At 42.2% G+C, this 230,686-nt stretch carries 214 protein-coding genes, 1 tRNA gene and 4 pseudogenes (1 of these 219 cut by a window edge); 109 read left to right on the top strand and 110 right to left on the bottom strand.

Going from position 1 to position 230,686, the window contains the following annotated elements; translation table 11 throughout:
• A protein-coding gene (locus PQR79_RS13770; protein WP_238106308.1) for an MATE family efflux transporter crosses the window boundary here: on the bottom strand, positions 1-95 show its start. It extends 1,354 nt beyond the left edge of the window; 95 of the gene's 1,449 nt are visible here — the first part of the coding sequence; the start codon lies at positions 93-95; the stop codon falls past the left edge of the window.
• A 216-nt stretch (positions 96-311) separates the two neighbouring features.
• Here PQR79_RS13770 and PQR79_RS13765 point away from each other — a divergent pair, with 216 nt between their 5' ends.
• From PQR79_RS13765 to PQR79_RS13755, 3 genes are all read left to right on the top strand, one after another.
• Positions 312-602: a co-chaperone GroES gene (locus tag PQR79_RS13765; protein ID WP_238106309.1), complete on the top strand. Its 291-nt coding sequence runs from the start codon at positions 312-314 to the stop codon at positions 600-602.
• 56 nt (positions 603-658) lie between these two features.
• A complete protein-coding gene (gene groL / locus PQR79_RS13760) occupies positions 659-2,299 on the top strand; it encodes a chaperonin GroEL (protein WP_238106310.1) in 1,641 nt (546 codons plus the stop codon).
• A gap of 249 nt (positions 2,300-2,548) precedes the next feature.
• Positions 2,549-3,238, top strand: a complete 690-nt coding sequence (locus PQR79_RS13755) for a zinc metallopeptidase (RefSeq protein WP_238106311.1) — start codon at positions 2,549-2,551, stop codon at positions 3,236-3,238.
• Between the two features lie 40 nt (positions 3,239-3,278).
• On the opposite strand, the pseudogene PQR79_RS13750 reads toward PQR79_RS13755, so the two are convergent.
• Positions 3,279-3,398: pseudogene (locus PQR79_RS13750) on the bottom strand (methionine synthase); the annotation flags it as partial.
• 541 nt (positions 3,399-3,939) lie between these two features.
• Between PQR79_RS13750 and PQR79_RS13745 the strand changes: the two are divergent.
• Together PQR79_RS13745 and PQR79_RS13740 are read left to right on the top strand one after the other, a co-directional pair.
• Positions 3,940-4,935: a cytochrome-c peroxidase gene (locus tag PQR79_RS13745; RefSeq protein WP_238106312.1), complete on the top strand. Its 996-nt coding sequence runs from the start codon at positions 3,940-3,942 to the stop codon at positions 4,933-4,935.
• A gap of 253 nt (positions 4,936-5,188) precedes the next feature.
• Positions 5,189-5,437 carry a helix-turn-helix domain-containing protein gene (locus PQR79_RS13740; protein ID WP_238106313.1) on the top strand — a complete coding sequence of 83 codons (249 nt, stop codon included), beginning with the start codon at positions 5,189-5,191 and terminating at the stop codon, positions 5,435-5,437.
• Between the two features lie 264 nt (positions 5,438-5,701).
• Here the strand turns inward: PQR79_RS13740 and PQR79_RS13735 are convergent, their stop codons facing one another.
• Positions 5,702-6,190: a TIGR00645 family protein gene (locus PQR79_RS13735; protein WP_238106314.1), complete on the bottom strand. Its 489-nt coding sequence runs from the start codon at positions 6,188-6,190 to the stop codon at positions 5,702-5,704.
• A 401-nt stretch (positions 6,191-6,591) separates the two neighbouring features.
• Here PQR79_RS13735 and PQR79_RS13730 point away from each other — a divergent pair, with 401 nt between their 5' ends.
• Positions 6,592-6,996: a hypothetical protein gene (locus PQR79_RS13730; RefSeq protein ID WP_238106315.1), complete on the top strand. Its 405-nt coding sequence runs from the start codon at positions 6,592-6,594 to the stop codon at positions 6,994-6,996.
• Between the two features lie 124 nt (positions 6,997-7,120).
• Here the strand turns inward: PQR79_RS13730 and PQR79_RS13725 are convergent, their stop codons facing one another.
• Positions 7,121-8,353 (bottom strand): hypothetical protein, encoded by a 1,233-nt coding sequence (locus tag PQR79_RS13725; protein ID WP_238106316.1) that lies wholly within the window; start codon positions 8,351-8,353, stop codon positions 7,121-7,123.
• A 370-nt stretch (positions 8,354-8,723) separates the two neighbouring features.
• Positions 8,724-9,758 (bottom strand): polysaccharide lyase family 7 protein, encoded by a 1,035-nt coding sequence (locus tag PQR79_RS13720; protein ID WP_238106317.1) that lies wholly within the window; start codon positions 9,756-9,758, stop codon positions 8,724-8,726.
• Between the two features lie 215 nt (positions 9,759-9,973).
• Here PQR79_RS13720 and PQR79_RS13715 point away from each other — a divergent pair, with 215 nt between their 5' ends.
• Positions 9,974-10,723: a class I SAM-dependent DNA methyltransferase gene (locus PQR79_RS13715; RefSeq protein ID WP_238106318.1), complete on the top strand. Its 750-nt coding sequence runs from the start codon at positions 9,974-9,976 to the stop codon at positions 10,721-10,723.
• A 157-nt stretch (positions 10,724-10,880) separates the two neighbouring features.
• On the opposite strand, the gene PQR79_RS13710 is transcribed toward PQR79_RS13715, so the two are convergent.
• The 4 genes from PQR79_RS13710 to PQR79_RS13695 form a co-directional block, all read right to left on the bottom strand.
• Entirely contained in the window at positions 10,881-11,159 is a 279-nt protein-coding gene (locus PQR79_RS13710; protein ID WP_238106319.1) for a DNA polymerase III subunit epsilon, read from the bottom strand.
• A 155-nt stretch (positions 11,160-11,314) separates the two neighbouring features.
• Positions 11,315-12,319 (bottom strand): alpha/beta hydrolase, encoded by a 1,005-nt coding sequence (locus PQR79_RS13705; RefSeq protein ID WP_238106320.1) that lies wholly within the window; start codon positions 12,317-12,319, stop codon positions 11,315-11,317.
• A 43-nt stretch (positions 12,320-12,362) separates the two neighbouring features.
• On the bottom strand, positions 12,363-13,133 hold the full coding sequence (locus PQR79_RS13700; RefSeq protein WP_238106321.1) for an SDR family oxidoreductase: 771 nt from the start codon (positions 13,131-13,133) through the stop codon (positions 12,363-12,365).
• Positions 13,134-13,159: 26 nt separating this feature from the next.
• Entirely contained in the window at positions 13,160-14,626 is a 1,467-nt protein-coding gene (locus PQR79_RS13695) for a flavin-containing monooxygenase (protein WP_238106322.1), read from the bottom strand.
• 184 nt (positions 14,627-14,810) lie between these two features.
• Here PQR79_RS13695 and PQR79_RS13690 point away from each other — a divergent pair, with 184 nt between their 5' ends.
• A complete protein-coding gene (locus tag PQR79_RS13690) occupies positions 14,811-15,818 on the top strand; it encodes an AraC family transcriptional regulator (protein WP_238106323.1) in 1,008 nt (335 codons plus the stop codon).
• A 134-nt stretch (positions 15,819-15,952) separates the two neighbouring features.
• Here PQR79_RS13690 and PQR79_RS13685 read toward each other — a convergent pair whose 3' ends face one another.
• On the bottom strand, positions 15,953-16,570 hold the full coding sequence (locus PQR79_RS13685) for an excalibur calcium-binding domain-containing protein (protein ID WP_238106324.1): 618 nt from the start codon (positions 16,568-16,570) through the stop codon (positions 15,953-15,955).
• 198 nt (positions 16,571-16,768) lie between these two features.
• On the opposite strand from PQR79_RS13685, the gene PQR79_RS13680 reads away from it, so the two are divergent.
• Positions 16,769-17,290 carry a DUF1993 domain-containing protein gene (locus tag PQR79_RS13680; protein WP_238106325.1) on the top strand — a complete coding sequence of 174 codons (522 nt, stop codon included), beginning with the start codon at positions 16,769-16,771 and terminating at the stop codon, positions 17,288-17,290.
• 61 nt (positions 17,291-17,351) lie between these two features.
• Here the strand turns inward: PQR79_RS13680 and PQR79_RS13675 are convergent, their stop codons facing one another.
• Positions 17,352-18,245 (bottom strand): DMT family transporter, encoded by an 894-nt coding sequence (locus tag PQR79_RS13675; protein WP_238106326.1) that lies wholly within the window; start codon positions 18,243-18,245, stop codon positions 17,352-17,354.
• Positions 18,246-18,382: 137 nt separating this feature from the next.
• Between PQR79_RS13675 and PQR79_RS13670 the strand changes: the two genes are divergently transcribed.
• Positions 18,383-18,871 (top strand): MarR family winged helix-turn-helix transcriptional regulator, encoded by a 489-nt coding sequence (locus PQR79_RS13670; protein WP_238106327.1) that lies wholly within the window; start codon positions 18,383-18,385, stop codon positions 18,869-18,871.
• A 58-nt stretch (positions 18,872-18,929) separates the two neighbouring features.
• On the opposite strand, the gene PQR79_RS13665 is transcribed toward PQR79_RS13670, so the two are convergent.
• The 4 genes from PQR79_RS13665 to PQR79_RS13650 form a co-directional block, all read right to left on the bottom strand.
• Entirely contained in the window at positions 18,930-22,499 is a 3,570-nt protein-coding gene (locus PQR79_RS13665) for a S8 family serine peptidase (protein ID WP_238106328.1), read from the bottom strand.
• A gap of 177 nt (positions 22,500-22,676) precedes the next feature.
• On the bottom strand, positions 22,677-22,928 hold the full coding sequence (locus PQR79_RS13660; RefSeq protein ID WP_188922271.1) for a DUF2999 family protein: 252 nt from the start codon (positions 22,926-22,928) through the stop codon (positions 22,677-22,679).
• 305 nt (positions 22,929-23,233) lie between these two features.
• Positions 23,234-23,623 carry a hypothetical protein gene (locus tag PQR79_RS13655; protein ID WP_238106329.1) on the bottom strand — a complete coding sequence of 130 codons (390 nt, stop codon included), beginning with the start codon at positions 23,621-23,623 and terminating at the stop codon, positions 23,234-23,236.
• Positions 23,623-25,191, bottom strand: a complete 1,569-nt coding sequence (locus PQR79_RS13650; RefSeq protein WP_238106330.1) for a S41 family peptidase — start codon at positions 25,189-25,191, stop codon at positions 23,623-23,625. Before PQR79_RS13650 ends, PQR79_RS13655 begins: the two co-directional genes overlap by 1 nt.
• A 212-nt stretch (positions 25,192-25,403) precedes the next feature.
• On the opposite strand from PQR79_RS13650, the gene PQR79_RS13645 reads away from it, so the two are divergent.
• Positions 25,404-26,153, top strand: a complete 750-nt coding sequence (locus PQR79_RS13645; protein ID WP_238106331.1) for an arginine N-succinyltransferase — start codon at positions 25,404-25,406, stop codon at positions 26,151-26,153.
• 78 nt (positions 26,154-26,231) lie between these two features.
• On the opposite strand, the gene PQR79_RS13640 is transcribed toward PQR79_RS13645, so the two are convergent.
• Positions 26,232-26,528, bottom strand: coding sequence for a peptidylprolyl isomerase (locus PQR79_RS13640; protein ID WP_274408591.1), 297 nt, complete (start codon positions 26,526-26,528; stop codon positions 26,232-26,234).
• Between the two features lie 200 nt (positions 26,529-26,728).
• Between PQR79_RS13640 and PQR79_RS13635 the strand changes: the two genes are divergently transcribed.
• Positions 26,729-28,822, top strand: a complete 2,094-nt coding sequence (locus PQR79_RS13635; protein ID WP_238106333.1) for a prolyl oligopeptidase family serine peptidase — start codon at positions 26,729-26,731, stop codon at positions 28,820-28,822.
• Between the two features lie 168 nt (positions 28,823-28,990).
• Here PQR79_RS13635 and PQR79_RS13630 read toward each other — a convergent pair whose 3' ends face one another.
• Together PQR79_RS13630 and PQR79_RS13625 are read right to left on the bottom strand one after the other, a co-directional pair.
• Positions 28,991-29,548 carry a hypothetical protein gene (locus PQR79_RS13630; protein ID WP_238106334.1) on the bottom strand — a complete coding sequence of 186 codons (558 nt, stop codon included), beginning with the start codon at positions 29,546-29,548 and terminating at the stop codon, positions 28,991-28,993.
• 10 nt (positions 29,549-29,558) lie between these two features.
• Complete coding sequence (locus tag PQR79_RS13625) at positions 29,559-30,380, bottom strand: cytochrome c3 family protein (RefSeq protein ID WP_238106366.1); 822 nt, start codon at positions 30,378-30,380, stop codon at positions 29,559-29,561.
• A gap of 472 nt (positions 30,381-30,852) precedes the next feature.
• Between PQR79_RS13625 and PQR79_RS13620 the strand changes: the two genes are divergently transcribed.
• Together PQR79_RS13620 and PQR79_RS13615 are read left to right on the top strand one after the other, a co-directional pair.
• The gene (locus tag PQR79_RS13620; protein ID WP_238106335.1) at positions 30,853-31,647 is read left to right on the top strand and encodes a winged helix-turn-helix domain-containing protein; all 795 of its coding nucleotides are present in this window, start codon (positions 30,853-30,855) and stop codon (positions 31,645-31,647) included.
• A gap of 2 nt (positions 31,648-31,649) precedes the next feature.
• Positions 31,650-32,168, top strand: coding sequence for a hypothetical protein (locus PQR79_RS13615; protein WP_238106336.1), 519 nt, complete (start codon positions 31,650-31,652; stop codon positions 32,166-32,168).
• Positions 32,169-32,259: 91 nt separating this feature from the next.
• Here the strand turns inward: PQR79_RS13615 and PQR79_RS13610 are convergent, their stop codons facing one another.
• Positions 32,260-32,889 carry an acetate uptake transporter gene (locus PQR79_RS13610; RefSeq protein WP_238106337.1) on the bottom strand — a complete coding sequence of 210 codons (630 nt, stop codon included), beginning with the start codon at positions 32,887-32,889 and terminating at the stop codon, positions 32,260-32,262.
• A 429-nt stretch (positions 32,890-33,318) separates the two neighbouring features.
• Positions 33,319-33,441, bottom strand: coding sequence for a hypothetical protein (locus PQR79_RS13605; protein ID WP_274408546.1), 123 nt, complete (start codon positions 33,439-33,441; stop codon positions 33,319-33,321).
• A gap of 111 nt (positions 33,442-33,552) precedes the next feature.
• On the opposite strand from PQR79_RS13605, the gene PQR79_RS13600 reads away from it, so the two are divergent.
• Positions 33,553-34,059, top strand: coding sequence for an ACT domain-containing protein (locus PQR79_RS13600; protein WP_238106338.1), 507 nt, complete (start codon positions 33,553-33,555; stop codon positions 34,057-34,059).
• Between the two features lie 44 nt (positions 34,060-34,103).
• Here PQR79_RS13600 and PQR79_RS13595 read toward each other — a convergent pair whose 3' ends face one another.
• Both PQR79_RS13595 and PQR79_RS13590 read right to left on the bottom strand, forming a co-directional pair.
• Complete coding sequence (locus PQR79_RS13595) at positions 34,104-35,255, bottom strand: GGDEF domain-containing protein (RefSeq protein ID WP_238106339.1); 1,152 nt, start codon at positions 35,253-35,255, stop codon at positions 34,104-34,106.
• 209 nt (positions 35,256-35,464) lie between these two features.
• Entirely contained in the window at positions 35,465-36,454 is a 990-nt protein-coding gene (locus PQR79_RS13590; RefSeq protein WP_238106340.1) for a phosphotransferase, read from the bottom strand.
• A 640-nt stretch (positions 36,455-37,094) separates the two neighbouring features.
• On the opposite strand from PQR79_RS13590, the gene PQR79_RS13585 reads away from it, so the two are divergent.
• Positions 37,095-38,630 carry a peptidoglycan-binding domain-containing protein gene (locus tag PQR79_RS13585; protein ID WP_238106341.1) on the top strand — a complete coding sequence of 512 codons (1,536 nt, stop codon included), beginning with the start codon at positions 37,095-37,097 and terminating at the stop codon, positions 38,628-38,630.
• A 222-nt stretch (positions 38,631-38,852) separates the two neighbouring features.
• Positions 38,853-39,431 (top strand): porin family protein, encoded by a 579-nt coding sequence (locus PQR79_RS13580; RefSeq protein WP_438270820.1) that lies wholly within the window; start codon positions 38,853-38,855, stop codon positions 39,429-39,431.
• A 66-nt stretch (positions 39,432-39,497) separates the two neighbouring features.
• Here PQR79_RS13580 and PQR79_RS13575 read toward each other — a convergent pair whose 3' ends face one another.
• From PQR79_RS13575 to PQR79_RS13565, 3 genes are all read right to left on the bottom strand, one after another.
• Entirely contained in the window at positions 39,498-40,127 is a 630-nt protein-coding gene (locus PQR79_RS13575) for a flavin reductase family protein (protein WP_238106343.1), read from the bottom strand.
• Between the two features lie 12 nt (positions 40,128-40,139).
• Positions 40,140-40,886 (bottom strand): sulfite exporter TauE/SafE family protein, encoded by a 747-nt coding sequence (locus PQR79_RS13570; RefSeq protein ID WP_238106344.1) that lies wholly within the window; start codon positions 40,884-40,886, stop codon positions 40,140-40,142.
• A gap of 264 nt (positions 40,887-41,150) precedes the next feature.
• The gene (locus PQR79_RS13565; RefSeq protein WP_238106345.1) at positions 41,151-42,047 is read right to left on the bottom strand and encodes a permease; all 897 of its coding nucleotides are present in this window, start codon (positions 42,045-42,047) and stop codon (positions 41,151-41,153) included.
• A 118-nt stretch (positions 42,048-42,165) separates the two neighbouring features.
• On the opposite strand from PQR79_RS13565, the gene PQR79_RS13560 reads away from it, so the two are divergent.
• The 4 genes from PQR79_RS13560 (at position 42,166) to PQR79_RS13545 (ending at position 45,485) form a co-directional block, all read left to right on the top strand.
• Positions 42,166-42,468, top strand: coding sequence for an ArsR/SmtB family transcription factor (locus PQR79_RS13560; protein WP_238106346.1), 303 nt, complete (start codon positions 42,166-42,168; stop codon positions 42,466-42,468).
• 28 nt (positions 42,469-42,496) lie between these two features.
• The gene (locus tag PQR79_RS13555; RefSeq protein ID WP_238106347.1) at positions 42,497-43,369 is read left to right on the top strand and encodes an alpha/beta fold hydrolase; all 873 of its coding nucleotides are present in this window, start codon (positions 42,497-42,499) and stop codon (positions 43,367-43,369) included.
• Positions 43,370-43,448: 79 nt separating this feature from the next.
• The gene (locus PQR79_RS13550; RefSeq protein WP_238106348.1) at positions 43,449-44,708 is read left to right on the top strand and encodes an alkaline phosphatase family protein; all 1,260 of its coding nucleotides are present in this window, start codon (positions 43,449-43,451) and stop codon (positions 44,706-44,708) included.
• Between the two features lie 183 nt (positions 44,709-44,891).
• Positions 44,892-45,485, top strand: a complete 594-nt coding sequence (locus PQR79_RS13545; RefSeq protein ID WP_238106349.1) for a 2-hydroxychromene-2-carboxylate isomerase — start codon at positions 44,892-44,894, stop codon at positions 45,483-45,485.
• A gap of 147 nt (positions 45,486-45,632) precedes the next feature.
• On the opposite strand, the gene PQR79_RS13540 is transcribed toward PQR79_RS13545, so the two are convergent.
• The 8 genes from PQR79_RS13540 to PQR79_RS13505 form a co-directional block, all read right to left on the bottom strand.
• Positions 45,633-46,091 (bottom strand): DUF1499 domain-containing protein, encoded by a 459-nt coding sequence (locus PQR79_RS13540; RefSeq protein WP_238106350.1) that lies wholly within the window; start codon positions 46,089-46,091, stop codon positions 45,633-45,635.
• Positions 46,092-46,496: 405 nt separating this feature from the next.
• Positions 46,497-48,611 carry a TonB-dependent siderophore receptor gene (locus PQR79_RS13535; protein WP_238106351.1) on the bottom strand — a complete coding sequence of 705 codons (2,115 nt, stop codon included), beginning with the start codon at positions 48,609-48,611 and terminating at the stop codon, positions 46,497-46,499.
• 238 nt (positions 48,612-48,849) lie between these two features.
• Positions 48,850-49,017, bottom strand: a complete 168-nt coding sequence (locus PQR79_RS13530; protein ID WP_238106352.1) for a hypothetical protein — start codon at positions 49,015-49,017, stop codon at positions 48,850-48,852.
• 669 nt (positions 49,018-49,686) lie between these two features.
• Positions 49,687-50,049 carry a hypothetical protein gene (locus PQR79_RS13525; protein WP_188739821.1) on the bottom strand — a complete coding sequence of 121 codons (363 nt, stop codon included), beginning with the start codon at positions 50,047-50,049 and terminating at the stop codon, positions 49,687-49,689.
• A 150-nt stretch (positions 50,050-50,199) separates the two neighbouring features.
• On the bottom strand, positions 50,200-51,138 hold the full coding sequence (locus tag PQR79_RS13520) for a transposase (RefSeq protein ID WP_274408545.1): 939 nt from the start codon (positions 51,136-51,138) through the stop codon (positions 50,200-50,202).
• Between the two features lie 207 nt (positions 51,139-51,345).
• Positions 51,346-52,323, bottom strand: coding sequence for a transposase (locus PQR79_RS13515; protein ID WP_238106405.1), 978 nt, complete (start codon positions 52,321-52,323; stop codon positions 51,346-51,348).
• A 109-nt stretch (positions 52,324-52,432) separates the two neighbouring features.
• The gene (locus PQR79_RS13510; RefSeq protein ID WP_238106406.1) at positions 52,433-52,891 is read right to left on the bottom strand and encodes a DUF1499 domain-containing protein; all 459 of its coding nucleotides are present in this window, start codon (positions 52,889-52,891) and stop codon (positions 52,433-52,435) included.
• A gap of 12 nt (positions 52,892-52,903) precedes the next feature.
• Positions 52,904-53,362 (bottom strand): nuclear transport factor 2 family protein, encoded by a 459-nt coding sequence (locus PQR79_RS13505; protein WP_238106407.1) that lies wholly within the window; start codon positions 53,360-53,362, stop codon positions 52,904-52,906.
• A gap of 364 nt (positions 53,363-53,726) precedes the next feature.
• Here PQR79_RS13505 and PQR79_RS13500 point away from each other — a divergent pair, with 364 nt between their 5' ends.
• A complete protein-coding gene (locus PQR79_RS13500) occupies positions 53,727-55,055 on the top strand; it encodes a glycoside hydrolase family 5 protein (protein ID WP_238106408.1) in 1,329 nt (442 codons plus the stop codon).
• Positions 55,056-55,402: 347 nt separating this feature from the next.
• On the opposite strand, the gene PQR79_RS13495 is transcribed toward PQR79_RS13500, so the two are convergent.
• From PQR79_RS13495 to PQR79_RS13470, 6 genes and pseudogenes are all read right to left on the bottom strand, one after another.
• Positions 55,403-56,044, bottom strand: a complete 642-nt coding sequence (locus PQR79_RS13495; RefSeq protein WP_238106409.1) for a hypothetical protein — start codon at positions 56,042-56,044, stop codon at positions 55,403-55,405.
• A gap of 623 nt (positions 56,045-56,667) precedes the next feature.
• Complete coding sequence (locus PQR79_RS13490) at positions 56,668-57,645, bottom strand: transposase (protein WP_238106410.1); 978 nt, start codon at positions 57,643-57,645, stop codon at positions 56,668-56,670.
• 73 nt (positions 57,646-57,718) lie between these two features.
• A pseudogene (locus tag PQR79_RS13485) lies at positions 57,719-57,862 on the bottom strand (transposase); the annotation flags it as partial.
• Positions 57,863-58,027: 165 nt separating this feature from the next.
• The gene (locus tag PQR79_RS13480; protein WP_238106411.1) at positions 58,028-58,330 is read right to left on the bottom strand and encodes a hypothetical protein; all 303 of its coding nucleotides are present in this window, start codon (positions 58,328-58,330) and stop codon (positions 58,028-58,030) included.
• 75 nt (positions 58,331-58,405) lie between these two features.
• On the bottom strand, positions 58,406-59,107 hold the full coding sequence (locus PQR79_RS13475) for a fibrobacter succinogenes major paralogous domain-containing protein (RefSeq protein WP_238106412.1): 702 nt from the start codon (positions 59,105-59,107) through the stop codon (positions 58,406-58,408).
• A gap of 94 nt (positions 59,108-59,201) precedes the next feature.
• Positions 59,202-60,101 (bottom strand): AraC family transcriptional regulator, encoded by a 900-nt coding sequence (locus PQR79_RS13470; RefSeq protein ID WP_283108005.1) that lies wholly within the window; start codon positions 60,099-60,101, stop codon positions 59,202-59,204.
• Between the two features lie 175 nt (positions 60,102-60,276).
• On the opposite strand from PQR79_RS13470, the gene PQR79_RS13465 reads away from it, so the two are divergent.
• Positions 60,277-61,230, top strand: a complete 954-nt coding sequence (locus tag PQR79_RS13465; protein WP_229777080.1) for an SDR family oxidoreductase — start codon at positions 60,277-60,279, stop codon at positions 61,228-61,230.
• Between the two features lie 260 nt (positions 61,231-61,490).
• Here PQR79_RS13465 and PQR79_RS13460 read toward each other — a convergent pair.
• The 3 genes and pseudogenes from PQR79_RS13460 to PQR79_RS13450 form a co-directional block, all read right to left on the bottom strand.
• Positions 61,491-61,714 (bottom strand): annotated as a pseudogene (locus PQR79_RS13460) (transposase); the annotation flags it as partial.
• 151 nt (positions 61,715-61,865) lie between these two features.
• Positions 61,866-61,955, bottom strand: a tRNA-Ser gene (locus PQR79_RS13455).
• Positions 61,956-62,168: 213 nt separating this feature from the next.
• Positions 62,169-64,325 (bottom strand): M3 family metallopeptidase, encoded by a 2,157-nt coding sequence (locus tag PQR79_RS13450; protein ID WP_238106413.1) that lies wholly within the window; start codon positions 64,323-64,325, stop codon positions 62,169-62,171.
• A gap of 286 nt (positions 64,326-64,611) precedes the next feature.
• On the opposite strand from PQR79_RS13450, the gene PQR79_RS13445 reads away from it, so the two are divergent.
• Positions 64,612-64,872, top strand: coding sequence for a DUF5062 family protein (locus tag PQR79_RS13445; RefSeq protein ID WP_188956241.1), 261 nt, complete (start codon positions 64,612-64,614; stop codon positions 64,870-64,872).
• A 132-nt stretch (positions 64,873-65,004) separates the two neighbouring features.
• On the opposite strand, the gene PQR79_RS13440 is transcribed toward PQR79_RS13445, so the two are convergent.
• Positions 65,005-65,691, bottom strand: a complete 687-nt coding sequence (locus PQR79_RS13440; RefSeq protein WP_238106414.1) for a DUF3157 family protein — start codon at positions 65,689-65,691, stop codon at positions 65,005-65,007.
• 303 nt (positions 65,692-65,994) lie between these two features.
• Between PQR79_RS13440 and hcp the strand changes: the two genes are divergently transcribed.
• Positions 65,995-67,653: a hydroxylamine reductase gene (gene hcp / locus PQR79_RS13435; RefSeq protein WP_238106415.1), complete on the top strand. Its 1,659-nt coding sequence runs from the start codon at positions 65,995-65,997 to the stop codon at positions 67,651-67,653.
• 113 nt (positions 67,654-67,766) lie between these two features.
• Positions 67,767-68,978 (top strand): FAD-binding oxidoreductase, encoded by a 1,212-nt coding sequence (locus tag PQR79_RS13430; protein WP_238106416.1) that lies wholly within the window; start codon positions 67,767-67,769, stop codon positions 68,976-68,978.
• A gap of 109 nt (positions 68,979-69,087) precedes the next feature.
• Here the strand turns inward: PQR79_RS13430 and PQR79_RS13425 are convergent, their stop codons facing one another.
• The gene (locus PQR79_RS13425; protein ID WP_238106417.1) at positions 69,088-69,624 is read right to left on the bottom strand and encodes a GNAT family N-acetyltransferase; all 537 of its coding nucleotides are present in this window, start codon (positions 69,622-69,624) and stop codon (positions 69,088-69,090) included.
• A 433-nt stretch (positions 69,625-70,057) separates the two neighbouring features.
• Between PQR79_RS13425 and PQR79_RS13420 the strand changes: the two genes are divergently transcribed.
• The gene (locus PQR79_RS13420; RefSeq protein WP_238106418.1) at positions 70,058-70,567 is read left to right on the top strand and encodes a peptidylprolyl isomerase; all 510 of its coding nucleotides are present in this window, start codon (positions 70,058-70,060) and stop codon (positions 70,565-70,567) included.
• 94 nt (positions 70,568-70,661) lie between these two features.
• Here the strand turns inward: PQR79_RS13420 and PQR79_RS13415 are convergent, their stop codons facing one another.
• Positions 70,662-71,870, bottom strand: coding sequence for a porin (locus tag PQR79_RS13415; RefSeq protein WP_188956228.1), 1,209 nt, complete (start codon positions 71,868-71,870; stop codon positions 70,662-70,664).
• Positions 71,871-72,235: 365 nt separating this feature from the next.
• Here PQR79_RS13415 and PQR79_RS13410 point away from each other — a divergent pair, with 365 nt between their 5' ends.
• The gene (locus PQR79_RS13410; RefSeq protein WP_238106419.1) at positions 72,236-73,699 is read left to right on the top strand and encodes an MBL fold metallo-hydrolase RNA specificity domain-containing protein; all 1,464 of its coding nucleotides are present in this window, start codon (positions 72,236-72,238) and stop codon (positions 73,697-73,699) included.
• A 45-nt stretch (positions 73,700-73,744) separates the two neighbouring features.
• Here the strand turns inward: PQR79_RS13410 and PQR79_RS13405 are convergent, their stop codons facing one another.
• On the bottom strand, positions 73,745-74,080 hold the full coding sequence (locus PQR79_RS13405; RefSeq protein WP_188956224.1) for a winged helix-turn-helix transcriptional regulator: 336 nt from the start codon (positions 74,078-74,080) through the stop codon (positions 73,745-73,747).
• A 105-nt stretch (positions 74,081-74,185) separates the two neighbouring features.
• Here PQR79_RS13405 and PQR79_RS13400 point away from each other — a divergent pair, with 105 nt between their 5' ends.
• The 4 genes from PQR79_RS13400 to PQR79_RS13385 all read left to right on the top strand — a co-directional run bounded on the left by PQR79_RS13400 (position 74,186) and on the right by PQR79_RS13385 (position 77,985).
• The gene (locus PQR79_RS13400) at positions 74,186-74,953 is read left to right on the top strand and encodes an SDR family NAD(P)-dependent oxidoreductase (RefSeq protein WP_238106420.1); all 768 of its coding nucleotides are present in this window, start codon (positions 74,186-74,188) and stop codon (positions 74,951-74,953) included.
• Positions 74,954-75,143: 190 nt separating this feature from the next.
• The gene (locus tag PQR79_RS13395; protein ID WP_188956220.1) at positions 75,144-75,668 is read left to right on the top strand and encodes a DUF3087 domain-containing protein; all 525 of its coding nucleotides are present in this window, start codon (positions 75,144-75,146) and stop codon (positions 75,666-75,668) included.
• Between the two features lie 33 nt (positions 75,669-75,701).
• Complete coding sequence (locus PQR79_RS13390; protein ID WP_238106421.1) at positions 75,702-76,712, top strand: LLM class flavin-dependent oxidoreductase; 1,011 nt, start codon at positions 75,702-75,704, stop codon at positions 76,710-76,712.
• A gap of 94 nt (positions 76,713-76,806) precedes the next feature.
• Entirely contained in the window at positions 76,807-77,985 is a 1,179-nt protein-coding gene (locus PQR79_RS13385; protein WP_238106422.1) for a tetratricopeptide repeat protein, read from the top strand.
• Between the two features lie 285 nt (positions 77,986-78,270).
• On the opposite strand, the gene ohr is transcribed toward PQR79_RS13385, so the two are convergent.
• A complete protein-coding gene (ohr, locus tag PQR79_RS13380; protein WP_238106423.1) occupies positions 78,271-78,693 on the bottom strand; it encodes an organic hydroperoxide reductase Ohr in 423 nt (140 codons plus the stop codon).
• Between the two features lie 318 nt (positions 78,694-79,011).
• Between ohr and PQR79_RS13375 the strand changes: the two genes are divergently transcribed.
• Complete coding sequence (locus tag PQR79_RS13375) at positions 79,012-80,778, top strand: alkaline phosphatase D family protein (protein WP_238106424.1); 1,767 nt, start codon at positions 79,012-79,014, stop codon at positions 80,776-80,778.
• An 80-nt stretch (positions 80,779-80,858) separates the two neighbouring features.
• Here the strand turns inward: PQR79_RS13375 and PQR79_RS13370 are convergent, their stop codons facing one another.
• From PQR79_RS13370 to arfB, 4 genes are all read right to left on the bottom strand, one after another.
• Positions 80,859-81,866: a class I SAM-dependent rRNA methyltransferase gene (locus PQR79_RS13370; protein ID WP_238106425.1), complete on the bottom strand. Its 1,008-nt coding sequence runs from the start codon at positions 81,864-81,866 to the stop codon at positions 80,859-80,861.
• A gap of 366 nt (positions 81,867-82,232) precedes the next feature.
• Positions 82,233-82,628 (bottom strand): DUF3859 domain-containing protein, encoded by a 396-nt coding sequence (locus tag PQR79_RS13365; protein ID WP_238106426.1) that lies wholly within the window; start codon positions 82,626-82,628, stop codon positions 82,233-82,235.
• Between the two features lie 3 nt (positions 82,629-82,631).
• Positions 82,632-83,084, bottom strand: a complete 453-nt coding sequence (gene aroQ / locus PQR79_RS13360) for a type II 3-dehydroquinate dehydratase (RefSeq protein WP_238106427.1) — start codon at positions 83,082-83,084, stop codon at positions 82,632-82,634.
• Between the two features lie 100 nt (positions 83,085-83,184).
• Positions 83,185-83,601: an alternative ribosome rescue aminoacyl-tRNA hydrolase ArfB gene (gene arfB, locus PQR79_RS13355; RefSeq protein ID WP_188918370.1), complete on the bottom strand. Its 417-nt coding sequence runs from the start codon at positions 83,599-83,601 to the stop codon at positions 83,185-83,187.
• Between the two features lie 250 nt (positions 83,602-83,851).
• Here arfB and PQR79_RS13350 point away from each other — a divergent pair, with 250 nt between their 5' ends.
• Together PQR79_RS13350 and PQR79_RS13345 are read left to right on the top strand one after the other, a co-directional pair.
• The gene (locus tag PQR79_RS13350; protein WP_238106428.1) at positions 83,852-84,217 is read left to right on the top strand and encodes a SpoIIAA family protein; all 366 of its coding nucleotides are present in this window, start codon (positions 83,852-83,854) and stop codon (positions 84,215-84,217) included.
• Between the two features lie 69 nt (positions 84,218-84,286).
• Positions 84,287-84,463, top strand: coding sequence for a DUF3012 domain-containing protein (locus PQR79_RS13345; protein WP_160056019.1), 177 nt, complete (start codon positions 84,287-84,289; stop codon positions 84,461-84,463).
• 86 nt (positions 84,464-84,549) lie between these two features.
• Here PQR79_RS13345 and PQR79_RS13340 read toward each other — a convergent pair whose 3' ends face one another.
• Positions 84,550-85,758, bottom strand: a complete 1,209-nt coding sequence (locus PQR79_RS13340) for a potassium/proton antiporter (protein WP_238106429.1) — start codon at positions 85,756-85,758, stop codon at positions 84,550-84,552.
• Between the two features lie 297 nt (positions 85,759-86,055).
• Between PQR79_RS13340 and PQR79_RS13335 the strand changes: the two genes are divergently transcribed.
• From PQR79_RS13335 to PQR79_RS13320, 4 genes are all read left to right on the top strand, one after another.
• Positions 86,056-86,430, top strand: a complete 375-nt coding sequence (locus PQR79_RS13335; protein ID WP_238106430.1) for a hypothetical protein — start codon at positions 86,056-86,058, stop codon at positions 86,428-86,430.
• Positions 86,431-86,705: 275 nt separating this feature from the next.
• A complete protein-coding gene (locus PQR79_RS13330) occupies positions 86,706-89,513 on the top strand; it encodes a beta-helix domain-containing protein (RefSeq protein ID WP_238106431.1) in 2,808 nt (935 codons plus the stop codon).
• Between the two features lie 84 nt (positions 89,514-89,597).
• Positions 89,598-92,282: a TonB-dependent receptor domain-containing protein gene (locus PQR79_RS13325; RefSeq protein ID WP_238106432.1), complete on the top strand. Its 2,685-nt coding sequence runs from the start codon at positions 89,598-89,600 to the stop codon at positions 92,280-92,282.
• A gap of 228 nt (positions 92,283-92,510) precedes the next feature.
• Complete coding sequence (locus PQR79_RS13320; RefSeq protein WP_238106433.1) at positions 92,511-93,470, top strand: hypothetical protein; 960 nt, start codon at positions 92,511-92,513, stop codon at positions 93,468-93,470.
• 275 nt (positions 93,471-93,745) lie between these two features.
• On the opposite strand, the gene PQR79_RS13315 is transcribed toward PQR79_RS13320, so the two are convergent.
• Positions 93,746-94,336: a protein tyrosine phosphatase family protein gene (locus PQR79_RS13315; protein ID WP_238106434.1), complete on the bottom strand. Its 591-nt coding sequence runs from the start codon at positions 94,334-94,336 to the stop codon at positions 93,746-93,748.
• A 341-nt stretch (positions 94,337-94,677) separates the two neighbouring features.
• Between PQR79_RS13315 and PQR79_RS13310 the strand changes: the two genes are divergently transcribed.
• Together PQR79_RS13310 and PQR79_RS13305 are read left to right on the top strand one after the other, a co-directional pair.
• Entirely contained in the window at positions 94,678-94,950 is a 273-nt protein-coding gene (locus PQR79_RS13310) for a hypothetical protein (RefSeq protein WP_238106435.1), read from the top strand.
• A gap of 214 nt (positions 94,951-95,164) precedes the next feature.
• Positions 95,165-95,464: a hypothetical protein gene (locus PQR79_RS13305; protein WP_238106436.1), complete on the top strand. Its 300-nt coding sequence runs from the start codon at positions 95,165-95,167 to the stop codon at positions 95,462-95,464.
• Positions 95,465-95,596: 132 nt separating this feature from the next.
• On the opposite strand, the gene PQR79_RS13300 is transcribed toward PQR79_RS13305, so the two are convergent.
• Both PQR79_RS13300 and PQR79_RS13295 read right to left on the bottom strand, forming a co-directional pair.
• The gene (locus PQR79_RS13300; protein WP_238106437.1) at positions 95,597-96,031 is read right to left on the bottom strand and encodes a dCMP deaminase family protein; all 435 of its coding nucleotides are present in this window, start codon (positions 96,029-96,031) and stop codon (positions 95,597-95,599) included.
• Between the two features lie 121 nt (positions 96,032-96,152).
• Positions 96,153-97,106, bottom strand: coding sequence for a LysR family transcriptional regulator (locus PQR79_RS13295; RefSeq protein ID WP_238106438.1), 954 nt, complete (start codon positions 97,104-97,106; stop codon positions 96,153-96,155).
• A 260-nt stretch (positions 97,107-97,366) separates the two neighbouring features.
• Between PQR79_RS13295 and PQR79_RS13290 the strand changes: the two genes are divergently transcribed.
• Complete coding sequence (locus PQR79_RS13290) at positions 97,367-98,170, top strand: DUF4437 domain-containing protein (RefSeq protein ID WP_372943770.1); 804 nt, start codon at positions 97,367-97,369, stop codon at positions 98,168-98,170.
• 595 nt (positions 98,171-98,765) lie between these two features.
• Here PQR79_RS13290 and PQR79_RS13285 read toward each other — a convergent pair.
• The 3 genes from PQR79_RS13285 to PQR79_RS13275 form a co-directional block, all read right to left on the bottom strand.
• Complete coding sequence (locus PQR79_RS13285; protein ID WP_238106439.1) at positions 98,766-100,700, bottom strand: B12-binding domain-containing radical SAM protein; 1,935 nt, start codon at positions 100,698-100,700, stop codon at positions 98,766-98,768.
• Between the two features lie 225 nt (positions 100,701-100,925).
• Positions 100,926-101,603, bottom strand: a complete 678-nt coding sequence (gene mtgA / locus PQR79_RS13280) for a monofunctional biosynthetic peptidoglycan transglycosylase (protein ID WP_238106440.1) — start codon at positions 101,601-101,603, stop codon at positions 100,926-100,928.
• Between the two features lie 357 nt (positions 101,604-101,960).
• On the bottom strand, positions 101,961-102,593 hold the full coding sequence (locus PQR79_RS13275) for a DsbA family protein (protein ID WP_238107180.1): 633 nt from the start codon (positions 102,591-102,593) through the stop codon (positions 101,961-101,963).
• A 169-nt stretch (positions 102,594-102,762) separates the two neighbouring features.
• On the opposite strand from PQR79_RS13275, the pseudogene PQR79_RS13270 reads away from it, so the two are divergent.
• The 4 genes and pseudogenes from PQR79_RS13270 (at position 102,763) to PQR79_RS13255 (ending at position 107,898) form a co-directional block, all read left to right on the top strand.
• Positions 102,763-104,040, top strand: a pseudogene (locus PQR79_RS13270) (glycerophosphodiester phosphodiesterase family protein).
• 335 nt (positions 104,041-104,375) lie between these two features.
• A complete protein-coding gene (locus PQR79_RS13265) occupies positions 104,376-105,329 on the top strand; it encodes a TAXI family TRAP transporter solute-binding subunit (protein WP_238106441.1) in 954 nt (317 codons plus the stop codon).
• A gap of 104 nt (positions 105,330-105,433) precedes the next feature.
• Positions 105,434-107,491, top strand: a complete 2,058-nt coding sequence (locus tag PQR79_RS13260) for a TRAP transporter permease (RefSeq protein WP_238106442.1) — start codon at positions 105,434-105,436, stop codon at positions 107,489-107,491.
• 5 nt (positions 107,492-107,496) lie between these two features.
• Positions 107,497-107,898 (top strand): DUF1850 domain-containing protein, encoded by a 402-nt coding sequence (locus PQR79_RS13255; protein WP_238106443.1) that lies wholly within the window; start codon positions 107,497-107,499, stop codon positions 107,896-107,898.
• A gap of 242 nt (positions 107,899-108,140) precedes the next feature.
• On the opposite strand, the gene PQR79_RS13250 is transcribed toward PQR79_RS13255, so the two are convergent.
• Together PQR79_RS13250 and PQR79_RS13245 are read right to left on the bottom strand one after the other, a co-directional pair.
• The gene (locus PQR79_RS13250; protein ID WP_238106444.1) at positions 108,141-109,064 is read right to left on the bottom strand and encodes a manganese-dependent inorganic pyrophosphatase; all 924 of its coding nucleotides are present in this window, start codon (positions 109,062-109,064) and stop codon (positions 108,141-108,143) included.
• A gap of 330 nt (positions 109,065-109,394) precedes the next feature.
• Positions 109,395-109,856, bottom strand: a complete 462-nt coding sequence (locus tag PQR79_RS13245) for a NanQ anomerase/TabA/YiaL family protein (protein ID WP_238106445.1) — start codon at positions 109,854-109,856, stop codon at positions 109,395-109,397.
• A gap of 104 nt (positions 109,857-109,960) precedes the next feature.
• Between PQR79_RS13245 and PQR79_RS13240 the strand changes: the two genes are divergently transcribed.
• The 3 genes from PQR79_RS13240 (at position 109,961) to PQR79_RS13230 (ending at position 112,848) form a co-directional block, all read left to right on the top strand.
• Positions 109,961-111,016, top strand: a complete 1,056-nt coding sequence (locus PQR79_RS13240; RefSeq protein WP_238106446.1) for an alpha/beta hydrolase — start codon at positions 109,961-109,963, stop codon at positions 111,014-111,016.
• A gap of 203 nt (positions 111,017-111,219) precedes the next feature.
• Positions 111,220-111,798 (top strand): LON peptidase substrate-binding domain-containing protein, encoded by a 579-nt coding sequence (locus tag PQR79_RS13235; RefSeq protein ID WP_238106447.1) that lies wholly within the window; start codon positions 111,220-111,222, stop codon positions 111,796-111,798.
• Between the two features lie 75 nt (positions 111,799-111,873).
• Positions 111,874-112,848, top strand: coding sequence for a pseudouridine synthase (locus tag PQR79_RS13230; RefSeq protein WP_238106448.1), 975 nt, complete (start codon positions 111,874-111,876; stop codon positions 112,846-112,848).
• A gap of 94 nt (positions 112,849-112,942) precedes the next feature.
• Here PQR79_RS13230 and PQR79_RS13225 read toward each other — a convergent pair whose 3' ends face one another.
• From PQR79_RS13225 to metJ, 5 genes are all read right to left on the bottom strand, one after another.
• Entirely contained in the window at positions 112,943-114,340 is a 1,398-nt protein-coding gene (locus PQR79_RS13225; protein ID WP_238106449.1) for a tetrathionate reductase family octaheme c-type cytochrome, read from the bottom strand.
• 41 nt (positions 114,341-114,381) lie between these two features.
• Positions 114,382-116,094 (bottom strand): DUF3373 domain-containing protein, encoded by a 1,713-nt coding sequence (locus PQR79_RS13220; protein WP_238106450.1) that lies wholly within the window; start codon positions 116,092-116,094, stop codon positions 114,382-114,384.
• Between the two features lie 147 nt (positions 116,095-116,241).
• Entirely contained in the window at positions 116,242-116,571 is a 330-nt protein-coding gene (locus PQR79_RS13215; protein ID WP_238106451.1) for a c-type cytochrome, read from the bottom strand.
• A 257-nt stretch (positions 116,572-116,828) separates the two neighbouring features.
• Entirely contained in the window at positions 116,829-117,569 is a 741-nt protein-coding gene (locus PQR79_RS13210; protein WP_238106452.1) for a sulfite exporter TauE/SafE family protein, read from the bottom strand.
• 66 nt (positions 117,570-117,635) lie between these two features.
• Positions 117,636-117,950, bottom strand: a complete 315-nt coding sequence (gene metJ, locus PQR79_RS13205; protein ID WP_188736186.1) for a met regulon transcriptional regulator MetJ — start codon at positions 117,948-117,950, stop codon at positions 117,636-117,638.
• Between the two features lie 213 nt (positions 117,951-118,163).
• Between metJ and metB the strand changes: the two genes are divergently transcribed.
• The 9 genes from metB (at position 118,164) to PQR79_RS13160 (ending at position 127,541) form a co-directional block, all read left to right on the top strand.
• Entirely contained in the window at positions 118,164-119,327 is a 1,164-nt protein-coding gene (gene metB / locus PQR79_RS13200) for a cystathionine gamma-synthase (protein ID WP_238106453.1), read from the top strand.
• A gap of 110 nt (positions 119,328-119,437) precedes the next feature.
• Positions 119,438-121,831: a bifunctional aspartate kinase/homoserine dehydrogenase II gene (locus PQR79_RS13195; RefSeq protein ID WP_238106454.1), complete on the top strand. Its 2,394-nt coding sequence runs from the start codon at positions 119,438-119,440 to the stop codon at positions 121,829-121,831.
• 92 nt (positions 121,832-121,923) lie between these two features.
• The gene (locus PQR79_RS13190) at positions 121,924-122,514 is read left to right on the top strand and encodes a 3'-5' exonuclease (protein ID WP_238106455.1); all 591 of its coding nucleotides are present in this window, start codon (positions 121,924-121,926) and stop codon (positions 122,512-122,514) included.
• 251 nt (positions 122,515-122,765) lie between these two features.
• Positions 122,766-123,251, top strand: a complete 486-nt coding sequence (locus tag PQR79_RS13185; protein WP_238106456.1) for a VOC family protein — start codon at positions 122,766-122,768, stop codon at positions 123,249-123,251.
• 312 nt (positions 123,252-123,563) lie between these two features.
• Positions 123,564-124,448 (top strand): methylenetetrahydrofolate reductase, encoded by an 885-nt coding sequence (metF, locus tag PQR79_RS13180; protein WP_238106457.1) that lies wholly within the window; start codon positions 123,564-123,566, stop codon positions 124,446-124,448.
• Between the two features lie 107 nt (positions 124,449-124,555).
• Complete coding sequence (locus PQR79_RS13175) at positions 124,556-124,807, top strand: cysteine-rich CWC family protein (RefSeq protein ID WP_274408540.1); 252 nt, start codon at positions 124,556-124,558, stop codon at positions 124,805-124,807.
• A gap of 108 nt (positions 124,808-124,915) precedes the next feature.
• Complete coding sequence (locus PQR79_RS13170; protein ID WP_238106458.1) at positions 124,916-125,452, top strand: SRPBCC family protein; 537 nt, start codon at positions 124,916-124,918, stop codon at positions 125,450-125,452.
• A gap of 196 nt (positions 125,453-125,648) precedes the next feature.
• Positions 125,649-127,013 carry an alanine/glycine:cation symporter family protein gene (locus tag PQR79_RS13165; protein ID WP_238106459.1) on the top strand — a complete coding sequence of 455 codons (1,365 nt, stop codon included), beginning with the start codon at positions 125,649-125,651 and terminating at the stop codon, positions 127,011-127,013.
• 129 nt (positions 127,014-127,142) lie between these two features.
• The gene (locus PQR79_RS13160; RefSeq protein ID WP_238106460.1) at positions 127,143-127,541 is read left to right on the top strand and encodes a hypothetical protein; all 399 of its coding nucleotides are present in this window, start codon (positions 127,143-127,145) and stop codon (positions 127,539-127,541) included.
• A gap of 60 nt (positions 127,542-127,601) precedes the next feature.
• Here PQR79_RS13160 and PQR79_RS13155 read toward each other — a convergent pair whose 3' ends face one another.
• The 4 genes from PQR79_RS13155 to PQR79_RS13140 all read right to left on the bottom strand — a co-directional run bounded on the left by PQR79_RS13155 (position 127,602) and on the right by PQR79_RS13140 (position 132,084).
• Entirely contained in the window at positions 127,602-128,711 is a 1,110-nt protein-coding gene (locus tag PQR79_RS13155; protein WP_238106461.1) for an ABC transporter permease, read from the bottom strand.
• Positions 128,712-128,715: 4 nt separating this feature from the next.
• Positions 128,716-129,690: an ABC transporter ATP-binding protein gene (locus PQR79_RS13150; RefSeq protein ID WP_238106462.1), complete on the bottom strand. Its 975-nt coding sequence runs from the start codon at positions 129,688-129,690 to the stop codon at positions 128,716-128,718.
• Positions 129,687-130,646 (bottom strand): HlyD family secretion protein, encoded by a 960-nt coding sequence (locus PQR79_RS13145; protein WP_238106463.1) that lies wholly within the window; start codon positions 130,644-130,646, stop codon positions 129,687-129,689. Before PQR79_RS13145 ends, PQR79_RS13150 begins: the two co-directional genes overlap by 4 nt.
• An 85-nt stretch (positions 130,647-130,731) precedes the next feature.
• Positions 130,732-132,084 (bottom strand): flavohemoglobin expression-modulating QEGLA motif protein, encoded by a 1,353-nt coding sequence (locus PQR79_RS13140; protein WP_238106464.1) that lies wholly within the window; start codon positions 132,082-132,084, stop codon positions 130,732-130,734.
• Positions 132,085-132,319: 235 nt separating this feature from the next.
• Here PQR79_RS13140 and PQR79_RS13135 point away from each other — a divergent pair, with 235 nt between their 5' ends.
• Entirely contained in the window at positions 132,320-133,297 is a 978-nt protein-coding gene (locus PQR79_RS13135) for a PDC sensor domain-containing protein (protein ID WP_238106465.1), read from the top strand.
• 36 nt (positions 133,298-133,333) lie between these two features.
• Here the strand turns inward: PQR79_RS13135 and PQR79_RS13130 are convergent, their stop codons facing one another.
• The 5 genes from PQR79_RS13130 to PQR79_RS13110 all read right to left on the bottom strand — a co-directional run bounded on the left by PQR79_RS13130 (position 133,334) and on the right by PQR79_RS13110 (position 136,460).
• A complete protein-coding gene (locus PQR79_RS13130) occupies positions 133,334-133,510 on the bottom strand; it encodes a PA3496 family putative envelope integrity protein (RefSeq protein ID WP_188918281.1) in 177 nt (58 codons plus the stop codon).
• Between the two features lie 259 nt (positions 133,511-133,769).
• The gene (locus PQR79_RS13125) at positions 133,770-134,456 is read right to left on the bottom strand and encodes a TorF family putative porin (RefSeq protein ID WP_238106466.1); all 687 of its coding nucleotides are present in this window, start codon (positions 134,454-134,456) and stop codon (positions 133,770-133,772) included.
• A 327-nt stretch (positions 134,457-134,783) separates the two neighbouring features.
• Positions 134,784-135,056 (bottom strand): HU family DNA-binding protein, encoded by a 273-nt coding sequence (locus PQR79_RS13120; protein WP_011638950.1) that lies wholly within the window; start codon positions 135,054-135,056, stop codon positions 134,784-134,786.
• A 155-nt stretch (positions 135,057-135,211) separates the two neighbouring features.
• Positions 135,212-136,009 carry a response regulator gene (locus PQR79_RS13115; protein WP_238106467.1) on the bottom strand — a complete coding sequence of 266 codons (798 nt, stop codon included), beginning with the start codon at positions 136,007-136,009 and terminating at the stop codon, positions 135,212-135,214.
• Between the two features lie 46 nt (positions 136,010-136,055).
• A complete protein-coding gene (locus PQR79_RS13110) occupies positions 136,056-136,460 on the bottom strand; it encodes a hypothetical protein (protein WP_274408538.1) in 405 nt (134 codons plus the stop codon).
• A gap of 66 nt (positions 136,461-136,526) precedes the next feature.
• Between PQR79_RS13110 and PQR79_RS13105 the strand changes: the two genes are divergently transcribed.
• Together PQR79_RS13105 and PQR79_RS13100 are read left to right on the top strand one after the other, a co-directional pair.
• Positions 136,527-137,036, top strand: coding sequence for a DUF4240 domain-containing protein (locus PQR79_RS13105; RefSeq protein WP_238106469.1), 510 nt, complete (start codon positions 136,527-136,529; stop codon positions 137,034-137,036).
• Positions 137,037-137,236: 200 nt separating this feature from the next.
• Positions 137,237-137,761 carry a DUF3016 domain-containing protein gene (locus PQR79_RS13100; protein ID WP_238107181.1) on the top strand — a complete coding sequence of 175 codons (525 nt, stop codon included), beginning with the start codon at positions 137,237-137,239 and terminating at the stop codon, positions 137,759-137,761.
• Positions 137,762-137,849: 88 nt separating this feature from the next.
• On the opposite strand, the gene PQR79_RS13095 is transcribed toward PQR79_RS13100, so the two are convergent.
• Positions 137,850-138,158, bottom strand: coding sequence for a prephenate dehydrogenase (locus tag PQR79_RS13095; RefSeq protein ID WP_238106470.1), 309 nt, complete (start codon positions 138,156-138,158; stop codon positions 137,850-137,852).
• A 52-nt stretch (positions 138,159-138,210) separates the two neighbouring features.
• Between PQR79_RS13095 and PQR79_RS13090 the strand changes: the two genes are divergently transcribed.
• Entirely contained in the window at positions 138,211-139,119 is a 909-nt protein-coding gene (locus tag PQR79_RS13090) for a TraB/GumN family protein (protein ID WP_238106471.1), read from the top strand.
• Between the two features lie 13 nt (positions 139,120-139,132).
• On the opposite strand, the gene PQR79_RS13085 is transcribed toward PQR79_RS13090, so the two are convergent.
• The gene (locus PQR79_RS13085; RefSeq protein WP_238106472.1) at positions 139,133-139,912 is read right to left on the bottom strand and encodes a methyltransferase domain-containing protein; all 780 of its coding nucleotides are present in this window, start codon (positions 139,910-139,912) and stop codon (positions 139,133-139,135) included.
• 287 nt (positions 139,913-140,199) lie between these two features.
• Here PQR79_RS13085 and PQR79_RS13080 point away from each other — a divergent pair, with 287 nt between their 5' ends.
• Positions 140,200-141,033 (top strand): MaoC family dehydratase, encoded by an 834-nt coding sequence (locus tag PQR79_RS13080; protein ID WP_238107182.1) that lies wholly within the window; start codon positions 140,200-140,202, stop codon positions 141,031-141,033.
• Positions 141,034-141,096: 63 nt separating this feature from the next.
• Here the strand turns inward: PQR79_RS13080 and PQR79_RS13075 are convergent, their stop codons facing one another.
• The gene (locus PQR79_RS13075; protein WP_238106473.1) at positions 141,097-142,746 is read right to left on the bottom strand and encodes a mechanosensitive ion channel family protein; all 1,650 of its coding nucleotides are present in this window, start codon (positions 142,744-142,746) and stop codon (positions 141,097-141,099) included.
• Positions 142,747-142,874: 128 nt separating this feature from the next.
• Between PQR79_RS13075 and PQR79_RS13070 the strand changes: the two genes are divergently transcribed.
• Positions 142,875-143,198 carry a hypothetical protein gene (locus PQR79_RS13070; protein ID WP_238106474.1) on the top strand — a complete coding sequence of 108 codons (324 nt, stop codon included), beginning with the start codon at positions 142,875-142,877 and terminating at the stop codon, positions 143,196-143,198.
• Positions 143,199-143,212: 14 nt separating this feature from the next.
• On the opposite strand, the gene PQR79_RS13065 is transcribed toward PQR79_RS13070, so the two are convergent.
• Complete coding sequence (locus PQR79_RS13065) at positions 143,213-143,338, bottom strand: hypothetical protein (RefSeq protein WP_274408537.1); 126 nt, start codon at positions 143,336-143,338, stop codon at positions 143,213-143,215.
• Between the two features lie 241 nt (positions 143,339-143,579).
• Here PQR79_RS13065 and PQR79_RS13060 point away from each other — a divergent pair, with 241 nt between their 5' ends.
• From PQR79_RS13060 to rraB, 6 genes are all read left to right on the top strand, one after another.
• Positions 143,580-143,870, top strand: coding sequence for an ABC-type zinc uptake system zinc chaperone (locus PQR79_RS13060; RefSeq protein ID WP_238106475.1), 291 nt, complete (start codon positions 143,580-143,582; stop codon positions 143,868-143,870).
• Between the two features lie 87 nt (positions 143,871-143,957).
• Entirely contained in the window at positions 143,958-145,148 is a 1,191-nt protein-coding gene (locus PQR79_RS13055; protein ID WP_238106476.1) for a hypothetical protein, read from the top strand.
• Positions 145,132-146,037, top strand: a complete 906-nt coding sequence (locus PQR79_RS13050; RefSeq protein ID WP_238106477.1) for a metal ABC transporter solute-binding protein, Zn/Mn family — start codon at positions 145,132-145,134, stop codon at positions 146,035-146,037. Before PQR79_RS13055 ends, PQR79_RS13050 begins: the two co-directional genes overlap by 17 nt.
• A 4-nt stretch (positions 146,038-146,041) precedes the next feature.
• On the top strand, positions 146,042-146,809 hold the full coding sequence (locus PQR79_RS13045; RefSeq protein WP_238106478.1) for a metal ABC transporter permease: 768 nt from the start codon (positions 146,042-146,044) through the stop codon (positions 146,807-146,809).
• A gap of 198 nt (positions 146,810-147,007) precedes the next feature.
• Positions 147,008-147,742: a 1-acylglycerol-3-phosphate O-acyltransferase gene (locus tag PQR79_RS13040; protein ID WP_238106479.1), complete on the top strand. Its 735-nt coding sequence runs from the start codon at positions 147,008-147,010 to the stop codon at positions 147,740-147,742.
• Positions 147,743-147,823: 81 nt separating this feature from the next.
• Positions 147,824-148,231, top strand: coding sequence for a ribonuclease E inhibitor RraB (rraB, locus tag PQR79_RS13035; protein WP_238106480.1), 408 nt, complete (start codon positions 147,824-147,826; stop codon positions 148,229-148,231).
• A 70-nt stretch (positions 148,232-148,301) separates the two neighbouring features.
• Here the strand turns inward: rraB and PQR79_RS13030 are convergent, their stop codons facing one another.
• The gene (locus tag PQR79_RS13030) at positions 148,302-149,258 is read right to left on the bottom strand and encodes a sensor domain-containing diguanylate cyclase (protein WP_238106481.1); all 957 of its coding nucleotides are present in this window, start codon (positions 149,256-149,258) and stop codon (positions 148,302-148,304) included.
• 15 nt (positions 149,259-149,273) lie between these two features.
• A complete protein-coding gene (locus tag PQR79_RS13025; RefSeq protein ID WP_238106482.1) occupies positions 149,274-150,269 on the bottom strand; it encodes a response regulator in 996 nt (331 codons plus the stop codon).
• 402 nt (positions 150,270-150,671) lie between these two features.
• On the opposite strand from PQR79_RS13025, the gene PQR79_RS13020 reads away from it, so the two are divergent.
• Positions 150,672-151,478 (top strand): crotonase/enoyl-CoA hydratase family protein, encoded by an 807-nt coding sequence (locus PQR79_RS13020; RefSeq protein WP_238106483.1) that lies wholly within the window; start codon positions 150,672-150,674, stop codon positions 151,476-151,478.
• Between the two features lie 34 nt (positions 151,479-151,512).
• On the opposite strand, the gene PQR79_RS13015 is transcribed toward PQR79_RS13020, so the two are convergent.
• Positions 151,513-152,385, bottom strand: coding sequence for a DUF3530 family protein (locus PQR79_RS13015; RefSeq protein ID WP_274408535.1), 873 nt, complete (start codon positions 152,383-152,385; stop codon positions 151,513-151,515).
• 86 nt (positions 152,386-152,471) lie between these two features.
• A complete protein-coding gene (rapA, locus tag PQR79_RS13010; protein WP_238106485.1) occupies positions 152,472-155,378 on the bottom strand; it encodes an RNA polymerase-associated protein RapA in 2,907 nt (968 codons plus the stop codon).
• A 337-nt stretch (positions 155,379-155,715) separates the two neighbouring features.
• On the opposite strand from rapA, the gene PQR79_RS13005 reads away from it, so the two are divergent.
• The 3 genes from PQR79_RS13005 (at position 155,716) to PQR79_RS12995 (ending at position 163,515) form a co-directional block, all read left to right on the top strand.
• On the top strand, positions 155,716-157,110 hold the full coding sequence (locus PQR79_RS13005) for a PhoH family protein (protein ID WP_238106486.1): 1,395 nt from the start codon (positions 155,716-155,718) through the stop codon (positions 157,108-157,110).
• A gap of 247 nt (positions 157,111-157,357) precedes the next feature.
• A complete protein-coding gene (locus PQR79_RS13000) occupies positions 157,358-161,068 on the top strand; it encodes a response regulator (protein ID WP_238106487.1) in 3,711 nt (1,236 codons plus the stop codon).
• Between the two features lie 50 nt (positions 161,069-161,118).
• Positions 161,119-163,515, top strand: coding sequence for a zinc-dependent metalloprotease (locus PQR79_RS12995; RefSeq protein ID WP_238106488.1), 2,397 nt, complete (start codon positions 161,119-161,121; stop codon positions 163,513-163,515).
• Here PQR79_RS12995 and PQR79_RS12990 read toward each other — a convergent pair.
• Complete coding sequence (locus tag PQR79_RS12990; RefSeq protein WP_238106489.1) at positions 163,512-165,362, bottom strand: protein kinase domain-containing protein; 1,851 nt, start codon at positions 165,360-165,362, stop codon at positions 163,512-163,514. The two genes, PQR79_RS12995 and PQR79_RS12990, sit on opposite strands and share 4 nt — an antisense overlap.
• 174 nt (positions 165,363-165,536) lie before the next feature.
• On the opposite strand from PQR79_RS12990, the gene PQR79_RS12985 reads away from it, so the two are divergent.
• Positions 165,537-165,884 carry a hypothetical protein gene (locus tag PQR79_RS12985; protein ID WP_238106490.1) on the top strand — a complete coding sequence of 116 codons (348 nt, stop codon included), beginning with the start codon at positions 165,537-165,539 and terminating at the stop codon, positions 165,882-165,884.
• A gap of 67 nt (positions 165,885-165,951) precedes the next feature.
• A complete protein-coding gene (locus PQR79_RS12980) occupies positions 165,952-166,608 on the top strand; it encodes a thiopurine S-methyltransferase (protein ID WP_238106491.1) in 657 nt (218 codons plus the stop codon).
• Between the two features lie 70 nt (positions 166,609-166,678).
• Here the strand turns inward: PQR79_RS12980 and PQR79_RS12975 are convergent, their stop codons facing one another.
• On the bottom strand, positions 166,679-166,936 hold the full coding sequence (locus PQR79_RS12975) for a hypothetical protein (RefSeq protein ID WP_238106492.1): 258 nt from the start codon (positions 166,934-166,936) through the stop codon (positions 166,679-166,681).
• A 915-nt stretch (positions 166,937-167,851) separates the two neighbouring features.
• On the opposite strand from PQR79_RS12975, the gene PQR79_RS12970 reads away from it, so the two are divergent.
• Positions 167,852-169,027 carry a type III PLP-dependent enzyme gene (locus tag PQR79_RS12970; RefSeq protein ID WP_238106493.1) on the top strand — a complete coding sequence of 392 codons (1,176 nt, stop codon included), beginning with the start codon at positions 167,852-167,854 and terminating at the stop codon, positions 169,025-169,027.
• A 314-nt stretch (positions 169,028-169,341) separates the two neighbouring features.
• Entirely contained in the window at positions 169,342-170,097 is a 756-nt protein-coding gene (udp, locus tag PQR79_RS12965) for a uridine phosphorylase (RefSeq protein WP_238106494.1), read from the top strand.
• Between the two features lie 75 nt (positions 170,098-170,172).
• Here udp and PQR79_RS12960 read toward each other — a convergent pair whose 3' ends face one another.
• Positions 170,173-170,925, bottom strand: coding sequence for an outer membrane protein OmpK (locus PQR79_RS12960; RefSeq protein WP_238106495.1), 753 nt, complete (start codon positions 170,923-170,925; stop codon positions 170,173-170,175).
• 374 nt (positions 170,926-171,299) lie between these two features.
• Here PQR79_RS12960 and PQR79_RS12955 point away from each other — a divergent pair, with 374 nt between their 5' ends.
• From PQR79_RS12955 to PQR79_RS12945, 3 genes are read left to right on the top strand one after another with little or no spacing between them, the layout of a single operon-like run.
• Positions 171,300-171,761 (top strand): NfeD family protein, encoded by a 462-nt coding sequence (locus PQR79_RS12955; protein ID WP_238106496.1) that lies wholly within the window; start codon positions 171,300-171,302, stop codon positions 171,759-171,761.
• 47 nt (positions 171,762-171,808) lie between these two features.
• Positions 171,809-172,738 (top strand): SPFH domain-containing protein, encoded by a 930-nt coding sequence (locus PQR79_RS12950; protein ID WP_238106497.1) that lies wholly within the window; start codon positions 171,809-171,811, stop codon positions 172,736-172,738.
• Positions 172,738-173,676 (top strand): SPFH domain-containing protein, encoded by a 939-nt coding sequence (locus PQR79_RS12945; RefSeq protein WP_238106498.1) that lies wholly within the window; start codon positions 172,738-172,740, stop codon positions 173,674-173,676. The genes PQR79_RS12950 and PQR79_RS12945 overlap by 1 nt, the downstream gene beginning before the upstream one ends.
• A gap of 86 nt (positions 173,677-173,762) precedes the next feature.
• Here PQR79_RS12945 and PQR79_RS12940 read toward each other — a convergent pair whose 3' ends face one another.
• Positions 173,763-174,641, bottom strand: a complete 879-nt coding sequence (locus PQR79_RS12940; protein WP_238106499.1) for a LysR family transcriptional regulator — start codon at positions 174,639-174,641, stop codon at positions 173,763-173,765.
• A gap of 199 nt (positions 174,642-174,840) precedes the next feature.
• On the opposite strand from PQR79_RS12940, the gene uvrD reads away from it, so the two are divergent.
• From uvrD to PQR79_RS12920, 4 genes are all read left to right on the top strand, one after another.
• Positions 174,841-177,024, top strand: coding sequence for a DNA helicase II (gene uvrD, locus PQR79_RS12935; protein WP_238106500.1), 2,184 nt, complete (start codon positions 174,841-174,843; stop codon positions 177,022-177,024).
• 36 nt (positions 177,025-177,060) lie between these two features.
• Positions 177,061-177,921, top strand: a complete 861-nt coding sequence (ubiA, locus tag PQR79_RS12930; protein WP_238107183.1) for a 4-hydroxybenzoate octaprenyltransferase — start codon at positions 177,061-177,063, stop codon at positions 177,919-177,921.
• Between the two features lie 33 nt (positions 177,922-177,954).
• Positions 177,955-178,884: an alpha/beta hydrolase gene (locus PQR79_RS12925; protein WP_238106501.1), complete on the top strand. Its 930-nt coding sequence runs from the start codon at positions 177,955-177,957 to the stop codon at positions 178,882-178,884.
• Between the two features lie 204 nt (positions 178,885-179,088).
• Positions 179,089-180,108, top strand: coding sequence for a hypothetical protein (locus PQR79_RS12920; RefSeq protein WP_238106502.1), 1,020 nt, complete (start codon positions 179,089-179,091; stop codon positions 180,106-180,108).
• Between the two features lie 56 nt (positions 180,109-180,164).
• Here PQR79_RS12920 and PQR79_RS12915 read toward each other — a convergent pair whose 3' ends face one another.
• From PQR79_RS12915 to ubiD, 3 genes are all read right to left on the bottom strand, one after another.
• Complete coding sequence (locus tag PQR79_RS12915; RefSeq protein WP_238106503.1) at positions 180,165-180,743, bottom strand: nucleoside triphosphate pyrophosphohydrolase family protein; 579 nt, start codon at positions 180,741-180,743, stop codon at positions 180,165-180,167.
• A gap of 112 nt (positions 180,744-180,855) precedes the next feature.
• Entirely contained in the window at positions 180,856-181,554 is a 699-nt protein-coding gene (gene fre / locus PQR79_RS12910) for an NAD(P)H-flavin reductase (protein ID WP_238106504.1), read from the bottom strand.
• Positions 181,555-181,632: 78 nt separating this feature from the next.
• Positions 181,633-183,114, bottom strand: a complete 1,482-nt coding sequence (ubiD, locus tag PQR79_RS12905; RefSeq protein WP_238106505.1) for a 4-hydroxy-3-polyprenylbenzoate decarboxylase — start codon at positions 183,112-183,114, stop codon at positions 181,633-181,635.
• A gap of 141 nt (positions 183,115-183,255) precedes the next feature.
• Between ubiD and PQR79_RS12900 the strand changes: the two genes are divergently transcribed.
• On the top strand, positions 183,256-183,810 hold the full coding sequence (locus tag PQR79_RS12900; protein ID WP_274408534.1) for a hypothetical protein: 555 nt from the start codon (positions 183,256-183,258) through the stop codon (positions 183,808-183,810).
• Here the strand turns inward: PQR79_RS12900 and PQR79_RS12895 are convergent.
• From PQR79_RS12895 to PQR79_RS12885, 3 genes are all read right to left on the bottom strand, one after another.
• Entirely contained in the window at positions 183,780-185,108 is a 1,329-nt protein-coding gene (locus PQR79_RS12895; protein ID WP_238106507.1) for a diguanylate cyclase domain-containing protein, read from the bottom strand. The genes PQR79_RS12900 and PQR79_RS12895 overlap by 31 nt on opposite strands.
• A gap of 3 nt (positions 185,109-185,111) precedes the next feature.
• Entirely contained in the window at positions 185,112-186,077 is a 966-nt protein-coding gene (locus tag PQR79_RS12890) for an ABC transporter substrate-binding protein (protein ID WP_274408533.1), read from the bottom strand.
• Positions 186,078-186,304: 227 nt separating this feature from the next.
• Entirely contained in the window at positions 186,305-189,421 is a 3,117-nt protein-coding gene (locus tag PQR79_RS12885; RefSeq protein WP_238106509.1) for a CHASE domain-containing protein, read from the bottom strand.
• Between the two features lie 172 nt (positions 189,422-189,593).
• Between PQR79_RS12885 and PQR79_RS12880 the strand changes: the two genes are divergently transcribed.
• Together PQR79_RS12880 and PQR79_RS12875 are read left to right on the top strand one after the other, a co-directional pair.
• On the top strand, positions 189,594-192,056 hold the full coding sequence (locus PQR79_RS12880) for an EAL domain-containing protein (protein ID WP_238106510.1): 2,463 nt from the start codon (positions 189,594-189,596) through the stop codon (positions 192,054-192,056).
• A gap of 14 nt (positions 192,057-192,070) precedes the next feature.
• The gene (locus PQR79_RS12875) at positions 192,071-195,184 is read left to right on the top strand and encodes an ATP-binding protein (RefSeq protein ID WP_238106511.1); all 3,114 of its coding nucleotides are present in this window, start codon (positions 192,071-192,073) and stop codon (positions 195,182-195,184) included.
• 1,670 nt (positions 195,185-196,854) lie between these two features.
• Here the strand turns inward: PQR79_RS12875 and PQR79_RS12870 are convergent.
• From PQR79_RS12870 to PQR79_RS12810, 13 genes are all read right to left on the bottom strand, one after another.
• Positions 196,855-197,106, bottom strand: a complete 252-nt coding sequence (locus PQR79_RS12870; protein WP_238106512.1) for a transposase — start codon at positions 197,104-197,106, stop codon at positions 196,855-196,857.
• A gap of 19 nt (positions 197,107-197,125) precedes the next feature.
• On the bottom strand, positions 197,126-197,278 hold the full coding sequence (locus tag PQR79_RS12865; protein WP_238106513.1) for a hypothetical protein: 153 nt from the start codon (positions 197,276-197,278) through the stop codon (positions 197,126-197,128).
• A gap of 470 nt (positions 197,279-197,748) precedes the next feature.
• The gene (locus PQR79_RS12860; RefSeq protein ID WP_238106514.1) at positions 197,749-198,018 is read right to left on the bottom strand and encodes an HPr family phosphocarrier protein; all 270 of its coding nucleotides are present in this window, start codon (positions 198,016-198,018) and stop codon (positions 197,749-197,751) included.
• A gap of 21 nt (positions 198,019-198,039) precedes the next feature.
• Positions 198,040-198,903 (bottom strand): RNase adapter RapZ, encoded by an 864-nt coding sequence (rapZ, locus tag PQR79_RS12855; protein ID WP_238106515.1) that lies wholly within the window; start codon positions 198,901-198,903, stop codon positions 198,040-198,042.
• Positions 198,900-199,343 (bottom strand): PTS IIA-like nitrogen regulatory protein PtsN, encoded by a 444-nt coding sequence (gene ptsN, locus PQR79_RS12850; protein WP_188922373.1) that lies wholly within the window; start codon positions 199,341-199,343, stop codon positions 198,900-198,902. Before ptsN ends, rapZ begins: the two co-directional genes overlap by 4 nt.
• A 2-nt stretch (positions 199,344-199,345) precedes the next feature.
• Positions 199,346-199,633: a ribosome hibernation promoting factor gene (hpf, locus tag PQR79_RS12845; protein WP_238106516.1), complete on the bottom strand. Its 288-nt coding sequence runs from the start codon at positions 199,631-199,633 to the stop codon at positions 199,346-199,348.
• Between the two features lie 25 nt (positions 199,634-199,658).
• Entirely contained in the window at positions 199,659-201,143 is a 1,485-nt protein-coding gene (locus PQR79_RS12840; protein WP_238106517.1) for an RNA polymerase factor sigma-54, read from the bottom strand.
• A 143-nt stretch (positions 201,144-201,286) separates the two neighbouring features.
• Positions 201,287-202,018, bottom strand: a complete 732-nt coding sequence (gene lptB / locus PQR79_RS12835; RefSeq protein WP_238106518.1) for an LPS export ABC transporter ATP-binding protein — start codon at positions 202,016-202,018, stop codon at positions 201,287-201,289.
• Positions 202,015-202,596 (bottom strand): lipopolysaccharide transport periplasmic protein LptA, encoded by a 582-nt coding sequence (gene lptA / locus PQR79_RS12830; RefSeq protein ID WP_238106519.1) that lies wholly within the window; start codon positions 202,594-202,596, stop codon positions 202,015-202,017. The genes lptB and lptA overlap by 4 nt, the downstream gene beginning before the upstream one ends.
• Positions 202,583-203,143 (bottom strand): LPS export ABC transporter periplasmic protein LptC, encoded by a 561-nt coding sequence (lptC, locus tag PQR79_RS12825; RefSeq protein WP_238106520.1) that lies wholly within the window; start codon positions 203,141-203,143, stop codon positions 202,583-202,585. Before lptC ends, lptA begins: the two co-directional genes overlap by 14 nt.
• Entirely contained in the window at positions 203,140-203,697 is a 558-nt protein-coding gene (gene kdsC, locus PQR79_RS12820; RefSeq protein WP_238106521.1) for a 3-deoxy-manno-octulosonate-8-phosphatase KdsC, read from the bottom strand. Before kdsC ends, lptC begins: the two co-directional genes overlap by 4 nt.
• A gap of 2 nt (positions 203,698-203,699) precedes the next feature.
• Complete coding sequence (locus PQR79_RS12815) at positions 203,700-204,677, bottom strand: KpsF/GutQ family sugar-phosphate isomerase (protein ID WP_238106522.1); 978 nt, start codon at positions 204,675-204,677, stop codon at positions 203,700-203,702.
• A 44-nt stretch (positions 204,678-204,721) separates the two neighbouring features.
• A complete protein-coding gene (locus tag PQR79_RS12810; RefSeq protein WP_238106523.1) occupies positions 204,722-205,684 on the bottom strand; it encodes a calcium/sodium antiporter in 963 nt (320 codons plus the stop codon).
• Positions 205,685-205,872: 188 nt separating this feature from the next.
• On the opposite strand from PQR79_RS12810, the gene PQR79_RS12805 reads away from it, so the two are divergent.
• From PQR79_RS12805 to murA, 7 genes are all read left to right on the top strand, one after another.
• Positions 205,873-206,697: an ATP-binding cassette domain-containing protein gene (locus PQR79_RS12805; protein ID WP_372940526.1), complete on the top strand. Its 825-nt coding sequence runs from the start codon at positions 205,873-205,875 to the stop codon at positions 206,695-206,697.
• Positions 206,698-206,710: 13 nt separating this feature from the next.
• On the top strand, positions 206,711-207,469 hold the full coding sequence (gene mlaE, locus PQR79_RS12800) for a lipid asymmetry maintenance ABC transporter permease subunit MlaE (protein ID WP_303648582.1): 759 nt from the start codon (positions 206,711-206,713) through the stop codon (positions 207,467-207,469).
• A 41-nt stretch (positions 207,470-207,510) separates the two neighbouring features.
• On the top strand, positions 207,511-207,984 hold the full coding sequence (mlaD, locus tag PQR79_RS12795) for an outer membrane lipid asymmetry maintenance protein MlaD (RefSeq protein WP_238106525.1): 474 nt from the start codon (positions 207,511-207,513) through the stop codon (positions 207,982-207,984).
• Positions 207,985-208,063: 79 nt separating this feature from the next.
• Complete coding sequence (locus PQR79_RS12790; RefSeq protein WP_238107185.1) at positions 208,064-208,663, top strand: MlaC/ttg2D family ABC transporter substrate-binding protein; 600 nt, start codon at positions 208,064-208,066, stop codon at positions 208,661-208,663.
• Positions 208,660-208,959, top strand: coding sequence for an STAS domain-containing protein (locus tag PQR79_RS12785; RefSeq protein WP_188922397.1), 300 nt, complete (start codon positions 208,660-208,662; stop codon positions 208,957-208,959). The genes PQR79_RS12790 and PQR79_RS12785 overlap by 4 nt, the downstream gene beginning before the upstream one ends.
• A gap of 85 nt (positions 208,960-209,044) precedes the next feature.
• The gene (locus PQR79_RS12780; RefSeq protein ID WP_188922399.1) at positions 209,045-209,296 is read left to right on the top strand and encodes a BolA family protein; all 252 of its coding nucleotides are present in this window, start codon (positions 209,045-209,047) and stop codon (positions 209,294-209,296) included.
• A gap of 15 nt (positions 209,297-209,311) precedes the next feature.
• Positions 209,312-210,571: a UDP-N-acetylglucosamine 1-carboxyvinyltransferase gene (gene murA, locus PQR79_RS12775; RefSeq protein ID WP_238106526.1), complete on the top strand. Its 1,260-nt coding sequence runs from the start codon at positions 209,312-209,314 to the stop codon at positions 210,569-210,571.
• Between the two features lie 86 nt (positions 210,572-210,657).
• Here the strand turns inward: murA and degS are convergent, their stop codons facing one another.
• Positions 210,658-211,737, bottom strand: coding sequence for an outer membrane-stress sensor serine endopeptidase DegS (degS, locus tag PQR79_RS12770; protein WP_238107186.1), 1,080 nt, complete (start codon positions 211,735-211,737; stop codon positions 210,658-210,660).
• Between the two features lie 167 nt (positions 211,738-211,904).
• On the bottom strand, positions 211,905-213,254 hold the full coding sequence (gene degQ, locus PQR79_RS12765) for a Do family serine endopeptidase DegQ (RefSeq protein WP_238106527.1): 1,350 nt from the start codon (positions 213,252-213,254) through the stop codon (positions 211,905-211,907).
• A 291-nt stretch (positions 213,255-213,545) separates the two neighbouring features.
• On the opposite strand from degQ, the gene zapE reads away from it, so the two are divergent.
• From zapE to rlmB, 8 genes are all read left to right on the top strand, one after another.
• On the top strand, positions 213,546-214,658 hold the full coding sequence (gene zapE / locus PQR79_RS12760) for a cell division protein ZapE (protein ID WP_238106528.1): 1,113 nt from the start codon (positions 213,546-213,548) through the stop codon (positions 214,656-214,658).
• A gap of 300 nt (positions 214,659-214,958) precedes the next feature.
• Positions 214,959-215,390: a 50S ribosomal protein L13 gene (rplM, locus tag PQR79_RS12755; RefSeq protein ID WP_188922409.1), complete on the top strand. Its 432-nt coding sequence runs from the start codon at positions 214,959-214,961 to the stop codon at positions 215,388-215,390.
• Between the two features lie 14 nt (positions 215,391-215,404).
• On the top strand, positions 215,405-215,797 hold the full coding sequence (gene rpsI / locus PQR79_RS12750; RefSeq protein WP_238106529.1) for a 30S ribosomal protein S9: 393 nt from the start codon (positions 215,405-215,407) through the stop codon (positions 215,795-215,797).
• 386 nt (positions 215,798-216,183) lie between these two features.
• The gene (locus tag PQR79_RS12745) at positions 216,184-216,372 is read left to right on the top strand and encodes a DUF2065 family protein (protein WP_238106530.1); all 189 of its coding nucleotides are present in this window, start codon (positions 216,184-216,186) and stop codon (positions 216,370-216,372) included.
• 69 nt (positions 216,373-216,441) lie between these two features.
• On the top strand, positions 216,442-217,737 hold the full coding sequence (locus PQR79_RS12740; protein WP_238106531.1) for an adenylosuccinate synthase: 1,296 nt from the start codon (positions 216,442-216,444) through the stop codon (positions 217,735-217,737).
• Between the two features lie 142 nt (positions 217,738-217,879).
• A complete protein-coding gene (locus PQR79_RS12735; RefSeq protein ID WP_238106532.1) occupies positions 217,880-218,497 on the top strand; it encodes a tetratricopeptide repeat protein in 618 nt (205 codons plus the stop codon).
• Positions 218,498-218,534: 37 nt separating this feature from the next.
• Positions 218,535-220,982, top strand: a complete 2,448-nt coding sequence (rnr, locus tag PQR79_RS12730) for a ribonuclease R (protein ID WP_238106533.1) — start codon at positions 218,535-218,537, stop codon at positions 220,980-220,982.
• A 4-nt stretch (positions 220,983-220,986) separates the two neighbouring features.
• Positions 220,987-221,730 (top strand): 23S rRNA (guanosine(2251)-2'-O)-methyltransferase RlmB, encoded by a 744-nt coding sequence (rlmB, locus tag PQR79_RS12725; RefSeq protein WP_238106534.1) that lies wholly within the window; start codon positions 220,987-220,989, stop codon positions 221,728-221,730.
• A gap of 121 nt (positions 221,731-221,851) precedes the next feature.
• On the opposite strand, the gene PQR79_RS12720 is transcribed toward rlmB, so the two are convergent.
• Together PQR79_RS12720 and PQR79_RS12715 are read right to left on the bottom strand one after the other, a co-directional pair.
• Positions 221,852-223,282, bottom strand: a complete 1,431-nt coding sequence (locus PQR79_RS12720; RefSeq protein WP_238106535.1) for an MFS transporter — start codon at positions 223,280-223,282, stop codon at positions 221,852-221,854.
• Between the two features lie 73 nt (positions 223,283-223,355).
• Entirely contained in the window at positions 223,356-224,108 is a 753-nt protein-coding gene (locus PQR79_RS12715) for a DUF481 domain-containing protein (RefSeq protein WP_238106536.1), read from the bottom strand.
• Between the two features lie 215 nt (positions 224,109-224,323).
• Between PQR79_RS12715 and rpsF the strand changes: the two genes are divergently transcribed.
• The 4 genes from rpsF to rplI are packed head-to-tail and all read left to right on the top strand — an operon-like array spanning position 224,324 to position 225,765.
• Positions 224,324-224,719: a 30S ribosomal protein S6 gene (rpsF, locus tag PQR79_RS12710; RefSeq protein ID WP_238106537.1), complete on the top strand. Its 396-nt coding sequence runs from the start codon at positions 224,324-224,326 to the stop codon at positions 224,717-224,719.
• 8 nt (positions 224,720-224,727) lie between these two features.
• The gene (gene priB, locus PQR79_RS12705) at positions 224,728-225,030 is read left to right on the top strand and encodes a primosomal replication protein N (RefSeq protein WP_160052670.1); all 303 of its coding nucleotides are present in this window, start codon (positions 224,728-224,730) and stop codon (positions 225,028-225,030) included.
• 12 nt (positions 225,031-225,042) lie between these two features.
• The gene (rpsR, locus tag PQR79_RS12700) at positions 225,043-225,270 is read left to right on the top strand and encodes a 30S ribosomal protein S18 (protein WP_006083042.1); all 228 of its coding nucleotides are present in this window, start codon (positions 225,043-225,045) and stop codon (positions 225,268-225,270) included.
• Positions 225,271-225,312: 42 nt separating this feature from the next.
• Positions 225,313-225,765: a 50S ribosomal protein L9 gene (gene rplI / locus PQR79_RS12695; RefSeq protein WP_238106538.1), complete on the top strand. Its 453-nt coding sequence runs from the start codon at positions 225,313-225,315 to the stop codon at positions 225,763-225,765.
• Between the two features lie 251 nt (positions 225,766-226,016).
• Here the strand turns inward: rplI and PQR79_RS12690 are convergent, their stop codons facing one another.
• Positions 226,017-228,482: a S46 family peptidase gene (locus PQR79_RS12690; RefSeq protein ID WP_238106539.1), complete on the bottom strand. Its 2,466-nt coding sequence runs from the start codon at positions 228,480-228,482 to the stop codon at positions 226,017-226,019.
• A gap of 132 nt (positions 228,483-228,614) precedes the next feature.
• On the opposite strand from PQR79_RS12690, the gene dnaB reads away from it, so the two are divergent.
• Positions 228,615-230,021, top strand: coding sequence for a replicative DNA helicase (dnaB, locus tag PQR79_RS12685; protein WP_238106540.1), 1,407 nt, complete (start codon positions 228,615-228,617; stop codon positions 230,019-230,021).
• A 123-nt stretch (positions 230,022-230,144) separates the two neighbouring features.
• The coding region (locus PQR79_RS12680) for an alanine racemase (RefSeq protein ID WP_274408530.1) at positions 230,145-230,686 on the top strand (542 nt) is incomplete at its 3' end.

Raw genomic sequence — 230,686 nt, 5'->3', positions numbered from 1 at the left:
CCCAGAATGGTCATGATTCCAATCAGGTTTGGCAAAGTCATATTAAGCAGCACACGACCAATTGGCCCGCTGAGCAACCCGTGTCTGTCTTTCATCTATTCTCAGGTGGTTGAATGCGTTAAAGGAGGCGAATTCTATCAGTATTAGTAAAGTTTTAATAAAACAGACATAAAAAAAGTGTAGTTTTTTTTTTAATTCCCCTTGGATCTGTGATCAACTACCCCCATATCACATGCATCGAAGGGAAAATCCCTTTTTTGTTAGTCAATAGCCTCGTTTTTTGGGCATCAAATCATTAGGAGAGTTCATAGATGAATATTCGTCCATTACATGACCGCGTTATCGTTAAACGTTTAGAAGTAGAGTCAACTTCAGCGGGCGGCATCGTGCTGACTGGCAGTGCTGCCGAAAAATCAACACGCGGCGAAATTCTTGCTATCGGCAATGGTCGTATTTTAGAAAACGGCACAGTTAAACCACTTGACGTTAAAGTGGGTGACGTTGTGATCTTCAACGAAGGTTATGGCGTTAAAAAAGAAAAAATTGACGGTGAAGAAGTATTGATCCTGTCAGAAGCTGACCTGATGGCAGTAGTAGGCTAAGCCTCACACATCAATTCGATTTCCAATTAATCATTAAATTTAAAGGAACCTCAAAAATGGCAGCTAAAGAAGTCCAATTTGGTAATGACGCACGCGTAAAAATGCTTGCAGGCGTTAACATTTTAGCCAACGCAGTTAAAGTGACATTAGGCCCTAAAGGTCGTAACGTAGTATTAGACAAGAGCTTCGGTGCTCCGCTTATCACTAAAGATGGTGTATCTGTAGCCAAAGAAATCGAACTAGAAGATAAGTTCGAAAACATGGGTGCACAAATGGTGAAAGAAGTTGCTTCTAAAGCCAACGATGCAGCCGGTGACGGTACCACTACTGCAACAGTATTAGCACAAGCAATTGTTGTTGAAGGCCTAAAAGCAGTTGCTGCTGGCATGAACCCAATGGATCTTAAGCGCGGTATCGACAAAGCCGTTATCGCAGCAGTCGCTGAGCTTAAAGCACTATCTCAAGACTGTGCTGACACTAAAGCTATCGCTCAAGTCGGTACTATTTCTGCTAACTCTGACGAGTCAATCGGCGAAATCATTGCAACTGCAATGGAAAGAGTAGGTAAAGAAGGCGTTATCACCGTTGAAGAAGGCCAAGCGCTTGAAAACGAATTAGACGTTGTTGAAGGTATGCAGTTTGACCGTGGTTATTTATCACCATACTTCATCAACAAGCCAGAAACTGGCAGCGTTGAACTAGACAGCCCATTCATTTTGTTAGTCGACAAAAAAGTCTCTAACATCCGTGAATTATTGCCAATCCTTGAAGGTCTAGCGAAAACAGGTAAGCCATTACTTATCGTTGCTGAAGACGTTGAAGGTGAAGCATTAGCAACGCTGGTAGTCAACAACATGCGTGGCATCGTTAAAGTCGCTGCGGTTAAAGCACCTGGTTTTGGCGATCGTCGTAAAGCCATGTTACAAGACGTAGCCATCTTAACTGGCGGTACAGTTATCGCTGAAGAAATCGGTCTAGAGCTTGAAAAAGCAACCCTAGAAGACTTAGGTACCGCTAAGCGCGTTATCATCACTAAAGATAACACGACTATTATCGACGGTAACGGCGACCAAACTCAGATTTCAGCTCGCGTTTCTCAAATCAAGCAACAAGTTGAAGAGTCAACATCTGACTACGACAAAGAAAAGCTACAAGAGCGTATGGCTAAACTAGCTGGCGGTGTTGCAGTCATCAAAGTTGGCGCAGCAACTGAAGTTGAAATGAAAGAGAAAAAAGCCCGCGTAGAAGATGCATTACACGCAACTCGCGCAGCGGTTGAAGAAGGTGTGGTAGCCGGTGGTGGTGTAGCCCTTGTTCGCGTAGCAAGCAAAATTAAAGACGTTGAAGTGATTAACGAAGACCAAAAACACGGTGTGGTGATTGCCCTACGTGCGATGGAAGCGCCTTTACGTCAAATCGCAACTAACGCTGGTCAAGAAGCATCAGTGGTTGCCAACACCGTTAAAAATGGTGAAGGTAACTACGGATACAACGCGGGTAACGACACCTACGGTGACATGTTAGAAATGGGTATCTTAGACCCAACTAAAGTAACTCGTAGCGCACTACAGTTTGCAGCGTCAATTGCAGGCCTAATGATCACCACAGAAGCAATGGTTGCTGAAATTCCACAAGAGTCTGCGCCAGATATGGGCGGAATGGGTGGAATGGGCGGTATGGGCGGCATGGGCATGTAATCTAGCTGGTCTAAATGGGTTATAGCTGCGTTACTTTGCAGCTCGTGTAGAAAAACACTACACGTCGCTACAAAAAGCCTTGCTCTACGCCCATTTATCCTGCGTAAATGCTCAGTTGGTCTCTAGCCTAAAAGCTAAACCAAACTTCTTGTAAAAGAATAAAAAGCCCCGATACCTAACGGTATCGGGGCTTTTTGTTGGCTTTAAATGTTGTGAGAGTTATACCAACGTTTATGGCATACTGGTTTCATGCTATGGATCATTCTAATTATTGTCATTGCGGGCTGCGTATTCTTGCCTGGTTTGTGGGTCAAGCACATCATGAACAAATTTCGGCAGCCTGCTGATCGCTACTGTCAACAAGGTAGCGGTGGTGAACTTGCTCGTCATCTTTTGGATCGTTTTGGCCTGAATGACGTCAAGATTGAAGAGACTCTCGACGGAGATCATTATGATCCCGCCGCTAAGGCAGTTCGTCTAACGTCGGATAACTATTCCGGTCACTCCCTGACTGCTGTAACTGTAGCAGCCCACGAAGTAGGGCATGCTCTACAGGATTCTCGCGGCGAGACTATGTTTATGACGCGACAGAAGCTCGCTAGAGCCGCAATGGTCGGTGAGCGTATTGCTGGCGTGATGATGTTAGCGGCGCCTGTGGTCTTGATGCTCACCCGTATACCGCAGGCTGGCGCGTTGACCATTTTGATCGGCCTACTGTCGATGGGGTTAAGCACTATTGTGCATCTGGTGACCTTGCCGGTGGAGTTTGACGCCAGTTATGGTAAGGCGCTGCCCATACTAAAAGAGGGCAAGTATCTGCATGATGGTGACCTAAAACATGCGGAGAAGATTCTTAAGGCTGCGGCGTTGACCTACGTGGCTGGCTCGCTGGCCAGCTTGCTCAACCTTGGCCGCTGGATAGCGGTGCTGCGTCGCTAATAGGTTTTATCTGAGTGCAGTGAGAGTGCTCTGTGTTTGTCTAGTTAGTTGAAGATAGCTGTTTTCTAACGATATCAGCCCCTACGCTTAATGCATTTAGCTTCCCTCTTGCCACATCACGAGATAAAGGTGACATGCGGTAATTATTACAGGGATAAACAAGTAGTAACAAGTAGGGTCAGATCAAACTTTCTTCCTCATTATTCATCTATACCGACAGAGAAATTAACATCTTCTATTGCTGCTGAATAACCTCATCTAGTTATCCCTCATCACCAAGTCCGATAATACAAAGCTGATATACATGAGTAGATACCAGATAACGTTGTCACTTTAGGAATTTTCGACCTCCAAAACACTTGACCATTACACTTTGAGAGATGAGTTGGTAGCATCGAAACATTGGTACGAACGTTTTTATGGGAGTTGGTCCCATGTTGCCTAAAAAGCAGTTTTTTTGATGTTTGTAGCAAGATTTTACTGTGATCTATATCAACTTAAAAGTGCAAAATTCAACCTAAAAGTGAATCTGGCTCACATTAATCTATGATTGCCCATTTATTAAAATAATCAGTGACTTAAGTCTCAATTATTGCATCTAGTTATAAGATAGACCCAATCGGTTTTAATTATTATTACTCGGCAAAAAGCACATATATGATGGCGGAAATTAAACCACTCACTTTATAAGGCTATTAGCTATGACGAAGTTAACTTCAATTGCGTTAATGATTGCATCCATGTTCTCAATTTCAACCTCATATGCCAGTGAACCGATAGAGGTGATCAAACCTGCTGTCATAACTAATCCCGAAAAAGTTGAATTAGGTAAAATGTTATTTTTTGAGCCTAGGTTATCAATGTCGGGTCATATTTCGTGTAACTCTTGTCATAATTTATCGTTAGGAGGTGTCGATGCACTACCAACCTCTGTTGGGCATAACTGGCAAGAAGGGCCAATTAACTCGCCTACGGTATTAAACGCAGATTACATGCTAGCGCAATTTTGGGATGGCAGAGCTGCAGACTTAAAAGAGCAAGCTGGTGGTCCGATTAATAATCCAAAAGAGATGGGTTATACCCACGAACTTGCTGTCGATACTATCCGATCAATGCCTGCCTATATTGCTCGTTTTAAGGGGGTTTATGGTTCTAACGACATTAATATCGATAGAATTACTGATGCGATAGCCGTGTTTGAAAAAACCTTAGTCACGCCAAATAGTCCATTTGATAAGTATTTGGAAGGCGATCAAAAAGCGATCAGCGCTGAGGCTCTGGCTGGTTACCAATTATTTAAAAGTAAAGGTTGTGTCAGTTGTCATAATGGTCCTGCCGTGGGGGGAACTATGTATATGAAAATGGGATTAGTGAAGCCATTTCATACTAATAATCCCGCAGAAGGTCGTAAAGGCGTTACTGGTAAAGAAGCGGATAAATTTGTATTTAAAGTACCAACATTACGTAATATCGAATTAACTTACCCCTACTTTCATGATGGTAGCGTATGGGGTTTAGAGGAAGCCGTAAATACTATGGCAGATATACAATTAGGTCAAAAAATGAGTTCAGAAGAGATAAGCCAAATGGTTGAGTTTTTGAAAACATTAACGGGTGAGCAACCACAAATTGTATTGCCAGTGCTGCCACCATCAAATAACAACACACCGCGACCAGTACCTTTTACCAAAGGATAATATGTAAACCATCAACGGCTTTGTTATGTTGAATAACAGCTAAAAATAATGGGGCAGAATTAACATTCTGCCCATTTTTATTTTGATATTCACAGCAATAAAATCTGCTTTAATCAATTTGATAATGTAACCATTTACACTTTTGGTTCATTTAACGGCGTAGATATTGAAAATGTGTACCATGTTAGGCTTTATCTAAAGCAAAAGAGCAAACCACTATAAGGTGTAGCAAAGTACACTTTGAGCTAATGTTATGGCACTTTCACTCAATCAAGCACTTAATCAACAATCTTTAGGCTTACTCATTAAAGAAACCAGAAACAACGCGGCACTGACTCAAGATGTGGCGGCGATGCTGTGTGGCGTGACTAAAAAGGTCTTAATCCGTGTTGAGAAAGGCAATGATGTTTATATCTCGACAGTGTTCAAAATTCTTAATGGATTGGGTATTAGTATTGATGCAGCCCAGAATCATAATGCTGAACCTAAAGTTTGGTACTAATCGATAGTCAATAAAAAGCCCCGATACTGAATGCTATCAGGGCTTTTTATTTGGGTATGACTGGTTACTTAACCTGAGTTCGGGATAAGGGATGAACTTATGCTATTTAAAATCAACATGTTACCCTTTCTCACTTTCAAGCTTGTCATTTGTTCTGCTAACAAGGCGAATTGACGCGTCAATAGCTAGCCTATTGCAAGTCGATTCAACGCAGTTAACAGGGCAAAGGACTGTTTGAAAGGCGTTTATTATCCCGATCTCAGGTTACTTACGCGTAATCTTATCCAAATATCCCATGGCGAAGGCCGATAACACAAAGGTGATGTGGATGAGCAAATACCACATGATTTTGTCGTTTTCGATGTTTTCGGCATTCATAAAGACTTTGAGCAAATGAATTGATGAAATGGCGACAATCGATGCGGCCACTTTGTTTTTGAGTGAACCGGCATCCATCTTGCCTAGCCAGCTGAGTTTGTCACTGTTTTCACCGACATCAAGCTGTGACACGAAGTTTTCATAACCTGAAAACATCACCATAATCAGCAGGCCACCCACTAAGGTGATGTCGATGAGTGACAGGGTAATGAGCACTAAATCGACTTCTGCAATGGTAAAAATAATCGGAATGATGTGAAAGATCTCTTGGAAGAACTTTATGCCTAAGGCTAGTAAGACTAAGCTTAATCCCAAATAAATAGGCGCCATGATCCAGCGGGATGCATACATCAATTTTTCAAAAATTTGTTCCATAAAAATAGTAACCCTTCAAATAAATACGCTAAAAATCAATCGAGCCATTTACTGTAAAACAATGTGATAGTGAACTTTAACTGTGCTGACATATTATGGCAAGCTTGGTGATGTTTTATCTAAGATTTAGTGGTAATGAGTCAGTGTGTTTTCAACGTTCTGAACCTGAGTGTTGTGTTGACTATGGAACCCTTCATACTAATACCTAATGAGTAAAAATTTAGCTAAGTACACGTTTATGTTGCGTATCTTATTTGTGGTATAACAGATCTGTAATGTGTGATTAATCATTCATGATTTGCTGTTTATGTATCTTAGCTATTTTAATCTAGTTCTCAGGTTGACCCATTACACTAAAATGATTAGTTATATTTCATCAGCAAAAAGAGGGATTTATCATTATGGATAAAGCGAATTCAAACACGAAGCGAAAAATACCCTGGATTGCCCTCGGTATCATTGCTGCCATAGCGTTGCTGTTTGGCCTACTCGTAACGCAGATGCCCAAGGGCTTTACGTCAGAGCTTGGGCAGATAGGTACAGGTAAACCTGCTGTTGTGTTTGTCTACGATCCTAACCTTGTGTCGAGTATCACCCAAACTGAACAAATGAATGAAGCGCGCGATCATCTTGGTGATAATGTGTTCTTTTTACTTGCCAGAACGGCAACGCCAGAGGGCGAGGCATTTATTGCTAAGCATAATGCCGGATCGACTGAAGTTTTTCTGTTTGATTCTAAAGGTGTACTCATTACAAGAAAGCCCGCGGTGTTAGATGCTAATGAACTGATGCGTTTGGTGCGGTAGGAGCTTGGGGGTGATTACTACCAATGTGGAGTTGACGTAAAGGCCTACATTAGCGATAACTCTGTAGCTTTACCACTCGTTTAAGAGAGTAAACATCGTGGTAAAGCATCTTATTTAGGTCATTTTATTTGAATCCCATTCCATGTATTGGGTATTTTTTGCCTAGCTTAAAAATAATAGATTGGTTATCAGACGACGAACACTCAGCTGGGTATGCATCTGTTATCATACATATCGTTAATTTTTGATTTTTGGCTTCCGTTGCAAAGCGCCATTTGTGGAATGTCTTCAATATTTCATTTTCTTGTTCTAAAGTTATATTTGATTTTACGACTTGCTGCTCATGAGGTCTCATAAAGACTACTTTGCCAATTCTAGATATGTGTGTCGGCTCAGATGAGTTGTACTCTATTTCGATAAAGATACTTTTCTTAGTTTGTGCTGCAATTCTGTCTAAAGTACTTCGGTCATATTCAACAACCGATGATTCATCATTATTTTCCAGATCCCATAATCTAATTGGGTTCCTATAAGCGATCCAACGAACCCCAAGTCCATTTATGTTTTCAAAAATTGCAAGTAACTGTTCGTTTTTTTTAATCATTTTAAAAGAGCCATACTTATTTTTTAACTTAGCGTTACCAACGCCATCTACCCAAGACCAATTCCCTCCTAGGTTTAAATTACCTTGATTATACAAGTCATTAGCTTTGTAATAACTTCCATTTTCATCAAATAAATAAGTGTTTATGGTTTCTTCTGCGGTGTACCAATACCCTTCAATTGAATCTAAAGTTGAAGAATATGGACTTATTTTTAATTTTTCAGCAAAGAAATCAGCATAATATGGCGTAGCATTTTCATACAAATTTATATGTTTTGTGTTTCTATCAAATACTTTTAATTTGACTTCATCCGTATCATAATTTATTCCAGCAAGCCAATAACCTGCATTTTTAATCTCACCAGGATTGACTGGAATCGTGGCATTCATATCACAAAGATTAATTGATAAGTTCACATAAGTTGTTACTTTATCTAAACAATAAACTCCTGGTTCTACAGATTTTAATCCAAAGTTTTTACCATTGAAATTAATTACATAACTTCTGCCACTTTCTATATTTTTCAAATTAATCGATATAATACGGTCCAGATATTTAGTGAGTTTATCTTTGTTATTCATTTTTCGTAAAATGAAACCGATCAATATAGCGCCATCTTGATTAGCAGTTGATAGCTTATTCAGTGTCTTTGAACAGTCATTTTCGGTACCTTTTAAATTAGAGCAAGTGCCTAATTCTTTGTGGTTGGAAGTATTTGAAGCGCAAGCGGAAACTAGCAGCAGTAGAGTCATTAAGTACTTTATTTTCATATGCTTATAACAAATAATATGGACTCAATTTATCCAATTAGCGATGTGCCATATTGAAGGTGTATTTGATTCAATCAAGGAGAGTCCATTTTTCCCCTAATTCAATTCATGTATATAACTTAACCAGAAGGGCTGGAAGAGTAAACTCTTTATCTAAGTAAAGTAGTGGTTTTCATTGTTTAAGCATTTTTTAAACGCTCCAATCCTCATCGCATTGGAGCTTGTTTGTTATCTGAATGGTTAAATTGTATGTGGCGCTAGACTTTAAGACCTATTTACGACTTTCAGTTAAAAAGTGTAACTCGGCTTCAAAAATTGTCTTAAAAATCACTCAGTAGCAACAACCTGATAATTATTGCTTTAACTCAAGTTGATAAAAGCTCGCTTGGGTGTAATCGCCAGCTTGCATGCCGCGCCATTGGCAATCTGAACTGCTTTTGTTGGTATTACATTGGTTATAAACGCCTGCTTTGTAATACATCCAATCATTTTTATAACCGAGATCGACTTTGTGATCTTGGTAATTCCCTTGGGCTAGGTTGACGTCGAAGGTCTTTACTATTGGTTTGTCGCTGTTTGGATTTTTGGTGAATGTCAGCGTCATATTGTCGCCTTCAACATTCACTTCATAAGCGAATATTTCGCCTAATTTAATGCCATTTTTTGGATCGCTAGCCCCTTTACGCAAGTTGTATTTACCGAACACATTGTGACGAATATCTTGACGAAGTTTTTTGCCATTACTGTCGACAGCATCTTGTAATTTTGGCTCCGGGTTTAACTCGTAGCTCCAAGCTAAAGAGCCATATTCATGCTCTGGCAATTTACGATAAACAATTTTAAGTGGTTCGTTATCTGAGCCATGTATTTGACCAATGACCACAGCATATGCGCCATTTTTTTTGTCATTACCACTGGTGCTGACGTGATCTACAGATAAGGTTGCTTTTAATTGCCCGCCAATAGCGCCGTATTCACTGGCACTGGGATGCGACGCCACGACAAAATTGTTTTTAGGCTCATCGTATTTTTCGGCCAGCATCGCGCGTAGTTCGCTACGGGTATTTTTACTGTTTGGTGTTGTTGGGGCTTCATTGGGTGCAACAAAGACGAGGGCGCCAGTTTTGCTGTCGGTATAAAACCATTGCGGATGAGAGTAAGGCGTTTGGGTGTCGCTGAGTTGTTGTTTATCAATTTCTAATGCCTTGCCTGCTTTCTCGGTGGAGAGTTCCGGTAAGGTTATCTTCCATTTTGATAGATCAAAGTTTTGTGCCGGCGCATTCGTTGGGGCAAGATTGAATTGTTTGGCTGTATCAAGTTCAATTGACGCGACTGCCGGGCCGGCAATCATGCTGACGGTTAACAAACTCAGGTAGATTTTCTTCATTAAATTGTCCCTCAAGATATGGCTAAATAATTTAATAGAATACTACAGTAATATTGTATTACAAATGTGTGATCGGGATAGATTTTCTAGTGTTATCTTCAAGTTTACTTTGTTCGCGATGAGATGATGGAAAGCTGATTTTAGTGATTTCTCAAAAGCATGATTTGATATATGATGCGCCACCTTAAATTTGCCTGTGTCGCCGATCCCTTTTTATGTCTACCAATGCCCTTTATACCGATTTGTCCGGTTATTACGATTTAATGTGTTGTGATATTAACTACCAACAGCAAAGCAATAGCGTGGCACGCTTGCATCAGATTTTGGGCAACGAGGGTAAACAACATTTAGATTTAGCGTGTGGCACAGGACCACATGTTAGGCATTTTATTGATTTAGGCTTTCAAAGCAGTGGCCTTGATATTAATCAGCCGATGCTCGATATTGCCATGCGTCGTTGCCCTGAAGCGCAGTTTAGTTTGCAAAATATGACTGAGTTTTATGTTGAAGAGAAGCTCGATTTAATTACCTGTTTTTTGTATTCCATTCATTATTCTCAAGGTGTCGAGGCGCTTAAAGCCTGCATTGCGAGTGTGCATAAGGCATTAAACCCTGGTGGTTTATTTTGTTTTAATTCGGTTGATAAACATCAGATTAATAATAATGCTTTGGTGCGTCACAGTGCTAATTTTGAAGGTAGTCAGTTTGTGTTTGAGTCGGGTTGGCATTACAGCGGTGCAGGTGAGATGCAGGCACTCAATTTGAGCATTGCCAAAACCCAGCTTGATGCGACACAACTATGGCAAGACTCTCATACCATGGTCGCCACAAGCTTTACTGAGCTGCAAGCATTGTTAAGCCCGTATTTTGATGTGCAAATATTTGAACACGATTACGACAGAATCATCCCGTGGGATTTAGCTTCAGGCAATGCCCTGTTTGTGTGTACAAAACGGGAAGTTTAAGGTTAAGGCTTGAGTGGTCGCTTGGGCTGTTGTGCAAATGATCTTTTAGCCATTTGTCTGCACACATGAATGAGTTGGACTTTTGCTATATAGATTGTCTACTAACTTAAATCACGCCAGCCATTATGGTGACTAATGGCTGGTGTCTACACTTCGTTTAATGCTCGGTATCAGTAAACTCGGCTTCAGCCTTTTCTAGTTCTTGTTGTGTTTTAAGCTCAAATTGTTGCTGCTTTTTCAGTTTTGCTTCTTCTGCAAGCGTGGCTTGTCGTTCTTTAAAGCTGTGCTTTTCTGTTTTGGTCAAAAATTTAAACGCTTTCTCGTTAGCAAGAGCGTAGCCGACCACATCTTCGCCTTTTACTCTGCGTTCATCGACACGTTGTGAAAAACGTTGGTTATCGCGCGCTTTGCGCTCTTCGGCATTAAGCTTACTCATGTTGTATCCTCATTTTTATGACTGTTCGGGGTAATTCGTTCAGTCAAATAAATGAGTTGCACATTCATCAAGCTGAGGGCGTATTTTAGCATAAGTTGCTCAACTCACTCATTAGAATGCAGGGATAAACGTGCACACTATTTCATATCTGCCATTTAATCATTAAAGCGTTTCAATGCCGCAGCAATACTGTGGCAAGCCTGTTTGGCACGTTTGCTGAGTGTGGTAATGGAGATAAACCCGTGCATACAATCGTCATAGTGCTCATGGTGGGTGTTAACGCCGGCATCTTTTAAGCGATTAGCATAGGCAATGCCATCATCTCTTAAGGGATCAAACCTAAGAGTTAATAAGTAAGTGCTAGGCGAGCCGCTGATATCGTCAGCCTGAAGTGGGCTGACTAAGGGGAGGGTGATTTCGTCGAGTGAATTGACATAGTGGCCTCTAAAAAAATCCATTAAATCGCGTGTCAGCAATAACTGCTTATTGAAACAACGGTACGACTCGGTGAGCCCTTGTAAATCGACCATAGGATAAATTAAAAACTGAAAATTAGGCTTTGCATTGATTTGCACAGGCAGCGTTGTGTGTAATGACGGCAAGCCAATAATGCAGGCAAAATACGCCCCAGCACTGTCGCCGCCAACACCGATATGATCCGGATTGATGTTGAGCTGTTGATGGTTGTTGTTAATGTAGTTCCAGGCTTCGATAGCATCACAAATCGCGCTAGGGAATTTATGCTCAGGAGCTAAACGATAGCCCACCGAGATGATATTCATGTTGCCGTGCTTAGCCAAAAAACGGCAAAAACGATCATGGGTGTTAATGCTACCAATCACGCAACCGCCACCATGAAAATACACTAAGGTTTTTTTAGGAATGTTGCTGTTGGGGTGGAAGATCCGCAAGTTAATGGTATTTGTGTCGCCAAGACCTGTGCTAATTGGAATCGCTAAATCTGTCACTTTATCCATGGCAATTTTATTCAGCCCAACCAACTTATCCATTGCTGCATAGATAACCCTAAACAAGGCAACGGGTAATTTATATAAAGGCAGTAATGACAACATTTTAGCGGCGCTTAACTGCGACGATTCGAGCTTAGCGGTATGTAATGTTGCGTTGTCAGGTGACGACTGAGGCTTATTGTTGTTCATTTTTATCGCCTTTTTGATGTGTATTGTATCCGCTTAACAGGGGTTATCGGCTTAACCATTTCATCACTAAACGATTAATAAACGCCGGAGATACGTTACTTAATCTGTGTAATATCCCATAAAACACGCTGACGGTTCGATGTGTTTTTGGGCGCCTAACTTGTTTGTCGATGACTGCGACTACATCTTGAGCGGTGATATTCACCCCAAGGCGATGCAGCACTTTGGCGCTGTTTTGTTGTGATGTAAGCATATTGGTTGCCACAAAAGGAGGCATGACGTCGCATACGCTAATACCGTGCTTTTTCCACTCTAGTTCTAACGCTTCGGTCAGGGCTTTTACAGCAAACTTACTGGCGGAATAACTTGCCAGCTCTGGTACGCCGTAATCACTGCTGGCCGATGACATATTAATCACAGTGCTGTTGCCATGGTTTTTTAAATAGGGCCAGGCCGCATGGCATAAGTTCATCACCCCGTTAACATTAATATTAAGGGTGCGCTGATGTTGCTCAATCGAAACAGCTTCAAACGGGCCAATTTCTAGGATGCCAGCGTTATTGAGTAAGATCGCCAAGCAATCATTATGCTCAGCACAAAATTTAGCCATAGCGCGTTGTACTTGTGAAACATCACAGACATCAAGTTGAAACAAGCGTATCCGCGTTCTATCCCATATTTCGGTGGCTTGTGTTAGTTGCACCATATTGATGTCGGCCATGGCAACCCAATAGCCCTTTTTATAAAAGTGTCGAGCGGTGGCTAGACCAATACCTGAAGCCGCGCCGCTAATAAATATGGTGTTGTTATTCATTCACTCGGTAGCCTTACGCAAGTTAATTAAAACGTGGTGGTATTGATATGTTCCATCTGTGGATCTTTCATTTCATCAACCCAACGCTGCCAGGTGTATGGCCATAAAATTGGGTCGCCATCGGCATCTAAATACCAACTTTGGCATCCCCCAACCCAGCTGGTACCTTTTAAGCCCTCTTTGACATAAGCCGTAAAGTCGTCAATGGCTTGTTGTTTGGCTTCAAACTCATCAAATTCACGATCTCGCCATTTATCAATTAATTTGATCACGTAATCTGTTTGTACTTCACTCATGGCGATAACCGAAAAGTTGCCAATGGGAGTATTGGGGCCAAGCATTAAAAAGAAGTTTGGATAATCGCTAAGCAGCATTGAGCGGTAGGCTTTAATTTTATGCGCCCAGGCTTTATCGATATGTACATTATTGCGGCCGACTAAATTCATTGGGCGCATAAAGTTAAATGCATTAAATCCGGTCGATAACACTAACACGTCCAGTTCGTGGTGGTTGCCATCTTTAGTGATAATGCCCGTTTCGGTAATGCGCTCAATGCCTTCGGTGATCAGATGTGCGTTGGGTTTTTGAATGCCTTTATAAAATGTGCTGTTGATAATGACCCGTTTGCAGCCGACTTGATAATGAGGGCGAAGCTTTTCTCGTAAGGCTTTGTCTTTAATGCTTAATCGCAGATTGGCCTTACATAAAAAGCTCAACAGATGCTTTTGAATAAACTGGCCTGTCACGGCTTTGGTAAAAAAGTGTTCTAGAAAGAACTTGCCTGTATTGCGGTGAAATTTAGTGATGATGGGAAAACGCGTCATTAACTTTCTGCTGGTTTTTGAAAAGGTAAAGTCTGGCAGGTGCATAAGCCATTGTGGTGTGCGCTGAAAAACCGAAACCTGAGCACCTGTTTTAATGAGTTCTGGTATTGCTTGCGCCGCAGTAGAGCCCGTACCAATGACCCCTACACGCGTATTGGCTGTTATCTCGACACTATGATCCCATTGCGCGGTATGAAATTTAGCGCCTTTAAAATCGCCTAGTCCAGCAATATTGGGAAATTGCGGATGGTGTAAAATGCCAGTGGCACACACTATAAAATCAGCAATATAAGTTTGTCCTTTGTTTGTTTTAACAGTCCATTTTCCATCGGTATAGTGGGCATCGGTTACCGCTTCATTAAAGCGTATATCACGCGCGACATCGTATTTATTGACCACGTGCTCAAAGTATTGTTTTATCTCTGGCCCGCGGGCAAAAAAACGGCTCCAGTTTGGGTTAGGCTCAAACGAGTAGGTATACATGTGCGCGGGTACATCGCAAGCCGCACCTGGGTAGGTGTTTTCTCGCCAGGTACCGCCAACAGACTCTTTTTTCTCTAGGACAACAATGTCGGTAATGCCTGCTTGGCGCAGTTTAATGGTCATTAAAATGCCTGTCATACCTGCGCCAATAATCACCACCGACGGGTTGCGTTTTGTTTGAGTCATAGGGCCTCAATTATTGTCATTATCACGATTTTTATTATTATTCTGCATGCTTATCTCTCTATATGTGCATGCAAACAGGGTTAATAAATTGTTTCTGTTTATCCAGCATAGGAAATTGCACTTAATTGATCTACGGTTTAAATGGACGTATATTTGTGATTTTAAGACATCGTGATCGTAACGTATGACATTTCGCAGCATTACCAGTGTGCAAATTATTGTGGCCTACGGTATTGAGCAGGGTATTGAAGAGAGCCTGTTACTTAAGGGCTCAGGGCTGACGGGTGCGCAATTAAACGATCACGACCAACTGGTTGAAGATACGCAAGAATTACAGGTGTTAAATAACCTGATGCAGCACACATCGTCAGCCTTTACCGTTGGCGTAGCCTTAGGCAGTCGATACCATTTAACCAGTTATGGCATTATGGGTTACGCTCTTTTAGCCAGCAGCACCGCCAGAAAAGCCATTGAATTGGGCTTACGTTATTTAGATTTAACCTATGTGTTTTCGCAAATCTCCTTAAACCAGCTTAATGATGATACGGCGCTCACGTTTTCATGTGACGTGCCGGGCGAGTTGGGTGAACTGGTGTTGGTAAGAGACATGGTTGGCGCGGCGATAATCCAGCGCGAGGTTTTTGAACATAAAGATTTACCGATAACACTGCAGTTTACTGCATCCCCACCCGCGAATTTATCAATAGCGGATATTGAGCAAACCCTTGGGGTTAATATTCGATTTAATGCTAATTACAATGGCTTTGCTCATTTAGCGCCTCTGCTCGATTTGCCATTAACCAAAGCTAATGAAGCCACAGCCAGACTGTGTGAAGCGCAATGCAGCCAATTATTACAGCAAAAACAAAACTGGAAACCCGTCGCCAAATTGGTAAAAGACACCCTAGTGCATTTAGGTTTAACAGCATCAATGGAAGACATTGCCGCCCATTTAGCCCGAACTACTCGCACTTTGCATCGACAACTTAAGCAGGAACAAACCAGTTGGCGCCAGGTGCGAGACGATGTGCGCGTCGGCATTGCTGAGGCATTATTATTAACGCCAATGCATCTGGATGAAATCGCTGAAAGGCTTGGTTACAGCAATGGGGCTAATTTTAGCCACAGCTTTAAACGCTGCAAACAGATGACTCCAAGCCAGTATCGTAAGCAAGTAACAAAACAGCGATAGCCACCAGTGTAAAATAGGTAAAGGCTAGTGAGAACCTAAAGCCTTAGATCAAGAATAGAACAACTTATACCAAGAGTTTAGAGCAAGCGGCTGTTAAATCTGAATCTGCCTTCTATGAGTTCATTATATAATAATTATTTATTGAACTGCTGTTCGCATGGGATGCCGTCATGATCACCATCCATTTTGGTACCTGGACAGTTACGGTTATAAAAGGTTGCTTCGGCATATGAGCGCATTTGGCTGCAGTGTATTTTACCGGTTTCACATCTAAATTGTGGTTGCAGGTTTTTAGCGCTTGGATTTGGCACTGAAGGTTGCCATTGCATTTGGTCAATATCAGCATTGGTTAACACAGGGACTGCTGTCATTTTTTCATATTGCTTATAGCCGAAAATCCCAACACCAAGCAAGATGATCAACATGAGTAAACGGCCGAGTATTGGGCTGCTGGTGCGATGATTATGATATCTTTCGCTGGGTCTATGTGTGATTCGTGCGGTGTTATTGGTTGATGAGTGTTGACGGTTAGCAATAACAGCAACGCCTTCAATGCTGGCTTTTATGGCTCTGATTTTTCCGTCAGGTTGGTTTTCTCGATGGAATACAATCTCATCGCCAACCTTGGGCTTCCTGGCCATGTGCTTTAACGCAGAGATATGGATAAACACATCTTGATCATTACTGGTTTCAGGTTTAATAAACCCAAAGCCTTTTTCATCGTTCCAACGAACTAATGTGCCTCTTTCCATGGCGATACTGCTCCTAATTATGTTGTTCTGTCAGTAATATAATAACTGTATTGATGAGTTATTTGAATCGGTTATTGTGTTGGATGATGACTGGGATTATTGTGGTTAATACAGGCTAAAAATGTATTTGATTTGGTTGCAATCTAATGTGGTATTGCTAACGCGTTACAGCTTGCACCCCCAATGGAGGGATTTGTCATGCTATACGATCTGACTGTCGTGCAATTCAGCAAGATGCTGAATAATTTAAACCATATTCTTGATAAAGCAGAAGCTTTTGCCGCGCTTAAAAGAGTGGATATGGCAGTGTTGTTGAACTCTCGCTTAGCACCCGATCAATTTAATCTTATTCGCCAGGTGCAAATTGTTTGTGACACAGCCAAAATCGGGGTGGCGCGTTTAACTGGGCATATGGATTCAGTGCCAACGCATGATGATAGTGAAACCACACTAGAGGAGTTACGCCAACGCATTACATCTGTGCTGAACTATCTTGAGGGGTTTAGTGAGGCGGACTTTGGTCATGCTGAAAAGGTACACGTGTCGCAACCGCGTTGGGGAAGTAAGTACCTCACTGGCTATGAATTTGCCATTGAACATGCGATCCCGAATTTCTATTTTCACATCACTACGGCCTACGCAATATTGCGTCATAACGGTGTCGATGTTGGTAAAAAAGACTATTTAGGTACAATGCCTTATAAAGTGCCGTTGATTTAAGTCGAATTTGAGTAAACAAAAGGATAAGCCTTTGCTTATCCTTTTATTTCAACGTGTATAATTATTTTATCAATGCAGAGTGACGTAACTTTGTCAGTAGCGCATTAAGTAATGTCGGTGCGATAGAGGCCAATATCATTCCTGCCATCAATAAGTATTGCGGTGTTGTGTAAGTCTCGCTTAATAATATTGCGCCACAGGCGATACCTGCGATGGGATTAGCGATACTGCCAAAGGTAAAATCGACCACCGACATTCGCTGTAATAACCACACGTACATGCTGTAACCCAGCACGGTATTGAGCAAAAGAATCCAAATAATACCGACAGTATTATCCCAACTAAATTCATTCATCACATTGGTATAGGGTTCTGGTGTCAAAAGTGCTTGCACACCAGAAACAATACTAAGCAGCACCCCGCCAATAATCAGTTGCCAGGTTAAGATGGTCCACCAATGAATCCGTGAGCCAAGCGCTTTGGTAATGGTGCTGCCAACAATAATACAGCTTATGGCGGCAAGCATCGCAATGAGTCCGACTGGATTTAGGGTTATTGAACTTGGGTCAAACAACATCCACGCAAGCATGACTAATACTGCACCACAACAAGCTTGTAAGGCATTAGGACGCTTTTTGTTCATAACCCAATGAAATAGCATCGCAAACACGGGCACAGATATCATACCCACTCCAGATATTGCTGAAGGTAGCGTCAGCGCCATTACAAATATCAAACAGAAAAATACCGCAATATTAATCGCACCAAGCTTAAATAAAATAGGCCAGTCTGCAGATGCTGGGCGACTGGGTTTTATTGCCAATAATATTAATCCCGCAGGCAATGCGCGTAATGCACTGAGCAATAATGGTGGCCAGTCTGCCAATGTATATTGGGTTACAGCGTATGTCGTCCCCCAAAAAAAGGCGGGGATCATGGCAAGTAAAATGTTCATCAATACCTTGGTGTTAATTTATCTTCACGTAAAGATAGTTGACAGTGTGGACTGATAGGTTGTTTTTGTAAAGTCGCTTCTTATCAAGTATCTTAATGTTAAGATTTTTTGTATTGAAAGTAAAAGTGAGAGTGAACATGGAAGATGTCGATAAAGTGGTTGCGCAATGGGCGACAGAAAAGCCCCATTTAGATACCGTGCCTATGGCATTGCTGGGGCGCTTTTTACGTTTACACAAACACCTAGAGGCCGAAATATCGGCTTGTCATAAGCAATTTGGCTTAACCATGGGCGAGTTTGATGTATTAGCCACGTTAAGACGAAATGGAGAGCCATATATCTTAACGCCTTCGATATTACTGTCGTCAATGATGCTCACCTCGGGCGCCATGACCCATCGCTTAGATAAGCTTGAAGCTAAGCAGTTAATTGTACGTACCCATAGCACAGAAGACCGCCGTAGCGTATCAGTAGGGTTAACCAACAAAGGGCTTACAGTGATTGATGCAATGATAGAGCAACATGTATTAGTGCAGCACAAACTCGTTGCCAGTTTATCTACCAGCGAGGTGCCAGCATTAAACCAATTACTTAAAACCTGGCTAACGGCTTTTGAAGGCGAGTGATTCTAGCGTTATAGGTTACTTTGGCTAAAACTAACAATACCTCTTGATATTGTTAGTTTTATTTAATTATTGATATGTTATTTAATAATAAAGCTGAATGTTTTTTATTTCTAGCAATAGATATAATTAGTAATAACATTAATAAGTAGTGGCTCAAACTTCCGCCACCACTTTTTTTATCACTATCAACTTCTACAGGTTCCGTTGGAGTAGTAGAATTTTCTATTATTGTTAATGAAATACTGTATTGTATAACCCCTCCATTGGAATCATCTATACTAATATCAATGTTATGATTCCCGATAATATTTGATTTAATATTCATTACTACTTCCCCCGAAGAACTTGTTATGATAGAGGCGGCTGATGATGAAGTCGTAAATTGGAGTTCGTCGTTATCTATATCATCAAAGTAGCTTGATAAGTATAGTGTTAATGAAGTGTTTTCTACTAAGGTTATATTGCTTATATCACTTTTCACTTGTGGTAAATGGTTTTTGTATATTAAATTAAAGTATAATAACTCCGTAACTATATTTACTTCATCTGTAATAGATATTGTTACAATGTTATCTAATGGTTTGTCATCCTTAAATAATGTACCTGATAACACTCCAGATGAAATTGTAATCTTTGGGGGTAGGTTGATAGGGTTTATTACTACTACTTCATCTTCAACGTTCTCTATATAGTCATATAGATTTATGTTGAATTGTTCGCTAGTATAAATTTCAAAAGTATTAGTTTTTAATTTTGGTGGTATGTTTGTTTTTGACTTGTTATTGATGGTTATATAAGCATTAATTGACTCTTCACCATCTGACACCTCAACATTGATAATGTAACTGCTTTCTGACAATGCATTGTTGGTTAGTGACATTGTACCAAGGCGATCAATTTTAAAATTATCATTATTAGTATTGTCTATAAAAAATAGAGTGTCATTGTCAATGTCATTAAATAAATTATTCAGTTCTATTTTTTCATCAGCAATGTCAACGTCAAACTGTACTTGCTCAGGAGGACTATTAACACCATCGTTTACTTTGAAGATGTAAGAAACTTCATTTTCAAAGTCTCCTGATATGAACTGGTTATAGTCTTTCCCTATTCTTATCCCGCGGTTTTCTATTAAAGAATAAAGGTTTTTTGAAACATTTGAATAGCTAAGAACTATAGTAGAGTTCTTTTCGAAAAATATAGCTTGAATATCGGCAGTAAATTCTTCTAATGTGGTTTCATTATTTTTTATTTTAACAATGTATGTTCGTTCACCTTCTTCACCAAGTATTCTATATTCAGAGCTAAATAGTAATAATTCTTCACTATAGGTTGTGTTCTTTTGGTGAGTATATATATAAATATTATCTTCAGATATATCCGATATATTATTGAAGTATGTTTTACTCTCAACCTCAGTGGTTGAGTTTTTTATGTCATCACTACTTTCAGTAAATGCTGTTGTTTTTATGTTTTTATGTGATTTAGGCTTCTGAACAACTTGAGAAGGTCTATTGTTAATATCATTTATTAGTTGGCTATCAAATTCTGGGGCACATTTTGGGCTATCAAAAATGAATTCATCTTCATAGTACTGACTGGATAACATTAGGTTACCAACTTCCATATTATTTAATAAGCAAGTTGATGTTTTTACACCTCCAATATTAATATGAAATGGTGTTTTATCTATTCTTGTTGAGTACCTATCATCCTTAGTGATAAGTGGAACCTTTTTTGGGGGGTGGTACTTTTGTAAAGCAAGTACTTTGAGATCGTTATCAGTGTCAATTTTTAAATTATGGACTCCAACCTCGTCAAAGCTTAACTTAGTAATGTTATAACCATCATCGCTAATAAGATCCGGATAAACTCCATTATCTACAGATTTATATGATTTATTATTAAACTCATCTATTATAGTCAAAGGTCCATTACTTTTATTACAATTTATATGAATACCTTTTATTATTAGTTCATCACCAATAGCTCTAGCTATCCATCGTTCTGTAGTAGGGTATATACGTTTATGTATATACTGATCTTTACAGTTAAGTAAACCATTTTCGTTACTTCCGTAAATTTGCAATATTTTATTTGATATTGTTCTTTGGTGACTTGGGATAGATAGATCTTCGTTGACTAGTTCACCAGAAGAAATGATTAAATTTCTCACTTCCCAAGGGGCTAAATCATTTATTGAGTTTAAGAGTGATATTGCTCCCGCAACTTGAGCCGCAGCTAACGCAGTTCCTGAAGCATAACGATATCCATCACTTTCTGTGCTTAAATTTGGATCTGAAATTGTTATTTCATCAATATAAGCAGTAGTAGCATGATAAGTATCATTAACAATTCCAGCCGGATAACCTAACCTTAATTTTAGCGTTTTAAGTTTCTCACCAATGTCTTCATGTACTGAAACAATACTACTTATTGATTGCCACTGCTTACTTGGCATAAAAAATGACCCCATTGGTAACCAACTTGAAATTGACTCATCATAATAGTCTAAATTTATCCAACGTTCTGATAAGTTAAGTGTGTAAAATGAGAATAAAATTTCTTTGCCTTGATATTGTTCTAGGTTTATAGGTGGAAGCTCAATAAAGGAATCGATATCTCCAGAATAAACTTCCCAAGAGCTATTTCCTGTATAGTATTTTTCAGTAGATATAGATACATTGTTTAATTGCGATGTTGGTATATCATTTTGATCAAATAAAAAATCAAACTGTTCACTTTTTTCGTGTTTTTTATTAATACTCGCTGTTAATAAATAATTAGCTGGTGCAGTTGTACTAATACTGTTAGCCCCGTACCCATAATAATTACCGTTTGTTCCTCTTCCTGAAATGGTAATTACATTTGGTAATAAATAGGCTCCCGGGAAATCCAAGCCTAGATCCAAGTTTGCCGCAAAAAAATATTGATCAATCTCACCTCTCATTGGTGATATTACTAATATTTCAGCATCATTTAATTTTTCAAATACAGGTTTTACTTTTGCTATTGCATCGTACTGTTCAAATAAGTTTATCCCAAAAGTTAATACAACAGAGGATATCTTTTGTTGTTTTACCTCTTTAAGGTATATGATGTAATCTACACATTTATCAAAGTTTTCTATAGTACCGCCATTTTCATCAGCAAATATACAAGAAGCAACTTTGGCAACATTACTTATCCCAGCTATTCCTGTATAATTATCATACTCTGCAGATATAAGTGAAGCCATTTCTGTACCTAAGCCATAATAGTCAGAAATGTCACCATTTTTTTTAGTGATATTCACACCATGGATATCATCAATATAACCATTTAAATCATCATCTATATTGTTATTTATAATTTCATCAGGATTAACCCACATAGAGCTTTTAATATCTTCGTGATCAAACTTTATTCCTTGACCAATAATGAAGGTAATATTTTCGTCAGTAGCAGTTATTCTTGACTCTAAATAATGATTAAATCCAATGCCAAAGGAACCGCCATTAGGACCTTCACTTCCATTTAAATACCATTGATCCGGATACAAAGGGTCATTCACTAACTCTGACGCTTTTGTTGGGACGAGAAATATAAAAGTTAAACTTAATAAGGTTATAGTGCGAAACAAATCCATTCTAAAACATCCATGTACAGTATTTTAATGTAAAATTATTGTAACCCACTTGTAAGTATTAGTTAAGCTTTTGGTTTGAGAGGCAAGGTTGTTTAGGGCAAATGCGAAAAAACGACCTGTGTCGTAAGACACAGGTCGTTTTTTTTAACTGAAATAAACTATTAGCTTTCGTAACTCTTACTGCTGCAATTGCGCTTTTGCTGCTTCAACTTTCGAGAAATCTAAGCCCAGCTCAACCACGGCTTCTTTGATTAATGCTGGGTTTTGCATCACAAGGGCCATCAACTGTTGCAGCTTTTCTGGTGGAATACCTAATTGGCCAATGGTTGCCATTGCAGCAAATGGATTTTCAGTTAATGCCTGGAAAAGCTCGGTAATTTGAGCGTCAGTGACCTGGTGTTCTTTTAAGATGGCAATAATCGGATTCATTGCATGACCTTGTTTGGTTAAAGTGAGTAGGGCGAGATTTTATCACGTTTTAGGCTGTTGAGGGCAAGCTCTCTAATGCGGGATGTTCTTAGTATTATTCGTTTGGTTATATAATCCGGCGAAGTGGTTTCATTGTTGTGTTCGGTGGCGAATGAACGATGGAATAGTATTACGCTGTCGTGAGTGAACAGTTTAGTGAAGTACAGTTCAGTGAAATGAATTAACGCATAATAAAAAGGCCAGAGCATATGGTTAATATGTTCTGGCCTTATTGTATTAGCTTAAATCAAACACTCAATGTGCTGCTATTGCGTGTCTTCAAGCTTACAACGTACTAGCGATAATGTTGCCGTTTTACCGCTTTGCACATGTTGCAATAGGCAGCTATCACCTTGTTTTAATAACTGAACCGCGTCAGGTATGTCAGTGCTGCGGCCCATGATCAATAACCCGTTGGCATCTTTGTGCGGTGCGCGCTCAATCACTTCCTGGCTGTATTGCGTAAAGGCATTGTCGCTAATCACTACACTACTGGCACCCAACAAGCTTGCTATTGCTTGTTGTAACTCGGCGTGGGTCTGCACACTTGGGTTAGTTAGCGTTGCAGCTTGTGGCAAAGAGGGCTCCTCGCTTGCTGTCGCGACACAACCCGTTATGAGTACCATGCCAATGAGCCCTATGAGTGGTTTACGCATTATTGCTCCATAGCCTGCGGCGTTAAAATACGGTTATTAATCAGCACATTTTGATTGCGGGTGTCTTGTAACATAAAGCCTGGGTCAATAAAGGTGTTTTTGGCGGGTGCACGGGCTATCGCCGTTGCGGTTGCCGGACAGCTATTGTTGTCACGGTAATACAGCGCCGCACTTAACAGTGTTTCATCACTATCACCTAAAGCATGAGTCAGGTCATCGTCTAGCATACAACCTGGCACTTCACTGTCGACAGTTGGGTTCGTTGATGGGACAAACCCATCTGAATACTCACCAAAGCCTTTGTCATTTACTCCTTTAAATTGAATGGTAAAGTAGGTTGTGTCGCAATTGTCAGTAGGGTAAAAACCGTAAGGTTTACCACAGGTGGTATCACCGAGTTGAATGACCTCAATGTCAATACCACGCAGGGCATTCATTAACGCTTCACTGGCAGAGCAAGTGTCTGGTGTAGTTAATACAAAGACTCGATTAAGGTTTAATGTGGGTAATGATACGCCGCCTCTGAGTAATGAAGTGTTAAACCCAAGAGATTCCGAGTAAAACGGCATTGGTGTTAACGTTTGCCCTGTTACTGGGTCAATCGTTGGGTATTTGTCGTTAAAGCTGGTGCGTTCAAATACACGGTTATTGGTCGCCGTGTCGCCAGCTACCATGTACGCTAATTGGCTGGCAATGGCTAATAATCCGCCGCCGTTATAGCGTATATCTATCACTAAATCATCAACTTGCGCATTGCTTAATGTGGTCATTGCATCATATAAACCTTTTTCAGCTGTGGCGATGTGCGAGTTAAATTGTAAATAGCCCACTTTGCCGCTGTCGGTCGTAATGGTTTTGGTATTTTGTACAGGCGTTGATACTACGGTACCGGCAGTTAAGGTGACACTACGGTCGGTTTGGGCATTTAAATCACGCACGACAAACTCGGTTTGCTTACCGCTTTCGCTAGGAAATAAACCGGCATTAAGGGTGTCAATGCTGTCGCTATCATTGGCGGTTGCCACATCAACACCATCTACCGAGACAATGATTGCCCCTCGGCTGACATCGGCATCACTGGCAGGGGTATTGGGTTCATTATAAGCAACGGTGACCTGTCTGCTTACGCCAGTTGACGCTTGGCGTAAGCTTAAGGTCATACCATAACCCACTGAAGCACCTGAGCCGTTGAGTAAGTCCCATTCTTCAGTCGACATCGAAAAGTGGAAGTTATCTTTTAAGTTACCTGTGTCTGATAATTCTTCTGTTTTGAGCAGATCAAAATACTCCGCAACACTGTATGGTGCAGGATCTCGATCGATGATTTCGTCATACCAAAGGTAAGTATCGTTGCTCCATGAGCGTAACCATAATTTTTGAGTCAGAGAGGCTGTGCATTGATTTGCCAGGCTTGAGTAGCTAGCAAATTGCCCCTCAACCCATTGCGGTGCGGTTGAGCCGATATCGATATCATCGCCACCTGAGGAGCCTCCGCCGCCACAAGCTGCGAGTAAAAGGCTGGTGCCAATCATGAATGGTGTAAAGGTACTGCGAGAGAGTAACTGCATTAAAATAATCCTTTATTTATCTCAAACCCATTTGGTTGATTTACATACTTTCGACTTATAACTTTATTACAATTCAATTCGTTTGTAACTCAAGTTTTGCGTAAATGTTAACTAGAATAGAGGGCGATAATCGTGTAGGCGTTAGGTTTTTATTTGCTGTTTAGCCTTAACGCGCATTACCATGAACAAAATAAATCACTAAAGAGCAGGCTATGCGAGCTTCACATATCAATTTAACTGCGTCGTACAAACAACAAACGGGTGCCTCAGCGGTTAAGTTACTACTGATCATTTTGGCGACCATGTTAGTGACTGCGGGCCTGACATTTTTTGTTATTCGTACTTATATTTTCCCCTCGGCAATGACACCGGTGACCTTAAATACCAAAGAGGAACAACAGCTGGATCATAAGCTAACCCAGCTTGGTTGGCAGGTTGACTCGAGCGCTCGCGCACCAAGCAATTCGACCGATGCTAACAATGCGCTTAAGCATCGCAACTCCATCAATGACAACCCCATCAATGACAATGGCGAGCTAACACCTCAAGCTTATCGCGAATACGACGCCGAGCGACAAGTGACCTTTAGTGAAAAAGAAGTGAATGCGATGATTGGCCGCAACCCAGATTTTGCCAAGCGCGTGGCCATTGATTTCTCTAATAACTTAGCCAGTGCGACTATGCTTATCCCTATACCACATGACTTTCCGGTTATGGCAGGTGAAATTTTACGGGTCAATACAGGATTGGATATTCGTTTAGATGCTAATCGTCGCCCTGTTGTGGCACTCGTGGGCGTGAGTTTAATGGGCGTACCGATCCCCAATGCGTGGCTGGGCAATATGAAAAACGTCAACTTGGTGAGTGAGTTCGGCGATAGAGGCTTTTGGAATACCTTTGCCGATGGTGTCGATGATATTCAAATTCGTGATGGAGAGCTGTACATCAAACTGCGTCAATAATACCGATCTTAAATGTCCATGACAGTGGGCCTTAATTGACGATCACTGTCATCTGCGGGGCTTAAATACTACGGTATTTTAGGTGCGATAAAGCACTTTTACTACGTGCCAGCCAAATTTGGTTTTAACCAAATGCGGGGTAATGAGTTCGCCGTTAAAACAGACTTTATCGAACTGCGGTACCATTTGGCCTTTTTTAAACTCCCCCAAATTGCCACCATTTTTAGCGGAAGGACAACTCGAGTGTTTTTTGGCTAATACATCAAACTTAGCCCCTTTGTTGAGCTGCTTAATAATGTCTTCAGCTTGAGTTTGATGTTTTACTAAAATATGTAATGCCGCTGCCGTTTTAGCCATGATGATGCTCGTATTGATGCTTGTATTGATGGTAAAGATACAGAGAAGAAAAATCACCACATCATTATACCTCTTTAGGCGTGATATTTGGCATTATTTTCCCTTACAAAGGCCTGTAACAGTTTGTAGCAGCTTAAGGATTGAACATCTGCTTAATTGATATAAAGTAAGCACACAATAATAAAAATACATGAGCAAACACGAAAAAGGATATTTAAATGCTTAAAAGAATCATAACTTTATGCATAGCGAGTGCAATGACAATGGCAACATCTATTCAAGCAGAAGAAGATAAATTTATTTGGTTAGAAGACGTTGAAGGCGCTAAGCCTATGACATGGGTAAAGCAGCAAAATGAGGTGTCTGCCAGCCACATTAAAAGCTATGAAGGCTTTGACACCTTAGTTGCCAATAGCCTTGATATTCTTAACAACAAGGCTCGGATCCCTTATGCCAGCCGTACAGGCGACTATTTTTACAATTTTTGGAAAGATGAAACCCATACTCGCGGTATTTATCGTCGCACCACACTTGAAGAATATGCAAAAGCAGAGCCTAAATGGGAAACCGTGCTAGACATTGATGCTCTAGGTAAAGCCGAGGGCGTTAATTGGGTATATAAAGGTATGAACTGCCAACACCCACAAAATGAACGCTGCTTAGTGTCGTTATCACGGGGTGGTGCAGATGCTGCTGAAATACGTGAGTTTGACCTCACCACAAAAAGCTTTGTTGATAAAGCGCAAAAGCCATTTATGGTCGATGAAGCAAAATCGATAATGAGTTGGATTGATAAAGATACGGTATTTATCGGCACCGACTTTGGCGACGGTAACAGCATGACTGACTCGGGTTACCCAAGCCTAGTCAAGCTATGGAAACGCGGCACACCGTTATCTGAAGCTAAGACTATCTTTACAGGTGATAAAGCCTCTGTCGCCACTGCGGGCTACGTTATCTTTGATGATAAAACACCACTGAATATTATTACCGAGAGTTTAACTTTTTATACGGCTAAGCATTACGTGTATCAAAACGACAAGCTGGTGGCGTTGCCGTTGCCAGCCGATGCAGACATTAAAGGCTACTTTAAAGGCCAGCTATACATTGAGCTGAAAAGCGAGTTAGTGACCGATAAAGCAACCTTTAAACAAGGTGCTGTGGTGTTTACCCCAGTAGACAAATTAATCGCCCAAAAGCCTGAGTTTAATGAATTTGTATCGCCTACTGCCACGGCCTTTATTTCGCAAATTAACTTCAGTAAAAATGCAGTATTTGTTACCTGGTTAGACGATGTTAAAAGCAAACTTGTGCGCTATACCCAAAACGATAAAGGCCAATGGCAAAGTGACACTGCCCCATTTGACGCCAATGGCACCTTAAGTGTGTTTGATGTTCAGCGCGACAGTGATGAATTTTTTGTTGATTACACCAGTTTTTTAGCACCATCAACCTTGTATCGTGTTAATGGTGCCACGCTAAAAGCCGAAAAAGTGAAAGGCATGCCACAACAGTTTGCTGCTGATAAATTTACAACCAAACAATTTTTTGCTCAGTCTAAAGATGGCACCAAAGTGCCTTATTTTGTGGTCATGGCCAAAGATATTAAGTTAGATGGCAGTAACCCCACGCTATTGTATGCCTATGGTGGTTTTGAAGTATCGCGTTTACCGTCATACTCGGCCACTGTGGGTAAAAACTGGCTCGAACAGGGCGGCGTGTATGTGTTGGCAAACATTCGTGGCGGTGGTGAGTATGGCCCAGCCTGGCATCAGGCGGCGCTAAAAGAGAATCGTCATAAAGCATTTGAAGATTTTGAAGCTATTGCCGAAGACTTAATTGCCCGTCAAATAACCACAAGTCAGCATTTAGGTATTCAAGGCGGCAGCAACGGTGGTTTGTTAATGGGCGCGGCGTTTACTCGTCGTCCAGATTTATACAACGCCGTGGTATGCCAGGTGCCGTTACTCGACATGAAGCGTTATAACAAGCTGTTGGCGGGTGCCAGCTGGATGGGGGAATACGGTAATCCCGACATTGAAAAAGAATGGCAATACATTAAAACCTATTCGCCATATCATAATTTAAAACAAGGTGTTAAATATCCTAAAGTGTTTTTTACTACTTCAACCCGTGACGACCGAGTTCATCCCGCTCATGCTCGTAAAATGGTCGCTAAAATGGAAGATATGGGAATCGACGTATTGTACTACGAAAACATTGAAGGAGGCCATGCCGGTGCAGCTGACAATACCCAAGCCGCAGAGCTTATCTCAATGGTATACGCCTATTTAATGCAGCAATTACGTTAGTTGATTGGGTGTATACGTAAAGAGAAAAGGGCTTCATTGAATGAAGCCCTTTTTTGTGGGATTAGTATTCTATTTAAAAAAGAAGCCGCAGCATCGACCCTGCGGCTTGAGGCCATTACCGAGTAAAGGGGGAACTAGCTATAACCCTTACTCGGATGGGGGAAGTCATCATTCATCAGCAGCAATCAGGGTGATTTCATTGCTGGCATTAGAACCATGAATTTGTACTGCCACTTTAAACACTTCAACAGCGCCAGCAGCGGCTTTGCTTTCTAGGTCTAAGTCGGTAGCATTAAAGGTATATTGACCTTCGATATCGGTTTCTTCTAATACGCCTACGCAATTGGCACTGTCTGTTTGGTCACACTGAAAACTTTGAGTGACATGCCAGCGTTTCCATGCTTTTGGCTTGGTTGATGGTGATGCTGGGTCTGGATAACCAAAATACACAATGTCATAATCGCTGGCATTAGTAATGGCTTTACCATCAGCATTGCTTAATGTGAATGTTAATGCCCCAGTTGCTGCGTCAAATGAATCAAGTTGCATTGAGATATCAGTTGCTTCATTAACATCAACGGCTTCACTCACAGGATCGACTACCACAGGTGGCACAACGACAACCGGTGTATCATCGACAATAATATCTTCATCATCGTTGTCACTACCACAACCAAAAATTAGCAAACTACTGGCTAAAATGGCGCTAAGATATTTGATCTTCATGATGCGCTCCTTAATTGAAATGTCCTGTATGACAAGTCGTACATTCCATATCGGTTTTAACGCTAGCTGCAGACCCCATAGTTGAACTTACGCCATGGCAAGACTGACAGGCTTGTGCTTCTGTTGATGGTTTCGCGATGGCTAAAAGTGAAATATCTTCACCGGCATAAGCACGGTTAAGTAACTCAACAATGTAGTAAGCCATGCTGGCAGACAGACGTTTGCAGCGTTCACCTTTTAACGCAAATTCTTTGCCTGACGCCGCTGACCAGTTACTGATAGAAGAGTGGCATAATGGGCTGTTGGCAATTGAAGTTGCACCGACTTCAAGTGATTTTTCGTCTGTTGAACCAATACCAGCAACAAATTCAGCAGAAGACAATGGAAGATCTTCAGTTTCGTAGTAACGGAACGATGCACCAATAATTGAACTGTTTTGGCCGTTTATATCATCAAGGATATTAATTAACATGCCAGCAGCATTTAAGTTACCGCAAAGAGTACCTTGGCCCACAACACCTGCCCAACCATAACCCGCTAATGCGGTAGGGATAGTGGCAAATTTAGAGGCGTCAGCACTGTCAGATGCCGCAAGCATAGTGACAATAGCGTGGAATACCTGGTGCATACAACCACCGCCAGTTTCATAAGCAAGCTTAGCGGTTGCCATGGCGTCTAGTGGTGCGTATTTTAGCTTTTCTCCTAATTCTAAACGGTAATTTCCGTCAGCGTCTGTCGCTGCAAAAGCCGATGTGCCTAATAAAGTCGCCCCAGCAGCGGCAGTGCTTATACCAATAATTTGTGTCAAAGCTTGACGTCTGTTTATGCTCATAATAATCACCCTTTTACTCATCGTTTTTTTATCAATCCCAATCATTAATGTTGGGAGTTTGGTGTTGTTAGTAACGTGTTGTTAGCAAACTATGCTTGGCAACTTGTTGGGAATAACGATAAGCGATGGAGTTATTAATGATGTGATTCAAAGCAGATAAAAATGTTCGATTAAAAATCGCCGTTTTAGGCTTAATGGAACGGGTTAATTACTGACGAATGGGCGCTAAATGGCGCAAATGTGTGATGTAAGTCACTTAATTTATGATATTTATGCTTATTTATTGGCGAGTGCAGCCATTTTAATATTATGAAATCGTGTGATCATCTTCACGCATTTATAAGATTGTAAAATTAAACACTTACTTTTGTTAAGGAATAAAGCGCTTAGATAACAGGATCACAGAATTCATCAGATTTTTTGCATACACTTAAACCGTCGTAATTTGAGTCATATATTGAGGCGGTCAAAAATGCAATTGGGCCATTGTAGGTTCGATATTGGCAAGGGAGATTTGATTAACCAGGACACAGGTGCTGTGTGGCATTTACCTCGAGCAGAGTTGCACGTGCTAAGTTTGCTGGTGGAGTATCAAGGTAAAGTTGTTGCTAAGTCCTTGTTAGAGTCAGGTCACGAAGACAATTCTCATTTAAGCTCTGCTTCAGTAGCGAGAGCTATTTTTACTTTGCGTTCATTTCTTGGGCCGCAATATGAAAGTCTAATTGAAACCGTTAAAGGCCAGGGCTATATGCTTAGGCCTCATCGCGCCCGTAAAGAAACCGCTAATAACTGGCTGAGGCAATGGATACGGCCACAACAAGCAATCCTGATAATAGTATTGGTATCGGTATTGTTAGCGGGCCTTTGGTGGTTTAACCAACAGCGTAATGAAGCCACCCCCGTATTACCATTGAGTGTTGAGACGGTTACCCTTAAATCTGAACAGCAAGTGGATGTGATTTTATACTCACTTTCAAACACCAATAATGAATTGCTCACAGAACAAGCGCAGCAGCTAGTGAAAAGCTTGCAACAGTGTCCTGTTACAATATGGAGCAGAGTGTTTGTATCGTTATCGCATGATAAGCAAGTGCTTAATATTACCCTCAGAGGTGACCATTATGGTCAGTCTCTTATTCGTAATTTAAAAATAAGCGATTTGCGTCAACCCAAGCAATTTGTGACTCCACAGTGGTTAGCACAATTAAACATTTGCAGTACCTCAAATGGTCGTGCCGCGCCATCTAATCAGTTGCAAGGAGGCTAAACATGACAAGAAAAGGGTTATGGATCATCAATATTGTGATTCTTTTGTGCCTGATAGGTTGTGTGGGGATGATATATTCGCTCACCTCCAAACCGACTAATTTTATGTTGAGTTGCAGTTCAGAACTGTTTAATCATGGTGTTGCAGGAGCTGACAGCGATCACTACTTGCTCGTCGATCTTGTCTCTAAAGATGGCTTAGCCCAAATTAATTACCGTTATTATGATTTAGAAGGTAATTCAGCGGGTACCTTAGCAATGACGGGTAAGGTCAATAAGGTTGATACTGAGCGACAAATGTTTGATATTTCGGTCACCACTAAACAAGAATACACTGGCGAAAAAGGTCAAGGAACACCAGAACACTTCGAGTATTTATCTTATATTAGTGGGCTTAATCTTAATCAAAGTGGTATGCATTCATTAAGTGTTCAAGTGCTTGAACGTGATGAAACTAAAGACTATGCAGTAGTCTTATTTCAGCCCAGTAATACAGTGTGCGGTTGTCGTTTAGTACACTGAGATGATAAAAAAGGCCGATGTAATTTATGCATCGGCCTTTTTGTGACTTAAATTTAGCTTATGACAAAGTGATGATTAATGTTGCCAATGCTTATGCGTTAACTGAGTGTAGTGTCACTGGCTCAGCTTCAACCTTTAGTGGCGCAACATCGGCTTTAACTTGAGTTAATTCACCAACAGGTAAAATAGTGCGGCCATATTCAGCGTTAAGCACTTGCGCCATGGCAAAGTAAATTGCACTGGCACCACAAATAATGCCTTCAAAACCCGCAATCGTACCGATTAATTCGTTGCCAGTAAAATCGCGTACAGCAAGTAAGAAAAATAATACGGTTAATGAAGCAAAAACAAATTGCTTAGCGCGTGGGTAGCGTAATGAACCCACAAACATAAAGGCAGTAAATGTGCCCCATAATGTTAAATACCAACCCATAAAGTGTGCCGGGCTTGCTGCTACGCCCATGTTTGGCATTAAAATGAGCCCAACAAGGGTTAACCAAAATAAGCCATATGAGGTAAATGCAGTTGTGCCAAAGGTATCACCACGCATAAAGCACATCATGCCCACGATAACTTGGCCAATACCACCGTAAAAAATCCCCATCGCAAGGATCATCGAATCAATTGGAAAGTAGCCAGCATTGTGGATATTAAGCAGTATGGTGGTCATGCCAAAGCCCATTAGCCCTAACGGAGCTGGATTCGCAAATTTTGTAGACATCGTGTTCCCTTATGGAAAAGTTCAACAACTAAAAGTTAATCGGTACCCCTGCTGGGTAAGGCGCGCATTTTAGAGAAAGCCTACTCGGGTAGCAATAAGCTGTAGTGGGTATTTTAATAAAAATCGAAATTGAATATTTATGCTTTAAAAACAGTATCTTACTTCCTGTTATTTTGTTTTTTTGATTTTGAGCTGAGTGTGCGATTTAATAAATTTATTAAATTCATATAGATACAAATATTAGCCATGAATATGTGACATGGCTCTAGTGGTATACATTGATGTGATCTTTTTCATAAACTTCCGTACTCCTTCCCCTCGTCAGCGAGACTATGCTTAACAGTATGATGAACAATTTGTGACACGAGTGGCATTAAGAGAGTAAATTTGCAGCTGCTTGCAAAATGCGTCATTAGTGTATTTTTTATGTTATTTAATCGCTTTAATGGTAAACACCATGCATTCAAGCTGTTTTATTTTGTCATCAAATTTACCGCCATTTTTAAATATTTCATTATGATTTACGCTTTGTGCTGTATGTATTTTATTCATTTGTGTTCTAGGACACAGACGTACTTTATGGGGCCAGTTAGTCTGGTTTTACGTTGAGTTAAAAATGGAATAAACCTGCGTCATACGGGGATTTTGATCATCGGAGGTTATATGCAACATAAATTTATTACGACAGTATTGGGCACGTTAAAACCTAATTTACTGCAATCATTAGCTCAAGTAAGCCGCGAAATGGGTGCAAGTTGGGAAACCAGCAAAGTCATTAAGCTTGATGGCCAATTTGTGGCAATGATGCGTGTGATGATAGATCGAGATAAAGAAGAAGCATTAAAGCAAACTTTAGAGCAACAATTTGCCGCGCTGACTTTTGTTTATGCGGAGTATGAACAACAAGCCATTCACTTTTCGACAGAGTGCAAACTGACATTAGACTGCAACGACCGCTCAGGGTTGACCCACGATATGAATGCTATTTTGAACGATCTTGAAATTAGCGTTGATCATCAAGAATGCTACCGGGTGCAAGTGACCAGTTTAGGTAAAACAGTTTATAGCGCCAAGTTGACGTTGCGATTACCTGAAAATGTCACCATGGAGTTGTTATTATCGCAGTTAGAATCATTAAGCGATAACGTCAGGATAGACGTTGAAAAATAGACTGTTGTACTAAAATGAGTTAGCCCTAGTACAGGTGAGTTAACTTAGCTAAACACCACTTTATTTCTGCCACTGCTTTTGGCTTTATAAAGGGCGTTGTCGGCAAGGTTAATCGCCTGTTCAATTGAGATGTCTTTTTCACCTAACTCAACCACACCAAAACTCGCCGAGATCTGAATGCGTTGTTCACCAAAGTCTATGGGAGAGTTTTGTATCATGGTGCGTAATCGCTCAGCCACATGCGTGGCGTCCTCGTAACAAGTACGGCCGATTAAAATAACAAACTCTTCTCCTCCCATACGCCCCATTAAATCGTCTTTCTTAATATGTTGTTTAATTAACTCACTGATGCTGACCAAGACCTGATCGCCACCGGCATGGCCAAATTGGTCATTAATGGTTTTAAACTTATCAATGTCCCAATAAATCAAACACACATGTTGGCCTTGATTTTGTAGTTCGAGCATTTTTTGCTTTGCCTGAAGATAAAAACCTCGTCGGTTTAAGCAGTTGGTGAGCGAGTCGGTCATTGCTAGCAGTTTCATTTCTTCGGCTAAATCAGACGCCAGCATATATATAACAAATACTGACATACCAACATAAGCAGCAGGCAGAGCAGTAAAGTTAACAATAGAATACAGTTTGATCAGCTCTGCATCGAAAACGTTGCCCTGAGATAGCGCAATACTTGCCGCAATAAACAGACAGCCAGCAAAAAGAAAATGCATGATCGACGCGCCAATTTCTGCTGGGCGTGGCTGTTTACGGTGCCGAATAATGACGACACTTGTAATCATTAATAGCACGACATCAATGTATAAATACAATGACATTCGTAGTCCCAAATGTGGACTAATAAAGGTAAAAAAGTAGGTTAATGCCATGCCTATAATGCCAAGAACTAATAGGGTTGCAGGATGAATTCGGGTTTGAGTGCGCAAGCAATGGCCCCAAGTACCCAATAAAACAGACAACATCGACACGCTACAACCAATCATCCAATACAAATTGTGCGACAAAAATAAACTTTTAAATAAGGCATTGGCCCAAAGAACGGTTGAGGCCAAAAAAGACAACGAAAACATCAAGGCATATTGTTGTTTTCCCATTGTTTTCCATGTCATGAAAAAGATAATCGACAGCAAAATACTCGAAAAAAATAAGGTAATCAAAATGTACGTAAATGGACTTTCCATAAATACTTCCCTAGCGCCTAGTTTTGTTGCCGTGCACTGTTGGTAATCGCTGTCGGTGCTTCAGTATATTGGCACGATATTTTAAGGGTAGATGGCTGGATGACAGACAATAACAAGGCTGTTTTAATCGATTATTATAAACTGTAGTCGCCAGCAATCACCTTAGCCAATTACCGCAGGCGATTAAGGCGCAACTGCTCAATTACTAATCAGTAATTGTTGGTAAGTTGTTTAATGGCTTGAGTGGTGAGCGCTTCGGTATAAGGGTTTATTTTAACGTGTTCAACACTCCAGCCTTTAACAAACCGCTGAAAATCAGCCCAAGCAACACAATATAAAGGACGCCAGGCTTGCTCAACCGCTTGCGAGCTTATGTGTGGGTTAAATGTGGTTAGCCCTTGTGTTAACGCGGTAAAATAATGTTTGAGGTAATCGTTTATGACGTTTTCTGTTTCATTAAAATTCAATGTACTGCTGAGCAACATGATCACATCTTTCATGCCGCAGCCTTGGCCAACATATTGAAAATCGACCGCTGCAACGCGATTGTCTGCACTGAAACAAAAATTGGCTAATTTAGCATCCCCATGCACTAACGTTTGAAAGGGACATTGCTTTAACGTCAGGTCGATCAGCTTGGCCGCTGCTTTTAAAGGGCTCTCTGTTAAGGCGGCGTATTCGTCTGGTCTAGTGTCAAAATGCCAATAGGTACCTACTGGCCAAAGCCCTTCAGGAGCAACCTGCATGTATTGAGCATGAAAATACCCCAACCAAGTTAAGCAGGCGTTAATCTGGGTTGAGGTGGCCGTTGTTTTGACTTGGGTAAAGCCAATAGTGTGCAAATCTTCAAGTATTAATAACGTTTGCTCAGGGTGTTGCTCTACATATAAACACTGGGGTAAAGGGCTTAATGACTGCAAATGCTTATTGGCATAGTGTTGATACCAATTCACTTCAACAAGATAAGAGTGTAATTTTCGTTGATGCGACAACGGAGTATTCCACCCGCGAGGATGCGATGAAGGTTGCGGTAAATGAATGTATTTAACAATCACAGATGGAAAAGGCATATCACTGACAAAAGCCCGAAATAAGTAACCATAACCACCCCAAAGTGCTTGTATCAATTCAACATGACTTATGTGGCTGGCACCAATAGCCAAGCTTATACGTTGTAAAACCTTGTCTGGAATGTTCAAAGTCGCCCCTTACTTTTACACGAGTCCGCATTATAACAAACTTTAATTATTTGATATAAAACACGCTTTCAAGTTTTGGGGTCATTTCCTGCATTTAACGAATAACGGCAGTTTGGTCCAGCTCTCCATTTATTTCAACAAACCCACACAGTATTTGACATTTATCGATTTAGTCAGAGTTTGATTTGTTGTTAAAGATAAAGCTTGCTGATTGAGGAGGTTCGCCATCTGAGCAACATTATCTGTTTAAGGTTATACACACTACTTTATGTTTCTGAATATTACTTATATAAAAAAATTAAACTTTTTAATATAGGTTGCATCGCAAATGAAATCCGCAAACATGGTGCCAAAACAAAAAACTGCTTTGACGTTTTAATTATTGGTCTAACGTTTGTTTTAAAACACTTTGTTAACATTGTGCTGTTTTAACTTATGAGCTATCGCCTCGGCTTGTGACAATAAAATGACGAATTTAACAGCGTTCAATTGCAAGTTATTGTTTATATTAATCTTGGTGTTTTTGTGGTTAAGGTTGAATAGTCAGTAATTTGACGTTATCCTGTGCGCAAAATGTAACAAATGTTTACATATTGTTACATTTCATTTTCAAGCTTGCCTAATTAACCCAGGAGTAATCATGGCCACTGCAAGGACAACCATTTTCAAACTGAGCACAATTTCAGCTGCATTATTATTGACTGCATGTAGTAATTTATCGCAACCAGCTAATGTATCTGTATATAACGCAGAAGAGTTAGAGCAACGAAACGAGGCCTTGCTAGAAAGAGAAAAAGCCGTCGCAAAACGTGAAGCGCAAGCACAAGATGCATTAACCGTTAAAACCAGCCCAGAAGGTGAGTTATTGCCACCTAATGCATCTCCAGGTGAATGTTATGCACGTGTATGGGTTGAGCCAACTTACCAAAACTACACTGAAACCGTAATGGTGAAAGAAGCCAGTGAAAAGGTTGATATTGTGCCTGCACAATATCAACAAGTTACTGAGACCATTGAGGTACAACCTGCAAGTTACAAAATGGTCGCAGTACCAGCAACTTATGATGTAGTTACTGAACAAAAATTAGTCCGTGCAGCTGGTGAACAGTGGTTAGTCGACTTACGTAAGGGCAGTGCGCCAGCCAGTGCGGAGTTATTAAAAGCCGCCAGCGATCATGGTATTAACCTTAATAATGCTACAGCCGGTATGTGTTTCCATGAACATTATATGCCAGCACGGTACGAGCAAAAGGGCGAGTCAGTATTAGTTGCTGAGGCTTATGAAGTTGTCGAGACTATTCCTGCAGAATTCCGCTGGGTTGAAAAGCGTATATTGGTTAAAGAAGCCAGTACCCGCATGGAGCAAGTACCTGCACAATATGAAACTGTCACCGAAGAGGTGGTCGATGTTCCGGCTCACACCATTTGGAAAAAGGGCGTAGGCCCTATTCAAAAGATTGATGAAGCCACTGGCGAAATCATGTGTTTAGTTGAAGTGCCTGCCACTTATAAAACGCTCACCAAGCGTGTATTGGTATCACCAGCGACCACGCGTACAGTTGATATTCCTGAAGAATACGAAACGGTGCGTGTACAAGAGTTAGTGAGTGAAGCGAAAGAAGTGCGCACTCAAGTACCTGCTAAATATAAAGATGTACAAGTGACCCAAAAAGTCGCTGATGTTGAGTTTGTATGGCATGAAGTGCATAACGACGAGCACCCAAAAGCGACGCGTACCGGTAATAAAATTTGTTTAACTGCTACACCTGCCGAATATGAAACGGTGAGCCGCCGTGTTGTGGTTAGCCCTGCGACGACTCAGCGTGTCGACATTGCAGCTAAGTATGAAACGATGAATGTGACTAAGCTGGTTTCTGAAGCCAAAGAGTTACGCACTGAAATCCCAGCGGAATTTGAAACCGTGTCACTGAGCCGTATTGATAAAGATGGCTTCATGGAATGGCGTCCAATTTTATGTGAAACCAACATGACTCGCTCAACCATTACCGATCTACAGCAGGCATTAGCAACGAAAGGCTATAACCCTGGCAAGATTGATGGCGTCGTCGGTGTTGATACCATTAAAGCGGTAAACGCGTTCCAAAAAGATAATGATTTACCAACTGATAAGTACATCAATATCGAAACAGTAAAAGCATTAGGCATTAGCCTTTAAGATAGCCTTTATTGATTAAAATAGCCCAAGTGGCAGCCTAATGTAGGCGATCACTTGGGCTTTTTGCTGTCTGTATTTTGTGAGTTCAACTGATTTTAAATGGTAGATAAATCGATGTGTTAACGCGATATCTCAGAGTGAAAAATTAATGATATTAGCTATTTACGTTTATGCTGTTTGTAGTATTATGCTCGCGCTTTTTATCAATATCATTAAGGAACAATGATGTACAAAATCTCTCTTCTCGCCACAACCTTGTGCGCTGTTTTAGCTACTCCAGCTTTTGCCAACACTGATACACACTCATCTGTATCAGATAACGGCGGTTTTTATATTGGTGGTGCAATCAATAAAACAGAACTCGGTTCTGGTGATGCCAGTGGATCAGCCGATGCGACGGGTTTTGGGATATATGGTGGCTATCAATTTAACGATTGGTTTGGTTTAGAAAGTAACTTTTTCGCCGCCGATGTCGGTGAAGACGGCTATGATGTTGTTACTGGTGCACTCACCTTTACTCCAACATTTACTGCACGTGTTAATGAGACGTTTTCGGTGTTTGCTAAAGTGGGTATCGCATCAATGGCGGTTGTTGTAGACGGTTATTATGATGACTTCACCGCTTCTGGTATTGGCTTTACCTATGGCGTTGGGATTAATGCAGCGTTGACAGAAAACCTTAACCTACGTGTAAGTTACGATATGAGCAAAGGCGATCTTGATATTGATGAATATGGCTATGTTGATGATATTGATACTGAAATTGAGCAATTAGCATTGGGTTTACATTACCAGTTCTAACAATTTATTCGTGCTGCTTATCAAGAGAATTAAGGCTACTAACGGGTAGCCTTAATTGTTTCGTGCTTATAGCGTAGGGCGATGTAAATCGAAACGCTGTTCGTCTGAAATACCGTAATAAGCCGAGGGGCCACCTGCGCGTAACACAGGTTCTGCTAGTGCAGTTTGGTAAATGCCTTCCGCACTGAGTAAGTGCTTTTCAATGTGTACAGCCACCACTTCACCAAGCACCAACCAGGTATCAATCTTATTGCCACTTGCATCAGTGAGTTGAATGCACTGCGTTAACTTACATTCAAAGTTGACTGGGCTTTCGGCGATCCTATCAGCCGCGACAATATTACCCGCTATTGCTGTTAACCCTGCAAATTCAAACTCGTCTGTTCCACGAGGTAACGGGGCTGAGGTTAAGTTCATTTGCTCGGCTAAAGTGCGAGTCGTTAAGTTCCACACAAACTCGCCAGTTTCAACAATGTTGGCCACACTGTCTTTCCAAGCGGTGCTGGCAAAACCAATGATTGGAGGGTCATAGTTAAAGCAGTTAAAAAAGCTATAAGGCGCTAAGTTTCGCTGCCCCTGGGCATTACGCGACGAAATCCAGCCAATGGGGCGTGGGCCAATAATCGCATTCAGTGGATTATGTGGCAGGCCATGGCCTTGACTAGGTTCATAAAAAAATCGATTTTCAGTGCTCATGACATATCCTTATTACGACGGCATCAATGCGGTCCACAATAAACGTAAACCCACTAGGATCATCAAACTTAGAATGATCTGCTTAAATTGTTTTTCATTAAATTTATCCTGGATCCGCAAACCCAGTTTGACTCCAATCCAAGCAATGGGAGCAAGTATTGCTGACACCGTTAAATTGCCCAGATTGATTTGTCCCAGCATTGAGTATGGGATGAGTTTAACTAGATTTACAACGGCAAAAAACATCACTGCAGTTCCAAGGTATTGAGTTTTTGCTAGGCGCAGCGGGATTAAATAAGCATTGAGTGGAGGGCCTCCAGCATGGGCAACAAAACTAGTAAACCCAGCAAGCGTGCCGCATATTCGGCCTATTAAAGCTGACGGTTTGCGCTGCGACCATTCGCCAAGGGTTAACCCATAAATCCCAAAAACTAACGAAATCCCCCCTAAAATACCGCGTAAATACTGCTCGTTGAGTTTATCAAACAACCAATAAGCCACCACAATACCAACAATGGCAGCAGGCAGTAAAATGAGTAATTGCTGATTACTTTGTTTATTCCACCAGGAGCGGACGCTTAAAAAGTCCATGTAAACCAGTAAGGGTAACATCACCGCAGCAGCTGCAGCTGGGCTGATGGCGAGAGCTAATAATGGAACCGTTAATCCACCTGCGCCGCCAGCAAAGCCAGATTTAGAAATGCCAGTAATGAGTACCGCAGGTATGGCGACTAGCCAAAAGATTGGGTCGGTTAACATTGTTCCCTCTGTAAAATCATTTTTCTCACTAGGCCGCTACGATATCCATTTAGCTATCATAGTGCACTGCGGCAAACAACTTGAGCAAGCATGTTTTGCGAAAATAAAGATAACAATCTGCCAAAGAGTACAGCGAGCAATGATGTATTGGTGTTGATAATACTAACACTCACACCGAGTAGATTGGTGCGAGCGTTAAGTTGTAGTGTATTTTAGCTAGATTTTTAAAGATAAATCATCAAGCTATTTATGCGGGTTTTACACTTAAAACAACCACTGATAAGCAAAGCCAGCTAATATTGCCATTGAGATAATTACACCGACAAAGGCAATTACTAGCTGATTTTTGAAAATGGCTTTAAGCAAAATAACCTCTGTTAAACTGGCACCCGCGCTGCCAATAATCAATGCCATTACCGCACCCAGTCCCATGCCTTTGGCCGCCAATGCGGCGCTTAATGGAATAACGGCTTCTGCGCGTATGTATAACGGAATACCAATCACTGCCGCGACAGGTATTGCCAGTGGGTTATCACTATTAGCATATTTAGCCACTAACTCAGTTGGCATAAAACCATAAATGAGTGAACCAATCGCAATACCGCCAATTAAATACGGTAAGACTTTCTTAAAGTCGCTCCAAGTGCTTAGCCAAATGGTTTTCCATTTATTTTCGGGGGCAGATTTACCACCACATGCTGATTGACATCCTGTTGCTGCAGGGGCTAAGTAGGCTTCTGGCTTGATGTGCTTTTCAAAGCCGAGCTTTTCTAAGCCAAAGCCTGCAATAACCGATACCCCCATGGCGATGACAAAATAAAATAAGGTCACCTTAAGTCCAAAGGTTACGGTAAATAGACCAATAATGATGGGGTTAAGCAAAGGGCTGGCAAACAAAAATACCATCATGGTGCCAAACCCGGCTTTGGCTCTTAATAAACCTTTTAAAAAAGGGATTGTTGAGCAAGAACAAAAGGGGGTTATGGCCCCTAAAAAACCAGCAATAATATAACCTTTTCCGTGTTTGTCGCTCAACATTGCTTGGATTTTATGCGGTGGCACAAAAGTTTGTAGTACCCCAACTAAATAACTAATCAGTAAGAATAACGTGGTTAATTCTACGGTTAAAAACACAAACATATTGAAGGTTTCTTGCAGCATGATAGTGACCTACATAATTAAACTATACTTCTAGAATAGTCGAAATATATAGTTCAATGATAGCGAGAGCAAGTTATTTCTAGTATTATCGAAATATAAGTATTATTAAGGCGTCGTTATGGATATCAATTTTATTGCTAAAGCATTGAAAGAATTAGGTCATCCTACAAGATTGATGATTTATCGTGCGGTTGTGCGCGCGGGTTATCAGGGTATTGCTGTCGGTGGTTTACAGCAAAAACTAGACATCCCTGGCTCAACACTGTCACACCATGTGTCTAGCTTGGTGTCGGCTGGGTTAATCAAACAGCGCCGCGAAGGGAGAACGTTATTTTGTATTGCAGAATATGATACGTTGCAGTCAGTCATTTGTTTTTTACAAGACGAATGTTGTGCAGACGAGCAAATTCCAAGACCCTAATAAAACAGTAATTAAAGGGACAAACATAATGATTTCATTGGATGAATGGCGACAACATGGGCAGATTGAACAACTTAATGGGCAGCAAATTTTTACTCGAACTGGAGGCAATCCCTCTACGCCGCCTCTATTGCTTATTCATGGTTTTCCAAGTGCCAGTTGGGATTGGGAAGGCATGTGGCCACAACTCACCGAGCTATATTATGTTATCACCCTTGATATGCTGGGTTTTGGCTTGTCTGACAAACCTAAAAATAGTGAGTATTTAATCAGCCAACAAGCCGATATTTATCAGGCATTATTAACCAAGTTAGGCGTGAGTGAATATCATATTTTAGCCCATGACTACGGCGATACCGTTGCACAAGAACTACTTGCTAGACAAGTTGATGGTGATAGCAAAATACACATTAACAGCGTGTGTTTATTAAATGGCGGTTTATTTCCAGAAACCCACAAACCGGTATTGATTCAAAAGTTATTGTTATCGCCCATAGGGGCATTTGTGGCAAAAAGGATCACTAAGCCAAAATTTGCCGCCAACTTACAACATATTTTTGGTCCATCAACCCAGCCAACGCCTGAGGTGATTGATACGCTTTGGCAATTGTTAACTCATAATGATGGTATTGCTGTGATGCACAAACTCATCACCTATATGACCCAACGCAAGCAGCACCGCGAACGTTGGGTTGGGGCACTGGTGAACAGCCTTGTACCAGTTAAAGTGATTGCGGGCGCATTAGATCCTATCTCGGGTCAGCATATGATCGATCGCTATTGCCAATTGATCCCCAATGCAAATATCACCACCATGCCGACACTCGGCCATTATCCTCAAGTGGAAGATGCCCAGGGTATCACTATGGCGTATTTGCAGTTTAGAGAGCAGCTAAACTAAAAAGCCTATTAAGATCAATAAAGCTGTCATATTCTATTGATATGATTGTTATTTTTAAATCATTCATTGAGACATCATCATGCGCCTAACAGTGACAATAAGTTTATTGATTAGCGGCTTATTCAGTAGTGGGTTATTGCTTAGCATCAATAGTGCATTGGCTAACCCACAGGTTGAACAAACCCAAAAACCTTATGTTTTGTTGGTGTCTATTGATGGATACCGTCATGATTACAACCAACTACATAAGCCAACATTCTTAACTGAATTTGCGCGCCAAGCCGCTCAGGTGACTCAATTTAAACCGTCTTTTCCTACGGTGACATTTCCTAATCATATCACTTTGGTCACTGGGCTTTATCCTGCCCATCACGGTATTGTTGCCAATCGTTTTTATCATCAGCAATTGCAGCAAACCTACGCAATGAATATCAAGCAGGCGGTTACCGACGGACGCTTTTATCAAGGAGTGCCGTTATGGTCATTGGCGGGCCAACAAGGTATGAAAAGTGCAACGTATTTTTGGCCAGGATCAGAAGCGGAAATTGCCGGTCAGCGTCCAGATTATTGGTTACCCTATAATGACGATGCTCCAAATAATCAGCGGGTTGAACAGGTGTTACAATGGCTTAATTTACCGCAAGATCAGCGTCCTCAATTTGTGACATTATACTTTTCAGATGTTGACAGTGCAGGGCATCTTCATGGGCCTACCTCTAAGCAAACACAACAAGCGGTTAACCAAGTTGATCAGGCTATAGGTCAGCTACTTACTGGCATTAAGGCATTACCGTATTCGGTGAATGTCATCATCACTTCAGACCATGGCATGACCAATGTGGCGCAATTTCCACGAATGTATACCGACAAACTGTTTGAGCAAGCTCCTGCATTAAAAGACAAATTTAGCTTTAATAACGATGCAGCCTTTTCATTAGTCACTGCGATTGGTGATAACAAGCAACAAGATTTAGACGCGTTAGCCTTGTTAGCTAATAATGTGCCTGGCTTGCAGTTTTATCGCCGTAACGATATTCCTGCTAACTTACACTTTAACGATAACCCATTAATAGGTGATGCCATATTAATGAGCAACCAACATTACATTACCAGTACTGATGCGCGCGCAGGAGTAACAGGTAAACATGGCTACGATGCTAATGTTAACAACGACATGAACACAGTGTTATATGCTCAAGGGCCAGCATTTAATCAACAACATATTGACCACGCCGATAATATCCATCTCTATCCACTCATTGCGCATATTTTGGGGTTAACCATTAACGAGCCTATTGATGGTAAATTAACGGTTTTAGCGCCTTTGTTGGCTCAGTAAGCTGAACTTACTCAATCGCAGTAATATTTTATTTGGATTAGTTTCACGGACTGATATTGTAACTAGAACATTTGTTCACAAATCAATGCTAGACACTATAATGCAATGCAGGATAACGTTGATAGCTTATAAATTGCTATCAAACATCACGTTTATCGCCACCATTAATAGGTATCACAAAACATGCAAACAGCCATTGAGTATTACTTTACCTGCCTTTCTCCCTATGCCTATTTAGGTCACCATACATTTACCGCCATTGCGGCTGAGCATCACACCGCCATTGAGTATAAACCGATAAAACTAGGCAAGTTGTTTGCGGTTTTGGGTGTGTTACCGGTAAAGCAACGTCCGCAAGTGAGACAAGATTATCGTTTAATTGAATTAGCGCGTTGGTCTAAAAAGCGCCAATTACCGCTTAATCTTCATCCGGCTTTTTTCCCAGCAGACCCAAGCTTGGCAGACAAATGCACTATTGCGCTCCAACAACTGGGACAAGACCCCGCCGAGTTTGTCGCGCAAATGCTGGCGGCATGTTGGGCAAAAGAGCAAAACATTGCCGATGTGGCATTGATCGGCCAGATCCTCACATCATTGCAACTTGATGCCAACAAGATTATCGCGCAGGCATCATCGGATGAAATTGAAACGATATACGAAGCCAATACTGCGACTGCGATTGAAAAAGGCTTGTTGGGTGTGCCGACCTACGTGTATCAAAGCGAGCCATTTTGGGGCCAAGATAGACTTGAGCTGTTGGCCGACAAACTAGCGTAATAGTGGTCTTACGGTAATAAAAACAAATGGCTATGCTGGCGTTTATTTGGTCGACATAGCCATTAATCATAAATCGCGGAGAAATACGGCATGACAAAGCCAGTTTATTCAGCGCATGACACCATGACTTATCAATGTCGCAGTTTATTACTGTGATAACGCATTAAACTCGGTTCTAATCTGTTCAATTCGCTCACGGTTAACCCCAAAATCAGAGTGGCCAACACGTGAAGCCGATCTTACCTGAATCATGATGTTACCAGGCTCAGCAGATGGAAAGTAAAACTCAACATCGTCAACAAAGCGCATAATCTGTGAGGTAAATTCAACCCGAATATAATCATCTTCTACCACCACAATGTCAGCTCGCTCAGCCGCTTTTAATACATGTAATAGATTCACTTGAGCTTGTTGAGCGGTGCCGCTAAATGCAATGGGGTCAATGTAATGCTCTTCATCTGTAGTTGCTTGCTGGCTATTGACGCAGTTGGGCGAATCTGGGCATGGCGTTAATTTCCCGTCGGTTACCCCTAAGGTGGGTACAGTGCCAGAGCAACCCATTAATAGCACCATAGCAAGTGCCAGTATTGAAGTGTGTTTATACATTTTATTTCCCTTTATGTGTAGAACGTCGTGTGTTTACCATTTTTACTGCGTTATCGACTTTTTATGTAGAATAATGACACCTCAAAGTCTCTGCTGCGCAGTTGTATATATGAGTAATGGCCAACAATTCGCTGCAAAAACAACCTTGAAAGATCAACAAGTCCTAACAATGCGCTATCAATCTGGTGCTGTAAATAGGTTTTTGGGATTACAAGGCTTGCGAGTAAATGAACGCTCGTGGTGCAAGTTGGTTAATTAACGTAAACGTTCAAACATGTGGTAGCACTATAAACATTAAAGGCCTTATTTTTCAATAAGACCTTTAATGTTTACGTAACCGTTTGTTTGTAATAAACCGCTACCTGAAGCTGTATGAGTAAGCCCATGTGGCAATTTATTCAGTGATTAGAACTGGTACTTTACACTGGCACTAAAATTAATCGGCTCACCCGGCATAGTCCATAGCTTATGGTAGGAGTTTTCGAAATATTCCTCATCAAATATGTTATTAACATCAAGCATTACACTGACTCTGCTGGTTATATCAAGTGCTGCTGATAAATTCACTAGTGTGTATGCAGGTAAAATATAATCAGCATCGGTTGTCTCACCTAGGCGGTCGCCAACATAATTAACGGTTGCACCGAAGTAAGCTTCTTTGCCCATAATGTCAGTGTAATGTCGCAACGAAACATGACCAACATGTTCAGCGACGTTGATTAAGCGAGAACCTTTAGGAATAGGTACCCCCCAGTCATTATCAACTAAATCTTTTGCCGTTCTCGCGTCGGTATAGGCATAAGCAATATCAAGGCTAGTATCTGCAGTTAATAACGTCGTCAATTGCAATTCAACACCCTGACTTTCAACCTCGCCTAAGGTTGCTGACAGCCCTGTGTTTGGCTCTGCAGTTAACATATTTGTTTTACTTGCATCATAAAGGGCTAGGCTACCAGAAAATTTATCAGCAACATTTTGCCACTTAACACCCACCTCAAAAGCGTCGGTTTGTTCTGGTTCAAAAGCATTTCTGTCTGAATCTAGGCCCGAGTTTGGTCTAAAACCTTCAGCATAGCTGGTATACACATTGATATTGTCAGCCAGTTCATAAACAAAGCCAAAGCGAGAAGATACCTCCGTTTGGTCTTGATCTTGAGACTCATTGGCAAGTTTATCTAATATATCTTGCTCAAAATAATCAACCCTGAAGCCGACTAAAAACTTGGTCTTATCTGTCAGTTCAATTAAATCTTGTGCATATAAGCCAAGGCCAGTTTGATCTTCAGATGTCACCGTGGTTGGAGAGGTTTCAGGTTGTTCCAACGTGTAGTCAGGATTGTTAGGGTCGATAGCATAAGTAGCGTCACCCGATCCCCACGAGGTTCGCCACACTTTGTAATCAGTATCTAATTGGAAGTGGTAATAATCTAATCCAATCAGTAGATTATTTTTAATACCACCAAGCGCAGCATCACCACTGACTTCAAAACGTGCAGATAAATCCTTGGCCTGATAATCTCGCTCTCTTCTCTGCCTTGATAATAAATTAGGGTCGGTATAAATCAGCTGACGACCAGCAGACAGCTCAGTATCTGAGGACTGACCTTTAAATGATGAGTCTCGATATGCTAGGCCAGCGAGTAAATACCAATGATTATTCAGTTGATGATTTAACAATAATTGATGGCCTAGCGCCTTAACTTCATGTGCACCATCTCGAGGGTCGCCATAAAAATCAGCAGGGTCGACAGAATCAAAGTCATTATCTAACACGTACACGCCACGGTCTAACGCTTTGCTCTGTTCAACAAACTCCATTTCATAGCTTAAACTAGTAACATCAGAAATATTCCACAAAAAAGAAGGGCTTAAATTTAAACTTTCAATGTCAACGTTATCTCTATACGTGTCAGAATCTTCGTAAAAGCCGTTTATACGGTAAGCCACATCATCAGTAAGGCCTTTAGTGTGGTCAAACTCAACTTGTTTTTTATCGTAACTGCCTAACGTTCCCAGAATGTAGCCTTGCTCTTCAAATTGCGGCTTTTTGGTAATGATATTTACTGTGCCGCCCGGTTCACCTTGTCCGTATAATGCAGACCCAGGTCCTTTCATCACTTCAATAGTTTCAATATTAGCCGTGTTTCTATTACCGGTATAACCGCGAGAGTTAAAACCATTAACGAGCGTACCCGTTGGATTATTTTCGTCACCAGAAAAGCCACGCACAGCAAAGCTGTCAAACATACCACCAGAATTATTTTGTCTTACGATGCTGGGTGAAAAATCCAAAGCGTCCATAAAATGAGTAATCCCCTCGTTTTTTATGGTGTCGGCGTTAATTCTATCGACAGCTTGAGGGGTATCAATCAATGGCACATTGCCACGGTAAGGCTGCCATAAACGTTTCACTTCAATACGCTCAATGTCATCTTGAGCGTCTGATGTTTGAGTAATATTATCTTGTGCTAATACGCCATTAGAAATGACTAATAGTGAACATATAAAGTGCTTTTTCACGTGTTTTGCTCATGAGGAATAAAATAAAAATGAAATGTTACAACGTATCAATGTGTGTAGTCAAAGTGGTACTCGTTACAAATTGTGAAAACATACGTGATGAAACGAAGATAATGGTGAGAAGTTAATAGTGAAGCTGAGAAGCTAAATCCTGACACCCATAATAAAAAGTAGTAATAGCGCTGGTGACTGCTCGCCTTTCATTGCTGAATAGCCATTAATTGTGGCCATGTTTATTTTATAATGCTACGACTAGGCTTTCAGTTTTGCTGATGCGTTCAATCTCTGATGATGTTAGATACTCACGCTCACGAACATCTTTATATTTGCGGGTATTGGTAACTTTCGAGTTTTCGGTGTTTAGGGTGTGTATTCTGTAATCTTCTAAGTTGCTGATATTACTCATTCGGCTCTCCATAACTCTCGAGATTATAGTTGAAAACTGGAAAGATTTATACGGTGATGAAGATTGCTAGTAATGCTGAAGTGATTGTGAACACTGATAACTTTACAAGTTTCTTTACAGATTATCGGCTGTTTTGACCATGATTAGCCATGATGATGGCAATGATTCATAAACGTTGGTTTTCTTTACACAGTGATGATGGGTGGGAATTGCTAGTAATGGAACTGTGATGATGAAGTGTAGGCACTTCATCATCACGATTCAGTTACCTACTTTGCACTAATAACAACTTTGATTCCTGATGTATCGATTGTGCTCACAATAAATGAGCTCCAAACATCAGCACTGTCAAGTATCGACCTGTTGATTGGTGACTTAATACCTAGCTCTTTATATGTGGGTTCGCTCATAATAAAGCATTCATCACCATCAGATGTTCGAAGCTTGAATAGCCAATTTTTACTGGCGCTAAAATTAACCTCAATAACCTTTGCTCTCATACTAATTCCCGCTCACTCGTTTTACGTTGCTTATATTTGGTACGAAGTGCTGGGTTTTACCACCAATCCAAAAGAATGCCACCCATTTCTTGAACATTCGGCGTCATAGTCGCGGTTATTATCTGAATTAGGGAATAAGCTTTCAATTTATAACAAACCACAACTTAATTTAGGGAGTGAAAAATATAACTAGTTGACAACTTATAATGATACCAATCACCGAAGCAATAAACATAGAAAGGTTAATTATTTTTCCTTTAGATAATTTTACTTTCTCTATATCATCATATATTGAAAATTTTCGAGTCAAAAATAAATCTGCACACCATCCCAATAGTGGGATAAATATAACGACGTAAGCGATATCGGACAAAGCTAGAATCGAAAATAATATAGCTATTGGAGACAAAATAGCGGATAAAGATACGATTAAATCCATTCGTACAAAAAAGATAGTCCCTCGCCCCCAAGATCTTAATTTTTTCGCATAGCTAAGAGCTAAATATAACTTTAATAATTCAATAACGTTCACATCAGAACCCTTAATGACGTGGATACAACGACCATGGATTAATATTGTACGGTAGCACAACCTTGCAATGTACCATCATCAGTCGAACAATAACCACTACAACAAAAATGCCACCCATTTTTTGTACAACGACCATCGAACAAAAATGACTTAAGCGCACAGCCAGCGCTGACAATTTGCCGCGCCTTGTCGTCGTTTTCGGTCTAAATGCTCACAGTATTCAGTTAAGGCAGGTAACGCTCCGACTGCACCTTTAAATAATGCACCAAACTCTGTAGTGATTTTAAGCCAATTCTCTGCGGGGATGTTTAGCCTATTCAGTATGTCCTGACTGCTTGAGCTAATTGCGCCACGCTTATCTTCTCGAATAATCCGACCGGTATCTTCAACCAGTACAATGTAATCTTTTACGCTGAACATGAGTCCGTTAGGCATATTGAGTCTTTCATTTCCCACAAACGGTAATAGCTCGGGTGGTTGCTCACCTTTCATTGCTGAATTTATTCGACGTTGAATACTGGTGTAATCTGAGGTTTCAGGGGTTGTGGCCATCTTGGCTCTGACTGGGTTTAAATCTACATAGGCCATACAGGCTAATACTGCAGCTTCATCGAGTAGTGCTTGAGATTTGAAGCGCCCTTCCCAGAAACGACCAGTGCACTTATCTTCTTTATTGGCCATTCTGGCTATAGGCTCACTGAGTGAGCGCATAAACCAACTGATATCAATTAAGCGTTTACGGTATTCAGTAATGCATTCATTAACCGTTTGAAGTTCAAACTGGTTAAGGTCTTCCTCTTTAAGGTATTTGTGCGTGAGTAACGTRCCYTTRAAGCCYTTGTGCCAYTGMRTRAGCACTTCTTTATCTGACCACTGTTTTGCTTTATCAGCATCAACTTTTAACACCACATGTAAGTGATTACTCATCACGGCATAAGCACAAATGTCGATGGCAAAAATGGTCGCTAACTCAAGAATGCGTGAATCAACCCACTCTCGGCGATGCTCAAAGTTCTCACCTGTGGATTTATCAAAACCGCAAAGAAATGCCTTACGCACCACACGAGAGCAGCAGAACAAAAATGCCACCCATTTCTAGAACAAATAACATAACTCGTTTTCATGGCTTTGGCGAGGGTTACGATTGAAGTGATCAACTCATCAATTTTTATCGATATAGCTAAAATATTATCGTTAAATGAGTGATTTATGTGTCATCTAAGAAATTTAGCACAGCAGAGAACATTGATAGCTATCAAGCATAAGAAGAATTGTAATTTTATTTGGGATGATGACTTACGCGCACAGCCAACGCTGACAATTTGCCGCGCCTTGTCGTCGTTTTCGCTCTAAATGCTCACAATATTCAGTTAATGCTGGTAAGGCACCGACAGCACCTTTAAATAATGCACCAAACTCTGTAGTGATTTTAAGCCAATTCTCTGCGGGGATGTTTAACCTATTCAGTATGTCCTGACTGCTTGAGCTAATGGCGCCACGCTTATCTTCTCGAATAATCCGACCGGTATCTTCAACTAGTACAATGTAATCTTTCACGCTGAACATGAGCCCGTTAGGCATATTGAGTCTTTCATTTCCCACAAACGGTAATAGCTCAGCTGGTTGCTCACCTTTCATTGCTGAATTTATTCGACGTTGAATACTGGTGTAATCTGAGGTTTCAGGGGTTGTGGCCATCTTGGCTCTGACAGGGTTTAAATCGACATAAGCCATACAAGCTAATACTGCTGCTTCATCAAGTAGTGCTTGAGACTTAAAACGACCTTCCCAAAAGCGACCGGTACATTTATCTTCTTTGTTGGCCATTCTGGCGATGGGCTCACTGAGTGAGCGCATAAACCAACTGATATCAATTAAGCGTTTACGGTATTCGGTAATGCATTCATTAACCGTTTGAAGTTCAAACTGGTTAAGGTCTTCCTCTTTAAGGTATTTGTGCGTGAGTAACGTACCTTTAAAGCCCTTATGCCATTGAATGAGCACTTCTTTATCTGACCACTGTTTTGCTTTATCAGCATCAACTTTTAACACCACATGCAGATGGTTACTCATCACGGCATAGGCACAAATATCAATAGCAAAAATGGTCGCTAACTCAAGAATGCGTGAATCGACCCACTCGCGTCGATGCTCAAAGTTCTCACCTGTGGATTTATCAAAACCGCAAAGAAATGCCTTACGCACCACACGAGAGCAGCAGTGATAGTAAGGCGTATCTTCCAGGCTAACGATCGTCTGTCTTGGTCTGGCCATCTTAATTACCGTTTGTGAAAGGGTAAATAAAGCCTAGTTCAGTGTTGAATATTTAGCCAACAGGAATGGGTGGCCATGTTATTTTGTGCTGTTTTAATACTGCAGTTTATTACTGTGGTAACGCGTTAAACTCGGTTCTAATCTGTTCAATTCGCTCACGGTTAACTCCAAAGTCTGAGTGGCCAACACGTGAGGCTGATCTTACCTGAATTATGATTTTACCTGACTCAACAGAAGGAAAGTAAAACTCAACATCGTCAACAAAGCGCATAATCTGCGAAGTAAATTCAACCCGAATATAATTATCTTCCACCACTACAATATCAGCTCGCTCAGCCGTTTTTAATACGTGCAATAGGCTCACTTGAGCTTGTTGAGATGTGCCACTAAATTCAATCGGTTCAATGTAATGCTCTTCATCTGTAGTTGCTTGCTGGCTATTAACGCAGTTAGGCGAATCTGGGCATGGCGTTAATTTCCCTGCGGTGACACCTAAGGTGGGTACAGTGCCAGAGCAGCCCATTAATAGCATCATGCTGAGTGATATTATGGTTATTTTTTTATACATTATCATCGTCCTTTAGTTATTTTTACGGTGGCCGTAACTTAATACTCGAGTGATTTCCCACTTATTGTCTACTTTACGCCAAATCATGACAAAGTCAGCTTCACCTTCGCATTTGTTGGTTTCATTTTGACAAAATACATGTACGCCTTCAGTAATGGCACCAAAATCTTTAATGGGGTGCACACTAAAAGAGCCGTCAACCAATTTGCGGCGGTAATGCCCACAAGCATTGTTTTGAGTATTGGCGATCATGCTAGCGCGGTCCCAGGTGACACCACCGTTGTCATGATAAAACTCAACATCAGCTGCAAAGAAGCTTGCGTGCTTATCTAGCTCTTGCGGTTTTTGGCAATGGTTAAATGAGTCAAACACCGCCGTATCAAGCGCTTTCATCGTCTCTGCCAACTCCATGTCATCAGCAAATGAAGGTATTGAGAAAAAAGCCAATAAAACCAGGTAGATTTTTTTCATCGTTTCAATTCCTAAGGTGTGTGTGTCAGGTCTAGAGGCCCAAGCTACGTATCATGTTAATGAAGCGATAAATCAAACGATAACGTAACATTGAAGCCAAAGAAAGCCTTTAAAAATGATCAATGATGTGATGAATATTTTGACGTTAAGGGGCTAATGTAATAATAAGTTCACTTAAATTTAAACCATGAAAATCATAAATCGGTCCATAGGGTCTAAAATTAAATGCGTTGCGTCTCAATATTGATATAGTAAGTTGGTGATTAGGCTTTAATCGTCACTACCGTAAAATATTGATAGATTGTGAATTGTGAATTGTGAATTGTTAATTTGGTTTTGAGTTATTATTTATTGGTGATAAACGATGTTTATATTAAAGCGAATAACTGACAGTGTTAAAAGTACAGCCTCTTTCTACAATATTTCGCCTTTACAATATGGAGTAAGTATTTACAACATTGAGGCAATAGGATTCGCGCAAAGGAATATTATTCAATTAGTGCTTAATTGTACTTGCAGAACAGTTAAATCAACATGCTTATTTATAGGTAGATATGTAGAGCCTATAATGTTGCTTTTAATGATGTCAATTTTATTGGGTTGTGGAAACACTAATATCAATAACAGTTCAACGTCTACTCCTGTTGTATTATCTAATCATTATTATAATGATTTGTATTCTTGGAATATAAGTGGTGGCTTAGCCCAAACACAATTAGGCAGAGGAATAAACGTTGGCAATTACTTAGAAGCGCCTTATGAGGGGAGTTGGACAGGTGGTAAAGTCCTGGTAGAAGATGATTTTAAAATAATAGCCAAAGCAGGTTTTAAAAACGTAAGAATTCCTATCCGCTGGAGCGCTCATGCTGAGCAAGCCTTTCCTTATACGATAGATTCTGCATTTATGAGTCGTATTAAAGAGGTTGTCGGATGGGCTAATAACGCTGGGCTTAAAGCGATTATCAACGTACACCACTATGACGAATTGATGCGTGCTACAGGCGACGAAAGAGTGTCGCATATTTCACGTTTAGAAGGTATTTGGACACAAATTAATGCGCAGTTTCCACTTGCTAAATATTCGAGATCGGATTTAATTTTTGAACTATTAAACGAACCGAAGGACAGTATTCATTACAATGATTGGAACGACATTGTTGAACGTTTATTGACAGTTATTTGGGGCGATTCCACTATCCCATACACATATAATACTCAACGTATCGTTATGGTAGGTACTGCTTATTGGAATGTACCAGATACCTTACCTAAATTGTCATTGCCACACTACGCAAATAAATATAATACCATTATTACAGTGCACAATTATAAACCCTTTCATTTTACGCACCAAGGAGCTAAATGGGTTAATGGTTCAAACAAATGGATCGGAACGACGTGGCTAGGTACAGAAAGCGAAACCGCACCGTTAATCACGTTATTGGATAATATGACTCGTTGGAACTCGAAAGAGAATCGTGGTTTTGAAATTTATTTGGGTGAGTTTGGCGTCTATTCACGCTATTCGGATGCTAAGCAGCAAAAAGCTTGGACAGCTTTTATTGCACGCGAAGCAGAAAAACGGAACATCAGTTGGGCATATTGGGAATACTCATCGAGTTTTGGTGCATATGATAATAATACTAAGCAATGGCGACCACATTTGATAGAAGCCTTAGTCCCAACGCAATAATATTGACAGACCGAGAACGGGTTGTAATGCCTGATGATACTTTTTCGTATTGTTCTTGAATCTTGAGGAGGGATAGCTTGCTTGTAATAAAGAAGAACCCAAAGCTCTCGAATTAAATATGAAGTTAGTCGTTTAAATTCAGTTTATTGCAGAGTTCAATGCTTAAATTTCTGCAATTGCTGACTAATATTGACTTTATGATTGAAGTGAAAAAGTCAATAATTATGGACCTTTAAAAGTACTAACTTGTGCATTTAAAACTTTAATCATAATGGCGTATAAATGAACCCGCTGTGAGTAATCTCAACTTGTGGCAGACTACAGTATTATTAAAAAAAGTTAGCTTCCTACATTTTCCTGTATGAACAAATTGCTCTTGTACTCACTAATTTATTCTCTCGAAAATCCCTTGGCTCGTAGATATACACATTTGCCCTAGTTATTACCACACTATAGACCCTGCCATCATAAAAAAACGGCTCACCAGATTGATTAGCATAGGACTTGTGACTTGAAATAAAGCTAGAATCAATATTTAAATGCTTTGCATCATAAACATATGAAGAATAAGCTGCGTAGTAACGTGGCGCTTGTAAGCATTTATCCGGATAATCTTCAACTAACACAGATTCTGTATTACCATCATTATTAAAATCTAAACGCGTTATTCGGTAGCGCTTTCCTTTATCTAGCCTGACTGCTTCATCTAAATGCTTTTGATAACTATCACTCATGACCATTCTTGCTTGCACATTAATACGTAAACCTAGCCCCTCTGGTGCAGGTTGTAAATTGGGCAGGCGAAAGCCTTTAAATTGCTCATCTGCTACAAGGCCACATTGTAATGGCTTATCCACATTACGCTCGAGATAAGCCTTAAAGTCTTTACAAAGTTGCAAATTTGGATTCGAGTGGTCCTCATAGACTTCTGCCCAAGAAAATGATGTGTATATACTTGCTGCAATGATGAGCAGAATAGAGTTTTTCATCTATGATGATTCCTTTTGAATTACAGTTGTAAAATAATTAATGTGTAGGTAGGGCGTTTTAGTCATGACTACCTCTCATGTGCTCTTCCACTATTAGGAATGGGTGGCCATGTTATATATAGGAATGTAGAAAACGATGCCACCCATTTTTTGAACAAATAACATAACTCGTTTTCATGGCTTTGGCGAGGGTTACGCTCGATGTGATCAACTAATCAATTTTTATCGATATGGCTAAAATATTATCGTTAAATTAGAAAACGATGCCACCCATTTTTTGAACAAATAACATAACTCGTTTTCATGGCTTTGGCGAGGGTTACGCTCGATGTGATCAACTAATCAATTTTTATCGATATGGCTAAAATATTATCGTTAAATGAGTGATTTATGGTCATCTTGAGAAAACCATGCCACCCATTTTTTGTACAAATAACATAACTCGTTTTCATGGCTTTGGCGAGGGTTACGCTCGATGTGATCAACTAATCAATTTTTATCGATATGGCTAAAATATTATCGTTAAATGAGTGATTTATGGTCATCTAAGAAATTTAGCACATCAGAAAAACTTGATAACCATCAAGTGTTAAAAGAATTGTAATTTGATTGGGGATGATGACTTAAGCGCACAGCCAGCGCTGACAATTTGCAGCGCCTTGTCGTCGTTTTCGCTCTAAATGCTCACAATATTCAGTTAATGCGGGTAATGCCCCAACAGCACCTTTAAATAATGCACCAAATTCAGTGGTGATTTTAAGCCAATTCTCTGCGGGGATATTGAGTCTATTCAGTATGTCCTGGCTGCTTAAGCTAATGGCACCACGCTTATCTTCTCGAATTATCCGACCGGTATCTTCAACTAAGACGATGTAGTCTTTCACGCTGAACATGAGCCCATTAGGCATATTAAGTCGCTCATTACCCACAAACGGTAATAGCTCTGGTGGTTGCTCGCCTTTCATTGCTGAATTGATACGGCGCTGAATACTGGTGTAATCTGAGGTTTCTGGGGTTGCTGCCATTTTAGCGCGGATAGGATTTAAATCGACATAAGCCATACAAGCTAACACTGCGGCTTCATCGAGTAGTGCTTGAGACTTAAACCTACCTTCCCAGAAACGACCAGTGCATTTATCTTCTTTGTTGGCCATTCTGGCGATGGGCTCACTCAAGGAGCGCATAAACCAACTGATATCAATTAAGCGCTTACGGTATTCAGTAATACATTCATTAACCGTTTGACGCTCAAATTGATTGAGGTCTTCCCCTTTTAAAAACTTATGGGTTAACAGTGTACCCTTAAAGCCTTTATGCCACTGCATTAGCACTTCTTTATCTGACCATTGTTTTGCTTTGTCAGCATCGACTTTTAGAACCACATGTAAATGATTACTCATCACGGCATAGGCACAAATATCAATAGCAAAGATGGTCGCCAATTCAAGGATACGTGAATCRACCCACTCACGCCGATGCTCAAARTTYTCACCTGTTGAGTTATCTATTCCACATAGAAATGCCTTACGCACCACACGAGAACAGCAGTGGTAGTAAGGTGTATCTTCTAAACTAACGATTGTCTGTCTTGGTCTAGCCATCTTTAATTACCGTTTGGAAAGGGTAAATAAAGCGTAGTTTAGCGCTCAATATTTAGCCAATAATCTTGGGTGTCTTAATTATTCCACGCCGATGCTCAAAGTTTTCACCTGTTGAGTTATCTATTCCACATAGAAATGCCTTACGCACCACACGAGAACAGCAGTGGTAGTAAGGTGTATCTTCTAAACTAACGATTGTCTGTCTTGGTCTAGCCATCTTTAATTACCGTTTGGAAAGGGTAAATAAAGCGTAGTTTAGCGCTCAATATTTAGCCAATAATCTTGGGTGTCTTAATTATTCTTTAACGACGTTATAAGCGATGTTAACCAGTAAAAATGATCACATTTTTGTGCTGATTATTGATTAGTCTAAATGCGCTTGCTAGCCGGCAGGAGTCAATAGCCTCATCCACTCATCCGTATTCGCTAAAATGAATGTTTTTATCTGGTTATCTGTAAACGTTAACTCAATGGCATCAGTAGAGAGAGGTAAAATCCCAGCACCTTTGGCCATAGATTTTTTAACCTTGATGATGTGAGAGAGTTCAAATGTGTATGGGCCAAGGCCAAGCTGTTTATTGTATGGTTCGAAATTGATATGTGATGTGGTCAGAGTGAGTTTACCATCTGACTTAGCAACCCCAGCTTGTAGTGTTGCTGTAACAGACTTAATTAGATTTTCCATGTCATCCTCCTCAAAGCGCTAAAGCTTGATGTGTTTGCGCTTCTCACAAAGCTTCTGGTTTAACGTAAACCCACATTAAATTCTGACACACCTCACCGAAAACATATACTCTTTTGAGCTGGTCGCACGGCGGATTTCAGTTTTATGCGCATTCCACCACGAGTATGCAAGTGTGCGAATAATAGCTTGGTTATCGGTTGCACTGGTTGCGGTCCAAAACTCGGTGTACGCCCCCTGTGTAATGTAAAATCCGTTCCATTTAACGCCTGCAGGTCTTGCAAAAAACTGCTGCTTATTAACTAGCGATGGTTCGAATTTAGTCAATAGCCCATCAGCTTGAGCCTCTTTTAACTGTAAACCAATATGTTGCTCACCGCCGCGCCAACCGTTTTTGTGCAATTCATTTTCAGGCATGCCTAAGGTGCGCTCTAGGACTTTCCAATCTTCATCGGTGGCAACTCGCCAGCCCGCAGGGCAAAGGTTTCGTTCATCTGACACATCATGCCAGTTGTACAAGCGGCCGTATGTTAATAGGTTTGCCGCATCATCATTTAGCACTGCGCCCGAGCGCACCGCTGAACCATCTTGAAACTGAGTATTGCGAAGGTTTTCAGCAAGCCAAACTTGATCGCCAATACTCACAGTGAGGTACACATTACCTTCTCTGTCTTGAACAGTATTGTCGAGTTTATATAACTCGCTGTTGATACCGCTGGCCGATGCCGCTGTTGATGCCATGACCATGCATGCTCCTATCGATAAGATGAGTTGTTTCATAATGAGTCCCCTGCATTACCTTTAAGCAAACAACTTTAGCGCTCAAATCAGTATCAAACTAGGCGATATACTGTCTAAAACATGCCTATTTGTATCAATGTGCGATTTTAGCTTCTAACTCGAGTAAGGGGGTTGAATGACTCCATTGCTTAGGCGACTTGCCATACATACGCTTAAATTCTCGACTAAATTGCGACGAGCTGACATAACCTACCTTCATAGCAGCTTCACTGACATTCATACCGGTGGCGATTCTCATGGCGGCATTGTTAAGGCGCATCGATTTCATAAATTGAATAGGCGACATTCTGGTGGCTTGTTTAAATTTACGATGAAAAACCGCCCGGCTCATGCCCACTAACGAGGCTAAATTATCTATGGTGACATTTTTATCCAGGTTAACAGATAAATAATCAATAGAGCGCGCAATCTCATTACCCACACCAAACGCCCGTCTGGCTGAAATCCCTGCGTCCCCTTTTAATACGGCGTAGTACAGCTCTCGCAATCGGCTTTCGCCTAGTATTGAGGCATCCGAGGTGCCATCGAGTTGCAATAGTCTCAGTAACGCATCCGCAAAGGCGTCATCCCAGTTTGCAAGAGAAAGCCCTTGTGGCTGTGTGCTGCTTTTAGGTTGTTTAATGGTACCAATGGTATTTTCCATTTCGATAGCAAGCTCTGTCATTACTTTAGTATTCAGTGAGATGTAAACACCCAGTAGTGGCTCATCGACTGAGGCTTCTGGCGTGCCTGCCTCTACGGGCAAAGAAACGGTGCAACACATGTACTGGCTGTTGTCGTAGATATACCTTTCGCCTTCAAGAATCGCCTCTTTTTTGCCATTCAAAATGACGATGATGGTGGGATCATAAACCGCTGGCGAGCATGGAATGGCCTGAGTGACCCTGAACAAACTCACCCCCTTTATACTGGTTTCAATCATACCCTCACCAGTAATGCGTTTTTCGACTAACTGCTTTATTTTTTGTCTCATCACTTTTACCTAAAAACAAAATTGATACAAATAGGCATGTTTTAGACGCTAATACACCTATTTTAAGCCAAAATTGAGAGTTATAGTATATTCAAGATAACGATACTACCGCAAAAAGCAACATGCAAATGAATTAACGGTGATATCGCAGGGCATCACAACACAGGTAACGATTATGACAAATATGCTAACAAAACAATTTGGTAAAAAGGGTTGGACCCCAGAGCGTATTGGCTCACTTAAGGGGAAAACCTATGTGATCACTGGCGCTAACAGCGGCGCAGGCTTTGAGGCATCTCGCATTTTGCTGAGTAAAGGTGCCAAGGTTGTGATGATGAACCGAAACCCTGATAAGTCAGCAACGGCCATTGAGGCGCTAAAATTGTCTCTAGGCCAGCACATTGATGTAAGCTTTATTCAGGTCGATTTAGGTGAGCTAGGCTCGGTGCGCACTGCGGCAAACGCGTTACTTAACTTAACGCCGTCAATCGATGCGCTTATCTGTAATGGCGCCATTGCACAGGTCGCAAAACAACAAATAACCGTTGATGGTTTTGAAAACCAACTCGGGGTCAATCACTTTGGTCACTTTTTGCTTTGCGGGCTGTTGTTTGATCGTATCAATGAGTCAAAGGGTCGCATTGTGATGGTGGGTAGCAACGCTTACAAGATGGGCCTTAAGCGCATTAAATTTGAAGACCTCAACTTTGACAACAAATACACCGCTTGGGACTCATACGCACAAAGTAAACTGGCACAAATGATGTTTGGTTACGAACTACAGCGTCGTATAAAAGCAGCAGACAAAAATGTAGAGGTACAAGTGTGTCACCCAGGCGCTTCTCGCACAAACTTGCTAAAAGATACTGCCAGTACTTTTAACAAGATTTTATGGGCGGTGATGTCTCGGGTTATAGCACAATCTGCAGAAAAAGGCGCATGGCCAGAGGTGATGTGTGCAACAGAGCAAGGGCTGCAATCGGCTGCACTTTATGGCCCAACTAAACGCGCCAATACTGTTGGGCCGGTGGATCAAAATAAACTCGATAGCATCGCACTTAATCAAGACATGGCAGCCAAACTGTGGACGCTATCACTTGAAAAAACATCACTAAACTGGTCGCTTTGATCTAGGGTCATCGAGTGAAAAAAGCGCTACTCTTAAAAAGAAAAACAAAGCCACCCATTATTTGAACAAGTAACATAACTCGTTTTCATAGCTTTGGCGAGGGTTACGAACGATGTGATCAACTTATCAATTTTTATCGATATAGCTAAAATATTATCGTTAAATTAGTAAGTTATAGTCATCTAAGAAATTTAGCACAGCAGAAAAACTTGATAACCATCAAGTGTTAAAAGAATTGTAATTTGATTGGAGATTATGACTTAAGCGCACCGCCAGCGCTGACAATTTGCAGCGCCTTGTCGTCGTTTTTGCTCTAAATGCTCACAATATCGGTTAATGCGGGTAATGCTCCGACGACACCTTTAAATAATGCGCCAAATTCAGTAGTGATTTTAAGCCAATTCTCTGCGGGGATGTGTAGTCTATTAAGTATCTCATGGTTGCTTGAGCTAATGGTTCCACGCTTATCTTCTCGAATCAGTTGAAGTGGATGACCATGTTTTAATTTCGAAGACTTTGTTGAATCTTGAGGAGGGATAGCTTGCTTGTAATAAAGAGGAACCCGTGGGTTCAAAGTCCTATCTTTCGCCCAATAAAAAGGCCCGCTATAAATAGCGGGCCTTTTTATTTTAATGTGGCGGAGGGATAGGGATTTGAACCCTAGAACGGGATAAACCGTTGCCGGTTTTCAAGACCGGTGCATTCGACCACTCTGCCATCCCTCCGAACGCGGTGAATAATAAGGGTATTCTAAAAAATGTAAAGCCTTGATGTGCTCAATGGCACAACAAATGTGCAAAATGACCTTTAAAGAGGCGCGTTTGGACAATATTTACACTTTTAACGCGATTAATTTATTATTAGCTCTGTTGGCGATAGTGAGTCTGTCTCTCTCGATAGCTTGTTGCTAACGAGAGAGACAGTAACTTCAGTAACGATTAGTGCACTAAACCACGACGCTTTAATAATGCGTCAGTAGATGGTTTTTTACCGGCAAAGTCGATATAGCTTTGCATTAGATCCTGGCTGTTACCTTTTGACAATACGGTGTCGCGGTACTTTTGACCGTTCTCTTGGGTTAATCCGCCGTGCGCCATCATGTGTGCAAACGCATCTGCTGCAAATACTTCGGTCCAAAGGTAAGCGTAGTAACCCGCAGAGTAACCGCCGCCGAAGCTGTGGCTAAAGTAGGTGGTTTTATAACGCGGTGCGATTGGGCTGTAGTCTAAACCGTGTTTTGCTAGTGCTTGTTTTTCAAAGGTAGCAACATCGGCAATTTCAGTGCCAGCAGGAATTGAGTGCCATTCCATATCAAGCAATGCAGCCGCTAGGTATTCAACCGTACCAAACCCTTGGTTAAAGGTGTGCGCTTTTAATACTTTAGCCAGTAATTCTGCAGGGATCGGCTCGCCTGTTTGATAGTGTTTAGCGTAGTTTGCTAGCACGGCAGGGTCGATGCTCCAGTCTTCATTAGCTTGTGATGGAAACTCAACAAAATCACGTGCCGTTTTGGTACCAGCTAAGCTTGGGTAGTTAACTTGTGAGTATAAACCGTGAATAGCATGACCAAACTCGTGGAACAATGTACTTACCTCGTCAAACGTTAACAGGGTAGGTTGACCTTCAGCAGGCTTTGGTACGTTAAGCGCGTTGTACACGACTGGCTTAGTATTTTGCAAGAATGATTGGCTAACAAATTCATCCATCCATGCTCCGCCACGCTTGCCTGGGCGTGCGTACATATCTAGATAGAACAAGCCTAGCGAGCTGCCGTCTTTGTTAAAGATTTCATAAGCGGTAACGTCTTTGTGCCATACAGGTAAGTCGTTACGTGACTTGAAGGTGATACCATAAAGTTTTTCCATAGCGAAAAACAGGCCGTCGGTGAGTACGGTGTTCATTTCAAAGTAGGGTTTAACTTGGCTGTCGTCTAGGTCATATTTTGCCGCACGCACTTTTTCGGCATAGTAAGCCCAGTCCCATGCTTCAAGGGTAAAGTCTTTACCGTCTTTAACGATTTCAGCTTGAATATCTGCCGCTTCAATTTTGGCTTTAACTAATGCTTTAGGCGCTAAGTCATCCAAAATGCCATAAACCGCTTCTGGGTTTTGAGCCATTTGGTCGCCTGTAGAATAAGCTGCCCATGTTGGGTAGCCTAATAGTTTGGCTTTTTCAGCACGCAGTTGGGCGATTTTGATATTAAGCGGGCTGTTTGTGTCCATTGCGCGATAAGCTGACGTTTCCCAAAGCTTTTTACGTAGATCGCGATTTTTAAGGCTAGACAGAAGCGGTTGGGTTGTGGTGTTAACTAAGGTAATCATGTAACCGGTTTTGCCTGCTGCTTTTGCTGCTGCGGCTAATGAAGCAATGTCATTGTCTGACAAGCCGTCGAGCATGGCTTTATCTTCAACCACAATCACGTCGTCTTTAAATGACTTTAAAACGTTTTGTGAGAAGCTGGTTTCAAGTTTAGCAAGTTCGCCGTTTAGCTCACGCATTTGGGCTTTGTCTTCTGCTGATAATTCAGCACCTGCGCGCACAAAGCGATCGTAATAAACGTCTACTAAACGTAAATCTTCACCTGTTAATGTGGCTTTGTTTTTGTAAATAGCTTGAATACGAGCAAAAAGCTTTTCATCTAGATAAATGTTGTCCATGTGAGCTGTTAACTTAGGCACAACTTGTTCTTCAACACTAATGAAGTTGTCGTCTGAAATTAAGCCTGTAAGGTTAAAAAACACCCGTTGAGTACGGTCTAATATCGCGCCGGTTTTTTCAAGTGCAACAACGGTGTTGTCGAATGTTGGTGCATCAGCGTTGTTGGTAATGGCTGCGATTTCAGCTTTATGCTCTTTCATACCTTGTTCAAAGGCGGGTAAATAGTCTGCAGCGTTAAATTTGTCGAACTGCGGCGCCATGTATTGTAATGGGCTTGGGACTAACAGCGCGTTTTCGGCGGTTGCAGGTGCTTTGGTCGTTGTTGTAGGTGCTTCTGCTGTGGTTTTGCTTGCCATTGCGGTATCTGCTGTTTGTTCTGAACATGCACTAAGCATCAATGCCGCACTTACGGCAGTGGTAATAAGAGTTTTACGCATTAATATATCCTTGGGCACGGCCCGATTGAAGTGCTTTTATGCCTATTTCAAATGTGGTTATTACCGCAAAATAGTGACCATAAAAACGAAAGTAAATACCCTGATACAATACCAAGCATGTGGCTGTAGGCATAGGGTAATGCGATTAACGAAGAGTAAATTTTGTAACCAAACTTACCAATGGTGATGTTTGTTGGGTTTTAGTGCTGTTTATGATGAATTCTAGTGGCTATTTATGAGTTTTCACGTAGTTTAAAAGATAGAAAAGCTATGATGAGGGCAATAGATGAAAGCTGGTAAGCATGATACACAATTACTCAAGCTCGCGATGGAGATTGGGGTTGGTTACGCACAGAAACGTGGCTTTGATGATTTTGGTAAGGGGATATCACCGAAAGATAAAGTGGAATGTATTTATCGATTATTAGTGCAAGACAAGCTCATTCAACCGCTTGCCGAAGATAAAGACGACGGCCCCAACCGTAAACACAAATTGATACTGTGGATTAGCAAGCAGTTACCTAAAGAACATGAATTATTGAATTAGTGTGACTTGATTTTGATAACAAAGCCCAAGTGAAATGGTATTTTCACTTGGGCTTTTTTAGTTTATATGTTCAAAGATTAAAGATTAAAGATTAAAGATTAAAGCTTGATTTGATTCATCAGAACAACCGCCTTAGCGCGATTCAATTTCAACAATTTTTAAGCTGATTAGCTTTTGCTGCCATTGCTGTTTGTTAATTCCCTCTACCCACAATACTGACGATTGTCGGTGCTGACCTTTACGTAAATAAGTTTCGGGCATGCGAAATATAGCCTCCCACGCTTCTAAGGTTTCGGTTTTAATTAGGCCACCTTGGTCATTAAAAAAGCTGGCTTCAACATTAACCACTGTGACGTGTTCGTCGTTGGTGCTGTCAAAATTAAATATAAGTCCTAATTTATCACCTTTCCATTGCGTGTTTGCAAGGGTGATTGTAATGCCTTCTTTTGCTGTGCTGCCCAGTAATTCTGGCTGCGCCATTGCACTAGCGGTTAAGCGTGTTGTAGCCATTGGTGCTTCAGTTGCCACAACCGCAGGTTTGGCGTTCGTGGTATCGACAGCCATTTTGGCATCAGCAGTGTTCACTGCACTGGTTGTTGGCTCAGCTAGTGCAGTGGAGGCAGCAGTCGCTGTGGGTGTTTGAATGGCCGCAGCAGGTTGCGCCACTGTTTCGGTGATGATGTATTCCCAGGTGAAGTCGTCTTTTAGGCGAACATTAGTGCCGTTTTCTAAGGTGATCACCGCAACATCGGCAGCCATTGCCGCAGGGGCAAGTAATAAAAAGAGGGCTGATGCAATCGCATTAAGTTTGGTTTTCATCTATTCATCCTGATTTAAAAGTCGTTAATGGGGTAATTCTACGTTTTTTTAAGGGTTAACAGGAAAATATTTTAGACCATTAGTAGATGTTGACTTGCTTTGTTTATTCACTTGCTATGCGAGATTTTTACGGTCTATTTAGGATTAAAAAATCCGAGTGCATTAGCAAATGCTTAAGGTGATTTAGCTCATAAAACGCAACATTGGCCCTAAAAACGGGTTTCGATTTACAGAGTAAAGAGTAAACTCATCCTTAACATGTAAAATTTATACATGAATAAATAATATTTGAGGAGTAGAGTTATGTTTTGTGTGCAATGTGAGCAAACCATTAGAACACCAGAAGGCAATGGCTGTAGTTACTCGCAAGGTATGTGCGGCAAGCTAGCGTCGACGTCTGATATTCAAGATCTATTAATTTATATGCTACAAGGCGTGTCGGCTTATGCTGTTAAAGCGCGTGAGTTTGGCATTGTAGACAACGACATTGACACTTTTGTGCCGAAAGCCTTTTTTGCCACATTAACTAACGTAAACTTCGATGATGTGCGGTTAATTGATTATGCCTATCAGGCACAAACATATCGCGACCAATTAAAAGCGGCTTATATTGCAGCTTGTAAAGGCAAGGGCGTTGAGCCTGAAATGGTGAGTGGCCAAGGTGAACTATTACTGGCTACATCTAAACCAGAAATATTAGCTCAAGCACCCGTTGCACTGCTTAACCGCGGTGACGTAAATGAAGACATTTTAGGCTTACGTTTATTATGCCTATATGGCTTAAAAGGCGCAGCGGCGTATATGGAGCATGCTCGCGTATTAGATCAAACTGATGTTGATGTGGCGGCTGAGTTCCATAAAATCATGGCATTTTTAGGCGAAGACTCAGTCGATGCTGACAAGTTGTTTGCTACTGCAATGGAAATTGGCCAATTAAACTACCGCATTATGGCGATGTTAGATTTAGGCGAAACCACCTCTTTTGGCCATCCTGAGCCAACACAAGTGAATACTAAATCTGTTAAAGGTAAAGCGATTTTAGTGTCTGGTCACGACATGAAAGATCTAGAGCTTATTCTTGAGCAAACAGCAGGTAAGGGCATTAATGTCTTTACTCACGGCGAAATGTTACCAGCACTTGCTTATCCCGCCTTTAAGAAATATTCACATTTAGTCGGCAACTATGGCGGCGCTTGGCAAAATCAGCAAAAAGAATTTGCGACTTTCCCTGGTGCTGTAGTAATGACCTCAAACTGTATTATCGACCCTACAGTGGGTGAGTACTCTGACCGTATTTATACACGCAGTATTGTTGGTTGGCCTGGTGTAACTCACGTTGAGGGTGAAGACTTTAGCGAAGTGATTAACAAAGCCCTTGAACTTGAAGGTTTTGCTTATGATGAAATTCCACACATGATCACCATCGGGTTTGCCCGTAACGCCTTAATGGCAGCAGCGCCAACGGTAGTTGAAAATGTTAAGAATGGTTCTATTAAGCACTTCTTCCTCATTGGTGGTTGTGATGGCGACAAGTTAGAGCGTAATTACTTTACCGATTTAGCTAAATCTGTGCCTGACGATTCAATTATTTTGACCTTAGGCTGCGGTAAGTACAAATTCAATAAATTAGACTTTGGTGACATCAATGGCGTACCACGCCTATTAGATGTGGGCCAATGTAACGATGCTTATTCTGCAATTCAGTTAGCGTTAGCATTAAAAGATATTTTTGAGTGCGACCTTAATGATTTACCACTAAGCCTAGTGTTGTCGTGGTTTGAGCAAAAGGCGATTGTGGTGCTATTAACCTTGTTATCGCTTGGTGTGAAAAACATCCGTACAGGGCCTACTGCGCCAGCATTTTTATCTGAAAATCTAATGAATATTTTAAAGCAACAGTTTGGTTTGCGTGGCACAACCGATGTTGAGTCAGACTTAAAAGCCATGATGAAAGTGGCGTAATTAGCCCTAAAAATCGTGCATTTATGTTAGACGTATTTGCACGATAACGATTACAGGCGATATGAGATTTTCATATCGCGCTCTGTGTTTTTTACTGCGTTAAAGGTGTCAAAATGAGTAGTACTCCCTCAATTGGTTTTTCATTTTCACAAGCGCTTTCTGCCCAAGCGGCAAAAAAGGTGACTCCTGTTATCGAGACCCCTGTTTTCAAGAGTACGCCTACGGTGCAACCGCCTGCATTGACAGGCTCAAAGGCTCTTTTGGCTGCTGAAAACTGGCAAAGAGGTGAGGTGCAACTGCGCTGTATTGAAAAATGGAATGAAACCCATGATGTGGTGAGTTTTCGATTTCAAGGACTTAAACCAGTTAAATTTAATTTCAAACCCGGGCAGTTTATTACCTTTAAACTCGATATTAACGGCGTTAACACTTATCGTAGCTACACTATTTCATCGTCACCTTCGCGGCCTTTTTCATTAATGGTAACCATTAAAAAGATTGCGGGCGGTGTGGTGTCTAATTATTTAACTGAGTCGCTTAATGTGGGCGATGAAGTCACCGTAACAGGGCCTGATGGGGTATTTAATTTAGTCGACATCACTGCTGATAAGTATTTGTTTTTAAGTGCTGGTTGTGGCGTAACACCCATGCATTCTATGTCGCGCTGGTTATGCGATACCACTACAGACAGTGATATTGCCTTTGTGCACAGCGCTAAAAGTGTCAATGATGTGATATTTGCTGATTCAATGGCGTCAATGGCATCACGCAGTCAGCAGTTTACTCTTAATTATGTGCTTGAGTCTGCTGACAACCAGCACCTGCTCACTGACAAACATGCGCAAACCGGTTGTGCAACGGGGCGGTTAACCCTAGAGGCGTTAACTAAATGGGTTCCCGATTATCAGCAACGTACGGTATTTGTGTGTGGCCCAGAACCTTACATGGCCGCCGTAAAATTACTGCTGCAAGCCGCTGAATTTGATATGACACAGTTTCACCAAGAAAGCTTTGGTGACAGTAGCGCAATGGGCATAAAAGCGGCAACCGAGAGTGCAGCATCAACCGAGCAGTTTATGTTGCGCATTGGCGATAAAGACATTGCATTAACGGGCGATCAAACCTTATTAGAAGGTATAGAATCTGCCAAGTTACCGATTATTGCTGCGTGTCGCTCTGGCGTATGTGGCGCATGTAAATGCCAGGTGGTGTCAGGTACGGTAACATCAACCAGCCAAATGACACTCACCGCAGACGAAATCGCCGCCGGTTTTGTGTTGGCCTGTTCAACTAAGCTCACTTCAGATGTAGAGTTGAAAATGTAAGAGTCGTTAGACAGGGTTAACTCATAAAAATCCCTTAATAGTGGCGCTATTGAGGGATTTCTATATAAGTAAACTTAAGGTGATGATGACTTGCAGTGGCTGCTCTGGATTAGCCGTTTTTCGCTGATTTATTAGCCTTGAGTGAAATAACATACCGATTAACGTTACATTCGCCTTCTTGATACTGCGAGTGATAGGTCATCCCAAGCTTAGTGGCAACGTTAATTGAGCCCTGATTAGCGTCAACCACATCGGCATAAACTGTGTCTAAATCCATGTGCTTTTTGGCATAATCAATACAAGCTTGGTTGGCTTCGGTGGCTAGGCCAACTCCCCAATAGTCGGGGTGCAAGCGATAGCCAATATCAACTGCATTAATGCGCGTCTCATTTTTAAAACCGCAAAAACCAATCACGGTATTGGTGTCTTTAACGACGACCGCCCAGCGGCCAAAACCATACAGTTGATATTCCACCAGCCAAATATTGCGGATGATGTTTTCGGCATCGGTTAACGTGGTGCATACGCCAGCATCGCCGGTATATCGATTCACCTCTTTTGGGGTATTAAAGTGCAATACCGCGGGGGCATCGGCAAGGGTAAATTCTCGGATAATGAGCCTTGGTGTTTCGGTAATCACTTTCATTGGCTTCCCTTATTTTTATTATGCATTGGCCAGTGTCGACTCTGGCAATGCGCTACCATCTTTGCATTAAAGTCAATTTGCACCAGATTACAAATTAACGATCCGTACGGGGGCGTGCGATGACACACATTACAATGGATTTATTTAACCTGAGCTCGGAATAAGGGATGAACTTATACCATTTAAAATCAATATGCTACCTATCTCACTTTCAAGCTTATTATTTGTTTTGCTAACAAGGCGAATTGACCCGTCAATAGATAGCCTATTGTCAGTCGATTCAACGCAGTTAGCAGGGCAAAGGACTGTTTGAAAGGCGTTTATTATCCCGAGCTCAGATTATTTAATCAAACAGTGCAATAAACTCAAACGGGGCAGTCACAATAGCGGCTATAATGGCCGTTATTGTTGTGTTTAACCTTGTGGGCATTTTATGATTATTTTTAGCACCAACCTTGGCGACTTTACTGTAGAACTGGACATGGAACGCACGCCAGTGACCTCAAAAAACTTTTTAAAGTATTGCCAGGATGGCTTTTATGAAGGCACGATTTTTCATCGGGTGATTAAAGGTTTTATGGTGCAGGGCGGTGGCTTAACCGCCAAAATGAAAGAAAAACCCACCCGTGCCCCCATTGCTAACGAAGCGAATAAAGGCCTTAAAAATGTGATTGGTACCTTAGCCATGGCGCGAACCGATGCACCGCATTCGGCAACAGGGCAGTTTTTTATTAACGTGGCCAATAATGACTTTTTAGACCATACAGGCACCACTAATGCTGGTTGGGGTTATGCTGTATTTGCCAAAGTGACTGCCGGAATGGACGTGATTCAGCAAATGGAGCGGGTAAAAACCACTACTGTGGCAGGCCATGAAGATGTGCCGCGTGAGCCGATTATAGTTGAGAAAGTCACAATTGTTGACGAGAACTCAGTCGCATAAGTGCTGCACTAATGAGTCATTTGAATGGTACGTAATAAAAAAGGTTCGACAGTGATGTCGAACCTTTTTTTACTAATAATCTAACGCGTGTCGATTAAAGTGAGTAACGAATACCAATAGCGACGCCGTCGTCTTCAGACAGTTCCATTCTAGCTTGTTGGTCTTTGTCGTTGCTAGTGAAGTCACTGTAATCACGGCGAGCTTCTAGATAAACAACCGTTTCAGGGTTAAACACATAGTGTAAACCTACAACCACAAACTGGCGTTTAAATACGTCATCAGGATCTGCATTGTAGTTAGGTTGAATCACATAGTCGTTGCCAGCATCTAGAATGTTATAAGACACGAACGTACGGATATTGTTATCAAACATATACGAGAATAACGACTCAACACCGACGGCCTTATCAATTAAACGGCCAATGTTATCTGTGTCGTGGTTTTCGTTTTTGTTGATGTTTGCCGATGCATAAAAACCGGTTTGATCAAAGTTGCCCCAAGTGGCACTTACACCGTAAATGATATCTTCTGCGGTAGAGGTGTTACCGTTACCAAATGTCACATCAAATTCACCACGGTTAACACCCGCAGCCAGCACTAATTTGTCTGTTGCTTGGTAAGTAACCGAACCACCATAAGTGTAGTTATACTCAACTTTTTGTGCTTCGCTAGCGCCTGAAGTCCATAAGTCTTCACATGCATCTTGAGTGATTTCTTCGAAGTCACAAGTATAAAAAGCGCTGTTTTTCAGCTGTACTTGTACGGCAAAACTTACGTCGCCAAAGCTGTTACGGTACTGCACGGTTTTGTCACCGCGACCCACACCGTTAACAGCACCGTCATCTTTGTTATAAGTGTAAACACCTGCTGTGTTACCGTCCCATACAAAGCCGTAGTTAGTACCATAAACCACGTCATACCAAGCACCCCATTGCTTGCCAATTGTGATGCTACCGTATTCGTCGTGAGACAAACCGGCATAGCCTAAACGGTTATAAAAAAACTCATCTTGAATTGATTCAAAACGGTTGTTGTAAACAATGTCTGTGCTGCCTACAGGGTTTACACCCCATTCTAATTTCGCATAGGCTTTCCAGCCATCTTGTAGCTGGCGAGTAAAGCCAAAATTAATACGTGATGCGCCATTAACGACTTCAGTTTCGCCTTGAGTGTTGATGATACGAGCATCAACAAAACCACCAATTTGAACGGCGTTAACATCGTCTTTAAAAATTTCTGTTGCCGAAACCGAAGGCGCAATCAGAACGCTTGAAATTAATGCAGCAACTAAAGTCTTTTTCATTTTCATCTCTTGTCTTGTTGTTTGAGTCAGCACAGTTTAGTCCATTAACACATCTATCCATTGAGGCGATGGAGAGTAGCAAACACATTAACTTTTCTCAAAGTGAAATATGCTCAAAATAGCGATATTGCTCATAAAATTTAATCATCAATGACTTAGCGCAAAGCTGTGTTAACAAGTGGTTAATGGGTGTGGGCAATTGTTACCCGTCGTCTTGTTATGCAATATATATGATTTTTTATTCGTGTGCAGCCGTGGTCACTTTTTGGATGTTTCTTTGACCTAGATCGCCCTTTTATTTTGAAAATGGCATACGCTTAATTTACGGGGTTTGTTTAAAACGTAAATTGAAAAGGAGTGGCATTATGCAAATGACATTACAATTTTTTGGTGCAACAGAAGAAGTCACTGGTTCGTGCCACTTATTGAATGTAGGTGGCCAGCAAGTGTTACTCGATTGCGGATTAATTCAAGGCGGTAAAGCTGATGAATTACGTAATCATGATCCTTTTCCATTTCAACCGGAGCAGATTCATGCGGTGGTGTTAAGTCATGCTCATATTGATCATTCAGGACGACTTGCCTATTTGGTCAAGCAAGGTTATACCGGCCCCGTTTATACCCAACGTGCTACAGCTCAGTTGTGTAATATCATGTTGCGTGACGCGGCTATGCTGCAAGAGCGTGGTACAGAAAGGACAAATAAAAAGCGTGCTAAACATGATTTAGAAGAGCTTGAACCATTGTTTACAGAAGAAGATGTCGAGCAAGTGTTAACCCAGTTTGTGGTTTTAGATTACGGTCAGCGGGTAAAAGTGGCAGACGAAATAGAAGTCTGTTTATCTGATGCGGGGCATATTTTAGGCTCAGCAGTGGTTGAATTGTGGTTAGGCCAACAGCCTGAACAAAAAAAGCTGGTCTTTAGTGGTGATCTAGGCCGTGCTGGCATGCCTATTTTGGATGATCCAACCTTTATCGACAAAGCCGACTTGGTACTTATGGAAAGCACTTACGGTAATCGTTTGCACCGCAGCTGGCAAGACACTCTAGTTGAGCTTAAATCTATTTTTAAAACGACCATTAGTGAAAGCCGCGGTAATATTTTAATTCCGGCATTTTCAGTCGGCCGAGCGCAAGAGTTACTGTATCTATTTCATCTGTATGCCAAAGAATGGGATTTATCGCGCTGGCGTATCTGCTTAGACAGCCCAATGGCGATTAAAGCCACCGAGGTTTACGTTAATAATTATCCTTTGATGGACGAAGATTTTAAGCGTTTTACGCGCTTGTCTCCCGGCAAACATCCACTACTATCGTGTGCTGAGTTTGTCAGCAGCACAGAGGAGTCGATTGAGCTTAACGACATTCATCAAGGTTTGATTGTGATTGCGGGAAGCGGCATGTGTAATGGTGGACGCATTCGTAACCATTTTGTGCATAATTTATGGCGAAAAGAAGCCGACATTATTATTTGTGGTTTCCAAGCGTTAGGCACACCGGGACGTTTACTGGTTGATGGTGCAGAAGAGCTGACCATTCATGGTCAAAGTGTCAAAGTCGCGGCACGTATTCACACCGTAGGCGGTTTGTCAGCCCATGCAGACCAAGCTGAATTATTGCGATGGTACCACCACTTTGAAGATGCACCTGCCATTATATTGGTACATGGTGAACCTGAAGCGCAACAAGTGTTAATTCAAGCGCTTAATCAAGATAAGGCCACTAAGCCCAAAAGCAGTGCGATTGCTAAGCGAGGAGATTGTTTAGATTTAACCGCTTTGCCTAAGTTTGTTTGGCTTAATGCCGCCAGTGACACATCTGAAACTTAATAGGTTAATTAACTTGAACTCAACTAATGGTGCTTAGCCTGCGGGCTAAGCATCAATTTCATTTTGCAGCTTTTCAATGTCGTCTAAAATCCGCATGAATTTTTGACCAAACTCTGTCACCTCATACTCTACCCTTGGCGGAATTTCGGGATAGTTAATTTTATTCAAAATACCAAATTCAATGTTTTTCTTTAAACACTGATTCAGTACTTTAGTGCTGAGTCCATCAACCGATTTAACCATCTCACCGGGACGATTAATATTATTAGCGAGTAACTGATATACCGTTAACGACCATTTGCAGCCGTAAATCGTTTCGACCATTCTGGCTGACTTTTCGGGTGCAGACTTTCGTGCAAATAATTTTTCTTTTGTATTCATCAATATGTACCTAAAAGTACCTATGGAACTAAATTGTACTTACTATTCAATCGGATAGTTTATCAATAAGCTTATCACACTTACTCGTAAATTAGGTGTGAACAAATGACAACTTTAACCCCAAAAACGGCATTAATTATTGGTGGCAGTAGTGGTATTGGTTTTGAAACCGCTAAGCAATTAATTACTCAAGGTGTCGCTACCATTATCGTGGGTAACAATGCTCAAAAGCTCGACGCAGCGGTTGATCAATTTTCAATACTAGGCAAAGTCAGTGGCGTTCAAGCAAACTTATACAATGCGCAAGATCTGCAACGTGTGGTTGAGATGATTGATGCAATGGAGAGCGGTATCGATCATTTAGTCAATGCGGCAGGTTACTTTAATCCTAAGCCATTTCTAGATCATCAATTGAGTGATTACGACATTTACATGGAGCTTAACAAAGCGATTTTTGTGATTTCGCAAGCTGTCGCCAAAAACATGATTAAGCATGGCGGTGGCAGCATTGTTAATATTGGCTCTATGTGGGCTAAGCAAGCAATTAAAGCCACACCATCAAGTGCGTATTCTATGGCAAAAGCCGGTTTACATGCACTGACTCAGCATATGGCAATGGAATTAGCGGAGCATAATATCCGCGTGAATGCCGTGTCACCAGCGGTAGTGCACACCCCAATTTATGAAGCCTTTATTGAGCCAAAAGATGTTGAAAGCGCATTGGCAGGCTTTAATGGATTCCACCCTATCGGCCGCATTGGTAGTCCTGTTGATGTTGCAAACAGCGTAACGTTTTTATTGTCTTCACAAGCGGGCTGGGTGACAGGCGCAATTTGGGATGTTGATGGCGGCGTAATGGCTGGCCGCAATTAAGTTAAACCTTTAATCGGGTTACAAGTCGATTGATAAGCTCATTGTAGTAATTACTGTAAGCCCTTAAATTATTGATGATTTAAGGGCTTGTGTCTTTTTATTCTGATATAAAGCGATTTACTCTTTTGTTCTCCCATTAGGGCGCGTTAAGCTATACATTCATTTGTTGTGTGTTTTTGCGAGTAGAGTGATGAAGTTAGTTAAAATAGATAAAAGCCAGTACCGTTCGGTTAACAATCAGGTGCAAATAGGTTTAGTGATCACTTTGGCGATTCTGTCGTTGGTGTTTGGTCAGTTAATGATTTATTTTTTTGGCGTTAAGCCGTTACCTGGTGCAGAGTCTACCGGGAATTTTCATCTTAACTTTACCGGTGTCATTTTAGCCTTAATGGTATGCAGCTTATTGATCCGTAACCTGCGTGAAAAACCTAAGTTTTATGAAGTCTATTACGTGTGGCAACTTAAGCAGCTGCAAAACAAAATTTTCCGTAAACTCAAAGCGGTGCAACACGCGGGCAAAGAAAATAATCGTGATGCTTTGGTGATATTGAGTTTTTATTATCAAAGTTTGGCGTTGGTGTATGAGCTAGATAACAACACCTTAACCATGTCTAACGTCAATAATGAACTGGATAAACTACAGCAAGCTATTGAAGCTGCTGGGTTTACAATTGATACCGACGAATTCACCCCCGAGATGCTACAAGCCTTTTAGGCTGATGTTTCATTCCTCAAATAAGGAGCCATGATGTCAATATTGGCAGATATTCCTTTTTCGTTACTTGAACTTGCGCCAATGCGCGAAGACTCGACCATCACCGATACCCTAAAAGGCAGTTTAGCTTATGCTCAATATGCTGAGCGTGTAGGGGTGAATCGGTTTTGGTTAGCCGAACACCACAATATGCCGGGGATTATTTGCTCTGCAACATCGATTTTAATCGGTTATATTGCGGGTGGCACTGAGCGCATTAGAGTGGGCGCGGGTGGCATTATGTTGCCTAATCATGCACCGCTGGTGGTGGCAGAGCAATTTGGCACCCTAGCCAGTTTGTATCCAGGTCGAATTGATTTAGGCCTAGGCCGTGCGCCGGGCAGTGATCCGGTAACCAGCTTAGCGCTTAATCGTGATACCCAGCGGGCGGAGCATTTTCCGAATGAAGTCAGTGAGCTGCAATCATTGCTTGGCCCACGTGAAGCCCGCCAAATAGGGCAAGCTAAAGCGGTAAGAGCTATTCCGGGCGAAAATACCAATGTGCCGATTTGGTTATTAGGCTCAAGTTTATTCAGTGCGCAACTCGCGGCTCAACGTGGTTTGCCGTATGTGTTTGCGGGCCATTTTGCACCACGTTTTTTATCTGAGGCAATTGCGTTATATCGCCGTGAATTTACCCCGTCGGCAGTGCTCGGCAAACCTTATGTGATGGTTGGGCTACCGTTAGTGGCAGCGCCTACCGATGCTGAAGCGCAATACCTTAGCACCACATCAAAACAACGCATTTTAGCGCTTATTCGTGGTCAAGAAATGTGGCTAAAACCGCCTGTCGATAGTATGGATGGGTTGTGGAGTGAGCAAGAAAAAAGCTATGTCGATAGTTTCTTAAGCTTATCTATTTGCGGCGGCCCTGCGACCATTAAGCATCGTTTAGAGGTGTTTGTTGAACAGCTTGGCGTGGATGAGGTGATGTTCACTAACGATTTATACAGCAATGAACATCGTTTACGCGCGTTAGATATTTTAATGAGCATAAAATCGTAGGGCCGCTTTTATAGGGGCTAAGATAGACAACCTTGCCATAGAGGGATATCTGTTGCATATTTGAACAACGAATCAACTACATGGAATGTTGTTAATGCCCTTATCGAGTCATCTGCTATTCAGTTGGCACAATATTATGTTGTGCCTACTGATGGGTTTATTAAGTGCTTGCTCACTGCATCCTGCCAAAAACCAACAATCAACGGCTTTGCCTTCGTTTAATTATTCACTAGTGTCAGCTGAGCAGGTTAATGACGTACCAGCCATTTCGAGCTTAACGTATTTAACCTTATCGCAGCGGGATGAGCTAGCGGCTTTTGTATTGAGGGACAGCATTAAAGCATTACCAAACCGATTAAAAGTAGCTGAATTTATCAATCATAAAATGATGAATTTTAATTACGAAGGGCAAAATCATACCAGTACAGAATCCTGGAAAAACCAGTCTGGTAATTGTATGGCATTGGCACTATTAACCTATTCGGTAGCAAAAGAGCTTAACGTGCATACGGTGTTTCAAGTAGTGCATGCCGCGCCAATATTGACCAATATTACGTCTGATATTTTAGTGACCTCGGATCATGTTCGTACATTTTTGTACGATGAAAAACCTGATGGGCACTTTTTGAGTGGTAGCGTGGCGACGGTGATTGATTATTTCCCAGATCGCTTTGATAGAACGGGCGCAATCGTATCGGAAAAACAATTTTTAGCGATGTTTTATCGTAATTTAGCGGCAGATGCCATGCTTGAGAAACAATATCAACAAGCATTTTTACTGCTGAATAAAGGGTTAACGCTGGCCCCAGATTACGAGGCATTAATCAATATGATGGCCATTACTCACCGTCGTTTAGGCGATGAACACACGGCTGAAAAACTGTATCGCTACGCCTTAGCCAATAATACAAATTCGATTAGTGTATTAAGCAATTATCGTTTGTTGTTGGAATTGCAAAATAGAACCGCGGAAGCACAGAACATTAATCAACATTTGTTAGCAATAGAGTCGAGTAATCCATACAGCTATTACAGTTTGGGCATTGAAGCGCTCGAGTTTAAAGATTATAAAACTACCGTGATATTTTTAGAAAAGTTTATCGACAGTGCGCCGTATTTTCATCCTGCATACTATGCACTTGCCCGTGCTCACGTTGGTTTAGGGCAGCATAAAAAAGCACAAGATATTTTACAACAGGCGATAGCGTTAACTGACATGCCCGCCAGTAAGCGCAACTATTTAGCTAAGCTTAATATGCTTAAAGATAAATAACCTGAGATCGGGATAATAAACGCCTTTCAAACAGTCCTTTGCCCTGCTAACTGCGTTGAATCGACTTGCAATAGGCTAGCTATTGCAAGTCAATTCGCCTTGTTAGCAGAACAAATGACAAGCTTGAAAGTGAGAAGGGTTAACATGTTGATTTTAAATGATATAAGTTCATTCCTTATCCCAAACTCAGGTTAAATAATCTGAACGATAAATAACAACAAAAAACCAAGACAAATGTCTTGGTTTTTTGTTGTCTAATCGTGCCTAATTCATCGTGCTATCACGTTAAATCGCTTGGCCATTTACAGTTAATTTTACATCAATGTTGCCACGTACTGCATTTGAATATGGGCAAACTTGGTGCGCGGTTTTAACCAGCTTTTCTGCTGCTTCCTGGTCTAAATCAAGTTCAACCGCAAGGGCGACTGTTAGTGCAAATCCGCCATTATCGTTAGGGCCAATGCCTACCGTTGCTGTGGTCGGTGCCGCTTTGATAGCCACTTTACCTTGGCTCGCTACGTGCAATATTGCGTTTGAGAAACAGGCAGCATAACCTGCGGCAAATAATTGTTCTGGGTTAGTAAACTCGCCGCTGCCACCCATTTCTTTTGGGTAGCTTAATTGTAAGTCGACTTTTTTGTCGTCGGTAGAAACTTGACCATTACGGCCGGCTAATGCTGTTGCTGAAGTGGTGTATAACGTTGACATAATAAACCTCGTGTAAAAGTAAACTATTCTAAGTTGCGCGTATTTGAGTTGCGCACAATCTAATTGTGTTCACTATAACTAAGCGGAAAATAAAATGCAACTACATTGTGTGCAATTTAATTTCGGCTAGTTTGTTTCGCCTAAAAAGGTGTTGCACCAGCAGTCTTGGTTTGAAAATTATTAAGGCTGCAGGTAAGTCGGGTTTGTCATGCTTTTGTCACTGTATTGTCATTCAACGCTCTCACAATAACCGCTCATTAGACCTCATAGGTCATGCTAACCATGGCCACGCGTTAACGATAAAAATAAGGATATGATATGAAAAGGTTTGTCACTCGTCGTGATTTTTTGGCTATGTCAGCAAAAGGCGTTGGTGCTGTTGTAGTGTCTTACGGACTAATGGGTTGCAATAGTAATGACGACGATGAGGTTATATCTGGTCAGTTTTTACAAGGTATTGCCAGTGGCGATCCTGCAGCTGATGCAGTGATCTTATGGACGCGAGTCACCCCAGATACGCCAGGTGATATAACGGTGTCATGGGAAGTCGCCACCGACAGTAACTTTACTGATTTGGTGACTAATGGACAAACCGTAACCAATGATAGTCGTGACTATACCGTTAAAATTGATGCGGTGGGATTAGTCGCAGGCCAGCAATATTTTTATCGTTTTAAAGCAGGTGAAAACGTATCTGAGATTGGCCAAACCCGCACGTTACCTCAGGGTAGTGTCGATTCAGTTAAGCTTGCGGTGATGTCGTGCGCCAATTTCCCTGCGGGTTATTTTAATGTGTACGAAATGGCCGCTCAGCGAGATGATTTAGATGCTGTGGTGCATTTAGGCGATTACTTGTATGAATATGCTCGTGGTGAATACGCCAGCGAAAATGCAGCCGCATTAGACCGTGAAGTCTTGCCTGAAGGTGAGCTGTTTCTATTAGCCGATTATCGTACACGTTACAGCCAGTACCGTAGTGACAGTAGTTTGCAAAAACTGCATGCTAAAGTCCCCTTTATAACTGTGTGGGATGACCATGAAGTGGCTAACGATACTTGGAAAGAGGGCGCTGAAAATCATAACGACGGTGAAGGTGACTTTGATCAACGTAAAGAGGCAGCGCTACAAGCTTATTTTGAATGGCTACCCATTAGACCTTGGAGTGAAGGGAACCATGAAGAAATCTACAGAAGCTTTAATTACGGTAACTTGGTTGATTTGCACATGCTCGATACTCGCGTACTGGGTCGCGACAAACAATTAGAATACGGCGACTACATTGACGCAACAACGGGCACCTTTGATAGTGATAACTTTTTGGCGGCTGTCACTGACACCAATCGCACGTTATTAGGGCAAACACAGCTATTGTGGTTACAACAAACTTTGTTGCAGTCTACAGCGAAATGGCAGGTATTAGGCCAGCAGGTGCTAATGGGTAAAATGTTAATGCCAGCCGCGATAGCGACTCAACAAATGAGTATTCCTCAATTTGCGGAGCTCGCAGCAATTGCTCAGTTAGCCGCACGTGCTCAGGCTGGTGACACTACGTTAACCACAGAAGAATTGGCGTACTTACAAGCTAATCAAGACCAATTAACACCACAAGTTATCGCATTATTGCAGTTACCTTCAATTCCATACAATCTCGATGCATGGGATGGTTATGCTTATGAACGTGAAGTCATATACGCCACAGCTAAGTCGTTAAATCACAATTTAGTGGTAATCGCGGGCGATACCCATAATGCGTGGGCGAGTGAATTAACAGACACCAATGGCGATACCGTAGGTGTTGAGTTTGCTACTAGCTCCGTATCATCACCAGGGCTTGAGTATTACTTAGGCTTGTCTGATGTTGAGATGCCAGCAACCGAAGCGGCTATTGTGAGTTTGATCAGCGATCTTAAATACGCGAATTTAAAAGATCGTGGTTATTTACTCCTGACCTTTACCGCCGATGAAGTTCGCAGTGACTGGCAATACGTCGATACCATTTTAGACACAACCTTTGCCAGTTTAGATGCGCGTAATTACAGCGCAACAAGTGCGGCGGGTAATCCACAAGTCGTGGCAATGTCGTAAGTTAGTTTTTGGATTAACCAAACAATTCAGCCACCTTTGGTGGCTGAATTGTTTGTCGCAAATGATTGATCTCGAATCGATTAATCTATGCCTAATACGACAATTTTTAGCGGGTGGTTGTCGTCAAATGCCGGGAAATCAGCATGACAGTCTAACCATTGGCTGGAGGTGACTTTACGGCCTTGTTTTTCAACGCAGCGGACTAGGCTGTCGTACCAGGTTTGGCGATCCACTTTGGCGACATTATTACAACACACGATATGACCACCGGCTTTAGTGGCTAATACTGCAGGCTTAAATAACCCCTGGTAATCATTCACTAAATCGACAATGCCAAAGGCGCTTTTGGCAAAACGGGGTGGGTCTAAAAACACTAAGTCAAACTGTGTTGCCCGCAGTTTGGGGTATTTAGGCAGTTTTTGGTTACGGCGTCCGCCAACCGGTAATCCCGCTAATTGACGCAGCGCCGGAAACGCATCGCTTTGCACAAACTCACACACCTCTGTAACCTTATTTAACTCGGCATTTTTTTGCCCAGCGGCTAGCGCAAAAGATGAAAAGTCGACATTCATGACTTTACGCGCGCCGCCCATGGCTGCGGCAATACCAATACCGCAAGTGTACGAAAACAAGTTCAGTACGGTTTTATCCTTGCTGTTATCGCACACATATTCACGACCAATGCGCATGTCTAAAAACAGCAGTGGGTCTTGGCCTTCGTGGCGAAGCTTAGAGGTAAAGTTAATGCCATTTTCACGGATAACTTGTTCTGTTTGGGCATAATCCTGGGCTTCATTGCCGCTGGTGTTAGCGATACGTGAGTGGCTGCCTGAGCGATCGTTGTAAACGATATGAAAGTCAGCATGAGCGGCCAGCACACTTGAAATCCCAGCCAGTTGTTCGTCTGATAATGTCTGGTGAAAGGTTTGGATTAACCATGCGTCGCCATAACGGTCAATGTTTAGGCCGTTTTCACCTTCTACAGTGCCATGAAATACCCGATAACAATCGGTGTTATGTTGCTTGGCGTGCTCAATAAAACTTGCACGTTTGGCTAGCGCTTCGGTTACAACAGCTTGAATAGACATGGACACTCAATAATGGCGGGGCAATTTGCGCGCAGTATAGCAAACTATCACCTTAAATGTGGCAGCGTGATTATCTATAACGCTTCACTTTATTCGGGGAGATATACCCAATCAACTTGAAGCTACGTGTTTCAGAGTTTCACCGTTTTTTCAATACTAGGCGCGTTAATGCGGTAATGTAGGTACCTTATAAATTAGCGCAAACAACGCTCTTGATTTAAAAATCAGGGAAACACGGTGAAACTCCCAAAGGGCAAGTTTTACACGCGTTTATGCTGCGTTATTGATTTTGGAAAGGGAATAACCATTACCCGCAATCAATGCCTTGCCTCAAAGCGTGTAAATTCTTGCTGAAATCGAGCATCTTCAGGTTGATTGGGTATATACCTTAAAGGTTTTGTCGGCAACAATTTTGCCATTAAGCTCAAGGGTCATGCGCCAGTTACCGACTTTGTTATCTGCTGGTGCCCAAATGCAATCACCCAAGTAAAAGCGCCAATCATTTTCCTTAATGAATACAGTGCCATCAAATGGTGGTCTCACATTGCCATTGTCGTCTGGAATATCAGGATGATAAATACAGTAGGTTAATACTTGGTTTTTGGCTTTTTTGATCCGAACAATAAAGCCAAATTCAGTATCAATAATCGCGGGAACGTGAACGGTTGCCTCCAAAAAACGTGGCAAGTCATCGCTCTGGTTGTCCCACTGGCTGAATATGCCGCTATAAATAATGCTGACGTCGGCTTTTAGCTTACTCAAACCTTATCCTTTGTGATGCTCTTTTAGGTACTTAATTGCCGCTTGCAGGGCAAAATCGTAACCTTGTGCGCCTAGACCGCAAATAACCCCTTGGGCTTTGTCTGAAAAATACGAATGATGCCTAAAAGGCTCGCGGGCATGCACATTTGATAAATGCACTTCAATAAACGGAATGGCAACGCCGAGTATTGCGTCACGCAGGGCAACGCTGGTGTGGGTAAATGCAGCAGGATTAATAATAATAAACTGGGCATCAGTTGCATGTATGGCGTCAATCAGCTGGTATTCAGCGTTCGATTGAATGTGCTCTAAGGTGATATCTGCTTGGGTAGCGGCAGCGGTTAACTCGCTCACAATGGTGGCTAAGGTTTGATGGCCATAGTGCCCCGGCTCGCGACGGCCAAGCAAATTTAGATTAGGGCCATTTATCACTAAAATTTTGGCAGTGCTGCTCATGAGACTTCCTGTGGTGTGGGCAATAAAACGTGTGAGTCCATTCTTACTGAAGATGTGCGCGTGGTAAACCTAAAAATGTTCATCTAACGGCTAAAATTCATTAATAGCCGGTTTTATTTTGGCGCATGGCTTTGGTGGCACCACGTTGTTTTTTCGCTTCAATTCGGCGAGTTTGACTGCCTTTGGTGGCTTTGGTCGCAATACGGGCCTTTTGTACAATGCCGACACTTTTTACCAGCTCAATAAATTGTTCTAACGCGGTCTGGCGATTAAAGTCTTGGCTTCGCGATTGTTGGCATTTAATGATGATTTTTCCGCTTTTGGTAATGCGATGATCAGCCTTGGCTAATAACTTTTGTTGATAAAATTCAGGCAAAGATGATGATGCAATATCAAAACTAAGCTGAGCCGCTGTTGATACTTTATTGACATTTTGACCGCCAGCGCCGCTTGAGCGAACAAACTGCCATTCAATTTCGTTGTCTTGCAATATGACTCGTTGAGTTATTTGTATCATTCGGTTGAGGTTGTCCTCTTTAATATGTTTTATCGGTTAATTATACCGTAATTAGGCTTATTTTTCAGCGCTGGGTGTTGAGCAGTCTGAGCGCTGCTTCACACGGAGATTAACTAACGCGCTGATTAATCGTTGAGTGATTACATCAATTGCAGAGTTTTGGTATTATGAGCGCCATTATTGCTTTACACGATAGCATCACCGTATAAAGCCTGTTCTATAGCCTTTAGATAAGGCTGGAGTTAGCGATATGTTGTGTCAAATTCCCGATATTTCCAAGGGTGTCATTAGTTTATTTGTGAGTGGTCGTTTATCTGCGCCAGATTACCGTACCCGTTTACAACCAGCGATTCGTGCCTATCGTAAAGATTGGGACCAGGTGTGTTTGTATATTGAAGCCGACGTGTTGCTCGAAGGCTGGGACTTTGGTTCATTAACCGGCAGTGGTGAGGTACAGTTACCCGCATTCGATGCGCTAGTGTTTGTTGGTGGCCCTGATTGGGTTGGCAATGCAGTACGTTTAATGGGACCATTTATGCAAGGTGAGGTAGCATGGTTTCCGTTATCGCAAAAACAAGATGCTATTGCGTGGATTGCTAAACGTTCAAAGAGTTAATTGTTATGGTTTGTTGGGCTTAAAATGGCCAGCAAACTCCGAAATTTAATAGAAAAGGATAGCTTATTTATGTCTTTATCAAAATTAGTTGCTGCTTCAAGCGCATTATTGTTAACCCTTAGCTTAACCGCGTGTGCACCAGAAGTGGGTAGCGATGCTTGGTGTAAGCAAATGAAAGAAAAAGAAAGCGGCGATTGGACTGCAAATGAAGCTGCTGACTACGCGAAGCACTGCGTATTTAAATAAGCGTTAGTGAGTCTAACCTTAAAAAAGGTAGACGACTTTTATTAAGCCAGTTGGTGTTTCCAACTGGCTTTTTTTGTAGTTAATGATTATTGAGGAGGCTTTTTAGGTTTTACATTTAACTTCAATTTATTGGCTAATGGCTCAATGGCTGCACCTTGAACAATGACCGAAATCAGCACAATAAAAAACACCATGTGGATCATTTCTCGTGAGCCTTCAACCCCTGCCGCGGCGGGTATAAGTGCAAATACAATTGGAGTCGCGCCTTTAAGGCCTATCGCAGACACAAATAGGCGTTTACGCCAATTAGCTTGCCTAAAAGGGAGGTAACACAATTGCACTGCAAGCGGTCTGGCGACCACAATCAGTAACACGGCGGGCAAAAGAGATGCAATAAAGACGGGGGCAAGTTGTTGCGGGAAGATTTGTAACCCTAAAATAATAAACATTAACGACTGCGCTAACCACGATATACCATTAAAGAAATGCTTACTGACCTCAGCGCCCTTTTTTAAATAGTTCCCAATGATGACGCCTGCAATGTACACCGCAATTAACTCGTTACCGCCTAAAATTTCAGTGCTGGAAACGGTAATGGCAAATGTGGCCAAGATAAACACCGGGATAAGCCCAAATTCTGGCAGTTTGATATTGTTTAATGCCCAAACTGACAATTTACCCATAATAAGGCCAATTATTGCGCCAACACCAATTTGCTGGCCCAAACTAGAAAATATTGATATGGCGGTAGGGGTACCGTTTGCACTATTGAGAATAAAGTCGGTTAACATAATCACCATGAGTAGGGCGATGGGGTCGTTGGTGGCCGATTCGAACTCTAAAATGGTGCCGGTACCGTGTTTTAACTTAAGCTTTTTAGACTCTAATATGGAAAACACTGCAGCCGCATCAGTTGAGGACACAACCGCTGCAAATAACATGCAAGTAATGAGGTTAAAATCGAGTAAGGTATTTAAAATAAAGCCGAAAATAATCGTGGTAAGGATAACCCCACCGGTCGATAACATGCCGCCTTCTTTCCAAGCAAAGCGAATGTGTTTTAGTGGTGTATTGAGGCCACCTACAAAAACGATGGTGTTTAACGCGACAGTACCAATAGTAGAGGTTAGTTGAAGATCATCGTAAACAAAGCCAAATTCCCCATTACCAAAAGCTAAGCCAACACCCATAAAAATCAGTAATGATGGTAAGCCAAGTGTTTTCGATGGGTGATGGAGTAAAATGCCGATAGCAATAAGGAGAGATATTCCTAAAATAATAATATCTGCAGGCATATTGGCGCTCCTTTGCTACTAAAATGGTACTTTATGGCTACTTTAACACTAAATGGGCCTAAAACTGGTTTTATGAGCATTTATTAATATTTATTTATACTGATTGGGTACATTGCTGCTCAATTTATTGCTTAAAATATCGTTAGGCTGTGACAATACATTATTACTTATTAAAGCGATTGTTTACCCCTTCACTGAGATAGTGGCTGAAACGCTGATATTTATTATTTTTCTAACATTTTTATTACATTGCTTCAGTGGTAAAATAAACTCATTACTGCATGTAGTGAAATCAATATGGCCATATTAATCAGTTTATGGGGCGTGAGTATCTGTTGTTTCGGGCTGTTTATGTTGTTTAAGCCTGAGGCGTTTTCAAGCGCAATTGTCACTTTTAGCCAGCAACGCTACTTTCATTATTTTGAAATCATTTCGCGATTAGTGATTGGCGCAGTGCTGTTATTAGATGCACCTCATACTCGCTATCCATTGGTGTTTGAGTTTATTGGTAATCTTTTGTTTATAGTGGCTATTTTATTAGTTTTTATGACAGAGAAAACCCACAAGAAATTTGCCGTAAAGGCTGCAAAACAAGGTCTTGCGTGGTTTAGGCCCGCAGGTATTGTTGCATTGTTATTTGGTACATGGACCATTTACATAAGCCTTAATTAGCCCTCATTCCTATTGTGATTCACGTGCACCTAAGAGGTGATTTAATGAAGCGTGTTGTTATTAAATTTAGTTTTTCGTTTCTTTTTTAGCGCTACTGTTAAAAATTTATGCCACTTAAGTTGCTCTCCAACCCGCGATAACATTAGGTTTACATCTTACTGTCATTTTGGTGACACGTTACTGTCATTTTGCCGCAGTCTTTTTGTCATTTTTACTCGCTACCTTGTCATCCAGCCGATTTACTCACACGCTTACATCCGTCTTCGGAGATGACAATGGAACTGAAAAATCTTTTTAAACTAACTGCACTTTCTACTGCCCTTGCTGCGACTTTAGGTCTTGCTGGTTGTGGTGGTGATATCAATATCAACACTGGCAATGAAACCACAACACCGACTACACCGACAACGCCAACCGAGAGCGCTCAAGAATTATCATACAGTGGCTTTGCGACAAAAAGCACGACCACAGTTGATGGTAAAGAGGTTTGGGTATTAAAGGGGACATTAACACCTTCTACTGCGGCTTCAACAATCAGCACCGGTGGCCAAGATGGCGACTTAATTGTGTTGGGTGATGACGTTGTATGGCAATTAGATGGCGCAGTGATTGCTGGTGGCGACAATGAAAATTCTGTTGAGCTATCTATTTTACCAGGCACTAAAATTTTAGGTGGCAGCGATTCTTACCTCGTGATTAGCCGTGGTTCAAAAATCATGGCTGAAGGTACCGCCGCTGAGCCAATTGTGTTTACCTCAGTTGAAGCTGGTTTAGGTGAAGAAGGTGAAGCAGGGCAATGGGGCGGTTTAGTGTTACTGGGTAACGCGCCTGTGAATACTTGCCCCGACTTAACAAACTGTGACGCATCATTCGAAGTCGGTAGCTACAGCTACGGCGGCGATGACACAGAAGATAACTCTGGTTCAATCAAATATGTACGTGTTGAGTTTGGTGGTTTTAAAATCAACGACACCCAAGAAATGAACGGTATTAGTTTTGCTGGTGTGGGTGCAGGCACAGAAGTTGACCATATCCAGATCCACTTAAACAATGACGACGGCGTTGAATTTTGGGGCGGTAACGTGTCAATTTCAAATGTAGTACTGACCGAAAACTTTGACGACTCATTAGATTGGACTAACGGTTGGCAAGGTAGCGCACAGCACGTTTATATTCGTTTAGCTGACAACGGTTCAAACCGTGGTATCGAAGCTGACAGTAACAGCGATGCTGCAGCATCACCTATGTCTCAACCTGCGCTGGCTAACTTTACTATCGAGGTTGCCAATGGTACCAACAGCGGCGGTGACGACGCTGAAGGTATTTTGTTCCGCAAAGGCACGGGCGCTTACGCTTATAACATGTTGGTTAAAGGTGATGTGGACTCGGGCGAATGTTTAGAAGTGAACGACGATGCAACGGTTAATAATGCCAATACTGCCGCGTTAACCATGCAAAACAGCTTAATTGATTGTGTCGAGCCATTTAAAGATGCCAAGGTTGATGCCGAAGCAGGTACTAGCTTAGCGCTAGATGTTGAAGCTTGGTATACAGGCCAAGAAGGTAACCTCGTTGGCGCATCTGACCTCGACGGCTACATGCCTAACTCATCATCCGTTGCGTTAACAGGCGGTAAAGCTGACTTAAGCAACCTTGATGCACGTTTAGATGATGCTGAATACATTGGTGCGTTTGATGGTACAAATGACTGGACTACCGGTTGGACTACGGCCATTCATGACGATGTAGATACCACACCAGCGGAATTACCTGTGATGACTTCTTGTCCGGTAGGTACGACCGCATCTGATGCAGTAACGGGTTTATATAAAGATTCATCAGTGACTCTAATCTGTACGCTTGAAGGCAACGTGTTAAGCAACACCACACTCCTTGCTGGTCAAAACGTGATGTATAAATTAGACGGCGGCGCGGTACTTGTTGGTGAAGATAAAGGCACATCAGCAACCTTAGCGATTCAAGCTGGCGTTAAAATGTTTGCTACCTCAAACAGCTATTTAGCCGTAAGCCGTGGCTCTAAAATTATGGCCCAAGGCAGTGCTGACTACCCAATTATTATGACGTCAGAAGAAGATGTAATTGCCGGTGCAGAAGGTGAACGCGGTCAATGGGGCGGGTTAGTTATCCTAGGTAATGGTTTAGTTAACACCTGCTCTGATGCAAATGCGTGTGATGCTTCGTTTGAGGTCGGCGACTTCCCATATGGCGGTAACGACAATGCCGATAACAGCGGCCAAATCAGCTACGTTGTTGTTAAGTATGCAGGCTTTAAAGTTAACGATACGCAAGAAATGAACGGTATCTCGTTTGCCGCAGTGGGCAGTGGTACGCAAGTTGACCACATTCAAGTGCATGCTAATGGCGATGATGGCGTAGAGTTTTGGGGTGGCGCGGTTAACTTAAAATATGTCTACCTAACTGAAAACTTTGACGATTCATTAGACTGGACTAACGGCTGGACCGGTAAAGCACAGTTTGTCTACATCACTCATGAAGATGGCAATGCAAACCGTGGTATCGAAGCCGACAGCAATAGCTCTGGCGCAGCGGCAACACCGGTGTCAGCACCAAAGCTTGCTAACTTCACGATTTTACCGGGTGTTGATTCGCCCAATGCGAGTGGCGACAACGGCGAAGGTATCTTGCTACGTGTTGGTACTGCAGGTGAGCTTTACAACATACTGGTACAAGGCCGTAAAGGTAGCACCGCTGAAACGGAATCTGGCGAATGTTTAGAGCTTGATGGTTCGGTGTCGAGCCTAGTGGATAACGTGAATGACGGTTCGTTAGTGATGACTCATTCGATCATTGATTGTAACGAGCCATTCAAGACATCTGGTACTACCGACATTGATACAGAAACCTGGTTTATGGGTCAAGAAGGTAACTCAACCTCAGTAGTGAGTATTACCGACGGCATGCCTGCAGCAACGGATACAACGCTACTTGGTACAGGTAAAGACTTAAGCACTGATGACAGCTTCTTCGAATCAACCGACTACATTGGTGCATTCGATGGCCAGACTGACTGGCGTCAAGGTTGGGCTTTTGAGCCACAGTAATCCTCTTGATTAAGTAATCAGTGACCTATTAATAGCCGCTCGCAAGGGCGGCTATCTCTGAACCGCATACAGGATAGTATAAGTATGAAAACCAAGCCGAGTTTTACCGTTAATAAATTAAGCCTTGCCATTATCTCTGTGATTTCTGCGGCGACCTTATTAACTGCTACCCCAGTATACTCGCAAGAACCAGAGCCTACTCGTGACCCAGGTGAAGTGATTCCGATTGAGCCAATTGAAGTGATTTCAGTCACAGGGCGTTTACGTAGCTCTGCGTCAGAAGCCACTGAAGAACGTCGCGAACAAATTGCTGTAGCCGATATTATGGGCTCAGAACAAATTTCAAGAACCGGTGACAGTGACGCCGCCGCAGCGCTTCGTCGTGTGACAGGTTTAACCTTAAAAGATGGCAAATTTATTTATGTACGTGGTTTAGGTGAGCGTTATTCTAGTACCTCACTAAACGGCGCCACAGTACCATCGCCCGATCCAACACGTAATGTTGTTCCGCTTGATATGTTTCCAGCATCGATCATCGAGTCTCTGTCGGTGCAAAAGTCAGCGTCAGCGAATTCGCCTGCCGCATTTGGTGGCGGACATGTGGACATTCGTACTAAATCAATCCCGTCAGATTTCTTTTTTAAAGCCTCTGTAGGCGGGCGTTATAATACTAATGACTCAGACGACAGTTACACCTATAACGGTGGTGGTAATGATTGGACCGGTCAAGATGACGGCACCCGCAGCATGCCGAGCAATATTAATGACACGATTAATCAATATGGCGGCATTAGCCCTATTGATATTTTTAGTGGCTCAAATGGTGCGGTAGATTTTGCTGGTGCGCAGAAAATTAACCGCGAATTATCGTTAGACATGTATCGTGACATGACCGTGTTTACTCAAAGCACAGAGCCTGCGGTGCGCGGTGATGTGGCCATTGGTGACCGTTGGGACATTAGCGACGATATCGTATTTGGTGCCTTGTCTGCAGTGTCTTACAAAAGACAAGCTGAAAACTACACTAAGCGCGAAGTTGAGTTAGATGGCGATAGCAGCCAAATTCAGATTGAAAACCAAAAAGATGTTGTGGGTACAGATTCAATTGTACAAGTGTCGGGCATGCTTAACCTCGGGTTAGAGATTGGTTATAACCACAAAATCGAAACCTTCACCACCTATTTGCAAGACACCTCTGATGATGTGTCGTTAGGTATTGAAGAAACCATCGACACCCTAGCCGAGCCAAACGCGCTGCAAGTGTATAATATCGATTATGAAGAACGTACTTTAATCAGTAATCAAATCAAAGGGCATCACTTTATTGAAGACCTTAATGATGCTGAATTTAGCTGGAAGTTCTCTGATGCACGTTCTGAGCGTTATGCGCCTAATGAAGTCTCATACACATACAACGTAGTATTAGATGATAACCAAGACTTGTTGTCTCGTAACCTTAATACCCAAGATGCGCCCAAATACGTTTATAGCCGCTTAAATGACGACACTCAAAACTACGGTTGGGATTTTACTTACCCCATTCATTTAGACGGTGCTGTGGTCAAGCTCACCACAGGTTATGAATACTTTGAACGCACCCGTGAAAGCTTTGCCACACGCTTAGGCTTAGATGTTGATTTAAGCCCTACCGATGTTAACGGTGACCTTTTAGCCGGTGACTTTGATGAGATTTTCTCAGACAGCAACATCAGCAACGACGTGTTAGATCTTGAGCTTAAAGATGCATCTACCGACACTGAAGATTACATCGCCGCCGAAAAAAATGATGCCGCGTTTGTTAGTATGGACATCGACTTTGACGACGTTTGGCGTGTGTATGCCGGTTTGCGTTATGAAGATTTTCGCCGTGTAACATTGCCAATTGACCCAGATGGTGAGATTTCAGATGAAGGCGGCCGTTACGATTTAGCTGATTATGCCATTGCTGAAGATGGCTGGTTCCCTTCATTATCGATCACCTGGAAACAAACCTACACCACACAATGGCGATTTGGTGCAAGTAAAACCATCGTGCGTCCAGACTTGCGTGAAGTGTCGCCAGTGCGTTTCCAAGACCCTGCAACAGGCTTTGACTTTTTTGGTAATCCAGAGCTAAAAAGCTCAGACATTCTTAACCTCGATTTACGTTGGGAATACTACTCAGATGATGGGAATAACTTCAGTGTAGGTGCATTTTACAAAGATGTTGACGCACCCATTGAGCCTATTCAACGTATTTCAGAAGCCGGGCGCCAGCTTAAGTTTTATAACGCGCAGTCGGGTCATATTTACGGTGTTGAAACTGAGTTTTTACAAGAACTTGAGTTTTTAGGCAGTGATGGCAGCATTTGGGAAGACTTCTTTATTGCGGGTAACTTAACCCTAGGTGATTCAGAAATTGATATCGCGGCCAATGGTGAAATCGATCCAACGAACCAAACACGCCGCATGACGGGGCACTCACAATGGGTGGCTAACTTGCAACTCAGTTACGATTCGTCCGACAGTTATCACAGTGCAACATTGGTGTATAACGTGTTTGGTGAGCGCATTGCTTACGGTGGTCGTGGCGGTTTAGATGATGTATATGAAAAGCCATTTCATAGCCTAGACTTTACCTATACTTTCTTCCCAACAACCAGCACCACGGTGAAGTTAAAAGCCAAGAATATCCTAGGTGAAACCACCGAGTACGAGCAGCAAGACTACCAAGTGTATGCCAAAGACCCTGGTACAGAATACACTTTACAGTTTAGCTATGAGTACTAATGCGTTAACGGTAGTAAAGCGTACTGGTTTTTAGTGGTTTTTACTCATCATTTCAATCACTAAAAACGTGCACGGCCACTTTCTTCGGAACAAAGAAAGTGGCCTTTTTTGTTTATTCTAACACCATACTATTAATGATTGCTCGATACGTTTTAGCAATCTTTTGCAATACATATTTGTTAGAATACTGCTACTTTTTGTCAGTCGCAGCCTGAGTCAGTCATTATTATGTTTAACCGCCTTACTGTATGTTTGTATTTAATCTTAGCGTTATCAACCAGTGCCTGCGCGATGCCCACAGGCATGAGCCAAGCGGGTAGCATTACCGCACCGTCAATTGACGAAGCCAGTGGCCTTGCGGTATCACGGATTAATGATCAAATATTGTGGACACATAATGACAGTGGTGACACCGCAAGGATTTTTGCTATCGATACACAGGGGCAGCAGTTAGCTACAGTCAATATTACCGGTGTAAACAATACCGATTGGGAAGACATCGCCTCGTTTGTTTATCAAGGCGAGTCGTATTTATTGATCGCCGATGTGGGTGATAACCAGGCGAAACGATCGCAGTATCAGTTACATTTGATCAAAGAACCCAATTTAAGCCTACTTAATGGCCAAAAAAATCTGTCTGCCAAACCGGTTTGGAGCATGACATTTACATACCCAGATGGCGCTCACGACTGTGAGTCAGTCGCGGTGGACAGTGTAAAGGGTAAAATACTGTTACTGACTAAACGTGATACACCACCCGTATTGTATGAGCTGCCTTTAATCGCACCAACGCTACAAAGTGGATCAAATAAATCATCTGCTCAAATGATTAAGCAGCAAGCCAAAAGATTAGGCGAAATCGCGCCTTTACCTACCGCTGTACTCGATTATGTCAGTATTTATACTTGGGCAGGCTTTGCTGGCAAACCCACCGCGATGGATATCTCGGCAGATGGGTTATCTGCGGTAATATTAACCTACACCCACGCATTTTATTTTACTCAAACCACACAAGGTGAGTGGTTAAGTTTGTTTTCAACCACGCCACAACAAATTGCACTGCCGGCAATAAAACAAGCCGAAGCGGTAGCGTTTAGCCAGGACGGCCAGAGTATTTATATCACCTCAGAGATGATCCCAGCACCTGTGTATAAAATGGATTTGAACAGTGCTGGTACGCAGCAGTAGATAACCTTGTTTGCACTGCTACTTGCTCAATATTGACCTGATATTGACCTGATATTGACCTGATATAGTCTCAGACAAGGGCATAGTTAAGTCTTTATCATCAAGTGCTGAGAGTCCGGTTTTTTAAGCGTCACCGGTAGGGATTTTGCTCCAGCCCGTCATCCTCGAATGTTGTTATCGCGGATCCAGCTCTTACTTTTAAGATATAGAAGATGGCAGTAAAGCTAATGTTCAAATGCATTTAGGCTAAAACGGTGGCTTTATTTACCTTCTGGCTATTGAGTTTGATATTGCTGTGTTGCCTCTTCTATCAACTTTTTCCACTGTGGGTATTCTGCAAAACTTTGTTGTAAATCGCCCCAGGGCGTCAGTGCCTCGGCCATTGACGGCGCGTTATTTTGGCGAGTTTGGTATAAATAATAAAAGGCAGACGCACGGTAATTAGCGGCGCAATGCACTAGCACTGGTGCATCGCCATTTTGCTGCATTAAGCGGTAAAACTGCGCTAGATTTTCTTGGGTTGGGTTTTGCCAATCAACACTAATATTGTGATAGTTCATGCCCAGTTGAGTGACGATTTGCTGCTCACCGGGTAAGGCATTTGGGTTGTCGTTAGGAATGAGGTTTATCACGGTTTTAATCCCTGCTTGAGCTAGTTGTTCAAATTGCTGCTCCGTGGGTAAACCCGAGGTAATCACTTGTGGATTATTAAACTTAACCGCTTTTATATCCCCCAGTTTACTGGTGTCGATATTAGCCGTTCTCTCAGCACCTAACCCCTCTGCACTCAACACTCCCACGCTGAAAAACAAACAACACATTAATATGCTGGCGGACAAGAGGTTAAAACCTTGAGGTGTGTTCATGTGGCTTCCTTGGGTTGGTACATCATCGTGTGTGATGAACTTTAGTGGTATCCAAGTTAACCATATCATTGTTATGTTTGCGGATAAAAGTGACTTGCTTACAGTGACAACTTGAGTAGGCCAAACCTTCCGTTATTTTGGTAATGGTGTAGAGCCATAATTCAGCCCTGTTTTTATGTTATTCGCCATGGCAACTAACGTCGGTAGCTATATGCTGAGTTACATTTTATTGCTTTACAACAACAAGATAGCAACTGTAGGATGACATTAATCAATAAGTTAAACGGTCTGCTTTATTGGGCGAGTTATTTAATAAGCGTTAGGTATAAAAAGGTTTACCCATGGAATTTAGCGATAAAGAACTTGCAGTGATTGCAGGTGCCAAGAAAAAAATTAAGACAGCAATATTGTTCAGGAGTTTACTCGTTATTGTTATGCTGTGTGGGATTGGCTTGATGTTCGCTGGTGTCGTGATAGCTGAAAAAATTGTCTATTTAACAGTTGCTGCTGTTTTTTTTGCTGTGGCGCTTCCTCAATTTGGACCAGGGCCAAAGTACGAAGAATTATTAAAAATTTTAGAAAGCAAAGCTAATACACAACATTCAAAAACATAATCTAAATCTAGAGGGGCCATATAAACTAAATACAATTTATTCGCTCAACTTAAACATAATCCCACTTTTGCAAACTCGGTTTGCTCTTACCAGTGTTGTTTTATCGCTTTACAGCAATAAGATAGCAAATGTAGGATGGCATTAATCAATAAGTTAACGGACTGGCTTTACTGAGTATAGACTTCGGTAAGCTATTAAATTACAAAGGACTTGTATGAAACTCTACCCATTTTCAAACATTAAAACTAATCACTTAGGCTTGTTACTTTTTGCCGCTAGGTTAATTGCTATTTGTGGCTGTTTGGCCATCGTTGTTTCTTTACTTTCTGCTGGTTATGGATTCTTTTTTGGCAAAACAACAGAGCCCATGCAGCTAGAACATGGACTAATGATTTTAGGTGCTGATCATTCACCCGGTTTTTATGCCTTTGCTGGAGTGACCTTTAGCTTTGTTGTTAGTGGCATACTTGCCGCGTTAATTTCAATGGAAAACAAGTTTACTGGCAATAGTTAACCATTAATGACACCCCATTGTGTTTAAGCGTGTTTAAGTGTTGTTAGGCGTGGGCCACAGGTTAATAATGCAACAAGTAAACACCTGGATTCCGGCTCAACTGCATTGCCGGAACGACGTTTAAAAGTAGGGTTATTCTACTTGCATCCAGTCGACTTTAACGCCGGCTTGCTCAAACATATCTTCACTGACTTTAATCTTATCGCCCCAGCGTGACAAAAAATCGTCGTTGGGTTTTGGGCTATGTACGGCGCGCAATCCAGTTTGAATAATTTTGGCAGCGCAGTTAGGGCAGGGGAAGTGAGTCACCCAAATTTCACAACTACTAAGATCGCGTTTGGCATGCAATATGGCATTTTCTTCTGCATGAAGTGTTTTGAGCAGTTTCATTTCGCGGTTATCTGTTTCGGCGCTGTCTGATATTCCGTGAGGATAGCCATTAAAGCCTAAGGATACGATGCGATTGTTTTCGGTGATGACCGCACCGACTCGGGTGGAGGGATCTTTACTCCAAGATGCTACGAGTTCGGCCATTTGTAAAAAACGTATCGCCCATTTTGTCATCATCTTAATGCCGTTCCTATGCGTTATTTATCAATTAACTATTGTTTTAACAATTGCTTTAACTAGGCGCTATTCTCTATGCAGAACAGTGATAAATCAACCTTCAATCTGATGCGTATTACTTTTAGTCATCTGTTGGCCATTCATGTTCAGCTAGGGTTTTATTGTTAATGAGCTCTACTCTCAACGCACTGATTTTTTGTTTTAGCTCATCGCGGATTAAACGGATAGCGGGTGTGATCATTTGCCGGCTTGGTAATACTAACCATAACTCAGTAAGTGGGATTTGGTAGTCTGGCATGACTCGTTGCAGTCGACCGGCCAGCATGTCTTGGGCGACATCAATAGCCGATTTTTTTGCAATTCCCACGCCGTCAACACACCAGCGGCGCACTAGGTCGCCATCGTTACACGCCCGATTGCTAGTCATTTTTATTTTATGCTCTTGATCGCCATGGAGCAGCAGCCAGGTGTCATGGGTGACATTATACAGTTTGTAAAGCAGTGCGTTGTGCACAATAAGTTCGCCAGGGTGAGTTGGTGCGCCGTACTTGGCAAGGTACTGAGGCGATGCACACAAAAAATGTGGGATGTTACATATTTTAAAGCCATAAAAGTTGGACTCGTTTACCGCACCTGCAATCATTGCGCGCAGCGCCACATCAACACCATCGCGGTAAAAATCAACGCGGGTATCACTCACATGGAGACGCAGGGTAACGTCTGGATGGTGTGCTAATAAATCATTGAGTAAGTTGCGCATTAGGTTGCGGCCCATTTCAGACGACATCGCCATACGAACCTCACCATTGATGGATTGGCGTTCGTCGTTAATTGCCTGTTGGCCTTGCTGTAATAAATCCAGCGCCTGCTGGCATAACGGAAGATAGCGCTCCCCCTCAGAAGACAAACGTAATTGCCTCGTGGTGCGAACAAATAACGCGGCGCCAACTTCGTTTTCAATGCGTTTTAACGCAATACTGGCTGCAGATGAGCTGATATCGAGTTGATTCGCAGCGGCCGTGATAGATTGAAGCTCTGCGATTTTTATCACTACCCGTAAATCTGCCATCTTCATACTGCTTCCTCTTAGCTCAAGTGATTTTTACCACTTAAGCTATCACTTGATTTTATTATCCACGTTTTTGCGAAAGTATATTAAAGATTACCCCGTTTATCGAATAAATGTAAAAGACTAAGATGACACTATTACACCGATGTTAATACCGTTGTTTGGCCTAGTGCTGCCATTAAGGTGCCATAAATGCAGGGGTTTTCTCTGTCGACAAAATCAGGCCACGGTATTGTGCTCATTTTAACTAAGATGGAATGTCACTCATGAATAAATTAACGATGACTGCGATTGCAGCTCTTATAGGTGCGATGGCTTTACCCGTGATGGCCAATGATCATAAGGTTATTTCGACCGATAATATTGAGTGGGGCATGCTTAACCCAGCACGCGGAGACGCCAGCCCCAAAGCGGCAGATCTTTGGGGCGACCGCACTAAAGATGTGGCGACCGGAATGCTGGTGAAGTTTCAAAAAGGTTTTTCATCACCGCCTCATATTCATAACATCACTTACCGCGGTATCGTTATTGATGGCTTAATGCATAACGATGATCCAAGCGCTGAAAAAATGTGGTTACCAAGTGGCTCGTTTTGGACTCAACCGGCTGGCGAGAGCCATATTACTGCGGCCAATGGCGACGATAACCTGATATACCTCGAAATCGACAGCGGCCCTTATTTAGTTAAACCAGTAGAGCAAGCATTTGATAATGGTGAGCGTCCGATTAACATGACTGAAAACAACTTGTTTTGGTTAAATGTTAAAGATGCAACCTGGCTGAAAGCGGGCAATGCGCAAATCAGTTATTTATGGGGCAAACCAGACGCCGCCAATGGCAGTTTTGTTAAACTCCCCGCAGGTTTTAAAGGAGCGATTGAAAGCGGTAATGCACTTAAAGCCGTGGTGGTAAAAGGCAGTGCCACCTATCAATGGGGCAATCAACAAGCACTAACAGCATTAACCCCAAGCAGCTTCTTTAGCTCAGACGCGCAGGGCAAGCATGTGATTAATGCTAAAACCGAAGTGGTACTGTATGTCAATTCGACAGGGCCGTTTAGCGTAAAATAGCTTTTTGTTAGTAATGGCATAATCATCACGAATATTGTGGTGATTAGGCTTTTTATTGCTTCGCGGTAGTGGTTTTTAGCTGTAGGCCGCTCTATTTGTGTTTTGTACTTATGACATTTAACCGCATTTAACCGTGCCACCCATTGTTAATTTTTGACCGAGTTTTGTAGTTTCTGCAGATTAAGATAATGCCGAGAAGGTGAATCATGATGATTTGCGAGGCGACCGTCCGCCCCATGGACGGGGCGGCCGAGCTACAAGGACTTTTATTTCAAAAGAAGTGCTGCGTGTCGGTGAGTGGATGTCATGGTTTGCCAATATTACTAAATGTGACTGTTTCAGCTTTTTGACTAAGCGAAGCGCCATGACTTTTTGGGCCGCAGGCCATAAGCACAAAGCTAACACCAAGATCCCCAATAAAAGCACTCGAGGATGACTGCTTAGAGCAGGATTCCTTCCGGTAACGTCCTTGAACCGAGATCTGAGCGTTACCGGAAAGACGGAGTCAGAGTAATGCTACATCAGGGAGCGACGGTAAACTTAAGCGTACCATTGAGGCATTTGTGAATACCTCTAAAGCAGATAGGCTGCCTATTTACTCTTCTTGGCTCAAAATAAAATGGCTAATGGCTTTTGAGATCATGTCTTTTTTCATTGTGGTGCGTGTTACTGGTTGGTCAAACCAAAAGCTCATGGGTTGGTCGAAGCCGATGCCGTGCATGTAGTTGTAAAGTGCTTTGCGCAGGCCTTCGCCGAGCATGTCGTGATCGGTGCCGGTTGGGTCGGTAAAGTTGACATCATTTTCAGCAAAAAATACCTCAGGGCGTGGATCCAGGGTGATGCCAAACTCTTCTGGATTCATACCGATTGGACTGTGGGCGGTGGCAACAAAACGGTGCCAGTAGGCCGACTGGAAACAACCTTGTTGCATCAATTGGCGCACCATTTCTAATGCATCAACGGTTTCTTGCTCGGTTTGTGTCGGGAAGCCATACATCAAATAAGCATGCACCAAAATGCCCGCGTCGCTAAACGCTTTGGTGACCTGGGCGACGCGTTCAACACTGACGCCTTTTTTCATCAATTTTAATAGCCTGTCTGACGCAACCTCTAGGCCGCCACTGACTGCGATGCAGCCTGAATCTGCTAATAACTGACAACGTGCTGGGCTAAAGGTACGCTCAAAACGAATATTGCCCCACCAACTGATCACCACGTTACGTTCAATCAATCGCTTGGCAAAAGCAAATAAGGCTTTGGGGGGTAAGGCTTCATCAACAAAGTGGAAACCGGTTTGCCCGGTTTCGGCAATCAGTGTTTCGATGCGGTCAACCAGAATGTCAGCGCCAGCGGTATCGAAACGGTCGATATAATCTAGGCTAACATCGCAAAAGCTGCATTTGCGCCAGTAACAGCCGTGGGCGATGGTTAATTTGTTCCAGCGGCCGTCACTCCAAATGCGGTGCATTGGGTTGAGCATTTCACATAACGATAGGTACTCGGTTAATGGCAGGCCATCGTAAATTGGTGCGCCAACGTCAGATTGGGGAATGTCGTGTAACTCAGTATTTTGATTAAGATGAACATAAGGTTCACCGTTTTCATCCTCTGCCAAAAAGTAAGTGCGTACTAGCTCATCAATTTCGCGCTTGCCTTCAAAATACTCTAGCAAAGTAATTAATGGGCGTTCACCGTCATCGAGACAAATAAAGTCGACAAATTCGAATACCCGAGGGTCTTTTAATGCCCTAAGCTCGGTATTAACAAAGCCGCCACCCATTACCACAGGTAGCTCAGGATTGATGGCTTTACAGGTTTGCGCGATGCGTAAGGCGCCAAGCATATTACCGGGAAACGGCACCGTTAATGCGACTACGCTTGGCTGGGTTTCTTGTAAATAGTGTTCAACCAACTGCTCTAAAATGTCTGAACTGAAGCTCGGCTCATCCATTAGGGTGTGATAAAGGTCGTCAAACGTTGGATTGGCGGCGGCTAAGCGCTCGCCATAACGGCTAACTTCAAAGTACGGGTCAACCCCTTGAGTGATGACGTTCGACAGATCGTTAATAAATAACGTCGCCAGGTATTTGGCTTTATCTTGCACGCCAAGGTTACCAAAGGCGGCTTGCAGAACGTCGCCAGACACGGCTTCCATTTGCGCGATGGCGTCAAATGCAGGGCCTTCGGGTAAAAACCGCCGGCTGTTAATGCGCATGGCCAGACTTGGATCTTTGCCTTGTAAAAAGCGTATAACAGGTTCAACGGTGAGGTGATAACGGTCAAATTCGGCTAAAAAATTAAAAATAACATCAGGTAATTCGTCGTCTTCAAATTGCTCAAAGTTTTCTTCTACATGTTGACGGATAACCTCCAGTGCAGGTGCGGTCATCATTTCAAGAAATAGCTCAATGGCAGGATCTCGTTGTACCGCTTCATAGCCTCGTGAGCGTAAAAACCCCGTTAAATACGCTGTTGCCGGATATGGCGTATTTAATTGGGTCATTGGAGGGGTCATTAGAAGAACGGTCATAGCCTGCCTTTATCGTAAAGCAATAGAAATAAGGCTGCATTCTACCAGTAAAAATGGCTCAAATCCCTTTAATTAAGGCTTTCATCTTGAACGGTCAGCAGTGCTACAGACTCGGCGGATTAGTGCCTTTTGCGCAAGATATTGCGCAGTAAATGGCGAAAACCCGAATAATGAGCAAAATATTGCTCATTCCATGCTTTTTAAGAGGCGTTCTTTAAGCTCAGGCTATTTAAGAATAGGGGTTAAATAACCCGTGCCCAGTTGGCGCATTTGCCGTTCAACCCACACAACGCGCTGGCTAAGATATGGGGTTAAATAGTTTGGGTTACGATTTCGCGGGCTGGGCAATAATACCGCCAGTTTTGCCGCTTCTTTACTGCTAAGGTGCCTTGCGGGTTTATTAAAATAGTGTTGGCTGGCCGCTTCTACACCATAGATGCCTTTGCCAAATTCGGCCACGTTTACGTACACTTCTAAAATGCGTTTTTTGCCCCAAATCACTTCAAGGCCCAGCGCAAGAATGGCTTCTAATCCTTTGCGCACAAAGCTTTGCCCTGGCCACAATAAAAGGTTTTTGGCGGTTTGTTGAGTAATCGTGCTGGCACCACGCAGGCCCTGGCCGTCATCGTATTGTTGAATGGCTTTGTTGATGGCGTCAAAGTCGACGCCAAAGTGCTTAGGAAAAAGCTGATCTTCCGAGGCCACCATGGCAAGAGGAATGTGCGCTGGCAGTTCATTAATGTTGACCCACTGGTGCGACAGCGGATATTGGCTTTGTAACATAAATGACGTTGTAGGCGGTTGAACAAACCTCAGTAGCAGCAACAATAGCGTGAGTAACACTAAAAAGCGCCACGTTACGTACCATGTCCATCCGAAAAAACCGCGCTGACGATTTGCCATTCATTGCCCCATGTTATACCAATTCCACTAACTATCTGATCACTCAGCGGGAATTCTGTGCCTTCTAGGCAATTAATAGTATTGTAGGCATAGTTGCTCTACGTCAAAATGCTATTAAGCAGCATAGAGGGCACAGAAACCCGCCTTGCAGGAGAGACTCAGACTGTCCATTTCTTTGTTGCATTGCCTTAAAAGGGAATAACCATTATTTCAACAATGCGCCTCAAACTGAACAATCTGAGTCGCTCTGATTGACCACATAATTAGTGGAATTGGTATTAGATATCACCTCGTGTTCAACGCGCAAGAGTATAGGATATTGCTAATTAAAGCGAAATGCCCGTACAAGCTTAGAACCTATATCTTAGCCAGCACAGTTTGAATGTCGGCCATGCTGGTTTGCCAGTGCTGATAATCAAGCGTTATGGGGTAGGCATGATTATTAGCAACGAGCACCAAAGAGGGGAACCCTTGTATGGGTAGTTGGCGGGCAAGGTGAATCTCGTTTTGCAGTTGTTGTTCAGTTTGCTCACTCAATAATTGCCGTTTACATTGCTCTGGATTAATGCCTAAGCTTTCGGCTAATGCACACAACACCTCAATATCTGACGGATTTTGCGCATACAAATAATAAGCATGCTGAATGGCATTGACCATGGCTTGCTCTTGACCGTATTGGCGGGCTACAAGAGTGGCACGGCAAGCGGGATAGGTTGAACGCCGCGGCTGGCACATGCGCCAAAAATCGTGATTAAACTGAGTGCCTAACTGCTGGTGAATTCGTTGCCAGGTCTGCTCAAGCATTTGCTGCATTGCTTCTGGCATGGGTGCTGATGAGTCAGGCGCTAAACCGCCGACAAGGTAGCTAATATCAAGTTGCTCAGCAAACTCTTGTTGTAGTTGTTGTTGCAACATGTCCCATGTTGGGCGGTAACCCCAGCACCAGCTACACATAGGGTCGTGTACATAATACAGTGTTGGCTTAGCCATGGTGATCTCGTTCGTTGTAATTGTCATATAACTTCATTATTTCATTCACATTTAACCAATAGACTATGCCATCTCAACCATCTATGCCATTAAATAAGTGGTTAGATATAAGTGATGCAACACATCGTCAGTAACGTTAGATTAACGAGTACAGTAAAGGAGTGATGAAATGGCAAGGAACAACAAGACGGCATTGGGTGTATTGGCCATATTGGGCAGCGTAGTCTGTTTGTCTGCATGTAATAGTAATGACAGCGATAGTGCATCGACAACGGATGTGAATAAAAGTGTCAGCGCACAAGTCGGCCCTAGACCGCTTTTTTTAGTTGATCAAATGCAAGAAAGTGAGCTGAAAACTCAATTAGCGCAATGTGAGTCTGGGCCATTTTACCGTACAGATTTTTCTATTGGTCATCGTGGTGCCTCAATGCAATTTCCGGAGCACACTAAAGAGGCTTATCAAGCGGCCATCGACTCTGGTGCGGGTATTGTTGAGTGTGATGTTACTTTTACCAACGACAAAGCTTTGGTGTGTCGACATTCACAGTGTGACTTAGCCACCACTACCAATATTTTAGCAATACCAGAGCTTGCCAATAAGTGCTCGGTGCCATTTACGCCAGCCGATGTTGCTAACGGTGTTAGCGCAACCGCCACCTGCTGCACGAGCGATATTAGCCTTGCTGAATTTAAAACCTTAACAGGCAAAATGGACGGCTTTAATCCTAATGCGACCACGGTTGCTGAGTTTATGGATGGCACGCCAAGTTGGCGCACCGATTTATATGCAGGCTCTGGCACCTTAATGACTCACGCTGAAAGTATCGAACTGTTTAAATCGGCCGGGGTTAAAATGACCCCAGAACTTAAATCTGCCAGCGTAAGCATGCCGTTTGATGGTTTTAGTCAACAAGATTACGCGCAAAAAATGCTTGATGAATATACCGCGGCAGGTGTGGATGCGTAGCAGGTGTTCCCGCAATCATTTAATTTAGATGATGTGAAGTACTGGATAGCCAACGCAGCAGAATTTGCTACTCAGTCTGTGTACTTAGACGACCGTTACGATATGGCTGGTTTTGACCCACAAAACAGTGAGACTTGGTCTCCAAACATGGAAACTCTTGCCGCCGATGGTGTCAACATTATTGCGCCGCCGTTGTGGGTATTAGTGACTTTAGATGACAATAACGCCATCGTACCGTCTGAATACGCTAAGGCTGCCAAGGCCGCAGGATTGAAGATCATTGCCTGGTCGCTTGAACGCTCTGGCTTACTCAGCCAAGGTGGCGGCGGTTGGTATTATCAGAGCATTGCGGATGCGATTGATAATGAAGGTGACACCTATGAGTTGGTTGATGTGTTAGCCAAAGATGTTGGGGTGATCGGCATATTTTCAGATTGGCCCGCCACGGTCACTTATTATGCTAACTGCATGGGGATGTAATCCACAGGCCTTGGTTTACTGCTAAATCGACTCACACAAAAACCATGATGAAAGGTGTCAATTTTGTTGGCACCTTTTTTATTGCTTTTTAATAAGCCAACTATACTCAACATTCAGCTATTTTTTGCTTGTTAGATTGAATAAAAAGCATGCTTTCGATCTGCTTTAACTCATTGATATTTTTTAAACTGTTAGCGAAGTCACTGAAATAGCAAAACAAATGTTATTAGCGGTCACGGTATTAGCCTTTAGTCTATATAGATCACGCTAAAGGTCGGTGTTACGGTATCAACAAAATAATATATATAACCATATAAGAAATAAGGATATTACAGATGAAACTAACCAAACGCTTTTGTATGATCGGCGCAGCGGCTGCGTTATCAATCAGTACCGCGGTCATGGCAGCTCCTACTTTTATTAACATTCTCACCGGTGGAACGAGTGGTGTTTACTACCCAATTGGTGTGGCACTGTCTCAGCTTTATAGTAATGGTATTGAAGGTTCTAAAACCTCAGTACAAGCCACTAAAGCCTCGGTCGAAAACCTAAACTTATTACAAGCTGGCCGTGGGGAATTAGCGCTTGCTTTGGGAGATTCAGTCTCTGCTGCATGGGAAGGCGATACCGAAGCGGGCTTTAAAGCGCCTTTGAAAAAGCTACGTGTTATTGCATCTACCTATCCAAACTTTATCCAAATCGTTGCCAACAAAGATGCTGGAATCAACACCTTGGCTGACTTAAAAGGTAAACGTATTTCAGTCGGTGCACCTAAGTCTGGTACTGAACTTAATGCCCGCGCTATTTTTGCTGCCGCTGGCTTAAGTTATGACGACATGGGCAAAGTGGAATTTTTACCTTATGCTGAATCTGTTGAGCTAATTAAAAACCGCCAACTTGATGCCACGCTTCAATCGTCTGGTTTAGGTATGGCAGCGATTCGCGACTTAGCCGCCACTATGGACATTAACTTTGTGGCGATCCCTGAATCTGTTGTGGCTAAAATCAATAACCCGGCTTATCAAGTCGGGGTGATTACCGCTAACACCTATGAGGGGCAAACTGAAGATGTCAGCACGGTGGCGATTCAAAACTTATTGGTAAGCCACAGTAAAGTCTCTGACGAAGTGGCATACCAAATGACTAAGTTGATGTTTGAAAATCTTGAACGTTTAGGTACAGCTCACTCTGCCGCTCAAGACATTAGTTTAGACAAAGCCACTAAAAACTTACCCATTCCATTACACCCAGGTGCAGAGCGCTATTACAAAGAAGTGAATGCGCTGTAACGCCTAGTTCACGTTATTAGCGCTTGTTTGGATCAAGGCCAAGCAAGCGCTAAGTTGTTTTTAGACATACCGATTTTTAGCAGTAGTCCGTATAGGGGCATATCATGAGCGATCCATCCATCAACCCAAGCCCGGCGTCTGAGCAAGGTTTAAGTGCCGACACACGTAATTGGCCAAAAGCGTTATTTTTTGTTGCGCTGGTTTTTTCTATTTTCCAAATTACCACGGCGGCGTTTCATCCGGTGTCGACTCAAGTTTTACGTGCTGTTCACGTGGGCTTTTTATTATTAGTGGTGTTTATGAGTTATCCGGGGTTTGGTAAAAGCAAACCCTGGCAGCCTCTTGCTTGGGTGCTTGGCTTGGCAGGCATGGCGACTGCGGCTTATCAATGGATATTTGAAGCCGATTTAATTCAACGCTCAGGCGATTTAACCCAAGCCGATATGATAATAGGTACTGTGCTTGTGGTGCTGGTGTTTGAGGCGGCAAGACGCGTGATGGGCATAGCCTTACCGATTATTTGTGGTTTGTTTTTGGCTTATGGTTTATTTGGGGAATTTCTGCCCGGCGAGTTAATGCATCGTGGTTACGGCGTTGACCAAATTATTAACCAATTGTCGTTTGGCACTGAAGGCTTATATGGCACGCCAACCTATGTGTCGGCCACTTACATTTTCTTATTTATTCTGTTTGGCGCGTTTTTAGAACAAGCCGGGATGATCCGTTTATTTACCGATTTTGCCATGGGATTATTTGGCCATAAGGTGGGCGGCCCGGCAAAAGTGTCGGTAGTATCGTCGGCCTTAATGGGCACCATTACTGGCTCTGGGGTGGCCAATGTAGTGACTACGGGGCAATTTACCATTCCGTTAATGAAGCGTTTTGGTTATCGCTCTGCTTTTGCTGGCGGGGTTGAAGCCACGTCTAGTATGGGTAGCCAGATTATGCCGCCGATTATGGGCGCGGTGGCGTTTATTATGGCCGAAACCATTAACGTGCCGTTTATTGAAATCGCTAAAGCGGCGATGATCCCGGCAGTATTGTATTTCTCTTCAGTATTTTGGATGGTGCATTTAGAAGCCAAGCGCGCAAAATTATCAGGGCTACCTAAAGATCAATGTCCTGACCCTTGGGCGGCGATCAAACTGCGTTGGTATTTATTGATTCCGTTGTTTATTTTGATTGGCTTACTGTTTTCGGGGCGTACGCCGCTGTTTTCTGGCATTGTGGGCTTAGCGTTAACTGCGATTGTGATTATAGGCTCTGCGATTATTTTAAATGTGTCATCAAAGGCAATGCGCATTGTATTTTGGATAGCTTTAGGTGTGCTGTGCGCAGGCTTTTTCCAATTGGGGATTGGCGTGGTCTTTGGTGTTATTGCTTTGCTGGTGGCCATTTGCTGGTTTGTTAAAGGTGGTAAAGAAACACTCACCTTATGTGTGCATGCATTAGTTGAGGGGGCGCGTCATTCGGTGCCTGTAGGTATCGCTTGTGCGCTAGTAGGGGTGATTATTGGTATTGTATCGTTAACCGGTATTGCGTCGACCTTTGCGGGTTACATTTTGGCTGTGGGCCAGGACAATTTGTTTTTGTCGCTAGTGTTAACCATGGTGACGTGTTTGGTATTAGGCATGGGGATTCCCTCTATTCCTAACTACATTATTACCAGTTCAATCGCCGCGCCGGCTTTATTAGACTTAGGTGTGCCGTTAATTGTGTCGCACATGTTTGTGTTTTATTTTGGCATTATGGCCGATTTAACACCGCCTGTGGCGTTGGCTTGTTTTGCTGCAGCGCCCATTGCAAAAGAGAAAGGCTTAAAAATCAGTTTATGGGCCATTCGCATTGCCATTGCTGGGTTTATTATTCCGTTTATGGCGGTGTACGATCCTGCATTAATGCTTCAAGGTGGCGGCGTGCTTGCAACCGTGTTTGTGGTGTTAAAAGCCACGGTTGCGATTGGTATTTGGGGCGTTATTTTTACCGGCTATTTATTACAAAAGTTGTATCTGTGGGAGCGTATTTTAGGCTTTATTGCTGGTGGTAGTTTAATTTTAGCGACGCCATTAAGTGATGAAATCGGCTTTTGTCTTGCACTGACGTTTATTTTGCAGCATGCATGGCGTGCTCGTAAGTTAAAACGCCTAGCACAGGAAGATTAAGGTTTATGTTAGGGTTATGTTTGGGGTTAGCAGGCAGTATTTGGGCACAAATGCCTGCTGAGCAAATAACCTTATCGTGGACGCATACCATTGAAAAAATTCGTTGGGCAGAAGATTATCGCATTTTGCCTAACGGTTTTATCCTTGAGCAGGCCAGGGTGAAAGGCAGTGGTGCAGGGATGGAAATCCCCGCTGATGCAGTGCTAAAAAACGGTAGCTGGCACTATCAACCTAAATTACCTGTGTTGCCAATGCTAAAGCTGGGGCGCACCCCTGAGGCGGGAGATTATCGGTTGTGTGTCTCGTCTGCCAATACCGAGCAACAATGTCACCCCATGAGTTTTTGGGTAGGTGAGCCAACCGCCGCGCAACCCTCGATAGAGCTGTGGGGCTGCAATATTAAGTAACCTGGGTTGATATACCAATTAGCACAAAAATGTGAGCATGCTTACTGGTTAACATCGCTTATCGCTTCGTTAGACATGTTGAAGGTAGAACAACTCGCTCGCTGCAATTTCAGCCTTATTCTGAGCGATTTTTCCTACGCAATCTCTGATCACTTATTTATCCTGATGGTTATCATTAAGTCTGTTTGGGGTATAAAAAAAGCTGAATCAATCGATTCAGCTTTTTTTATGTTTAAGGTGACTTACTTTGCAAACGCATCTTGCAGTGCAGGCACAACTTGTTTTTTACGGCTTAATACGCCATCTAACCACACTCGGCCATCAACCGTTGGTTTGCCATAAGCGCGCTCGGTTAAATCGGCTGAGTCAGAAACCACTAGCATTTCTGAACCTTCTTTCATGATGTCGGTAAGCAGTAGCAATACACTGTGACGGTTACCTTCAGCTTTTAATTTTGCAATGTCGGCTTCGAGTTCAGCTTTGATGTCGTCAAAAACAGATAAGTCGATAACTTCTAATTGGCCAATACCGACTAGGTTACCGTTCATGTTGAAGTCTTTAAAATCACGCATTACAAGATCGCGTGCAGGGGTGCCTTCAACGGCTGATTTGACTTTAAACATGTCCATACCAACCGCTTTGAAGTCTTCAATGCCGGCGATTTCTGCTAAGGCTTCAACACAGCGGATATCGGCAGTGGTGCAGGTGGGTGATTTGAAAATAACCGTGTCGCTTAAAATGGCGCACATCATGATACCTGCGATGTTTGCAGGGATTTCTACTTGGTAAAAATCGTACATCATTTTAATCACTGTGTTACTGCAACCCACAGGGCGGATCCAACATTCTAGCGGAGTAGAAGTGGTTAGGTCGCCAAGTTTATGGTGATCAACAATACCGACGATAGTCGCTTGAGCAATATCATCGGGCGCTTGAGTGATTTCTGAGTGGTCGACAATATACACATCTTCGCCAGCGTAGCTGGTTTTGTATTCTGGCGCTTCAAAACCAAACTTTTCTAAAATAAAGGCGGTTTCTGGTGATAATTCACCTAAACGTGCAGCAATGGCTGGCTCGCCGATTTGGTTTTTTAAATATGCTAATGCGATAGCACCACAGATTGAATCAGAATCAGGGATCTTGTGACCCACTACATACATTGCCATTGAAAGACTCTCCTATAAAGTTGTGCTGATTTTAACAAGGATTAAAGGTCATCGCATTAAAAAATACCACTTGTGAATATTTGATAAAACCATAAAAAAAGCCCCAAGCGGAGAGTCTCGGGGCCTTCTTTAATGTTACTCAGGGTTTTTGTGCTTATTCGATATTATTTTGATAACACTTTATGCCGCTAAAATCCTTCAGTCAAAAGAAGTTAGTGAAATGTTAATCTTGCTCACATCGTTAAAATCAGTGTAGCAGAGTTTTATATAAAAAGGAGTCAGACCAGATATTGACTCTGTGTTTTGCAAGACAAAAAAGGTCACATACCACTACACTTTGACTTTAATTACCACTTTACGCACTTGTTGCGGAGTATCACTGGTGCCCGGCATGTGAATGTCTCCCGGGAAAAACAGTGCAAACATACCCGCTTTTAGCGGAATAAACGCCGCGTCTTGCTTGTTCGACTCATAATCGTAATTGGCATAGTCATGGTCTGCAAAATAAGCTTTAGACGGTGTTTGATCTGCCAAAGGTAAATAGCCAAACTCTTCTTCACCACTCACAACAAATTGTACATCAATGTATTGCTGATGCACTTCAAAGGGAGCAGTATGTTTAGGCACTGTTTGATAGTCATTTACAATAACAAAAATATCTTTGCCCTCTAGCGGGTAATTACCGATTTCGAGCTGGCTAAAATCAGTGTCTGCAAGGTGAGCAAGTGCTGTGGCTAAGCGAGGGCTAAGTTGAGTGTAAAGGTGGCGATTTGCTAAGGTATCGACAATCATAAAAATTCCGTAAGATATAAACGATAAAAACATGATAGCTTGATAACGCAAAAGCTTACAGTTTTAAAGAGATATCAGCATTACAAATTAAGAAGGATTGTACATTGCCTGCATTACGTTTACTTGCTGGACCAACCGCTTATGAACAAATAGAAGCGAATGGCTTAGAACAATCATTATTTACTCAATTGTTTGCTGCATCTGGTGGACCAAAATGGATTGCTGTAGCAGGGTTGGATAAGTACTTATTCAGTGAATTTTTTAAAGAACGCCAAGATCCTCTTTATACCATGGGCGCTTCATCTGGTGCCTGGCGTTTAGCCTGTATGGCACAACAAAACCCATTAGCCGCCTATGAGCGCTTTGAACATTTTTATATTAATCAGCGCTACGAGCAAAAGCCAAATCGTGAACAAGTGAGCGCACAAGTGCTTAAGATTGTTGACGGTATTTTGGGTGAGCAACAAGGCGCAGATATTCTTGCTAACCCACTTATTCGTCATCATATGGTGGCGTGTCGTGCGCGCCATTTAAACCGCATTCATGCCAAGTTTGGTTTAATGATGGGATTGTCGATGGCGGCAGTGAGTAATATTGTTAATCGCAAAAGTTTAAGTTGGCATTTTGAGCGAGTGATTTTAAGCCATAAAGACGATGCATCACCGTTTCGACGTTTAAAAGACTTACCGACAAAACATGTTGAACTGACAGAAGATAATATTCGCCACGGGTTATTAGCCACAGGATCAATACCTTTATTGCTCGATCCGGTTAAAGATCTGCAAGGATCGCCTAAAGGTCATTATTACGATGGGGGCATTACTGATTATCACTTTGATATGCCGCTGCCAGCGGCAACAGGATTAAGTTTATATCCGCATTTTTATCCATATATGAGTCCTGGCTGGTTTGATAAATCGTTATTATGGCGAAAAGCTAAAGCGAACTACCACAATGGACTGATTTTGGCGCCGAGTAAGCAATTTATTGCCAGTTTACCTTTTGCTAAAATTCCAGACCGTGAAGACTTTAAACATCTAGATAACGATACGCGCATTGCTTATTGGCAACAAAGCGTGCAACAAAGCCAACAATTAGCTGATGAATTTGCTGAGATTATCGCTAAAGGCAATATCATGGATTGCATTGAACGTTTATAGCACAGATTAAAATGTGTTCATTTTTACTGTTTGTATGAAATATAGCCGTGCTGGATCGGGTCTAATAGCAAATAGTGGTGGTCGATGTCGTTAATAAGCATTATTTAGTGTGCTTATGTTGTTGAAATATTGACCACTGCTACACTTGTTATACTGACTTAGGTTTTGGTTTAGTCACTTCACCTTTGGTGTGGGAGGCGGTTATGAAAACACAAGAAATGGCGTTATTAATTCAAGATGCTGTGCTATTGCCGGGTGGCAGACTCGAAATTCGTATCGCGTCACCTTGCGAGTTGCGCATGATCGCTGAAGTGTTGAAAGGCCATTATCAACTTGCCTTTGCTGCGCAAAAAGCGGGCAGTGATTTGCCGTGCTACATGACTGCAACGCGTTGTAACATCATCGATTTTAATCAATTAGCCGATAACACCTTAAGTATTGTGATTGAGGGCTCGCAACGGGTTAAAATATTATCTGCAGCACAGCAACGTGATGGCAGTTGGATTGCCCGCGCATTACCGTGCCAAAATTGGAGGCAAGAGCCAATAGCGGGTGAGTTTGAGATTATCAGCGCAGCACTAGAGCAGTTTTACCAAGTGAACCCGGATTTACTTGAGCTGTATTCGCAGGTGCATTTAGAAGATGCTACCTGGGTCAGTCAACGCTGGCTTGAAGTGTTACCTATGTATAACCGTGATAAGTTGGTGTTGGTTGAACAGCCAAATTGCCACAAAACCATGGACTTTGTGTTGCAACTACTTAAGTCTCATGTCGATGTGTAAGCGGTGCATCATAGGCGATACACTGGTAACATAGTGTGATTAATCTTTCCCTATGTTTTTATGTATAGCCTATTTATGCCCAATTTAGCACCCAACGATCCAGCCCCTCATTCCACCTCAGCCATTGCGGCGCAGCCTTCATATATTGTACTGCCTCGTGACAGCGAGTTAGTTGGCAAATCATACCTGACGGTGCTGGCGTTTTTAGTTGATCATTTTAAGCAAATTGATGCCAAAGTATGGCTGCAGCGCATTAACGATGGCAAGGTACATTGGCAAAATGGTGAACTGATTAACGCTGACACCGCTTACCAAGCCACCGCGCGCGTGTATTACTACCGAGAGGTGCAGGCTGAAACGAAAGTACCGTTTAATGAGCTGATACTCCATCAAGATGATGACACGATTATTGTCTATAAACCGCATTTTTTGCCGGTTACTCCTGGGGGAAATTACGTCAACGAATGTTTAGTACATCGGTTACGCATTGCTACCCAAATAGACACCGTTGCCCCAGCTCATCGGCTTGATAAAGATACTGCTGGGGTGATGTTAATGACCACAAATCCACACACGCGTCATGCTTATCATCAACTCTTTTTAGATGACAATATTCGTAAAGATTACCAAGCTATTGCCAAAGTAACACCTGAGATATTGACACAATTAGCCAACAATACTGGTAAGTTGCCTCTGAGTTGGACGGTTAAAAATCGTATTGTGGCAGGCAAACCAAGTTTTACGATGCAGGTGGTTGAGGGGGAAGCAAATAGCCATTCTGAAATTAGTTTAGTGGCGGTAAATAATGGTGTTGGCTTGTTTGAGTTAAGCCCTATTACGGGAAAAACGCATCAATTGCGTGTGCATATGCAAAGTTTAGGTATGCCGATATTACACGATCGTTTTTACCCTACATTACAGCCTAAAGGGCCTGATAACTTTGACAAACCTTTGCAATTATTGGCTAAGCGTTTACGGTTTCGCGATCCCATATCGGGCATTGAACAAGATGTTGAGTGTCAGGGATTAGATTTGCTGGCGATAAGCTGAATACGGTATATGAGATAAAACCGCCATCAATAAATTGATGGCGGTTTTATTTTTAGTTTATATTAATCAATTGGTTAAGTTGTTCTTGGGTTGGTTACTCAGCTTTAGCGTGTTTAATTCCTTTGCGGTTTTTCATGGGGTCGCCGTCGTAACCTAGTGCCTTCCAATCTAGACGCTGCCCTTTGTTATGACAGTCATTACATTGTAATGCCTTGTCTTTGGGGGTGACCATATGGTTGATGCGCCACCACATTTCAGTTGCAACAAAGCCATGTTTGCCGCTGTATTTAAGGCCTTTTTCTACCATGGTTGGGTTGGCTTCCATCCCCAATTTAGCCGCTAGGTCCCAGTCAAATTTATCCCAATATCCACCTTCACCGTAGGTTTTTGGTGTGAGTAAAATATTCAGTTCTGAGTCGTAAATTTGCTTACCAGTATGCACTTTAAAAGGATAAATCTTGGCTTTAGGGTCGTTAATGTCGCCTAATGGGTAAGCCAATTTTACCGTTTTAGTTGGGTCAATTTTATCGCCTGCCATGTATGCATCAGCACTACCATTAAACCAAGCATATTGTGGTGGGACATCTTTTTGCCAAATAAAACTGCCTTTCTTTTTATTAAAGGTGTGCTTGCCATTTTCATCAATAGTGTCTTCAAGATCTTGACCTGCAGCCTCCCAGTCCCAATGCATTTTGGTGGGCTCAACTTTCGCAAATGATGGGATATGACACGTTTGACATGCCACTGTGGCGGTATGGGTGTTAAGCTTTTTGTTTTGATGTGGCGCGCCATCATGACAATTTACACACCCAATTTTGGTTTCGCCTCCCGGTGATACGCCCATAGCATTACCGCTAATTTGATGTTTTTCGGTCACGTGACAATCTTGACATTGAAAATCATTGCCGTCGGTGTCCATATGCACATCGGTTGCGCGATCTGGGTATGACATGGATGAGTCTAAGTCACCATGTTTAACCGCATCACCTCCGCCGCCATAAAAGTGGCAGCTACCACAGTTATCGCGAACGGGGGTTCCTACATTTTGTGCCACTCTGGCGATGTCAACTTTGCCAAATACCTCGCCAGCACCCGCTGGGTCTTTCATGTAAGTCCCAGTGGTATCATGACATACTAAACAGTCTACTTTTGTCATGTCGTTAAAGTCGAAGTTTGAATCTTTCCAACCATAGCCAGCATGACAACTAGTACAGCGGGGCTCGTTACCCGATATCGACACACAAAAGTTATTAATACTGTTCTTTTTGCCACGTTTAACGGTTCTTCCGGGTAATTCTTGCTCTAGCTCCCAAGTCCAGTGGGACGATTTCATAAAGTCTTCAGCGTGCTCTTTATGGCAAGTTAAACATTGAGTGGTGACTTCAGGGCCATTGGCAAATGGCCCTTGCAACACCTCTTTGTGGTTAAAGGCGGCTTGTGCGCTACTGCTTAACAACAGTAATACCGCCATTGAGGTTAATATTCTCATCATCAGTGTCCTTACCCCTGAGCTTGCACTCAGGGGGACCAAGTTTAGAAGTTAATAGTTAATGAAGCGTTTAGGTCATAGGCGGTGTCGATCACGGGGAGCATTGAGTACGCTGTGCCAGCAAGTACGTCATCTACTTTTTGTGGTGCACCCACTGGCGAGCCGCTACCTGTGTATTCATAGTCGTAATACAAACCAGCTAACTTGATGAACATTCTTGGGTTAATATCAAAGATATAATAAGCTTCTGCAACATGACCGCGAGTGGCTAATTTACTGCCGATAGGGTCATCTTGTGCTTGAGTGAATGGAGTCCAGTATTTAGAACCATAGTTATACTCCAAACCAAATTTGCCGTACGGTGCCGGAATTTGCATCCCAACATATACGCCGTAACCATCTTTGGTGTCGGTGTCCATTGTTTCTGAGGCAACCATCAAGATTTCAGTGCCAGTGCTGTTAAGTTCCGCTTCAAATACGGCATCACTTAACATGCCACCAAACATCCCTGCATTTCCGCTAGGTTCAGCGCGAGTCCAGCCCAAAGAGGCAAAAAACTTCATGTCTTCGTCAGATTCATAGGCATAACCTAAGCCACCTAAATACATGTCACCAATAACATCACTAGGTTGAACTCTTGTAACAAAGTTAAAGTTTTCAAACTTTTGCATGTCTTGATACATGGTAGGGGCAAAGATACCCGCTAATTGCGATGGGAATGCCATGGTGCCGGTGAAACCATCATTGACGTCTTTAGCGCCAAATAAGGTAAATTGCACGAAGTGATTACCGTCATTTAATATGTCGATATTGAATCCGCCTAAGTGAGTGTCTTTAGTGATGATATCGCCAAATAATTCACCATTACCGTATTGTGATTCGAAACCTTGACCGTAACAGAAGCGAACGGTTTGGCCTTCAATACCCGTGATGTCGCTCAGGTCGTAACCTAAGGTTGCGCCGTCGAAGTTAAAGTTAACTAAGTGCCCAGATGGTGTGCCGCCGCGGAGTTCATTTTCACGATAGTGGCTTGGTGGGCCGTAGGTTGATGGGCGACGACCAATAGAAAGATAGGCGCCGCTGCCATTGATGTCTTTCCAGTTAAAATAGGCGCGTTCGACTTTTAATTCATCGCCGCTGGTACTGCCGCTGCTGGTGCCGTCCATGGTGAACGAGTTCCAAGAGTCGAAAACTTTAACGCCGGTAGAGTCTCCCCAGCTTTTAAACATGGTTAAACGTCCTGCAAAACTGACGTTGTCCCATACTTTTGCGTTGATGTTTAAGCGAAGGCGAGTGGTATAAAAAATATCATTGTCGATATCTTGTTGAGTTTTTTGTCCCAATACCATTGGCATCACGCCTTGAAGCATGCCACTTTGAAACGCGGTGGCTAAGTCTGGGTTGGCAGCCATCATTTGCCCTAAAGGTGAGCTGGCACTGCTTGGATCGCCAAAGTCACCGGCCATTGCTTTGCTGGCAAAGTCGCTAAAGTTAACGTTCATTGCAGGGTTCCACGTGACGTTTTGGTAATGCAATGAATGCATTTTAGTTCTAAAGTCGCCGGTAATTTCGATTCGGTCTAATGCGCTATGACGTTCAGTTTTATCAACACGTGAGTTTAAGTAATCTAAATCATCTGTTATTTCGGCAAGCTGCTTTTCTAACTCTGCAATTTTTTGTACATCGCTATCAGCTGCTAAACTCGCACCACTCATAAAAAGTGCGTTAGCAACGAGAATTGAGATAAGTGTTCTCATGGTTTTTCTCCCCCAGATTTGCCAAACACTTCATCAATTTGGCAAATTTTTGTTGTCAGATCCCCTGAGGCTAAGCCCCATGGTTTTTTTACATTGATTATTGGCTGACGCTGGCGTTTACAAAGTCACGCCATCAGTATGACTGACTTAGCCGCAGGTCGCTGGCTGGTCTGAGTCGGCTGCGTGGTCATACAAAAACTGTTGAATATCTTTCAGTTCTTGTTCTGATAGCGCCTCAAAAATGGCAGGTTTGGCTTTGTGTTTGTCGCGAGAGAAGAAGCGATCCCATTGGCTCATGGTTTTTGCCATTGGGGTGAGTTCTGGGCCTTCACTATTGGCACTGTGGCAGGCTTTGCATTCTTTTTTATACAGATGTTTACCTTTTTTAGGGTTGCCACCATCGGCTGCCATGACCTGGCTACCGAGAGACAATGCGATGGTGATGGCGATACCAACTTTTATATATGTGTTCATCATGTGTATCCTCTATGGGCTTTTTATAGGTACTGCTTTAGCAATTTGGGTATATGTCTTTGCTGTAAATAATGTTACCTAAAAGTAGGTAGTGTTAATTTGAAGTAGATCATATCCATGAGAAAAATCTAATTGAAAAAAAGTTAATTGAAAAAAATCTAATGAACTTGTGTGATACAGATCTATTGCTTTTAAAGCAGGATGTTTGATAGGCGGATTAACAGATATTTTTTGAGAAGTAAAAAGAGAAGATTTTTGCGTTAGCTAATTAATGCCATTATTGATTTAGCCACTAATACCGTGGCGCTGATGGTGCATAAAATTAAAGTTGCAGTGCGTGTTTTGTTTTTATCGACATGATTGATTAACAAACCGGATACCAGATAGCCTCCAATAACAGACGGTAACAGCATCAATGATAACCATAAATGTTGTAGTTCTACCAAGCCTACAATCGCCAAAATGGCTAAAGCAATCAACGAACTAAATACAAAAAAGGCTGACAATGCAGCCCTAAATTGGCTGGCATCTTGTCCGGCGAGTAAAATCGCCATTGGCGGACCACCGATGGCGGCAATATTGCCAAAAATACCGGAAAATACTCCAGCAATAAATAAGCTTACACGGTTGATTGGTGCGGTAATTTTGTACACACTCAGAATCACGGCAATGTATACGATAGCCGCAATGATTAAACCGAGTATGGCTTGTGGAGCAAACAGTAATAATCCTGCACCCACAAACCCACCTGGGATCCGTCCAATTAAGGCGTATTGCAAACCATTAAATTGCAGGTGACCACGCTCTCTAAATAAGGTCATTGCCGAAATAGCAAATCCCATCACAATAATGGGTACTGGCACAAGTTGGGGACTAACGATATACAGGAGGGGGCTAGCAACAACGGCTAACCCAAAACCAATTAAGCTTTGGGTTAGCGCGCCAAAAAACACGATAACTGATGCCAGTATCAACGTAGATGGTTCGATAAATGACATCATTAAGTTCTCTATAAAAACATGACTGCTTCTTGGGCAGTTTCAAAGTCTATCGATTAAGCGTGAAAGTTACTCGAGTTCTTCCCACTCGATACCCATTTCATCCATTAACTTTTTCGCTTCACTTGGAATGCTGTCGGGCTCATCTTTTGATAAGTCGCCGTCATTAGGTAATGGTTGTCCTGTGTATGCATGCAAAAAAGCTTCGCATAGCAGTTCACTGTTAGTTGCATGTCGCAGATTGTTTATCTGACGACGAGTGCGCTCATCGGTTAGTACTTTTAATACTTTTAAAGGGATAGAAACCGTAATCTTTTTTACTTGCTCATTTTTTTTGCCATGCTCGGCATATGGGCTAATATATTCGCCATTCCACTCAGTCATTAACTTACCCTTAACGATAAATACGGGGCAGATTTTAACCCCTTACAATCTCTAGTCAAATTATTGCTACTATTTAGTGATGAATGCAAATAGATTTCTTTATGTTTAGACGTCTAAACGGCTAATATTGGTTGACGAACGCCAGTGTCTTAGGTAAATTTGGACGTCTAGACATCTCTTTTTGTGTGTTTGTGAAATTTTTTAGGAGTCATTATGACTAAGCATCAAAGCGCCACATTGGCCGTTCGCCAGGGTATTGAATCAGACACACAACACGGAGCTGTGGTACCACCGATTTATTTATCGACCAATTATTCATTTGATGGCCATAAAAATCCGCGCGAATTTGACTATAGCCGCTCGGGCAATCCAACACGTAATATTTTAGGTGATGCGCTGGCTAAGCTTGAACAAGGTGCTACAGGTGTGGTGACGTGCACAGGTATGGCAGCGATTACGTTGGTAACCAGTTTACTTGGGCCTGATGATTTATTGGTTGTGCCGCACGATTGTTACGGCGGCAGTTACCGTTTATTTACTAATTTAGCCAAAAAAGGCCAATTTAAATTATTGGTTGTCGATCAAACTGATGCTGTGGTATTTGAAAAAGCCATTGCGCAAAAGCCCAAAATGGTGTGGTTAGAGACACCCTCTAATCCGTTATTGCGCGTGGTTGATATTGAAGCTGTGAGTTCAGCCTGCCGTGCTGTAGGTGCGCTAGTGACGGTTGATAACACCTTTTTATCCCCCATTTTACAACAACCTTTGTTGTTAGGGGCTGATATCGTTATTCATTCAACCACCAAATACATTAACGGCCATAGTGATGTGGTTGGTGGGGCGGTTGTGGCTAAAGACCCTGAGCTAGGCGAGCTATTACATTGGTGGTCTAACACCCTTGGATTAACAGGCTCAGCATTTGACAGCTATTTAACCTTACGCGGTTTACGTACCCTTGCAGTACGTATTCGAGAGCATCAACGCAATGCACAAAAAATCGTTGAATTACTTAGTACTAGCGACCTAGTGGCCAACGTGTATTATCCAGGTTTAAAAGACCATCCAGGTCACGAAATTGCAGCAAAACAACAACAAGGCTTTGGGGCTATGTTAAGTTTTGAGTTAAAAGGCGGCGAACCCGAAGTCGTGGCATTTTTACACGCATTATCTTTATTCAGTGTTGCAGAAAGTTTGGGCGGGGTGGAAAGTTTAGTCGCCGTTCCGGCTACCATGACCCACAGAGCAATGGATGCCAAAGCGCGCCAAGAGGCTGGTATTAAAGACACTTTATTGAGACTATCTGTCGGAATTGAAGATGCTGAAGATTTAGTTGCTGATATTAAAGCTGGTTTAGCCGCTGTTGCAGCAATTAAATAACCTGAGTTCAGGTTAAATGAGCTTAATTTACGTTTATGTTAGCTGTAGTTTTCGTTAAATAAAGTAAAATAGCAGCCGCAAAAAAGTCGTAGTTGTTTAAGGAGTGCGTAATGGCGCGAAGTCATTTACATAAGTTTGGTGGTTCTAGTTTAGCGGATGCTGATTGCTATCGCCGTGTTGCTCATATTTTATTGACCCACGGTAACAGTGATGATCTTGTTGTGGTGTCGGCTGCCGGTAAAACCACTAACTTCTTATATAAATTACTCAGTTTGCGTGACAGCGGCCAACTTTGGCAGGAAGAGCTGCAAGTATTAATTAGTTACCAACAAACCTTGATTGAACAGTTACTGTCTAATGAGCAAGCGCGCGATTTACGAGAGCGCTTGTCGACTGACCGCGCGCAATTAGTCAGCTTACTGTCGTTAGAGCAACACAATGATTATCAATTAAACCAAGTTGTTAGCTTTGGTGAGCGTTGGTCTGCTCGTTTAATGGCTGCACTCTTGCGTGAAACGGGCGTAGCAGCAACGCATGTTGATGCTTGCTCTATTTTAGTTGCCGATGAAGGCGCAGTACCCAATATTTTAGTGCAAGAGTCGCGCGATAAAGTGCAAGCCCTATTAGCTTTACACCCACAAGAGCGGTTAGTGATCACCGGGTTTATTTGCGCTAACCGCCATGGTGACACGTTATTATTAGGCCGCAATGGTTCTGACTTTAGTGCCACTTTAATTGCCAGCCTAGCCGATATTGATCGCGTTACGATTTGGACCGACGTGGAAGGGGTATTTAACGCTGACCCTAACAAAATCAATGATGCAAAGTTACTTAAAAGCATGTCTTTAGCTGAAGCCGATCGCCTTGCTCGTTTAGGTTCACCTGTTTTGCATTCTCGTACGTTACAGCCTTTATTTAACACCGAGGTCAGTCTTGCGGTGCGTTCAAGTTATGCATCACACACCGACTTTACCTTGATTGCGCCTTTGAGCTCATCTGCCAGTGCACCTGTGGTGACTAACTTAAATGAAGTGCTGCTATTTAGCTTTAAAATGAACTGCAACATAGCACCGCTACTTGAGGTATTACGCGCGGCAGGTTTAACACCATTGGCATATTGGGAACTTGCCCAACATAAAGTTGAGTTAGCTTTTACCCTAGAAAGTCAAAAGCAAGTTCAAGCGGTGTTGAATCAATATCATGAACAATGGGCAATCGAAGAGTTAACCATACAATCTGATTTGGGTTTAGTGGCGCTTGTCAGTGCCGATGCACATCATTTTAGACGTAGTTTTGCTCGACTATTAAGCCGTGATGCTAAACCTGTTTATCAAGATTCACTCAGCTTAGTGACATTAGTGCCACAAGCTCAAGTGAGTTTACTCACGCAAAAGGTGCATCGTCGCTGTGCAGGCCCAAGAATGCGCATTGGCGTGTTGTTATTGGGGGCGGGTAATATTGGTGAAGCATGGATTGATTTGTTTAAACGAGCAAGCCCAACACTCGACCGTGAATTAGAAGCATCTGTAGAGCTTATTGGCGTCGTCGGTTCGCAAAAAGCCTTGATTACTAATGATGGTATTGACCTCAATAATTGGCAGCAAAATTATCAATCAAAAGCCACTGCTTGGGATTATGACCATTTATTTGAACAATTAGCTCAGTTAGATTGCGATGAAATAGTGGCGTTAGATATCAGTGCCAGTGCCAGCTTAACCTTGCAGTATCCAGAATTATTTGCCCGTGGCATTCATGTGGTCAGCGCAAATAAATTGGCGGGATCTGGTCCATTGCCATTTTACCGAGAGTTAAAGCAGCAGCTCAGTAATCGTCGATTATTTTGGCGTTATAACGCCAGTTGTGGTGCGGGCTTACCGATTCAACATGCATTAAACGATTTACGCAACAGCGGCGACACAATTGAAGCTGTGGGTGGGATTTTTTCTGGCACCTTATGTTGGTTATTTGAAAACTACGATGGCACTAAACCCTTTTCTGAGTTAGTGCTTGAGGCGCGTGGTTTAGGGATTACAGAACCTGATCCTCGTGATGATTTATCTGGCCGTGATATGCAACGTAAGTTGCTTATTTTAGCCCGAGAAATTGGCTTAGCCGTTGAGTTAGACGACATCACGCTCAATTCGTTGGTGCCTAAAGCATTAGCTGAGTTGTCGTTAGAGGATTTTTTACTGCGTATTAGTGAACTCGATGATGACTTATTACAGCAATTTACAGCCGCAGCGGAGCAAAATAAGGTGCTGCGTTACGTTGCCTCGTTAGACAAAGTTGAGGGTAAATTGCAAGCCGAAGTCGGTTTGCAGTGGGTAGACAATAATCATCCTTACGCTAATTTAACGCCAGGCGATAATGTGTTTGTTATTCGCAGCGCATTTTATCAAGGTAACCCGCTGATTATCCGTGGTCCAGGTGCTGGACGTGAGGTGACCGCAGCAGCAGTACAGTCGGATTTGGTGCATATTTGTAAAGACTTACTACAAGAGTAGAATGCTTGAAAAGACCATGAAAATGGTCTTTTTTTTTGTTATCAATTATTTGTTATCTATTAATAGTGCAGCTTTTGTTAACAGGATATTGAATGGAAAGACCAACAAAGGCGCAAATTCGAGAATTACCACTTTATGAGGGTATTGCTCTTGAGAATGTCATCGTTATTACAACCCAAGCAAATGCAATGAGTGCCATAGCGGAGTTAAAAAAACATGCCTGTTTAGGCTTCGATACCGAGAGTAAACCCTGTTTTATACAAGGTGAGGTAAGTGATGGACCTCATTTAATTCAAATCGCCACACCATTCAAAGTGTTTTTATTTCCGGCTCAGTTTTATGAACATTTCATTGGCATTAATGACGTGCTGTCGGACCCTTTAATAAAAAAAGTCGGCTTTGGATTGAAAGAAGACAAAAAAATTCTCTGGAGAAAATTTGGTATTAAGTTAGTTAATGCCGTAGAGCTTTCTTCAAAAGTGATGCGATTTTCCCATGTTAAGCAACCTGTGGGCGCTCGTGTTGCGGTCGCAATGTTATTTAAACAACGCTTATCTAAAAGTGCGCAGCAATCAAATTGGTCAATATACCCTCTACATGAACACCAGAAAAAGTATGCAGCAAATGATGCCCATTGTGCATTATTAATCGAGCTTGAAATGCAAAGACTAAGTCAAGACTAAGTCAAGACTAAGTCAAGACTAAGTCAAGACTAAGTCAAGACTAAGCGAGATGGCTTTTTCACCACTTAATAACTGGTATTCACTTTTTTATCTTTACATGCTCAGGTAAACGACAGAATAACGCTCAACATTAATAAACTTAGGTTATCAATATAATAAAAAATGATAATTTTTATTGATAACCTATTCGCCGTAACATGTCTCCATCGAAACAAATGATGAATTAATCAACAGCGTTTTAGGAGTCAGTTATGAAAATGAATCACGTAGGTTTAATGGTTGGCGATATGGATAAAGCCGTTGAGTTTTATACCAAAGCGCTAGGTTTACGAGTGGTAATGGGTAACACAAAAGTCCAGGAAGAGCGTAAAACAGCCATTGGTAAAATGTGTATTGCCGTGTTTGGTGAAGGCTTTAAAGGCTTTAATATTGCGCACTTAGTCACCACTGATGGTATTGGTGTTGAGTTGTTTGAGATGGTTGATCGTCAAGATCGTCATGTGGTTGATTTTACTCGTCTTGGTATTTTCCACTTTTGTTTGCAAACAGATGACTTTGAAGGGGCCATTGCACGCACCGAACAATATGGCGGCAAGGTACGTATGGACATTATGCGCTACCATCCAGAAGACGATAGCAAACCTGCAAAAATGGTGTACCTAGAAGATCCATTTGGAAACTTGTTTGAGTTTTACTCGCATACTTATGAAGAAACTTACGCTTCAGATTACGAGTAATAGCAACATCCATTTGCATCGTTTATAAGCGACCCTAGGGTCGCTTTTTTTATTTGTGTTGCAAAATTCTGTGGGCGGTTGATAACCCGTTTTGAGTAAACATTGGCACCATTTTGATCTATTTTTTAAGTCTGTAACGTTATGCGCTACGTTAAATTGATTTATTGATGTTTTTTTAGCTTGACTTAAACTGCAGTTAAACTAGTATATGGACATATAGACGTCCAAACGGCTAAATGGGTAGGGTTAATCGAGTGACCCAAACCGCTTGGTATAGACTCCTAAGTTTTACAGAAGTTGAAGGAATACATTATGGCTTTTCATCATGCGCAACATGCCCAGTCATTAAATCAGAGCTTGTCTGAGCTGAATGATATTAATGTGTCTTTTGAGTTTTTCCCGCCTTCTACACCGGCAATGGAAGAGATTTTGTGGAACTCTATTCGTCGTTTAGAGCCGTTAAACCCTAAGTTTGTTTCAGTGACTTATGGCGCTAATTCTGGGGTTCGTGATCGTACTCATGGTGTGATTGAGCGTATCCAAAAGGAAACTAACTTGCTTGCTGCACCGCATTTAACTTTAGTTGATGCGAGTGATGAAGAGTTAATTGAACTGGCAAAACACTATTGGAATTCAGGTATTAGAGACATTGTTGCATTACGTGGTGACTTACCTGAAGGTAGCCCCAAACCAACGCGTTTTGCTAATGATTTAGTGCGTTTACTGCGTTCTGTAGCTGACTTTGATATTTCAGTAGCTGCCTATCCCGAAGTACATCCTGATGCGCGTAATGCTCAAGCCGATTTAATTAACCTTAAAAAGAAAATTGATGCAGGTGCTAACCGCGCCATTACACAGTTTTTCTTTGATGTTGAATCATATTTACGTTTTCGCGATCGTTGTGTTACTGCTGGGATTGATGTTGAGATCATCCCTGGTATCTTGCCTGTGACCAACTTTAAGCAGACTAAGCGCTTTGCTGACATGACAAATGTGGCTATTCCAAGCTGGTTGCATCGTCAGTTTGATGGTTTGGATGATGATCCAGGTACCCGCCAACTAGTGGGCGCGAATGTTGCCATTGATATGGTGAAAGTATTGGCACGGGAAGGCGTAAAAGATTTTCATTTTTATACCCTTAATCGTGCAGAATTAACTTATGCAATTTGCCATACATTGGGTGTACGTCCAAAGTAAGGCAATGTGGCAGGCTTTTTCAGTTTTGCTGTATTTTCATTGTTGTTTATTAAGTCCCGTCCAATGCGTTAACATGATAAGTTGATTGTTTTTACTGAGGACGTCGTATGTCAGAGTTAGCGAGATTATGCCCTATCTGCCATCAACAAAATGCCTGTGCAATGGCACTTGGGCAAGACATTGGGCGTTGTTGGTGTGCCGATTCTTCTTACAATGCAGTAGAGTTGATTAAGCAATACGTCACGACATATCCTGATAATACTATACGTTCAGATCAATGTGTCTGTGTTTCTTGCTTAAGCCAAATTGCGCAGAATACGGCACTTGAGCCTTGTGCCGTACAATTTTACACTCCTTGAGCCGCTCTTTTATCATTACCCGCAATAGTCATTTCAATTGTTAATTATTTGTTGTTTACAACCGCTTGGTAGGTATACTAAAACCTCAATATTTTGAGGATAATAATAATGTTAAAAAAAATTCTCCTAGGGCTTGTTGTCATTATCGCAATCCCATTTGTTGCCGCACTATTTATTCAATCCGATTATTCTGTCACCCGCTCTGTTACCATCAACAAACCTGTCTCTGAGGTGTTTGATTATGTTAAGCACCTTAAAAACCAGGATAATTTCAGTAAATGGGCGCAAATTGACCCCGAAATGGTTAAAACCTATCGTGGCACTGATGCCACAGTCGGTTTTGTGTCTGCTTGGGCTAGTGAAAACCCTGACGTTGGGGTTGGCGAGCAGGAGATCATTGCTATTGACGAAGGTAAACGTATTGACTTCGAATTACGTTTTATGTCGCCATTTGAAGCGACAGAGCCGGCATTTATGACAACTGAGGCCGTAAACACTCACCAAACAAAGGTTGATTGGGGGTTTACTGGTCATTTAAATTATCCAATGAACCTCATGTTTTTATTTGTCGATTTTGAAGCCATGATAGGAGCAGATTTACAGCAAGGGTTAGACACCTTGAAACTGGAACTCGAAAAACCATAGGCCCCTTTTTTACCTTGAAGATGATTCATCACGTCTTTGCTTGGGTTGCCTTGGTTAACGTAATCGGGGTAACCTAAAAAATTGCATCATGGTGACGGGGTTGGGCCGTTGAAACCATAATAAAAATAGCGAATAAAACAATAATACTAATAACAATATATTTCGACATAAGTCATTACTCTGTATGAGGTTTTTCATGGAAGCAATCACAAGTTTTATCAGTACGGTCAACAGCATTGTTTGGGGTGTCCCCATGCTGGTGATGATTTTAGGGGTAGGGCTATTCCTGTCTATTGGCCTTAAATTGATGCCGATTTTAAAATTAGGCAGAGGGTTTAAATTATTATGGTCGGGCCGTCAGGTTGACGACGACAGTGAAAAAGGCGATGTGAGCCCCTTCAATGCATTGATGACATCGTTATCAGCTACCATTGGTACGGGTAATATTGCAGGTGTTGCAACGGCGATTTTTATTGGTGGCCCTGGTGCACTCTTTTGGATGTGGTGTACTGCTCTTGTTGGGATGGCAACCAAGTTTTCAGAGGCGGTGTTAGCTGTAAAGTTTCGTGAAACTGATGCCAATGGTAACCATGTTGGCGGCCCTATGTATTACATTAAAAATGGCTTGGGCAGCAAGTGGGCTTGGTTAGGTACCGCCTTTGCTATTTTTGGGTCTATTGCCGGTTTTGGTATTGGTAATACAGTACAGGCTAACTCTGTCGCCGATGCAATGAGCAGCAATTTTGATATACCGAGCTGGGTGACTGGCGTGGTGTTAATGGTGCTTGTGGGCGCAGTACTGATGGGAGGGATTAAACGCATTGCTGAAGTTGCAGGTAAGCTGGTGCCATTAATGACGGTGTTTTATATCACCGCGGGTTTAGCGGTATTAGTGGTATATGCCGCCGATGTGCCTGCCGCATTTATGTTAATTGTTGAAAGTGCTTTTAACCCAGTTGCCGCTCAAGGTGGTTTTGCCGGTGCAGCGGTATGGGCTGCAATCCGTTTTGGTGTGGCACGTGGTGTGTTTTCAAATGAAGCGGGTTTAGGAAGTGCGCCGATTGCGCATGCCGCAGCGCAAACTAATAACCCTGTTAAACAGGGCTTAGTGGCAATGTTGGGTACGTTTATTGATACCTTAATTGTGTGTTCTATAACTGGCTTAGCTATTGTGGTTACCGGATCTTGGACTTCTGGTGAAAATGGCGCAGCATTGACATCGTTTGCCTTTTCGCATGCACTGCCCATGGGTAACTATATTGTTGCTATTGCTTTAGCTGTATTTGCGTTTACCACGATATTAGGTTGGAGCTTTTACAGTGAAAAATGTATTCAGTATCTATTTGGCGATAAAGCCATTAAACCATTTCGTCTTATTTTTACCTTAGTTGTACCTATTGGCGCGGTGAGCTCGTTAGAGTTTATTTGGTTGTTGGCCGATACCTTGAATGCAATGATGGCGATTCCAAACTTAATTGCGCTGGTATTACTGAGTCCTGTGGTATTTGCTTTAACCCGTGAATATTTTATTAAACAACGGGCATTAAAAGCGCAAAGCTAATTTGGAGCGGCTCTGTTGTACTTTTATCGATGAAATGTATCTTAAAGAGGTAACAGGCTCCTGATGAGCACTCAATGTTAAGTATGTTCATTATGGTGATGAGCATGCTTTTTTTTAAAAGGATTTAATATGAATAAAGTTTTTTTTACCGCCTTGGGTACATCTGTGTTAGCGATTTTACTTGTATCTGGTTGCGCTAATTTGTCTATTAAAACCAATGCCGGCGAGGTTGCATTGGATAGTGTCAAAGTGGGTAAAGTGGACACATATACTTTAGAAGAATTGTCGAGATTGAGAGCTCAATTTATAGGTGATGTGACAACATCATATTGTGAAAACTCACTAGATCCGGCTAAGTTAGATTATTTACCCAGTCTGTCATCGATGGAAAAAACACTCAAATTACAGGTTTTGCAGCGTGGCGGTAATGGTATTGTGGTGAAGCAATGTGGCCGGCTTGCAGATTTGTCTTGTAACGTTTATATAGAATGTAACGGCGAAGCTTATTCTGTTAATAGAGATTTTTAATTACCCCCCTCAACATCAGCTTTACTTTGCTAACCTCCTAAACATCAGCGTATTAGGAGGTTAATCTAATCGTTTATTAAAGCGTTTTGCAGCCACCCCTAGCCCTATCAAGGTAAACCCAACGAGCCAGATAATATCGTCAATAAGGTCCATTAAGGTCGCGCCTTTCAACACAATGGCTCTGATGACCCGCATAAAATGGGTGCCGGGTAATATTTCTGCTATCCACTGTGCTGCGTTTGGCATGGCTTCTAATGGGGTGATAAATCCAGACAGTAATATCGTGGGAAGTAAGATAAAAATGGTCATTTGCATAGCTTGAAGCTGAGTTTGGGCAATGGTCGAAATGATTAAACCTAATGTGAGACTCGCGGTAATAAACAGTAAGGTTGCTATGAGCAAATGGCTGATGGTGCCATCAATGGGCACGGCAAAAATAACATGACCTAAACCCAAAATAATGGCCATTTGCACTAAACCAATAACAATATAGGGCAAAATTTTACCTATCATCAGTTCTAGGGATTTAATCGGCGTAGTAATGAGTAATTCAAGATTACCTCGCTCGCGCTCACGCACAATAGCCGAGGAGGTAAAAAGCACCATGGTCATGGTGAGAATGACCGCAATTAAACCGGGGACGATGTTCACCGCAGATCGCTGCTCTGGGTTATAAAATAAGCTGACTTCAAATAATGATTGGCTGCTAGTTGGCTCTGGCAGTACATCATTAAGCGACAGGTTTTGCAGTTGTTTGATGGCCCCTGCGATCATCGTGTCCGAACCATCAACAACCCATTGGCCTATCGGTTCGTTATGGGCAATTTTTTGCGTCAATGTAGGCGGTAAAATTAAGGCGGCTTTTATGTCACCTCGTCGAATCGCCTCCTGGGCTTGTTTGGCTGTAGTTAAGTGCATTTTAACATCAACCACTTGAGTGACTTTTACTGCTTCAACTATCCAGCGGCCTGCGGTGGAATCGCTTTGGTCCACAATGGCTACGGGGATTTGGCGTACATCAGTATTAATGGCATAACCAAATAGCAGTAACTGGATCAGCGGGATCATTATCACCATCGCAAAGGTTATTCGGTCACGACTGAGTTGTTTGATTTCTTTGCTGGTGATGGCGTATATGCGCATTAAACTGTTGCTAATTGAGTGCATCATAGCATCACGCCTTAGCCGTTGCGGGCGGTGTGTTCATTTGGCCGGTATGGCTCACAAACACATCTTCAAGATTGGCCCTCACAATTGCAATTTCTTGTGGATTAATTTGGCGCTGATATTGCTGACACTGTTGCAACACCCAAGCAATAGGATCGGCAATTTGTTTATCAATTAACACCCGTAAACGATGGCCTAATTGTGCTGCTGAACTCACTTCTGCCTGGGTGATTAGTGCCTGTTTTAGTGGCCTTAAATCTGTTGCGTTAATTTCAATAACATGGGCATTGATGTTATCCATTAATGCTTTAGGTGTGTCATCTGCCTTGATTGTGCCTTTGTCCATAATGGCGATTTTATGGCAGCGCTCGGCTTCATCCATGTAATGGGTTGACACTAAAATACTGGTGCCTTGTTCAGATAAGTCAAATAATTGTTCCCAAAAGTCGCGGCGATTTTGTGGGTCAACGGCAGAAGTCGGTTCGTCTAAAAACAACAATTTTGGCTGGTTTAAACAGGCGCAGGCTAGGGCAAGTCGTTGACGTTGCCCACCACTGAGGGTGGCCGTGAGTTGATGTTGATACTGCCTGAGTTTATAGGTGCTTTGCAGTTGATCTATGCGGACTCGGGATAACTCGCGTTTCATGCCGTAAATGCGCGCAATAAATTGCAGGTTTTCTTTGACGGTGAGGTCGTCATACAGCGAAAACTTTTGGGTCATATAACCAATGTGTTGGCGCAATGCTTCTGCTTGCTTAGGGATGGTGAAGCCCAGCACATTAATGTCTCCGGTTGTTGGGGTAAGCAACCCAGTTAACATTCTTATGGTGGTGGATTTGCCACAACCATTTGGGCCTAAAAAGCCATAAATATGGCCTTTAGGGATATTCAGATCCAGCTGGTTTACCGCGGTAAAATCGCCAAATTGTTTGCTGATCCCTTGTGCTTGAATAACCCATTGTGGGTCATTTAACGCGCTCATTGTTGCTCCGGCAATATCACTTGGGCAGGTATGCCTGTGGGTAAGGTATTGGCCGAACTGTCTAATGTGAATTCGGCTAAAAAAGCCAGTCTTGATCGGTCTCCTTGATTAAGGGCATAGTAGGGCGTAAAAGCGGGCTCACTGCTAAACCAGCGTAATGTGCCATTAAAATGAGTATCGATACCATCAACACTCACCTTCAAGGTTTGGCCTATTTGCAGTTTGGCGGCATAAGGTTCGGGTATATATACCCTAGCATAGGGCGTCTCATCAGCTTGAATTACCGCAACAACAGCGCCCAGTGGCACTCGCTCTCCAACGTTATAAGGCAAGTTATCTAGCTTACCTGCGCGGGTTGCGCGGATACTAAGGTCGCTATACACCTGTTGTTCATAACGTAAGTTGGCATTAGCGGCATCAAGCGTAGCTTGAGCTTGAAAAATATCTTCTTGGCGAACCCCTTTAACCATTTTTGTAAGTAAATCATTGGCTGCATCGTATTCGGCATTGGCTTGGTCGCGAAGTGCTAGCGCGCGGTCTAACTCTGCCTCACTGACTAAACGTTTTGTCAGTAAACTGGCACTGCGTTGATACGACTTTTGCGCTTCAATTTTGGCTGCGTTAGCACTTTTTAGTGCAGAGTTGGCACTGGCAATATCTTCGGGACGTTCACCATTGGTGAGCTTAAGCAGGTAAGCTTCGGCTTTAACGACTTCAGCTTGCATTACTGCAAGACGTGCGGCTTGTTTATGTGTGTCAAATTGCACAAGCAAATCACCCGCATTCACTTGCATCCCTTTTTTTATGGGCTGCGCAGTAATGATCTCGGCCGCAGTTGAGCGTAATAAAACTCGGTCTCGCTCTAAGGTGCCCAACGCTTGGTCTGGGGAGCTGGGCGTGCAACCACTAATAAGGATAAAACTACCGAGTAATGCTGAACTGATTAAGTGCTTCATGGTGAGCCTCAAACATAGACATATAAACACTATTGCACTTGTTTACAGTGCTAAGTGTGACCAATGCCACACTTAGCAATGTCAGTTATTCGAAGTTGTTATCAAATTCTGAGTCTTCAAATAAGTCGACAGCAGAGGTTGGGGTCACATGCTTAAATTGGTTGGCAAAATAACGCTGCACTCCTTTTAGGTCAATGTTACCTATCCCTGAAGCAAAGCCAAACCAGGCATAAAGACCACTAATATCGGCAAACATTGGGGGTAAATACTTAGGTTGAGCAATAACCCCTTCTTGATATGCCTGGTAAAGTACCGGAATGTCTTCAATGGCCAACTTACCCAAAAATAACATAGGGATCAGCTCTGGCAAGCCTGTGCTGATGGCACTGCGTATAAAGTTAATGTTTTCAACATAACCGCGCACATAAGAGATATCTTTGGTAAAAAAGCTCCCGCCACCAACCATGCCACCCCGAAATACACGCTGAGTGACTCGATAACTGTCTTTTGAGCTTAAATTAAGGTTTCTGAAGTAGCGATAGACTTCAATAAAATCGGCACCTTGCTCGGCCATATCAACTGCCGAAACCCTATCGCTAATGCGACGAGCTCGCCCTGGATTAGAGCTTAAGGTGAGCATTTCCATTAATACTGCTAAGCCTTCTTGCGAGGCCGTAACCCGTGGCGAACCCACGCTTAACCATGTGGCGTGAGGTTGGGCGCGACCATTAAGCGTGGTGCCAACATGCACCCAACCTTCGTGGACTTCATAGACATTTAAATCAGACTCACTGAACATGGCTCGAGTATTAAGTTTAACGGTATCACCGCCCACTGCGGCATCTGAGGCAATACCATCACTTAATTTAACGTGGATTTCATCGTTATGAAAATACTTAACTAAGCGTTTACTTAGCACTTCTACTGCTTCCGGAGCGCTTACAATTTTAGGGTGACGCTGGCTCATATGGCGCGCCGCGGGTAGTGAAAATATATGGCTTAAACGATCGCCCAGTTGGCGAAGGGTGTGGCGGTCGCCATGCAATTTATGACTGGCACTACCGTATAACTCTTGGCTCAGTTTACCAAACGTAGGATTGCCGCGATTGTGCAGCATGTCGATCACTATTCGATACTGATCGATATTGGCTAGTAAAATCTTACCCAGCTTGTCACGTTTACCCAGGCCGCGTTCAATGGCACTTTTTAAACCTTGTAGGTCAGTTTGAGTTTGTGCAGCGTTGAATGATAATGGGATAGTTTGATAAAAATCATTACTAATATCAGGCAGCTGTTTAGTTTGTTTTGCTAGAAAATTATCTTCGATTTGTTTAGGCCATTTTATCGAATCTAAAATTTTAATCGGTGCTTGGATACGAATTAATTCATCAGAAAAACGACGAATATCTTGCTGATAACGCAATAAAGACTCTGACATTGTCTTTTCCTAATCTAGTCAACCTGAACCATGATGTTTTGCTTATATTAGCAGAGTTTATTCACAAAACAGCAATGAAAAAAAGTAAGCTACTTAGCCCCAGTTTGGTGCAGTCTGGATTTTTAGGTAGCAATATATCTTTTTAGATTTGATGTAAGTGATTGAAAATAAGTTGCTATTTTTTTGGCACTAAAACTGCTTTGCTTTATTATCGTGTCGATTAAAAGGAAAGCATATGGCTGCAATGAGTTATTTGAGCGTGATAGAACGCTATCATGAATATGAAAACCTAGTGCACGAACTATTAGAGTCGATTTTAGTGGGGGTGGGTGACGTCAATTTATTTGATAAACCGGTGTCAGCAAAAGTATTTGAAGATATGGCGGTAAGCTACCCGTTTGTGGAGCTGATTTATTTGCTCGATGAACAAGGTATTCAAGTTAGCCCCAATATTAGTGTCGTTAACCAACAAATTAAGCTGTTAAATAACGGCAAGCAGGCTGATCGAAGCCAACGTCCTTATTTTACCCAGCTTTCTGAAGCGAATACTGCACATATTACTCGGCCATATTTGTCTAATGCGGGTGGCGGCTTGTGTTTGTCTGCGTCACAAATTCTGAAGTCGTCAGAGGGCGAAACCGGTATTGTCGTGATTGACGTTAACCTGACCCGCTTAATTGAATTTATGATGGGAGATAGTGCAAGACGTAAAATGTCGCCTTTTTTCAAGAGTATCTACGCGGCCATTGTTTTATGTTTGTTTGTGTTGGTGAGTGTACTGATGTGGACGGTGACGTTGGATATTTATGATCTTTTTAACCAAGCCTCTGCGCGTCATGATCCCCTGCAACCTTTTGGAATTATTATTTTTTTAACATTGGCTCTGGCAATTTTTGACTTGGGTAAGACCATTTTAGAAGAAGAAGTGCTTATGCATAAAGATATTTTTAGGCATAGCTCTACCCGCAGGACTATCACTCGGTTTATCTCGACAATTTTGATTGCGATTTCGATAGAGGCACTGCTTACCATGTTTAAAGCGTCATTAGGCGAAAAGCAATACATAGAGCCTGCAATCTTGATGATGCTTGCTGTAGTCGGATTGTTGGTTGGATTAGGTGTGTATGTTTATTTAGGCGCTAAAGCTGAGCTGTTGCTAACCCAGACTCAGGCAAATAAAAGCGGCAGTAAAACGGATAAACGCATTGCCTAATTAAAAAAGGGATAAACCATTGTTTATCCCTCTTTGCTAGAAAAAGTCGTCATCACCTATTGCTTTGCGTAATTGCGCTTGTTCGAGAAAATCCTCTAATCTGCGTTTGATTTGACGCTTATGCTGTAATGACTCTGCTGACTTTGCACCTCTAGGTGTTGTCATCGCGTCAATTTCTGTATCATCTGGCACTCGATCTGTAAGATTAGCCATAACGAAACCCTCAAGTTGAATGGTAAAATGAAAACAAATTCAATGAGCACTTTCTAACTAAAAAATTACCAATAGAAAAGTAAAAGTTTTTGTCTGATATGGACAGCTATTTTTACCTTTCAATTTGAGCTTAGCAGTAAATTTTTTTCTTGCTACAGACTTAAACAAAAATTGTGTTATTGATCTAATTTTGCTACAGATACAAAAATGCCACTGAGTTAAACAGTGGCATTTTTTATATTAAAAAGAGCAGGATAGATTAAAGCGTAAAGCCGTATGAGTAGCCTAAAACAATTTTAACATCGCTGTCTGGTAAGTCAGTATCTGAAGCCATAAACGACACGGTACCCATGTCTGTTTCTGCGCTTAATGTGACGTTGTAGTCAGCGTAAGTGTCGCCAAATAAATCTTCTACTACATCACCTTGTGAATAACCGTAGTGCAATGCAAGGCTTAGCTTTTCTGTTAATGGGAAGCTTGCGTTAGCTTGGATGTAGCTCCAATCTTTTTCATCTGATGCGCCTGATACATCTGAGTCGGCATTCACTACTTGAGAGTAACCTACGTCTAGCCATTTCCAGCCAAGTGAAATTGCAATTTCACCAAAATCAATGCTTGCTCCTGCATCTGGGTAAGCGTAGTAAAGGTAGCTTATATCGTAAGTTAAATCTTCAGTGAAGTTACCGCCGTAACCACCATATAAGTCTAATTCGTAGCTTGTCTCATCACCAAAATCGACATTAGATGCCCAAGTCCCGGCATAAAAGCCTGAGTCGTGTGCGTAATCAAGGCCACCTTGAATCGCCGCTTCGTTACTGGTTTGAGTGGTACCGCGCCATAAGTAGTTTGACGTAGCGCCAATATTGCCAGTGACTTCAGCAAGGGCGCTGCCACTCAATAGTAAACCTGTTGATAATGCAATTGCTTGATATAGTGATTTTTTCATCTTCAATCCCTTAATGTTTTATTGTCACTGAGCCATTTATTTATGGTTTAAACATACTCAATGTCGGTTTGTCTGAAGATAAATTAGCGAATCGCATGCCACTTTTGTTACTTTATATTAATCAAGAGCTTAATGTGTGATGCTACATTTTGTAGCAAACTTGTTGCGGCTTAATGATGCAGCGTTGCACTTTTTTTGTGCAATTATGGATCCTTGGTAATGGCTTTAGATTAAGCCATAAACTGAATAAATTTTTAGTAATCGTTAAATTTTACGCATAAAAAAACCTCCATTAAGGAGGTTTTCTTCAAAGGACATAAGCGAAAATTAATTAACGCTGTCTTTTAATGTTTTACCGGCTTTGAACTTAGGCACTGTCGCTGCTGCGATTTGAATTTCTTTGCCTGTTTGTGGGTTACGACCAGTACGTGCAGCACGTTGAGTGGTTTCAAATGAACCAAAACCAACGATAGAAATTTTATCACCATTTTTCATGGCTTCAGTTACCGCTTCTTCGAAAGATTTTAGTGCGCGGCCAGCTTCAGCTTTAGTTAGTTCAGCATTTTCAGCGATTTTTGCAATTAATTCACTTTTGTTCATATTGGTATTCTCTGCTTTCCATAGAAGTGTTTTTTAAAACATCATTAACATGCCACAAGCTATGGCGGTTTAAAAGCACTTTATCCTATAAATTCAGTATCTGTAGTGGTTTTAGGGCAAAATAAGCCTAAATAATGCGGCTAAAGTAAGCGTATTTACTCTTCGAGCAGTTGGTAAAGGATTTTTTTGACTAACTGAGGCTCAAATGGCTTGTCGCAAAGGGCATTAACGCCTGCACTAAACACATTGCTTAAATGAGCGTTATTCGCTTCTGATGACACCATCAGGATAGGTATGTGTGACTGTTGGCTTTGGTGACGAATATATTGGGTAAGCGCTAAACCATCGACAGAAGGCATGTTGTAGTCGGTAATGACAAGGTCAAATAAGGTGTCTTGCATAAGCTGAATGGCTTGTGCGCCGTCTTCTGCCTCAGTAATAAGTTGCATGCCCAGATTCGTAATGGTTCGCTTAATCATATTACGTGCCATACGGCTGTCGTCGACCACAAGTACTCTAATATTATGCACATCGAAATGGCTTAAATCGAGCTCGTCATGGCTCAATAAATCAATGGTTGAATTAAGCGCCGTGACTAAATGTTCTGTATTAAAGGGTTTGGGTAAAATGGCAACAGCACCAGATTGTCTATAAATTTCTAATTGTTCACGGCGGCATTCGCTCGATACCAACATAAATTGGATGTCATTGAGTGCTGGAGTGTTGTTGATGTATTGCAATAAGTCAGAGGCTTCGCCGTCAGTAAAGTGAAGTGCGCTGGCTATCAAGTCAGGTCTGTGGCGTGAAATTATTGCTTTGGCTTCACCGATACTTGTTGCAGTTTGGATGCTGCTTACCCCTTCTTGTTGCAGATGGGATATGATGATTTTACGTTGTGTATCAGATGGTTCAAGCAATAATATGGACAACTCATTAGGTGACAAACTTGGCATAGGTTGTATTCCGTTTCGACATTTTTATTTTTATTTCGGGTAACAGTTATCTGTTTTTTGGGCTCAAATATTGCGTCATGACCTTAGATACCCCCACCCACCATTGAAAGCCTATTAATGATACCAATACTAACCATAGTGGAATTAACGGAATGTTGTAACCTTGAAACACTAAATTGACGTCTTCAGGTGTAATTTGGTAAGCAATAATGGCAGTGGTACTCATGGCGGCTAGGCCAATAGTTTGCAAGCCAAGATACACAAACAGAACCACTTTAGTCCAAGCTGCTCGAGTGAGAATACCAAATAAAAGTGGCAATACGCCTAACGTGAGTAAGTCAAATGCGTAAAAGGTGGTCATGCGCCACAAGGCGATAAGCGTGAATAATATATATAAGCATACCAAGGCTTTTACGCGTAGTGGCATAGTGGATTGCGTAATCTGGTTCATATAGGTCATCTGGGTTGAAAATTTCAGGTAGAATATCGCACAAACACGCTGTGTGGGTATATTTTGATGACAGAAACCGATTTTTGGGCACTGGTAACACGCGATCAACCAAGCTTATCTTCCGATGAAGTGGCACAACAATTACGCGATAAATTACACGTTTTAGATGATGAGTCACTTAAAGCGTTTGATAAAATGATGGGGCAGCAATTACGTCGCAGCTATACCTGGTCGGTTTGGGGCGCTGCCTATATTATTACTGGGTGCGATTCGGATTATGGTTTTGCTGAATTTAGGTGCTTTTTATTGTCATTAGGTCAACAATGGTACGACAAGGTGGTGGCTAACCCTGACTGTTTAGCTGAGTTGGCTCAATGGCCGTTAGTGGATGATTACGCTTATCCTTTTGTTGAAGATTATGATCTTATCGCTGGGCAAATATACGAAGACCGCACTGGCCATGAATTACCCTTTGTGCCCTCTGGTCAAAATAACCCCGTGGGTAAAAAGTTTAGCACTAAGCCAAAAGTGATGCGCCAAACTTATCCATTACTGAGTGCGCGCTTTCCTTTTTAAGTTTGGCTTGAGTGTCAGCTTGTTAAGTCTTGGTTCAGCTTGGCTGCGTTAAAGTTAATACAACAAGATATAAAGGTGGGTTTAGGCGTGGGTTGTTGCTGATATCCCCTCGCTAATCTAATTTGATTGACTAATAGTGTAACCCATTAATAGTGTAACCCATTAATTGTGTATGACTGATGCGCCTTTGGAGGTTTATGATGAACATAAAATACTTATTACTTGCTTCGGTATTTACCTGCCAGGTGACTTTGGCTGAAGATGCGCCAGAACCTAACCCGCAAACTGAAGTGGGTGTGGTTAAAATTGAATGGCAAAATCCTAAAGAGTTTCGTGACATTAAAACCTCGGTAGAGTTACAGTCTCGTTTCGAGAACCGTTTATTTGAAACCTTAACCAAAAACATCAATAAACAAGCAGAAAAGTCCCTAAAACCGGGACAAACCTTACATATGCAGGTGACCGATATTGATTTAGCTGGTGATATGCGCCCAACATTTGGAGCGACTCCGGGTGATTTACGTATTGTGAAAGACCTGTATCCTCCAAGAGCAACCTTTAGCTACAGTGTTAAAGAGGGTGATAAAGTTGTTATTGCGGGTGATGAAAAAATCACTGATATGAGTTTTATGCATCACTCAAATCGGATGCGTGACAGACCTTTTCAATACGAAACACGATTGTTTGTTGAGTGGCTACAAAAGACGGTTGAGCCGCAGCTATAGTATTTATTGTTTGAATACGATAAAAAATAAAGCTCCACAATTGGAGCTTTATTTTTTAATCTGCCAGTAGAATGTCCTGACTTTTCGATTACTTAGAAAGCTTAAATACTTGTAGCGTTTGCAGAAGAGTGGCAAGCTTTTTAACAAAGACTTCGAGTGTTTCTGGGGCGACATGAGTGCTATTTTGCATGGCATCAAATTCGGCAACCAGTTCTTGAACATAAGGTAGAAAGCGATTGCTGCTTTCAGTAAAACCTTGATCTTCTGTAAATATGGCGACAAATTTACCGTGACCGGCTTTACGCAATTCATCAAGACGAGCGTCACAATCAATCGCTTGTCGGTAGGCTATTTGCAGGTTTTCTTTTATCTGTAGAAAAACGTTGGTGTACGGCATAATTGCCCCATGGTGCTTGTGCAAAGAATATGACTAATTATAAGGAGCTGCTATGCAGGCAACAAGGAAAAGTCGGTTTAATTTGAATATCCGCTTGATTCATCGCCGTTTACAGCAACATTGTCGTCGTGTTATCGCCTTGCTTTTATGTGCAGTTGTATGGCCTGCAGCGGCATTAGACTCGCCGGTATTTTATAAAATTAATTATCAAAATCAGCAGGCGTATTTGTTAGGGTCTATCCATGTTGGGCGTGCAGATTTTTACCCATTAGGGCAGCACATTGAGTCGGCTTTTAAGCAGTCAGATGCGTTGGCTATTGAAGCTGATGTGTCCCAAGGTGATACGGGGGCGTTATTGCAACAATATGGTGCCTTGTCTGCCGATATTGCCGCAGAGGTTGATGCCACGCGCCAACAATATTGCTTAAGTCATCAGGTGATGTGTCAAGCGTTAGCACCGTATGCACCCTGGCTTCAGTCAACTCAAATCAGTGTCAGTCGCTTTGCTGAGCTAGGCTATAGTACAGAGCAAGGCGTTGATGCTTATTTTACTGAAAACCGTAATGGTAAAGCGTTGATTGAGCTTGAAAGTATTGAGTTTCAATTTGAACTGATTTCATCGTTTTCACATCAAACTCAATTAGAGATGCTCGATGAGGCCATTAACGCCAGTGATGCAGAAATGCTTGATTTGATTAGTGCTTGGCGTCAAGGCGATGCAAATGCGCTGGCCACCATAATGGCGTCGCAGGCGGGGGAGTCGGATGAGTTTTTAGAAAAGTTACTCTGGAAACGCAATCACACCATGAGCCAAAGGATTATTCAATTGCTACAAAGTAAAGCGCAAGAACAGTTATTTATTGTGGTCGGTGCCGGGCATATTGTCGGTCAGCAGGCTATTCCTGAATTGTTGAGGCAGCAGGGTGCCACCGTAACGCGCTGCACCTTATTGCAATGCTAGTCATTAATAAAGCTTAGCGCTGTGTAGTAGGTGATTGCCCTAAGAAATGTACGTAACGACCGAGCGACAAATATGGCTCTCGTTGTGAGTAAGCTAGTTCCATTTCAATCAGTTGTTGAGTGTCAAAATTAGGTGGTAAGTGTTGTTTTAGATAATCGTTTATAACCCTTACCCCTGATTGGGTTTGGATGTGCAAGTGCCATTCGTTAAACCATTGGCGCACGTCTTCTATGTATAAAGGGTGAGTAGGGGTTAAGCCAACCTTCTTTTTAACCACCAGATCTCGTTTTACATAATCAAAATTACCTGACACTAGACTGTGAAAACGCAGTGCCTCTTTATTATAAAACATCAATGAAAATAAACCGCGAGGCTTTAACAGCTTCAATAAGCCTTGTAGGGTGCTTTTAGCATCAATAAGCCATTCGGCTACCGCATGGCATAAGATAACGTCAAATTGTCCATATTGTTCAACAGTTAATGCTTGAATAGGACTGTGGACTAACTCAATCGATAAAGGGGTATCAGACTCGGCTATTTGTTGTTTAGCTAACTCAAGCATTTGTGCGGAAATGTCACAAAGCACGATATCATGGCCTAATGCCGCGAGTTTTTGGCTTAAAAACCCAAAGCCGCCTCCAGCATCTAATATGCGTAGTCGTGGCTGCTCAAGGCTTGTTAATGCGGGCGCTAAGTCACGCCATAATACAGCTGCGCGAATTTCACCTTTGGTGGTTCCGTAAATATTTTTCGCAAATTTGAGGCTCAGTTTATCGAAGTTTTTATCTTGCACTGTGGATTACAATTGTCGTCAGGTTAATTGAGGTAATTGTCTCATTGTGGCTTAAAAAAGGTAAAGAAAAATCACTAATTGTATTAATAAGGTAAATAAAATTTGTCGATTACATCAACATAACGATTAAGCATACTCAGATTTAAACGTAATAACCAATTAGCAGTTTAGTAACTAAGACTCTGTAAGGTATAATAAACGATTCACTTTTTTGCAGCACACCGGTTTAAGCTGCCTATTTAAGGTAAATCATTGTGAGCCACGACTATGCTATTGAATTAAAAGCGATGCCTTCGCTTTTGTCTCTGTATCGCAAAATCTTGTTCGGACGCAAACCCGGATGGGACAAAAAGCCATTGCCGAACATTTATGTGCAAGCGCCAAGCGTGATAGTATCGCCAGAGAAAGTGCGTCAATATGCTGATGTATGTGGTTTTGATTTTGATGGCTCAATACTGCCTCCAACCTATTTATATGTATGGGCTTTTCGGTTGCATGCAACCATTTTTACTCACAAAGCTGTGACGTTCCCATTGTTGGGGATGATCCATTTAAAAAACAGTATTAGTGCTTTTCGTCCTGTACGTGCAGATGAGACCTTATCCGTACAATGTGAGCTCACCGCCAGTCGTCAGACAGACTCTGGGCTTGAGTTCGATTTAGTTTCTAAAGTGTTTGTTGCAGATGAGTTAGTGTGGCAAGCTTTATCGACGTATTTATACCGTATTGAATCGGCTGGTCGCCGTGCTCGTCCGCCTAAAGCCTCGTCAATGGCTTGGGAAAACGTTCAGCACTGGCGCTTAACCGAAGACTTAGGCCGTCGTTACGCAAAAGCGTCGGGTGATTATAATTTGATACATTTGCATCCGTTATTGTCTAAACGCTTTGGTTTTGAACGGGTACTTGCTCATGGTATGTGGTCAAAAGCTCGGGCTTTATCGCAATTAATGCCGCACATAGGCGAACGCGCTTTTCAAGTTGATGTTGAATTTAAGCTGCCAGTATTTATGCCATCAGAAGTAACGTTTGCTTTTGAGAGTATCGACAATGGCAAGTGCTTTGAAATGCGTGATGTTAAAGGTCGAAGGCCGCATTTGCAGGGCAGCGTTACTTACCTTTAGTCTTTGCAAGGTAACAAAAAGCTCAAGTCTGATGACTTGAGCTTTTTTGTTTGGATGGGGCGATTATTTTTGGTAAATATGCACATCGCGCTGCGGGAACGGAATGCTAACGCCTTCAGCGTCAAAGCGCATTTTAACCTCACGGGTGATGTCCCAGTATACTTCCCAGTAGTCATCAGGTTTTACCCAAGGTCTTACAACAAAGTCTACCGATGATTCGCCTAATGTGTGTAATCTTACAATAGGTTCTGGTGTCGCTTGCACTTTAGGGTGTTGCTCAACAATGCTTTTTAAAATCTTTTCAGCATGTGGTATGTCATCGCCATAGCCAATGCCAAAAACTAAATCAACGCGGCGTTGATGCTCTGCGGTGATGTTATTAATGGTATCTCCCCAAATTTTATTGTTGGGTACAATTAAACGCTGGTTGTCGAGAGTTTTGATGGTGGTCGACACTAAACTCATGTGGCTCACACGGCCTGTTACCCCGGCAGCGTTAATTAAGTCACCAACATCAAAGGGGCGATAAATTAAGATCATCATGCCCGATGCAAAGTTTGACAGTGTGTCTTGTAATGCAAAGCCAATAATCACACCCGCAATACCGAAGCCCGCGAGCAATGGCCCAAGTTCAAAACCGAGTTGAGATAGCGCAATTAATAATCCTAAGGCGTAAACGACTTTACTCGATAACGAGATAAAAAATTCTTGTAGGAGTTGGCTAAATTGCAGTTTAGATGCGCGAACTGTTTTAGCGATAATTTTAGTGACGATTTTGGCCACTAAACTCGTGATAAACAGAATGAATAAAAACACTACAATTTTGAACGTGAGGCTAGGGCCGTTATTGATGGTTTGATCTTTTAAGACTTTAGCCCAGCCTTGTAGCAAGTTAGACGCAACACTGAAATTAAGCACATCTTGAGTGATGTCGCCTGAAATACTAAATAACGTTTGCTTTATTTGTGAAACATCTTTGCCTAAGCCTTCAAGAATAAACGCAGAGCTGGCCAGGCTTGAACTGTTTTGTTCTAAGCGTTCTTTGAAAGCCAACACTTTGGCTTTTTGTTCTGCGCTAATGTCTGCCCCCGCGGCGCTGGCTTCTGCGACGGCTTTTTGTAATTCGTCTTGGGTGTAATGGACTAAGCTGTCAAATTGATCGGCTCGCAGTAGCATGAAATCAGTGAATGCTTGTTTTTGCTGGTTGACATCAAGGTTTAACTTTTCCGCCCATTGCAGGGTTTCAAATGTTGCCTTTAAATAATGGTCGCGTTCGAACTCGCGATTAGACATTGCAGCAATCGTTTTGCTGTCATCATCACTGCCTAATTTGTTTCTTAACTGGGTCACATCGGCGTCAAGGTAGTGAATGACTTTTGCTAAAAAATCCATTTGATTTTGAACCAATGCGACTAGATATTGCTGTTCGGCAGCGCCTGAAGCAATGAGTTGATCGATTTCATCGCGTAGCTCAGATGATTTGTTCTTAATACGATATTCAGTAATGGTACGAATTTCACCTTTAGCGTTGGGCAGTAATTTAGCCTCATTATTGATGGTTTGTTGTAACTGCGATATTTTGCTGAGGGTATTACTGTCGATTTCGGTGCTAATGATGGTTGGTGTTTGCGGGGTGTTGTCTTGTGCAAATACTGATTGAGTTATCACAAATGAGGTCATCAGTATCAATAAAGCGGGTAACGTCCGTAACATCTTAGATCGTCCTGTGAGGCTAAGTTGCAAATATGATAGTAGAAAACCGCAACTGGAGCTATGTTGGCGCTGCTATTTGAGGGCTATTTTGGTAAACTTGATGGCATTATTGATTTAGGATACTCAACATGGCTTTGCAATGTGCTCATTGCTACAAACATTTTTCGATAGCTAAAGTCACTGAAAGCCGCGGTAAAGGACTCTCGGTTGAAGTACAATGCCCACATTGTGCTGCGTGGCTTGGGCATAATAAGTCGTTGGCTTTGGCTAAAATAGCTGGGTTTTATGGTGGGGTTATTGCAGCAGCAACAGGCTATTTTGTTGATGGCACCGCGACGATAACGACGCCTCTGGTTATTTTAGCTGTGATTGTCGTCGGTTTATCGCACATTATGGATCATTTAAAGATGGTTGAAGCGCCAGCAGATGATGCCAGCGTTGCTAACAAGTGATAATAAATGAGTGTTTAATCAACCACAATCACTTGGCTTTCTAAAGCCGTCTCAACATAGTAAATTCCGCCAAGTACGACGATGCCAACAATAACCATGATTAAGATAATGCCAATGTTTTCGCGAATAAATTGTGCCATGGAATAAGTCCTTTATACTTGTTTACTTATGCTTATCTACAGTGTCAGGCGTTATGTTATGAGCCACAGCTTAAGCGTATCTTAAAATTGCTTTGATTGATCAATATATTAACCACTTTATCATCGCTTTTAAGAGGCATTGTTACTGAATCGTCATGATTTGTCACAATCTATCTGTTGCTTTTCAGCACCGCTATTTTACACTTATACCTAATATTATTAACTTGATGGATTACAGTCTTTGAGTTCACGCATTCACATTAGACAAACTGTTGCGATCTGGCTTAGTGCCATTTTGATCGTATTGTCTATTGCTGCCTCTGCGCACTCAGTTCGTCATCTTGACGATGGGGTGCAGAACCACTGTACCTTATGTTTTCATCAACATCAGTTAAATAAAACAATTCACAGCAGCGAACTTGTTATTATAGCAAGCAAGCAAGTCTTTGAACGTCAGCAATTCATATTGCCTTGTCTTGTTAGCGCATTTCAAGCTTACTACCAAAGCCGTGCCCCTCCTGTATCTCGTTAGTCCAACACTGTAATTAATTATTTTTTCCGTTATTTACCGGTTTATGAAAACCCGGATAGCGGCTACTTGTTGTATTTTGGAGATATTATGTCTGCGTTAAACACTCGCGTTTCTTTATTAGCATTGGCATGTGCGTTTAGTTCTTATTCGGTAATGGCAGAGGATTCAAGCTTAACGAATCCTAATATTAGTGCTGTTTTAGACGGCTATTACCAAACGGGTGATCGCCCTTTGGCAGAGCGAGAAGAGGGCTTTGGACTCGGCGAAACTGAGTTAGCGTTAAGCGCCAATATTGATGACAACTTTTACGGTAAAATCACTACTGTTATTGAGTCGGCTGATGGCGAAACTGAATTGAATTTGGAAGAGGCCTTTATCCAAACACTGGCGCTACCAAGTGGCCTCTCTGCTCGTGCAGGTCGTTTTTTATCTGATATTGGTTATTTAAATAATCAACATAAGCATACCGATTCGTTCACCGAGCGACCCGCTGCATACCGTGCATTTTTAGGTAACCATTATTATGATGATGGTATTCGCTTAAGTTATGTTGCACCAACTGATCTGTACTGGACCATGGGTGTTGAAGCCTTTTCTGGTGATAGCTTACGCGCCGCAGATGAACATGGCGACCGCGATTTTGACGATGTCGGTGTATTTACTGCGCTAACCAAAATAGGTGGTGATATTGGGGTTGAGAGTTCATGGCAGCTAGGTTTAAGTTATCTACGCAATGAAAATGGCTTAGCCTATGCCGAAGAGCATGAAGATGAAGATGAAGAAGCGGAAGATGAACATAGCCATAGTGCATCTTATACCGGTGAAAACACTTATATCGCAGACTTTGTTTATAAGTGGGCTCCAAATGGTAACTACAAATATCAGAATTTAACCCTCAGTGGTGAATACTTCAGAGTGACTGATATTTTTGGTGAAGAGCCTGGTCATAGTGATGACGGTATGGATGATCATGAAATCGGTGATGATGATTACCATGAAGGTTGGTATTTAAGCAGCGTTTATCAGTTCTCTCCAAGGTGGTCCGCTGGTGTGCGTTATGGCGAGGTGGATGCTCACGAAATCCATGAAGATCACCTCGATCCACAAAAGCTGAAAGAAACCGAAGTTAGCCTTGCTTGGCACAGTAGTCATTTTACGGCAGTTCGTTTTCAGTTTACTCATCAAGAAGGAACTAACTTTGATGGCGTTGAAGATGACAATGTATTTACTCTACAGTACGTTATGACATTAGGAGCTCACGGTGCGCATCAATTCTAAATTGCTTTTAGCAGTGGCAGTCATGCCACTGCTGTTTACCGCGACAGCAAAAGCGGAGCTTAATGTGTTTGCGTGTGAGGCTGAATATGCTGCATTAGCCAAAGCTTTAGCCCCTTCGGCCGACATATACTCGGCAACAACGGCTATGCAAGATCCACATCAAGTACAGGCGCGTCCAAGCTTAATCGCTAAAATGCGCCAAGCCGATTTAGTCGTATGTGCGGGTGCCGATTTAGAAATCGGCTGGCTGCCAATGCTACAGATGAAGGCCTCTAACCCTAACGTTAAATCTACTGATAAAGGGCTGTTTTTTGCGGCTGAACAAGTTGACACTTTAGATAAATTGGCGAGTGTTGATCGTTCAATGGGTGACGTACATGCCAAAGGGAACCCACACTTACACTTAGATCCAGAGCGTATGCTGACCATTGCTCAAGCGCTTAGTGCAAAGATGATCGAACTCGACCCGCAAAACAGCAGTGAATATCAGCAATCATTAGCTGATTTTAGCCAACGCTGGCAGGCAAAAATCCCTCAGTGGAAAGAACAGGCTAAAGGATTAGCCGGTAAAAAGGTCATCGCTTATCACTCTAGTTTCCGATATTTATTTAATTGGACTGGGATTGAGCAAGTGGCGGATCTTGAGCCAAAGCCGGGGTTAGCTCCCACAAGTAGCCACCTAGCAAGCTTACTCACTCGTGCAGAGCAAGGTGATGTTATGGCGGTGATTGTGGCGTCTTATCAAGATGAACGAGGTGCAAAATGGTTAGGTGAACGTGCTAACTTACCGGTATTGATGTTACCTATGTCTGTGGGTGGCAATGAGCAAAGCAAAGACTTATTCAGCTTATATGACAGCTTATTATTTCTGCTTAACGGGGTGAAATAATCTTATGTTTGATGTTGAGCTATTGTCTATATTGCTGCCAGCGCTAGTGGCTGGCTTGCTGGTGTTATCGACTCATGTGTTGTTAGGGCAGCAAGTGCTTAAGCGCGGTATTATTTTTATCGACTTAGCCATTGCTCAGGTTGCAGCACTAGGGGCAATAGTCTCACACATGGATCATAGTGTAGAAGATATCCCTTTTGTGCATATGTGGATGCCGGCATTATTTGCGCTTGCAGGTGCTGGCGTAATTGCATGGATGGCAAAAAGGTTAACCGGTGAGTTGGAAGCAATGATTGGCTGCTTTTATGTGCTGAGCGCTGTGGCAGCCATGCTGTTGCTGGCGAATGATCCTCACGGCGCTGAGCTGTTAAAGCAATTAATGTCAGGGCAGATTTTGTGGGTAAGTTGGTCGCAACTTGTGTTACCGGCAGTGGTGTCCGCCGTTATTTTAGCGCTAATCGCATTTAGGCCGCAGCTTCTTGATGGTGCCGGTTTCTACTTTTTATTTGCCATCGTCATTACCTTGTCGGTAGAGCTTGTTGGAGTGTATTTAGTGTTTAGCACGTTAATATTACCAGCATTGGCGTTAAATAAATATACTGGCAAATCTAAGCTCGCTTGGGCATATGCTGTAGGCATAATCGGTTATATTGCAGGATTGTTGTTGTCTGCAACTTACGATTTGCCCAGTGGCGCTGCTATTGTGGCCACCTTAGCCATGAGTGCTTTAGTGTTTAGACAGTTAATGAAGTTTCGCTCTACCAACGCTTAACCTGTCAGTTTTGCTATGACATCAATGACCATACTGGTCAAGGGTTGTTTTGAGGTTGTCGCATAGCTGTCACATAAATCGTGTTATTCTGCCCTGTATTGCAGGGCAGAGTATTTCAGCGTACATATGTAAACAAAATAATTGAGTCCCTAGACCTGCATCGTTATACTGTCGCCAATTATTTTGCAGGAGTATGCTGTGCTGCTTATCGCTCGTTCAATTATCCTCGCCGTGTTATTGTTTTTAGCCTTTGTATTTGCAATTGTTTTTTGTATTGTTAGACCAATGCATCGCGACAACGTACATGTCATCGCTAAGATTTTTGCCTCTGTGGCCCCTGTACTTGGCATTAAAGTGATCACCCGAACTAATCCGGCAAGTGACACACAACAGCCATGTATTTATTTAGCTAATCATCAAAATAATTTTGATTTATTTACCCATACTTCTGCAGTGCCAAAGGGGACTGTAAGCCTAGGTAAGAAAAGTTTGGCGTGGATGCCATTGTTTGGTCAAATTTATTGGTTGTCAGGTAATATCCTGATTGACCGTAAAAATCGTCACAGTGCTTTTGACACAATGGCCAAAACGGTTGAAAAAATGAAAACTAAGCTGTTGTCAGTATGGATTTTCCCCGAGGGCACTCGCTCACGAGGCCGTGGTTTATTGCCTTTTAAAGTGGGGGCGTTTCATACAGCCATTACTGCACAGGTGCCTGTGGTACCTGTATTAGCATCTTGTCAAAATCACATTAAGTTAAATCGCTGGAATAACGGCGTTGTTATTGTTGAGATGATGAAGCCGATCCCAACGGAAGGTTTGACTAAAAATGATGTTAAAGCCTTTAGTGCTAAAGTGCATGAGACGATGTCCGCAAGACTACTTGAATTAAATAAAGAAGCACTGGCATTGAATCAAACCATGATAAACTAAACTGTGTTGATAAGTTCGCAACTTAGTTGAGTTTGGGTATAATTGGCTAAAATTTATATGTATTTATTAACGGAGTAATCCATGTCTGTCGAGCGTCAGTTAAAAGAGCAATTTGCTGAAAACCGCGAAATTGTTGATGCCTTACTTGCTGATGGTTCAGAGCCTGATGCGGAATATACAATTGAACATCATTTTTCTGCGACCAATTTTGATCGTTTAGAAAAGGCTGCTGTTGATGCATTTAAGCTTGGTTTTGAAGTTAACGATGCTGAAGAAATGGAACTTGAAGATGGTTCAGTTATTTTCTGTTTTGATGCGATTGCTTATCACAAACTGGAAACGCCACTACTTGATAAAGCCTGTGAGCAGTTGATACAGCTTGCTGTGAAGCAAAAAGTGGATTACGACGGTTGGGGCACTTATTTTGTCGGCGACGATGCTGATATTGATGACGAAGATGAAGATGATAGCGCAGAGTCGTTTCATTAATCGATACCGTTAATGCACTAATAAAAAACGCTCATCATTGATGAGCGTTTTTTGTCGCAATTATGTAAAACTATTTGAATACAATGCTCTTATTACGCCCTTGTTGTTTGGCAATATAGAGTGCTTTGTCAGCTCCCGATAACCAGTTTGAACTGTTGTCGAGTTGCTCACTTAAATCGTTAATACCTAAGCTTACGGTAACTTTGATTAAGCGGTTTTCAAACGCAATTTCTGACTCTTCAATGCGTTTTCTTAACCGTTCAGTAAAGTGCAACGCTTCTTCTGCGGTGGTTTTAGAGAGCACCACGGCAAACTCTTCACCACCATAGCGTCCGGCGCAATCGGTTTCACGTAGCGACTGTTTTAACAAATATGCAATGTGCTGAATGACTTTGTCGCCTGCAGGGTGGCCGTATTTGTCATTAACTTGTTTAAAGTGGTCGATATCAATCATCACTAAGGTTGAAGTGTCGCCATAGCGCGAAAAGCGTTCGAATTCTTTTTCCATGCAAATTTGCCAATAACGGCGGTTGTGTAGTTGGGTTAAGCCGTCAGTTTGGCTCAGCTCTTCTAATTGCTCGTTGGCAGACTTTAATTGCAATTTATTGACGGCAATGTCGGTCACGTCATAAACAATAATACTGATATGGGTAATTTCTCCGGTTAACGATGCCAACGGCAATAGCGTAACGTTTTGAAACATAAAGTCTGCACGACCAGTCACCGGACGATAGTTTTTAAATTTAAATACGTATGGTCGTTGTTCCCAGCTGATAAAGGTCCGGTTTTTTAATAAAAATACCGATTCCATTTTTTGTTTAAGCCAATCGCTAGGTAAATCTGGAAATTTTTCGAACAGGTTGGCGCCTTTAATTGAGTTTGGCGACACGCCACTGTGGTTTTCCATAAACCCGTTCCACAGCTGAATATTATAGTTGCGATCTAACACGACTAGACCCACTTCAATGGTTTGTACCATATCAATTAGCCAGTGAAGTTCATTCATCGCACTTTGGTCATTAGACATAATTTTTATCCGGCGTTAGTCGAGTAGGTAGCCAAGCTTGTAGTTAAGCGTAGGAATTGAGTCTTCAGTGAACAGCAGTAACAAGTCGCATTGAATATTGTAATCTTCAATACGATAGTTAATTTCCATTGCAAGTGTGCGCTGCCACTTTTCTGAATTGTCGTGGATCAGTTCATTGACACTACAATGTCTGCCAAGTACCACTGGATGAGCCTGGCTGAACTTCATATCCAGCTGTTCTGAAATACCATTTAAAAAGGCGCCAATCAGCACGTTACCCGTGTCCATCATGACTTCAATTTCGGTATTAATGTCATCGGGGTTTTCTAACCCCATGAGCTTGGCCATGTCCTCGAAACTCGAATCATGGAAGAGCAATAACGCTTCACCAGCAATGCCTGCGCCAATGAAGCCCTGGCATAAGCCTGAGACTGTAGAGCTGCGTTCGGTGGCTTTTAATGCCATGGTGAGCTCGCTGACTTCTAACACGTTTACATTGGGAATGGGGAGTAACACAAATACATCCAGAAGCTTGGCGAGTAAGTCTGCTGCTCGCCCCATGGCCACGTTGGCAATTTCTTGACATGCATCGCGCATATCGACTTTGACCATTGGGGTGTCATCGGCTTGCTTGCCTTGAGTCAGGGTTAGGATACCGTACTCTTGGAGAATATTGCTGATAGCATCTGCACTGACTGGCTTTTGTATAAAGTCGAGTGCACCTAAGGCTTTGACTCGTTCGTGGGCTTTAATTTGAATGTCGCCAGAGACCACAATAATTAATGCAGGTAAGTCTTGTTGTTGAACCGCTTGGAGTACTTCGTAACCGTCCATGACAGGCATGTTAAGGTCGAGGAATACGATTTCACCTTTGCCAGCTCGGATAACGTCGAGGCCTTCGGCACCATTGGCTGCGTAACTGATTTCTACATCCCAATCTTTAGGAAGAGTGCGTGCCATTTGTTTTCTGGCCAATGCTGAATCATCACATATCAATATCGGTATGGTCATTGCGGCAGGGGTTCCTTTATTCGTCTTTAGGACACACTCTTAAATCGGCCGTGAGCGCACGAGACGTATCTTTATTGTAAGACTGTTTAACAGTACTTTGTGTTTAATTGCTTATTATACGCAATTGTTAATAAAAAATGACATTCAAAGGTAATTAAAAAACAATTTTGTAACATGAAGTGTGTATTTGCTCTCATTCTGGCTTATCAAAAGCAGATTAAAACAACGATCACTAGGGCATCATTCTAAATCATTTATGTACCAACGAGATCATTTCACTGTAAAAGAGTGGCAATAATTTGACCAATGTAACTATTTTGACAATAAATATTTTTCCTACTAGGCGCAATGCCTTATATGGTAACCTGAAAACTGGACAGACCAGACAAATGGAAACTATTTATGGAAACGGATTTAGTCACGCTTAATGTTGAGCAAGGCATTGCCCATGTTTGCTTAAACCGCCCCAGTAAAATTAATGCACTCAGTTATGAGATGTTTAAAGCGATAGATAAAGTCATTAAACAACTGGCTAAAGATAAACGCGTCAATGCGGTTATTTTGTCCGGTGCTGAAGGTAATTTCTGTTCTGGGTTAGATGTTAAAAGTGTGGCGAGTTCGCCAAGTAAAGCAGCAAAATTACTGTTTAAATGGCTACCGGGTAACGCCAATTTAGCCCAGCGAGTGTCTATTGGTTGGCAACGTTTACCTATTCCTGTGATTGCAGTATTGCAAGGGTGTTGTTATGGCGGTGGTACTCAAATTGCGTTAGGGGCAGATGTTCGTATTGCCAGCCCTGAGTGTAAGTTGTCGATTATGGAGGCGAAGTGGGGGTTGGTGCCAGACATGGCAGGGCTTGTTGCATTACGCCAAATTATCGCTAAAGACAAAGCGCTAATGCTCACTTACACCGCAGATATATTGACCGCGCCACAAGCCCTCGAACTTGGACTGATTAGTGAGATCAGTGAGGCTCCCTTTGAGACAGCAGTCGCTTTAGCACAAAAAATCATGCAGACCTCGCCAGATGCCAACGCAGCAATTAAGCGCAGCATTAACCAAAGCTGGACTGGCAGTGTGAGGAGCTTATTGGCGCGTGAGTCTTTGAGTCAAATTCGCTTGTTAATGGGTAAAAATCGAGTGATTGCTGCGATAAGACAAGCTAAAAAGCCTGACAAAGCTTATCAATCAAGACAACCTTGGTGGTAATGCTTTTGCCGTGCTCAATAAAGGAAAGCCAGTGTTAGCGGCCAATAGCCGTTCTTGAGAAGCCTTCAATTTGATTGAGCGCCTCTTCCCAGCCGCTTTGGTTGCTGAAATCTAAGCTCATTTGATACTGGCGGTAATACCGTGGCGGTTTTACCTGATTGTAGTTGAGCCGTGTGGGGGCTTCTGTAATTGAAATGGGATGTGCGTCGTCTGATTGAATATCTAGGATGGGTAATGACATGGTTACCAGTTGCTCAGCAATTGATTTTCGCTGACTCTGTGGGTCAATCAAATACTCAAATTCACGATATGGATTAACCACCACAAACACATCCGGATTAGGAATTTTTTTGTCATACAGCAAATTAGTCACCATGCCAGCACTGTCATCAATGGCGATTAATATATTGGCACCAGGAAATAGACTTAACGTTGAGCCAAGCTGATTAATGGTTTCGCTGAGTGCTGCTTGTTGAAAATTACGCAACTCGAGTAATTGTTCTGACGTGTATTTAGGGGTGCTTTTATGAGTGCTGAGGCTGATTTGCTCATCGCCAGCGTTACTTATATCTTCAGGTTTGGTGGCATAATTGGGACGATAAAGTCCTTTAGCTGGGGTAAGAGTAATGCTTGCCCAGCCGCGAGTATTGATGTGGGTGCGTAAGTAATTAACCAGCCCGTTGGCATCTGCATCGGTATCTGACGGCCCAATAATGACGATTGAGCCAAATTGTTTTTTACTTTCCCATGCACGGACTAATATTGCTGTTTTTTTGCCATCGATAGTGACAAATTTAATTTCATTGGGGTTTAGGTGGGCATATTTTTGCTGCGCCGTTGCCGTAGGTGTGACAATCCACAACCCGATTGCGATGATCATTAATTGGCAAAGTTGTGTTGTGCGCACTAAAACCTCACTGTGAAATAAATACAATAATGCCCTGAAAACAGGGCATTATCAAAGTACTAAATGTTTACCTTATCGAAATAGGGTTAAACGTGGCTCACTAATACCATGCGGATAGCATCAAGCTGTAGCTGACTGTTGTCCATATAGTCAGTTAGCTCGACCATTTGGTTGCGAATATAGTCTAGCTCATCTTCGCGAATGTTAGGGTTAACGGCTTTGAGGGCTTCAAGTCGTTCAAGCTCTCCGGTTAATTGCTGGGTCATTTTAGCGCGCGCATCAGTGACTAACTCGCCAAGTGCTTGTTTTGCATGCTCCTCACCTTTAGCAAACAGCGGGTGCAATATTGGCTGCGATGCATTGACCAATTTGCTGGCAATATGGCGATTGACTGCACTGAGCTGTTTATCAAAGCTGGCGTAATCCACTTTATCGGCCATGTTGAGGCCGTTTTTATCGAGCAATACTCGAATCGGCGTAGGCGGTAAATAACGGTATAGCTGAGATGATTTAGGAGCCGATGCATCAGCCATATAGATCAACTCTAAAAATAATGTGCCTGCTGGCAGCGCTTTATTTTTAAGAATGGCCACACTTGTTGTGCCGGTTTCTGAGCCGGTGATTAAATCTAAACCGGTTTGCACAAGTGGATGTTCTTGTGAGATAAACGCAATATCATCACGCGACAATGCGGTGTTGCGGTCAAACGTTACTGTTACACCGTCTTCATGCAACCCCGGATACGTTGGGAACATCATGTGCTCGCTTGGGCGCAAAATAATCGAGTTTTCACCGCGATCTTCTTGATCAACACCAATAATGTCCCATAAACGAATCACTGAGCCAATTAATTGGGTGTCGTTGTCGCTGTCTGACAAGCGCTGCACCAATCTATTGGCGCGCTCACCACCATGTGAGTTGATTTCGAGCAGCTTGTCGCGGCCTTGTTCCATGGCATGTTTGAGTTCTTTATAGCGATGCTGCGTATGGTTAAGTAGCTGCACCATGGCATCTTCATCGTCATTACTCAGAACGCCTATCAACTCATCGGCAAACTCACCAAATAACACATGGCCACTAGGACATGTTAATTCAAATGCATTAAGGCCTTCGTGATACCAACGCATTAAACGCTCTTGTGCGGTGTCACTCAAGTACGGTAAATGTATTTGAATATCATTAAGCTGGCCAATACGGTCTAAACGGCCGATACGTTGCTCAAGTAAGTCAGGGTTGAGTGGTAAGTCGAACAACACTAAGTGGCTTGCAAACTGGAAGTTACGCCCTTCAGAGCCGATTTCAGAGCAAATGAGTGCCTGTGCACCGCCTTCTTCTTGGGCAAAGTAAGCACCGGCTTTATCACGCTCAATAATCGACATGCCTTCGTGGAATACGGTGGCTTGAATTCCTTCGCGAGTACGTAAGGCTTCTTCAAGGCTTAATGCTGTTTCAGCTTGGCTAGCGATAATCAGTACTTTTTTGCTGCGATGATTTTTTAAGAAATCGATGAGCCAATCTACCCGAGGATCAAACTTCCACCAACTGGCGCTGTCGTTTTCAAAGGCTTGATAAAGCTTTTCTGGGCTTAATGCTTGTACTGCTTTAGCCTGGGCGGTTTTGGCGCTGCCCATCATGGCATTGACCCGCTCAGCGGTAACATATTGTTCCGGCATGGGTTGCGGATAAGCATTAAAGAAACGTGTAGGGAAACCTTTTACTGAGGCACGGCTGTTACGGTAAAGCACGCGGCCTGTACCGTGACGGTCTAACAATTCTTGTAATAAGTCTTGGCGCGCCGCTTGTTGTAGCTCGCTATCAACGTCTTTTGACTGGATTAAGCGAATGCTTGGCTCAATGTCTTTTTCGCTGAGCAATTCGGTTAAGCTGTTAATGGCACTGTTGGGCAATTTAGCGTCTTTGCTTAATGCTTCGGCTGCTTCGGCAACGTCTTTGTAGCTTGATTCTTCAGCTAAAAATGCATCGTAATCGTAAAAGCGATCGGGATCGAGCAAACGTAAACGTGCAAAGTGACTTTGATGCCCGAGCTGATCTGGTGTTGCGGTTAATAACAATACGCCTGGCACCACTTCACTTAATGCTTCTACGATTTGATAGGCGCGGCTTGGTGCGTCTTCAGACCATTCTAAGTGATGAGCTTCATCGACAACCATTAAGTCCCAATCTGCATCTAAGGCTTGCTCTAGGCGCTTTTTCTTGCGCAATAAGTCAAGTGAGCAAATGATCAATTGTTCGGTATAAAACGGGTTGTCATTGTCTGCATAGGCTTCAACACAGCGATCTTCGTCAAATACAGAGAAACGCAGGTTAAAGCGGCGTAGCATTTCGACTAACCACTGATGACGCAATGTATCAGGCACAATCACTAAAATACGTTCGGCGCGACCGGTTAATAACTGCTGGTGAATAATCAAACCTGCTTCAATGGTCTTACCTAAACCCACTTCATCGGCCAGTAATACCCGCGGTGCATAACGACGGCCAACTTCGTGAGCAATCCACTGCTGATGAGCAATCAACCCAACACGTGGGCCTTGTTGTCCCAGTAAATCTGATGTGGCTAATTTGTGGCGCAATAACTGGCATTGGTAACGTACTCCAAAACGCTCTAAGCGATCTATTTGTCCTGCAAACAAGCGATCTTGTGGCTTGTTAAAACGAATATTATGGCTGAGCATTGTTTCGCGTAGGCTAACGTTTTCTTGGGTGTCACTGTGAATACCGTGATAAATCACCAGTTGGTTTTTTTCTTCAACCTCGTTAATGGTGATACTCCAGCCTTCACCGCTTTCAACGGTGTCACCGGGATTAAAAATAACCCGAGTGAGGGGAGCTTCACTGCGAGAAAACATCCGGTTTTCTCCAGTGGCAGGGAACAGCAGCGTAACCATGCGGCCTTCAATTTGAACGACGGTTCCTAATCCGAGCTCCGACTCGGTATCACTAATCCAGCGTTGACCTAAAGCAAAAGGCATCTTTTATTCTCTATTTGAAGCGGGGGAAACAAAAAGGGGGCGTATGTTAAACCAATCCCATCAAGATTGAAATTCTAGCATCGATTTATCTATCCGTTGGGTGTTTTTAGAGCAAGCTGACATTTCAGTGTCACATTGACGTCATAGTGTTTAGGGGCCGAGTAAAGGGTATGAATATTTTATTGAGTTATTGTGCTGCCAATGTCATAGTGAATTTAGGTTAGTCGGTTGCTAAAGATGACTGCCTGTTTTCAATAATGAAGTAAATTATCCTTTTATGTTAAGCGTTTAAGTCGATACATTGAAATCAATTGATTGAGAGCACACTGGAGGCGCCATGGAACTAAACGACAAAAAGTTGTTTGTACTGGATACCAACGTGTTACTGCATGAACCTTTAGCGATATATTCGTTTAAAGAACATGACGTAATTATCCCGATGACTGTTTTAGAGGAACTTGACAGTATTAAGGACCGAAAGCGCGATGTAAGTCGCGATGCTCGAGTCGCCATACGAGCATTGGAGGATATTCTTGGCGGCCCGACCACACCGGAGCAAATTTTAAAAGGCGTTGCATTACCCACCCGCGAAGAACACACAGAAGTCTCTGGCCATTTATCCATATTTCCTGACCATCAAATTGAATTTATTATCGGCTCACTTCCCGGTGACAATAACGATAACCGCATTATCAATACCGCTCTGCATTTACAGAAAATTCATTCACCTCGAACCGTTGTCCTTGTCACTAAAGACATCAATATGCGCTTAAAGGCTAAAGGAGCTGGTATTGAGCGTGTTGAAGATTATCGTACCGACCAGCTTATTGATGATATTCGCTTTTTAGCTAAAGGTTTTTATCAGTTCCCCGGAGATTTTTGGCAGAATGTCGACAAAGTGTCGACAGATCGAAAGGGCCGGCATACTGTGCATCAGGTGCCGGTTGAGCATTTAGGTGGAGAAAACTTTTACCTTAATGAGTATTTAATTGATGATGGCTCTGACTTTTGCGCCAGAGTGGCCAGCAAAACCAACAAACACCTTGAGATCATTGACCGGGGACGTGACCGTTTGATGCATCATGAAGCATGGGGAGTCAAGCCGAAAAACATTTATCAAGGTATGGCACTTGATGCACTGCTTGATCCTGACATTGAGTTGATTATTCTCACCGGGCCTGCAGGATGCGGTAAAACCTTACTCGCCATGGCGGCAGCATTAGAATTAGTGGTTGAGCGCAAAATGTACGATAAGGTGATTGTGACGCGTAATACGCCAGAAATTGCCGAGTCCATTGGTTTTTTACCGGGTACCGAAGAGGAGAAAATGGCACCTTGGTTAGCGGCCATCACTGACACCCTTGAGGTGCTCCATAAAAATGATGTTAATCCTACTGGCAGCGTTAACTATATTATGGAAAAAGCCAATATTCAGTTTAAGTCAATTAACTTTATGCGTGGGCGTTCGATCCAAAATTCAGTGGTTATTTTAGATGAGTGCCAAAACCTGACGGCTTCACAAATTAAAACCATGATTACCCGCATGGGCGAGGGCACTAAGCTGATTTGTAGTGGTAACCTAGCGCAAATTGACTCAACGTATTTAACCGCTGTGACCTCGGGGCTAACTTACATGGTTGAACGTTTTAAAGACTTTGAGGGCAGTGCTAATATTTACTTAAATGGCGTGGTGCGTTCACGCTTAGCGGAGTTTGCTGAGGAGCATTTGTAATCTACTGCACCATGTGTATATTTAGCGATAAACAAATAAGGTTACCTAGGTGACCTTATTTTTTCGGTCTGTATTTTATTCTATGAGCACAATGCTGTTTTTTGAGGTTGGACAAGTCATTAATGGATCATTATTACATGTGCTTGAGCTTATCTTCCTGATATCATAACGATTCATTTTTTATTGCCTATTTTTTGGTGTTATTCGTTCGACAGCGCGTTATTTTACGCTGTATCAAGGGTTGTTAATGAAACCGACTGAGCCAGATTTACAACTAAAATCTCCCATTCAACGCAATTATAACCAAGCGGTGTTTTACACCTATATTGGGGTGATTGTCATGGCCTTATTGTCGGCCGGAATGATGTTTGAACGCCAAAAAGAGCAACAAATTTATCAACGAGAAGAACAAGTTGCTCGGCATGTGTTGCAAATCGATTTATTACTTGAATCGAGTATTCGGGCTGTTAAGAGTTTGCGAGACGTAGCCGTTGACCACCTCCGCCTTGGTGAGTTTGTGCGCAAAGATAGGCTGCCACAATATGAAAAATTTAACGCTGATGGCCAATATTTTACTCTAGAACCCAACTACGGCAAAAGCGATGAGCCTTTTACCAATATGGGCCGGATTACGGGAGCCGGGTCGCTTAATGATCGCTCTGAGAGCTTTTATCAAGAACTTGAAATGTTGTTTGAGTTGTCTTTATCGTTCCCTGTGGCAAAAGAAGCCGCGCCAAAAGCTTCATCAATTTACTACATTTCAAAACGGCGAATGATGTCATTTTACCCCTGGGAAGAAAATGACCTGCGCTTTAGGGATGAACTACTCAACAAAAAGCAATTTCAACTTTCTACACCTGCGATGAACCCACAACGCAGTGTATTTTGGAGCGAAGCTTACATTGATTCGGCCCACCAAGGATTAATTACCACCTTGGGCTTACCGGTATATTTACAAGATGATTTTATTGGTTCAATTAACCTTGATATGACCTTGTCGTCACTAGATAAGCAAATACGTACCTACTTTAAAATGCCTGGCACGGTTATTTTGCTTGATCAGCAAAACAATATTTTGTCGCACAGCGATTTTGATTCTAATGAAATGAACAAGGTGTTCCACATTAGCCAGCGTATTCCCGCAGCGCTGCACTCTTTGTCAGAATCTGAGCTGTTTGATGCCCATGAAGGGATCATTCGTAATGGTTACTATATTCATTCAGTTGCCTTACATAATGCCCCATGGCGCTTATTGTATTTACAAGATGAAGACGATTTGTTTAAAGACTCATGGGACAAGTTACAGCTCAGCTTTTTACTGGTGGTATTAGCGTTATCACTGTTAGTGACTATTGTGCATTGGCAAACTCGAAGAGCGTTTGTGAGCCCTGCATCGCGGTTATTAACCCATCTTGAAGCTTGTTCGCAAGAGCCCATCCGCCCGCCTGAAAAAATCACTCATGGTTGGGAGCCTTGGTTTGCCTTGGTGAGTCGTATTTTTGAAGAAAACCGCCAATACACGCATCACTTGGCTGAGCAAAACAAACGGTTAGATAACTTAGTTGCTAGGCGTACTCAACGTTTACGCGAAACTACCGAGCGGCGTGAACGTGAATATGCTTTACTGCGTTCGCTTATTGACTCGATCCCAGAAGCTATTGTGTTTAAAGATAAAGAAGGCAAATACTTAGGCTGTAATAAGTCTGCTGAGCGCATGCTGGGTTACAGCGAAAACGAAATTATTGGCTTAACCTCATCTGAAGTCGTGAGCCCAGAACAGGGTGAGCGTATTCGTGAAGAAGACAAAAAAGTCCTCGCACAGCAGCATTCATTGCGCTATCAAGAGCGGGTTAATATTGAAGGAAAGCCGGTATTACTCGACACCTTTAAGTTACCGTTTTACAACCGCCGTGGCGATTTGCTCGGGTTAATTTCGGTGTGGCGTGATATTACCAAAGAATACGATGCTGCAGAGCAACTGCGTATGTCAGAGCAACGTTATCATTTGGCGATGGACGCGGTAGAAGATGGATTGTGGGATTGGTATATCGATTCAGAACAAATTATTTGTAACCCTGCGTTTTACTCGATGCTTGGTTACCAAGCGCATGAGTTTCCGCCATTATTAGCCTCGATTGATCAACTATTTCATCCAGACGATCGTGAGCGAGTACAGCAGTACCGTAATCGTTATGTGGAAAACCCGAAAGGCACATATGAGATTGAATTCAGAATGCTGGGTAAAAATAAGCAATATTATTGGGTGTTATCACGTGGACGTGCGGTTGAATTCACTGATAGTGGACGCAGTAAGCGTATGTTGGGTACTCACAAAGACATTACCAAACAAAAGAGTAACGAAGTTGCCCTACTAGAAGCCAAGCAAGATGCTGAACTCGCCAACATGTATAAGAGTGAGTTCCTAGCGAACATGAGTCATGAAATTCGTACACCAATGAATGCCATTATTGGTATGGTGCAATTAGCGCAACGTACTAACTTGACTCCTCAACAACAAGATTACCTCAATAAAGCTGGATTCTCAGCACAGTCATTACTGCGGATTATTAACGACATTTTAGACTTCTCTAAGATTGAAGCCGGGAAGTTAGAGTTAGAACGTGTGGCATTTCCGCTTGATGAGGTTCTCGACCATGTTATTGATATCAATGCGATAAAAGCCCAAGAAAAGGGGGTTGAACTATTACTTTATGCCCCGGTAACTGCAGGGCTTATTTTAAATGGTGACCCACTGCGTTTAGGCCAAGTATTGGTTAACTTATTGTCTAATGCCGTTAAATTTACTCAAAACGGTGAAGTTGAACTGGGCTGCGAAGATATCGCTAAGCGCGACAACCGTATTACCATGAAGTTTTGGGTGCGCGATACTGGCATTGGGATCAGCAAAGATCAGCAAGCCATGTTGTTTGATGCATTTTCACAAGCCGACGGTTCTACTACTCGCAAATATGGTGGCACAGGGTTAGGGTTATCCATCAGTAAACATTTGGTGTCAATGATGGGCGGCACCATGCAGGTCGAGTCAGAAATGAATGTCGGCAGTACGTTTAGCTTTACCATCAGTTTTGAAATTGCCGAAGAGCAGGTGATTGAGCCATTAGTGGTGCCAGAACAGTTAAATAACCTCATGACCTTGGTGGTGGATGATAATCCAAGTGCATTACAGATGTATTCTGCATTGATGAAAGACTTTAGCTTTGGTGTTGATACCGCAGATAGTGGTCAAAAAGCATTAGATATTTTGCGCAACAAGCCCATTGATTTGTTACTGCTTGACTGGATGATGCCAGAAATGAATGGTAACGAAGTCATTAGTGTATTAGATGATATGGTGAGTAAAGGTGAAATAGCCAAGCGTCCGATTATTATCTTGATGACGGCGTATGCTGCAGAGCCTTTAGATGCAGAACTGGCTAAAAATACCGTATATGCTGTGTTACAAAAGCCGTTTAAAGCCTCTGATTTATTTGATGAAATTATTAACGCCTTTGCTAAAGAGCCTAAACTCAATGCTATGCCAGTTGCGGAAGCAGACGAGCCGAGTAAAGACTCGGGATTAATTTTATTAGTCGAAGATAACTTTATTAACCAACAAGTGGCCTCTGAACTGCTGAAAAGTGCAGGCTATGAAGTGGTCATTGCAGACAACGGCCAGGTTGCGCTTGATGTGATTGATTCTCAGCCGTTTGATGCGGTATTGATGGATATTCAAATGCCTGTGATGGACGGAATAACCGCCTCATTAGAGCTGCGCAAACGCTATACCAAAGAGCAAATGCCTATTATCGCGATGACAGCACATGCCATGTCTGGCGATCGCGAAAAAAGCCTCGGTGCAGGTATGAATGCGCACATTACTAAACCTATAGTATTAACTGAGCTATTTGAAACGTTATCTTATTGGATAACCTATAAAAATAATCATAAAAACGATTAATAGATATCGATATTAATAAAAGCAGGATAAACACGACAGGGAGATAATTTATGATCCGCCGCAGTATTCCATTGGCACTTTTGCTGGCCATCGCACCAGCAACATTCCTTTCAGACGCTGCGGTTGCCGCTAGCGATCCAGCACAAAAAATGATAAAACAAGCACAAACCGCTGAAGGTTTCATTAACTTGTTTTATGATGCCAAAGCGGGTCAATTGTATCTCGAGGCCAATAAACTCAATCAGCCTTTTTTAATGCTCACCAGCTTACCTCATGGTGTGGGTTCTAATGATATCGGTTTAGACCGTGGTCAATTAGGGCAAACACGCATGGTGCAGTTTGAGCAACATGGACCTTATTTAATCCTTAAACAGCTTAATACCGATTATCGCGCTTCAAGCGATAATGTCGCTGAGCAACAAGCTGTCACTCAAGCCTTTGCGGAATCCATTTTGTGGCGCGGCAAATTAGTTGAGGGCAAAAAAGCCATTGTGGCCATTAATGATCTAGTGATTAACGATTTACACGGCGTTACCGATGTACTTGAAGCAAGAAAACAAGGCCAATATCACTTAGACCCAGAACGCTCAGTGATTTTACCTGAAGGGATTAAATCATTTGAACGTAACGCTGATGTTGACGTTAACTTAACCTTCAGCACCAGCAAGGCTGGCAAACAGGTTGCCGAAGTGACTCCAGACGCATCGTTTTTATCTGTGCGGTTACGTTATTCATTTGTACAACTACCTGATGAGGGATTTGTTCCTCGTAATTATCACCCTATGAGTGGTTATCTCTCTGATCAATATATCGATTATTCTGTTGCAGTTGACCAGCCACATGTACAACGTCACCTGCTTAAACACCGTTTACAAAAAGTCACCCCTGGCGATGCACCTAGTCAAGTTGTTGAACCGATTGTGTACTATGTTGACCCAGGCGTACCTGAGCCTATACGTGGTGCGTTATTAGCCGGAGCGCGTTGGTGGCAAGATGCTTTCACTGCAGCAGGTTTTATTGATGGCTTTAAAGTGGAGTTATTACCTGAAGGGGCCGATCCACAAGATGTTCGTTATAACATGATCCAATGGGTGCACCGTGCGACGCGTGGCTGGTCATATGGTGCTGCGGTGTCCGATCCTCGTACCGGTGAAATCATTAAAGGTAATGTGACGCTAGGCAGTTTACGGGTGCGCCAAGACCATCTTATTGCCCGCGGATTAACCGCTGGCTGGCCCGACCGAAAAGCGGCGAGTGAGGCCGCAATGGCCTTATCGTTGGCACGTATTAGGCAGCTAGCAGCGCATGAGGTTGGTCACACGCTTGGGTTAGATCATAACTTTGCCGCATCGACCAATAACAATGCCTCTGTAATGGATTATCCTCATCCATACGCCAGTATTGAAGGCGATCTGATTGATATTAGCCAGCCTTACCGTGAAGGCATTGGCGAATGGGACAAATACACTATTGCTTTTGGATATGGCTCACCAACCCAAACAGACAGTTTATTAGCTTCTACATTAGAGAGTGGATTTCGTTATATTGGCGAGGCAGACTCTCGCCAAGCAAGTGCAAGCCATGCTTACGCGAGCCTATGGGATCGTGGCAATGATGCTGTCGCTGAATTAAAGCGTCTAGAAACCGTACGCCTTAAAGCCATTGCTGAGTTTAATTCAGATGCGTTATTGGCCACAGACCCGAAAGGGGAGCTCGCTGACGTATTTGTGCCTATTTATTTACTGACGCGTTATCAGATAGAAGCCGCTGCAAAATGGATTGGTGGTGCTGATTATAGCTATCAACAAGTTGGTTCAGGTGTACGCTGGAGCTATGTGCCTCCAAAAATGCAGTTTGCCGCATTAGATGGGTTACTTGCTAGTTTGCAAAGCCGTAGCTTGGTTATCCCGACTAATGTGGTACAAGCGTTGGTGCCCAAAGCAGGTAACTATCGTAAAACCCGCGAAAGCTTTGGCTCAAACCTTGGTGTGGTGAGCGATCCTGCTTCCATGGCCGAAATGTTAAGTCGTCACATTGTCAGCGTCATTTTAGCCCCCGAGCGTTTAAACAGAGTAAGCCAAGCTTATATGGAAGATAGCTCGCAGCTGTCGGTGGTTAAACTGATTGATAAGCTTGCCGCGGCCAGTTTATATCAAGATTTACCTAATGGTTCTGAGCTCGCTATTCAAATGCGCGTCAATACTGTGGTGGTCGATGCCATGTTAGCGGCATATCGTGATGTCAACACCGCTCCAGAAGTAAAGGCCCAGTTAGCCGCACGCTTTGATTATATTGTTAAGCAGTTAAAACGCCGCAGCAATCGTGGTAGTGAATACCAATCAGCCCATTATGATTGGTTATATAAAGGCATTGTCAAAGGTTTAAAACAGCCAGAGTTTTGGTTGATTAGTAAGCCCATTACCATGCCACCGGGTTCGCCGATTTAGTCTGCCGTAATAGATAAAGATGATGCTTGTGAATGCGCGTCTTGATCAAAAGCTTTGGGGTTTTTAGGGTAAAAACGATCGGCTTTGCGATCTAAATGGCTAAAGTGACGGGTATTTCGGTATGGAAGCTTCATAAAGCCAGAAATACCATGGCCCTGAATTTTGTTCACATGGGCAATAATTCGGTCTAGGCATGCACGAAAAGCCGCTTGTTTACGAGGATTTAGCAAGCGTAAATAGCTGTGAATTTTTAAATGATTGGGCAATGCTTCAAAAATGATACATCCGGTGTGGTGTATTTGGTTAAGCCCAGCCAGTTCGGTCATAATCTCGGGCGGTAACTCGAGGTTTTCTTCAGGATCTTTTCCGTCTTCAAAGTATGAATGAAGCCTAGATTTATCTTCTAATGTGGGTACATCGCCCACTTCAAATGGCAATTGTAACTCACCAGTGATGGTGTATTCATGTTCAATACTTTTACGCTCTAAATGCAAAGTGTCTTTGGCATTAAAGAAACAGGCTTTAAATACTCCAATGCGTTTAATCCCCCGAGCCATGGTTACCATGTTGTTTACCGCAAGTGTTAATGGTGCTTTGCACTCAGGGTCGTAAAAGGCCAGGTTTGAATCGATAAACACCCCGGTTTTTTGCCAATGGACCACTAACCCACCCACGATAGGGTACTGCGCTAACCGACTGAGTGCTGCAATAAAGCCTTTTTCGGTATCAGCCATGCCCACCATAAAGTTACGGTAATATTTTTCTATTTGTATATCGTCCATTTTAGCGACGGGGTCTTGGGTATTGTGTTCTTTTAAAAATGATTTGCGCGAGCTGTAACTGACCGTTTCAACTGTTTTTGAGCGCGGTTGTGCCCATAGTGGAATATCGGGAACCAATGGTGGTTCAGGTAAAATAGGTAGATGCATGCGATGGCTATGGCGCAAGCTTGTTAAAAAATAATCGCCAGCAAGTTTACGCCGCTCTTCGTCATCGCCCAACATGGCATCTAAGGTTTTGGCGAGTTCGATGGGTAATCCTATGCTGGTGGCTGGAATCACTTTAGTACCAAAACGACTGATTTGCCCTGAGGCCAAAGCATACAAGGTTGCGGCTGCGCCTTGTTCGTCAAACCTTGGGGTCGATAATGCTCCGCTGAGTTGTTCTTCGCCAATAAAATACACATCGCCCATACGTGCATTGGTGTGTTGTTGATCGCTGGATAACAGTGACATGACATTGTCATCTACCGCGCGGTTATGTTCATCTCGCTGAGCGAATACGGCCGAGCCCCAATCGATTAACGAGAGTTTGTCTGTTTCAATGTCATAGACTAAATTTGATGGCTTAATATCGCCGTGTACCAACGGCTTTCCTTTACGCAAATAGTACAAAATATTGGCCAATTGCCTTGCAATACTGACGACCATCACCGGCGGTAATGCGCCCATGCGCAGGCAGATTTTATCTAAATCTTCACCGTGCGCTCGTTCCATGACTAAAATGCCTTGCTTACCGACACGCTCAAATTTGATGGCACTGGGCACATTGGGATGCTTCACTTGGCTGAGCATATAGGCTTCTTCTTCTAGCCTATCTTGAACACTTTGCGGTAAGTTAACCCGTGAAAATTTAAACACATGGGACTGACCATATTCGTTAATGCCGGCAAACACATAACCATAAGCGCCTTTACCGATAAATTCGATTTGCTGATACCCTAGCTTACTGAGCTGCTGCTTACATAAGCGAACCCACGCCTTATGTTTGCGCGCATCATTGGCACTGAGTAAGTAAATAGACTGCTCTTCGTTAATGTAAAAGTGCTGTAGCTCAGGTGTTTGCAAGGTAGCCCCTTTTGTTCATTATCTTTCCATTAAACCTTGATTACCCCTCGCACGGCAAGGGCTTCCTATCTAAAAAAATACGATATGTAAACCTTGACCTACGTCAAATCAAAATCAATCAACACTAGGTAGTATTAACAATAAGATCACTTAACGCTTTTAGCAGAGGTTGCCATGCCTAATATTGATAAAGCACAACTAATTCAGCTATTTAATTTTCCGCGGACTCGAATTTTACAATCGATGGAAGTGACTCATTGCCCTCATGCCGTGTTTTTTAATCACAGTGATGAAGAATGCATTACCTGCCATCAAGGTGAAGAGTGCCTATGGATTAATCATAATGATGAAATGGTTGCATTAGAAATGAAATCTGTCAGTGAGCTTAAACAACAATTGTTGATAGCCGTCGATTTTATTGATTCAAATTTGAGCCCTCATCATATGTCGCGCCGTAAATGTCAGTGTGAAAACTGCCGTTGGTTAAGACAAGTACAATTGACCTTAGATGGTAAGGCATAAGTTGCATCTGTTTTTTTTAGTCTTTAAAGTAGCCTTCAATATTGGTTAATAGACTAAAGAGAGCACCATGGAACCGAGCTTTTGGCATCAAAAATGGCAATTACAACAAATAGGTTTTCATCAACAACAAGTTAACCCGTTTCTTGTTAAATACTGGCCAAGCTTGGCAATCGCTGAAACCAGTGGTGTGTTCGTGCCATTGTGCGGTAAATCGCTAGACATGTGTTATTTGGCTGAATTACGGCATGGCGTGTTGGGTTGTGAATTAAATCCATTAGCGGTTGAGCAGTTTTTTAGCGAAAATGACTTATCATACCAAGTAGAGCAAATCGCTGAACATAATGTCTTTTGTGCAGACGAAGTACGAATTTATCAGGGAGATATTTTTACATTACCCGAATCGTTAACTGCAGATATTGGCGGTTTTTATGATCGTGCCGCATTGATTGCCTGGCCTGAAGCGATGCGCCAACAATATGCGGTAGCCTTAGCAAGACTGATCCCCGCAACGGTAAGTGGTTTACTGATTACACTTGATTACCCACAAGATACCTTAAAAGGCCCACCATTTGCCGTCAGCCCAGATTGGGTTGAAACCCATTTAGCCCCTTATTTTACAGTCGAATTACTTGAATGTGCGGATGTGCTTGCCGACAACCCTCGCTTTGTTAATAAGCAGGTACCTTGGTTAAATGAAGCGGTATATAAGCTGACTCGTAAATAACAATGACAAACAACAGGGCACAAAAAAACCTACAATGAATTCATCGTAGGTTTTTATTTGTTGCAAAAGCTTAGTGATATTCGCGTAGGGTGATTTTTGGGCGTAAGTCGACTTCACCATCGGCATAAATTACAGCGATATCATCATGTTGGCTGATAATGGCTAGAGGCCCTGAAGACATGTTGCGAACAAACAGTAGGCGATAACCAAATCGATGCAAATCATATAATGCGAGTTTTTGATCCGCGGTCGTTAAATCCCAGAGCTCATCATTTCTTAGTACTTCCGTGTTACGACGTTCGTTTATCTGATATGCGACCTGAGTCATAATCCTTTTCACCTAAGTTATTTGGATTGCTGAAAATGGTAGCTAAGCTTTTTACGCTATTTGATTTTTAGCTTAACGGGCCCAAGGTTGTATAGCCACAAAATGATTTTGTGAATTAACAAAAGCTACTATAGCAATAAAACTTTTGAATGATAGTTTTTTGAGCCGATTTTGTTTAAAAAATCTCTTTTTTTATAAAAAATTGGCTTAACCTCTCATAAATAAGACTTTATTGATGTTCAAATTGTTTATATTTAGTTTGTGAAAGCTTATGCACGATGTTGATGTCGTCTTTGGTGCTGTCAAGACGGTCACTCATCATCTCGATTCCCCTTTGTTATTTGTTAATGTTATCGGGCCGTTTTTGCTACTGCATCGTGGCTTGAGCTTTTGGGATGACTGAATCCGCTATCTACAGACTTTCCTGTTACCTATTACTCTCCTCATCATTTTAAAGCAGACTTTGATGACGCAGTTTTCAATAGCACTAAGCTGTTGGTGAGTTACTTTTTAAAAATGCTATTTAATCAAATGTCTACGGCATTATTGATGTTTGGTTTTTTATCATTACTTCAGTTGCTTACCTGCGACAAAAACACCGTTACACCCATAGCAATAGGTTCGTTGTTGCTATCGACTAAACCGCTATTGGTTTTTTTATTAAAAAACAGCCTAATTTCGACTCATTTTATGCAGCAGTGTCTATACTTTTTAGGGTGACAGAACTTAGTACACTCTTTAAACACTGCTCAAATAGGTCATTGAGTTTTAATGATATTTGTTATGGAATAAAAAAGTACCGATTTTGCATAAAAATTCGTTGCGTATTGGATAAAAATATCGTTTACTGCGCATGTTTTTTACAAACCCCAAAACGCACTATATATTGCCCAACTAATAGGAGGCACTGGCCTAATGAGCCAATTTCAATCGATTGATGTTGCAGATTATTATGACAAGGACACGTTTGACCGCATTGAGGCATTTGCTAAAGATAAGCCAACGCCATTTGTAGTTATTGACACCCAAATCATTGCGAAACAATACGATGACATGGTTAAAAATTTCCCTTTCGCAAACGTATACTATGCGGTAAAGGCAAATCCGGCCAAAGAAATTCTCACATTGTTGCGTGACAAAGGCTCGAACTTTGATATTGCCTCTATTTATGAGCTTGAAATGGTGACTTCTATTGGCGTATCAACCGATCGCGTCAGTTATGGTAATACCATTAAAAAGCGCGTTGATGTTCGCGCTTTCTATGAGCAAGGTGTGCGAATGTTTGCTTCGGACTCAGAAGCCGATTTGCGTATGATTGCTGAAGAAGCACCTGGTGCAAAAGTGTATGTGCGTATTTTAACTGAAGGCACGCACACCGCTGATTGGCCTTTATCACGTAAATTTGGCTGCCAAAATGAAATGGCTTACGATTTATTAGTATTGGCAAAAGAGCTTGGCTTACAGCCACATGGTATTTCGTTCCATGTTGGTTCGCAGCAACGTGATATCGGCGCGTGGGACTCAGCAATTGGTAAAGTCAAAAGTATTTATGACCGTTTAAAAGAAGAACACGGCATTGTACTTAAAATGATAAATCTAGGTGGCGGTTTTCCTGCTAACTATATGGATAAAACCAACGAGCTTGGTGTTTATGCGCAGCAGATTAAGCACTTTTTAGAAGAAGATTTTGGTGATGAATTGCCAGAAATCATTCTTGAACCTGGGCGTTCATTGATTTCGAATGCGGGTGTGTTGGTGTCTGAGGTTGTGTTGATTTCGCGTAAATCACATACTGCACTTGAGCGTTGGGTATTTACCGATGTGGGTAAATTTTCAGGGTTAATAGAAACCATGGATGAGGCGATTAAATTCCCTATCTATACCGAACGTAAGGGTGAGTTGGATAAGTGTGTTATTGCTGGCCCAACGTGTGACAGTGCTGATATTATGTATGAGCATTACAGTTATGGTTTACCCACTGATTTAGCCATTGGTGATCGTATGTATTGGTTAACCGCAGGTGCTTATACCACCACATACTCCGCGGTTTGTTTTAATGGTTTCCCACCATTAAAAGACTATTACCTGTAATCAGATAATGTCGAGTCGAAAAGGACGCTTAGCGTCCTTTTTTGTTTTTCGGTTTTAGCAAGTTGGCGTTAACTTGATGTAAATCACGTTAATGCTTTTTGGGTTAGATAAATAGTTTGTTGTTTTTGGCGGCCTTCAACTATGCTCAAGTACATGTATTTGGTGGAAATTGGTCATATATTGGTAATATTTTAACGAAACAATATTAACCATTATGAATTTATATGTGATCAAGTTAACCTTATCCACCTAAAGACTAGGTTAAAGTCTGGGTTATAAGAATTTAATATTCAAAAATGAAAGGGGTTTTCAAAATGTCCGATGTATTTCACTTAGGATTAACCAAAAAAATGTTAGATGGTGCAACTTTAGCAATCGTTCCTGGTGATCCAGAACGTGTTAAGCGTATTGCTGAGTTAATGGACAACGCAACGTTCCTTGCAAGCCATCGTGAATACACTAGCTATTTAGCTTATATCGATGGTAAGCCAGTCGTTGTGTGTTCAACAGGTATTGGTGGTCCTTCAACCTCTATCGCCGTAGAAGAGTTAGCACAGCTGGGTGTGACAACTTTCTTACGCGTTGGTACAACTGGCGCAATTCAGCCGCATGTTAATGTAGGTGATGTGATTGTGACTCAAGCTTCAGTACGTTTAGATGGTGCCAGTTTACACTTTGCCCCGCTTGAGTTCCCTGCAGCAGCAAACTTTGATTGTACAACCGCGATGGTAGCAGCATGTCGTGACGCAGGTATAGAACCGCATATCGGTATTACCGCATCTTCTGACACTTTCTATCCTGGTCAAGAACGTTATGACACTGTCTCGGGTCGCATTACTCAACGTTATGTTGGCTCAATGAAAGAGTGGCAGTCAATGGGCGTGCTAAATTATGAAATGGAATCTGCAACCTTATTCACTATGTGTGCGACTCAAGGTTGGCGTGCAGCGTGTGTCGCTGGTGTGATTGTAAACCGTACACAGCAAGAGATCCCTGATGAAGCCACAATGAAAAAAACTGAAGTTAGCGCGGTTTCTATCGTTGTTGCAGCAGCGAAAAAGCTGCTTTAATTTCTTTTAAAAGTATGGTTAAAAACCACAAAAAAAGGTGCCTAGGCACCTTTTTTATTGTTTCATTTTTGCTAATTAGAAGTGGTATTGAGCAATAATTGAGTAAGTATTTTGGTCAACACCATTCACACCGTACTTGCTCTGCCAGTAATCGTATTCAAAACCCACTAGCAATTTGTTTTGCTTGTGCTCACCAAATAAGCTTTTGCCTAAATCGTATTTAATCTGCGGATTAAAGTGCAGGTTTTCATCGTAGCCATTGTTATCTGCGATAAATACCCAATCAATGTAGCCGTCAATGATAATATTGGCATTGCCGATTGGCATGTCAATTCTAAAGACAGGGGTAAACTGCCAACCATCACTGATGTTGCCATTGCTGATGGCGTCACGACGATATGTGTTCAGTTGTAAGTAACTGAAAAATGGAATATCAAAATCTAAACCAACACCGTACAGCATGCTTTCTACTGGACCGTCACCGTGCTCATATGTTAAGGCAACAGACATATCTTTAATTGCACCAAACTCTACTGGCTGCCCCAGTATTTTACTGGCACTAAAACGTGGTGAAATTTCACCATAATGGCTGTTATCGTCACCACCATTGTTACCATTAAAGTTGATAAAATCGTGAAAAATAAATCCATCACCGTAAGTCCAACCGCCAGCAGCCTCTAATGTGATGGTGGTTTGTCTGTCCGATGGGGCTAAGTCATAGTCATCACCGTGTAATACGGTCGCGCTGGCGTCCCACCATTGGATTACATCATTGGCTAAAACAGTTGGTGAGACCATTAATGCAGCTAAAAGGCAGATTTTTTTCATTTTAAGTCCGGTGTTAAAGTGGGTTGTAATGCATCTGTATGGCAAATTTTACATCAGCCGAGCATTAAATTTACGAGTATTATTCTCGATTGTGCACAATGGGGCGCAATATATTCAAAATTGATAATGAGTACAATAAAAACAATGATAAATCGTGATGTTTCAGCGTTTTGTTTACCGAAAAGTCTCTTTTGAAATTCTGCTTATCATGATGTGACATCAGACCTTGGGATAACTGATTGATACTGTTATGTTATCGAATGTTAATGAGCCGATGACATTATACTTACTGATTATTTGACATAATATGTCGCAATAATAAAAATCAGCTGATATAGTGAATGCAAGGCATGCTCATTTTATGAGGAGGATTTATGGAGCTTTCTAATCCGATTGCGGTTTGGCTCGTGCTAGGGCTGTTATTAATGCTGTCGGAAATTATTGTTCCGGGAGGTATCGTCATTTTACTTGGCGCCGCCTGTGTGATTGTGGCTTCAGCGCTAGCACTTGGGATTATCGAGGGGTTTGTGCAAAGTATGACGCTTTGGTTTATGGCTTCAATGGTGCTGTTACTGAGCTTTAGGCATGTTACGCAACGTTTGGTGGGCGGTGATGCTCATGTTGCTAATACCGATGAAGAAGCCGATTTATATAATCAAGTCGCTACTGTAAAAGAAGCCATTGGCCCAGGGCAACAAACCGGCAGAATCCACTGTTTAGGTTCTGATTGGATTGCTTTGGGTGATGGAACAGAAATCAAAGTCGGCAGTAAAGTGAGAATTATTTGCCGAGATAACATCGGTTTTGTGGTTGAGCCCATTATCGACTCAATTTAGGTTTACAGGATAGGGAAGCGTAAACCACATTTTAATAAGGAGTGAGTATGTTTGTGTTAACCGTCGCATTTTTATTTATTTTATTCATTTTATACAAGTTGATGCTGATTGTGCCTATGCGCGAAGTGCATGTAATAGAGCGTCTCGGTAAGTTTCTTACTGTATTAGAGCCAGGGTTTCACTTTTTAGTGCCGTTTGTGGATCGGGTTGCTTATCGTCATGATACGCGCGAAGAAGTATTAGATGTACCGCCGCAAAGCTGTATATCAAAAGACAATACCCAGCTTGAAGTTGATGGTTTGGTTTACCTCAAAGTGATGGATGGTAAGCTTGCCAGCTACGGGATTGAAAATTATCGCCGCGCAGCCGTTAACCTCGCGCAAACTACCATGCGTTCAGAAATCGGTAAGCTGACGTTATCTCAAACCTTCTCTGAGCGAGACAGTTTGAATGAGTCAATTGTGCGTGAAATTGACAAAGCCTCCGATCCATGGGGGATTAAAGTATTACGCTACGAGATTAAAAATATTACTCCTTCACGTCATGTTATTCATACCCTTGAAAAGCAGATGGAAGCAGAGCGTAGTAAGCGCGCTGAAATTACCTTAGCTAACGCTGAAAAAGCTGCGATGATAAATATGTCGCAAGGTGAGCGCCAAGAAGCGATTAATTTATCAGAGGGACAAAAACAACGTCGCATCAATGAGGCAATTGGTACCGGACAGGAAATTTCAATCGTGGCCAATGCGAAAGCTGAAGGCATGGAAATGATTTGTAAGGCATTGGCGATAAATGGTGGTAACGATGCGATGAATATGTTGCTTAAAGAGCAATTTATAGGTCAAGTGGGTAAGATTTTATCAGAGGCTCAAGTGTCAGTTGTCCCGGCTGAAATGGCCAAGCTGGAAGGTTTTTTTGAAGGCATGGAGCAAGTGACTCACGCGGTGAGTAGCCCATCAGCAAAAGGAGCACGCTAATGTCAATAAATGGAGTAGATACAGACTTTGCTGTCATGATTATTTGGGGCGCAATTTTTGCTATTTTTGTGCTTAAGTTGTTTCAGTCAATTCGTCTTGTACCGACTAAGTCAGCTTATATTGTTGAACGTTTAGGTAAGTACCACAGCACTTTAGACGCTGGATTTCACGCACTTATCCCGTTTATAGACAAAGTCGCTTACATTCATGATTTAAAAGAAGAAACCATCGACGTACCACCACAAGAATGTTTTTCAAGTGATGAGGTTAACGTTGAAGTCGACGGGGTGATTTATATTTCGGTTACCGATCCGGTTAAAGCCAGTTATGGTATTACCGACTACCGCTACGCCGCGATTCAGTTGGCTCAAACCACTACGCGGTCGGTTATCGGTACGTTAGATTTAGACCGTACTTTTGAAGAGCGTGATTTAATTTCAGCCAAAGTCGTTGAAGTACTCGATGAAGCCGGTTCGATGTGGGGCATGAGAGTGCACCGTTATGAAATTAAAAATATTACCCCGCCCGAAACGGTTAAAAATGCCATGGAAATGCAGGTGAACGCAGAACGTGAACGTCGTGCATTATTGGCCAAAAGTGAAGGTGACAAGCAAAGTAAAATTAATCGCTCTGAAGGTGTGATGGCTGAAACCATTAACCGCTCAGAAGGTGAAATGCAGCGTCGTATTAATGAAGCAGAAGGTAAGGCGCAAGAGATTTTAACTTTGGCTAAAGCCACCTCTGAGTCGATTGAGCGTTTAGCCGTGGTGATATCAGCTGAAGGCGGGCAAAGTGCACTGCGTATGCAGCTGGGCGAACAATATATGCGTCAACTTGATGGCTTAAGTAAACAAGACAGCCGCATTGTGTTACCGGGCAATTTAGTCAATTTTGAATATTGGATGGACAGTATTGGGCTAAAAGACGATAAAAAATAGGTATCAAAGGTTAGTCGAAAGACATAAACGGGTCAGCATTGCTGGCCCGTTTTTATGCTCTTGATTAAGCCGTGTATGTGTGCAAATTAAGTTAATTTAACGGTTTCGGTAAGGTGCTCAGTAAACACTTTAGCGACGGCAGATAAGCGGTTTTCTTTTGGGTAAAGAATATTAATGTCAGTAAAACCAGCGCTGAGTTCTGGTAATACATTGACTAATTGTTGGTTTTCGACAGCATCAACAGCAATGATTTTTGGCAACAGAGTAATGCCGGCACCACCTAAACAGAAATGGTAAAGGGAGTTGTAGTCACTGCATATAATTTTGTAATTTGCACTGATTTGCACATGCTGAAACTGCCATTGGTGCTCTAATATGCCTTCGGCAGAGCGATAGCCCAGTAAGGAGTGATAGTGTAAATCATCAATGGTTTCAATCACGGATGATTTTTCTAAATACACGCTGCTGGCATACATCTTTCGCTCAAATGTCATGAGCTTTTGCTTACTGATATTGTCTTTACTGACATCGCCAGTGTTAATCATGCAATCTAAATTTAAGCGTTTAATGTCTTGATGATGCCCAGGCACAATCATTATTTCTAATTGTACTTGCGGGTAAGTATGAATAAAGTGGGCAATGTGCCGGTCGATTAACTTGTCAACAAATGGCTGTAAACCAACGGTTAACTTACCTTGAACCTCATCATGTCTGTGTTTAAATACCTCGCCAGCATGATTGAGTTGATGCACTAATGGCGTGATTTGGGCTAAATAGCGTTTCCCCGATGCAGTTAATGTCATTACACGGGTCGTGCGGGTAAACAAGGGGGCACCGAGCTGCTTTTCTAGTTCGGCAATACGGCGGCTGACAAGTGCACGGCGGGTGTTGAGCACGTTCGCCGCCTTAGAAAAGCTGCCTAATTTTGCCACGGCAATAAACAGCTCTAAATCTTTGATGTTCAATGTGTCTGCCTAAATCGGTATATTCATTTGTATAGTAATTTTGGTGTCTGCCATTGTCAATTTAGTGCCATGTTTGTGGTGGTTAATAATGATTTTGTTATCGATGTATCAGCCCCGTCATTGCGCAAATAGGCAAACTATTGCACGCCATTTATGGGCTAAATGATATATAATGCCTCGCAGATTTCTGGGAGGAAGAATGGACGTATCATCATTATTAGACGGCCTAAACGACAAGCAGCGTGAGGCAGTCGGCGCGCCACTTTCAAATATGTTGGTGTTAGCGGGGGCCGGCAGTGGCAAAACCCGTGTGTTAACCCATCGTATTGCGTGGTTAATGCAAGTGGAACAACAAAGTCCATATTCTATTTTAGCCGTGACTTTTACCAATAAAGCTGCTGCAGAAATGCGTGAACGTGTTGAAAAAGTGGTTGGTACTAACATGGGGCGGATGTGGATAGGCACTTTCCATGGCCTCGCTCACCGGTTATTACGCACTCATTATCAAGACGCAAATTTACCGCAAAGCTTCCAGATTATTGATTCAGATGACCAGTTACGTTTATTAAAACGTATCTTAAAAAGCCTTAATTTAGACGAAAAGCAATATCCCCCACGTCAGGCTCAAGGCTACATTAACGGTAAAAAAGACCAAGGTTTACGCCCTAAGCATATTGATGCAGGTGGCTTTCCGATTGAGCAAAATTTATTAAACATTTATAAGGTTTATCAAGAGTCATGCGACCGTGCAGGTTTGGTCGATTTTGCCGAAATTTTATTGCGTGCTCATGAGTTATGGCTTAATAAACCGCATTTGTTGGCCCATTATCAAGAGCGTTTTCGCCATATTTTGGTGGACGAGTTTCAAGACACTAACGCGATTCAATATGCGTGGATCCGCGTCTTAGCCGGCAATAGCGCCAATGTGATGATTGTGGGTGATGATGACCAATCCATTTACGGCTGGCGTGGTGCACAAATTGAAAACTTGCACCGCTTTTTAAAAGACTTTCCCGGTGCCTCGACAATCCGTCTAGAGCAAAATTATCGTTCAAGTGCCAATATTCTTAATGCGTCTAACTCATTAATTGCCAACAACCCAGACCGTTTAGGCAAAGAGCTTTGGACCGAAGATAAAGATGGCGAACCCATTTCAGTCTATTGCGCGTTTAATGAAATGGATGAAGCTAAATTTATTGTTGGTCGTATTAGCGACTGGCAAGAAAAAGGTGGCAGTTTAAGCGAATGTGCGATTTTGTACCGCTCAAATGCACAGTCTCGTGTGTTGGAAGAAGCCTTCTTACATAAAGGATTAGCTTATCGTATATACGGTGGCCTTCGCTTCTTCGAGCGTCAAGAAATCAAAGATGCCATGGGGTACATGCGTCTTATTAATAACAAAGATGATGATGCCGCATTCGAGCGCGTGGTTAACACGCCAGCTCGTGGCATTGGCGATCGTACCCTAGACATTGTGCGCTCAACCGCTAGACAAAATCAGTTAACCCTATGGCAAGCCAGTGTGCGCTTGTTAGCAGAAAAAGTCCTTGCTGGCCGAGCCGCTAATGCCGTGAATAGTTTTTTAGAGCTCATTATTTCAATGCGCACCGACACTGCCGATATGTTGCTGTATCGCATGGCCGATAGCGTGATTGAACGCTCTGGCTTGCGAGCTATGTATGAAGCTGAAAAAGGCGAAAAAGCCCAGGCGCGGATTGAAAACTTAAATGAATTAGTCACAGCAGCGCGCAGTTTTGAAATGCCAGAAGAGCTTGAAGATATGGGGGAGTTAAATGCCTTCTTGTCGCACGCGGCGTTAGAGGCTGGCGAAGGTCAAGCAGATGCTTTTACCGATGCCGTACAGCTAATGACATTGCATTCGGCCAAAGGTCTTGAGTTCCCTATGGTGTTTATGGCCGGTGTGGAAGAAGGGATTTTTCCGAGTAAAATGGCCCTTGATGAAGGTGACCGCTTAGATGAAGAACGTCGTCTTTGTTATGTCGGTATGACCCGCGCAATGCAGAAACTTTACATTAGTTATGCTGAATCTAGGCGTATTTATGGCCGTGAAGATTACGCGAGCCCGTCACGTTTTATAAATGAAATCCCAGAAAAGTACGTGGAGCAAATTCGCTTGCGTGCCCAGGTTGCTCCATCGATAAGCCAACGTTTCCCTGCGCGTTCAAGCAGTGCTTCTCATGCGCCAAGTGGGATAAACTCAACGGGTTACAAAGTGGGTTCAAAAGTGAAACACTTTAAGTTTGGCGAAGGGGTTGTAACTAATTTTGAAGGGGCTGGTGAAAAAGCTCGAGTACAAGTTAATTTTAGTGATTTTGGCAGTAAATGGTTGTTAGTGTCACTGGCTAAGTTAGAACGCTGTTAAGGAGTGAGTGTGCAATATCACGGAGAGACAACATCAATGTCATTACCTGACAAATTACGGGCTTATGCTCGCTTAATGCGCATTGATCGACCTATTGGTACACTACTTTTGTTCTGGCCATGTTTAATGGCGTTGGTGTTGGCCGCACAAGGTATGCCTGATACTAAAGTGTTGATTATCTTTATTATTGGTGTGGTGATCATGCGCGCCAATGGCTGCATTATTAATGATTATGCTGACCGCAATTTAGATGCCCATGTTGAGCGTACCAATATGCGCCCTCTTGTGTCAGGAGAGGTGAGCACCAAAGAGGCATTAAGCCTATTTGTTGTGCTTGGTTTGGCTGCATTTAGTTTGGTGCTTTGGCTTAATATGCTGGTGGTGCAGTTATCGGTGGTGGGCATTATTTTGACCGTCATGTACCCGTTTATGAAGCGGGTAACCAATATGCCGCAAATGTTTTTGGGCATTGTATGGAGTTGGTCAATTCCGATGGCTTATGCCGCGCAACTAGGCGAAGTGCCGGTTGAAGCCTGGTGGTTGTTTATGGCTAATTGGTGCTGGACTGTAGCGTACGACACCATGTATGCGATGGTCGACCGTGACGATGATTTAAAGGTGGGGATTAAGTCTACTGCCATTTTATTTGGCCGCTTTGATCGGCAGATTATTGGTTTATTTCAATTCGCGGCTTTAGGTTGTTTTGTGATGGCAGGGGTGATGGCCGGGCGTGGTGTGATTTACGCTTTAGGTATTGCGAGTTTTATTGGCTTTGCAGTATACCAGCAAGGGTTAATTTACCGCCGTGATCGTGCACTTTGCTTTAAGGCTTTTTTAAATAACAATTGGGCTGGGATGATACTGTTTATCGCATTGTCGTTAGATTACCTTGTTTAGCCTTGTTACTGATATTGGCATGGATGCTTGAGCATGATGAATAGGGTATACCGCTTAGTTGGCTTGTTGTGTTGTGGTTATTTATCACTTTATAGTTCAGTTGTCAGTGCTGAAAACAGCCACAACACACAATCAAAAAGTGCGAGTCAATGGGCTGATGCTTATGCTTCCTCAACGGCAGTGAGTATTCCTCGTACCCAGCAGTTTATGCTTAAAGATGCTAGCCGTGATTACCCAGTGATGGTCAAATTACCTAAAGATTATCAACAAAATAGCACTCACTATTATCCGGTTATTTACATGACTGACTCCATGTACAGTTTGCAAGTGGTATCTGGTGCGACGCGATTTCCAATGAACAGCAATGTGATGCATCAGGCGATTTTGGTGGCTATTGGTTACCAAAAGGGCAGTAAAGGAGCGTCTAGTCGTATTAGGGATTACACCCCAAGCCATGATCCGAGTTGGAAGCTCAACACGGGTGAGGCAAATCGACATCTTCACTTTATTCGCGACACTGTAATGCCTTTTGTTGAACACCAATATCGGGTTGATACCCAGCAAAATACCTTGATGGGAAATTCGCTCGGCGGGTTATTTGGTGCATATGTGTTACTGGAGCAACCGACATTATTTACTAATTATGTGCTGGGCAGCCCTTCGCTGTGGTTTGACAACAAGCACTTGTTGCAACGCTTTATTCAAGACTTTAGCCAAACTCCCGCGATATCCGCTAAAGTCTTTATTGGTATTGGCGAATTAGAAAGGCCTCCGTACACAGTCGATAACCATCAAATGGTGGCCGACGCGCAAACATTTTATCAAATCCTTCAATCTCACCCTTCTGCTCAAACGGGCGCATTACAATTAAAATTATTGGTGATCCCTGAAGCGGATCATTCAATGGCATTTCCAACAACAGCTATCCATGGTTTATCGTGGTTATTTAAACGCGCGGATTAGCTCAAGCTAGTTAAAGTGAACTCATACGTATCGGTTATTTCCTGTAACAACTTAGTTTGAAGTCTTCTCGTTAATGCTGACGTTTATTGTTATGTTAACAACTTGTTTAAATTTATATTGCCACAATATCAATACCTAACCTGAGTTAAGGTGACTTAGAACACGGTATTAATGTGATTGAAATCGCCCAAGGATGAGTATTGAATGAGAGCAACAATAAAGTACCGGTTAGTATTTTTAGCCTTAATGGTAATCAGTTTCGTGATAGGTGTTCACTGGACGCCAGAGACGTTAGCTAGCGATGCTGACAAACGAGCTTTGTACCTTATTTCTGCATTGTATTTTGTATTACTGCCATTGAGTTATTGGTATTGCATTATTAAAAAGGGTGCTCAAAAACTGTGGAAGTTAATTATTATTTTGAGTTTAAGCAGCCTAGTTGCTCGGTTAAGTTTTCCTGCTGAAGTGGCGCACTATTTTGAGTTTATTGCCTGGTTACGCTATCCCATCATAGCCGTGTTACTCATCATTGAATTGTATTTAGTTGTGAGCGTGGTACGCGGTTTGTTTAAGGTGCGTAAACTGAAAGGTGACCCTCGAGTGGGCGCGGTTGAAACCTACCGTGAAGGCGATGATAAAAGTTTAACGATTGCGCTGATTATGGCGAGCGAAGCGACAAACTGGTTTTATGCTATTCCGTGGTTTTCACGCAATCATCCGCCTGCCATTGCCAACATTAACCTTAAGAGTGCCGCGCGCTGGCATGTGTGGTTGATGTTAACCGGTTGCATAGTTGCATCTTGTAGCAGTTATTTTTTATTGGTGTCGTGGAGCGAGTGGGTGGCGATTATTGTCTCGAGCATTATCGGCTATACCTTAATGTCTATGGTAGCTAATCATAGGTTGTCACGTTATTACTCGTTGTATTTAATGAGAGATAACTTGGTGATTAACAATTCTTTATGGGGCTTTATGGTGATTAATCTTACTGATATTGCCGATGTCACAAATCAGCCGTTAGCCGAAATACATCAGGAGGATTCTGAGACGATAAGCATTGGTGGCGGGCAAAGTAACGTTACTATTAAGCTAAATCGCCCGGTTATTTACCATGGCGGTATGGGGCAGTTACCCGAACCGATGACAGTGATACATTTGAGTGTTGATGAGCCGCAGCAGTTAATTAATACACTCAATAACGCTAGATTATTGGAAACGGCATAAAACTCATAAAAAATGCGCATATTAAGCGCATTTTTTTATGGGCTAAATAAGTGCTATTAATTTTGCACTAAGCTCGTCAAGTCTGCTGGGCGGTAATAAACCGACTTTAACACTTTGCCCTGACGAACCACTTTCCCCCCCATATCGACATCTTTAGCGCACTTAGCGATGATAAACTCGCCTTTTTTACTGCCAACAATCTCAACACCTTGTTGGGCGTAATGGGCGATGGTTTCATTGAGCTCTTGCTCAGTGCGGCAAACCTTACTCATATTACTTGAGTGGACTTCATCCCAACATTTTATGAAGTCTATTTTGCGGTTTTTAGCCACGTTCAATAGTAAATCGATAAGATAGCTTATCTCGATGCGATCGCTCACTTGAGAAGCGCCTAGGTGTACTAAACGGCCCATTAATACATACACTGAGTCTACGATGGCATCGGCTTGTTCAATACGCGAATCCGCTTCTGCCAACTCGGTCATTTCTTCAATAATTAAAGAGGTGTGCAGGGTGTCAGCCTGGTCATCTAGGCTTGTTGAATCGTTCACCGGTAAATCAAAGGTGCTGCGAAACTCAAAAATGTCTCGATATAGGTGGTCAAAAATAGGTTGGCTTAATTGGCTGAGTTTCATCGGTCTACCTTAATCGTCAAAATGTCTAAAAATGATAAATTGAATGCGATAAAAAAACCGACAAGGTTGCCGGTTTTTGTGGGCGTAATGAGCAGTAATAGGCGCTCAATACTTACTTAATAAATGCGAAGGCATCACCATATAAGTGAGCTTCTTCAACCCCAAGTTCGCGGAACAGCTCTCGTGCAGCGCCAACCATGTCAAAACGGCCCGCGATGTATATGTCGTAACCATTTAAGCTGATAAAATCATGCTTAATTTGTTCCAGTAGGTTGGCTTGTTTGCCTTGCCAGGTGTCGCTGAACTCTTCGATGGTTGGGATAAACTCTAGCCATTCGTTTTCTGTATGCCATTTACGGGCAATTTCTTGATAGTACATGGCATCTTCATTGCGGCAACCCCAATAAAACTTGGTGTTGACGGTTTCACCATTAGCAATTTGCTGCTCTACAATACTTTTGATGTACGAGAAACCTGTGCCGCCGGCAATTAAAATGCGTGGTCTGTGGCTGTCGCTACGTAAAAATGCATCACCAGCAGGGGCTTCAATGTCGATATAAGTAGCAGTTTTTAGGCGCTCTACTACTTGCATTGGGTAGCTTTCGCTTACTGCAGCGCCAATATGTAATTCTATTAATTCAGCATTAGGTGCAGAGGCAATAGAAAAAGGACGTTTGTCTTTTTCACCCATGACCACACTCAAGTATTGGCCAGCCTTAAAGTCAAAGGCGGTTTCTGGTTTTAGCAACACTTGGTAAACCGCGTCATTAAACGGGGTGACTTTTTCAATCTGACAACGAATGGTTTTCATCTAACGTCCTTTAAGCCCTTTTTAAATATTTTTAATCACGTCATTATAGCCAATCAACCTCACAGGGGATCACTTTGGCTACAACGTCGGTATGTCATCTATGCCGAGATCATCCCACATTTGATCCACTTTTTGCTTCACTTCTGGGTCCATTACTATGGGGGTACCCCATTCGCGGGTGGTTTCACCGGGCCATTTATTGGTTGCATCTAAGCCCATCTTTGAACCTAACCCCGCCACTGGTGAGGCAAAGTCGAGATAATCAATTGGAGTATTATCAACCAACATGGTATCGCGGGTTGGGTCCATGCGGGTAGTAATGGCCCAAATGACATCTTGCCAGTCACGGCAATTGACATCTTCATCAACGATGACAATAAACTTAGTGTACATAAATTGGCGTAAGAAAGACCACGCGCCCATCATTACCCGTTTTGCATGCCCTGGATATTGCTTGCGGATTGAGATGACGGCCATGCGATATGAGCAGCCTTCTGGCGGTAAATAAAAATCAATAATTTCTGGATATTGCTTACGTAAAATCGGTACAAACACTTCATTTAATGCGACACCCAACATGGCGGGCTCATCAGGTGGACGGCCGGTGTAGGTACTATGATAAATCGCATCTTTACGATGAGTGATATGGGTTACCGTAAATACTGGGAATGAGTCGGTTTCATTGTAATACCCTGTGTGATCGCCATATGGGCCTTCTTCTGCGGTTTCATCCGGGTCGATATAACCTTCTAAAATGATTTCGCTGGTGGCGGGGACTTCTAAATCACAGCTAATGGCTTTACAGACTTCGGTGCGCTCGCCGCGCAGTAAACCGGCAAAAGCGTATTCGCTCATGGAATCTGGTACAGGTGTTACAGCGCCTAAAATAGTGACAGGATCACTGCCTAATGCCACTACCACAGGATAACGCTCGCCGGGGTGTTGTTGTTTAAAGTCTTTAAAGTCTAACGCGCCGCCACGGTGATCTAACCAGCGCATAATGAGTTTGTTTTTACCCAATAATTGTTGACGATAAATACCTAAATTTTGGCGTTTTTGTCGTGGGCCTTTGGTGATGGTTAATCCCCAGGTGACGAGTGGCGCAACATCTCCTGGCCAACAGTGTTGGATAGGTAAGGCGGTGAGATCAACCTCATCTCCTGTTTTAACTACCTGCTGACAAGGCGGATTCCGCACTGTTTTAGGCGGCATATTTAATGCTTGCTTAAACATTGGGATTTTCGCAATAGCATCTTTAAAGCCACTTGGTGGTTCAGGCTCTTTTAAAAAAGCTAATAACTCACCGACTTCACGCAGTGCAATGGGGTCGTCTTTGCCTAATGCCATCGCAACACGTTTTGGGGTACCAAATAGGTTAGCCAATACAGGCATGGTGTGATTGGTTGGATTTTCGAATAACAGCGCGGGACCGCCCGATCGTAAAACACGATCAGCAATTTCAGTCATTTCTAAATAAGGGTCAACAGGGTGACTAATACGTTTGAGCTCACCATTGGCTTCTAAATGCTCGATGAAGCTGCGTAAATCCTTAAAACTCATGGTTACCGCCTGAATATCAAATCCAATATGGCGCGCACTATAGCATTTTTCTAATATAGGGTTAAGCAAAATGGTGCATATCGACTTTGTCGAGACTTAGCGTAAAATAACTTATATCGATGAGCTTGTGAGAGGTGAGTTATGCGCATAAACAATTCCCGAGTATTACTGAGTACCGCTCTAGTTAGTGCTTGTTTGTGTGTCTGTAGTATTTTACCTGCTCAGGCTAAAGCACCACTGAATGATGAGCGGCTTAATCGTGAGTCTCACCCAACGGGAGGGCAGCATCATCGGCCTAAGTATCAGTCCCATATGCGATACGATCCTTGGCGTTGGGGGGTGGGTTGGAACAACTATGGCTGGGGCCCAAGTGTTGGTATTAGTTGGCATAATGGTATGAATAGCCACTTGAATTATAGCTGGGGTATCAACCATTATCGGGGGGGTTACCCATACAATGCAGTAAGCTTGGCACCCAGCACCCACTATCGCTCGGTTGAGCCGCCTGCTACGCTCAAGGCTACGCCACTATACACCACAACACACACTGAAGTGAGCAGTGGCTTGAGCCGTTTACCTGAAAACGCTAAAGCGATTCAAACTGCCAATGGTACTGTTTATGAGTGGCAAGGGGTTGAGTATTATTTTGATTGGACTACGCAAACTTACGAAGTGGCTAAAATCGTGACTCCGTGATCGCCTGCGTAGTAGCAATAGTCGAGGTGATTAGCTGCTTTTGCTTGATACATTGCCGTGTCTGCAGCGCTAATGAGTTCACGGCTACTGAGTCCATTCTTTGGCAATATGCTAATACCAATGCTTGCACCTACTTCTAGTGTGTGATCTGCAATCTTGATTGGTTTTTTTATTGTATTTAATAGTTGCTCAATTTTTTGATCAATATTTATCGGTTCAGTGATTAAATCGAGCCATACTACAAATTCATCACCTCCGAGCCTGCCGGCTATATCTGTTGATCTGAGGCTTTTTATTAAGCGCTGGGCAATGGTGACAATGACTTCATCACCAATACTGTGTCCTAAGGTGTCATTAATTTGTTTAAATTTATTGAGATCGATAAACAATAGCGCGGCTTGATCATCAGAACGTAAATCTCTGGCGATGGCATTGTCGATTTTTTTAATAAAGGCGCGCCGATTAAAAATACCAGTTAATTCATCATGCTCAGCCAAAAAAATCAATCGTTCTTGTTGCTCAATGAGTTTATAGGTTTGCCGATCAACCTCTTGTTTAAGGCTATCCTTTTTAACGGTAATTTGAGTAAGAGATTGTTTCATCAAGTTAAAATTATGTGCTAGCGCAGACAGTTCATCTGCATCGTTAAACACAATTCGACTGGTTAAATCACCTGAAGCGAGCGCTTCCATACCACTATTTAACGAAGCGAGACCTTTTTTGAAACGGGTTAAGGTCATAAATGACCATGCTGTGACTAATATTGCGAGTATGAGTAATATGACGCCGACTAACCATAAAAGGGTTTGTTGTTTAGTTTTGGCTTGAGTGACTGATAATTGGTGTAAACGGAACATTTCTTCGGTCATCTCTTCAATGACCATGCTGTACTTTGCTTTAAATAAACGTTCGGCAGCTAATGTGATTGGCTGAACCGCTTGTGGATTATGATAGTTATTTTGGGTATTAATTAAGGTTCTCACATTGGTATTAAGCCGATTAATATTTTGGATAATGAGCTTTTGTTGTTGATCCCAATCAATGTTTTGCGACAACGCTGCTGCTAATTCAGCCTGTCGATTATTCAGTTCAGTTAATCCTTGTTCATCAGTGTATTCTTGATACAACCAAAGTTGACTTCGTAAACTGTCAATAATGAGTTGCAGCTTCATGGAATAATTAAGCTGTCGATATATTTGTTGCTGATAATTATGCACCTGCACTAGCGATAGTCCGACAACAAAAGTCAGTATTGAGCAGAGCGTCGCGGTGAGTTTAAGGCGCTTAGATAGCATCATGATTTACCAGCCCGCCTCTTGTGATGTATAGGTTTCAAGAAGTTGTCTATCAAATATGAGTCTAAAATCGACACGGTTTTCTCGTGGAACTAATTGATTGTCAATTGCCCACTGGCTTTGGGTTTGAATTTTGGAAAATAGTGCATTACTCAGTGACAGTCTAAAAGTGTAGTCGCTCCACGAGTATTTTAATTGTTGGGCGTCTATTTCGAGTGTTTGGCTGATAACTTGTTGTGCTTGTTTTGGGTGTTGTTGAATAAACTCCGTGGATTCATTAATGGCTTTGAGTAGCGCCAGTTTTTGGTCTTGTTTAATAGGAGAATCTTTTAGGCCAATCAGATTAAATGATAAATGGTATAAACCACGACTGTTAATGATTTCGGGTGAGTGAGACATTTGTTTAGAGAGCAAATAACTCAGTGGCTCCCACGCTGAAATGATATCCACTTTGTCATTTAACAGGGCGGGTAAAAGTTGGTCAGAATTTAAATAGACTCGCTGAATTGGCTGCTGAGTTTTATTGTACATAATTAACAAGCTATCTAAAAAAAACTCACTGGCGCTGCCTTTGATAATTCCAATTCGAGCATTAGCTAAATTATTGAGGTGCTTATATTTCTGCGGATTAAGGCTCAGTAACTTGACGTCATTATCTGTTTCAACAAAGCTCGCCAACACCGAAAAATCGGTGCGTTTAAAGCTATTAAACATCACAACGGTTTCTGACGAGGTTGCAAAGTCTACCTCATGATTAATCATGGCATTAAAGCATTCTACTCCGCCCTCAATGATGACTAATTCAACGTTTAAATTATTTTGTTCAAAATATCCTTGTTGCTGTGCAATAAATAATGGCGCCGATAAAGGGGTGTTTGATACGGCTATTTTGATAGGCTTTCGCAATGCTTTAGATGCGAATGCATTGTTTGAAGGCTCGCAACTGGTTAAGCAGGCTATTATGCTTAGCATAAATAATATGTATATAAACTTAGCAAGCGGTGTTGTCATTAAATACTGTTTGTAGGTGGACGGTAGGTTAAGTGTAGTGAGTGTATATAAATTTGAGATAAATATTGTCAATATTTTTACTTTATCAGTACTTTATACTCCAAATGTAAATCAAAAGTATTAATTAAAATGTCGAGAGTTTTTTTTCGTCAATGTTTTTTTGGCAAGCTTGTTGTAATGATTTTAACTCAGCGATTCATGTGCTCAAGTAATAGAGGGTGAAGTGCCTTGAGAATGATTTCAGCTTGATGAAAATTTAATATTTTTATTTCAGACTCTAGCGCCAAATATTGTTCAGGTGCGATGGCATTTAATGTTGCTGAGACCTTGGCTAAGGTGTTTGATGCATTCATGTTAAAGGTATGGACTTCCTCACTTAGTATTTGAAATGTCGCTAAGCATTCGTCGGTCACTTTGGGGGCGTAACCTGTCTGTAATATGGGTTCTTTTGGCGGCAATTTGTTTTGTAATAGTTGCAATAAATTATGGGCAATAGGAAGCACTGAATTTGTTTGTTGAGTCAACTGCTCAATCATCACGTCTTTATTCAATATTGTGTCTGCTTTGATTATGTTTTCTTGTTGATTAGCAAACTGGGCAAGCGTATTAAAACCTAAGGTGGCCGCAGCGCTTTTTAACGTATGAAACATCAATTTTAGTCCAGGAACATCTTTCGTTTTTAGTGTCTCTATTGCTGCGTATTCATTCAGGTCATTAATCAATAGCTCCAACGCTTTAATATAGATTATTTTGTTATCGCTAAGACGAGTTAGGGCTTTAGCAAAGTCGATATGGTGTTTGTCGCAAAATGTTTCAAGCGTATTAGCCTGTGCTGCTGTTTTATTCTTTGGTGCACCTTCGGTTTGAGGTGTCAGGGTGGCTTTGGAAGCGCTAAGCTTTTTTGTTACAACGTTTTTTTTGTGTCTTAACTGAGAGGCAGCCATTATTTTTAAGTTTGACTGTGTATCTGTTGTTGCTGATATTCTTGGTGTCGTGCTTAATTTTGGGCTACTGAGCAACCCTAGTGAACGGTTTATTTGCTCACGGCTTGTCAGTTGTTGAGCTTCAATAAAAATGTATTCGGTATTATCACTGTTTATTAATCCCGCAGATATGTTGACGGGTAGAATCTCTTTTTGCGCAGTAACGAGTTGACATTTGAAACCATGGGGCTGACTGTGTAACAGTTTAAGTTTAGTGTCTATCCATGATTGCTCTGTATAAGAAGCCAGTAAGTTGTTGATATGTTTATTACTCATATCGTTAGCGCTATATCCTAATGCGTTATTGGCATATGGATTACTGCGGACAATGACCCCATCCGAGGTTAACCAAAGCAAAATGTTGTGAGAATATTCAACTGCTGCCGTGGTTAAGTTGAGTTGTTTTTGTAAGGCATTTTTTTCGGTTAAATCTTCTACCACAAAAACATACCTTGTCCTGCCTAAGTTACGCTCTTTCATCGCTGAAACGTGTAAGCTTACCTGTTTATAGTCGCCGTATTTTTGCTTTAATCGGCACGTAAAAGAAGGGTGTTGCTGCAGCTGTAATTGTTGCTCTATATAGTTGAATAGATCTTTATTTTTACAGTTAATCGGCTGTGTAAGACTCGTTTTTTCAGTGTTTAACACTAAGTCGTTATTATTGGGGACTACCTCGGTCATTAATTTTGTTACGTTTTTACCCAGTATTTCATCTGTGTTATAGCGCAATTGTTGCTCCGCACCCTTGCTGAAAAAGGTAATGACCCCTGTCGGGTCGGTCGCAATCACAACGACTTTGCTGCTATTGAGAATATTTTGTTGAAATAAGTTCGCCTGTTCGATTTCGATGGTATTTTCATCGACTTTGGTTTTAAGCTCAATATTGTGTTGCTGTAATTGAGTTTGTAGCGCTTTGAAATCAGATATGTCGTTAATGGTAAAGCTGGCACCTAAAAACAGATTGTCTTTTAGTAATGGCGTAATCGTTAATACCAGTGAGCGCGCCTCAGTGTCGCCAAGCGCTTGATGAGAAAATTCTATTTTACTGACTCGCTCACCTCGAGCGACTTTTTTAAAATAGGCAATCAGAGCATCGGTCGTAATACCATCATTTAAGTAGTTAATGATAGGCTGCTTTTCTGACACCGTTTTTTGCAGGTTAAAAATTGTTTCAGCAGATTGATTCCAGTTAAGAATAGTAAATGCACTGTCTACACCGATTAAACATTCTGATGAGTTTTCTATAAACGAAGACAAGGATATTTTTTGTCTTACGCTATCCATACTTCGTGTGATGTAGCGTAAAAACATGTGTAAAACAATAATGAGTAATACCGTGACGCTGAGGGTGATAAAAAAGACTTGCTGTGGGTTAGGTAAATGCAACGTTGAAAACCATTGTTTTGATGGTGTCAGCTGAACCGCCCATTGGCGCCCATAAACTTCAATGATTTTTTCAACAGTGTGTTTTTTTTCAAATAAGCGTTGCTCATTATTACTGTTGTGGGTATTTGAGGTGAAAAAAGGCACATGCTCAGTGGTGCTGATGTCATTAATAGTCAGGTTAAGATTGCTTTGTTGATCGGTTATTGTTTTTAAAATGTCATTAATGAGCAGCGGTGCATAAACCCAGCCGAGTAATTCTGTTGGCGTAACATTAGCCATGTTTCGGGTATCGTATATGGGCAGTAATAACAGAAATCCATGATTTATTTTACTGTCTGCTTGCACTAGGGTTATTGGCGCTGTCAGTACTGCTGCATTGGCCACCGCCGAAGACAATGCCGCTCTGCGACGATTAGGCTCTGAACCAATATCTAACCCTAAAGATTCAATGTTAGGTTGTTCTGGTTCAATGTATTTAACAATAAAAAGCGGATCTTGGTGGGCATTAAGTTGTTTTAGGCTAAAGGGGGGCTGACGATCTTGATTTGCCTGTTGCAAAAATATGTTTAACTGATTCTTTGGCGTAACACTGATCACGCCAAAACCACGTGCACCTGGAAACTCTCTTGGATAATCTCGGCTTTGAAAGTAAGCTAAATTTTGCTGATAATTAAAATGCTCAAAACCAGTGGTATTGATGGCGCCTCTTAATCCTTGTAAACCGTATTCAAATTTTTGAATACGGTCTTTAACCTCCAGACTAAACTGATTACTTTGCTGGGTTAAATTGGACTTAATCAGTGCGTCATTCTGTATCTCAATATTTTCCTTAAGAGTTACTGCGACGAATAATCCTGTTAATAACAGTATTATTGACGTAAAGTTTGCCCATTTATAGTTTTTGGTTTGTGCATGTTTTGTTAAACGATTAAGCATTCTGCTACCTGTAATGAACTTTCGCTATAAAAAAAGTGTTTACACAGCTAAACTTAGTTAACCTAACTGTTTTTTACTGATTCATACAATGTAAAAATCAGTAAAGTGAAAAAGTCCGCGACAAATATTCAGTGTAAATGGATGTTTTTTAAGAAAATGGAGTTAGCGTATCATGTTGTTATCGGGTTTAACTAATACCGTTTATCGTATATTGATTATTGACGATGATATTCAAAATATATTTGTTTTAGAAGATATTTTATCTCCTCTTGGCAATATATATTTTTCAGAATCAGGCAGTAATGCATTAGCGTTAGTCGATAAAATTAAACCAGACGTTATTTTGCTTGATATCGAAATGCCCGATATGGATGGCTGGCAAGTCTGCCGAGCCCTTAAAGCTGATCCTCGCTATAGTGATATCCCCATTATTTTTATTACAGGTCATACCGAACCTGAGTTTGAACGTTTGGCACTCGAAAGTGGTGGTGTGGATTTTATTACCAAACCATTTAATGCTTCTATTTGTTGTTTGCGTGTGCATACGCAACTTAAATTCAGGCAGCAAAATCATCTTATTGTTAAAGCGAAAGAAGAACTACAGCAATTAGTGAATCAAGTGCCGATGTTGATTACGTATTGGGATTCTTCAGGCAACAATTTATTCAGTAATGATTACTCTGGGATTTGGTTTGATACATTGGTCGGTCATATTGATGGTCAGCATATTTCGACTATCTTTCCTGCAGAGTTAAGCTCCGCCGTACTTAGACATCAAAAACAAACCACTTCTGAACCGTTGAAATATATCGTCACGGTCAAAAATCAGCTTGGTATGAGCTTTTACGAAGTCTTTCAGTCAAAAATGAAATCATCGGCAGGTGTTGATGGTTACTTAGTCACGGTTGTGGATGTGTCGGAGGTTAAGCATGCTAAACAGGCTTTGTATTCTGAAAAAGAACGCCTAAGAGTCACGCTTAACTCAATTGGCGATGCGGTAATTGCAACGGATACCAGAGGGTTAATCACCTTTATGAACCCCATTGCTGAGCGCATGACGGGCTGGCGGATTAAAGATGCTTTGCATCAAAAAATTGAAAGTGTTATGCAATTACGTGACTCTAATACGCGTCATACGCTTCTCAACCCTTTGTATATTGCATTAAGGGAGCAGCGTATTGTTGCAATGGCGTTAAATAGCCAATTAACGGCTCGAGGCGGACAAGTTTTTGCTGTTGAAGATTCGGCTGCACCTATTCGTAATGAAAATGGCGAAGTCATTGGTGCCATTATGGTGTTTCATGATGTCAGTGAAGCGATGGCTATGGCGATGAAAATGAGCCACCTTGCAAATCATGACCAATTGACGGATTTGCCTAACCGTATTTTATTACAAGACCGATTAAGTGTTGCCTGTTCAGCGGCTGAGTCATTTGGCAATAAGGCTGCGGCGCTATTGGTGGATATTGACCATTTTAAATATTTAAATGATTCGCTTGGGCATCAACTTGGCGATGAAATGATTTGTTTAATGGCCCAGCGGCTTCGTTCATTAATTCCACCGTCATACACCTTAGCTAGGTTGGGGGGCGATGAGTTTGTTATTTTAATGAGTGACGCACATTCTGTTGAAGCATCATCGGTGCTTGCGGCGAAATTGGTTGAAGCAATGCATGAGCCATTTATTTTAGCGGGCCAAAAATTTAGTGTATCGATCAGTGTCGGGATTAGTGTTTTTCCTAACGATGCTAAAGATGCTGAAGAATTGATGCGTCATGCCGATGTGGCGATGTATCGTGCTAAGCAAGAAGGGCGTAATCGCTTTAGCTTTTTTTCTCATGACTTGGAAAGTTCAATACGTGAGCGCCATCAACTGGAAACGTGTTTGCGCAATGCCATTAGTCATGATGAGTTATTTGTGCATTACCAGCCCAAAATAAATTTAGCCACCAATGAAATTGTAGGTGCTGAGGCACTTGTCAGGCTCGTTGATAGTGAAGGCGTCTTTATCTCACCGAATGAGTTTATTCCTTTAGCTGAAGAATCCGGTTTAATCATCAGACTGGGTAAACAGGTGTTATACAAAGCATGTGCAGAAGCAAAGTCTTGGCTGGATAAGGGATTTAATATTCCTATTTCGGTCAATGTTGCTGTGGCACAATTTGCAGACCCTCATTTTGCTAACATTATTGAGAAAGCGCTTCATGATTACCAATTGCCTGCAGAGTTACTTGAATTAGAAATCACTGAAACAGCGTTGATGATCGATGCGGCTGAAATGCAAACTAGGCTGTATCAGCTAAAGTCGTTAGGAATAAAAATTGCGATAGATGATTTTGGTACTGGTTATTCTAGTTTGGCTTATTTGAAAAAGTTTAATGTCGATGTGATGAAAATTGACATGTCCTTTGTTAAGGATATGCTAAATAACAAGCATGATTATGAAATCGTCAAAACTATTATTTCCCTTGGCCAATCTATGGGCTTATCGCTGATTGCCGAAGGTGTTGAAACTGAAGCACAGCGTCAAGCATTGCTTGAGCTCGATTGTTTAATGGGACAAGGGTATTTGTTTAGCCGACCGCTCAGTGCTAACGATTTTAATGACTTTATTTTACAGCATAAGGTTAATTGAGTTTAAGGGTAAATATGATTAACCAATGGTTTATTAGTGATAATAAGGCCAGATATAATACCTTGTCTTATTTAGGTTATTTTGCCATTGGATGTTGCTGCTTACTGTTTTTCTTGGTTTATTCTAGTTTTGCCAAACAAAATATTATTGAGAGTAATAAAAAAACCTTAGTGCAATTGAGCGACACTGCGGCACAAGAAATGAATAAGGTTTTTACGGGTTACGCCAATAAAGTGTTGTTTTTACATGCCACTCCTTCTGTTAATGGCCTAAGCCGTGCGCTGCAAAATAATGGCCTTGATCCTATTGATGCCACAACTTATCTGCAATGGCAGGGGCGACTGCAAGACATGTTCAGTGCCTTTATTAAAACCAATCCAGAAGTACGTCAAATTCGCTTTATTAGTCGTTTAAATAATGGTCGCGAGATTGTCAGGGTAGAACGCCGTAACGACAAGATTGTTGTAGTACCTGATGGCTTGTTACAAGAGAAGGGCACGAGTGACTATTTTTCTGAAATTTCTTACCTAAAGCCTGATGAAGATTATTTTTCAGACATTAGTTTAAATCGAGAGTATGGGGTAATTGAAACACCAATTTGGCCAACATTTAGAGTCGCGAAACCATTATTTGATCGTCAAGGTGTTTTTTTTGGCTTTGTCATTGTAAACATTGATGCCAGCTTTTTATTAGATCAATTACAACGCGATTTTAAGCATTCATTGTTTGAGTTAGCCATTTTAAATTCGAGTGGGCACTTTATTACCGCACCTAATCCAATCATCAGTTTTGGCTTTGATTTAAATATCCCTGATTCAACATGGCAATCACAAACACAGCAAGCTCCCTTACCCATAGATGGTGATATCCAACAAGTGAACTTGGGGGAGCAATCATTCTGGGCTATCGGTAAATCTTTTTCTTTATCCACACAAGAAGAGCGGCAATTAACCGTCATTGGTTTACTTCCCGCTCAAGCTGTTGATGCGTTATGGGTACAGCAACGTAACATGATGATGTTACTGATGCTGGTAATTTTTTTAGTGCTGGTGGCCGTTGTACTGACGTATCAAAAATACCTTAATAAAATAATGGGGCTCTATGACAATCAGTCGTTGTATCAAGCGATCGTTGCAGGGTCCTCTGATGCCATTGTGAGTATTGATCGCCATGGAATGATTTTGAGTTGGAATGAGTCTGCAACCTTTTTATTTGGTTTATCTGAAAAAGAAGCGCTAAAGACTAATTTATTGGACGTTGTTGATGAAATTGGTGAGCAAAAAATCTTAGATAAAGCCTTAATCAATTCAGTTTTTGATGTTAAAGAGCATACTGTTGTGACAATAGAGTCACCTTCTCAAGGTACTCAAAGCCAAACGTTGTCTGTTAATTTGTCGCCTGTTATCACGATGAATAATAAAAAAATTAACAGTATTTCAGCCATTATTCGTGATGTGACAGACTCGCGAAGAAGTGAGACTAAAATCCTTCAAATGAATGAGTCATTGGAGCAGCAGGTTATTCAGCGCACGCAAGAGTTAGAAGCGGCAACAACTGAGGCGATTTCTGCAAACCAATTAAAAAGTGAGTTTGTTGCCAATATTAGCCATGAGATCCGCACACCGTTAAATGGGATCGGGGGAATGGTTGAATTACTTAAGCGTGAGTATCTATCAGAGAAGCAACTGGGTTATTTAGCGATGGCCAAAAATAGCATTGCGACGTTAACGGTATTGATTAATGATCTGTTGGATCTGTCAAAAATTGAATCCGGTAATTTACAAGTCGAGTTAGACGGATTCGATTTACTCGAAAATGTATGTGGTGTCATTAATATGATGTCCATTAAGGCTGAAGAGAAAGGCCTTATTTTATTGCTTGATAGTGTCGAGCTAACACACCGTAAGTTAATCAGTGACCCTTATCGAATCAAACAAGTATTAGTGAATTTGATTGGTAATGCGATTAAGTTTTCATCCGAAGGCTATGTCATTGTTAAGGTCAGTACACGAGCAGATGAGTCGGATAATATTAATGTGGAGTTTTCGGTTACTGATAATGGCATTGGTATTTCTCAAGTACAGCAAAAAAAGCTTTTTAAGCCATTTATCCAAGCCAATGGTTCGATAACTCGTGACTTTGGTGGTACCGGTTTGGGCTTGTCTATTTCTAAACAATTGGTGACGTTATTAGGTGGTGATATTGGAGTGAGTAGTGTGCCTGAGCAAGGAAGCACATTCACCTTTAATATTTTTGCTAAATATAATCGCGATACCAGTCTAAAGCCGATTAATAATCCATTTAAAAATAAGTTGGTGCTGATATTTATTGACGACCTCTTAACCGCAAATATCATGCAAAAGCATTGCGAATCATGGGCTGCAGAAGTGGTAAGGATTAACACGCATCAAGCGTTGGCTGAGCAACCAAACTCTTCTTATCCTGATGCTGTGATTATTGATAATCACTTAGTGGTCAATGAAACCCAACAGTGGTTAATGCGCTACCAAGCTGAAAATGGCACATTACTATTAATAATGGACCGAGATGAGTTAGGTGTCGCTGTACCTGAACATGCTCTTTGTAAGCACATGATTGCGCCCGTATTGCCACTGCAGCTTATTGAAGCATATACAAAGACGATTAATGTTAACACTGCTCCATCAGATGAGAAACTGGCTAATGCGAGTCTTGCAAGCGCAACTAACGATAAAAAATACACTGTACTGGTTGTCGATGATAACCAAATCAATCGTATCGTGGCTGAGGGATTATTAGAAGAGTTACCTGTGACAGTTCATACCGCCAATAATGGCCAGGAGGCGATTACCTTTCTCAACAATATTGAGCATAGAAACCAGTTACATATGGTGTTAATGGATGGACAAATGCCTGTATTAGATGGTTATAAGGCAACTGAGCTAATTAGGCGTGGTGAGGCTGGAGAACTGATGGCAGATGTGACCATTATTGCGATGACCGCCGATGCCATGGAAGGTGACCGTGAGGCTTGCTTGAAAGTGGGAATGGATGACTTTATCTCTAAACCTATTGATAAAGGTGCTTTTTTACACAAAGTCATGTACTGGTTAGAGCAAAGCGAGCTAGAGGTTTCATCGCTGAGTTAATGGTTGTATTAGTAAAATGCCAATCCGCAATAGAATGTACTCTTTTACTGAACATTATCAGTGCGCTATTTGCGGCAGCCTTTAAGAGCCTATTTGAGAACATGTGCGTTCGGCAACTTCTACCTCCTGCATCCATGCAGTCGTCGACAACTGCTCCTGCGTTGTTCTACCTCCTGCATCCATGCAGTCGTACTTTAAGGTGGACTAACACAGAAGACCACACTGATAAATTACCTTTCTGGGCGGTGTCACAAGCCCCATTTCGGTTTCAAATGCCTTTTATTTAGATGGCTATAACTACAGTTATCTTCACTGTACTGGATCTCGCGACGCAGCCTAAAATAGATCACATTCTAATAAGGGTTAGTATAAGTTAAAGCCCCAAAGCATAGTTTGCTTTGGGGCTTTTGTTTGCATTGCATTTATTATTATTTTTAAGCGCTACCCTGCGCAGAGGTTATTTATACCTTCTTGCTTAAGCGGGGTATCCTTCTTTGAGGATTGATTCGCTTAAGCTCAATTCTGCCAACGGCAAGAATAAAAGTGACGTTATTGGATATAGAGTCTGGGGACCCAATAACGCCTGAACTGTTGCGTTAACCTGTCCATGGTTAACGGTGTATAAAGCGGCAAGGATGCAAGATGCGTTGCGCTTATTGTTTTTATTCGTTTGTTACTGTGCTTTAGCGTGCTGGGGGCTAGCTAAAACACGGTCAAACATCCTTGCCATAACTGAGGTGGTGACACTGACTGCGCCTATCCACCGAATAAAAGTGACGTTATTGGATATAGAGTCTGGGGACCCAATAACGCCTGAACTGTTACGTTAACCTGTCCATGGTTAACGGTGTATAAAGCGGCAAGGATGCAAGATGCGTTGCGCTTATTGTTTTTATTCGTTTGTTACTGTGCTTTAGCGTGCTGGGGGCTAGCTAAAACACGGTCAAACATCCTTGCCATAACTGAGGTGGTGACACTGACTGCGTCTATCCACCGAATAAAAGTGACGTTATTGGATATAGAGTCTGGGGACCCAATAACGCCTGAACTGTTACGTTAACCTGTCCATGGTTAACGGTGTATAAAACGGCAAGGATGCAAGATGCGTTGCGCTTATTGTTTTTATTTGTTTGTTACTGTGCTTTAGCGTGCTGGGGGCTAGCTAAAACACGGTCAAACATCCTTGCCATAACTGAGGTGGTGACACTGACTGCGTCTATCCACCGAATAAAAGTGACGTTATTGGATATAGAGTCTGGGGACCCAATAACGCCTGAACTGTTACGTTAACCTGTCCATGGTTAACGGTGTATAAAACGGCAAGGATGCAAGATGCGTTGCGCTTATTGTTTTTATTCGTTTGTTACTGTGCTTTAGCGTGCTGGGGACTAGCTAAAACACGGTCAAACATCCTTGCCATAACTGAGGTGGTGACACTGACTGCGCCTATCAGCCGAATAAAAGTGACGTTATTGGATATAGAGTCTGGGGACCCAATAACGCCTGAACTGTTACGTTAACCTGTCCATGGTTAACGGTGTATAAAACGGCAAGGATGTAAGATTTTGTGCGCTTATTATTAGTATGATTTTGTTGCTATTTGCTTGTGTAGCCAGTTTGCTGGGGAACTCACTGAAAACACGGTCATACACCCTTGCCAAAAACGCTTACTAACTTGCCATTGCTTGTAATTGCTGGCTTAACTGAGTAATTTTTTGTTGTAAATGTGCTATTTCTGACACGATTTCTCCACGGGTTTCACTTTTTCGGGTATCGCTTTGTTTTACCCATTTGTAAACCGTCTTTGCAGAAATGCCATATTGTTTAGCGACATCTGATAACAGGCGATTATGTACTTTTACTTCGTTAATCACCTGATGTTGAAAATCGATAGAATAGTGCCTGGCAGTTGAGATAGTCATGTCATTCATTCCTTATGAGTTATCTATATTTGCTTGAGCGAGATTCAACTTCATCCCACTGGCTGCAACCCAGATGTGCTAAGAAAAAAATGTTCTGGCGGTATTGTTCAACCAGTTTGTTCACCATGACATTTACTGATTTGATGTTATTACCTAGGTTCATTTTACTCATCACTATCTCCTACAACTGACAATGGACCGCTTAAAAAACAAACTACTACTTAGTAGGTATATTTCTCTATATGAAAAGTGTGTGCCAACTTTAAAATATTTTTTAAATTATTATTTATCAATGATTTATGTTTTTTGCAAACTTTTTGATAAATTGGGTCTTTTGTTGAATTGGTGCAATTGCACTAAATTGGGGAGTGGCTGCTTAGTTTCGCCGAAATGAATGAGTGCAGTATGAGTAAGGTTTATGGCAGTTGAAAGTCAGCTTAATGACAAAAATAAGGATTGGTATTATACCCATTCTTATTTCTGCAATGCGCCTCAAACTGGACAGTCTGAGTGGCTCTGATTGATCACATAATTAATGGAAATGGTATTAATCGACACAAATGTGATGACGATGTTTATCGAGCATTGGTATTGTGTATCGATGCAAACTCTATCGTGCTGGTAACAAGGGGGGCGTTTGTATCAGCAGCACTCATCAAACTTGGCGTTAATTAGATTGCATACGGCTTCTAAGGCAGCCTCTGCATCGGGGCCTTTAGCGGTCACCGTCATCATTTTTCCTATGCCGCTTTCAAGCATCAATAATCCGAGAACACTAGCTGCATTGGCTTGTTTTTCACCTTGTACAAGAGTGATTTCTGCATCAAAATCTGCAGCCAGAATAGCGAGTTTCGTTGCGGCTCGCGCGTGTAACCCTAACTTATTTGATATAGTCACTTGGCGTTTAAACATAATTAACGCTCCACACACTGATCATTGGTTGCTTTCTTTGATGTTAAGCTCTCTATGCCGAGCATTTACAGTGTGTTTGCTGCCTTGTCTAAAGCGCTTTGCGAGTTGGTCGGTAATGTACACCGAACGATGTTGCCCGCCAGTACATCCTATTGCAATAGTCAAGTAACTGCGGTTATTGCGTTCAAGATGTGGCATCCAAGTTTCGAATAAATTCTCTATCTGCCAAATAAACTTGTTCACCAAAGGTTGACGACCTAAAAACGCTTGTACGGGTTCGTCTAGCCCGGTGTAAGGCCTTAATTCAACTTCCCAGTGTGGGTTTGGTAAAAACCTCACATCAAACATAAAGTCGGCTTCGGTAGGCATACCGTGCTTAAACCCAAACGATTCAAAATTAATCACAAGTTCTTTATCGACACTGCCGAGTAATATTTGCCTAACTTGGTCACTGAGTTCGTAAATATTCAAGGCTGATGTGTCGATATAATGGTCGACAATTTTGGCGATAGGTTCTAATAAGCGGCCTTCTAGTTTTATTGCTTCTTGCAGTGAGATGTGATTTTTAGATAACGGGTGTAGTCGGCGGGTTTCGCTGTAGCGTTTAAGCAGAACTTTGTCGCTAGAATTTAAAAAGAAACTGGTTATTTCGGTGTCAGGCTCAAGGATTTGGAGTTGCTCTTGTAGCACTTTTCCTTGCTCGGCAATATTGCGCACATCAACACTAATGGCAACCAGGTCATTACTGCCTTTTAATTGCGCTAGCAACGTACCGATAAGTGCTAGGGGAAGGTTGTCTACACAATAGTAGCCTAAATCTTCTAGCACTCTAAGGGCGACTGATTTACCTGACCCTGAGCGTCCTGATACGATGACAAGCTTCATTGCGTAATTACCTGATAGAGTTCTGTAGAATCGTGAATTTTACGTAATTGCTTTAGCACTTGTTTATCACTGAGCTTTTGCGCCATAGATGACAGGGTGCTCAGATGTTGTTGGCATTGATCGGCAGGCACTAACAACGCAAATAAGATATCGACGGGTTGTTTATCTATAGCGTCAAAAGGAATGGCTTCTTCGCATTTTACAAAAATAGCAATAGGGTGATCGATTGTGGTCAATCGGCCATGAGGTATCGCAATACCATTTCCTATACCTGTGCTCCCCATTTTCTCTCGTGCAAGCAGGCTTTCAAATACCTCTTGTGAAGATAGGGTTGGGTACTGGGCAGCAACTAAGTCGCTGATGAGTTCCAGTACCTTTTTCTTACTGCCCGGTGTGGCACAGGTAGTGCATTCCGGCTGCAGGATGGTACAAAGTTCCATCGTTAGTGTTTTGTATACTTCTCTTTGTGTTTAATTACCTGACGGTCTAGTTTATCTATCAGGGCGTCTATTGCTGCATACATGTCTGTGTTTTCAGACATGGCGAAAATTTCTCTGCCATTGAGGCTAATTTTGGCTTCTGCTTTTTGCTGTAATTTTTCAACATTGAGTACAACGTGAACATTATTGATCTGATCGAAGTGTCGTTCAAGCTTAGAAAATTTCTCGTGAACGTATTCACGCAAAGATTCTGTAATTTCAACATGGTGCCCAGATAGATTGATGTGCATTACATTTCCTCCATTGTTGAGTAAATTATAAACTCTTACGTTGGTTCGAGGGCGGTATCATCATTGCCTCACGGTATTTTGCAATCGTACGACGAGCAACATTGATCCCTTGTTCTGCCAAAAGTTGAGCCATTTTACTGTCGCTCAGTGGCTTTTTCTGGTTTTCAGCAGCGACCAGCTTTTTAATAAAAGCACGGATTGCTGTTGATGAGCATTCTCCGCCATCATCAGTACTGACATGGCTGGAGAAAAAGTATTTTAGTTCAAATAACCCTCGTGGGGTGTGCATGTATTTTTGTGTTGTTACCCGTGAAATGGTCGATTCGTGCATTTCGACGGCTTCAGCAATGTCATTCAATACCATGGGCTTCATGGCTTCTTCACCGTATTCAAAAAAGCCTTGTTGAAATTGCACAATGCAATTAGCTACTTTTAATAGGGTGTCGTTACGACTTTCAAGGCTTTTTATAAACCATTTTGCTTCTTGTAAATGACCACGAATAAATTGGGTATCCGACGGGTTTTTGCTGCTACGCGCCATGGCTGCGTATTGTTGATTAACCCCAATTTTTGGCATATTGTCTGGATTCAATTCAACCACCCAGCGGCCATTTTTTTTCAGCACGGTCACATCAGGAATAACGTATTCGTCGTCTGTTGCGGTGATTAACAATCCTGGGCGCGGATTGAGTGACTGGATCAAGCCTATCGCATCGCGTAGCTCATCTTCTTTAAGACGGGTTTTACGCATTAATAATCTAAAGTCACGGCCAGCAATCAAATCTAAATAGTCTTTGATCAAAATACGTGCGTTTTCAATATGAGGCGTATCATTGGCGTATTGCGCTAATTGGATTAATAGGCACTCGCTTAAGTTACGTGCGGCAACGCCAACAGGATCAAAGTGCTGAATACGCTTTAGTACGGCTTCAACTTCGTCTAACTCAACGTTTTCATCACCCATCGCTTCCAAGATTTCTTCAGTGCTTTGCGTTAAGTAACCTCGCTCATCAATGGCGTCGATAATGGCTGTCGCAATCGCTAAATCGGTGTCAGAAAATGGCGTAAGGTTCTTTTGCCATTCTAAGTGCTCATATAATCCTTCAGTGGTTTCGCCTTGAAAAGGCATGTCATCATCGCGCATGCTCGCGCTGCCTGAGCCTGACATCGGTGATGCGGTATAAACCTCATCCCAGGTAGTATCCATGGGTAAGTCGTCCATGGTTTCTTTGGTCATTGACTCTGTTGTGTCGACAGAGGAGGTATCTTTTTCAACACTTATGGTGCTATTTTCGCTGAAATCGGTGTCTGATTGATCGTGATTTTCTTTTACAGGATCTTTGGCTTGAGAAAACTCATCTTCTATTTCAAGTAATGGGTTTGAGTCCAATGCTTGTTGGATTTCTTGCTGTAGCTCCAATGAAGATAATTGCAATAAGCGGATGGCTTGCTGCAATTGTGGGGTCATAGTGAGATGCTGACCCATTTTAAGTTGGAGTGACGCTTTCATTTACCGCTTATCCCCAGATGATTTTCATAAAGATGACAATCTTGAAAACTGTAATAGATTGCCACGTAAGTCAATGATGTTTAACGCTGTTTAGGTATCGTTCAATGAGATGAATTAGATAGGCTAAAAGGCTTATAACCTAACTATAGCTTGAATTGTTCACCTAAGTACACTGCCCGAACTTGTTGATTGCTCAAGATCTCGTCTGGTGTACCTTCGGCAATTAAATTACCTTGGCTTACAATATAAGCGCGTTCACATACGTCGAGTGTTTCGCGTACGTTATGGTCAGTAATTAATACACCTAAACCACGACTTTTCAGTTGTTGAATAATCTTTTTGATGTCGATGACCGAAATGGGGTCAACACCTGCAAAAGGTTCGTCGAGTAAAATAAATTTTGGGTTTGCCGCCAACGCGCGTGCAATTTCAACTCGACGACGTTCACCCCCCGACAAAGACATGCCTTGGCTATCGCGAATGTGAGTAATATGAAACTCTTCAAGCAAGTGCTCAAGTTGTTCAATCCGTTGGTCTGTGTTCAGCTCTTTGCGGGTTTGTAATACCGCCATGATATTGTCATGCACTGTCAGCTTGCGGAAAATACTGGCTTCTTGAGGTAAGTAGCCAATGCCTTTGCGAGCCCTAAGGTGCATAGGATCAGATGTGAGGTCGTCTTTATCAATTAAAATACGGCCTTTGTCACTTTTTACTAGGCCAACAACCATATAAAACGTGGTGGTTTTACCGGCGCCGTTAGGGCCAAGTAAACCCACAATTTGCCCGGTTTTAACCGTTAAGCTTACATCTTTAACAACTTGACGAGCTTTGTAGCTTTTGGCTAGGTTTTCAGCCGTTAACGTAATTTGTGTCATGGTTTGATCTGCTTGTTGACTGGGATCTCAGGCAGCTTTTGTTTTGGTGCTGACTCGTTTTGGAAATTATCAGGCTGGATAATGGTAATGACCCTGTCTTGACCTGTACCTGTGCTTTCGGCCACTAATTCTTGAGCGGTAATGTTGTACTTAATACGATTTCCCGTCACTTGGCTACCTGCTTGATTAAGCTTAGCATTTCCTGACAAGGTTAATGTTGTCGTGGCGAGATCGTAAGTGATTTCATTAGCACTTGCAGTACCGATATTGCCATCGTCTAATTCTTGAGAGAAAGTGGCTGGTTTTCCTGTTGCGATGAGTCTTTTTGAGGTGGTGTTTTCTGGCGTGAAGGCGCGTAGTTCGTCGGCATTAATATTAATAGTGCCTTGCACAATAGTCACAGGACCATTAAAAATAATTTGATTGTTTTTGATGTCAGCAGACTGGCTTACAGAGGATATTTTTAATTCTTGTTTAAGATCACCTTGCTTTGCCATTGCAGGGATGCTCAGCATGCAAACTAAGCCGCTAAATAATAGCGCGGCTTGGGCGCGAGAGTAACGATTATTGTGGCTCATATGTTCCTTCTACTTTACTTAGTAGCGATAATTTTTGGGCATTCAAGTCAGCATGCAAGCCTAAACCTTGAATCATAAACCCTTTGCCTTCGATATACACCATCTCTTCTGAGCTGCCTATCATGGTGGACAGATCTAATGTGACCGTTTGTGTGCTGAGCGACTGTAAAGGCTCTTCAATATCAATGGCATCAATAATAACATTATTTTCTAAGATGACTTTATTGGTCTGTTTATTTAATTGACCTCTGTCGGCACTTAGTTGCCACTGAGCTTTGCCGTTTTCCGGATAAATTAAATATACAGGCTCAGTAAAGTGAGTGATATCACTCGAAGCATAATGTTCCATGTGTTTTGCGGTGACTTTACTGGCAATTAACCCTTCTTTGTTAAATTCAATTGTACGTAGGTTGTCTGCAATAAAGTCAGGTCGTTCGACCCCGACGATTTTAATCGCATCCATTTCGCTACGCTTCACTTGGGCTTGCCAATACAACACAAAGGCAAGTCCAAAAAAAGCTGTAATCCCTATGGTAACTCTGTTCATATACTCATACCGTGGGCACGGGTAAACTTATCTTGGCTTAATAATAATAAGTCTGTGAGTTCACGAAGCGCACCATGACCGCCATTGATACTGGTAGTCATATGGCAATGTTGCTTTACAAACGGATGACCATCTGCAACACACACAGCTAAACCCACTACTTTCATTACAGGTAAATCGACCATGTCATCTCCAATGTAGGCCACTTCGTCAGCAGTCACATTATAGAGCGAAAGTAACTGCTCAAATGGTTCAAATTTATTGTCGATACCTTGATAAATATGTTTAACCCCAAGTGCCGTCATGCGGGTTTCAACAATTTTTGATTTACGGCCTGTAATCACGGCAACATGTATACCACTGGTTAATACTGAACGTACACCATAGCCATCACGAGTGTGAAATGCTTTTAGTTCTTCGCCAGCATTGCTTAAGTAAATACGGCCGTCAGAAAAGACGCCGTCAACATCGCAAATGAGCAGTTTAATTTTTTTAGCCCGTTGCCAAATGTTGTCGCTGACCGGGCCGTAAAAGCCTTGATGTGTATCTGACATGGTTAAATGACTCCTGCTTTAACCATATCGAGCATATTTAATGCGCCGATCGGTTGATGATGTTGGTTAACGACAATCAGACCGTTAATGTTTTTCTCTTCCATGATTTGTAATGCTTTTGCTGCCAAAATACCGCTTGGGCTGGTGACACAATTTTGTGTCATTACTTGGGCTATTGATGTGGTGCGTAAGTTCACTTCTGCATCAATAATACGGCGTAAATCACCGTCAGTAAAAATGCCCACTAGAGTATTGGCTTTGTCGACAACGGCGGTCATGCCTAGGCCTTTCTTCGATATTTCGTAGAGGGCTTCTGTGATGCAAATGTCATCACTTACACTCGGTAAATTGTCACCCTGGTGCATGATATCTTCTACTTTTAACAACAGTTTACGACCTAAAGATCCGCCAGGGTGAGATAAGGCAAAATCATCACGAGTAAAGCCTTTTGCTTGCAGTAATGCGATAGCTAATGCATCACCCATTGCAAGGGTGGCCGTTGTGCTTGATGTTGGAGCTAAACCGAGCGGGCAGGCTTCTTCTTGTACTTGGATACAAAGATGAATTTTAGCGAGTCGAGCCATGTTTGATTCTGGCTTACCGGTAACTGAAATCACCGGTACCCCCATGCGCTGAATCACAGGTAATAAGGTTAAAATTTCACTTGATTCGCCTGAGTTTGAAATCGCAAGTACGATATCATTTTTGTCTAAAGCGCCTAAGTCGCCGTGACTGGCTTCTCCTGGGTGTACAAAAAAAGCTGGCGTGCCGGTACTTGCAAAGGTTGCAGAGATTTTATTGCCAATGTGGCCTGACTTTCCCATACCCATGACAATGACTTTGCCTTTACACTGCATGATTAACTCGCAGGCTTGGCCAAATTCAACGGAGTCAACGTATTGATATAAATGATCTAATGCCGCTTTTTCGATATCTATAACTTTGCGGCCCCATTGGCGAAATTGAGTTTGATCTACCATGAGTGTCTCTCTTTTAGCTTAAGACTTTACCTTTTTGCTCCAACCTAATGAGATTGAAATACAATAATTTGGTACGCAATAAAGGTGATTAATAACAGGGCGCCATGCCAACGAGTCAGTTGTTTTTTAGCACCACTAGATAACACTAAAACAGCCAGTGCAGCACTTGTTCCTAATACCATGTAGAAATCTCTACCGCTGGCTTGTGCATCGATTACACCTGGGGCAATCAATGCCGGTATAGCGAGTACCGCTAAAATATTAAATAAGTTTGAACCAACGATATTCCCAATCGCTAAATCATCTTCTTTTTTTAATACTCCAGCAATGCAAGCTGCCAACTCGGGTAAGCTTGTACCAACCGCAATAATAGTCAGTCCAATGACTAAATCAGATAATCCATAAAATTTTGCAATCCCTACTGCGCCGTCAACCATCCAACCCGCTGATAGAGGAAGTAATATAATACCAACTAGCAGCCAAATGATAGCACGAAAGGTTGGGACGTTTTTAGGGATCTCAGACTCAAGGTCTGCATCTAGGGTATCAGCCGCTTTATTGCTCGTGGCTTGCCAAATGAAAAAGCCCATTAAGCCAAAGAATAAGATGCTTAACATAATGCCTTCGGCACGGGTTAGCAGGCCGTCATGTAATGTGTAGCCAGCGAATACCGTTGCAGCCAACATGAGGGGAATTTCACGCTTTAAGGTTTTTGACCCTACGCTAATCGCACCGAGTAATGCGGTTAATCCTAAAATTAAGGTAATGTTAGCAATGTTTGAACCTAAAACGTTGCCAACTGCGGTGTCGCGCATGCCATCCATTGAGGCGCTAGCGGCAACAAACATTTCCGGGGCTGAACTGCCCATGGCTACAATGGTGAGTCCAATGAGCATTGGCGGTAAGCCTAAATTTCGTGCAAATGCTGCCGCGCCGTATACAAATCTATCCGCACTCCACACTAAAACAGCAAGACCTACAATTAGCATTAGGATATTAACTAGCATGTGATTCCCATGGTGGTAAATAATTAGCGGGCATTTTCGCTGGATTTTCACTAAATTGAAAGCATTGTGCGCTAATTGTATTAACAATGAGCTTTGGTTATATGGATATAGTTGTCGCTTAACGGACAATTACAGTACAATTTGCGCTTCATCTTTTTTTAAGGAAGGTTGTGATCTCCTCAACTCCGATGCCTGATATGAGTAAATCAAATAACTCCCCTTTGGTCGAGATTAAACATTTGGCTTTTAGTCATGGTTCTCGAGTGATTTATAAAGATATTTCGTTAACGATACCTAAAGGTAAAGTGACCGCTATTATGGGCCCTAGCGGTATAGGTAAAACGACTTTATTGAAATTGATTGGTGGGCAACTTACCCCCAATAGTGGCCAAATTTTATTTGATGGTCATGATGTACATCAATTAAAGCGTGAAGAGTTATTTGAGTTACGTAAACGCATGAGCATGCTTTTTCAAAGTGGCGCCATGTTTACCGATTTAAATGTATTCGATAATGTCGCGTTTGCATTACGAGAGCATTCAGGACTACCTGAAGAGATTATTCGTTCAATTGTGCTAATGAAATTACAAGCGGTGGGGCTTCGCGGGGCAGCTTATTTGATGCCTAACGAACTTTCTGGTGGGATGCAGCGCCGTGCTGCACTTGCCCGAGCGATTGCGCTTGAACCTGAAATGATTTTGTACGATGAACCTTTTGCGGGTCAGGATCCTATTTCAATGGGGATGCTCGTAAAATTAATTCGTGAATTATCAGATACGCTTAAACTGACTTCAGTTGTGGTGTCTCACGACGTAGATGAAGTGCTGGGTATTGCAGATTATGTGTATGTGATTGCAGAAAAGAAAGTGATTGCACATGGAACGCCAGAGCAATTGCGCTTGTCTGATAACCCGCAATTAATTCAGTTTATCCAAGGCGCGCCAGATGGTCCTGTACCATTTCATTATCCTGCCGAGGATTATCAAGAGGAGTTATTGCGTGGGCATAATTGATAATATTGCCGACATGGGCAAATATGCGTTAAAAATGATCTCGGGATTAGGCCGAGCAGGTTTAATGTTGTGGGGCGCTGTGGTTCGCGTACCCAATGTGAGAAAAGGTTTACCACTACTAACCAAGCAAATATATGTGCTGGGTGTGCGCTCTATGGTGATTATCCTGGTATCGGGATTGTTTATCGGTATGGTGTTAGCGTTGCAGGGCTACAATATTCTTGTTGGCTTTGGTACGGAAGAAAGTTTGGGACCCATGGTGGCGCTTAGCTTGTTACGTGAACTGGGGCCTGTGGTCGCCGCATTGCTGTTTGCTGGCCGAGCAGGCTCTGCACTAACGGCAGAAATTGGGTTAATGAAATCGACTGAACAGTTATCCAGTTTAGAGATGATGGCCATTGACCCATTACGACAAATCATTGCCCCTCGTTTTTGGGCTGGGGTGATCAGTATGCCTCTGCTGGCTTTGATGTTCAGTTTAGTGGGCATTATGGGCGGTCATCTGGTAGGTGTTGAATGGAAAGGCATTGATAGCGGTGCATTTTGGTCTATTCTTCAAGCATCAGTTGAGTGGGAACAGGATATTGTTAACAGCTTGATTAAGAGTGTTATTTTTGGTGTGGTGGTCACTTGGATAGCCTTGTATAGAGGATACGAAGTACAACCTAACCCTGAGGGTATTAGCCGAGCGACAACTTCAACGGTTGTGCAGGCCAGTTTAGCTGTTTTAGCGCTGGACTTTTTGCTTACGGCAATCATGTTCGGAAATTAAGATTTTTTCATTGTTTAGTTTAATTGAAGTGGTTTAAGAGTATGTTGACACGGAAAATTGAGTTACTAGTAGGCGTGTTTTTATTGTCAGGTTTATTGGCCTTTTGTGCATTGGTATTTAATGTTGCCAATGTGGAAGTAAAGTCTAATGATCAAACTTACACATTGGTTGCCGAATTTAATAATATCGGTGGGTTAAAGGTACGTTCACCGGTAAAAGTGGGTGGGGTGGTTGTTGGCCGTGTGACAGACATTACCCTTGATACTCGTAAACTTATCCCTGTGGTGACGTTAACGATGGACAAGCGCTATGATGAATTTCCAGAAACCAGCAGTTTAGCTATTTTGACTTCAGGTTTATTAGGTGAGCAATTTATTGGCCTAACTCCAGGCTTTATGGACGATGATATTGCTATGCTTACCGATGGCGACAAAGTTCACGACACCCGTGGTGCATTGATTCTTGAAGATTTAATTGGTCAACTTTTATACAGTATGTCGTCTAAAGACAATTAGGAGCTCTATAATGAAGGCACTTTTTAATCGTGTAATAGCTGTATGTTTGATTGCTAGTGCGGCACTTAGCTCTGGCGTGATGGCGGCTAATGACGAGATTAACCTTAATGACCCATATGAAATGATCAAACAAGTCGCAAACAAGACATTTGATCGTTTTAAGCAAGATAGAGCGTTAATCGATAACGATTTAAGTCATTTAAAAGTGATAGTAAACGAAGAATTAATGCCATACGTTGATTATAAATATGCAGCATACAAAGTGATGGGGCAGTATTTACGTGACACTACACCCGATCAACGTGATCGTTTTGTAGAAGCATTTGAAGGCTACTTAGTGGCAACATATGCTCAAGCGTTAACAGAATACACAGATCAGTCTGTTGAGTTTGATCCTGCTAGTGATTTTAGTGATGAAAAAATTGTTGAAATTAACGTGCAAATTATTGAAAAAGGCCGGCCACCAATCAAAATTCAATTTAAAGCTCGTCGTTTAAAAGACAATACTTGGAAAGCATTCGATCTGGTTGCTGAAGGCGTGAGCTTATTAGCTTCGAAACAGTCTGAGATTTCTAACTTGATCCGTCAACAAGGTATTGAAGCCGTGATTTCAATGTTGAACGACAAAACCAAGCAAAAAATCGATCGTCAACCAACCAAAGAAGCTGCTGCAGCGTGATTAACTTTAATCAACAAGAGCAGCAGTGCTTCGTTAGCGGACGCTTAACTCAGGTTGAAGTAAAACAATTATGGCCTAAACGCCAACAGTTGTTTACTGATACAACCCAAGTGATAGACTTGTCCGCCCTAGAATATGTAGACAGTGCTGGTGTAGCGTTATTATTGGCATTGGTTCGATTAACTCATTCTGGCAGTAAAAAAGACAGCGCATCGCGACAGCTGGTTAACCCTAGCGAGCAGCTCAAAAAAATGATTGAGCTATACGACTTAGACGCTTTCTTTAGTCAGACATAGTTGTAACCGTTTTCGTTTTATAAATACGGGTTTATAAATACCTGTTTTATAAGCATCAGATTGACAAGTAAAGGTAATAGATTTCATGGATTGCAAGGTTATTGAACAAATGTTGACAGATGCTCTGTCATTAACAGAAGCCCATGTGACTTCAGATGGCAGCCATTATAAAGTGGTTGCAGTTGGAGAGTGCTTTGATGGCATGAGCCGAGTAAAGCAACAACAAGCTATTTATGCTCCGCTTTCAGAGCAAATTGCCAGTGGTGAATTACACGCGCTAACCATCAAAACATTTACGCCTACCCAGTGGAAGCGTGAAAAACTTTTTAATATGTAAGTACTGAGATTCACTGTGGATAAATTAACAATTAAAGCCAGCAAACCGCTTGCTGGTGAAGTCGTGATCTCGGGTGCTAAAAATGCGGCACTGCCTATTTTAATGGCAGGCGTATTAGCCGAAACAGATTTTATCGTCTCAAACGTGCCTAACTTACGTGACGTTAACACCAGTTGCGAGTTGCTTCGTTGTTTAGGCGCCGAGGTTGAGCAGTTAGAGGGAAGCCGGGTTCGTATTTCAACGACTCATTTAAATGAATATTGTGCGCCCTATGACCTAGTCAAAACCATGCGTGCGTCAATTTTGATCCTGGGTCCATTGCTGGCGCGCTATGGTACTGCTGATGTGTCTTTACCGGGTGGTTGTGCGATTGGTGCTCGCCCTGTTAATTTACACTTGCACGGTTTAGAGCTTATGGGCGCAAAAATCGAAGTGAAAGAGGGCTACATTAAAGCGCGTGTTGATGGTCGTCTTCAAGGTGCACATATCTTTATGGATATGGTCAGTGTTGGCGCCACAGAAAACCTATTAATGGCTGCATCACTTGCTGACGGTACCACGGTTATCGAAAATGCCGCACGTGAACCTGAAGTTACCGATTTAGCGAATTGCTTAGTCGCAATGGGCGCTAAAATTTCAGGTATTGGTACCGCAACATTAACCATTGAAGGTGTTGAGCGTTTGTCGGGTTGCGAATACCGTGTTATGCCAGACCGTATTGAAACAGGTTCGTTCCTTGTTGCAGCAGCAGTCACGCGTGGCAAAATTCGTTGTTTGTCTGCCGACCCTAGTGCGCTTGAAGCTGTATTACTCAAGCTTGAAGATGCTGGCGCGACAATCACAACGGGGGAAGACTGGATTGACCTTGATATGCAAGGGCAACGACCTAAGGCCGTTAACATCAAAACTGCACCATATCCGGCATTTCCTACCGATATGCAAGCCCAGTTTTGTGTATTAAACGCGCTTGCAGAAGGTACTGGCCGAGTCACTGAAACCATCTTTGAAAATCGCTTTATGCATGTGCCAGAAATGAGCCGCATGGGCGCAGACATCGAACTCGAAGGTAATACGTGTATTATTCACGGTATTGAGCGTTTAAATGGTGCTCAAGTGATGGCAACAGATTTACGTGCATCAGCAAGCTTAGTGATTGCGGGCTTAATGGCAGACGGCATCACGACCGTTGATCGTATTTATCATTTAGACCGTGGCTATGAACACATTGAAGCTAAGTTTCAAGGTTTAGGGGCAGAAGTGGTACGCGTTAAATAGCGTTCATGACGGTACTAAAAAGCCATTCAATGATGAGTTGAATGGCTTTTTTTATGTGTTGATTTTATCGATCTAGTCATGCGGATTTATTCAGGCTCATTGATTTTCTCTGCGATGATAACCGGAAAGGTTTGGGTTTTACCTTCACGAATGATGACCATGTCCATTCTGGTACCGGGTGGCGTTTCTGCAATTCGATCTAATAGCATTTCGACGCCGGGAACGTCTTCACCATTATATTGGGTTATCACATCCCGCGGAGCTAAACCAGCGCGAGCGGCGGGGCCATCTGGATCAACACCTGTGACTAATACCCCTTTCATATCGGGTAAGTTGAGGATTTGTGCAACGACCTGGTTAATGGGTTCACCAGAGATGCCTAGAGCACCACGGATCACGCGGCCATGTGTTATTAATTTATCCATAATGCTATGAGCCAATTTTATTGGAATAGCAAAGCTAATGCCGTTGCCACCATTATCGCCGCCCACCTGGAATGCGGCTGTGTTAATGCCGATTAATTCACCATTGGTGTCAATTAATGCACCACCTGAGTTACCTGCATTAATGGCGGCATCGGTTTGTAAAAAGTCCAAATAACCAGAGCTTAATCCATTACGTCCTGTTGCACTGATAATACCTTGGGTGATGGTTTGGCCGATGTTGTATGGATTACCAATGGCTAAAACAACATCACCTACTTGTGCTGGGTTATTAAGGTTAAACGGTACTATGGGTAAGTTATCGCCTTCAATTTTGAGCACGGCTAAATCTGTCACAGGATCGGAGCCAACCACTTCAGATGTAAATTTACGTCCATCTTGCAGTGCAATGACAATTTCATCGGCTTTTTTTATTACATGGTAATTGGTGAGTACGTATCCATCTTTGCTCATAATGACACCAGAGCCTAAACCCTGGAGCGAGCTTGCGTTTAGCGGGTTACGCTGGTCGATGCTCAAGCTGTAAATATTCGCCACCGCTGGTGCCGCACGGCGAACCGCTTTGGCAAAAGACAACTCAGCCCCACCACTGTGCACAGAAGATAAACCTGTATTAAGGGAATGATTAGGCAGAATCGATGTGATAACTAAAAAAATAGCTGCCATGATCAGGCCAAATACCACAGCTTTTACGATATAGATGCACGTGTCTTTTAAATTCATGGCCTGACATTTGTTGAAAAATATGAACTTTATCTTAACATAGCTCAAAAAATTAAGCATCGGCCAAGCTAACACCGATGCTTAAATCTTCAAGTCAGTTCACACTCATTTAACAGCGTGATAATGACGGGTTATTATTCGAAACGAATAATCTACTGTTAACTGACTTAGCGTAAAACTAAATACAGTAAATTGTTGTCTCTTAATATCTTTAACGCCACTGAACTTTGCTGATCTTCCAATGCTTCTTTTAACGCTTTTAGGCTGGAAATTTTAGTGCGGTTTAGCCCAACAATTAAATCTCCTTTTTGCAAGCCACTCATGGCGGCGGGCGAGCCCTGGGCAATCTCGGTGATTTCAATGCCTTTTTTATTGTCTTCTAATGTTGCACCTTGCAACATTGGATGTACATTACCAGCTTCTGCTTCCACTTTGTCTGCTTCACCTAAAGTCGCTTTAATGGTTTTCTTGTCACCGTCGCGAATAATACCAAACTCGACTTTGGCGCCTGCGCCCATAGTGGCTACTTTAGCGCGTAATTCTTGGAAGCTCTTAATGCTACGACCATTAAGGCTGACAATGATATCACCTGCTTTTAATCCTGCTTTATCAGCAGCACTTTTCGGCATGACTTCATTAACAAAACCACCATGTTGTGTATCTAAACCAAAGGCTTTTGCCAACTCATTATCTAAATCACGGCCTGAAACCCCTAATACACCGCGGCGTACTTCACCGTGTTCAATAATTTGATCGACTAAGTTGTGGACCATGTTAGCTGGAATGGCAAAGCCAATACCTACGTTACCACCATTAGGGGCAACAATTGCGGTGTTGATACCAATCAGCTCACCGTTTAAGTTCACTAAGGCTCCACCCGAGTTACCACTATTAATAGCAGCGTCGGTTTGAATAAAGTTTTCGAGCATTTCGATGCCTAAACCACTGCGACCAAGTGCACTAACGATACCTGACGTCACGGTTTGCCCTAAGCCAAATGGATTACCAATCGCCACGGCAAAGTCGCCTACGCGAATATTGTCTGAATCGGTTTGGTTAATTTCGGTTAAGTTTTTAGCGTCTATTTGCAACAAAGCAATATCTGACTCTTTATCTGCACCAATTAATTTGGCTTTGATTTCACGGCCATCATGCAAGCCAATTTGAATATCATCAGCACCATTGATGACATGATTGTTGGTCACAATATAACCTTTGTCAGCGTCAATAATGACTCCAGAGCCTAAGCCTCTAAAAGGGCGCTCCTGTACTTGCTCTTGTGGCGCATTAGGGCCAAAGAAATAACGGAATACATCTGGCACTCGTTGTTTTGATACTTGAGTACCTGATACGGCTACCGAAACTACCGCAGGGGTCGTACGCTCTAACATTGGGGCTAAACTTGGTACGGCTTGGCCTTCAACGGCTTGCGGAATGGCGGCTTGCGATACTGCAGGGTATAACGACAAAGAGGCGGTTAATAGTGCTGCAGAAAGTAGGCTTAATTTGGTTTTCATAGGTTAGGTAGCTCCTGATTGCATTCAAGCTTGTAAATAAAATATGTGGCTTGATTACAAGAATTCAAAGTTAAATATCGTTAATAAATTAGCGTAGACAACACAGCATGTTGTCGCGATAAAAGTGGCCATAAATATAGGTTAATCTGAGTTAACTATTGAGAGTGACGGTGGATTTGTTAGTTCCATTTTGATTAACAAACCTTAATTTGATCCCGTTAAGCAGTTACTCGTATTGAATTTTTAATGTTATTATCCACATTAATTTATTGATGTAAGAGAGTCGTAATTGTGACGCAGTTGACCCCTTGGCAGCATTATCAGCAAGACCTTACCCGAGAAGATTTTTCACATGATGCCGCACAAGAGCAAGCGGTTAAGTCATTGCAACGTGTTTATGATGAAATCATTGCAGCAAACAAACCCAGTTCTGGTTTATCGAAGTTATTTGCTGCCGTAGGGGTAAAAGCCAAGCCTGCACCTGTAACAGGATTATATTTATGGGGCGGAGTAGGGCGTGGCAAAACTTATTTAATGGATACATTTTATGATGCATTGCCAGGTGATCGTAAATTACGAGCGCACTTTCATCGTTTTATGCATCAAGTACATCATGAACTCGACGGTTTAAAAGGCGTACAAGATCCATTGATTACCATTGCGAAGAAAATGGCCAATCAATATCAAGTTATCTGTTTTGATGAGTTTTTTGTATCAGATATTACCGACGCCATGTTATTGGGCACATTATTCCAAGAGCTGTTTAAGCAAGGGGTCGCACTGGTCGCAACATCGAATATTATCCCTGACGAGTTGTATAAAAATGGCTTGCAGCGTGTCCGTTTTTTACCGGCAATTGCATTAATTAATCAACATTGTGAAGTCCTTAATGTTGACTCTGGTATTGATTATCGCCTGCGAACGCTTGAACAAGCTGAAATCTACCATTATCCATTAGATGAACAAGCGGATATCAATTTACTCCACTACTTTGCGCAACTTGCGCCTGAATCTGAAGTGCAAACAGAAGCGATTGAAATTGACGGTCGAGCGATTAATATCCGCCAACAATCTCAAGGGGTATTGTTGATTAGTTTTAGAGACATGTGTGATGGTCCTCGTTCGCAGCGAGATTACATGGAAATCGCCTGCCTTTATCACACAGTATTGTTAAGTGGCATTGAGCAAATGGGCGCTCAGCAAACAGGTGATGATATCGCCAGACGCTTTTTGGCAATGGTGGATGAGTTTTACGAACGTAATGTTAAATTAATCGTGTCGGCGCAAATAGAGTTAGAACATATTTATACTGATGGTCAATTAAGTTTTGAGTTTAGACGTTGTCGTTCTCGCTTAATTGAAATGCAATCACGTGACTACCTCGCTCTAGAGCACTTACCTTAAGCGATAAATGGCATCGTGCTTAGCATGAAAATAGCCGGGAAATGACCTTATCTTTGATGGTTGAGTTAGAAGATGGCACGCAAAGCTAATGAATCGAATTTTTTATCTTTTTAGCAAAATAGCAGGTGATTTTTGCATCTGCTTTGCGTATAATCCGCACCCTGCCCACGTTACTCCGCCAATTGGGCGGAAGTTGTAAGCCAATATTCGTGCTCGAAGGGGCAAGAATCGGTAATTTTGTGTTGATTGCATTTGCATTCAGCATGTGAGACAGAATTTTAAACATTGGGTTTTTGTATAATGAAGACTACATATACTGCTACACCAGAGACGGTTACTCGTGACTGGTTCGTTGTTGACGCTGAAGGCAAAACTTTAGGTCGTATTGCAACTGAAATCGCAACTCGCTTACGCGGCAAGCATAAGCCAGAATACACTCCTCACGTTGACACTGGTGATTACATCATCGTTATCAATGCTGAAAAAGTGACTGTAACTGGTAACAAAGCAGCTGGTAAAATTTACTACTCGCATTCAGGTTTCCCTGGTGGCATCAAGCAAATCAGCTTCGAAAAGCTACAGGCTCAAAAGCCAGAAATGATTATCGAGAAAGCAGTTAAGGGTATGTTACCAAAAGGTCCTTTGGGCCGTGCTATGTTCCGTAAGCTTAAAGTTTACGCTGGCACTGAACATAACCACGCTGCACAACAACCACAAGTTCTTGATATCTAAACGGGAGTAAGCAAATGTCTGCAACTCAGTACTACGGCACTGGCCGTCGCAAAACATCTACAGCTCGCGTTTTCGCTAAAGCAGGTAGTGGCAACATCGTTGTAAACCAACGTCCTTTGGATGTTTATTTTGGTCGTGAAACTGCTCGTATGGTTGTTCGTCAACCATTAGAATTAGTTGAAATGACTGAAAAGTTAGACATCTATGTAACTGTTAAGGGCGGTGGTATCACTGGCCAAGCTGGTGCAATCCGTCACGGTATTACCCGTGCACTTATGCAACTAGATGAAGCTTTACGTCCTACTCTACGTAGCGCTGGTTTTGTTACCCGTGATGCTCGTAAAGTTGAACGTAAGAAAGTTGGTTTACGTAAAGCACGTCGTAAGCCACAGTTCTCTAAGCGTTAATTCGTTTATTGGATTCAAAAAACCCAGCTTATGCTGGGTTTTTTATTACCCGAAAGAAAGGTAAAACCAATCCTTATTGGCATGTGATCTCTTTTAGACTGCGCCACTAGACCGAGTGCAATGAAAATGACCGTAGGTGTAATCATTTACATCCAAGTCATTTGAGCCCAAATAGGGGGTGTGACACAGGTCCTAGGCAAGTAATAGAATTGTAGGCATAGTTGCCGAATACACAATGTCCTCAGAAGGCAGCCTCGAATACCGCACTGATCATTTTCGCTAAAAGAGCACATTCTAATACGGGGTGGTATAAATCATTGTGCTATTTCGCGCATAATCAAAAACACTAGATTGAATTTTTACAAGTGAACGTTGAGGTTTTATACATGAGTTTACAGTTATTAATGACGGCGTTAGGCTTGGTTTTGGTTCTTGAGGGCCTTGGTCCGCTTATTTTTCCGACTCAATGGCAAAAATATTTATTAGAGCTTTCAACGCAAAAGCAAAATGTTCTCAGACGCTTAGGTGGTAGTCTGGTGACTGCTGGCGTCGTTTTATTGATCATTTTTCAATAAAATACTTGGCTATAACATACTAAAATCTGTTAAAATTCTATTTTATACCACAAGACGTTGCAGCTAATAATGGGCAAAAATGTAGTCGTACTCGGCACTCAATGGGGTGACGAAGGCAAAGGTAAGATTGTCGACCTTTTAACAGAACAGGCAAAATACGTAGTTCGTTACCAAGGCGGCCATAATGCTGGTCATACTTTGGTAATTGATGGTGAAAAAACCGTTCTTCATTTAATTCCGTCTGGCATTTTACGTGACAATGTAAAATGTATCATCGGTAATGGTGTTGTCGTAGCGCCTGACGCGTTGATGAAAGAAATCAACATGCTTAAAGGCCGCGGTATTCCTGTCGAAGAGCGTTTACTGATCTCTGAAGCATGTCCGCTTATTCTTCCATTCCATTGTGCACTTGATGTTGCTCGCGAAAAAGCGCGCGGTAATAAAGCCATTGGTACTACTGGACGCGGTATTGGTCCTGCATATGAAGACAAAGTGTCGCGTCGCGGTTTGCGCATTGGCGATTTGTTTAATGCAGAACTGTTTGCCACTAAGTTACAAGAAGTCATGAAATACCATAACTTCATGCTGACTGAGTACTATCAAGCTGAAGCCGTTGATTATCAACAGACTCTTGACGATGCGTTAGCAATTGCTGACTACTTAAAGAGCATGTGTGTTGACGTAACCGAAATGCTGGATACAGCACGCAAAGCGGGTGAGCCAATTCTATTTGAAGGTGCTCAAGGGACATTATTGGATATCGACCACGGTACTTATCCATTTGTTACCTCATCAAACACTACCGCTGGCGGTGTTGCGACAGGTTCAGGTTTTGGTCCTCGCCATTTAGATTACGTGCTTGGTATCATGAAAGCATACACCACTCGTGTTGGCGCGGGTCCTTTCCCAACTGAGCTGGCTAATGAAATCGGTGATTACATCGGTGAAAAAGGCCAAGAGTTTGGTGCAACAACAGGTCGTAAACGTCGTCCTGGTTGGTTAGATGCAGTGGCAATGCGCCGTGCAGTACAAATCAATAGTGTTAGCGGTTTCTGTTTAACTAAACTAGACGTATTAGATGGTCTAGAAGAAGTTAAAATCTGTGTAGGCTATCAGTATCCAGATGGTACAGTTGAAAAGGTGACTCCTTTAGCAGCTGAAGGCTACGAGCTAGTAACACCGGTTTATGAAACTATGCCAGGTTGGAGTGAAAACACCTTTGGTGCGACCTCAATTGAGCAGTTACCTGCGGCAGCTATCAACTATATTAAGCGTCTCGAAGAATTATTAGAAACGCCAGTTGATATTATCTCTACGGGTCCGGACAGAAATCAAACGATGATTTTGCTTAGTCCGTTCAAGTAAAAGAAACAGGCCGCGAAAGCGGCCTTTTTGATCCGTGACGTAATTTGATTAGCAACGGCAATGCATTTTACCAGATTGTAGAACTCAAGAAATACACTATACTGCCGATAAATAAGTCATCATAGTGCCATCGAGAATCCTTATGTTGCGTTTATCTTTAGCTCTACTAAGCCTTATTTCTGTTAATGTATTCGCCTTAACAGAAGCCGTCGATATTTATAGCGACAAACAGTTGATCTCGTTGATCCACTCAGATCAGTATTTACAACGTGTTAAGGCTGATGACTGCCAATTAGTGCAAGATATCGAGGCTAGAGCAGAAGTATTAAAACAACCCTTGTACCAATTCTTATGGGGTGAGATGTTAAATAATGGCGTGTGTGTTAGCGCACATCCATCGCGCGGTATGATGTTATTGCAAACATCAGCAGAGCAAGGTAGCTCAGAAGCCATGGTAAAATTGGCGGATTATTATTATCGCGGTAAACTAGTGGTTAAAAATCCTAATCGCGCAGTACAGTACGTGTTACCTGCTGCCGCCAATGGTAATGTTGCGGCAAGAATGTTGCTAGTACGTTTATTTGGCGAAGGTTATGGTAGCCCAACAGATTATGAAATGGGTTATCATTGGTTATATAACAGTATATTTGATAACGATGCCCAGCAGAAAAAGGCCTCGTCTTTATTGCAGATGTTAGCTGCAAAAATGCCCGCCAGTAGAGTGGCCAGGGCCCAGCAGCCACAGCTGTACACACGTTAAAAGCTCCACATTATGGAGCGAATTATTTGGAAATTGAATGATCAACGATCCTCATTTTGAGAGAGAGCAAGACAAGTACGACAATCCTATTCCTAGCCGCGAGTACATTTTAGAATACTTGCGCGCGCAAAAGTCTCCCGTCAGCCGTGACAAAATAGCCCAAGCATTAAACATTACAGAAGAAGAGCCTCTAGAGGCGCTGCGTCGTCGCTTGCGCGCTATGGAGCGTGATGGCCAGTTAGTCTTTACTCGTGGTCAAAGCTATGGTCTGCCTGAGCGTATGGACTTATTATCTGGTAGCGTGATTGGCCATCGTGATGGCTTTGGCTTTTTTAAACCAGACGAGGGCGGTGACGACCTGTTTATTAACAATCGTGACATGCTGATGTATTTTCATGGCGATAAAGTCTTGGCTCAAAAAGCCGGAACTGATCGCCGTGGCCGTCGTGAAGCGCGTATCGTCCGTTTGGTGCAAGAACGCACCGCCGCTTTAGTTGGCCGTTATCATGTTGATGGTGGCATGGGGTTTGTGATTGCCGATGACCGTCGAATCACCCAAGAGATTTTAATCGATAATAACGATCGCAATGGTGCCAGAGCTGGCGATGTGGTTGTGGTTGAACTCACCCGCCGTCCCGGTCGGTTTGTTAAAGCTGCAGCTAAAGTGACTGAAGTATTGGGTAAAACCATGGCGCCAGGCATGGAAATCGAAATTGCTTTACGTAATTACGATTTACCACACACTTGGTCTGCTGTCATTGAGAAGAAACTTAAGCGCATTCCAGACGAAGTGCCTGAGTCAGACAAAGAAGGCCGCGTAGACTTGCGCCACCTACCGCTAGTGACTATCGATGGCGAAGATGCGCGTGACTTTGATGATGCAGTTTATGCTCAAGTTAAGCCCAGTGGTGGCTGGCGTTTATGGGTGGCAATTGCAGATGTCAGTCATTATGTTCGTACCGATTCAGCTTTAGACACAGAAGCGCGTTCGCGTGGTAACTCGGTGTATTTCCCGTCGCAAGTGATCCCGATGTTACCGGAAAAAATCTCCAACGGATTATGTTCACTGAATCCACATGTCGATCGCCTGTGTATGGTTGCCGAAATGACGATTTCGGCAGCGGGTAAACTGTCTGGTACTAAGTTTTATCCTGCGGTGATGCACTCACACGCGCGTTTTACGTATACGCAAGTTGCAGATATGCTCGAAGGCGGCCCTATCGCGCCGGAACACGAAGCACTGTTTCCGCATTTATTGTGCTTACAATCTTTGTATCTTACTTTAGATCAGCGCAGGGCTGAACGCGGTGCTATTGCATTTGAAACTCTTGAAACACAGTTTATTTTTAACGAGCAACGCAAAATTGAGAAAATTGTGCCTCGCAGCCGCAATCAAGCCCATAAAATCATTGAAGAATGTATGATTTTGGCCAACGTTGCTTCAGCTAAGTTTGTTAAAAAGCACAAAGGTGAAGTGTTATATCGTGTCCATGAGGCACCGTCTGAACAAAAACTGGCTAACTTTAAAGAGTTTTTAGCTGAGCGCGGTTTAAGCATGGATGGCGGTTTAGAGCCGACACCAACCGATTATCAAAACCTGATGTTAAAAATTGCCGATAGACCTGACTTTGAGTTAATTCAAGTCATGCTGTTACGTTCAATGCGTCAAGCCATTTACACCCCAGACAACGAAGGTCACTTCGGCTTGGCCTTGGAGGCTTACTCTCACTTTACTTCACCGATTCGTCGCTATCCAGATTTAATTTTGCACCGAGTGATTAAGTATTTATTGGCTAATGAACAAGGTGAAGTTAAAGATAAGTGGACTTCGGATGGTGGTTATCAATACCAATTAGAAGAACTTGATTTACTTGGTGAAGAATGTTCAACGACTGAACGCCGTGCAGATGAAGCGACCCGTGATGTGAGCGATTGGCTTAAATGTGAATACATGCAAGATCACGTAGGTGACACCTTTGATGCCGTCATCGCCTCAGTCACCAGCTTTGGTCTGTTTGTCCGCTTAAACGAGCTGTTTATTGATGGTTTGGTACATATTTCAAGCTTAGCGAGTGATTACTATCAATTTGATCCAATGCGTCAGCGTTTAGTGGGGGAAAATACTCGTCAAGTGTATCAAGTCGGTGATGAAGTGACTGTTAAAGTTGCCGCTGTGAACTTAGATGACCGACAAATTGATCTGTTGATGGAAGGTGACAGTGGTAAAGGCCGTGGTAAAAAACCGCGAGCGGGCAATAAGCCACTTACCGCCCGTGAGCGCGCTAATCTTGAAGGTGCAAAAGCTTCACGTTCGACCTCAGGTGAACAATCAGACAAGCCCAAAGCCCGTAGGAGCCGTTCAGGTGCTAAACCTACAGGGGCGAAAAAGCCAGCAGGTAGTAAGTCATCAGCAAAAACCAAAGATGCAGGCAAAACCAAATCGACAGTAAAGAAAACCTCTGCCAAGCGCAGCAAGAGAAAGTAATTAAATGAAAAAACAAGATACTATTTTTGGCATTCATGCCGTTCAAGCCCTATTAGCTAACAGCCCTGAGCGTGTTATTGAGCTGTGGTTATTGCAAGGTCGCGATGATGAACGTTTAACGCCATTAATTAATACCGCTTCAGAGTTTGGCACAACCTTACAGCGTGCAGCGCGTAAAGTGTTGGATGAAAAGGCCGGTAGTTCGCAGCATCAAGGTATTGTTGCCCGCGTAAAGGCCGCTAAACCATTAACTGAAAATGATTTAGACGCGCTACTCGATAAAACTGCCGTACCATTTTTGCTTATTTTAGATGGCGTGACCGATCCACATAACTTAGGTGCTTGTCTGCGTAATGCTGACGCAGCAGGTGTGCACGCTATCATTGTGCCAAAAGATAACTCAGTTGGATTAACCTCAACTGTGAGCAAAGTGGCTTGTGGCGCAGCGGAAACGATTCCGCTATTTCAAGTGACTAACCTGGCGCGTACTATGCGTCATTTGCAAGATAAAGGTGTGTGGATTGTCGGTACTGCTGGTGAAGCGGATGGCAATGTCTACCAAGCCGATTTAACAGGTCCATTAGCGATTGCTATGGGTGCAGAAGACAAAGGTTTACGTCGTTTATCACGTGAAAGCTGTGATTCGCTAATCTCTATTCCGATGGCGGGCAGTGTGTCGAGCTTAAATGTGTCAGTGGCAACTGGTATTTGTTTATTTGAAGCGGTTAGGCAGCGTTTAAGTGCTTAGTATTTGAGTTACCGTGCCTAGTTCGCTTAATGAGTTTAGTTGTTAGCGAGTCTAGTTGTTAGTGATAGTTAGATGATAAAAAACGGCGATAATGTGATTATCGCCGTTTTTGTTTTAGCTGTTAGCGCCGGCTCATTTCATTATCGACGTCTTCATCGTCAATATCATCATCTCGAGAGTTATCTTCAGCATCTTCACCAATATAGGCATAAGCGGCGTTGTAATCCGCTTGTTCTTCGGTGTCGTCAAGTGTTTCTTCGATGTCATCATCGAGACGGTCAAATGCGTCATCTGCTGGGTAAATCATTTGCTCATTAACCATCTCAACATCGACACGAGGGTCAAGTGATGCCGCTAATGGTGAGCTGACTAAGTCACCACCCGCCATCACATAATCGCCAGTAGAGAACTCTTCGGCTTTTTGACGTCGATTCACCCAGATGAGTCTAGCGAGTAACGTAAATGAACAAATTGCCATAAAACCATAAAGCATTTGATCGCCAATAGCTTGCATTAAACTCGACGCAATAAGAGGGCCAATACTCGCGCCTATCCCAAAGGTCACTAAGATGGTTGCGGATAACCCAACACGTTCATGTTGTTCAACACGAGAGTTAGCCAGTGCAGTCGCTAGAGGGTATAAGGTAAACGCTAAAATACCAAATAAGCTTGTGAGTACTAACGAATAAACAGAGTGAAAAGGAACGATGGCGATGAATAATACCAACACGCCTAATAAGGTGCAGTTTATTCTAATCAGTACACTGCGCGAAATAATGTCAGACAATTTACCCATTGGCCATTGCGCCAGTAATCCCGCACAAATAGTACATGTCATATACAGAGCGACATGTTCAGGGTCGATGCCTTTCGCGGTAGCATATGACGGGGCCAAACCATAAAAGCAACCTACTATCATGCTGCCGAAGGCAATAGTTGATAACGCCTGTGGCGCACGTTGCCAAAAGTGACCCATTTTTAATGGTGCAGGTGTCAGTGGCTCAGGGTGAATTCGGCGTGTGATGGCAATGGGTACGATGCATAATGCAAAACAAATGGCGATTAACAGCAGCGGCTCAATGCCCAGATCAGGATATAAACTAATTGCACCTTGACCGGCCATTAACCCTAGATAAGATACAATCATGTAACTGGCGAATACGGTGCCACGTTGATTGGTTTCAGCTTGTTCGTTTAGCCAGCTTTCGAGCACCATGTACTGGCACATCATCCCCATACCAACAGCAAGACGCAGTATTAACCATACGGTTAAATTATCAATTAACGCATGGCCTAATGCCGAGGCGGTAACAATGCCCGCACAGGCAACAAAAGCACGTATGTGGCCCACTTGAGCAATCAGTTTATGGCCAACTTTAGAGCCACACACCAGCCCAATATAATAGGCTGACATCATCCCACCAATCCATATTTGTGGTACGTCCATATTGGTTAGGCTTAGGCCTAAATAGGTCGTGAGTAGACCTGCGGCAAGCACCATTAAAAAGGTGGTACCATATAATGATGCAAAACTGCGTAGCGGGCTGTCCATAACTGAGCCTCTTAAAGTTCAGTAAAATTATGTTTTACTGAAAGAATGACCTTTTCGTTTCATTCTAGTTAAGTTATTGAAAGGTATATAATAAATTAAACGTGGTGACGGTATCAGTCTTTTTACTGTCTTCTGGTACCACTTCGGTGTATTTGACGTTCATGCCTATTTTAAATGCCCAGTCTTGAATAAAGGTATTTTTATAGCTCATATCAAGCGTTAAGGTATTGTTTTCTAAACCTGTTTCGGCGGTTACGTCAGCATTAAAACTGGTATATTCCTGCAATTTAACGGTGTATTTAGCTGCTGTACGCAGAATAACATCACGGTTATCATCAGGATCTGGCTCAGTGGTACTTGCTTGAGGTTGGTCATAACGATAACCCGGACCGGCTTCAAGGCTAAGTTTGGTGGTATAGTTTTTTATTAAGTCAAAACCATAACCGGTAGAAATAGTACTAATACGGGTGTATGAGCCGTATTCGTCCCAAGTAAATTCGCCACGACCAAATACATAACCACGGTCTAATTTATAGTTGGACTGTAAATATAGCTCATATTTTTCTGAGGTTGACTCGCTGCCATCTGCCGCGTAATACGCTTTTAACGTCGCCTCTTGTTTTGTTTTTAATGAATCATAGGTCAGGTAAGTACGGCCGTTAAAGTTTTTGGTTTCGTTGTTGCCGCTATTTAATTGAAGGCCTGCTTCGACTTCAGCATTAAAGCTGGTGTCTGGTTCTTGGTACTCAGGCGGAACCAATGCCCATGCTGAAGCTGATAATAAGAAGAGGCAGCAGGTGAGAACGGTTTTTTTTATTGTCATCATTAAAAGGCTTTATTCTGTGATGGCGTAAACGCAGGGTTTTTAACTGCCGACATCATACCTGCAATCAAGTTTGCTGAAAAGAGAGTTATTGCTTGAGTTTCGGTCTGGGTTTATGTATTATCGCGCGCTCAAATCAGTCACTTTAATTCGTTCCTTGCCTCCACATTGGTCTGACTGAGCCAGAAAAGAGGCTACTTAACCGTAAGGAGCAATAAATGCGTCATTACGAAATCGTATTTATGGTTCACCCAGATCAAAGTGAACAAGTCCCAGGTATGATTGAACGTTACACCGGTGTTATCACCGCTGCTAACGGTACAGTACACCGCTTAGAAGATTGGGGCCGTCGTCAATTGGCTTACCCAATCCAAGACCTACATAAAGCTCACTATGTTCTTATGAACGTAGAAGCATCTGCAGAGTCTATCGAAGAGTTAGAAACAGCTTTCCGTTTCAACGACGCTGTTCTGCGTAACATGGTAATGCGCACTAAAGTTGCCGTTACTGAAGCTTCACCTATGGCTAAAGCAAGAGACGAGCGTGATTCACGTCGTACTTCTTCTGATGACCGTAGCAATGAAGAAGAAAGCGCTGAAGAAAACGCTGAATAATTTACTCTGTGAATAACCACTTAACTTTGTTTGGTACGGTCACCCGAACTAAACGATTAAATAGCCCTAGCGGGATAAACCATACGGTTATTACGGTAGAGCATAAATCACAGCGTTATGAAGCAGAGTTATTACGAAACGTATACTGCATTATTCAAGTGATATTAAGTGGACCACGCTTTAATAGCGTTACAGATAAATTACAAGCAGGTGTGCAAGTTGAAGTAGAAGGGTTTCTTTCACTACAACAAGGACGAAATGGTCAAAACCGTTTAGTTTTGCATGCTGAAAATGTCGAATTGAAAACTTAGGAGACTGTCAAAATGGCACGTTATTTCCGTCGTCGCAAGTTCTGCCGTTTCACCGCTGAAGGTGTTGCAGAGATTGATTACAAAGATATCGTTACTTTAAAGAACTACATCACTGAAAGCGGCAAGATTGTTCCTAGCCGTATCACTGGTACTAGTGCTAAATACCAACGCCAACTAGCTCGCGCTATCAAGCGTGCTCGTTATCTTTCTCTACTGCCATATACTGATTTACATCAGTAATATTGCAGTATTAATTCCTAATCGAATAAAGAGGATTTGATAATGAACGTTATTCTGCTAGATAAAGTTGCAAACTTAGGTGGCTTAGGCGATCAAGTTTCTGTTAAAGCTGGTTATGCTCGTAACTTCCTTTTACCATACGGTAAAGCAGTTGTAGCAAACGCAGCAAACACTGAAGTATTTGAAGCTCGTCGTGCTGAATTAGAAGCTAAATTAGCTGCTGAATTAGCTACTGCGACAGCTCGTGCTGAAAAATTAGCTGCATTAGAATCAGTGGTTATTGCTTCTAAAGCAGGTGATGAAGGTAAATTATTCGGTTCAGTTGGCAACCGTGACATCGCTGATGCAGTTACTGCAGCAGGCGTTGAACTTGCTAAATCTGAAGTCCGTTTACCTTTAGGTGCTTTACGCACTACTGGTGACTTCGAAGTTGAAGTACAAGTACACACTGAAGTTAAAGCTGTAGTTAAAGTGTCTGTTGTTGCAGAAGCTTAATTGCCTTTAGCGTTAAAAAAACACCGCCTCAGGGCGGTGTTTTTTTTTTGGATGATTCATAATCTGACACTGTCAGCTCATTGTTAGAGCGGGCATAGTGACAACAGAGATTGAGTGACACCAAGCCCTCAAAAGGCTGCTGCGAATACCTCACTTCTAGTGCGGATTGTATTATCCTTGAAGCTAGTGAATGCTCGGCCCCACCACAGCAGGGGGCTCGATAACCCCTTGCAGTGTCTCTGTTGTATATTCTACTGTGTGAGAGGCAGCTTCGCTTCAGTAGCATTGTCGGTCACTTCATTGGCGACAACGCCATCACTGATCATCTGAGGGACCGGAGCTGATGCAACCTGGTCAGCAACTGCATTTGTTGTCTCTTTAGCACTATTGCCCATTTGTTCAAGCGTTGGTTCGTTTACTTGTGGCAGTTGTGTTTCAGCGCTTTGTGTCGGTACAGTCTTGACGTGCGTTGTATCATTGGCAACATCTGCATTATTAGCTGCTGTTTGTGCGGCTTGTTGTAGTGACGCCTCGTCTAATTTTAATTCTTTAATCAAATTATCCGCATGATCGACTTTGTCCATCATCCACAGGATGTAACGTATATCAACGTGAACAGCACGTGTAATGGTAGGGTTAAAAAACCAGTCTTTGGTAATAGCTTCGTAAGTTGAGTCAAAGTTTAAGCCGACTAATTCACCTTTACCGTTAAATACTGGGGAGCCAGAGTTACCACCGGTAGTATCTGCACTGGATAAAAAGTTAACCGGAACCGAGTTAAAATCAGCGGGTTTATCTAGGCAAGACATAAATTGGCAGTTACTTGGCTGCTGATACACTGACGTGACACGGTGTTTTCCGAGATCGTCAGATTTAATCGCCGCCAATAATTTTGCCGGAACATTAAAAGGCTCTTTGCCTGTGTGTTTAGCCAACAGGCCTTCTAAGCGAGTAAAAGGTTGTTTATACATGGCATCTTTAGACTGATATCCATCGACCATGCCGTAAGTGATACGCAATGTGCGGTTGGCATCAGGATATACTGGCCAATTATTGGATTTGTAATAATCAATAATTGCCTTCATATACTCAGGACGAACAGATGATAGTTTACCTTCGAGTAATTTCTCACTTTGTTCTAATGCCATATTCGTGTCATGAATCGCCACGGCTAGACGTATAAAAGGGTCTTCGCTGGTTTCAAAATCGATTGCTTTCTTGGTGAGCCAGTTCAGGCGTTTGGTTTGGTCGGTGAGTTCTGTGAGTGCGTACAAACCTTCAACTTTTGACTCTAACTCTTCAAAGTTTTCAGAAATACTCAGTGCGTTATCAAAAACCGTATTTCTGACGGGTTGTCTAACGTAGGCTTGAAGATCTTGTAGCCATAAGGTTTTGTCTACTGCGGGATCAAAACGGCTATCAATACGTTTTAAATCGGCTTTGAACAGCTTCATGTCACGCAGTTGATAACCGGGTTCGCGTTTATCATTTGGTTTTTGTCTTTCTTTTGCTAATCGATACAATTTACTTGCGGCGGTTAGCATTTCGCTTGAGAGGGCATTTTTATAAAAGTAATTGGTTTGCATTTGCTGATGTTGTTCACTCAGTAATGCTTCAAGATCAATAATTAGGTTTTGATTAGCATCAGGGTCTTGTTTCAACCAGGCTAAAAAGTCATTTTCACGTTGTTGCTTAATACCGACAATATCAGTGGCATTAAAGCCGTCGAGTAGACCATTCAGCTTTTTCATTCGGTTGGCCATTGATGCCATAGTACCAGCATACTTTAAAGCAATATCTTTATCGATTTCACCCATTAACGTTATGGTGTCAATTTGCAACTGATAGCGCTCTGCAAACGTGGGGTATAACCAATCACTGGCAAATTGTAACTCGCTGGTTAAGTTATAGCGGCTTGTGGCGCCAGGGTAACCGGCAACAAAAATACCGTCGCCCGCTTTTACACCATTAGGGTTAATGGTTAAATAACTTTTTGGTTGATAAGGTACGTTGTCTTTATCGAATATGGCAGGTTTGCCGTCTTTACCCACATAAGCACGCAAAAAGGTAAAGTCGCCAGAATGGCGGGGGTATTCATAATTATCGATATCACCACCAAATCCGCCGACGGTTTCTGGTGGCGCATAAACTAAACGCACGTCACGAATAATCAATCTTTTAGTGAGATAATATTCAAGTCCATGGTGAAAACTGTCGACCTGACAGCGATAGTTACTGTCGACTTCACATTCTTTTACTAATGCTTTGCTATTGGTTTGGATACCCTCAAAACGTGCAAGAGGCTCCTGACTTAGGTTAGTGAGCACCTTGTCGGTTACATTGGTAACTTCCTCGGTAATGTAGAGTCGTTCATTTGGGCCTGCCGAGGGCTCTTCTGCTTGGGTGTGCGCTAGGAAGCCATCGGCTAAATAATTGTGCTCTTTTTTGCTGTTATATTGGATACCTCGGTAAGCACAATGATGGTTTGTGACAACTAGGCCTTGGGGCGATACAAAACTGGCGGTACAATAGCCCAAACTGACTACAGCATTCATTGGGTATTGCCCTAAGTCGGCAAGTTGTGCCGCAGGAATATCAATGCCTCGTTGCTGTAACTTGTCGGCAATTGAAAGCATTTGATAAGGTTGCCATTGGCCTTCATCAGCATAAGCGAAATAAGATGTCAGCACTAATGCTGCAACAAGTGCAATACGCATGTATTTTCCTTAAATTAAGAGTTTATTAACCGTTGACCGAATCGTCATTTTAATTCTAAATGACTGTGCGAATTAAGCTTAGCTTCGGTGTTATACCATATTTTGTAAAGTCGTTGTAAATTGGGAGTGTTAATGTCACAACAAGGTGCTTTTAAAGCTAGAAATAGGCAAAAAGATGCAGAAGTTAATGCATTAAAGTTGCCACCCCATTCTATTGAAGCAGAGCAATCCGTGTTGGGGGGCTTAATGCTCGATGCTGAAGCATGGGACCGTGTTTCTGAAGCGGTTGTGCCTGAAGATTTTTATTCTCGTTCACATCGAATGATTTTTAATGCGATGCAAAAGTTGATGGAGTCAGGCCAGCCGCTTGATTTAATTACGGTATCGGAACAACTCGAAATTGAAGATCAGCTCGAAGATGCTGGCGGCTTTGCTTATTTGGGTGAAATTGCTAAAAATACACCCAGTGCCGGTAACATTTTGTCTTACGCTGATATTGTGCGTGAGCGTGCGGTTGTACGTGACATGATTGGTGTCGCTCATGAAATTGCAGATGCGGGCTATAACCCTGAAGGCCGAGACTCGAGTGCTTTACTTGATTTAGCCGAAACCAAAGTATTTAAAATTGCTGAGATGCGTGCCAATGCCAACGAAGGCCCTGAAAACATCAAAAGCATTCTTGAAAAAACCGTCGATAAAATCGAGCAGCTTTATAATAATCCTCACAATGGTGTCACTGGGGTGTCGAGCGGTTTTAATGATTTAGATAAGATGACTGCAGGCTTCCAATCAGGTGATTTAATTATTGTTGCTGCTCGTCCATCGATGGGTAAAACCACCTTCGCGATGAACTTATGCGAACAGGCCGCAATGAATGAAGATAAGCCAGTGCTTATTTTTAGTCTCGAAATGCCGTCAGAACAAATTATGATGCGTATGCTGGCCTCGCTTGGCCGGGTTGATCAAACTAAAATACGTACGGGTCAATTAGATGATGAGGATTGGGCGCGCGTTTCATCAACCATGGGTATTATGCTTGAGCAAGGCAAAATGTACATTGATGATGGTTCAGGCTTAACGCCTACCGAAGTGCGTAGTCGTGCTAGACGTATTGCGCGCGAGCATGGTGGCTTGTCGATGATCATGATCGATTACTTGCAGTTAATGCAGGTCCCCTCGTTAAAAGATAATCGTACCTTAGAAATTTCAGAAATCTCGCGCTCATTAAAAGCCTTAGCAAAAGAGCTTGAAATCCCGGTTATTGCACTGTCGCAGCTTAACCGCTCGCTAGAGCAACGCGCTGATAAACGTCCGGTTAACTCAGACTTACGTGAATCAGGCGCAATCGAGCAGGATGCTGATTTAATTATGTTTATTTATCGCGATGAGGTGTATAACGACAACTCAGAAGATAAAGGCACAGCTGAAATTATTATTGGTAAACAACGTAATGGTCCAATTGGTCGTGTACGTTTAGTATTCCAGGGGCAATTTTCGCGTTTTGATAATTACGCTGGGCCGCAATTTGAAGAAGATTAATCATTGATTATATAGTATTTAATTTTGCTTCTAGGTTATTTACGATCTTTGGCTGGTGAGTGATGGCGTTATTTTTTGCCGGCAAAATGCGTTATGTTTTTATTGTTTAATTAAGGCAGTCTATTGAAACCGTTCCCCCGTGCTGAAATCAGTCGTCACGCATTACAAAGTAACTTAGCACAGCTACGTCTGATTGCGCCTAATAGTAAAATTATGGCGGTGGTTAAAGCCAATGGTTATGGCCATGGCTTATTAAATGTCGCTGAAAGTGTCGGCATATTAAACTTTATTAAAAGTGTGGGTAAGTACGATGGCGGTGCGGATGGTTTTGGTTTAGCCCGACTTGAAGAAGCATTACAGCTGCGTGCCGGCGGGGTTGAAGGTAAGCTATTATTGTTGGAAGGTTTTTTTCGTCAATCTGACTTGCCTTTACTGGTCATGCATAACATCGATACCGTGGTTCATCATGAATCGCAATTACAGATGCTGGAAACGATCAAGCTTGATAAACCCGTTACAGTGTGGATAAAAATTGATACCGGAATGCACCGTATCGGTTTTAGTTTAAATCAGTTTGAACACATCTATCAGCGCTTATTGAATTGCCCACAAGTGGCTAAACCCATCCATTTAATGACTCACTTTGCTTGTGCTGACGAACCTGA

The sequence above is a fragment of the Shewanella metallivivens genome, from assembly GCF_028750675.1.
GTDB classification, from domain to species: domain Bacteria; phylum Pseudomonadota; class Gammaproteobacteria; order Enterobacterales; family Shewanellaceae; genus Shewanella; species Shewanella metallivivens.
The sequence above is the reverse complement of the archived record's forward strand: the minus strand, read 5'-3'. Positions and strand labels throughout refer to the sequence as shown.

Coding starts and splice junctions, on each gene's coding strand:
- PQR79_RS13130 (WP_188918281.1), bottom strand. CDS start 133,510: ATGGCTAATCTTACAGATCGAGTGCCAGATGATACAGAAATTGACGCG.
- PQR79_RS13290 (WP_372943770.1), top strand. CDS start 97,367: ATGAATAAATTAACGATGACTGCGATTGCAGCTCTTATAGGTGCGATG.
- PQR79_RS12920 (WP_238106502.1), top strand. CDS start 179,089: ATGAGAGCAACAATAAAGTACCGGTTAGTATTTTTAGCCTTAATGGTA.
- hcp (WP_238106415.1), top strand. CDS start 65,995: ATGTTTTGTGTGCAATGTGAGCAAACCATTAGAACACCAGAAGGCAAT.
- metF (WP_238106457.1), top strand. CDS start 123,564: ATGGCTTTTCATCATGCGCAACATGCCCAGTCATTAAATCAGAGCTTG.
- PQR79_RS13765 (WP_238106309.1), top strand. CDS start 312: ATGAATATTCGTCCATTACATGACCGCGTTATCGTTAAACGTTTAGAA.
- PQR79_RS13295 (WP_238106438.1), bottom strand. CDS start 97,106: ATGAAGATGGCAGATTTACGGGTAGTGATAAAAATCGCAGAGCTTCAA.
- PQR79_RS12975 (WP_238106492.1), bottom strand. CDS start 166,936: ATGACTCAGGTCGCATATCAGATAAACGAACGTCGTAACACGGAAGTA.
- PQR79_RS12815 (WP_238106522.1), bottom strand. CDS start 204,677: ATGGTAGATCAAACTCAATTTCGCCAATGGGGCCGCAAAGTTATAGAT.
- PQR79_RS13245 (WP_238106445.1), bottom strand. CDS start 109,856: ATGATTGTCGATACCTTAGCAAATCGCCACCTTTACACTCAACTTAGC.
- PQR79_RS13155 (WP_238106461.1), bottom strand. CDS start 128,711: ATGATGCACTCAATTAGCAACAGTTTAATGCGCATATACGCCATCACC.
- rplM (WP_188922409.1), top strand. CDS start 214,959: ATGAAGACTACATATACTGCTACACCAGAGACGGTTACTCGTGACTGG.
- PQR79_RS13350 (WP_238106428.1), top strand. CDS start 83,852: ATGTTGTGTCAAATTCCCGATATTTCCAAGGGTGTCATTAGTTTATTT.
- PQR79_RS12945 (WP_238106498.1), top strand. CDS start 172,738: ATGTCAATAAATGGAGTAGATACAGACTTTGCTGTCATGATTATTTGG.
- rplI (WP_238106538.1), top strand. CDS start 225,313: ATGAACGTTATTCTGCTAGATAAAGTTGCAAACTTAGGTGGCTTAGGC.
- PQR79_RS13470 (WP_283108005.1), bottom strand. CDS start 60,101: ATGAGACAAAAAATAAAGCAGTTAGTCGAAAAACGCATTACTGGTGAG.
- PQR79_RS13045 (WP_238106478.1), top strand. CDS start 146,042: ATGTTTGATGTTGAGCTATTGTCTATATTGCTGCCAGCGCTAGTGGCT.
- PQR79_RS13560 (WP_238106346.1), top strand. CDS start 42,166: ATGGATATCAATTTTATTGCTAAAGCATTGAAAGAATTAGGTCATCCT.
- PQR79_RS13735 (WP_238106314.1), bottom strand. CDS start 6,190: ATGGAACAAATTTTTGAAAAATTGATGTATGCATCCCGCTGGATCATG.
- PQR79_RS13555 (WP_238106347.1), top strand. CDS start 42,497: ATGATTTCATTGGATGAATGGCGACAACATGGGCAGATTGAACAACTT.
- PQR79_RS13610 (WP_238106337.1), bottom strand. CDS start 32,889: ATGTCTACAAAATTTGCGAATCCAGCTCCGTTAGGGCTAATGGGCTTT.
- PQR79_RS13615 (WP_238106336.1), top strand. CDS start 31,650: ATGACAAGAAAAGGGTTATGGATCATCAATATTGTGATTCTTTTGTGC.
- aroQ (WP_238106427.1), bottom strand. CDS start 83,084: ATGAGCAGCACTGCCAAAATTTTAGTGATAAATGGCCCTAATCTAAAT.
- PQR79_RS13700 (WP_238106321.1), bottom strand. CDS start 13,133: ATGAATAACAACACCATATTTATTAGCGGCGCGGCTTCAGGTATTGGT.
- PQR79_RS13495 (WP_238106409.1), bottom strand. CDS start 56,044: ATGAAAAACTCTATTCTGCTCATCATTGCAGCAAGTATATACACATCA.
- lptB (WP_238106518.1), bottom strand. CDS start 202,018: ATGACACAAATTACGTTAACGGCTGAAAACCTAGCCAAAAGCTACAAA.
- PQR79_RS13105 (WP_238106469.1), top strand. CDS start 136,527: ATGACAGAAACCGATTTTTGGGCACTGGTAACACGCGATCAACCAAGC.
- PQR79_RS13475 (WP_238106412.1), bottom strand. CDS start 59,107: ATGAAACAACTCATCTTATCGATAGGAGCATGCATGGTCATGGCATCA.
- rnr (WP_238106533.1), top strand. CDS start 218,535: ATGATCAACGATCCTCATTTTGAGAGAGAGCAAGACAAGTACGACAAT.
- PQR79_RS13370 (WP_238106425.1), bottom strand. CDS start 81,866: ATGTCTATTCAAGCTGTTGTAACCGAAGCGCTAGCCAAACGTGCAAGT.
- PQR79_RS13140 (WP_238106464.1), bottom strand. CDS start 132,084: ATGTCAGAGTCTTTATTGCGTTATCAGCAAGATATTCGTCGTTTTTCT.
- degS (WP_238107186.1), bottom strand. CDS start 211,737: ATGAATTTAAAAGACACGTGCATCTATATCGTAAAAGCTGTGGTATTT.
- PQR79_RS13600 (WP_238106338.1), top strand. CDS start 33,553: ATGCAACATAAATTTATTACGACAGTATTGGGCACGTTAAAACCTAAT.
- lptA (WP_238106519.1), bottom strand. CDS start 202,596: ATGAGCCACAATAATCGTTACTCTCGCGCCCAAGCCGCGCTATTATTT.
- PQR79_RS13305 (WP_238106436.1), top strand. CDS start 95,165: ATGAAACTCTACCCATTTTCAAACATTAAAACTAATCACTTAGGCTTG.
- PQR79_RS13585 (WP_238106341.1), top strand. CDS start 37,095: ATGGCCACTGCAAGGACAACCATTTTCAAACTGAGCACAATTTCAGCT.
- PQR79_RS13685 (WP_238106324.1), bottom strand. CDS start 16,570: ATGGAAAGAGGCACATTAGTTCGTTGGAACGATGAAAAAGGCTTTGGG.
- uvrD (WP_238106500.1), top strand. CDS start 174,841: ATGGACGTATCATCATTATTAGACGGCCTAAACGACAAGCAGCGTGAG.
- PQR79_RS13285 (WP_238106439.1), bottom strand. CDS start 100,700: ATGACCGTTCTTCTAATGACCCCTCCAATGACCCAATTAAATACGCCA.
- PQR79_RS12740 (WP_238106531.1), top strand. CDS start 216,442: ATGGGCAAAAATGTAGTCGTACTCGGCACTCAATGGGGTGACGAAGGC.
- metJ (WP_188736186.1), bottom strand. CDS start 117,950: ATGACTGAGTGGAATGGCGAATATATTAGCCCATATGCCGAGCATGGC.
- PQR79_RS13375 (WP_238106424.1), top strand. CDS start 79,012: ATGAAAAGGTTTGTCACTCGTCGTGATTTTTTGGCTATGTCAGCAAAA.
- PQR79_RS13550 (WP_238106348.1), top strand. CDS start 43,449: ATGCGCCTAACAGTGACAATAAGTTTATTGATTAGCGGCTTATTCAGT.
- PQR79_RS13670 (WP_238106327.1), top strand. CDS start 18,383: ATGGAAGATGTCGATAAAGTGGTTGCGCAATGGGCGACAGAAAAGCCC.
- PQR79_RS13620 (WP_238106335.1), top strand. CDS start 30,853: ATGCAATTGGGCCATTGTAGGTTCGATATTGGCAAGGGAGATTTGATT.
- PQR79_RS13665 (WP_238106328.1), bottom strand. CDS start 22,499: ATGGATTTGTTTCGCACTATAACCTTATTAAGTTTAACTTTTATATTT.
- PQR79_RS13025 (WP_238106482.1), bottom strand. CDS start 150,269: ATGACCATACCGATATTGATATGTGATGATTCAGCATTGGCCAGAAAA.
- PQR79_RS13150 (WP_238106462.1), bottom strand. CDS start 129,690: ATGAGCGCGTTAAATGACCCACAATGGGTTATTCAAGCACAAGGGATC.
- PQR79_RS13070 (WP_238106474.1), top strand. CDS start 142,875: ATGGCTTTGCAATGTGCTCATTGCTACAAACATTTTTCGATAGCTAAA.
- PQR79_RS13030 (WP_238106481.1), bottom strand. CDS start 149,258: ATGTCTAATGACCAAAGTGCGATGAATGAACTTCACTGGCTAATTGAT.
- PQR79_RS13430 (WP_238106416.1), top strand. CDS start 67,767: ATGAGTAGTACTCCCTCAATTGGTTTTTCATTTTCACAAGCGCTTTCT.
- PQR79_RS12885 (WP_238106509.1), bottom strand. CDS start 189,421: ATGCTTAATCGTTTAACAAAACATGCACAAACCAAAAACTATAAATGG.
- PQR79_RS13190 (WP_238106455.1), top strand. CDS start 121,924: ATGGAAAGACCAACAAAGGCGCAAATTCGAGAATTACCACTTTATGAG.
- rraB (WP_238106480.1), top strand. CDS start 147,824: ATGTCTGTCGAGCGTCAGTTAAAAGAGCAATTTGCTGAAAACCGCGAA.
- PQR79_RS13135 (WP_238106465.1), top strand. CDS start 132,320: ATGGCTGCAATGAGTTATTTGAGCGTGATAGAACGCTATCATGAATAT.
- PQR79_RS13260 (WP_238106442.1), top strand. CDS start 105,434: ATGAGCGATCCATCCATCAACCCAAGCCCGGCGTCTGAGCAAGGTTTA.
- PQR79_RS13510 (WP_238106406.1), bottom strand. CDS start 52,891: ATGTATAAAAAAATAACCATAATATCACTCAGCATGATGCTATTAATG.
- PQR79_RS13605 (WP_274408546.1), bottom strand. CDS start 33,441: ATGAATAAAATACATACAGCACAAAGCGTAAATCATAATGAAATATTT.
- PQR79_RS13745 (WP_238106312.1), top strand. CDS start 3,940: ATGACGAAGTTAACTTCAATTGCGTTAATGATTGCATCCATGTTCTCA.
- PQR79_RS13145 (WP_238106463.1), bottom strand. CDS start 130,646: ATGAAGCACTTAATCAGTTCAGCATTACTCGGTAGTTTTATCCTTATT.
- PQR79_RS12970 (WP_238106493.1), top strand. CDS start 167,852: ATGAGCCAATTTCAATCGATTGATGTTGCAGATTATTATGACAAGGAC.
- PQR79_RS13635 (WP_238106333.1), top strand. CDS start 26,729: ATGCTTAAAAGAATCATAACTTTATGCATAGCGAGTGCAATGACAATG.
- PQR79_RS13390 (WP_238106421.1), top strand. CDS start 75,702: ATGTCAATATTGGCAGATATTCCTTTTTCGTTACTTGAACTTGCGCCA.
- rlmB (WP_238106534.1), top strand. CDS start 220,987: ATGAAAAAACAAGATACTATTTTTGGCATTCATGCCGTTCAAGCCCTA.
- PQR79_RS13080 (WP_238107182.1), top strand. CDS start 140,200: ATGCCTTCGCTTTTGTCTCTGTATCGCAAAATCTTGTTCGGACGCAAA.
- PQR79_RS13215 (WP_238106451.1), bottom strand. CDS start 116,571: ATGATGAACACATATATAAAAGTTGGTATCGCCATCACCATCGCATTG.
- PQR79_RS13065 (WP_274408537.1), bottom strand. CDS start 143,338: ATGGCACAATTTATTCGCGAAAACATTGGCATTATCTTAATCATGGTT.
- PQR79_RS13275 (WP_238107180.1), bottom strand. CDS start 102,593: ATGGCTAAGCCAACACTGTATTATGTACACGACCCTATGTGTAGCTGG.
- lptC (WP_238106520.1), bottom strand. CDS start 203,143: ATGAACAGAGTTACCATAGGGATTACAGCTTTTTTTGGACTTGCCTTT.
- rpsI (WP_238106529.1), top strand. CDS start 215,405: ATGTCTGCAACTCAGTACTACGGCACTGGCCGTCGCAAAACATCTACA.
- PQR79_RS13705 (WP_238106320.1), bottom strand. CDS start 12,319: ATGAACAACAATAAGCCTCAGTCGTCACCTGACAACGCAACATTACAT.
- PQR79_RS13320 (WP_238106433.1), top strand. CDS start 92,511: ATGTTTAACCGCCTTACTGTATGTTTGTATTTAATCTTAGCGTTATCA.
- PQR79_RS13545 (WP_238106349.1), top strand. CDS start 44,892: ATGCAAACAGCCATTGAGTATTACTTTACCTGCCTTTCTCCCTATGCC.
- PQR79_RS13415 (WP_188956228.1), bottom strand. CDS start 71,870: ATGAAAAAGACTTTAGTTGCTGCATTAATTTCAAGCGTTCTGATTGCG.
- PQR79_RS13445 (WP_188956241.1), top strand. CDS start 64,612: ATGAAAGCTGGTAAGCATGATACACAATTACTCAAGCTCGCGATGGAG.
- PQR79_RS13675 (WP_238106326.1), bottom strand. CDS start 18,245: ATGAACATTTTACTTGCCATGATCCCCGCCTTTTTTTGGGGGACGACA.
- PQR79_RS13405 (WP_188956224.1), bottom strand. CDS start 74,080: ATGAATACAAAAGAAAAATTATTTGCACGAAAGTCTGCACCCGAAAAG.
- PQR79_RS12780 (WP_188922399.1), top strand. CDS start 209,045: ATGGATTGCAAGGTTATTGAACAAATGTTGACAGATGCTCTGTCATTA.
- PQR79_RS13210 (WP_238106452.1), bottom strand. CDS start 117,569: ATGATGTCATTTATCGAACCATCTACGTTGATACTGGCATCAGTTATC.
- arfB (WP_188918370.1), bottom strand. CDS start 83,601: ATGATACAAATAACTCAACGAGTCATATTGCAAGACAACGAAATTGAA.
- PQR79_RS13335 (WP_238106430.1), top strand. CDS start 86,056: ATGGCCATATTAATCAGTTTATGGGGCGTGAGTATCTGTTGTTTCGGG.
- PQR79_RS13655 (WP_238106329.1), bottom strand. CDS start 23,623: ATGCGTAAACCACTCATAGGGCTCATTGGCATGGTACTCATAACGGGT.
- PQR79_RS13540 (WP_238106350.1), bottom strand. CDS start 46,091: ATGTATAAACACACTTCAATACTGGCACTTGCTATGGTGCTATTAATG.
- PQR79_RS13075 (WP_238106473.1), bottom strand. CDS start 142,746: ATGTTACGGACGTTACCCGCTTTATTGATACTGATGACCTCATTTGTG.
- PQR79_RS12790 (WP_238107185.1), top strand. CDS start 208,064: ATGGCGGCTAATGACGAGATTAACCTTAATGACCCATATGAAATGATC.
- PQR79_RS13660 (WP_188922271.1), bottom strand. CDS start 22,928: ATGAATCCGATTATTGCCATCTTAAAAGAACACCAGGTCACTGACGCT.
- PQR79_RS12810 (WP_238106523.1), bottom strand. CDS start 205,684: ATGCTAGTTAATATCCTAATGCTAATTGTAGGTCTTGCTGTTTTAGTG.
- PQR79_RS12955 (WP_238106496.1), top strand. CDS start 171,300: ATGGAGCTTTCTAATCCGATTGCGGTTTGGCTCGTGCTAGGGCTGTTA.
- PQR79_RS13565 (WP_238106345.1), bottom strand. CDS start 42,047: ATGCTGCAAGAAACCTTCAATATGTTTGTGTTTTTAACCGTAGAATTA.
- PQR79_RS12895 (WP_238106507.1), bottom strand. CDS start 185,108: ATGATGCTATCTAAGCGCCTTAAACTCACCGCGACGCTCTGCTCAATA.
- PQR79_RS12745 (WP_238106530.1), top strand. CDS start 216,184: ATGAGTTTACAGTTATTAATGACGGCGTTAGGCTTGGTTTTGGTTCTT.
- PQR79_RS13420 (WP_238106418.1), top strand. CDS start 70,058: ATGATTATTTTTAGCACCAACCTTGGCGACTTTACTGTAGAACTGGAC.
- PQR79_RS13175 (WP_274408540.1), top strand. CDS start 124,556: ATGTCAGAGTTAGCGAGATTATGCCCTATCTGCCATCAACAAAATGCC.
- PQR79_RS13330 (WP_238106431.1), top strand. CDS start 86,706: ATGGAACTGAAAAATCTTTTTAAACTAACTGCACTTTCTACTGCCCTT.
- PQR79_RS13170 (WP_238106458.1), top strand. CDS start 124,916: ATGTTAAAAAAAATTCTCCTAGGGCTTGTTGTCATTATCGCAATCCCA.
- PQR79_RS13235 (WP_238106447.1), top strand. CDS start 111,220: ATGAAAACACAAGAAATGGCGTTATTAATTCAAGATGCTGTGCTATTG.
- PQR79_RS12995 (WP_238106488.1), top strand. CDS start 161,119: ATGATCCGCCGCAGTATTCCATTGGCACTTTTGCTGGCCATCGCACCA.
- PQR79_RS13055 (WP_238106476.1), top strand. CDS start 143,958: ATGTCTGCGTTAAACACTCGCGTTTCTTTATTAGCATTGGCATGTGCG.
- PQR79_RS13020 (WP_238106483.1), top strand. CDS start 150,672: ATGGAAACGGATTTAGTCACGCTTAATGTTGAGCAAGGCATTGCCCAT.
- PQR79_RS13185 (WP_238106456.1), top strand. CDS start 122,766: ATGAAAATGAATCACGTAGGTTTAATGGTTGGCGATATGGATAAAGCC.
- PQR79_RS12880 (WP_238106510.1), top strand. CDS start 189,594: ATGTTGTTATCGGGTTTAACTAATACCGTTTATCGTATATTGATTATT.
- PQR79_RS13690 (WP_238106323.1), top strand. CDS start 14,811: ATGACATTTCGCAGCATTACCAGTGTGCAAATTATTGTGGCCTACGGT.
- ohr (WP_238106423.1), bottom strand. CDS start 78,693: ATGTCAACGTTATACACCACTTCAGCAACAGCATTAGCCGGCCGTAAT.
- ptsN (WP_188922373.1), bottom strand. CDS start 199,343: ATGGAACTTTGTACCATCCTGCAGCCGGAATGCACTACCTGTGCCACA.
- kdsC (WP_238106521.1), bottom strand. CDS start 203,697: ATGTCAGATACACATCAAGGCTTTTACGGCCCGGTCAGCGACAACATT.
- PQR79_RS13715 (WP_238106318.1), top strand. CDS start 9,974: ATGTCTACCAATGCCCTTTATACCGATTTGTCCGGTTATTACGATTTA.
- PQR79_RS13220 (WP_238106450.1), bottom strand. CDS start 116,094: ATGAGAACACTTATCTCAATTCTCGTTGCTAACGCACTTTTTATGAGT.
- mlaE (WP_303648582.1), top strand. CDS start 206,711: ATGGGCAAATATGCGTTAAAAATGATCTCGGGATTAGGCCGAGCAGGT.
- ubiD (WP_238106505.1), bottom strand. CDS start 183,114: ATGAGTTTTAAGGATTTACGCAGCTTCATCGAGCATTTAGAAGCCAAT.
- mlaD (WP_238106525.1), top strand. CDS start 207,511: ATGTTGACACGGAAAATTGAGTTACTAGTAGGCGTGTTTTTATTGTCA.
- PQR79_RS13720 (WP_238106317.1), bottom strand. CDS start 9,758: ATGAAGAAAATCTACCTGAGTTTGTTAACCGTCAGCATGATTGCCGGC.
- PQR79_RS13000 (WP_238106487.1), top strand. CDS start 157,358: ATGAAACCGACTGAGCCAGATTTACAACTAAAATCTCCCATTCAACGC.
- PQR79_RS12840 (WP_238106517.1), bottom strand. CDS start 201,143: ATGAAAGCGTCACTCCAACTTAAAATGGGTCAGCATCTCACTATGACC.
- PQR79_RS12720 (WP_238106535.1), bottom strand. CDS start 223,282: ATGGACAGCCCGCTACGCAGTTTTGCATCATTATATGGTACCACCTTT.
- PQR79_RS13195 (WP_238106454.1), top strand. CDS start 119,438: ATGGCGCGAAGTCATTTACATAAGTTTGGTGGTTCTAGTTTAGCGGAT.
- PQR79_RS13410 (WP_238106419.1), top strand. CDS start 72,236: ATGCAAATGACATTACAATTTTTTGGTGCAACAGAAGAAGTCACTGGT.
- PQR79_RS13005 (WP_238106486.1), top strand. CDS start 155,716: ATGGAACTAAACGACAAAAAGTTGTTTGTACTGGATACCAACGTGTTA.
- PQR79_RS13345 (WP_160056019.1), top strand. CDS start 84,287: ATGTCTTTATCAAAATTAGTTGCTGCTTCAAGCGCATTATTGTTAACC.
- PQR79_RS13425 (WP_238106417.1), bottom strand. CDS start 69,624: ATGAAAGTGATTACCGAAACACCAAGGCTCATTATCCGAGAATTTACC.
- PQR79_RS13505 (WP_238106407.1), bottom strand. CDS start 53,362: ATGAAAAAAATCTACCTGGTTTTATTGGCTTTTTTCTCAATACCTTCA.
- PQR79_RS12890 (WP_274408533.1), bottom strand. CDS start 186,077: ATGCTAAGCATAATAGCCTGCTTAACCAGTTGCGAGCCTTCAAACAAT.
- PQR79_RS12715 (WP_238106536.1), bottom strand. CDS start 224,108: ATGATGACAATAAAAAAAACCGTTCTCACCTGCTGCCTCTTCTTATTA.
- PQR79_RS13625 (WP_238106366.1), bottom strand. CDS start 30,380: ATGAGCATAAACAGACGTCAAGCTTTGACACAAATTATTGGTATAAGC.
- PQR79_RS13680 (WP_238106325.1), top strand. CDS start 16,769: ATGCTATACGATCTGACTGTCGTGCAATTCAGCAAGATGCTGAATAAT.
- hpf (WP_238106516.1), bottom strand. CDS start 199,633: ATGCACATCAATCTATCTGGGCACCATGTTGAAATTACAGAATCTTTG.
- PQR79_RS13300 (WP_238106437.1), bottom strand. CDS start 96,031: ATGATGACAAAATGGGCGATACGTTTTTTACAAATGGCCGAACTCGTA.
- ubiA (WP_238107183.1), top strand. CDS start 177,061: ATGTCATTACCTGACAAATTACGGGCTTATGCTCGCTTAATGCGCATT.
- PQR79_RS13325 (WP_238106432.1), top strand. CDS start 89,598: ATGAAAACCAAGCCGAGTTTTACCGTTAATAAATTAAGCCTTGCCATT.
- PQR79_RS13100 (WP_238107181.1), top strand. CDS start 137,237: ATGAACATAAAATACTTATTACTTGCTTCGGTATTTACCTGCCAGGTG.
- PQR79_RS12985 (WP_238106490.1), top strand. CDS start 165,537: ATGCCTAATATTGATAAAGCACAACTAATTCAGCTATTTAATTTTCCG.
- PQR79_RS13090 (WP_238106471.1), top strand. CDS start 138,211: ATGCAGGCAACAAGGAAAAGTCGGTTTAATTTGAATATCCGCTTGATT.
- PQR79_RS13340 (WP_238106429.1), bottom strand. CDS start 85,758: ATGCCTGCAGATATTATTATTTTAGGAATATCTCTCCTTATTGCTATC.
- PQR79_RS13480 (WP_238106411.1), bottom strand. CDS start 58,330: ATGGAAAATCTAATTAAGTCTGTTACAGCAACACTACAAGCTGGGGTT.
- PQR79_RS13395 (WP_188956220.1), top strand. CDS start 75,144: ATGAAGTTAGTTAAAATAGATAAAAGCCAGTACCGTTCGGTTAACAAT.
- PQR79_RS13570 (WP_238106344.1), bottom strand. CDS start 40,886: ATGTTAACCGACCCAATCTTTTGGCTAGTCGCCATACCTGCGGTACTC.
- PQR79_RS13385 (WP_238106422.1), top strand. CDS start 76,807: ATGCCCTTATCGAGTCATCTGCTATTCAGTTGGCACAATATTATGTTG.
- PQR79_RS13110 (WP_274408538.1), bottom strand. CDS start 136,460: ATGAACCAGATTACGCAATCCACTATGCCACTACGCGTAAAAGCCTTG.
- PQR79_RS13115 (WP_238106467.1), bottom strand. CDS start 136,009: ATGCCAAGTTTGTCACCTAATGAGTTGTCCATATTATTGCTTGAACCA.
- PQR79_RS12735 (WP_238106532.1), top strand. CDS start 217,880: ATGTTGCGTTTATCTTTAGCTCTACTAAGCCTTATTTCTGTTAATGTA.
- mtgA (WP_238106440.1), bottom strand. CDS start 101,603: ATGGCAAATCGTCAGCGCGGTTTTTTCGGATGGACATGGTACGTAACG.
- PQR79_RS13120 (WP_011638950.1), bottom strand. CDS start 135,056: ATGAACAAAAGTGAATTAATTGCAAAAATCGCTGAAAATGCTGAACTA.
- PQR79_RS12690 (WP_238106539.1), bottom strand. CDS start 228,482: ATGCGTATTGCACTTGTTGCAGCATTAGTGCTGACATCTTATTTCGCT.
- PQR79_RS13165 (WP_238106459.1), top strand. CDS start 125,649: ATGGAAGCAATCACAAGTTTTATCAGTACGGTCAACAGCATTGTTTGG.
- PQR79_RS13575 (WP_238106343.1), bottom strand. CDS start 40,127: ATGAGCACTGAAAATCGATTTTTTTATGAACCTAGTCAAGGCCATGGC.
- metB (WP_238106453.1), top strand. CDS start 118,164: ATGACTAAGCATCAAAGCGCCACATTGGCCGTTCGCCAGGGTATTGAA.
- PQR79_RS13315 (WP_238106434.1), bottom strand. CDS start 94,336: ATGAACACACCTCAAGGTTTTAACCTCTTGTCCGCCAGCATATTAATG.
- PQR79_RS12950 (WP_238106497.1), top strand. CDS start 171,809: ATGTTTGTGTTAACCGTCGCATTTTTATTTATTTTATTCATTTTATAC.
- fre (WP_238106504.1), bottom strand. CDS start 181,554: ATGAAAACCATTCGTTGTCAGATTGAAAAAGTCACCCCGTTTAATGAC.
- PQR79_RS12915 (WP_238106503.1), bottom strand. CDS start 180,743: ATGAAACTCAGCCAATTAAGCCAACCTATTTTTGACCACCTATATCGA.
- PQR79_RS13725 (WP_238106316.1), bottom strand. CDS start 8,353: ATGACTCTACTGCTGCTAGTTTCCGCTTGCGCTTCAAATACTTCCAAC.
- PQR79_RS13580 (WP_438270820.1), top strand. CDS start 38,853: ATGATGTACAAAATCTCTCTTCTCGCCACAACCTTGTGCGCTGTTTTA.
- rapA (WP_238106485.1), bottom strand. CDS start 155,378: ATGCCTTTTGCTTTAGGTCAACGCTGGATTAGTGATACCGAGTCGGAG.
- PQR79_RS12875 (WP_238106511.1), top strand. CDS start 192,071: ATGATTAACCAATGGTTTATTAGTGATAATAAGGCCAGATATAATACC.
- PQR79_RS13255 (WP_238106443.1), top strand. CDS start 107,497: ATGTTAGGGTTATGTTTGGGGTTAGCAGGCAGTATTTGGGCACAAATG.
- rpsF (WP_238106537.1), top strand. CDS start 224,324: ATGCGTCATTACGAAATCGTATTTATGGTTCACCCAGATCAAAGTGAA.
- PQR79_RS12925 (WP_238106501.1), top strand. CDS start 177,955: ATGATGAATAGGGTATACCGCTTAGTTGGCTTGTTGTGTTGTGGTTAT.
- PQR79_RS13265 (WP_238106441.1), top strand. CDS start 104,376: ATGAAACTAACCAAACGCTTTTGTATGATCGGCGCAGCGGCTGCGTTA.
- PQR79_RS13440 (WP_238106414.1), bottom strand. CDS start 65,691: ATGAAAACCAAACTTAATGCGATTGCATCAGCCCTCTTTTTATTACTT.
- PQR79_RS13230 (WP_238106448.1), top strand. CDS start 111,874: ATGCCCAATTTAGCACCCAACGATCCAGCCCCTCATTCCACCTCAGCC.
- PQR79_RS13710 (WP_238106319.1), bottom strand. CDS start 11,159: ATGAGTAAGCTTAATGCCGAAGAGCGCAAAGCGCGCGATAACCAACGT.
- PQR79_RS12960 (WP_238106495.1), bottom strand. CDS start 170,925: ATGAAAAAAATCTGCCTTTTAGCTGCATTAATGGTCTCACCAACTGTT.
- PQR79_RS13450 (WP_238106413.1), bottom strand. CDS start 64,325: ATGCGTAAAACTCTTATTACCACTGCCGTAAGTGCGGCATTGATGCTT.
- PQR79_RS13730 (WP_238106315.1), top strand. CDS start 6,592: ATGGATAAAGCGAATTCAAACACGAAGCGAAAAATACCCTGGATTGCC.
- PQR79_RS13740 (WP_238106313.1), top strand. CDS start 5,189: ATGGCACTTTCACTCAATCAAGCACTTAATCAACAATCTTTAGGCTTA.
- PQR79_RS12865 (WP_238106513.1), bottom strand. CDS start 197,278: ATGAGTAAAATGAACCTAGGTAATAACATCAAATCAGTAAATGTCATG.
- PQR79_RS13630 (WP_238106334.1), bottom strand. CDS start 29,548: ATGAAGATCAAATATCTTAGCGCCATTTTAGCCAGTAGTTTGCTAATT.
- PQR79_RS13160 (WP_238106460.1), top strand. CDS start 127,143: ATGAATAAAGTTTTTTTTACCGCCTTGGGTACATCTGTGTTAGCGATT.
- PQR79_RS13755 (WP_238106311.1), top strand. CDS start 2,549: ATGCTATGGATCATTCTAATTATTGTCATTGCGGGCTGCGTATTCTTG.
- PQR79_RS13400 (WP_238106420.1), top strand. CDS start 74,186: ATGACAACTTTAACCCCAAAAACGGCATTAATTATTGGTGGCAGTAGT.
- PQR79_RS13465 (WP_229777080.1), top strand. CDS start 60,277: ATGACAAATATGCTAACAAAACAATTTGGTAAAAAGGGTTGGACCCCA.
- PQR79_RS13650 (WP_238106330.1), bottom strand. CDS start 25,191: ATGCAGTTACTCTCTCGCAGTACCTTTACACCATTCATGATTGGCACC.
- groL (WP_238106310.1), top strand. CDS start 659: ATGGCAGCTAAAGAAGTCCAATTTGGTAATGACGCACGCGTAAAAATG.
- dnaB (WP_238106540.1), top strand. CDS start 228,615: ATGTCACAACAAGGTGCTTTTAAAGCTAGAAATAGGCAAAAAGATGCA.
- PQR79_RS13310 (WP_238106435.1), top strand. CDS start 94,678: ATGGAATTTAGCGATAAAGAACTTGCAGTGATTGCAGGTGCCAAGAAA.
- PQR79_RS13225 (WP_238106449.1), bottom strand. CDS start 114,340: ATGATGAGAATATTAACCTCAATGGCGGTATTACTGTTGTTAAGCAGT.
- udp (WP_238106494.1), top strand. CDS start 169,342: ATGTCCGATGTATTTCACTTAGGATTAACCAAAAAAATGTTAGATGGT.
- PQR79_RS13645 (WP_238106331.1), top strand. CDS start 25,404: ATGCGAGCTTCACATATCAATTTAACTGCGTCGTACAAACAACAAACG.
- PQR79_RS13530 (WP_238106352.1), bottom strand. CDS start 49,017: ATGAGTAATATCAGCAACTTAGAAGATTACAGAATACACACCCTAAAC.
- PQR79_RS13595 (WP_238106339.1), bottom strand. CDS start 35,255: ATGGAAAGTCCATTTACGTACATTTTGATTACCTTATTTTTTTCGAGT.
- rpsR (WP_006083042.1), top strand. CDS start 225,043: ATGGCACGTTATTTCCGTCGTCGCAAGTTCTGCCGTTTCACCGCTGAA.
- PQR79_RS13095 (WP_238106470.1), bottom strand. CDS start 138,158: ATGCCGTACACCAACGTTTTTCTACAGATAAAAGAAAACCTGCAAATA.
- PQR79_RS13500 (WP_238106408.1), top strand. CDS start 53,727: ATGTTTATATTAAAGCGAATAACTGACAGTGTTAAAAGTACAGCCTCT.
- PQR79_RS12860 (WP_238106514.1), bottom strand. CDS start 198,018: ATGTTTAAACGCCAAGTGACTATATCAAATAAGTTAGGGTTACACGCG.
- PQR79_RS12900 (WP_274408534.1), top strand. CDS start 183,256: ATGCGCATAAACAATTCCCGAGTATTACTGAGTACCGCTCTAGTTAGT.
- PQR79_RS13125 (WP_238106466.1), bottom strand. CDS start 134,456: ATGAAAAAATCACTATATCAAGCAATTGCATTATCAACAGGTTTACTA.
- PQR79_RS13515 (WP_238106405.1), bottom strand. CDS start 52,323: ATGGCCAGACCAAGACAGACGATCGTTAGCCTGGAAGATACGCCTTAC.
- PQR79_RS12805 (WP_372940526.1), top strand. CDS start 205,873: ATGCCTGATATGAGTAAATCAAATAACTCCCCTTTGGTCGAGATTAAA.
- PQR79_RS12870 (WP_238106512.1), bottom strand. CDS start 197,106: ATGACTATCTCAACTGCCAGGCACTATTCTATCGATTTTCAACATCAG.
- PQR79_RS12980 (WP_238106491.1), top strand. CDS start 165,952: ATGGAACCGAGCTTTTGGCATCAAAAATGGCAATTACAACAAATAGGT.
- PQR79_RS13695 (WP_238106322.1), bottom strand. CDS start 14,626: ATGACTCAAACAAAACGCAACCCGTCGGTGGTGATTATTGGCGCAGGT.
- degQ (WP_238106527.1), bottom strand. CDS start 213,254: ATGAAAACCAAATTAAGCCTACTTTCTGCAGCACTATTAACCGCCTCT.
- rapZ (WP_238106515.1), bottom strand. CDS start 198,903: ATGAAGCTTGTCATCGTATCAGGACGCTCAGGGTCAGGTAAATCAGTC.
- PQR79_RS13250 (WP_238106444.1), bottom strand. CDS start 109,064: ATGGCAATGTATGTAGTGGGTCACAAGATCCCTGATTCTGATTCAATC.